The sequence below is a fragment of the Saccharicrinis sp. 156 genome (genome assembly GCF_050589685.1).
Classification (GTDB): domain Bacteria; phylum Bacteroidota; class Bacteroidia; order Bacteroidales; family Marinilabiliaceae; genus Saccharicrinis.
Genome location: NZ_JBNGOS010000013.1, coordinates 1 through 168,779 on the forward strand (window position 1 = coordinate 1; position 168,779 = coordinate 168,779).

General features: G+C 37.7%; 141 protein-coding genes, 2 tRNA genes, 1 pseudogene and 1 riboswitch. Of the genes and pseudogenes, 47 read left to right on the forward strand and 97 right to left on the reverse strand.

Annotated elements, in window-relative coordinates; all coding sequences use genetic code 11:
- Positions 1 to 77 precede the first annotated feature (77 nt).
- On the reverse strand, positions 78 to 1,592 hold the full coding sequence (locus ACRD64_RS09795; RefSeq protein WP_430933149.1) for a hypothetical protein: 1,515 nt from the start codon (positions 1,590 to 1,592) through the stop codon (positions 78 to 80).
- Positions 1,593 to 1,942: 350 nt separating this feature from the next.
- On the opposite strand from ACRD64_RS09795, the gene ACRD64_RS09800 reads away from it, so the two are divergent.
- From ACRD64_RS09800 to ACRD64_RS09865, 14 genes are all read left to right on the forward strand, one after another.
- On the forward strand, positions 1,943 to 4,273 hold the full coding sequence (locus ACRD64_RS09800) for a TonB-dependent receptor (RefSeq protein WP_430933150.1): 2,331 nt from the start codon (positions 1,943 to 1,945) through the stop codon (positions 4,271 to 4,273).
- Between the two features lie 2 nt (positions 4,274 to 4,275).
- Positions 4,276 to 5,163: a DUF4249 family protein gene (locus ACRD64_RS09805; RefSeq protein WP_430933151.1), complete on the forward strand. Its 888-nt coding sequence runs from the start codon at positions 4,276 to 4,278 to the stop codon at positions 5,161 to 5,163.
- A gap of 40 nt (positions 5,164 to 5,203) precedes the next feature.
- A complete protein-coding gene (locus tag ACRD64_RS09810) occupies positions 5,204 to 5,980 on the forward strand; it encodes an amidohydrolase (RefSeq protein ID WP_430933152.1) in 777 nt (258 codons plus the stop codon).
- 158 nt (positions 5,981 to 6,138) lie between these two features.
- On the forward strand, positions 6,139 to 6,438 hold the full coding sequence (locus ACRD64_RS09815) for a hypothetical protein (protein ID WP_430933153.1): 300 nt from the start codon (positions 6,139 to 6,141) through the stop codon (positions 6,436 to 6,438).
- A 102-nt stretch (positions 6,439 to 6,540) separates the two neighbouring features.
- Positions 6,541 to 7,164: a TonB family protein gene (locus ACRD64_RS09820; RefSeq protein ID WP_430933154.1), complete on the forward strand. Its 624-nt coding sequence runs from the start codon at positions 6,541 to 6,543 to the stop codon at positions 7,162 to 7,164.
- A 123-nt stretch (positions 7,165 to 7,287) separates the two neighbouring features.
- A complete protein-coding gene (locus ACRD64_RS09825; protein WP_430933155.1) occupies positions 7,288 to 8,523 on the forward strand; it encodes a M48 family metallopeptidase in 1,236 nt (411 codons plus the stop codon).
- Positions 8,524 to 8,567: 44 nt separating this feature from the next.
- On the forward strand, positions 8,568 to 9,815 hold the full coding sequence (locus tag ACRD64_RS09830; protein ID WP_430933156.1) for a competence/damage-inducible protein A: 1,248 nt from the start codon (positions 8,568 to 8,570) through the stop codon (positions 9,813 to 9,815).
- A 142-nt stretch (positions 9,816 to 9,957) separates the two neighbouring features.
- Positions 9,958 to 10,200, forward strand: a complete 243-nt coding sequence (gene rpmB, locus ACRD64_RS09835; protein ID WP_430933157.1) for a 50S ribosomal protein L28 — start codon at positions 9,958 to 9,960, stop codon at positions 10,198 to 10,200.
- Positions 10,201 to 10,213: 13 nt separating this feature from the next.
- Entirely contained in the window at positions 10,214 to 10,402 is a 189-nt protein-coding gene (gene rpmG / locus ACRD64_RS09840) for a 50S ribosomal protein L33 (protein WP_430933158.1), read from the forward strand.
- A gap of 11 nt (positions 10,403 to 10,413) precedes the next feature.
- Entirely contained in the window at positions 10,414 to 10,566 is a 153-nt protein-coding gene (locus ACRD64_RS09845) for a DUF4295 domain-containing protein (RefSeq protein ID WP_430933159.1), read from the forward strand.
- A 392-nt stretch (positions 10,567 to 10,958) separates the two neighbouring features.
- The gene (gene ftsY / locus ACRD64_RS09850; RefSeq protein WP_430933161.1) at positions 10,959 to 11,909 is read left to right on the forward strand and encodes a signal recognition particle-docking protein FtsY; all 951 of its coding nucleotides are present in this window, start codon (positions 10,959 to 10,961) and stop codon (positions 11,907 to 11,909) included.
- A 123-nt stretch (positions 11,910 to 12,032) separates the two neighbouring features.
- Positions 12,033 to 13,337: a 30S ribosomal protein S12 methylthiotransferase RimO gene (gene rimO / locus ACRD64_RS09855; protein WP_430933162.1), complete on the forward strand. Its 1,305-nt coding sequence runs from the start codon at positions 12,033 to 12,035 to the stop codon at positions 13,335 to 13,337.
- Positions 13,338 to 13,406: 69 nt separating this feature from the next.
- Positions 13,407 to 14,165 carry a tRNA pseudouridine(38-40) synthase TruA gene (gene truA / locus ACRD64_RS09860; protein WP_430933163.1) on the forward strand — a complete coding sequence of 253 codons (759 nt, stop codon included), beginning with the start codon at positions 13,407 to 13,409 and terminating at the stop codon, positions 14,163 to 14,165.
- Positions 14,166 to 14,234: 69 nt separating this feature from the next.
- Positions 14,235 to 15,881, forward strand: a complete 1,647-nt coding sequence (locus ACRD64_RS09865; protein ID WP_430933164.1) for an ABC-F family ATP-binding cassette domain-containing protein — start codon at positions 14,235 to 14,237, stop codon at positions 15,879 to 15,881.
- Between the two features lie 25 nt (positions 15,882 to 15,906).
- Here ACRD64_RS09865 and ACRD64_RS09870 read toward each other — a convergent pair whose 3' ends face one another.
- From ACRD64_RS09870 to ACRD64_RS09895, 6 genes are all read right to left on the reverse strand, one after another.
- Positions 15,907 to 16,347 (reverse strand): VTT domain-containing protein, encoded by a 441-nt coding sequence (locus ACRD64_RS09870; RefSeq protein WP_430933165.1) that lies wholly within the window; start codon positions 16,345 to 16,347, stop codon positions 15,907 to 15,909.
- A 129-nt stretch (positions 16,348 to 16,476) separates the two neighbouring features.
- A complete protein-coding gene (locus ACRD64_RS09875; RefSeq protein ID WP_430933166.1) occupies positions 16,477 to 17,223 on the reverse strand; it encodes a shikimate dehydrogenase family protein in 747 nt (248 codons plus the stop codon).
- Between the two features lie 55 nt (positions 17,224 to 17,278).
- Positions 17,279 to 18,190 (reverse strand): DUF368 domain-containing protein, encoded by a 912-nt coding sequence (locus ACRD64_RS09880; RefSeq protein WP_430933167.1) that lies wholly within the window; start codon positions 18,188 to 18,190, stop codon positions 17,279 to 17,281.
- A 43-nt stretch (positions 18,191 to 18,233) separates the two neighbouring features.
- Positions 18,234 to 18,998, reverse strand: coding sequence for a phosphosulfolactate synthase (locus ACRD64_RS09885; protein ID WP_430933168.1), 765 nt, complete (start codon positions 18,996 to 18,998; stop codon positions 18,234 to 18,236).
- A gap of 133 nt (positions 18,999 to 19,131) precedes the next feature.
- On the reverse strand, positions 19,132 to 20,535 hold the full coding sequence (locus tag ACRD64_RS09890; protein WP_430933169.1) for a tetratricopeptide repeat protein: 1,404 nt from the start codon (positions 20,533 to 20,535) through the stop codon (positions 19,132 to 19,134).
- A gap of 242 nt (positions 20,536 to 20,777) precedes the next feature.
- Complete coding sequence (locus ACRD64_RS09895) at positions 20,778 to 22,325, reverse strand: DUF4301 family protein (protein ID WP_430933170.1); 1,548 nt, start codon at positions 22,323 to 22,325, stop codon at positions 20,778 to 20,780.
- Positions 22,326 to 22,478: 153 nt separating this feature from the next.
- On the opposite strand from ACRD64_RS09895, the gene ACRD64_RS09900 reads away from it, so the two are divergent.
- Positions 22,479 to 23,438, forward strand: coding sequence for a TIGR01212 family radical SAM protein (locus tag ACRD64_RS09900; protein WP_430933171.1), 960 nt, complete (start codon positions 22,479 to 22,481; stop codon positions 23,436 to 23,438).
- A 294-nt stretch (positions 23,439 to 23,732) separates the two neighbouring features.
- Here ACRD64_RS09900 and ACRD64_RS09905 read toward each other — a convergent pair whose 3' ends face one another.
- Complete coding sequence (locus ACRD64_RS09905) at positions 23,733 to 26,936, reverse strand: glycoside hydrolase family 2 TIM barrel-domain containing protein (RefSeq protein ID WP_430933173.1); 3,204 nt, start codon at positions 26,934 to 26,936, stop codon at positions 23,733 to 23,735.
- Between the two features lie 261 nt (positions 26,937 to 27,197).
- On the opposite strand from ACRD64_RS09905, the gene ACRD64_RS09910 reads away from it, so the two are divergent.
- The 7 genes from ACRD64_RS09910 (at position 27,198) to ACRD64_RS09940 (ending at position 36,960) form a co-directional block, all read left to right on the forward strand.
- Complete coding sequence (locus ACRD64_RS09910) at positions 27,198 to 28,364, forward strand: hypothetical protein (protein WP_430933174.1); 1,167 nt, start codon at positions 27,198 to 27,200, stop codon at positions 28,362 to 28,364.
- Positions 28,364 to 30,136, forward strand: a complete 1,773-nt coding sequence (locus ACRD64_RS09915) for a sulfatase-like hydrolase/transferase (RefSeq protein ID WP_430933175.1) — start codon at positions 28,364 to 28,366, stop codon at positions 30,134 to 30,136. Before ACRD64_RS09910 ends, ACRD64_RS09915 begins: the two co-directional genes overlap by 1 nt.
- A gap of 64 nt (positions 30,137 to 30,200) precedes the next feature.
- Entirely contained in the window at positions 30,201 to 31,706 is a 1,506-nt protein-coding gene (locus ACRD64_RS09920; protein ID WP_430933176.1) for a sulfatase-like hydrolase/transferase, read from the forward strand.
- A gap of 153 nt (positions 31,707 to 31,859) precedes the next feature.
- Positions 31,860 to 33,671 (forward strand): arylsulfatase, encoded by a 1,812-nt coding sequence (locus ACRD64_RS09925; RefSeq protein WP_430933177.1) that lies wholly within the window; start codon positions 31,860 to 31,862, stop codon positions 33,669 to 33,671.
- A gap of 399 nt (positions 33,672 to 34,070) precedes the next feature.
- Positions 34,071 to 35,066 (forward strand): Kelch repeat-containing protein, encoded by a 996-nt coding sequence (locus ACRD64_RS09930; RefSeq protein WP_430933178.1) that lies wholly within the window; start codon positions 34,071 to 34,073, stop codon positions 35,064 to 35,066.
- Between the two features lie 190 nt (positions 35,067 to 35,256).
- The gene (locus tag ACRD64_RS09935; protein WP_430933179.1) at positions 35,257 to 36,087 is read left to right on the forward strand and encodes a toxin-antitoxin system YwqK family antitoxin; all 831 of its coding nucleotides are present in this window, start codon (positions 35,257 to 35,259) and stop codon (positions 36,085 to 36,087) included.
- Positions 36,088 to 36,405: 318 nt separating this feature from the next.
- Positions 36,406 to 36,960: an RNA polymerase sigma-70 factor gene (locus ACRD64_RS09940; protein ID WP_430933180.1), complete on the forward strand. Its 555-nt coding sequence runs from the start codon at positions 36,406 to 36,408 to the stop codon at positions 36,958 to 36,960.
- Between the two features lie 446 nt (positions 36,961 to 37,406).
- Here the strand turns inward: ACRD64_RS09940 and tnpA (ACRD64_RS09945) are convergent, their stop codons facing one another.
- Together tnpA (ACRD64_RS09945) and tnpA (ACRD64_RS09950) are read right to left on the reverse strand one after the other, a co-directional pair.
- Positions 37,407 to 37,853: an IS200/IS605 family transposase gene (tnpA, locus tag ACRD64_RS09945; RefSeq protein ID WP_430933181.1), complete on the reverse strand. Its 447-nt coding sequence runs from the start codon at positions 37,851 to 37,853 to the stop codon at positions 37,407 to 37,409.
- A 459-nt stretch (positions 37,854 to 38,312) separates the two neighbouring features.
- A complete protein-coding gene (gene tnpA / locus ACRD64_RS09950) occupies positions 38,313 to 38,759 on the reverse strand; it encodes an IS200/IS605 family transposase (RefSeq protein ID WP_430933182.1) in 447 nt (148 codons plus the stop codon).
- Between the two features lie 632 nt (positions 38,760 to 39,391).
- On the opposite strand from tnpA (ACRD64_RS09950), the gene ACRD64_RS09955 reads away from it, so the two are divergent.
- The 7 genes from ACRD64_RS09955 to ACRD64_RS09985 all read left to right on the forward strand — a co-directional run bounded on the left by ACRD64_RS09955 (position 39,392) and on the right by ACRD64_RS09985 (position 51,567).
- Positions 39,392 to 40,564, forward strand: coding sequence for a FecR family protein (locus ACRD64_RS09955; RefSeq protein WP_430933183.1), 1,173 nt, complete (start codon positions 39,392 to 39,394; stop codon positions 40,562 to 40,564).
- A 368-nt stretch (positions 40,565 to 40,932) separates the two neighbouring features.
- Positions 40,933 to 44,376 carry a SusC/RagA family TonB-linked outer membrane protein gene (locus ACRD64_RS09960; protein ID WP_430933184.1) on the forward strand — a complete coding sequence of 1,148 codons (3,444 nt, stop codon included), beginning with the start codon at positions 40,933 to 40,935 and terminating at the stop codon, positions 44,374 to 44,376.
- 11 nt (positions 44,377 to 44,387) lie between these two features.
- Complete coding sequence (locus ACRD64_RS09965) at positions 44,388 to 45,887, forward strand: RagB/SusD family nutrient uptake outer membrane protein (RefSeq protein WP_430933185.1); 1,500 nt, start codon at positions 44,388 to 44,390, stop codon at positions 45,885 to 45,887.
- A gap of 49 nt (positions 45,888 to 45,936) precedes the next feature.
- Complete coding sequence (locus tag ACRD64_RS09970) at positions 45,937 to 46,710, forward strand: DUF4843 domain-containing protein (protein WP_430933186.1); 774 nt, start codon at positions 45,937 to 45,939, stop codon at positions 46,708 to 46,710.
- Between the two features lie 12 nt (positions 46,711 to 46,722).
- Positions 46,723 to 48,153, forward strand: a complete 1,431-nt coding sequence (locus ACRD64_RS09975; protein WP_430933188.1) for a PKD-like family lipoprotein — start codon at positions 46,723 to 46,725, stop codon at positions 48,151 to 48,153.
- Between the two features lie 185 nt (positions 48,154 to 48,338).
- Positions 48,339 to 49,715, forward strand: a complete 1,377-nt coding sequence (locus ACRD64_RS09980; RefSeq protein WP_430933190.1) for a TlpA family protein disulfide reductase — start codon at positions 48,339 to 48,341, stop codon at positions 49,713 to 49,715.
- A gap of 469 nt (positions 49,716 to 50,184) precedes the next feature.
- Complete coding sequence (locus ACRD64_RS09985) at positions 50,185 to 51,567, forward strand: TlpA family protein disulfide reductase (RefSeq protein WP_430933191.1); 1,383 nt, start codon at positions 50,185 to 50,187, stop codon at positions 51,565 to 51,567.
- A gap of 133 nt (positions 51,568 to 51,700) precedes the next feature.
- On the opposite strand, the gene ACRD64_RS09990 is transcribed toward ACRD64_RS09985, so the two are convergent.
- From ACRD64_RS09990 to ACRD64_RS10000, 3 genes are all read right to left on the reverse strand, one after another.
- On the reverse strand, positions 51,701 to 52,696 hold the full coding sequence (locus tag ACRD64_RS09990; protein ID WP_430933192.1) for a hypothetical protein: 996 nt from the start codon (positions 52,694 to 52,696) through the stop codon (positions 51,701 to 51,703).
- A gap of 423 nt (positions 52,697 to 53,119) precedes the next feature.
- On the reverse strand, positions 53,120 to 53,506 hold the full coding sequence (locus ACRD64_RS09995; RefSeq protein ID WP_430933193.1) for an HU family DNA-binding protein: 387 nt from the start codon (positions 53,504 to 53,506) through the stop codon (positions 53,120 to 53,122).
- Between the two features lie 425 nt (positions 53,507 to 53,931).
- Positions 53,932 to 54,279 carry a hypothetical protein gene (locus tag ACRD64_RS10000; protein ID WP_430933194.1) on the reverse strand — a complete coding sequence of 116 codons (348 nt, stop codon included), beginning with the start codon at positions 54,277 to 54,279 and terminating at the stop codon, positions 53,932 to 53,934.
- 452 nt (positions 54,280 to 54,731) lie between these two features.
- Between ACRD64_RS10000 and ACRD64_RS10005 the strand changes: the two genes are divergently transcribed.
- Positions 54,732 to 56,252: a peptide MFS transporter gene (locus tag ACRD64_RS10005; protein ID WP_430933195.1), complete on the forward strand. Its 1,521-nt coding sequence runs from the start codon at positions 54,732 to 54,734 to the stop codon at positions 56,250 to 56,252.
- Positions 56,253 to 56,427: 175 nt separating this feature from the next.
- Here the strand turns inward: ACRD64_RS10005 and ACRD64_RS10010 are convergent.
- From ACRD64_RS10010 to galK, 3 genes and pseudogenes are all read right to left on the reverse strand, one after another.
- Positions 56,428 to 56,789: pseudogene (locus tag ACRD64_RS10010) on the reverse strand (endonuclease domain-containing protein).
- Positions 56,790 to 57,060: 271 nt separating this feature from the next.
- Positions 57,061 to 58,074, reverse strand: coding sequence for a uroporphyrinogen decarboxylase family protein (locus ACRD64_RS10015; protein WP_430933197.1), 1,014 nt, complete (start codon positions 58,072 to 58,074; stop codon positions 57,061 to 57,063).
- Between the two features lie 39 nt (positions 58,075 to 58,113).
- Positions 58,114 to 59,283, reverse strand: coding sequence for a galactokinase (gene galK / locus ACRD64_RS10020; RefSeq protein WP_430933198.1), 1,170 nt, complete (start codon positions 59,281 to 59,283; stop codon positions 58,114 to 58,116).
- Positions 59,284 to 59,531: 248 nt separating this feature from the next.
- On the opposite strand from galK, the gene ACRD64_RS10025 reads away from it, so the two are divergent.
- Complete coding sequence (locus tag ACRD64_RS10025) at positions 59,532 to 60,401, forward strand: AraC family transcriptional regulator (RefSeq protein ID WP_430933200.1); 870 nt, start codon at positions 59,532 to 59,534, stop codon at positions 60,399 to 60,401.
- Positions 60,402 to 60,671: 270 nt separating this feature from the next.
- Entirely contained in the window at positions 60,672 to 63,137 is a 2,466-nt protein-coding gene (locus ACRD64_RS10030; RefSeq protein WP_430933201.1) for a sugar-binding domain-containing protein, read from the forward strand.
- Between the two features lie 112 nt (positions 63,138 to 63,249).
- On the opposite strand, the gene ACRD64_RS10035 is transcribed toward ACRD64_RS10030, so the two are convergent.
- Together ACRD64_RS10035 and ACRD64_RS10040 are read right to left on the reverse strand one after the other, a co-directional pair.
- Positions 63,250 to 63,723, reverse strand: coding sequence for a T9SS type A sorting domain-containing protein (locus ACRD64_RS10035; RefSeq protein ID WP_430933202.1), 474 nt, complete (start codon positions 63,721 to 63,723; stop codon positions 63,250 to 63,252).
- Between the two features lie 11 nt (positions 63,724 to 63,734).
- Positions 63,735 to 64,889, reverse strand: coding sequence for a hypothetical protein (locus ACRD64_RS10040; RefSeq protein ID WP_430933204.1), 1,155 nt, complete (start codon positions 64,887 to 64,889; stop codon positions 63,735 to 63,737).
- Positions 64,890 to 65,295: 406 nt separating this feature from the next.
- On the opposite strand from ACRD64_RS10040, the gene nqrF reads away from it, so the two are divergent.
- Together nqrF and ACRD64_RS10050 are read left to right on the forward strand one after the other, a co-directional pair.
- Entirely contained in the window at positions 65,296 to 67,554 is a 2,259-nt protein-coding gene (gene nqrF, locus ACRD64_RS10045) for an NADH:ubiquinone reductase (Na(+)-transporting) subunit F (protein ID WP_430933205.1), read from the forward strand.
- Positions 67,555 to 67,593: 39 nt separating this feature from the next.
- Positions 67,594 to 68,409, forward strand: a complete 816-nt coding sequence (locus tag ACRD64_RS10050) for a sugar phosphate isomerase/epimerase family protein (RefSeq protein WP_430933206.1) — start codon at positions 67,594 to 67,596, stop codon at positions 68,407 to 68,409.
- A 135-nt stretch (positions 68,410 to 68,544) separates the two neighbouring features.
- Here the strand turns inward: ACRD64_RS10050 and ACRD64_RS10055 are convergent, their stop codons facing one another.
- From ACRD64_RS10055 to ACRD64_RS10090, 8 genes are all read right to left on the reverse strand, one after another.
- The gene (locus tag ACRD64_RS10055) at positions 68,545 to 69,669 is read right to left on the reverse strand and encodes a glycerate kinase (RefSeq protein ID WP_430933207.1); all 1,125 of its coding nucleotides are present in this window, start codon (positions 69,667 to 69,669) and stop codon (positions 68,545 to 68,547) included.
- Positions 69,670 to 70,075: 406 nt separating this feature from the next.
- Entirely contained in the window at positions 70,076 to 72,778 is a 2,703-nt protein-coding gene (locus ACRD64_RS10060) for a PAS domain S-box protein (protein WP_430933208.1), read from the reverse strand.
- Positions 72,779 to 72,969: 191 nt separating this feature from the next.
- Positions 72,970 to 74,370 carry a COG3014 family protein gene (locus tag ACRD64_RS10065; protein WP_430933209.1) on the reverse strand — a complete coding sequence of 467 codons (1,401 nt, stop codon included), beginning with the start codon at positions 74,368 to 74,370 and terminating at the stop codon, positions 72,970 to 72,972.
- A gap of 113 nt (positions 74,371 to 74,483) precedes the next feature.
- A complete protein-coding gene (locus ACRD64_RS10070) occupies positions 74,484 to 75,071 on the reverse strand; it encodes a penicillin-binding protein activator LpoB (protein WP_430933210.1) in 588 nt (195 codons plus the stop codon).
- An 81-nt stretch (positions 75,072 to 75,152) separates the two neighbouring features.
- Positions 75,153 to 75,698, reverse strand: a complete 546-nt coding sequence (locus ACRD64_RS10075; RefSeq protein ID WP_430933211.1) for a DUF6913 domain-containing protein — start codon at positions 75,696 to 75,698, stop codon at positions 75,153 to 75,155.
- 4 nt (positions 75,699 to 75,702) lie between these two features.
- A complete protein-coding gene (ligA, locus tag ACRD64_RS10080) occupies positions 75,703 to 77,739 on the reverse strand; it encodes an NAD-dependent DNA ligase LigA (RefSeq protein WP_430933212.1) in 2,037 nt (678 codons plus the stop codon).
- Positions 77,740 to 77,874: 135 nt separating this feature from the next.
- Entirely contained in the window at positions 77,875 to 78,966 is a 1,092-nt protein-coding gene (locus tag ACRD64_RS10085) for a hypothetical protein (protein ID WP_430933213.1), read from the reverse strand.
- 25 nt (positions 78,967 to 78,991) lie between these two features.
- Positions 78,992 to 80,950: a TonB-dependent receptor plug domain-containing protein gene (locus ACRD64_RS10090; protein WP_430933215.1), complete on the reverse strand. Its 1,959-nt coding sequence runs from the start codon at positions 80,948 to 80,950 to the stop codon at positions 78,992 to 78,994.
- 78 nt (positions 80,951 to 81,028) lie between these two features.
- Positions 81,029 to 81,246, reverse strand: a riboswitch (cobalamin riboswitch).
- Positions 81,247 to 81,472: 226 nt separating this feature from the next.
- Here ACRD64_RS10090 and ACRD64_RS10095 point away from each other — a divergent pair.
- Positions 81,473 to 82,570, forward strand: coding sequence for a YncE family protein (locus ACRD64_RS10095; RefSeq protein WP_430933216.1), 1,098 nt, complete (start codon positions 81,473 to 81,475; stop codon positions 82,568 to 82,570).
- 47 nt (positions 82,571 to 82,617) lie between these two features.
- Here the strand turns inward: ACRD64_RS10095 and ACRD64_RS10100 are convergent, their stop codons facing one another.
- From ACRD64_RS10100 to ACRD64_RS10110, 3 genes are all read right to left on the reverse strand, one after another.
- Positions 82,618 to 82,914: a hypothetical protein gene (locus ACRD64_RS10100; protein ID WP_430933217.1), complete on the reverse strand. Its 297-nt coding sequence runs from the start codon at positions 82,912 to 82,914 to the stop codon at positions 82,618 to 82,620.
- Positions 82,901 to 83,275 (reverse strand): phage holin family protein, encoded by a 375-nt coding sequence (locus ACRD64_RS10105; protein WP_430933219.1) that lies wholly within the window; start codon positions 83,273 to 83,275, stop codon positions 82,901 to 82,903. The genes ACRD64_RS10100 and ACRD64_RS10105 overlap by 14 nt, the downstream gene beginning before the upstream one ends.
- A 141-nt stretch (positions 83,276 to 83,416) precedes the next feature.
- Positions 83,417 to 83,704, reverse strand: a complete 288-nt coding sequence (locus ACRD64_RS10110) for a YtxH domain-containing protein (RefSeq protein ID WP_430933220.1) — start codon at positions 83,702 to 83,704, stop codon at positions 83,417 to 83,419.
- Between the two features lie 201 nt (positions 83,705 to 83,905).
- Here ACRD64_RS10110 and ACRD64_RS10115 point away from each other — a divergent pair, with 201 nt between their 5' ends.
- Positions 83,906 to 86,131 carry a RelA/SpoT family protein gene (locus tag ACRD64_RS10115; RefSeq protein ID WP_430933221.1) on the forward strand — a complete coding sequence of 742 codons (2,226 nt, stop codon included), beginning with the start codon at positions 83,906 to 83,908 and terminating at the stop codon, positions 86,129 to 86,131.
- 238 nt (positions 86,132 to 86,369) lie between these two features.
- Here the strand turns inward: ACRD64_RS10115 and ACRD64_RS10120 are convergent, their stop codons facing one another.
- Positions 86,370 to 87,839, reverse strand: coding sequence for a glycoside hydrolase family 16 protein (locus ACRD64_RS10120; protein ID WP_430933222.1), 1,470 nt, complete (start codon positions 87,837 to 87,839; stop codon positions 86,370 to 86,372).
- Positions 87,840 to 88,095: 256 nt separating this feature from the next.
- On the opposite strand from ACRD64_RS10120, the gene ACRD64_RS10125 reads away from it, so the two are divergent.
- Together ACRD64_RS10125 and ACRD64_RS10130 are read left to right on the forward strand one after the other, a co-directional pair.
- A tRNA-Gly gene (locus ACRD64_RS10125) sits at positions 88,096 to 88,168 on the forward strand.
- A gap of 408 nt (positions 88,169 to 88,576) precedes the next feature.
- Positions 88,577 to 88,659 (forward strand) — tRNA-Leu (locus ACRD64_RS10130).
- A gap of 64 nt (positions 88,660 to 88,723) precedes the next feature.
- On the opposite strand, the gene ACRD64_RS10135 is transcribed toward ACRD64_RS10130, so the two are convergent.
- The 4 genes from ACRD64_RS10135 to ACRD64_RS10150 form a co-directional block, all read right to left on the reverse strand.
- Positions 88,724 to 90,346, reverse strand: coding sequence for a hypothetical protein (locus ACRD64_RS10135; RefSeq protein WP_430933223.1), 1,623 nt, complete (start codon positions 90,344 to 90,346; stop codon positions 88,724 to 88,726).
- An 82-nt stretch (positions 90,347 to 90,428) separates the two neighbouring features.
- Positions 90,429 to 91,277, reverse strand: coding sequence for an agmatine deiminase family protein (locus ACRD64_RS10140; RefSeq protein ID WP_430933224.1), 849 nt, complete (start codon positions 91,275 to 91,277; stop codon positions 90,429 to 90,431).
- Positions 91,274 to 91,762, reverse strand: a complete 489-nt coding sequence (locus ACRD64_RS10145) for a hypothetical protein (protein ID WP_430933225.1) — start codon at positions 91,760 to 91,762, stop codon at positions 91,274 to 91,276. The genes ACRD64_RS10140 and ACRD64_RS10145 overlap by 4 nt, the downstream gene beginning before the upstream one ends.
- 115 nt (positions 91,763 to 91,877) lie before the next feature.
- Positions 91,878 to 92,585, reverse strand: coding sequence for a hypothetical protein (locus tag ACRD64_RS10150; RefSeq protein WP_430933226.1), 708 nt, complete (start codon positions 92,583 to 92,585; stop codon positions 91,878 to 91,880).
- A 92-nt stretch (positions 92,586 to 92,677) separates the two neighbouring features.
- On the opposite strand from ACRD64_RS10150, the gene ACRD64_RS10155 reads away from it, so the two are divergent.
- A complete protein-coding gene (locus tag ACRD64_RS10155; protein WP_430933228.1) occupies positions 92,678 to 93,607 on the forward strand; it encodes a phage exclusion protein Lit family protein in 930 nt (309 codons plus the stop codon).
- 64 nt (positions 93,608 to 93,671) lie between these two features.
- On the opposite strand, the gene ACRD64_RS10160 is transcribed toward ACRD64_RS10155, so the two are convergent.
- From ACRD64_RS10160 to ACRD64_RS10260, 21 genes are all read right to left on the reverse strand, one after another.
- The gene (locus tag ACRD64_RS10160; RefSeq protein WP_430933229.1) at positions 93,672 to 94,250 is read right to left on the reverse strand and encodes a glycoside hydrolase family 108 protein; all 579 of its coding nucleotides are present in this window, start codon (positions 94,248 to 94,250) and stop codon (positions 93,672 to 93,674) included.
- Positions 94,237 to 94,659, reverse strand: coding sequence for a hypothetical protein (locus tag ACRD64_RS10165; protein ID WP_430933230.1), 423 nt, complete (start codon positions 94,657 to 94,659; stop codon positions 94,237 to 94,239). Before ACRD64_RS10165 ends, ACRD64_RS10160 begins: the two co-directional genes overlap by 14 nt.
- Positions 94,656 to 94,988, reverse strand: coding sequence for a hypothetical protein (locus tag ACRD64_RS10170; protein WP_430933231.1), 333 nt, complete (start codon positions 94,986 to 94,988; stop codon positions 94,656 to 94,658). Before ACRD64_RS10170 ends, ACRD64_RS10165 begins: the two co-directional genes overlap by 4 nt.
- A 2-nt stretch (positions 94,989 to 94,990) precedes the next feature.
- Complete coding sequence (locus ACRD64_RS10175; protein WP_430933232.1) at positions 94,991 to 95,518, reverse strand: hypothetical protein; 528 nt, start codon at positions 95,516 to 95,518, stop codon at positions 94,991 to 94,993.
- Between the two features lie 122 nt (positions 95,519 to 95,640).
- Positions 95,641 to 96,960: a hypothetical protein gene (locus tag ACRD64_RS10180; RefSeq protein ID WP_430933233.1), complete on the reverse strand. Its 1,320-nt coding sequence runs from the start codon at positions 96,958 to 96,960 to the stop codon at positions 95,641 to 95,643.
- The gene (locus tag ACRD64_RS10185; RefSeq protein WP_430933234.1) at positions 96,957 to 100,904 is read right to left on the reverse strand and encodes a strawberry notch-like NTP hydrolase domain-containing protein; all 3,948 of its coding nucleotides are present in this window, start codon (positions 100,902 to 100,904) and stop codon (positions 96,957 to 96,959) included. Before ACRD64_RS10185 ends, ACRD64_RS10180 begins: the two co-directional genes overlap by 4 nt.
- The gene (locus ACRD64_RS10190; RefSeq protein WP_430933235.1) at positions 100,879 to 101,562 is read right to left on the reverse strand and encodes a DNA cytosine methyltransferase; all 684 of its coding nucleotides are present in this window, start codon (positions 101,560 to 101,562) and stop codon (positions 100,879 to 100,881) included. The genes ACRD64_RS10185 and ACRD64_RS10190 overlap by 26 nt, the downstream gene beginning before the upstream one ends.
- A gap of 2 nt (positions 101,563 to 101,564) precedes the next feature.
- Entirely contained in the window at positions 101,565 to 102,290 is a 726-nt protein-coding gene (locus tag ACRD64_RS10195; RefSeq protein WP_430933236.1) for a hypothetical protein, read from the reverse strand.
- 29 nt (positions 102,291 to 102,319) lie between these two features.
- Entirely contained in the window at positions 102,320 to 103,837 is a 1,518-nt protein-coding gene (locus tag ACRD64_RS10200) for a hypothetical protein (RefSeq protein WP_430933237.1), read from the reverse strand.
- 9 nt (positions 103,838 to 103,846) lie between these two features.
- Complete coding sequence (locus ACRD64_RS10205; RefSeq protein ID WP_430933238.1) at positions 103,847 to 104,347, reverse strand: hypothetical protein; 501 nt, start codon at positions 104,345 to 104,347, stop codon at positions 103,847 to 103,849.
- Between the two features lie 2 nt (positions 104,348 to 104,349).
- A complete protein-coding gene (locus ACRD64_RS10210) occupies positions 104,350 to 106,698 on the reverse strand; it encodes a hypothetical protein (protein WP_430933239.1) in 2,349 nt (782 codons plus the stop codon).
- A 19-nt stretch (positions 106,699 to 106,717) separates the two neighbouring features.
- Positions 106,718 to 107,341 (reverse strand): hypothetical protein, encoded by a 624-nt coding sequence (locus tag ACRD64_RS10215; RefSeq protein ID WP_430933240.1) that lies wholly within the window; start codon positions 107,339 to 107,341, stop codon positions 106,718 to 106,720.
- A gap of 15 nt (positions 107,342 to 107,356) precedes the next feature.
- The gene (locus tag ACRD64_RS10220) at positions 107,357 to 107,830 is read right to left on the reverse strand and encodes a hypothetical protein (RefSeq protein ID WP_430933241.1); all 474 of its coding nucleotides are present in this window, start codon (positions 107,828 to 107,830) and stop codon (positions 107,357 to 107,359) included.
- Positions 107,831 to 107,843: 13 nt separating this feature from the next.
- A complete protein-coding gene (locus ACRD64_RS10225) occupies positions 107,844 to 108,020 on the reverse strand; it encodes a hypothetical protein (RefSeq protein ID WP_430933242.1) in 177 nt (58 codons plus the stop codon).
- An 11-nt stretch (positions 108,021 to 108,031) separates the two neighbouring features.
- Positions 108,032 to 109,144 (reverse strand): hypothetical protein, encoded by a 1,113-nt coding sequence (locus tag ACRD64_RS10230; protein WP_430933243.1) that lies wholly within the window; start codon positions 109,142 to 109,144, stop codon positions 108,032 to 108,034.
- 7 nt (positions 109,145 to 109,151) lie between these two features.
- Positions 109,152 to 109,505, reverse strand: coding sequence for a hypothetical protein (locus tag ACRD64_RS10235; protein WP_430933244.1), 354 nt, complete (start codon positions 109,503 to 109,505; stop codon positions 109,152 to 109,154).
- Positions 109,502 to 110,689 (reverse strand): hypothetical protein, encoded by a 1,188-nt coding sequence (locus ACRD64_RS10240; RefSeq protein ID WP_430933245.1) that lies wholly within the window; start codon positions 110,687 to 110,689, stop codon positions 109,502 to 109,504. Before ACRD64_RS10240 ends, ACRD64_RS10235 begins: the two co-directional genes overlap by 4 nt.
- 18 nt (positions 110,690 to 110,707) lie before the next feature.
- Positions 110,708 to 111,100: a hypothetical protein gene (locus ACRD64_RS10245; RefSeq protein ID WP_430933246.1), complete on the reverse strand. Its 393-nt coding sequence runs from the start codon at positions 111,098 to 111,100 to the stop codon at positions 110,708 to 110,710.
- A gap of 84 nt (positions 111,101 to 111,184) precedes the next feature.
- Positions 111,185 to 112,027 carry a hypothetical protein gene (locus ACRD64_RS10250; protein WP_430933247.1) on the reverse strand — a complete coding sequence of 281 codons (843 nt, stop codon included), beginning with the start codon at positions 112,025 to 112,027 and terminating at the stop codon, positions 111,185 to 111,187.
- Between the two features lie 64 nt (positions 112,028 to 112,091).
- Entirely contained in the window at positions 112,092 to 112,745 is a 654-nt protein-coding gene (locus ACRD64_RS10255) for a hypothetical protein (protein ID WP_430933248.1), read from the reverse strand.
- A 32-nt stretch (positions 112,746 to 112,777) separates the two neighbouring features.
- Positions 112,778 to 115,270 carry a hypothetical protein gene (locus ACRD64_RS10260; protein WP_430933249.1) on the reverse strand — a complete coding sequence of 831 codons (2,493 nt, stop codon included), beginning with the start codon at positions 115,268 to 115,270 and terminating at the stop codon, positions 112,778 to 112,780.
- Between the two features lie 300 nt (positions 115,271 to 115,570).
- On the opposite strand from ACRD64_RS10260, the gene ACRD64_RS10265 reads away from it, so the two are divergent.
- The 4 genes from ACRD64_RS10265 to ACRD64_RS10280 are packed head-to-tail and all read left to right on the forward strand — an operon-like array spanning position 115,571 to position 119,630.
- Positions 115,571 to 115,798 (forward strand): helix-turn-helix transcriptional regulator, encoded by a 228-nt coding sequence (locus ACRD64_RS10265; RefSeq protein ID WP_430933250.1) that lies wholly within the window; start codon positions 115,571 to 115,573, stop codon positions 115,796 to 115,798.
- 2 nt (positions 115,799 to 115,800) lie between these two features.
- Positions 115,801 to 117,174 (forward strand): DNA phosphorothioation system sulfurtransferase DndC, encoded by a 1,374-nt coding sequence (dndC, locus tag ACRD64_RS10270; RefSeq protein ID WP_430933252.1) that lies wholly within the window; start codon positions 115,801 to 115,803, stop codon positions 117,172 to 117,174.
- Entirely contained in the window at positions 117,155 to 119,239 is a 2,085-nt protein-coding gene (locus ACRD64_RS10275) for an AAA family ATPase (RefSeq protein ID WP_430933253.1), read from the forward strand. Before dndC ends, ACRD64_RS10275 begins: the two co-directional genes overlap by 20 nt.
- Positions 119,229 to 119,630: a DndE family protein gene (locus ACRD64_RS10280; RefSeq protein ID WP_430933254.1), complete on the forward strand. Its 402-nt coding sequence runs from the start codon at positions 119,229 to 119,231 to the stop codon at positions 119,628 to 119,630. The genes ACRD64_RS10275 and ACRD64_RS10280 overlap by 11 nt, the downstream gene beginning before the upstream one ends.
- A gap of 36 nt (positions 119,631 to 119,666) precedes the next feature.
- Here the strand turns inward: ACRD64_RS10280 and ACRD64_RS10285 are convergent, their stop codons facing one another.
- From ACRD64_RS10285 to ACRD64_RS10370, 18 genes are all read right to left on the reverse strand, one after another.
- Positions 119,667 to 122,168, reverse strand: coding sequence for a type I restriction enzyme HsdR N-terminal domain-containing protein (locus ACRD64_RS10285; protein ID WP_430933255.1), 2,502 nt, complete (start codon positions 122,166 to 122,168; stop codon positions 119,667 to 119,669).
- 8 nt (positions 122,169 to 122,176) lie between these two features.
- The gene (locus tag ACRD64_RS10290) at positions 122,177 to 123,397 is read right to left on the reverse strand and encodes a DGQHR domain-containing protein (protein ID WP_430933256.1); all 1,221 of its coding nucleotides are present in this window, start codon (positions 123,395 to 123,397) and stop codon (positions 122,177 to 122,179) included.
- Entirely contained in the window at positions 123,378 to 123,911 is a 534-nt protein-coding gene (locus ACRD64_RS10295; protein WP_430933257.1) for a hypothetical protein, read from the reverse strand. The genes ACRD64_RS10290 and ACRD64_RS10295 overlap by 20 nt, the downstream gene beginning before the upstream one ends.
- Before the next feature lie 4 nt (positions 123,912 to 123,915).
- Positions 123,916 to 129,042 (reverse strand): DNA phosphorothioation-dependent restriction protein DptH, encoded by a 5,127-nt coding sequence (gene dptH, locus ACRD64_RS10300; protein WP_430933258.1) that lies wholly within the window; start codon positions 129,040 to 129,042, stop codon positions 123,916 to 123,918.
- Entirely contained in the window at positions 129,014 to 130,480 is a 1,467-nt protein-coding gene (gene dptG, locus ACRD64_RS10305) for a DNA phosphorothioation-dependent restriction protein DptG (protein ID WP_430933259.1), read from the reverse strand. The genes dptH and dptG overlap by 29 nt, the downstream gene beginning before the upstream one ends.
- Entirely contained in the window at positions 130,480 to 132,195 is a 1,716-nt protein-coding gene (gene dptF, locus ACRD64_RS10310; protein WP_430933260.1) for a DNA phosphorothioation-dependent restriction protein DptF, read from the reverse strand. Before dptF ends, dptG begins: the two co-directional genes overlap by 1 nt.
- Positions 132,185 to 132,451 carry a helix-turn-helix domain-containing protein gene (locus tag ACRD64_RS10315; protein WP_430933261.1) on the reverse strand — a complete coding sequence of 89 codons (267 nt, stop codon included), beginning with the start codon at positions 132,449 to 132,451 and terminating at the stop codon, positions 132,185 to 132,187. Before ACRD64_RS10315 ends, dptF begins: the two co-directional genes overlap by 11 nt.
- Before the next feature lie 238 nt (positions 132,452 to 132,689).
- The gene (locus tag ACRD64_RS10320; protein WP_430933262.1) at positions 132,690 to 133,061 is read right to left on the reverse strand and encodes a hypothetical protein; all 372 of its coding nucleotides are present in this window, start codon (positions 133,059 to 133,061) and stop codon (positions 132,690 to 132,692) included.
- The gene (locus tag ACRD64_RS10325) at positions 133,058 to 133,288 is read right to left on the reverse strand and encodes a DUF4248 domain-containing protein (RefSeq protein WP_430933263.1); all 231 of its coding nucleotides are present in this window, start codon (positions 133,286 to 133,288) and stop codon (positions 133,058 to 133,060) included. Before ACRD64_RS10325 ends, ACRD64_RS10320 begins: the two co-directional genes overlap by 4 nt.
- A 408-nt stretch (positions 133,289 to 133,696) precedes the next feature.
- The gene (locus tag ACRD64_RS10330) at positions 133,697 to 134,587 is read right to left on the reverse strand and encodes an Rpn family recombination-promoting nuclease/putative transposase (RefSeq protein ID WP_430933264.1); all 891 of its coding nucleotides are present in this window, start codon (positions 134,585 to 134,587) and stop codon (positions 133,697 to 133,699) included.
- 352 nt (positions 134,588 to 134,939) lie between these two features.
- A complete protein-coding gene (gene dnaG, locus ACRD64_RS10335; protein ID WP_430933265.1) occupies positions 134,940 to 138,158 on the reverse strand; it encodes a DNA primase in 3,219 nt (1,072 codons plus the stop codon).
- 5 nt (positions 138,159 to 138,163) lie between these two features.
- Positions 138,164 to 138,454, reverse strand: a complete 291-nt coding sequence (locus ACRD64_RS10340) for a hypothetical protein (protein ID WP_430933266.1) — start codon at positions 138,452 to 138,454, stop codon at positions 138,164 to 138,166.
- 72 nt (positions 138,455 to 138,526) lie between these two features.
- A complete protein-coding gene (locus ACRD64_RS10345) occupies positions 138,527 to 138,838 on the reverse strand; it encodes a DUF4406 domain-containing protein (RefSeq protein WP_430933267.1) in 312 nt (103 codons plus the stop codon).
- A 19-nt stretch (positions 138,839 to 138,857) separates the two neighbouring features.
- Positions 138,858 to 139,040, reverse strand: a complete 183-nt coding sequence (locus ACRD64_RS10350; protein WP_430933268.1) for a hypothetical protein — start codon at positions 139,038 to 139,040, stop codon at positions 138,858 to 138,860.
- On the reverse strand, positions 139,040 to 139,330 hold the full coding sequence (locus ACRD64_RS10355) for a hypothetical protein (RefSeq protein ID WP_430933269.1): 291 nt from the start codon (positions 139,328 to 139,330) through the stop codon (positions 139,040 to 139,042). The genes ACRD64_RS10350 and ACRD64_RS10355 overlap by 1 nt, the downstream gene beginning before the upstream one ends.
- Before the next feature lie 162 nt (positions 139,331 to 139,492).
- Positions 139,493 to 140,242: a hypothetical protein gene (locus ACRD64_RS10360; RefSeq protein ID WP_430933270.1), complete on the reverse strand. Its 750-nt coding sequence runs from the start codon at positions 140,240 to 140,242 to the stop codon at positions 139,493 to 139,495.
- Positions 140,243 to 140,359: 117 nt separating this feature from the next.
- The gene (locus tag ACRD64_RS10365) at positions 140,360 to 141,730 is read right to left on the reverse strand and encodes a tyrosine-type recombinase/integrase (RefSeq protein WP_430933271.1); all 1,371 of its coding nucleotides are present in this window, start codon (positions 141,728 to 141,730) and stop codon (positions 140,360 to 140,362) included.
- Between the two features lie 334 nt (positions 141,731 to 142,064).
- Complete coding sequence (locus ACRD64_RS10370) at positions 142,065 to 143,483, reverse strand: hypothetical protein (protein ID WP_430933272.1); 1,419 nt, start codon at positions 143,481 to 143,483, stop codon at positions 142,065 to 142,067.
- A gap of 207 nt (positions 143,484 to 143,690) precedes the next feature.
- On the opposite strand from ACRD64_RS10370, the gene ACRD64_RS10375 reads away from it, so the two are divergent.
- A complete protein-coding gene (locus ACRD64_RS10375; protein WP_430933273.1) occupies positions 143,691 to 143,828 on the forward strand; it encodes a hypothetical protein in 138 nt (45 codons plus the stop codon).
- A gap of 189 nt (positions 143,829 to 144,017) precedes the next feature.
- On the opposite strand, the gene ACRD64_RS10380 is transcribed toward ACRD64_RS10375, so the two are convergent.
- A complete protein-coding gene (locus tag ACRD64_RS10380; protein WP_430933274.1) occupies positions 144,018 to 144,533 on the reverse strand; it encodes an ImmA/IrrE family metallo-endopeptidase in 516 nt (171 codons plus the stop codon).
- A gap of 10 nt (positions 144,534 to 144,543) precedes the next feature.
- Positions 144,544 to 144,888, reverse strand: coding sequence for a helix-turn-helix transcriptional regulator (locus ACRD64_RS10385; RefSeq protein ID WP_430933275.1), 345 nt, complete (start codon positions 144,886 to 144,888; stop codon positions 144,544 to 144,546).
- 402 nt (positions 144,889 to 145,290) lie between these two features.
- Here ACRD64_RS10385 and ACRD64_RS10390 point away from each other — a divergent pair, with 402 nt between their 5' ends.
- From ACRD64_RS10390 to ACRD64_RS10400, 3 genes are read left to right on the forward strand one after another with little or no spacing between them, the layout of a single operon-like run.
- A complete protein-coding gene (locus tag ACRD64_RS10390) occupies positions 145,291 to 145,533 on the forward strand; it encodes a multiubiquitin domain-containing protein (protein ID WP_430933276.1) in 243 nt (80 codons plus the stop codon).
- On the forward strand, positions 145,508 to 146,686 hold the full coding sequence (locus ACRD64_RS10395; protein ID WP_430933278.1) for a ThiF family adenylyltransferase: 1,179 nt from the start codon (positions 145,508 to 145,510) through the stop codon (positions 146,684 to 146,686). The genes ACRD64_RS10390 and ACRD64_RS10395 overlap by 26 nt, the downstream gene beginning before the upstream one ends.
- On the forward strand, positions 146,664 to 147,059 hold the full coding sequence (locus ACRD64_RS10400; protein WP_430933279.1) for a DUF6527 family protein: 396 nt from the start codon (positions 146,664 to 146,666) through the stop codon (positions 147,057 to 147,059). Before ACRD64_RS10395 ends, ACRD64_RS10400 begins: the two co-directional genes overlap by 23 nt.
- A gap of 5 nt (positions 147,060 to 147,064) precedes the next feature.
- On the opposite strand, the gene ACRD64_RS10405 is transcribed toward ACRD64_RS10400, so the two are convergent.
- From ACRD64_RS10405 to ACRD64_RS10510, 22 genes are all read right to left on the reverse strand, one after another.
- Positions 147,065 to 147,628: a glycoside hydrolase family 108 protein gene (locus ACRD64_RS10405; protein WP_430933280.1), complete on the reverse strand. Its 564-nt coding sequence runs from the start codon at positions 147,626 to 147,628 to the stop codon at positions 147,065 to 147,067.
- Positions 147,615 to 148,037 carry a hypothetical protein gene (locus ACRD64_RS10410; RefSeq protein WP_430933281.1) on the reverse strand — a complete coding sequence of 141 codons (423 nt, stop codon included), beginning with the start codon at positions 148,035 to 148,037 and terminating at the stop codon, positions 147,615 to 147,617. Before ACRD64_RS10410 ends, ACRD64_RS10405 begins: the two co-directional genes overlap by 14 nt.
- A complete protein-coding gene (locus ACRD64_RS10415; RefSeq protein WP_430933282.1) occupies positions 148,034 to 148,366 on the reverse strand; it encodes a hypothetical protein in 333 nt (110 codons plus the stop codon). The genes ACRD64_RS10410 and ACRD64_RS10415 overlap by 4 nt, the downstream gene beginning before the upstream one ends.
- Before the next feature lie 2 nt (positions 148,367 to 148,368).
- On the reverse strand, positions 148,369 to 148,983 hold the full coding sequence (locus ACRD64_RS10420) for a hypothetical protein (RefSeq protein ID WP_430933283.1): 615 nt from the start codon (positions 148,981 to 148,983) through the stop codon (positions 148,369 to 148,371).
- A gap of 14 nt (positions 148,984 to 148,997) precedes the next feature.
- Positions 148,998 to 149,912 (reverse strand): hypothetical protein, encoded by a 915-nt coding sequence (locus ACRD64_RS10425; protein WP_430933284.1) that lies wholly within the window; start codon positions 149,910 to 149,912, stop codon positions 148,998 to 149,000.
- A gap of 31 nt (positions 149,913 to 149,943) precedes the next feature.
- Entirely contained in the window at positions 149,944 to 153,861 is a 3,918-nt protein-coding gene (locus tag ACRD64_RS10430) for a strawberry notch-like NTP hydrolase domain-containing protein (protein ID WP_430933285.1), read from the reverse strand.
- Positions 153,845 to 154,876, reverse strand: coding sequence for a hypothetical protein (locus ACRD64_RS10435; protein ID WP_430933286.1), 1,032 nt, complete (start codon positions 154,874 to 154,876; stop codon positions 153,845 to 153,847). Before ACRD64_RS10435 ends, ACRD64_RS10430 begins: the two co-directional genes overlap by 17 nt.
- A gap of 6 nt (positions 154,877 to 154,882) precedes the next feature.
- Entirely contained in the window at positions 154,883 to 155,383 is a 501-nt protein-coding gene (locus ACRD64_RS10440; protein ID WP_430933287.1) for a hypothetical protein, read from the reverse strand.
- 2 nt (positions 155,384 to 155,385) lie between these two features.
- Positions 155,386 to 157,887, reverse strand: coding sequence for a hypothetical protein (locus ACRD64_RS10445; protein ID WP_430933288.1), 2,502 nt, complete (start codon positions 157,885 to 157,887; stop codon positions 155,386 to 155,388).
- 52 nt (positions 157,888 to 157,939) lie between these two features.
- Positions 157,940 to 158,563 (reverse strand): hypothetical protein, encoded by a 624-nt coding sequence (locus ACRD64_RS10450; protein ID WP_430933289.1) that lies wholly within the window; start codon positions 158,561 to 158,563, stop codon positions 157,940 to 157,942.
- 14 nt (positions 158,564 to 158,577) lie between these two features.
- Positions 158,578 to 159,048, reverse strand: coding sequence for a hypothetical protein (locus ACRD64_RS10455; RefSeq protein WP_430933290.1), 471 nt, complete (start codon positions 159,046 to 159,048; stop codon positions 158,578 to 158,580).
- Complete coding sequence (locus tag ACRD64_RS10460; RefSeq protein WP_430811101.1) at positions 159,048 to 159,224, reverse strand: hypothetical protein; 177 nt, start codon at positions 159,222 to 159,224, stop codon at positions 159,048 to 159,050. The genes ACRD64_RS10455 and ACRD64_RS10460 overlap by 1 nt, the downstream gene beginning before the upstream one ends.
- Before the next feature lie 18 nt (positions 159,225 to 159,242).
- Positions 159,243 to 160,331, reverse strand: a complete 1,089-nt coding sequence (locus ACRD64_RS10465) for a hypothetical protein (protein WP_430933291.1) — start codon at positions 160,329 to 160,331, stop codon at positions 159,243 to 159,245.
- A gap of 7 nt (positions 160,332 to 160,338) precedes the next feature.
- Entirely contained in the window at positions 160,339 to 160,689 is a 351-nt protein-coding gene (locus ACRD64_RS10470) for a hypothetical protein (protein ID WP_143302261.1), read from the reverse strand.
- On the reverse strand, positions 160,676 to 161,452 hold the full coding sequence (locus ACRD64_RS10475; RefSeq protein ID WP_430933292.1) for a hypothetical protein: 777 nt from the start codon (positions 161,450 to 161,452) through the stop codon (positions 160,676 to 160,678). The genes ACRD64_RS10470 and ACRD64_RS10475 overlap by 14 nt, the downstream gene beginning before the upstream one ends.
- Before the next feature lie 20 nt (positions 161,453 to 161,472).
- On the reverse strand, positions 161,473 to 161,853 hold the full coding sequence (locus tag ACRD64_RS10480) for a hypothetical protein (RefSeq protein ID WP_430811105.1): 381 nt from the start codon (positions 161,851 to 161,853) through the stop codon (positions 161,473 to 161,475).
- A 72-nt stretch (positions 161,854 to 161,925) separates the two neighbouring features.
- A complete protein-coding gene (locus tag ACRD64_RS10485) occupies positions 161,926 to 162,771 on the reverse strand; it encodes a hypothetical protein (RefSeq protein WP_430933293.1) in 846 nt (281 codons plus the stop codon).
- A gap of 64 nt (positions 162,772 to 162,835) precedes the next feature.
- Positions 162,836 to 163,498 (reverse strand): hypothetical protein, encoded by a 663-nt coding sequence (locus tag ACRD64_RS10490; protein WP_430933294.1) that lies wholly within the window; start codon positions 163,496 to 163,498, stop codon positions 162,836 to 162,838.
- Positions 163,499 to 163,530: 32 nt separating this feature from the next.
- Positions 163,531 to 165,996, reverse strand: a complete 2,466-nt coding sequence (locus ACRD64_RS10495) for a hypothetical protein (protein ID WP_430933295.1) — start codon at positions 165,994 to 165,996, stop codon at positions 163,531 to 163,533.
- Positions 165,997 to 166,138: 142 nt separating this feature from the next.
- A complete protein-coding gene (locus ACRD64_RS10500; protein ID WP_430933296.1) occupies positions 166,139 to 167,227 on the reverse strand; it encodes a 30S ribosomal protein THX in 1,089 nt (362 codons plus the stop codon).
- A gap of 27 nt (positions 167,228 to 167,254) precedes the next feature.
- Positions 167,255 to 168,136 carry a hypothetical protein gene (locus ACRD64_RS10505; protein WP_430933297.1) on the reverse strand — a complete coding sequence of 294 codons (882 nt, stop codon included), beginning with the start codon at positions 168,134 to 168,136 and terminating at the stop codon, positions 167,255 to 167,257.
- 83 nt (positions 168,137 to 168,219) lie between these two features.
- Positions 168,220 to 168,456: a DUF4248 domain-containing protein gene (locus ACRD64_RS10510; protein WP_430933298.1), complete on the reverse strand. Its 237-nt coding sequence runs from the start codon at positions 168,454 to 168,456 to the stop codon at positions 168,220 to 168,222.
- Positions 168,457 to 168,779 lie beyond the last annotated feature (323 nt).

Here is a 168,779-nt window from a genome sequence, read left to right on the forward strand (position 1 = left end):
AAGTGATGCAACGAAGTGCCTTGTTTTAAAGTAATTTCAATGTGTAATAGAATTTCTAATGCATATTGCGGGTTTAATTATGCAGCAGTACTTTGCTCATCGTCCGATTCTGAAGGATCAATCTCTTCAAAACCTGCATCGTAATTGGTGTTCATAGTTTTGATGAAGTCGTTTAGTGCCTCAAAGAAACTGGAAAGCTCATCTTCCACGAATGTTTCCATAGAAACTTTGGAGTTATCCTGGAATACCATTCTGAAATCTAAATAGTAATCCGTATTAGTATAAGTAGTTCCATCATATGAATAAGTTTCTGTTTCCTGAACCTTATATGCTTCTAAAGCCGCAATTAAAGTGTTTTTGTCGGCATAGGTTAAAACTAACTGTACATGCTGATTGGCTAATTCTACCAGGTTGTCTGCTTCTGCTTCTTTGATTTCATCCGGATAGTCGCCATATTCATCGCGGTCAGCTTCATGTTCTTCTTCAAATTCTTGTTCTCCATCAACCAAAGCTTTGATATTAACTTTACCTACTGCTTTTAAGTTCATTAATTGAACGTATGCATTGCCCTGGTTAATGATTTCTTCCATATAGGTTTCATTCCAGATGTCAGTTTCGGAATGTTCTACTTGTTCGTATTGACCTGTAGATGCGTTGTATTCGTAACCCCACCAAGTGTATGTTTCACTTTCTTCGTACGTGTTGGCGTCAATATTTTCTTCTGACCAGTCGCCGGCCGCTTCAGCACCAAAAGCAAGTAGAATACTATCGCCATTTTTTAAACTAAAGTCAAAACTAGCCTCAGCATACTGACTGTGATTTAATACTTGTGTAAAAGAGAAATCGCCAATGGTAATAATGTTCGATAAAGAAGTAGGAGTAGCATCGTCCATGTAACTAGCTGCTAAAGTGTATGTCATAACTTCTTTGTTATTATACTTTAGCGATGATGTCAGGGCAGTAGGAACTTCCAAAGCTCCATTTATTTCTAAGTCTTCGCGTGGCTCCGCAATGGTTTTAACTTCCAAGCCACTAATTTTTAATTCAGCCGTATTGGTTGGGTCGCCTTCTTTTCCCGGGAATTGGAACACAATGGCCTCACTGTTTACCGTCGGTTCATCAAATTCCTTCGTGTCAAAGTTGTATACGTATGTTCCCTTCAGTTCTTCATATTTGTCTGATAAGTTAAAAGTTTCCGCGGTTGCTGATTTTAACGCAGTGTAAACGTCTGCAGTACTCTTGTCTTCATCAGCAATAATACTTGCTGTTCGCATCGGGAGATTTAAAATACTGTTTGCAGCAGCAGGCTCAGACGACTCTCCAAGAGACTCCATCATTGTGCTAAGTTCCATCATCATATCAATGGCTTCTTCTTGTTCGAGTTGTTTAATACTGTTCACAAGTTGTACCGCTTCGTCCTCGATGTTTTGCTTCGACTCTTCCGGGTCTTCTGTAGAATATTCTGCCTCAAGGGCTTCTTCTAATGTTTTTGCAATGTCAATGGTAGTTGTTTCTTTATCATCTTCACAACTTGTGAAAAATAACGTAGATATGGCTACTACCAATAAATTAAACTTAAATAGATTTTTCATGTGTTTTTAATTATGTGTGTAATATGGTGTTTTATTATTGTGCAAAATATAAAATATACTTAATAGAATATAATACTGAACAAAAATCCAAATTATGAATTAAATGCTCAAAAGTTCAAATGTGAATTGTTGTAATGAATTGATAAGGGAAGGTTTGTATTTGGTTTTTGAATACTAGAAGTATAGTTTGTCATGGTTTATGATTAAGGGTTAAAATCTATTCCTGATACGACGGTACGAAATAAATGTTATTATTTTTGTGATTTTTTTTTCAGATCATTGTTAATTCATTTTTACTACTATTGTAATTGTTTTAGCCATAGATTAATGGAAAGACTTATTATAACCGGATGAATTGGAATAGAATTGCTGTGTGCTTTATTTATTTATCTATTTGTGTTTTTGGAAAGTCACAAAACGGGGATTGGTGTATCTTAGGAAGGATACTGGATAATGAAAATGGAGAACCGATAGCTTTCGTACATGTGGCTACTTCAGATTTGAGCATAGGGACTGTGAGTAACGGGAATGGGCTGTTTGAACTATGTTTTCGCAGTGATGATTCTGTTCAAATAAAATTCTTCCATACTGCTTTTGAACCTTTGGTTCTGAGGGTAAAACCGTCCGGTGCAAATCAATTAGAGGTTAAATTAAGGACAAAAAAATATCTGACAGAAGAAGTTACTGTTAGTGGGAGCGGGAAGTCCCTGGTCAAGTCCCCGGTGCCGGGTAAAATAGAGCTTAAGCAGCAAGATATATTATTAACCCCTTCCGTATTGGGAGCCCCGGATTTGGTGCGAACATTACAATTAATGCCTGGGATACAGTCAGTAAACGAGGGTAATTCAGGAATTTATGTGAGGGGAGGTTCTCCCGGTCACAACTATATTGTTTTCGACGAGATTGAGCTAATGAATCCATCTCACCTGATGGGTATTTACTCGGTATTTAACCCCTTGTTAGTTGACAAGGTTGAATTTTATAAAGGAAATGCCCCGGTTCATCAGGCATCCCGGTTAGCTTCGTCCATAATTGTGAATACAAACGACAGAAAGGATGCTGCCTACAATTGGTCGGGAAATTGGGGCAATATATCCTCTAACCTTAGTTATCAGGGTATGTCCAAAAACCAAAAGTGGTACTTCAGCCTGGGTTTCCGGCGTAGTTATTTAGAAGCCCTGCAAGCGTTGGCAAAACCTTTTATCAATGATGAAGACAACTACTTTGTAAACAATACGTTTAATTTTTACGATTTAAACGGAAAGATCCGATACCAGAACGGCGCATCAGCACTCGCTTTGTCCTGGTATAAAGGTAGAGATGTGTTTCAATTTAATAATTCAGATAGGGCAGTGGCGTTGGATAATGAATGGGGTAACGAAGGTGCGGCGTTTTCCTGGAAATATATGATGAATGCCCATTTATCCATGAAGAACGTTATTTCTTATGCTGGCTATAAATCTTCTTTGGCGGTTGATTTTATCGACCAAAACCTAAAATTTGAGACCGATTATAAACAATATCAATTTAAAAATGAATTCCTGTTGCAGACGGGTAATCATGTAATTAGGTGGGGAGCTCATGTAACTCGTAAAGACATTTCTCCTCAGGATATTGATATTTCTTTAAATACAAATTCCGGCACAGCCTATAATTCATATAAACATCTGTCAGTAAAGTTGCCTGTCTCGGATAGGTATACTTTTTCGGATAGATGGGAGGTTTATTTGGGTGCGGCATTCGAGTATTACAAGTTATTGGATAAAACTCAGGAAAGATCGGAAGAGGTTCTTTCAGAAAAGAACAGTACTAGCGATATTCTTTCGAATATAGTGGCTATGGCTAACTACGATTTGTCTAAGGTGGCATCGTTAAAAAGCTCTTACGGTTTTATTTCACAAAACATTCATCTTGCCTCAATCGCATCTATTCCATTACCTTCTGATATTTGGATGCCGGCCACAAAAAAGGCGCCGGCAGAAACAGGGCATCAGTTTACCTTGGGCTATTTCAGAGAAATGAAAGGTATGGGAATTGAGTTTGGCGTAGAAGCATATGGCAAGCTATCGGATAATTCGTTAATGCTAAAAGTAAATGTGGAGGATAAGGAAGTAGATGATTTTGAGGATAATTTTTACAGCGGAAGTGCAAAATCGTTGGGGACCGAGTTTACTGTGAAAAAAACGGCTGCCAAATACAATGCAAACATCTCGTATACACTTGGATGGACACGACAAAAGTTTGACCAGATTAACCAAGGAGCCTGGCACGAAGCGAAATACGACAGGAGGCACGATTTAAACTTTTTGGGAAGTTGCCTATTAAATTCAAGGTGGGAACTGGGTACGGCATTTGTGTTTGCAACAGGTAATAAAGCCACTTTGCCCAAGGGAAGGTATTGGATGATGGGCGATATAAGTAACGACTACGAAGGTGTAAATAACTATCGTATGCCCGTATATCATCGTTTGGATTTATCGCTGAACTACAGGTTAAAATCAAAATGGTTTCATGAGTCCATATTAAATTTTTCATTGATTAATGTACTCAACAGAAGTAATCCATATTTTATTTATTATCATATCGATGATGGAGAGGGAACATACGAACTTAGCATCAAAGCACGTCAGGTTTCGTTATTTCCGATAATGCCTTCGGTAAGTTGGAGATATAAGTTTTAATTATGGGAAGAATTCTAATTATATCGGCGTTTGTTGCCTTATTCGGCTGCTCCAGGGATATTGAGGTGGAACAACCTTATTATGCGCCTAAAATTGTGGTTGATGGATGGATTGCGTCAGGGGATTTTGCTAATATATTTTTAACCCAAAGCTCTCCGTTTTTAACGGAATACGACTCCGCGTCTATCCGCGCTACCTTTGTAAATTATGCAAAATTAACAGTGTCCAATAGTCAAGGCGACTCAGAAGTACTAACACTGTTTCGTAAGGATGAGTTTTTTCCACCTTTCGTGTATAAGACAACCCGCATGCGCGGTGAGGTAGGTGAAACGTATCATTTAAAAATTGAGGTGGGGGGCAAGGTCATTGAAAGTGTCACAACTATTCCTCTGTTGCCAAATGTTACAGATGTACTTCCGGTAGAGATATCGGATACAACCATGAATATTGATGTTGAGGTGGATGATGATGCTTCTTTGACAAACTACTATTACTCAGAAATAAAGATCAATAGTGTGGATTCCATTTTTCACCAGGCATCATTTCCTTTGGTTCGTGATACCGAATTTAATGGTAGCAAAGGTTTGGTGAGGGTATATCGCAGCACTCAGCCTGATCCCTTGAATATTTATAATATTGATATGGTAAGAAACATTCCCCCATATGAGTTTTCGAGATTAGATACTGTCTTTCTTAAGTTTTCCTGTGTTGATGAATCTTCGTTTAATGTGTTAAACGATATTTATTTGGATAGGATCAATAGTGGAAATCCATTCGCTTTTGTAAACAAGGAAACCCAAACCAACATTACGGGAGGGATTGGAAGGTGGACTGGACTGGCAACAAAATATTTCGTAATTTCCAAGGATGAAATTATTTGGATTGATTGATAAACACCTCACTAATGTGAAATAGGATTATAAATTTACTATGTCGTTTAAAATAGCACTAATTCAATATAATATTGTCTGGGAAGAGGCAAATGCCAACCTGAATTTCTTATCACAGTTGCTTCAAGAGATTGAAGATGACGTAGATTTGATTGTTTTGCCGGAGATGTTTGCAACGGGTTTTTCCATGGATACAAAGCGTATTGCTCAGGAGATGGACGGTAAGGTTGTTGATTGGCTTAAACTGATGGCCAAAAATACCAGAGCAGCTTGTATAGGAACGCAGGCAATACGTGAAAATGGTAAGGTATTCAATAGGGCATTGTTTGTAACGCCAGAACAACAAATTAGTTGTTACGATAAAAGACATTTGTTTAGCCCGGGCAATGAACATGTAAATTATACACAAGGCCGACAGCGAACGGTAATTCATTACAAAGGATTGCGTATTCTTCCTCAAATATGTTATGATTTGCGTTTCCCTGTATGGAGCAGAAACAGGAACGATTACGATTTGGCCATTTACATGGCTAACTGGCCTGCTGTCAGACAACATGTTTGGAACACTTTAATTAAAGCAAGGGCCATAGAAAACCAGTGTTATGTATGTGCTGTGAACCGGGTGGGGGAAGGAGGAGGAATACAATATTCTGGAGAATCACAAATGATAGATTTTAAAGGTTTAGGACAGCTCAATATGGCGCAGCGGAATAATCGGATAGCGTACAGTAATATAGATATTGTTTCACTTACTTCGTTTAGAGAAAAATTTCCAAGTCATTCTGATGCTGATGATTTTGAATTGCTTACGGATTGACTGTTATCTTTAACTTGCATCTTAACATTTTTATAGTTAAATTTAAAAGAATGATTTTGCAGCTATTCAGGTTTTATGTAAAGTAATATTTTATGTTTATTGACTAAGTCTGCAATTATTTTGATAAGGTAAGATTTGTTGGATTAACGCTGTAGATTATGAAAAATTTTAAGGTTAAGGTAGAAGACAGGGAGGTTAAGTTCTTCAAGGAATTATTGGATAAATTCAGTTTTGTGCATTACGAAGAGCTTGTGGGTTCCGAGGAGCCAAGGATCTATCCTGCAGCTGATTTCGAGATTAGATCTAAAAAACATCAGGAAGATAAGGGGGTGAAAGCGGATTCGGGGGAGCCACCTAAACGTTCTTTGGAGAAATCTAAAAAAAACAGACAAGATGCCATGAACGACATCAGAAATGTAATTTCCCAAATTGATAAACTAAGAGATAGTTCCAGGTAGGAAGTTATATCGTAATAACATTGTAGTAGTTTTTTTCTGATAAAAAGGTACAGGGCATAATATTTGTTGTTTGTGTTACTGTAAAAACCAAAACTAAAGGTTATGAAGAGCTTTGTATTTATTTTTAGTATGGTAATGATTTTTACCATGGCTGGATTTACACAATCGGTTGAAAAAGTATACGAATCTGTAGATAAAGTTCCTGTTTATGGCAAATACGGAGGGAATATTCAAAAATATTTTGACAAAAAATTAGAATATCCGGTTGATGCTTTGGCAAAAGAGTTGGAAGGTAAAGTGTTGGTGTCGTTTGTGGTTACCAGCAAAGGGATTGTAAGTAACGCAAAGATTGAGAAAGGTTTAAGCGAAAGCGCCGATAAAGAAGCTTTGAGGTTGGTAAACGCAATGGACAAGTGGAAACCTGCAAAAATAGGACGTACTTCAGTGGCCAGCAAAGTGACCATGCCCATTAATTTTTATTTGTCGGATAAAAGCAGGAATTTGGCTAGGCAGCTAAAACCATTTTACGCCAATGATAAACCACCTTTGTTTGTGCTTGACAATAAGAAGGTGCTGGGAATTACAAGTGTTGAGTATTACAATGTGAAGTCAATCAGGGTTATAAAAGGGGAAAGAGCTATCGCCTTATACGGCGAAGACGCTAAAAATGGCGTACTTGTGGTTGAAACCAAAAGAGGAACACCCAGGGAGTATCAGATGCATTAGGTCTATATACAACGCACAATATTTTAAGGGAATTTATTCAACGAATAAGTTCCCTTTTCTTTTATCTTTGTGCAGTTTTTTAGAATGCTGAGTACATCATCTCACCAATAATTGAATTGATATATGCATACAACCATTTTTTACGTCATTGTAATACTTATAGTTCTGGGGTTTGCCTGGGACAGGTTTTTGTTATACCTCAACACGACCAGGTGGAGCGATAAGATACCTCCGGAGTTGGAAGGCATTTATGATGCGGATAAATATGCCAAGCAGCAACAATATTCAAAGGTTAACCATAAGTTTGGTTGGATAACAGGGATTTACGGGATGCTTTTGGTTTTGGCCATGTTATTTTTTGAAGGCTTTGCTTGGTTGGATAGTTGGGTGTTAACATTTACGGATCATGAAATACTCAGGGCCATTATCTTTTTGGGGGTATTAGGGCTAGGCTCAACGATTTTAAATATTCCGTTTTCAATATACAGCACATTTGTAATTGAGGAGCGATTCGAATTCAATAAAACTTCGCCGAGGACATTTGTTTTTGATTTATTCAAATCGCTCGCGATTGGGGCTGTTTTAGGTGGAGGTATTTTGGCATTGATAATGTGGTTTGTTCAAATAGCGGGTGAATGGTTTTGGTTATACGCCTGGGGTTTAATGACGGTTTTTATGCTGTTTATAACCATGTTTTACACTTCTTTTTTGCTGCCGTTATTCAATAAGCAGACCCCGCTCGAGGATGGCGAATTAAAAACTGGCATTCAGGAATTCTGTAAAAAGGTAGGCTTTAAGCTCGATAACATTTATATTATGGATGGTTCCAAGCGTAGTACCAAAGCCAATGCTTTTTTCAGTGGGTTGGGATCCAGGAAACGAATCGTTTTATACGATACCCTGGTGAATGATCTGAAGGTGGATGAGATAGTTGGCGTATTGGCGCACGAAATAGGTCATTACAAAAAGAAACATACTTTGTGGGGGATGATTAGCGGTATTGCACAGACAGGAATCATGTTATATATCTTTTCTTTATTTGTGTATTCGCCTGAGCTTTCAGCTGCATTGGGAGTGCAAGAGCCAGCTTTTCATATCGGTTTAATCGCATTTGGTATTCTTTATAGCCCTATTTCCGGTATTTCAGGTTTGTTCTCGACCTTAATCTCCAGAAAAAACGAATACGAAGCTGATGCCTTTGCCGCTACATATCATAATTCGGAATCCTTAATCAAAGCATTAAAAACAATATCGGTAAATGCTTTGAGCAACCTTACGCCACATCCTTGGTTCGTGTTTTTCCATTATTCGCATCCTCCGTTACTGGCAAGGGTTAAAGCATTAAGAAAATATAATTAGTGTCAAGAGATAGATTTGCGCATTCCATTCTTATATCTAAATCCATGAAAGTAGAAATAGTAACAATAGGTGATGAACTTCTCATCGGTCAGGTGGTGGATACCAATTCAGCCTGGATGGGCAAGCAATTAAACGAAGCAGGATTTGAAGTGACCCGTATAAACTCGATTAGCGATAAGGAGGAAGATATTTTAAATATTCTGTACGAGACGTCCCAAAGAGCGGATGTGGTATTGATAACCGGTGGTCTGGGGCCAACCAGGGACGATATCACCAAAACTACCCTCTGTACATATTTCAATACTGAACTAGTATTTGATGAGCAAGTGTTTGAGGATGTAAAATCTTTTTTAAAAGGAAGGGTCGCGAATATAAATGAATTTAACCGTCAGCAAGCCTTGGTGCCGGCGAATTGCGATGTGATCAGAAATCCAATGGGAACGGCCCCAATTATGTGGTTTGATCATGAGGGTACCGTTTTTGTTTCCATGCCCGGGGTACCCTCTGAGATGAAACATATAGTGGAAAAGGAAATTATTCCCCGTTTGTCTTCCCGGTTTAGAACAGGTGCAATAGTTCATAAAACAGTAATTATTCACAATATCCCGGAGGCGGTATTGGCAGAGATGCTGGAAGGGTTCGAGGATGGAATTCCGAGCTTTATAAAGCTGGCCTATTTGCCTTCTCCGGGAAGGATAAGACTTAGGTTTACGGGCAGGGGCATCAATAAAAAGGAAATTGAGACAGGAATAGATAAGCTGATTGAGCAGTTAAAACCCATTCTAGGAGATGCTATATTGGGGTATGAAGATGTATCTACAGTTGAGATGGTTGCCGCTGTTTTTGACAAGCATAAGTTAACCCTATCGGCGGCCGAAAGCTGTACGGGCGGAAATATCGCACATCAAATTACTCTGCGTCCGGGAAGTTCCGGTTATTTTAAGGGCAGTGTTGTGGCATATCACAATGAGGTGAAAATGGGATTGCTTGCTGTGAAAGAAGAATCATTAATTGCTTTGGGTGCTGTAAGCAAAGATGTAGTGGAGCAAATGGCCATTGGGGCAAGGTATAATTTGGGAACGGATTATGCTGTAGCAACTTCGGGTATTGCCGGCCCGGATGGAGGTACCGATGAAAAGCCTGTTGGAACCATTTGGATTGCGGTAGCTGGGCCTAAAAGAGTACTAAGCGAAAAGTTTAACTTCGGGAAAATACGCGAACGCAATATAGTCCGCGCAACAGAAATGGCCTTAGTGATGCTAAAAAAGATGGTGGAAGAGGATTTAAGCTAAAAGCTTGTAGCGATTGGCTATTCGTATAAAGTGAAGTGGTGAAAAAAAATGTACTTTTTCTTGCTGTATATTTGTAATTTACATTAAAAAACAGTTATTTTGCACCCTGTTTGAAAAATGTATCCGAAAAAACGGTGTAAAGATGTCAAGAGTTTGTCAGATAACTGGAAAAAGGTTCTTAGTAGGGAACAATGTTTCCCACTCCAAGAGGAGAACCAAAAGAAGATTTGATGTAAATCTATTTAAGAAACGATTCTTCCTTGTGGAAGAGGAGCGTTGGGTAGACCTGAGGGTTTCGGCTTCCGGGCTTAGAATGATCAACAAGGTTGGTTTATATGCTGCTTTGAAATCCGCAAAAGAAAAAGGTTTTATAACTAAATTTTAAGGGGGGTTAAGAAATGGCTAAAAAAGCAAAAGGAAACCGCATTCAAGTTATCCTTGAATGTACAGAGCATAAAGAGAGTGGAATGGCAGGAACAAGCCGTTATATCACTGTTAAAAACAGAAAGAACACTCCGGATAGAATGGAATTGAAAAAGTATAACCCTATTTTGAAGCGTTATACCGTACATAGAGAAATTAAATAAATCTTTGTATCATGGCTAAGAAATCAGTAGCAACATTACAAAAAGGAGGCGGTAAAGGTCACACAAAAGTGATTAAAATGGTAAAGTCGCCTAAAACTGGTGCTTACTCTTTTAGAGAAGAGATAGTAACCAACGAAGAAGTAAAAGAATTTTTCAAAAAATAATTTTGCCCAGGCAGAAGACATTTTTATTTAAGAGCTTCCTTTATTTTTAAAGGAAGCTTTTTGTATTATAATATGTTTGCAAGAAAACACATCTAACTAGGTTACGCCTCTTTTGAAAACCGTTACTTACAAAAGTAAATTCCTTGATTTTCAAAAGATCCAAGCCTTGTTCTTTGCGCTTTCTTATCAAACATCTTCAGAAACTAATTTTATAGGTAGTATATGTTCCAATTATTACAATGTAAGATAGTTTGTATAGATTGCGGTATTCGATAACTAAATTATATTTTAAATAGTTATTTTTATATATTTAGCATGTTTATACGTATGGGATTTATTGCGTTGGAAAGAGCATAGTAGACAAAATTGTTAACAGTCTATTTTTACAGAATATGGGATTATTCGGAAGTTTTACAAAAGAGAAAAAAGAAAGCCTCGATAAAGGTTTGGCAAAAACCAAAGAGAGTGTTTTTAAAAAGCTTACGCGTGCTGTCGCAGGACGTTCAAAAGTTGACGACGTAGTACTGGATGAGCTGGAAGAGGTGCTGATTACATCCGATGTAGGTGTGGATACAACGCTTAAAATTATTGAGCGCATTGAGGAGCGGGTCGCCAAGGATAAGTTTTTGAGTACTTCCGAACTAAATAGAATTCTTAAAGAAGAAATCGTTGACCTTCTGTCTGAAAATCAAATGGACGGGGAAGGCGATTTTGAACTGCCTAAAAGTGAAGATCCCTACGTGATTATGGTGGTGGGTGTGAACGGTGTTGGAAAAACAACTACCATCGGTAAACTTGCCCATAAGTTTAAAGCTGCCGGCAAAAAGGTGGTGTTGGGAGCTGCCGACACTTTCAGGGCGGCAGCTATTGACCAGCTTCAGGTGTGGGCCGATAGGGTGGATGTTCCATTGGTTCGTCAGAACATGGGGTCCGATCCCGCTTCTGTTGCATTCGATACATTAACCTCCGCAAAAACGCAGGGGGCTGATGTGGTGATTATTGACACTGCCGGAAGATTGCATAACAAGGTGAACCTGATGAACGAGTTGACCAAGGTGAAAAAAGTGATGCAAAAGGTGGTGCCGGATACGCCAAACGAGATAATCCTGGTATTGGACGGATCTACCGGACAAAATGCTTTTGAGCAAGCCAAGGAATTTACCAAGGCTACCGAAGTGAACGCCCTTGTGATTACTAAATTGGACGGAACGGCTAAAGGTGGTGTTGTGATTGGGGTATCGGATCAGTTCCAAATCCCGGTCAAGTATATTGGAATAGGCGAGGGAATTGATGATCTGCAGATTTTTAATAGAACCGAGTTTGTGGATTCTCTGTTTAACTAATAGTTTAAAATAGAACAAAATATTGGGCTACCTGTTTATGAGGTAGCCTTTTTTGTGGTACGATGATATTAGGCTAATTTAAAAGGTCTATGGTCTCTTATCGCTTATCTAATAGTCTGAAAAATGAAGAAGATTGATGTAGTTACGTTGGGGTGTTCAAAAAATTTAGTGGATTCAGAGTCGCTGATCAAACAGTTTGAAGCAGGTGGTTTCTCGGTTGCCCATGATTCGGAATCGCCGAAAGGGGATATTGCTATCATCAATACCTGCGGTTTTATTGGCGACGCCAAGGAGGAATCCATAGAGACCATCCTGAATTTTGCCGAGGCCAAAAAAAGGGGTGAGATAAAAAAGCTGTTTGTAATGGGATGCCTTTCCGAAAGATATTCTAAGCAATTGAAAGAGGAACTACCCGAGGTGGATGCCATATATGGTAAATTCGATTGGAAACAGATTGTGGAAGACCTGGGGCAAAACTATCGTGCCGATTTAATTAATGAGCGCAGCTTGACCACACCGGGTCATTATGCCTATTTTAAAATATCGGAAGGGTGTAATCGTTCCTGTTCGTATTGTGCCATCCCTTTAATTACAGGTAAGCATAAGTCTAAACCCATAGAGCAGTTGATAGAGGAAGCCGAGCGATTGGCTGATCAGGGGGTGAAAGAGCTTCAGGTGATCGCACAAGACCTGTCGTTTTATGGTTTGGATATATACAAGCAGATGCGCTTGGGGGAGTTGGTTCATAAAATTGCTGATGTCAAAGGGATTGATTGGGTGAGGTTGCACTATGCCTATCCTGCCGGATTCCCATATAATGTGCTTAAGGTTATGAATGAGCATCCTAATGTTTGTAATTACTTGGATATTGCCTTGCAGCACATTAGTGACCCAATGCTTAAAACAATGCGTCGGAATGTATCCAAAGCCGAAACATACAAACTTATTGAACGCATGCGAAAGGATGTTCCCGGAATTCATCTCAGAACAACCATGATAACCGGTCATCCGGGTGAAACCGAGCAGGATTTTAAAGAGATGTTGGCGTTTGTGAAGGAAGCACGTTTTGAACGATTGGGGGTATTCCCTTATTCGCATGAAGAAGACACCCATGCCTACCGCAACTATAAAGATGATATCCCGCAAGAATTGAAGCAGGAGAGAGCTGATGCCATCATGGAAATTCAGGAGCAGATCAGCTGGGAAATCAATCAGGAAAAAGTTGGAAAGGAAATGAAGATAATTATCGACCGCAAAGAAGATGATTATTATGTAGGCCGTACCGAATTTGATTCACCGGAGGTAGATCCTGAAGTATTAATACCAATTGATGAAAATGAAATGGAAGTTGGTAAGTTCCACCAGGTGAAGATAACTGATGCGGAAGCTTATGATTTGTTTGGGGAGCCAGTAGGTAGTCAACAGTAGGCAGTTCTCCATCGTTTGTGTATACATTAATGATATATTTATATACTAAAAACTGCATACTGAATACTAATGACTAGGTATTTCTTAGAACTCGCCTATAACGGAAAAAATTACCATGGCTGGCAAATTCAGCCCAATGCCATCTCTGTACAAGAAGTTTTGAGTGATTGCATAGGTAAAATGCTACGGGAAGAAATCAATATTGTAGGCTGCGGCCGCACCGATACAGGTGTTCATGCTTCCTATTTTGTTGCTCATTTTGATTGTGTAAAGGAGGAAATTGACGGAGAACAGTTCTGTCATAAGCTGAATCGTTTCTTGCCAAAAGATATCGCTGTTTATTCTTTATCTAAGGTGGATGGAGAAACCCATAGTAGATTTTCCGCTAGTAGTCGTACTTACGAATATTATATGGTAGATAAAAAGAGCCCGTTTCTGCAAGAATATGCCTATCAATCGCATGTGCCATTGGATTTTGAACAAATGAATAAAGCGGCTCAATCACTATTTAATTATACTGATTTTACCAGTTTCAGCAAACTACATACCGACGTAAAAACAAACAATTGTAAAATCACCAGAGCGGTTTGGGAATTCAAGAATAATCGGTGGGTTTTTACCATTAGTGCCGATCGCTTTCTTAGGAATATGGTGCGTGCTATTGTAGGAACCTTGTTGGAAGTAGGTAGAGGGAAAATGACCTTAAATGAATTTAAAGAAGTTATAGAGGCCAAGGATAGGGGAGTGGCCGGCACATCGGCGCCTGCACATGCGCTTTATTTGGTAGGTGTTAGTTATCCTGAGGAGCTGTTTTCTTCCAAGATGTAAATAAGTCTAATGTCTCTTAGCTATAATCTAACAATCTATTTTATCTTTGCGGCGCTAAAATAAGATAAGATGATTTCAGTTGATGCTTTAACGGTAGAGTTTGGTGCTACCACCCTTTTCAAAAATATATCCTTTGTTATAAACGAAAAAGACCGTATTGCCCTTATGGGTAAGAACGGAGCCGGTAAATCTACTTTGTTGAAGATCCTGGCAGGGGTGCGTGATGCCAATAAAGGTCGGGTTTCGGTGCCAAAGGATAAAGTAGTCGCTTATCTGCCTCAGCATTTAATGACTGAAGATAACCGAAGTGTGTTTGAAGAGGCCTCACAGGCTTTTGCCGACATACTTGCCATGGAGAAAGAAATAGCTGAGCTTAATAAGCAGTTAGAGACACGTACTGATTATGAGTCGGAAAGCTATTATGAGTTGATTGAAAAGGTTTCTGCCCTTAGCGACAAGTTTTATTCCATTGAGGAAACCAATTTCGACGCAGAGGTTGAAAAGGTTTTGTTGGGACTGGGATTCTTGCGTGGGGACTTTGGCAAACCGACCAGCGAATTTAGCGGAGGATGGCGTATGCGTATCGAATTGGCCAAGATACTGCTTAAAAAACCTGATCTGATATTATTGGATGAGCCAACAAATCATCTGGATATTGAATCGATTCAGTGGTTGGAGGAATTTTTGATTAATTGCGGCAAAGCTGTTATTGTAATTTCCCACGATAGGGCATTTGTGGATAATATTACCACACGAACCATTGAGGTTACGATGGGACGTATTTATGATTACAAAGTTAATTACTCCAAATATTTAATTCTTCGCCAAGAGCGCAGAGTACAACAGGTGAAGGCATTTGAAGAGCAACAAAAAATGATAGCCGATAATGAGGCTTTTATCGAACGTTTTAAAGGTACCTACTCAAAGACCTTACAGGTTCAGAGTCGGGTTAAGATGCTTGAAAAATTGGAAAGGGTTGAAGTGGATGAGGAAGACCGTTCTTCATTACGCCTAAAATTTCCGACAGCTCCACGTTCGGGAAATTATCCGGTAATAGCCCAGGATGTAGCAAAATATTACGATGAGCATCTTGTCTTTTCAGATGCCTCATTAACGGTGGAGCGAGGTGAAAAGATTGCCTTTGTAGGAAGAAATGGGGAAGGGAAGTCAACCTTGGTTAAAGCTATCATGAACGAAATAGATTTTGATGGTGAGCTTAATTTGGGGCACAATACCATGATTGGTTACTTTGCGCAAAACCAGGCTTCGTTATTAGAAGAAGACTTAACAGTGTTTCAGACTATTGATGATGTTGCCAGGGGAGATATTCGTAATAAAATAAAAGATGTATTGGGGGCTTTTATGTTTGGCGGAGATAATTCCACAAAAAAGGTAAAGGTGCTTTCTGGGGGCGAAAGAACCAGGTTGGCTATGATTAAGTTATTGTTGGAGCCAGTAAACCTGTTAATACTGGATGAGCCTACCAATCATTTGGATATGAAAACCAAAGATGTATTGAAGGATGCGCTAAAAGCTTTTGACGGAACTTTAATCCTTGTGTCTCACGACCGCGATTTTCTGGATGGGTTAGTGGATAAGGTATATGAATTCGGAAACAAACGTGTAAAGGCGCATTTAGGAGATATACAGAGCTTTTTAAGTATGAAAAAGATGGCGCATCTTACAGAGCTGGAAAAGAAGAAGGTTGCCATATAGCAATGGTCAATTGTTTCGGCAAAGCTTACATCATTCCTTTAACCAAGCCGATAATTGGAGTTGATAAATAGGTTATCCCAAAACTCCAAATAAGAATTCCCAAAAGAAGGAATAATAAAAATTTGCGGGTGTCTTTTAATAATAACATCCCAATCATTAAGGAGATAAATGGTCCCAGCAAGCCGGTTACCATTAACCCTAATCCCGCAACACCATACTTTTGTAACCAATTATTAAATTTTTCCTGTTTATGCGCAATGCTATTGGAGCCATATTTGTCCATTAACCATTTGCGAAAAGGTTCGCCCGAGAAATAAACAAGTAGGGCGGATGAAACAGCTCCCAAAGAAGTAAAAGTAGCGGTAAAGAAAGGAGTGAGTCCCATCGCAATTCCCACTGGTATGCCTTTCCAAATTCCGGTGGCACCTGCCAAATAAACGGCAAAATATCTTCCAATCTCTTCCATTAAAAAGTATAAAATTCAGCAGAGAATCTGCTAATCGTAAAATTTTAATAATCAGGGAAACATCATATTTTTGGCTATGCAAAAAACATCAAATAAAATCCTGGTACAAACATGCTTTGTGCCATCATTTTATTTGTTCCATATTTCCCAAGCTCCTTCGGCTTGTAAATGCAGCATTTCCAAGCCGTTTTTAATGGCTGCACCTTGTTTTTGGCCTGCTTTTAAAAATGCGGTAATTTCCGGGTTGTAAATTAAGTCGAAAAATAAATGATTCTTTCCACAGTAGTGGTAGGGGATTTCCGGTTTGGCATTCATATCGCCGTACATTCCAAGTGGGGTGGTATTGATAATAACCTGGTTGTCCGCCATGCTTTTTTCGTTCAGGGAATTATAACTAAGTTGAATTTCTCCTTCGGGGGTTCTGGAAACAAGCTTGTACGCTAAGCCCATTCTGTTCAACGCAAACCCAACTCCCTTGGCAGCCCCACCGGTGCCCAGAATTAATGCGCTTTTGTGATGCGCCTTAATCAAGGGTTCAATAGATTTTGTAAACCCGATGATATCGGAATTATATCCCTTAAGCACTGGTTTTTTCGGATTGCCCCAATCGAATTTAATCACGTTTACAGCACCTGCTTCCCGGGCAATAGGATCAAGTTCGTCCAGGTATGGTATAACTTTTTCTTTGTAGGGAATAGTGACGTTTAAACCACCTATATACGGGTGATGATCAATAAGCTCAGGAAATTCGTCTATGGAGGCAATAGGAAAGTTCAAGTATCTGGCCTTGATGGCTTCTTGTTCAAACTTATTGGTAAAATATTTTTGCGAAAAAGACTGCGATAATGGATATCCTATTAACCCGTATGTTTTCATAATTCGTATTCAAATCAACAATTCAACAACTATTCAGTAATTCAAAAAAAGTAAATTATTCTTTCCCAGCCACCTTCGAACCCAAAGACTCTGTGATCCAGATAGCAGCAATTCCTAAAATAATAAAAATAAAAGCAACAAAAAACTCGGTGTTCATAGATGGTAAATACCAATCGTAACCAATCGTTTTCTCTTTTTCGCCGAATATTTTTGTAATCGTCTCTTTCCAAGGCCATAATATTCCCAGCGAACCCATAATAAAGCCGGTTAGCATGGCAATAGTCTGGTTGTGATATTTTTTCAACAGCCACGAAAGGAAATGAGAAAATCCAACCAAACCAATTCCTGCGCCGGCAGCTACAGGCAGCAGCACCTTTAGGTTTAGTTCACTAACCGCATTAATCATCACCAGTTGGTAATTGCCCATTAATATTAAAACAAAGGAACCCGATAGCCCTGGGATGATCATGCTGCAAATGGCCACAATCCCACAAATAAACAGGTATAGTAACGAGCCGTTTTCCGAAGCGGGGGTGAGTACGCTCAGTGCCACTGCAATGCCGGTACCAAATATAAAGGTAGCGATACTGGCAAGATTCCATCGGGTAACGGTTTTGCCAACAAAATAAATGCTGGCCAATACCAGTCCAAAAAAGAAAGCCCAAATGTAAACCGGATATTCAACAAAAAGGTATTTAAACAGTTGGGCCAGGCTAACAATGGCAATGCCGATTCCAACAAATAACGAAACCAGGAACCATAAGTCGATGTGATCGAACAATTCTTTAAACTTTCCCTTAATCAGTAGGTTGAGTGCTGTAAGGTCGAAGGATTTGATGGCATCGATTAATCGTTCAAATACGCCTGTTATCAGTGCGATGGTTCCACCGGATACGCCCGGCACTACATTAGCGGCACCCATGGCCATCCCTTTAAGTACATGCTGAAAAAAGGACTTAGAATTCATTGCTCCTATTATTATGTGTAAAGAATATATATTTCTGTGCGAATTATTTTTTAGGTAGGAAGCTGAGTAAAGTATCCCCCCTTAAACCAAGTCGAAGCGTTTCCAATGGAACAACTTCGTTGGGATCGATGTTGCCAAGGTTTACGTTGGGACCGAAATGGTCTATGAACCACACTTGTTGCGATTTTTGCGGTGCTTCCCACAATACGTTCTTGGTATCCACTTTAGATTTTATTTGCTCAATCAATTCAGTGTTGGCCGATCCATCGATATTATAGATGCCAATATTGCCACTTTCGCGTGCTTCGGCTATTACTTTCCACGACCCTGCTTGTAATTCGGTTTCCATCATGTAAACCCACTCCTTGTTGGTAATTACCTTGTCGCCCATTTTCGAGCCAACTTCGGAAAGTACGGTGACTTGTTCCGACAGCTTTCTGATGTACTCCAACTTCTCGTCGTGGGGGATTGGTAATGTTCCGTCAGATACCTCGGCATATTCCATTTTAAACTTATCCAGATATCTACAGTATTCATCGAACATGCCCCGCGCAATAAAGGCTTCAAACAATGTTCCTCCAAAGTAGGTTTTGCAATTGCCGTCGCGATATACGGCCAGTTTTTCTTCCAAATTGTTGGTGATAACCGAGGTGCCAAAACCGAACTTAACCATGTCGGTATACCTGGCCGATGAGGAAACGAAGTTTTCGCTTTCTTTTAAGCTTAATCCCTTGTCCATCATCATGGTTAACCCATATTCTCTGTTTTTTTCCGGACGTTCGGGTATATGTGGAAGTATTACGTTCATTTTAATGTATTGATTACATGACACCTAATTTCAATGGAAGCCAAATCTATGACAAATGCTTGTGCTAAAGCAGATTTAGATTGCATAAAGGCATTTATTGCTTACGTTATTTACCGGAGCGGAAGGTTCTGTATTAGTGTTGCGCATTAATGTATTCCGCTATTTCGGGCATGGATACCAATGCGGGATACTCGTTTAATACAATTTCCAGGTCGTCAGGCAATAACTGACGGGCAATTACCAGATGTCTCAACGCATCCTTCTGATTATTGCATTTGTTGTAAACGATGGCTGCCAGGTAGTGCAATGCTCCATTGGTTTGATCTTTGTTCAATAAGCGCTTCAAAAATGGTATTGGGTCAAAATCCTTTTCGCTTTCTTCGAGGAACTGATACATTTCAATCCAACTGATGGTATCTTCGTGCTGATTGATCAGTGCCCGTTTCAAACATCTTTTGGCCTCGGCTGTCTTTTTCATCTTTTTGTAGCTTTTTCCAAGAGAAAGCCAAAGGTCAGATGAATCGGGGTTCATCACCAAAGCTTTGTCGAAAGCGAAAACACTAGTTTCGTAATCCTGCACCCGGTACGACGTTCTTCCTAAGGATTGCAGGGCTTCGGCATGTTCCGGGTCGATATCCACCGCCATTTTGTAAAACCGTGACGCTAAATCATAGTTAGCCAGGTTTTCCCAGCAATCGCCCACGTAGAAATATGTGAGTGCCATCGGAAAACTAAACGACATATATTCAGTGTAACAGTTGATGGCTTCTCTGTATTCTCCAATCTGTGCCAGACTATTGGCCTTATTGTAATAGGCTTCGGATAAATTAGGTGCTATGGCAATGGTAATGTCGTATGCGTCAATGGCTTCGGAATAGTTTTCTTGTTTATTGAAAAGTATCCCTAGGTTATACCAGGCATTTTCCAGATAAGGGTTAATGTCCAGTAACTTGTTGTAAACCGTAATGCCTTCTTCCACTTCGTTCAGTTTGTCGTGGGCGTAGGCCATTTCAAAAAGAATGTTTTCGTTGTTGGGAAATTGTGGATGGAAGTTTTTCAAAAGGTTACGGGAATCCGCATAAAACCCCTCTTGATTTAGATTGAAACCAATTTCAAAAACAAATTCTTCCAATTCTTCCGTACCAACTAATTTCAGGGCTTTTGTATAATTTGCAATGGCCTTCTTTTTATCTCCCAACCTGGTGTGGATAATACCCAAGTTCAGGAATATTTCCGAATTACTGCTTTCCACCTCTTTAATATATTCCAATATATCCAGGGCGACCTCGTTTTCACTCCGTTCAATCAACAAGGTAGTATGTTTTAGTAAAAGCGATGTGGAACCGGGGTGTTGGCGCAAACCCATTTTAATGGCGGACTCTGCTTTGTCCATCATATTTTTTTCATTGTAATAATCGAAAATGGATTCAATTTGAAACACGTCAAAATAGGACTCCTTGTTGTGGTGAACTAACTTCTCAAACCTTTCAACCGCCTCTCTTGTCCCATCTTGATTTGCGTGAGAGTATTCTTGCATATAATACCTTTTAATCTATATAGTGCCGAATGTATTATGCCGATGGACTTCTAAAGTTGCTGAACGAGAGCAACGAAGATGTGTCAAATTTTAGATGCCATCGATATATAACACAGTTTTTTACACCCCTCAAAAATACCATATTTTTAGCTAATTGCAATAAGCTGAGACATTAAAAAGGGCATTGTTGATAACTTATTAACAATGCCCCCGGGTATTTATCATATTTTAACAAAAAGCCTTTAGTGGCTTTCGGCAGTTTCGGGTTGGTGTTGAACCCTCAACAGGTCGTTAACCGTTTTAACCGGGTTAAAGGTGCTAATGGGAACTTCAACAAACAAGGTGGTCCAATCGGACATGGCGCCATTCCATAGCCCGGGTAATTCCAGGGCTTTTAGATCTTTACCATTTAAAGATTTGTTAGATATGAATCCGGTTTTAGGATCAACATATTCCAGCAAGTTGAATTTCTCGCCTTTGTAGTTTTTGGTTCCGCAGATCAAATCTACCGGATTAAAGTGGGTGCTCTGCTGTACTAATTTTTTCTTCTCAGGATTGTTCATATCTATTTGCGAGCCTTCCACAATTTGGAGAGAGGTTTCGCCATTTGTGCCAACACCCCAAAACGGGCCGCCACCGGGCTCACCTTCGTTTTTCACCATACCGCAAACCCTGATAGGGCGGTTCAGTTTCGATTGAATATACAGGCGTTTTTCCGCATCGGAATAATCGCCAATCATTTTGGGTAATGAGATGAAAAGTTCAACTTGCATAAAATCAAGTATCTCATCCAGGAGATCCAGGTCTTCTTTGTTGTTATCGAGTTCTTCGAGATATTCAAAAATTTTTTGTTGATAGAAATACAATACCCCGGCTAGTGCTTCTTTGTATTGAATGGTATCTCTTAATCGATATTCAGGAATTACATTGTCAATGTTTTTAATAAAGATGATGTCGGCATCCAAATCGTTCAGGTTTTCGATGAGTGCACCGTGTCCTCCCGGACGGAATAAAAGTTCATCATTATCCGTGCGGAAAGGCGTATTGTCCGGATTTACGGCTATGGTATCGGTGTGTGCTTTTTGGGTTGAGTAACTTATGTTAAAACTAGCGTTGTATTTGGCTTCGTAAAGTGGCAGGTTTTTATTTACGATATTTTCAAAAAGCGATTGGTGATCGCCGGAAACAGTAAAGTGAATATTTACATTTCCATCGGCATCCTGTCCGTAGGTTGCACCTTCACTTAAGTGTTCTTCTATCGGGGTAGTTGCTTTTTTGCCGTCGAGATGGAATTTTAATACACCTTTAGGAAACTTTCCGTAGTTAAGGCCATCCGGCAACAGTAATTTCTCAACAATCAAAGCTCCATTCTCAAATACCGCTTGTTCGTTGCTGAAATCTACACCGCTGGCCTTGGCAAGTTCTTCGGAAAAAGCAAAGTGTTGAATATGTATCAGGAAGTCTTTGATAGGTCCTTCTTTTTTTAGTTGTTCCTGCTTGTCTTTGTCGGCATTAATAAAGGCAAACATGTCTTTAAACATCCTGGTTGCGGCCCCGGAGGCGGGAACAAATTTAATGATGGAACAACCATTGTCAACTCCGGTTCTGAATTGATCGGTGAACATCAGTTTTTGTTCTTCGTCAAGTGAAATAATGCCGTCGCTGACAGAGGCTGGTTTCTTAATGTCCATAAACGGGAAACCAATTTTAAATTGCGAAAGCTGTTCTTCCACTTTCTCTTTAGAGATTCCTTTGCTTTGCAGAAGCGTTTGGTCGTTTTGTTTTATCATCGTCTTTTTGTTTTAGATGTTTAAATATAAGAAACTATTCCTCTATTTAATAGGTAAAAAACAAATTTTTATGTTGTTTTTTGTTGATGAAACGTTTCGTCATTTTTTATACATTTGCGTCTTGTTTTTTTTAAGGGTTTAAAAAATAGACAGATGCAGATGGAATATTTGTGGGGACATGCAAGAAGGTTTAACGATTACAGCTCGTATATAAAAAGGACTTTTAACGAAAGGGTTCAAAAGGTTTCGGTTGATGCCGGGTTTTCATGCCCTAACCGAGATGGGTCAAAGGGTACCGGAGGATGCACTTTTTGTAATAATTCAACTTTCAACCCGTCGTATTGTGGCGAAGGGAACAGTATTACGCAGCAAATTGACACAGGAATCAATTTCTTCTCCCCCAAATATAAATCACAACATTATCTGGCCTATTTTCAAGCTTACAGCAACACTTATGCCGATATGGCTGTATTAAAAAAACGTTATCAGGAAGCCCTGAATCACCCTAAGATAATTGGAATTGTTTTGGGAACGCGACCGGATTGCATAGGGGATGGGCTTTTGGAATATTTGTCCGAACTAAATAAAAACCATCATGTTACGGTTGAATATGGAATTGAGTCAACATTGAATACGACGCTGGAGAAAATAAACCGGGGCCATACTTTTGAGTCTGGAAAGGAAGCCATTGAAAAAACGGCAGCAGTAGGATTAAAAGTTGGAGCGCACTTAATTTTAGGGCTACCCGGAGAATCAAGGGAGGATATTTTGGGGCATGCGGATGCGATGTCAGCTTTACCACTGGATTATTTAAAACTTCACCAATTGCAATTGGTGCGGGGATCAGCCATGGGTGAGGCGTACTTGAAAAATCGGGGCAACATAAAACTTTATGATGCGGACGAATATATTGACCTGGTGGTGGATTTTCTTGAAAAATTAAACCCCGACATTGTCATGGAGCGTTTTATCAGCCAATCACCCAAAGAATTGTTGATAGCTCCCAAATGGGGACTGAAGAACTTCGAGTTTGTAGCGAAGGTTGAAAAACGATTGAAGGAACGAGATACCTGGCAAGGAAGGTTGTATGCACCATATTTAAGGAGTGAATGATACCGCTGTCAGGGTTCTGGTTTTGTCGGGCGTGGACAAAATATGTTCTGGGGCAAATCTAATGGGTATGGCCATTAATTGTTCGGATAGATGTCTTCATATTCAAATTCCTATTAGTCAATCATATTAGCTCTTCTCTTTTTGAAGGAGGGGTACGATTCCCGTCTTGTAAAAACATCGTCGTCGCTACATTAACAGGGGAGGTAATTCGTTAACTTCAACAAAAAATCTGATAAAAAAAGAGGGCTTTACTTGTTGTAAAACCCTCATATCATCTACTGTTTCAAATAGGGTCTATTTAGCTGCATTAATCACAAACGAATATTGATATTTGCCGGCAGGAACCTGATATTTGATAATTGGTTTAGCTTTATCACTCCAGGTATTACAGCCGCCAACGCCGGTTTGAATCAAATCAATATTTACGGTGTTGTAATCCTCTTTTTGCAGTTCGTTGGTATGTCGCGCTGTTTCAAGAGATTGGGCTGTCCATGGCCAAACAGAAATACTTAATGGTTGCGTTCCTTTAATCATAACCCCTTTTCGCCTGGCATCTCTTAATTTTAACCAACGGACACCTGTGCGGTTACTGCATTCTTGCGGCTGGGCATATTCAAACACAAAATCACGCACTGTTCCCTGGTAAATATCTACTTCTGCCGATTCGGCACGGTCCGTGTAATTTTCCCATGGTCCTTTTCCATAATAATCCATATTATTCAGGTTTTTCGGAATTCCTGTTTGCATACCTACCCTAATCAAATCAGGAAGGTTTTTATTGGCATCTAAAGTATAGCTTACTTTAACAGTGCCGTCGGCATGTATCAGGTAGTCTAATGTCAGAGTAACTTTATCCTCAATGTGGTAGCTCGATTGTAACGTAACAGATTCGTCTGATTTATTAACCACCTCAAATTGATCCAGCTTTAATCTGGAACCCGCATCCATCCAGAATTTGTTGTTTACTTGAGGTTTCCAGCCACGTTCGTCGTTGTCCGTTGAAGGACGCCAGAAATAAGGTTTTAATGGCTCAGATAATACTTCTATTCCTGCTAACGTTAACGATTCGATAAAACCGGATTTCTGAGATACCAACAATGAGAATGCCTGGTTGTAAAACTTGATCATATCACCATTTTGTTCCTTTTGGATGGGCGATCCTGTGATGGATTTTTCTTCAGGTTCAACGTAAAATGGAAGCTTAAACTGTTGCTTGGCAATTTCAAAACCCTTGGGAGCCCAGTACTGTTCTTGGGTTGAATGTGCACTTATTCTCAACCAATATTCGGCTCCAGCAACTAGTCTTGGTTTTTTGAATGGAATAGTGGCTTCCATAAAATCCTCAGGGCTGATAATCACATTGCTTAATGTGCCATATTCAATCACTTTGCTATCCTGACTTAATTCCCATTTAAACTTCATGTTATTGGTACTGCTGAACCATTGGCGGTTTTTAATTCGGATTTTTCCTTTAGCAATATCAATGTTTTCAAAAGTGATGGGTTGATATACGTACTTGCATTCCTCTATCTGAGGTTTAGGTGTTCTGTCAGAGGCTATGATGCCATTTAAACAAAAATTGCCTGCATTCACTTTGTCGCCATAATCACCGCCAACGGCATAATAAGGTTTACCGTTTTCGTCGTGTTCCAGGATTCCCTGATCAATCCAATCCCAAATAAAACCACCAAGTATGTTGTCGTGTTGATGAATAATATCCCAATACTCCATCATGTTACCCAAAGAGTTACCCATGGCGTGTGCATATTCGCACATCATAACAGGTCGTTGAATATAGGGGTCGTTAGCCATGCTGGTAAGCACTTCAAGTGTTGGATACATACGGCTTAATACATCCACATAGGGCATGTCGGTTGGGTTGGCACCATGCACGCTTTCGTATTCTTTATATTCTTTAGAACCATACTTTTTATAGTATTTGTGGTATTTGTTTCCCTGTGCACCTTCGTAATGCAAGAATCGGGTATCATCATAATCTTTAATCCAGGCGGCCATGGCAGCGTGGTTGGGGCCACTACCTGATTCATTGCCTAAACTCCACGAAATAATGGAAGCATGGTTTTTATCTCTTTCCACCATTCGGATGGCCCTATCCACATAGGCGGCTGCCCATGTTGGTTGGTTGCTCAATAATCCTCGAACGGCATGGGTTTCTAAATTGGCTTCGTCCATCACGTAAATTCCGTACTTGTCGCATAAATCGTACACGTAAGGATCGTTGGGGTAGTGAGAGGTTCTGATGGCGTTTAGATTATATCGCTTTAATAGTTTAATGTCCTCTTCCATATCTTCCCGGGTAAGCGCTTTCCCGTGGATGTGGTCGTGATCGTGACGATTGACCCCATATAGTTTTACTTTTTTTCCATTAATCAACATCACACTGCCATCGATGGTCACATCCCTGAATCCAACTTTTTGAGAACGGATATCGATAGCTTGCCCTGATTTATCCTTTAAAGTTAGAACCAAAGTATATAAATAAGGTTTCTCTGCGGACCATTTGAATGGGGACGTAACCTCTTGCTCCAGCAGGCCGAAATAAACGTTGTCGCGCTGTGGATACCACTCGTTAAATATTTTGTTGGCATCAATGTGCATGGGTTTGATGATTTCTTTGCCGTTGGTATCAAACAATTTAGCTTCCACCATCATTCCCTTAATATCCGCTTTGTTGGTTACGGTTAATCGAGGGCGTATTTGAAGTTTGGCATTGTTGAATTGCTCGTCAAATTTGGTACGTACAAAAAAGTCGTTGATGGATACTTTCGGCTGGCTCAGTATCATCACTTCACGATGAATTCCGCTCAATCGCCAATGATCCTGGTCTTCAAGGAAACTAGCGGACGTCCACCGGTAAACTTCAACCGAAACCGTGTTTTCACCATCCTTCAGATAGTCGGTAATGTCAAATTCTGCCGGAAGGCAACTGTCTTCGCTGTACCCCACTTTTTTACCGTTAACCCAGCAGGTAAAGGCCGAAGTAACACCGCCAAAATGCAAAATCACCTGGCGATCCTTCCAATTCTCGTTGTAGTCGAAAGTTCTTTTGTATTGTCCAACCTCCGTTTCCCAAGGGTAATGCGGCGGTTTTAAGTCCACCTTAAAGTTGGAGTTTACATAAACGTGTTGTCCGTATCCTTTCAGTTCCCAGTTCGAAGGAACCTCTAGGTTGTCCCACTGCTGCGCATCAAAACTGTTCTTGAAAAAATCTTGTGAACGTTCTCCTACTTTCTTGGTGTATCTAAATTTCCAATTCCCGTTTAAGAAGGTTATATCCGTTTTGTTTCTGTCTCCGGATAACGCATCTTCTAAACTTGCGAAAGAATAAGAGGTTGCACGTCCTTGCATTTTATTGACCGCAAAAACAGTCTCGTTGTCCCAGTTTGGCTTATCTACCTGCGCCGATAGATGTAAAAAAAAACTACTCAGTATTCCTAAAATACAGAGTTTGGTTATCGATTGCTTAAATACTAGCATAGATTATCATTCTTAGTGTTACAAATTATAGCGAAGATACATTTCTTGGAGAGTTGTCGCAAGGAGAAAATCTTAACTATTGGAGGGGTTAAATCAAAATTTAACCGTTATTAAAGGTGTTAATTTACAATAATTAAAACAAAGCGTAGGTAATTTTTCAAAACCCCCCTTTTATCGTTTGGATTATTTGTCTTTTGCTACAGATGCAAATAGTAATTTTGATTTTATCGGATAAAATAAAATGTATCTAAAGTTTAAGCCATGAAAAAGTCCATTATTGTAGGAGCGCTACTCTTATTTTTTACAGCATTAACATTTGCGAAACCTCCTAAACCACCCAAAGGATACCGTTGGGTGATAAACGCTCAGTTTTCTGATGAATTCAACGGGGACCAGTTAGATAAAAGCAAATGGATGAATCGGTTTAACGGAGGATGGAAAGGACGTGCTCCGGCCTGGTTTAATCCGGAAGCGGTATCTGTTGCAGATGGCAATCTTAAAATTAAAAGTGGTGTATTGAAAGAACCCAAAGGCAATTATACCATGTACGGGGGGGCCGTATCTTCAAAAACAAAAGAAGCTCATTTTGGATATTATGAGTGCAAAGCCAAAGCATCAAAAATAGCCATGTCAACCACATTTTGGATGTCGAATGATAAGGTTCCTTTTACAGAAAACGACGATTGTGACAACGACAGTTACAGCCAGGAACTGGATATTCAGGAAGCAGTGGGCGGCAGTACCCGGTTTGAGAAATTTAAGAACGGGATGAACTGCAATACGCATTATCGTTATGTGAAATGTGGTGAGCATAAGGAAACTTTTATATCCAGAGGGACGGGACACATACTGGATAGCCCGGTTTATGAGGATTACCATATTTATGGTGCCTGGTGGAAGGACGCAGAGGAAGTGATGTTTTATGCCGATGACGAGTTGTTTGATACGGTTCAGATTAGAAAAGATATCTCAAAAAAACCGTTTGACAGGCCCATGCAAATTAATATGGTTACCGAAACATACGACTGGCAACCTGCACCTTCGGCGGAAGAGTTGGAAAACCCGGAAATAAATACGGCATATTACGATTGGGTCCGCAGTTATAAACTGGTACCAATCAATAAAAAAGTAAAGGATAGATACGAAGGGGAGGTATTTAAGAATTCTTTAGAGGTTGCTACTAAAATTAAAGAAAACCAATTGCTTATAGATTACGTGTATGCATCCAACGAAAATTGTACGCTTGTGTTTTCTGTTTCGGATAAAAACGGAAAAGAAATCAAAAAGTCGACAGTGCCTGCTTTGAAAGGATATGGGAATAACTCACATCTAATAAAAATAAAAGCAGCTGATAACCTTATAATAAAAGCGCACCTTATATCAGCAGAAAAAGGAAGGATTGACTTAAGTTTAGAAAAGGAAATATAATGGCAAAAAACATATTCCTACTATTGCTTGTATTGCTTTTGACCAATATTTGTATAAGTGCTCAATCATCTGCCCCAAAAGCTAAACCCAATGTGGTTCTTATCCTGATAGATGATTTGAGCCACTACGGTGTAACTGCATATGGTGCGAACCGGGTAAGTTCATTACGTGGCGATTTTGAAAATGAAACCATTGCAACACCCAACATCGACAAATTGGCCGAAACCGGTTTGATGTGTACCAATGCATTTGCCTATCCCTTATGTGAGCCCACACGAATTGCCTTGATGAGCGGAAAATATAACCAACGCAATTTTTTAAGGTGTAAGGCTCAACATAGTTCGGATATTACTTTTGGCGATGTTTTCAAGCAACAAGGGTATGCCACAGGGTTATTCGGGAAGTGGAAGCAGAGCAGGGGAACGAAGGAAATACCCGGGAAGGATTATGTCTTTGAATTTGGTTGGGACGAGTTTTGTGCTTTTGATATTGTTACCGAAGGAAAGCGGTTTATTAATCCAAACCTGATTGTCAATGGAGAGATTCGTGACTACCAGTTACGGACCGATCTGGACCCGGAAACTGGCAGGCGATGGTATGGTCCCGATATTTGCAACCGCTATGCTTTAAATTTTATTGAAAAGAACAAGGATAAACCTTTTTTTTTGTACTACCCCATGTTGCTGGTGCACGACGAACATCAGCCTACACCAGATACACGTCCTAAAAAACTCTTTGATGAGTTTGACGAAGGTCGAAATGCCCAGAACAAAAAGAAAGGGGATGATAGAAGGTACTTTCCGGATATGATTTCGTACATGGATAAATTGATAGGCAGGGTTGTAGGTAAACTGGATGAGTTAAACTTAAGGGAAAATACCCTGATTGTAGTCATGGGCGATAATGGTACCAAAGAATGTTTTGCCCATGTTTTTCCCGATGGCAAGGTGTACCCCGGTCGGAAAGGTGGGAATACGGATAATGGGCTCCATGTGCCGATGGTACTAAACCAGCCGGGGATAATAAAGGCAGGAAATATGGGAATCAGGAAATATGATGGGCTGGTCGATGTAACGGATGTTTTTCCAACCATTGCCGAGGCTTCAGGTATTGAAATTCCAGGAAAGAATGAACTCGACGGTATCAGTTTTTGGCCTCAGGTCATGGGTAACAAGGAAGAGGCACGTGATGTGATTTATACCTGGTACAACAATAACCAACCCTATACCAGCGATGAGGAGTTGTTGGTATATGCTTTTAACAAGGACTTTAAGCGTTATGCTCCGTGTACCGAATACCCTAATGGAAGGTTCTTTGATTTACGAACGGATTCTCTTGAAAAAGCAGGTGATACGGTTGTGGAAAGAAGATTTAAGGTGATGCTGCACAGTGGGTTGGATGTGAGTGTGCTGAGCATGGAACAACGAAAAGCATACGATAAACTGGGAAAAGTGATCGATTCGTACCAACAAAAGGATGTGAAAGGATTGATGATTCATGCCCCAAAATCAGCACTGAAGCCTGGAGAGGAACTTAATTTAAATTGTATGGTATATCCGCAAGATGCAACCCGTAAGAATATTATTTGGGAATCGAGCAATAGTAGTGTGATTGATATCAACAAGTTTGGAAAAGTAAAAGCTTTAAGTAAGGGAAAAGCTACAATTTCTGTATATTCCTGGGATGATGCCTTCCCTGTGTCGGCCAATGCAAAACCTACATTTTCAAAATCAGGTATCAGCCATTCCATTGAAATAACGGTAGATGAATAACTGAACCATTTATTGAATAAGCCAAACCGTAAGAAACCTATAGATATACCATATACAAAATACAATGAAAAAATCATTTTTATTACTTGGCGTACTGGCCACTCTGTTTTTTGCATGTCAGCAACCAAAACAAGAGACCAAAAAAATACCTGAAAAACCCAACATAGTCTTTCTTTTTGCCGATGACCAATGTCACGCTACTATTCATGCACTAGGTAATAACGAGGTAATTACCCCTAATTTGGATAAACTGGTGAACGGAGGAGTTACCTTTACAAACACCTTTAATATGGGTTCGTGGAGCGGTGCTGTTTGCGTGGCCTCCAGGGCCATGTTAAATACGGGTAAGCCGGTTTGGGTTGCTAATGAAGGGGTTAAGTTAGTGGATAAGGGCAAAGCAAAGTCGTGGGGGCAAATGATGCAGGATCAGGGGTATGAAACCTACATGACGGGTAAATGGCATGTTCATTTACCTGCCGAGAAACATTTTAACCATACGACCCATGTTAGGGGAGGAATGCCAAAAGATAATTGGGATCACGCTGCCATGGTGAAGAAGTTTAAAAACTTGAAGGAAGGAGAAGACTATCGCGATTTTATGCCGGTAGGATATAACCGGCCTTTGAGCAAGGAAGACGATTCCTGGTTGCCTACAGATCCTAAACATGGTGGATTCTGGGAAGGAGGCCAGCACTGGTCCGAGGCATTGCGTGATGATGCCATAAGCTTTATTAACCAGGCTAAAACAAGCGACAAGCCATTTTTTATGTATTTGGCGTTCAATGCCCCTCACGATCCCCGTCAGGCCCCACAAGAGTTTCAGGACTTGTATGATGCAGAGTCGTTAACCGTTCCGGAAAGCTTCCGGGAACTTTATCCCGAGGCTGATTTTATTGGTAACGGACCTTCGTTAAGGGATGCTGCTTTGGCTCCTTTCCCGCGTACTAAATATGCTACGCAAGTTCATAAGAAAGAATATTATGCCAGTATTTCGCATCTGGATGCTCAGGTCGGTAAAATATTACAAGCCTTGGAAGAAAGCGGCAAGGCCGACAATACTTACATTATATATAGTGCCGATCATGGATTGGCGGTAGGTGATCATGGTTTGTTCGGAAAACAAAATATGTACGACCACAGTGTTCGCCCTCCGTTTATGATAATTGGCCCCGGACTGGAAAAAGGTAAAAAAGTAGATGCCGAAATCTATCTTCAAGATGCCATGGCAACGGCCCTTGATTTGGCAGGAAGTACTCAAACCGATTCGGTATTTTTCAATAGCGTAATGCCATTGGCTATGGGAGAACAAACCCACAGTAATTACAACGGAATATATGGAGGATATTTAAGTCTGCAGCGAATGATTCGTAAAGATGGTTATAAGCTGATTCTGTACCCGGAGGTGAAGAAGGTAAAGTTGTTCGATTTAAAATCGGATCCCCTGGAAATGAATAATATTGCGGATAACCCCGAGCATAAACAGCGGATCAAGCAAATGTTCGCAGACTTTAAGACATTGCAAAAAGAGGTTGGAGACGAATTAAACATAGACGAATATTATCAATTGTAAATTTAGCTTGTGGCTCGTAGCTATTAGCCTATAACATTGAGATATAAAACAACCATCCGGTAAATCAGATTTTTTCCCTTGGGCTTAACACCGGGGAAGTAACGGATCTAAGATTTGGGGATGGGAGTGCTAAAATTATAATATTAAAGTATAATGAAACTAAAAACAACATTCGTTGTGCTTGCATTACTATTATTTTTAGTCAGCTGCACGCAAAATAAAACATCGGAATCAAAAAATGAAACCAAACCTAATGTGATCCTTGTTATCACCGATGATCAAGGGTATGGCGATCTGGCCTGTCATGGAAATACCGTTATCCAAACACCGAATTTGGATAAGTTCCATTCGCAGAGTGTACGTTTAACCAATTTTCATGTAGGTACTACCTGCGCGCCTACCCGAGGGGGGCTGATGAGCGGACGTAACTGCAACCGTAATGGGGTATGGCATACCATTGGGGGTTGCTCTTCGTTACATGAGCGGGAAACCACTTTGGCCGATGTGTTTGCTGCCAACGGATATGCTACCGGTATGTTTGGTAAATGGCATTTGGGCGATAACTATCCCTTTCGTCCGCACGACAGGGGTTTTCAGGAGACTTTCCACCATAATGGAGGAGGAGTAGGACAAACACCGGATTACTGGAACAACGATTATTTTGACGACACTTATTTTAGAAATGGTGTTCCCGAAAAAAACACAGGGTATTGTACTGATGTGTTTTTCGACGAGGCAACCAGGTTCATCGATAAACATCGGGACAAACCTTTTTTTGCATACTTATCGTTAAATGCGCCTCATGGGCCATATAATGTGGAGGAAAAGTATGTTTCTATGTACGATGATGCTCCCTTACAAGGAGTGCAGAAGAACTTTTATGGTATGATTACCCAGCTGGACGAACGTTTTGGACAGCTGGCACAGCATTTGGAAGCCCAAGGGATGGTAGATAATACCATCCTGATTTTTATGACGGATAACGGTACCGCTGCCGGATTTCGCTATAACAAAAAGACTGAATCTTATACAGGTTATAATGCCGGAATGCGCGGGCAGAAAGGAAGTCATTACGACGGAGGGCACCGTGTTCCGTTTTTTATCAGATGGCCCAACGGCGAACTTGTCGGAGGAAAAGATGTAAACAGCCTTGCCGCCCATGTGGATGTACTTCCGACGTTGGTTGATTTATGCGGATTAAGCGCAACCTACAAGTACGAAATGGATGGAACTTCGATAACCAGCTTGTTGTACGGTAAAACTTCCGATATTGATTTCGACAAACGTATGCTGGTAACCGATACGCAGCGTATCCAATGGCCTGTAAAAGGACGAAACAGCTGTGTGATGACTACCAAATGGCGTTTAAATAATGGCAAGGAATTGTACGATATCACTGCTGATCCCGGTCAAAAGAACAATATTGCCGACCAACATCCGGAGCAAGTTAAACTGATGCAGGATTTCTATAATGATTGGTGGAGTAGGGCAGAAAAGGATTTTGAATATCCTGTAATTAAACTAGGTACGGAACATGAAAATCCGTCTTTTCTTACTTGTCACGATATGCACAATGAGCAACCTATTCCTTGGAACCAGAATATGATTCGTGCAGGTAAGGCTTTTGATGCTGGATATTTGCTTACAGAAGTTATGCAAGCAGGCAAATACAAAATCTCAATTTCCCGTTATCCTAAGGAAAGCGGATTGAAAATGGATGCAACAGTGCCAGGAGTCAAGGCTACTAAAGGTACTGAAGCTATTCCTGATGGTGTTTCGCTAAAACTGAATAAGCCTTTTGTTATGTTGGGCGATAAAGTGGTAGCGTGTAAGTTTAACGAGGCCTATACGGCTGCTGAAGTATCAGTGGACCTTGAAGCAGGAGAATTAAAGCTGGGAGGCGGTTTTTATGATGAAAAAGGTAACAAAGCAATTGCTTACTATTATGAAGTAGAAAGATTGTAATACGGATATATAATCAAAGTGGCTTTAGATGTGAAGCGAACAAAAGACGCAGTTTGATTAATAAACGGTATAATACGAATAGCAAAACATTTAACAACCCCTAGGCAATGGACTTTGGGGTTTGTTGTAATTATTATGATTAACTATGCTGCAAGTTATATCCTATAACTCCGCCTTTTAAGGTGGAGCTATATCTGTCTATCCTTAGGCTTTAGCCTTGACATCAACTCTTAGCTAGACTGGCATGATCGGGCAGACAGAAAATCTAATAAATCTTACTGGACAGTATTGATTTTGATGACAAAGCTGATAATTCCTCACTTCAATTCCATATATTTACATTTGTACAATAATCCCCGTCAGCTAACAGACAGGTGAAATATAACGATCTATTTGCATATGAAATCATCAAGACTATTATTTCTTTCGGTATTGCTATCGTGTTTTACTTTATTACCGGCCCAAAATACAATTGAAAATTATATTTGGAAACCTCTGAATCCGGCAGGTGAGGCGGTGGGACGTCACGAAAATGCTTTTGTTCAATTTCAGGGTAAATTTTACCTCATAGGAGGAAGAGGTGTAAAACCGGTCAATGTATACGATCCTGTAAATAATACATGGGAAACCAAAGGTAAGACACCAATGGAAATCCATCACTTCCAGGCCGTTTGGAAAGATGATGTAATTTATATAGTGGGCGCTATGACGGGTAAATATCCGAAGGAAACACCTGTGGAAAACATATGGGAGTACTATCCCAAAGAAGATAAATGGGTGAAAGGGCCTAAAATACCGATGGAATACCAAAGAGGAAGTGCAGGAGCTGTATTGTATCAGGATAAGATATATTTAATTGGAGGAATTGAATATGGCCACACCAGCGGAACGACCAACCGATTCGATTATTACGATTTAAATACGAAGAAATGGGGGAGTTTGACCAAAGCGCCGCATCTGAGAGATCATTTTTCGGCCGTGCTGTTTAACCAGAAGATATATTGCGTTGGAGGAAGAAACACCAGTGTGCATCACCCCGACAATTTTACCGCCTTTTTTGGTGCTACCATACCGGAAGTAGATGTGTATGATTTTGCTACGGATAAATGGATGACATTAAAGTATAATTTACCGGTACCCACTGCCGCAGGAGGAGCTGTTCAAATCCACAATAAAATCATTTACTTTGGCGGAGAGTCAGGTCAGGACAAAGCCCACAACGAAACACAGTGCTTAGATTTGGAAACGTTGAAATGGAGTCAGCTTTCTCCCTTAAAAATAGGAAGGCACGGCAGCACAGCTATTTACTGGGACAACAAAGTTTATATTGCTGCCGGAAGTCCGAATAGGGGCGGAGGCAACATGAGTTCCATCGAGGTTTTTACGAACAAATAATCGATATATCTACGTAATTCCATTTGCCCTTTATACACAGAATCGTCTGTCAGTGGACAGGTTAATCAGATTAACACAGGTTCTTTGTTTTCCTTTTGAAAACCTTAAGAAGCAATACTATTTAATCCGTTTAATTCGTGTAATCTGTGGACAAGAATTTGATTCTCGTTAATAATTAACCCCAAGTCATATGAAAAAGATAATGCCATTTTTAATTCTGTTTTTATTGGTTGCCTTGTTTGTTGTAGTTGAATATGGCGATGAAATGGGGTTGAAAATCAATTTTAACCTAGCCGAACAAAGAAAGGAAGTCATTGAAAAAGCCAAGCCGATAAAAAAAGGGGCATTCGTAAAAAACATTCACTATGGAAGCGATCCGAGCCGACCTGTAAAATGGAAGGTCAACATGAAATACAACCATGAAGGCAAGGGGATTCGTCATGGCGAGAGTATCCGTTATTGGGAAAGTGGAGAAATGGCTTCCCGGATGAATTATGTGGAAGATAAGAAACATGGAACTTATTTGGCCTACTTTAAAAACGGCAAGGTATGGAAAGAGTTGACATATGAAAACGGGGCCATTAGCGGACAATGTAAACACTACGACCGACAAGGAAGACTAACCGCTGAGTATCGGTATAAAAATGGTCTGCCGGGAACTGGGTTAAAGGAGTACACCAACCTGGGTAAGCAGCGTAAACAACCCAAAATACATATTGAAAGAATAGATGAGGTACGATCTGCGAATAAGTATACCTTAAAGCTTTCGCTGGCAGGTGAAAATGCGAAAAGGTATAGAGCAGTTACCTTTTATATGGGCGATTTGGTCGAAGGCAAGTACTTTTCTAAAAATATTTCCGAGGTAGAATCGCTTACCTCAAAAACAGCCAGGATTGTATTGGAGATTCCTAAAGGTTATGTGGTAAATAAAACAATTAATATAGTTGCGGTAGCTAAAAACTCGGAAGCGGTAAAACTTATCTTGCAAAAAAAGGTGGAGGTTGCGGTGAGGGGAGTTTAAGGCGGATTATTCATTACTAATCCCAATCAAGAGCTAAAACAAGGGTTCAACCCTTCTTTGAATTACTAATTTATTGAAATCGTAATTGAAAAGGTGGGTTAGAATGCCCCTTTGCTAAAGGGCGAAGAGCGGAACAAGGAGAACGGGCCAATGGATATTTCATTCTCAGCTTACCTCTCATCGCTCCCTGCATTTAGCTTTATATCTAACCGGCCATTGACCGATTTGATGCAATTTAACCTCCTTGCTATGTTTTAAATCAAGCCCATAATTTTATTTCTTTTGTTTTTTCATAACCAATCCCTATTTTTGGGGCGTATGGCTGCAGAAAAACTATTTTATAGAATAAAAAAGGGAGATACCTTAGCTTTTGAAGAACTTTTTGAGCAGTTGTACCCCTCGATGTGTGTGGTAGCCAAATCGTATGTAAAAGATGAAGATATTGCCGAGGATATTGCACAGGAAGCTTTTATAAAGTTATGGAATAACCGTGAGAGCTACGATGATATAAGCTCCTTAAAATCCTTTCTGTATGTGATGGTAAAAAACATCAGCCTTAATCGTATTAAAAAAGAAGAACAAGGACGAAAATACGAAGAAGAAGTCGATAAGGCATTTGAAAAAGATATCAGCCATAAAATCATCGAAGAAGAATCTTACCGAATTATATACCAGGCTGTAAACGCCCTTCCAGAGCAAAGCAGGAACATCATGAACTTAAGCCTGCGAGGCATGCAAAACCAGGAGATAGCCACTAACCTGGGAGTCTCTATAAACACTGTGAAAACACTTAAATACAATGCGCTTAAAACCTTGAGGATTACGCTGAAGGATTACTACTTTTTATTGGCTCTGCTGCTAAAGGAGTTTTAGTCAGTAAGTAATGGTCATTGGTTGTTGGTTAGTTGAATAGTTCAACCCCTATCGGGGCTGGTGTACAATATGGCATGATGCCGTGTGTTGCACACACGGTTATTCATAGTTAAGCCCATTCTGGGCATTGCTTTTACCTTATGGTTTGTTTTAAATAGTTGTACAAAGATGCACTCTTTAGGGCTGCCTTGATGAGTTAGCGATGTCGCGGATTTTACCCACGGTTTCCGCAATTCTTCGGAACAAGTATTCCTAGTTTTGTCCCTATCGGGACATGTTTATGCTACTACCAATTATAAAATTACAGGTTATTAATGTGTTATTCAAACCTGTTGTACATTATGGGGATGAAAAGCCAGGAACTGGCTTAACTATGAATAACCACCGGTGAAGCCGGTGGTTTCTGAGCTCCAATGTATCATCCCCGAAAGGGGGTGAACAAATGCTCACGGGAAAAATTTCATGTCAACTTCAATATTATGCTCCTTTAGCAACCTAAGGTATTCTTCCTCAAACGTTTCTTTTTGATGATGCTCTTGTTGGTTCTTGATGTAGTTGATTATTTTTTCTTTGTCCCAATAAGCATAGGTAAGTGCTGCATATCCATCCGCCCAGCCTCTAAAATAAGGGAAATGACCTGTTGCTTTTAGTCTTATTGATGACGCTGTTTTTATATCCCTTACAAAATCAGCCATAGCAATGCTTGGATGGAGATCGGATAACATATGTACATGCTCTTCCATGGTATTAATGCGGTAAAGAAAACCATTTTTCTTCTGTATAATACCCCAAATATAGTTGAAGAGCTCACTCGAGTATCCCATGTTTAGTGTTTTCTCGCTTCCTTTTGTGCGAAATATAATGTGGTAAAGTATTTGGCGATAGCTTGACATGTTGATCATGTTTTGGTGATACAGACCTTAAGGAACAACAATCATTCTTTAAGTTCAACCCCTATCGGGGCTGGTGTACAATATGGCATGATGCCGTGTGTTGCACACACGGTTATTCATAGTTAAGCCCATTCTGGGCATTGCTTTTACCTTATGGTTTGTTTTAAATAGTTGTACAAAGATGTACTCTTTAGGGCTGCCTTGACGAGTTAGCGATGTCGCGGATTTTACCCACGGTTTCCGCAATTCTTCGGAACAAGTATTCCTAGTTTTGTCCCTATCGGGACATGTTTATGCTACTACCAATTATAAAATTACAGGTTATTAATGTGTTATTCAAACCTGTTGTACATTATGGGGATGAAAAGCCAGGAACTGGCTTAACTATGAATAACCACCGGTGAAGCCGGTGGTTTCTGAGCTCCAATGTATCATCCCCGAAAGGGGGTGAACAAATGCTCACGGGAAAAATTTCATGTCAACTTCAATATTATGCTCCTTTAGTAATCTGAGGTATTCTTCCTCAAACGTTTCTTTTTGATGATGCTCTTGTTGGTTCTTGATATAGTTGATTATTTTTTCTTTGTCCCAATAAGCATAGGTAAGTGCTGCATATCCATCCGCCCAGCCTTTAAAATAAGGGAAATGACCTGTTTCTTTAAGTCTTATTGATGATGCTGTTTTTATATCCCTTACAAAATCAGCCAAAGCAATGCTCGGATGGAGATCGGATAACATATGTACATGCTCTTCCATGGCATTAATGCGGTAAAGAAAACCGTTTTTCTTTTGGATAATACCCCAAATATAGTTGAAGAGCTCACTCGAGTATCCCATGTTTAGTGTTTTCTCGCTTCCTTTTGTGCGAAATATAATGTGGTAAAGTATTTGGCGATAGCTTGACATGTTGATCATGTTTTGGTGATACAGACCTTAAGGAACAACAATCATTCTTTAAGTTCAACCCCTATCGGGGCTGGTGTGTAATGCGTCATGATGCCGTGCGTTGCACACACGGTTATTCATAGTTAAGCCCATTCTGGGCATTGCTTATTTAACCTTATGGTTTGTTTTAAATAGTTGTACAAAGATGTACTCTTTAGGGCTGCTTTGACGAGTTAGTGATGTCGCGGATTTTACCCACGGTTACCGCAATTCTTCGGAATAAGTATTCATAGTTTTGTCCTTGTTAGGACATATTAGAGGCAGGTAAGGTTTGGAGTAATTAAGAATCTTATTTTGTGATTTCTCTGTAAGTTTTCTAGGGTTGTAAATTGCTCTATAATTACAAATCATGTAAATAAATTGCCAGGAACTGGCTTAACTATGAATAACCACCGGTGAAGCCGATGGTTTCTCAACCTAAATGTATCATCCCCGAAGGGGGTGAATAGGTAAGCAACTTAACGAATATCTACTGACCATTGACTAATGTCGAATGACTAATCAACACTAATAAAAAAAAATACATTTTTTTATCCCTCCATTCATCCCCTTAAATTTTTCGATTGTTTTATTAGTAGAAAACAAAGGATACCATGGAAAACTTTGAATTTGAATATAAAATTGCCCAACTCATTTCCAAGGAGGTTAGTGGGGAGCTTTCAGCTGAGGAAACAGCTATGCTTCAAAAGTGGTTAGAAGAATCGGAAGAGAACCAGAAGTTATACGAAACGATTAAGAGAGGTAAGAAAAGAGAGGTGAGAGATAAGTATGTTGATCGTATTGATTCGCGAAAAGCCTGGAAGCAGATTAACCTGGAGATTAAAACAGCAGGTAAAATAAGAAGGATGCCTTTGTGGATTGGTCGTGTAGCAGTCATATTAATTATTGCATTATTAGCTGGCACGGTTTACTTTGTTTCTCGGATTATGGGAGATCAACCTGCTCGGTTAGCGCAGGTTGAGATTAAACCTGGTTCTTCTAAGGCAGTTCTTATGTTGGACGATGGTAAAGCCGTTCAGCTGGAATCCGCAGAAAACGATAGTATATTGGAGAGCGATGGCACGTTAATCACGAACTTAAACGGACAACTAGCTTATACCGGTTCCAGCAATAAAAATTTAGAGACCAAGTATAATACCGTTAAGGTTCCTCGTGGGGGAGAGTATCATATTACCTTATCGGATGGAACGCAAGTGTGGTTAAACTCTGACTCAGAGATAAAATACCCTGTACAGTTTGCCAGTAATAAACGAAAAGTGTGGGTAAGCGGTGAAGTATATTTTGATGTGGAAACGGATAAAGCCCGACCATTTATTGTGGATGTAAAAGATATTGAGGTGGAGGTGCTGGGAACCGAGTTTAATATTGAAGCATATCGTGAAACTGATAGGGTAGCAACGACCCTGGTAGAAGGAAGTGTTAAACTTCGCAAAGCTTCGGAAGAGGTGATTATCAAACCCGAACAACAAGCTGTTATTCACGATACAGAAAAAATGTTTGCTGTTCATAATGTAGATGCCAAAGTTTATGCTTTGTGGAAGGAAGGCATTATTTATTGCGAAGGTGAAAGATTGGAAGTGGTAATGGACAAACTGGCCAGATGGTATGATGCCAACCTGTTTTATATGAATCCGTCACTCAAAGACAAACGATTTAATATAGAAGTAAAACGATACGAGAATATTGATAAAATACTGGAAATATTGGCTGCCACCAATAAAGTCCGCTTTGAGGTTCACGAGAATAATATCACTATTATGGAATGATATGAAGAAGGGTTGAACCCCTTCATAGCTTGCTCCGCTATAAGCGGAGGTTCTTGGTTTTAGAGCGCAAGTGTCCACGGGTTATCACCCGTGGTTATTCATATTTTAACCCTTTTCAGGGTTATGACGTAGCTCGTAAATTTTATTTAAAAGAATGGAATTGAAAAGTATTGTAAATCAACCATGAAGTGGTTTTAACTTTGAATAACCCTGGGTGAAACCCAGGGGATAGTAACCAAGTAAATAGCAACCCTGAAGGGGTTGAACTATAATAAAATAAAAAACCAAGGTTGCTGACACAACCCTGGTTTATAGTCAATAATACAATTCCCTGCCAGGAATTGAAATGTAAACCTAAATACAAATTTATGCATTTAATTGAAACTATGGGTTTCTCTCGGAAGAAACTCAACAAACCTTTATTGGTGATGAAACTAATATTCATGTTAATGGTAGTTTGTTCGGTTCAATTGACGGCCAGTGTTTATTCACAAAACACCAGGCTGAATATTGAAATAAGCAACCAGTCTCTCGAAGATGTTTTAAAAGAGATTCGCAATAAAAGTGAATTTACCTTTGTATACGACCTTGAAGATGTTGAGGGGGTATGGTTAGAGGAAGCCAACTACAAAGGGGCTACCGTGGAAGAAATATTAAACGATTGTTTGAGGAATACCACTTTAACTTATGAAGTAATTGATAAAGTGGTAATACTGAAACAGACTTCGCCCAAAACGGTTGTCGCACAACAGGAGCCCGAAAAAGTAACCATCAGCGGTAAAGTAACCGATGAAACAGGGGGGGCTATACCCGGTGTTACAGTTTATGTAAAAGGAACAAGTGCAGGAACGGTTACCGATGCTAACGGAAACTACTCTTTGCTCATTCCGAATGCAAAGGTTTCCGTCTCATTTTCTTTTATTGGCTTTGTAAACCAGGAAATTGAAGTAGAGGGGAGTCAGTCGTTGGATGTCAGACTTGTTAAAGATGTTCAAGAAGTGGATGAAGTTGTTGTAACCGGTATTGTGCAAATTCGAAAAGAAAGCTTTACCGGAACAGCGACTATTGTTGAAGCTGATGAATTAATGTCAATGGGGACTGATAATGTAATTAGAAGTTTAGTGTTATTAGACCCAGCCTTAAATATTGTTGATAATAACGTATTTGGCTCTGATCCTAATGTTTTACCGGAAATAAGGTTAAGAGGTGATGCCATATTAAGCGCAACTGATCCGGAATTTGATGTAACAAGCTTTAGTTCTGACCCAAATGCACCAATATTTATATTGGATGATTTTGAAACTACACTTACAAAAGTAATTGATATGGATATGAACCGTATCGAATCGATTACAATCTTAAAAGATGCTGCTGCAACGGCAATGTATGGTTCAAGAGCTGCAAATGGTGTTATTGTTATTAAAACCAAACAACCGGAAGCAGGAAAAGTAAAAGTAAGCTATAACTTAAATACTGTAATTAGTCTACCAGATCTTGATTCTTATGATTTGTTGAACGCAGAAGAGTTATTTGGTTTACAAAAAGACCTGGGCTTATTCAATTATTTTCATGATAGCGACAATGGCTTACATAAAATTACAGCCATCGAAAAAAATATTGCCAAGGGAGTAAACACAGACTGGATGGCACAACCAACCAGAAATGCGTTTGGACAGAAACATTCGTTGAATTTTATGGGAGGAGATGAGTATATACGATATATGCTGGACGTGAATTATAGTGATAAACCTGGGGTTATGAAGGGCTCAGATCGCAAAAACTATGGGATTGCACTTACGCTTAATTATAATCTGAAAAATAAACTAATCTTAAAAAACCGAATAGCTGTTGATAAAAATAACGCTGAGAATTCCCCTTACGGTTCATTTGACTATTATGCTAAAATGCCGGGTTATTTACCTATCCAATATTCAAACGGTCAGCTAATTGAACGCTATGTTATTCCAGTATATGATACTGAAGATTATAGTTATTTTTCTAACTATAACCCGGTGTACGAGGCGGGCGTTGGTAACTCTGATCACACAAAATACATGGATATCAATAATAACTTCTCCTTAGAATGGAGAATTGTATCCGGGTTAAAACTAAAAGCGAACATTTCTTATACAAACAACAATTATAAAAATAAAGTATTTGTTTCTCCAGATTCTTATAAATATTGGAGTACTTCAAATCCAGAAAGAAAAGGTTTATTTACTTTTTCAGATGTTGTTTCAGAGTCAATCTACGGGAATGCCATATTAAGCTATATGAAAGAGATCAAGAAGCATTTCATTAATGCTTCTTTGGCCTATAATGTTTCTAGCAAAACTTCAGAGTTACTTGGTTTTAGTGCACAAGGATTTGCAGCAAGTAAATACAATAACCCGGCATTCGCCAATAGTTATGCAGTAGGAGGAGTTCCGCCTGCATCCGAACAAACGGTTCGTTTAATTGGCGGTCTGGCAAGTGTTAACTATACTTTTGATAATCGGTTTCTTGCTGATCTTACCTATCGCTTAGATGGGTCTTCGCAATTTGGGGCGAATGACAAAACTGCCGGTTTTTATAGTTTTGGGTTAGGTTGGAATATTCATAAAGAGAAATTTTTAAGAAATAACGATGTCATAAGTCGGTTCAAAATTAAAGGAACTTATGGAGAAACCGGCTCTGTAAATTTCTCAGCCTATCAGGCTAAAGATGTATTACAGTATTATACCGATGTGAGATATCTTGGAGGACTGGGAACATACCTGGCTGCCCTGGGTAATGAAAATCTGAGCTGGCAAACAACTACAACACTTGACTTGGGTGTAGAGTTTGGTTTTTTCGCCAATAAAATCTCAGGATCTTTCAACTATTACGATAAGAATACAAGTGATATGATTATGGATATCACAACGCCTCCTTCAATAGGATTTGATTCATTTAAAGAGAATCTTGGAGAGATGGAAAATAAAGGTTTTGAGTTTGCGCTGCGAGCAAAACTGATTAATAAAGCAAAATTTAAATGGAACGTTTACTGGTCTGGTTACCAGAATAAATCAAAGATATTAGGAATTGGGAATTCCTTAAAATATTATAACGAGCTAAGTAATCAGGCAGGTTTAACTGATGCAGAAATACAAGCATACGAAGAAAGCTATGGCTCTGCGGATGATTTTATTATGGAATCTTCACATAACTTCTATGTGCGATTTGAAGAAGGTAGATCGAATACTGCAATTTATGCGGTCAGATCATTAGGTATTGATCCGATGACAGGTAAAGAAATCTTCCTTACAAAGGATGGGGTGCCAACTTTTGACTGGGATGCGAAGGATAAAGTAGTAGTTGGCGATTCAGAGGCTAAACTAAGGGGTAGTTTTGGAACAGATGTAGCTTATGGACCTTTGGAAATCGGTTTTATGTTTTCGTATAGCACCGGAGGACAAAAGTATAATCAAACTTTGGTGAATAAAGTTGAAAACTCAAATAAGTACTACAATGTGGATAGAAGAGTACTGGAAGAAACCTGGATGGAGCCAGGAGACGTCGTTAAATACAAAAATAATGTACTTAGTTGGGGCAATATGAGCTATACGCCTGCTAGTGATCGATTTGTTCAGGACTATAGTTATTTGAATTTAAGTTCTGTGAATATGAATTATCATATACCGGAACATTTCTATAACAAAATAGGCATAGAGTCACTACGACTTACTTTTAATATGGGTGATGTTTTTAACTGGTCAACAGTTAAAATGGAGCGCGGTACCTCGTACCCGTATGCACGCTCTTTCACAATCGGATTACGTGCTAACTTTTAAATTTTGGAAAAATGAAAAATAAAATATTAATTCTTATCATATTAGCGGTAAGCCAATCTTTTTTGGGATGTAATGATTGGTTAGATGTGTCACCAGTAACAGATATCGATTTAGAAGATCAGATTAAATCGGCAGATGGTTTTAATGAAATGCTAAATGGAGTGTATATTTCATTAAGTGACGAAAGTTTGTACGGGCACCATTTAATGTATGGTGCGTTGGCACAAGCGGCTCAAAACCATGTTGAGTCATCTGATTTGCCAATTACAAATTTCGATTATGTATCGACCAACCCAAAGTCAATTATTAAGAATGTCTGGAACAATCTTTATAATGCAATAGCAAATAACAATATAATACTGGATAATATCGATGATAATGCAGACCTGTTTTTACCTGATGATTATAAGTTGGTTAAAGCTGAAGCCATAGCGCTTAGGGCATTTATCCACTTTGATGCATTAAGATTGTTTGGAGATGTATACGTAGACGGTACTAGCGAAGATCCTCAAATACCGTATGTTACAAAATATGAGAGATTAAGATTCCCTCATCTTCCCATTGCAGATGTATATGCAAAAATTCTTGAAGATCTGGATGCCGCAGAAGCTATACTTGAAGAAGTTGATCCTATAAAAGGCAGTTACGAGGGTATATTATTTTCCGCTGATGAACGCAAGTATCATATGAACTATTATGCTGTTTTGGCCCTGAAAGCAAGAGTGTATATTACCATGAAAGACAATGTAAATGCATTATTGTATGCCGAAAAAGTTATAAATGAATATGAATGGAGTTGGGTAAGTCCCGATCGCTTAAATGGTAGTGATGATGAAAAAGATTTATTATTCATGGATGAGCTTATATGCGCACTCAATGTGTCGAAACTGAACACTTATTATAATAGATACTTTGGAGAGAATAGCACTCAATACCATGCGGCAACCACAAGTGATAATTATGCCGATCTTGTGTTTGAGAAAACCATTGCTCCTGTTCGTTGGTGGCAATCCCCAACACCGGGACCAGGCGGAAACGACTGGAGATATTTGCATTTGATGAAGATCGGTGGTTTTGGTCATAGGTCAATTTCTATAAAATATGATCAGGATGTTCCAATTCAGAAATATTTTTCTGACGAAGGTTGGGTTACTTTGATTCAACACAGAACGGTTCCATTAATTAGAATTACCGAATTAATGTTAATTGCGGCTGAAGCCAGTCTTGAAACAGATTTGGATAAAGCCATTCAATATGTAAATTCCATCAAAGAGAAAAGAGAAGTAGAATTGACCGATATTTCTGGAAGTGTCGAAGATGTATTGGATGCTATTGTTAAAGAATTACGTAAGGAAACTTACCTGGAAGGGCAAATATTTTATATGTATAAAAGATTGCAACTTACCAGCATACCAACAATGGGTACTAAATATTTTAGAGATGTAACTCCCGAGAATTTTATTTTTCCACTACCTGACAATGAACTGGAATTTGGAAATATTCAGGAATAGTTATTTGATAGAAAAAATAATCTATTAATTATCATTTACATAAAATATTATGAAGACAAAAAATATATCTATACTACTTTTCCTATTAGTATTCGTGCTTTCCTGTTCTAAAGACGAGATTACCGAATACAGAGGAGTTAATTATGTTTATTATGAAGACATGGTTAATGATGAAGGTGAATATCCTTCAAAATACTTTACATTCTTGTTTGAGGATGAATCTACTACGGAGAAAACAATTGAAATTCCCGTATTGGTTTCAGGAACAATGTCTGATAATGACAGATTGTTTAAGGTTGAAATCGTTGATACTTTAACAACAGCTATTGAAAATACACATTTTGAAATCGATCCGGATATTCAATCAATTTCTGAAAACGCTATTGGAGGAAACCTAATTGTGAAGTTGCTTAGAACTGCCGACATGCAGAATACCGAATATACTTTAGGATTAAAAGTTGCTGCGAATGAAAATTTTATACCGGCTTTTAGCCAGGTATATAAATTGCGCTTTAGCGACTTTCTTTCCGAACCCGATTGGTGGTATCCCTGGACCAGGTATGCAGGTATTAATGGCAGGTATCCATATATTGGGGAGTTTACCGTCACTAAATGTATATTGTGGATGGAGTTCAATGAAATAATGGATGGTACAGATCCAATTGCTGAATATAAAGATAGGCAAAGTTCTACCGGAATTTGGTTGTATGTGGATGCACCTGTATATGCGCTTATGTTCGGCTTTAAAAATTGGCTAGCCGACCATCCGGATGCTCCAATATATGATGAAAATGGGGATTTAGTTTTAAATACACTTTACTAAAGAATGAACAAAATGAAAATAATAAATAGAATTGTATATAGTCTATTGATCGGAATCTTTATGGTATCCTGCTTAAAGGATAATGGAGAATACGATTATATCGAACTGGAAGGAGTAGATTTTTCAAACCTTCCAACAGAAGAATATGCTATTATTGGTACAGAACTGGAGATCGAGGGTAATATTGTTACTGATATTCCAGAAGAAAACCGGGCTTATGCCTGGTATATTCGTGTATTTCGAGATGGAGACAGGACGGGTGATACTTTAAGTGTAGAAAAAGATTTGAATGTGATCACTTCCTTTGACCCTGGGACTCAAAATCTAATTTATTCAGTTTACGACAAAGAAAACAATGTAAGGTATAATAAAGCGATTGATATATATGTCGTAACGCCTTTTACTCAAGGCTGGGCAATTTTAAAAGAAAAAAATGGTTTGGCCGAATTCGATTTTATTTCTGAAATTACAGATGATCTTATTGTAGATGTTTTTGAAAATGTTGCCAAGGTTAACCCAACAGGAACTCCTGTTAATATCGGATTTAACTGGAACAAAGCACAAGGATGGAATCAAATGTTTATCTGCACGAGTGATGGCGGTGCTTATTTTGATGGGATTACCATGCAGTTAGATAAATACATTGTAGATCGGTTTAATTCAACAAGCAGACTTGAGCTCCCATTTACAAAAATTGGGATTGATAATATTACAGATGGCTATGGTTGGCCTTTATTGGCAGGTGGAAATATTTATACCAAAAATGGAAGTTCCCTTGAAGATGGCTGGTGGGAATTTCCTGCTGAGGGTGACTATTATGTAACAGATAAAATGGCCTGGGGGCTTGGTACTGTGGTGTATTTTGATGAACTAAACAGACGATACATTACAAATGCAAAGAATGGCTATTATACTGATTATTATAAAATGGAAGCCGTAACCACTAGTGATCCTGAAAATGCCCTTTTCGACCCATCAAACCTAAACATGGATTGTATGTGGATGGAAACTGAAGGTTCAAGTTACAATATAATATCAGTGCTGAAGAGTGATGCCGGAAATTACTTTTTACAAAGATTTTTATCTCATATAACTAAAGGCTTTACCGCCAATGCACATATTCAGCTTCCAACAGGTTTAGTGGATGATAATTCTCAATATGCAAACGATAATGTGTATAGTTTTACCTACATGTCGCAGGGTAATAAAATTCACCGTTACAACAGGGTATCAGATGTAATTAACGAAAACTACCTGGAATTAACTGGTGAGATTAAGAAACTGGAAGTACATAAAGAAGGGGGTGTTTTAGCCGTTGTTTACGATAGCCAAGATGGAGGATCAACTATTGAAATCATTGATTTGTTAAATGATGGTGCTGTTTTGGCGACATACGAAATCGATTCTAAAGTGGTAGAAATCGAACACAAATTAGATGACTAGAGTTTAATTCGTGATTTATGACAATCTCTCTAAGTTATATATTTATATGGCTTAGGGGTATTGTTTGAAAATGCTATAATTAGCTGTGCTGCAGGTACCCTCTATTCTTATGTCTTTTGCATTATATTTTGTGATTATAAAGTGGTAACGGGATAATTAACCCATTCGTAACAAATTGTTTAGGTATGAAAATAATAATATTTAGTTTAGGATTGGCCTTGAGTCTGGTGGCTTGCATAAAAAAAGCTCCAGACTACGCTGTATTTACTGGTAAAATTGATAATCTCGATATTAAAGAGATAACCTTAGCAAAAGCAGATCGGTCGTTTAGCAAGAAAATTGCTGTTGATCCAAATGGTACTTTTGCCGATACAATTAAAGCTGATCCCGGCCTATACTTGCTTACTGCAGGTAAAAACAGGTCGAGTGTATATCTATACAATGGGAGTGCTGTTAACATTACGGCAGACGCTAAAGATTTTAATGCTTCTCTTAATGTTTCTGGCAAGGGTGCAGCGGCCACTAATTATATGATATTTAAAAATAAAAAGACTGCGGAACTTAAAGGTGAAGGCATGGACGTTTATAAATTGGAAGAAGCTGATTTTAAAAATAAATTTAAGGAAATAAATAAGACCTTAAATGCCAAATTAGATACCGCCCAAGGAATTACGCCTGCCTTTAAATCCTTAGAAAAGCGCAATCTTAATTACGACTATTTACTTGAATTGTCGCGCTATGCCGGTGGTTATCATAGGCAATGGGCAAAAAAAAGAGGCTACAAAGCTTCTGAGGAGTTTTTAGCTGAATTAAAGGAAATTGATCTGAATAATGACATTGACTTTTATTTCTCGAGTGCATATAAAAAATTAGTTCACCGGCATTATAATGAAGAAATAAAACAATTAATTAAAAAAGAATCCATTGACTATGGACTTGTTAAGGTGACGGTATATTCAACCATTCCGAATCAAACCATAAAGAATGAACTTATTTTCTCCGGAGCGGAAAACCAAATTTACAACACGGAAAAATTTGAGGATTTTTACAATATATTTATGGGTGCTTCTACAAACGAAGAAAACAATGCTAAGATCACTGAAATTTACAATCAGTTAATAAAGCTCAACAAAGGTCAACGATCACCAAAGTTTGTCGATTACGAGAACAATGCAGGAGGAACACTTTCATTGGATGACCTCAAAGGGAAATATATCTTTATAGATGTTTGGGCAACTTGGTGTGGCCCTTGTGTTGCTGAATTACCGTACTTAAAACGGTTGGAAAAAGAATATAGCGGCAAGAATATAAGTTTTCTGAGTATCTCTATGGATGATCAAAAAGATCATGATAAATGGACAAAAATGATTGCAGATAAGGGGCTGGGTGGCATTCAAGTGCTTGCGGACAGCGCTTTTAAATCTCAATTTATACAAGATTATGAAATTAGATCAATTCCGCGTTTTATATTAATCGATCCAGAAGGTCTAATTGTAACACAACATGCACCACGTCCTTCCAGTCCCGAAATCATCGATTTATTCAATTCGTTAAATATTTAAAAACCGAAGACACTGTTTCATAAAAGGGCGTAGTTTTAAAAATACAGGGGGTAGTTATTTAGAGTTGAAACCTTTGTAACCAGATAGCTAAACACTGACCTAGGTTAATACCGCAATTTCGGATTGGCATTAACAGACTTATAATGGAGAAACGAAATAATGTTCTGTTCAACGGAGCTAATTATTGGGCTCCGACGACGTTTTGTGGCAAATAATCGACATGCGTTAAACCCGGATTATGTATTGGAGGTTCGTCATGAGCATTGCAAGTACAATAAAACAAGGCATTACTGAAACGAGGCATAACTTGTCCCGATTACTTTCGGGAGCATCGTTCTGGTGAGTTGAAGTGATGCAACGAAGTGTCTTGTTTTGAAACAATTTCAATGTGTAATAGATTTTCTAATGCATATTGCGGGTTAAACATATTAAGGACATAATTTTATCACATCAACTAATAATTAATGTAATGAATAACAAACTTACTTTGACGATAGCAATTATTCTATTTGGCCTATCATTTTATTCTTGTAATAATGAAACTACTATTAAAGTTTCAGGGGAATTAATCGGGGGGGGGCAAGATACTCTGGTCTTTACCAATAAAATCACAAAAGAAACCTTTAACGTTTTGGTAAATGATAGTGGCAAATTTACAAATGAATTTCATGGAGAACCAGGTTATTACCGAGTACGGTCCAAATCACAACAAGTTCTCCCCGGAATTGAAATTTATCTACAAAAGAATAACGTAGCAAGTTTTAAAATTGAAACAGAAAACTGGAGGAGAGAACAAAATTATACGGTTTCGAATAATCCGGAAAGTGAATATTTAAAGCATTTTAATAAATCGAATACTACTCTTTACCGAAAATATAATTATAGCTTGAACAAGCTTGAAGCTGCGCATTTTATCTCCGTGATAGACTCGATGCGTTCGGAACAAAATATATACCTTGAAACGTTTATTTCTAAGCATAAGAAATTGGATGATGATTTCATAAAAGTTGAACAAGAAAGAATACGCTACAATTACGCGGCATTGAAAGAAAGTTATGCATTAAGAAAAAAGCCATCTGCGTTACCTGATAATTTTTTCGATTTCAGGAAACAATTAAATTACAATGATGAGAAGCTTCTGGCGATATCTGCAGTCGATTATGGTTCGACAGTAAGTCGATTTATTCTTAATGAAACAAATCAAACATTAACCGATAATGAAGATTACATGCTTCATACCATCAAAACCTGCATTAAAAACGTCTCGAATCAGAAAGTTTTGGATCATCTTTTAACCACTATGGTAGCGCCATATTTAAAAGATTCAGAAAAGTTCGAAGAGGCATACGCGCTGTTCATTGAAAATTGTAGCAATGAGGATTATGTAAAAATGGCAACTGAAAATTTCAAAAAGTATCAGAAAACGAAAAAAGGAAATCCTTCTCCAAAGTTTGTGGATTACGAAAACTGTGCAGGCGGAACTTCATCATTAGATGATTTTAAAGGCAAGTATGTGTATATAGATGTATGGGCAACATGGTGTGGACCCTGTCTTGCCGAGATTCCTCACCTTAAAAAGGTAGAGCACAAATATCAGGGTAAAAACATTGAGTTTGTAAGTATCTCGGTGGATGTGGAAAAAAACAAGGAGAAGTGGAAGGAAATGGTGGCTGATAAAGAGCTTGGTGGAGTTCAGTTGAGAGCCATTGACAAAGAGTTTATGGATGCCTATTCTATTTCGGGTATTCCACGGTTTATCTTGATTGATACTCGGGGAAATATTGTATCCAGAAGTGCCCCCCGTCCGTCCAACCCTGAGCTGATAACCTTATTTGACGAATTGGGAATATAAATTATTTGCAACTTTTTTGGATTAGTTAGTTTATTTTTCAAGCGTCCTGGGCATAACCTGCCCGGGATTTTTTGTGCTTCACAAAGCAACCAAACATCCGTTTTTTTTCAAGGTTCGGAATTTTTTATTATGGCTATTTCTTTAAATAACTGTCTAAATCCCAATAGTCAACATCGTATTTGTTAAATCCGGTGAGCTGTTTAAAAGCAGTTCCCTCGGGCGTTGAGTTATTGGATAGGAGCAAGAATGTTTTCAACACTATTTTTTCGTCGATGATTTCGGCAACAAAATAACCCAGCTTACCTAATACAGCACTTACTTCAAGTAAAATACGATGGTTGAAATAGCAAACCTGTACCTTTTTAAATAAGGCATCTTCAATTAAATTACATATCAATGTTATGTTTATCAGGAACAACCTTTCGCACAACCTATCTAATGCATGCGATTGGATATACACTGGCAGTTTCGTTTTTGAACCATGATACACTTCTTTCAGCAATTCTGTATTTATTTCGCAATCTTCAATAACGGTATCCTCACATTTAAAATCAATTGCAGGATGTTGTACTAAAAAAATAGGTCGCCAATGATTATCGATATTAATATGTTTTTTTACCGGAAGATGACTTTTTAGGTAATAATATGATGAACAGTTAAACTTTTTGTGGTTAACCCTGGGATTTAATTCATAGTGTAAGGTATATAGGGTATGTGTTGGAAGGGTTAGGGTTTTTAACATATCGCATACCGATATTTCTACCAACCAATGTTGTTTGTGCGTGTCGCCATAATATTCTTTCAGGTATTCCACGTCTTTTTCAAGCTCCTTTTTAGTCGCCTCGTCTGTTTTGATGAATTGCTCAATATAACTCATTAATCCATCCATAAGGTAAAGATCGAGAAGGCATATCTTTATTTCGGCAGGTTTTAAGGGACTGTGTCGTTTGGTTTGCAAAGCCATTTTTACCGACCTCTTAAAAATGGAAACAATTTTTGGAGGAATATCAAAATCAGGATGATATTTTACATCGCCATGGTGAATGGTATAAGTGTATGTTTGAATAAAATCATATGATGTAAGCTTGTCGGTAATATTACATCCAACCCCTTTACACAACTCTACCAAGCGTAGTTTGTTGGCCTCAACCGCTTTTTTTACATTAAACCTGGTAGGTTGAGCAGTCTTCTTTTTCGTTTAGGTTTTGATCGTGCCATAAGTATCAAGTTAATAGTATGTAATAAAGATTGATAAGTCTTTGCATTCGTAGGGCTTTTATCCTTTAGTCATCCGATGAGTGGTTTTGGAACGGTTCTGTATAAGCGAAATGTAAATCAGAACCGTTCTCTATTCTTGCTCCGCAGCAATAGTTCTTTCTTATTTTATTCCCAACCTAAATTACTGATCCCATGCCGATAAATAAACGTTCCCAAACCCGAAAAAAAACATGCCTATGTTTTTGCAAAATCATAAGCATGTTTTTAGTAAAACGTAACTATGTTTTTATAAAAACATAAGCACGAATTTAAGAGCCGTCAGTTCGAAAGAGTTTTATTCCACTTTTACATAGTCCAAATTCTTCTGCATTTTCTTTAGTTCTTTGCCGGGAGTAAAAATGCACTTAGCACTTTTAATGGAGTTTGAACCAACTTCTTCCCTTGTTTCTTCCCCGTTGCTCCCGATACTAATTCTAAGACTTCCCAGCTCGCCCAACCTAACAATTGCCCCCTCTTCTAGTCCGTCCTGGATATTCTCAACCAAAGAATAAAGAACCGCCCGGATGTCAGCCCCGCCAACGGTGCTCGTTCTTTCAATACGTTTGGTGAGTTTCTCGAGGGTTAACTCGCCGTTACTGACGGCACTTGCATAAAATTTTTTTTCTCCTCCGCCAGCAACACCAGGCTGGCCCCTTTCAATGACTTTGTATTTTACAGCCATAATTAAAAAAGATTTAGTTGTATATTGCAAAAGTACCGCCCGCCTCCTCTTCCAATCCGGTCGGTCAAAACAGGGAAGGTTGATGACCGGCAGGCGGTATATTCTACCATATTTCTACTAAAGTTATGGGAATAAATTATATTGTCGCAAAGTATCATTATGTTTTACTTGGGCGATGGTTTAGTATTGACAAACGTACGATAAATGTAGACTAATAAACGTTTATAGTCAGTGTGTGCATCAAATAGGTAAAAAGGTAAAGAATAGGTAGCTTAACCCTATAAAGGTTATTTATAACTTTAGCGTTCAGTAGCGCCATAATTTTTATGGTAATCCGATGAGAATAAATAGAACAAAAAAGCCCCTGTAACAAACAGAGGCTTAACTATTTTAATAATATCTTGGTTTTAACAATCCTTTTTATCCTATAAGCATAGCCTATTATTGGAAGCTGTCATAATCGCATTTAATTTGGTCATCTGGTCTTGGGTCAAAAAACTTTTAAATTCCTGACATGAATGGTTTTGGATTTCTATCATCTTAGCCTCCATACCCACTTTATTTTTGCCTATGTATTCGTTAAATTCGGTGGCCGCTTTAAGAAGTACACCATAAGTCTGAATGGATTGCGTATCCGTTAAGTCTATGTTTAATCTCAACTTTGCGGTCTGCATTTGAGCGGTTTGTTGCGCCATTGATATTTGATCCTTTACATCAGTTTGTGCAGAAATGTTTAAAGTTATGGCCAGTGCTATTAATACAATGTATTTCATGTTATTTGGTTTTACTATTTATATTTTGATTGTTTCTTGATTTACTTTCAAAGGAACAGTAAAAACAAATAGTATTAGGTTAATGCTCAATGAATATAGGTTAATTAAGGTTAATGGTGATGAGTCCCGAGTCAACGGTTATTAGTTATTCGTAGTGAGTCGTAAAACCTTACTATCGTTCTCCTTTCCCGATGATATGATACTTTAACGCATCGGGATTTCGTTTCTCTCAATCTCCTTTCCCCATTCTCCATTTTGACCGGCCACCAATGACCGACCACCGTTCACTGATGACTGGTCACCGGACATTGGAACAATAATTTTATAGGTTTACAAAATGGCAAAGCCCTTATAACCAGTATAATATTCAATCACTCTGCTGATCGACCTAATTATTTGCGCCGGCTATGCCGGTTTCATTTATTATATTAGCATCCCTAAACAATTCACACATGAACCCAAAAAAAACAATCTTAGGTCACCCTACTGCTTTATTTACTCTTTTTGCCACAGAAATGTGGGAACGTTTCAACTACTATGGTATGCGCGCGCTGCTCATGATTTACCTGACCGGAAACCTGGCGACCGGAGGTTTTGGAATGGACGAGGATGCAGCCTTGATTATCTACGGTATTTTTACTTCGTTGGTTTACGTTACTCCCATATTAGGAGGTATTCTGGCCGATAAGTTGCTCGGGCAACGAAAGACGATATACATAGGCGCATTGACCATGGCCATTGGGCAGATTCTGCTGGCCTATTCTGCTGTTATATCCGGCCACAACATGGAGTTTAAAGAAAGCATATTTTATATTGGTCTGGGAATATTAATATTCGGTAACGGCTTTTTTAAGCCCAACATTTCCACCATGGTAGGTGAGTTGTACGAGGCCAATGATGCACGAAGGGACGGGGCCTTTACCATTTTTTATATGGGTATCAATATCGGTGCCATGCTGGGACCCTTTATTTCGGGGTGGCTGGCCGAGAATGACTCTTTTGGACGTTGGGAGTATGGTTTTTTGGCAGCGGCAATGGCCATGATTGTCGGTTTCTTGTGGTTCTTTTTTTCGCGTTCGGCACTGGGAACGGTAGGTATGCCACCAAAGTACAAAGGCAAAATAGATAAGCTGACGGCTAAAGATAATATGGAAGTATTTACTTACGTGATCGCTATTGTTTTGGCCATTGTAGCAACGGTTTATATGGGCAAGATCATTTCACCTTCAGCCCGAAATATCATGGTGTATTCTATTCTGATTCTTGGTGCACTTTACCTCTTGCAAAGTATTGTCCGCAATACCCGGGGTAAAACAGAATGGAGCAGGGTAGGGGTGATCATGGTTCTTGTGGTGTTTAACGTTGTGTTTTGGAGCGGTTACGAGCAGGCAGGAGGCTTGTTTAACCTTTTTGCGCGGGACAGTCTGGACAGAAACCTGGGCAGTTGGACTATCCCTACTACCTGGTTTCAGATGGTACCCGCTATTTCGGTGGTGCTGTTTGCCCCGGTGTTTAGCATTCTATGGGTTCGGTTAGATCGCATTAAGCTAAACCCCAATACGCCCGTTAAATTTGCCTGGGGAATTGTATTGTTGAGTTTGGGTTTTGTGGTAATGGGGTATGCCAACGATTTAACCAAAGGAGGAACCACGTTGATTAACCCCATGTGGCTGGTACTGGTTTTCGTTATCCATACCTGGGGCGAATTATGCCTTTCGCCCATAGGGCTTTCCATGGTCACCAAGCTTTCTCCCCATAAAATTGTATCTACGATGATGGGGGTGTGGATGGGCTCTTTTGCGGCGGGTAATTTCGTGGCCTCACAAATGAAAGCCATCGCAAACAGTCTGGAGAATTCGCTGGGACGTGAAGTGCCCGTTTATTGGTTTATCGCCGTTGAAACAGCCATAGCCGGAGGAATCTTGTTCCTGATCAGCCCGTGGCTCAAAAAAATGATGAAGGGCTTGAAATAGAAATGCGGGAAATAATACCATTTACCAATGGACATATTTCTAATATATGTGATACATGTCAGGTTAAGAAGTTAGTGTATAGAGTTAAGGGGTAAATGTGTGTTGATTTGAGTGCTGTAAATCAGCTCTCCTCCTTTAAAAGGAGGAGTACCTCACTAAAGTGAGGGGAGGTGGTTTAGTAAGTTAAGCTTCTGTTTTGATAAAACTCTTTAATTTCATCAATTATTTCATTGGGATGTTCGAATACTATGCGGTTCTCAAACCGTAGTGTAGTAATGCCAAAAGCATTAAGTTTTTCATCTCTCAACCTATCATATTCCTCATTAAAAACATGGTATTCGCCATCCAATTCTATTGCTAGTTTTAATTGGGAACAATAGAAATCAAGAATATAATTATCAATAGAATGCTACTTCTAAATTTCAAATTGCAAACTCTCTTTCCTTTAAGATAATTCCAAAGTTCACATTCTGCAGGTGTGGAATTATTTCTCAATAATTTCCTTTTTTTGATATGTTCTGGTCGGTTGCTATCCATTATTGTAATATTTCCTTAAACTAATATACAAAAACGTATAGAACCACCTCCCCTCCACTGCGTGGAGGTACTCCTCCTTGACAAGGAGGAGAGCTGATTCCCGTAACTTATAATGATTAACAAATTTAATTATCCTTTAGCTTGACGGATATAGCTACAGCTAGTGCATCAATTCAACAAATCCAAAGAGCCTGCTCCAAAGTAGTCTTGTTTAACACTGGAGAAACGCAAAACAGCCATAGATTAGCTGTTTTGCGTTGTAATGTCCCGCTTATTGTTTCTGCGCTTTAATCAGGTCGATAAACGCTACGATATTTTCAATTGGGGTATCACCTTCGGTGGCATGCGAAGGACAGAAAATATAACTGCCTTCCTTACCTAGTTCCAAAAGGTGCTTTGTTTCTGCAACCACATCTTCAACGGTGCCATAAGGCAAGGTCTTCTGGGTTGAAAGACCTCCGTGGAAAGTAACCTTGCCGCGGTAGGTATTTAATAAATCATCCACATCAAGAACCTCCGGTTGAAATGGGTTGATAGAATTAACACCTGCCTCAATTAACTCGGGGATAATCTCCGCAATATCACCACAGGAGTGTATCAATTGGTATTTTCCGTGCGCTTTTGTATTGGCATACATTCTTTTGAGTTCAGGATACAGAAATTCCATCCAAACCTCTTTACCCATCATCAGCTTTTGCTGAGCTCCCCAGTCATCCCCAAAATAGATACCGTCCACTTCAGGAAAACGGGTACATACATTGTTGATAACGGCAATGTTGAAGTCCGCTATTTTACGAAGCAGGTCTTTAACAAAATCGGGATACATCATGAAATCAAGGAAGGCATTTTCCATTCCTCGTAAAGTCCAATAACGTTCAAATAGGCTGAAACCAATACTGTAAAGGACGAATTTATCCTTGTTGGCCGCAATTTTCTCTTCTATGCCCGCATATAATATGGGATCGTCGGTATCAGGAAATTCATAACCTTCCAAAGTAGGTTCCGGTATAACAAGACCTTCCACGTTACCAATATCCTTTTCCAGTGTCATATCCCATACAACACCAAAAATGTCTTTTTTACGGTTGTTGCCTATGTCAATTTTAAAGCCGCTGGATTGCCCAAGTTTGATAAAGTGATTGTCGACCAATGCCTCTACGTCCACATCCTCGCCATAGTGGGCCTTCATTTTTTCCAGCGCCTCTATGGTGAATTTACAGTCCCATGGCACATAAGGAGGTTTTTTACCGTCCAGCACCATTTTTATTACCTCTTTCTTAGTCATTGTATATGGTTGTTGTTTTATGAATCAGATTGATTTAGACTATTTTACCGCTTCCTTAATAGGTTCTACGTGCGTGCCCAGGGCAGTTTTAACACCATAAATCTCACATGCTATTCCTGTTAATTCCTTATACGTATTAAAAACATCTTTCTTAAAATCTTCCAGCTTATCTTTATAAACCAAAGATACCATACATCCACCAAAGCCGGCACCAGCCTGACGCGAAGCCACAACACCAGTGGCAGTGCTCATGGCTTTGTACATATGTTGCATGGCATCGTTTGATATCTCAAACAGGTCCCTGGCGCCCGTAAACGATCTCTCAAAGATGTCCTTCAGTTGATCAACTTCACCATTTGTTAACGCATCTTCCAATTCGTGCGTACGGTTGTTTTCTTCAATAATAAATTCAGCACGTTTGGCCGCATCGGCAGACAGCTTGTCTTTATGCTCATGGAAAAACTCAATACTAACATCGCGTAACGCCTTAATATCAGGATCGATTTTGGCAAATACAGCAACCGCTTCCTCGCATTGTGCACGACGATCGTCATATTCGGAACCATGCAGTTGGCGGGGCTTGTTGGTATTACAGATGGCCACCATTATTTCTTTCGGCCAGCTAACCTGCGCATGTGTCAATTCGCGACAATCTAATTTGATGACCTTATGTCGCTCTCCAAAAATGACCGAATATTGGTCGAGAATACCACAATTTACACCCACGTACACATTTTCTGCACGCTGGCATAGGAGCGCCATTGTTTTGTTATCCATTTCAAAACCCGATGTTTCAGCTAACATGGCCATGGTCATGGCTTCCAGTGCAGCGGAACTCGACAGCCCGGAACCAATAGGAATAGTGCTACAGAATGAACCCGTAAATGCTTTTAACTCGATTTTCTCATCTATGAGTACTTTAACCACGGCACTAATGTATTTTGCCCAATCTCCACCTTCAATAATCTCGCCTGTTTCAACGTTAATTCTCGTTTTATCGTTCAGGTTGCATGAGTACATCTCAATAACACCCGTATCATTGCCGGAAAACGCGCAGTCGATAACCAAATTTACAGGCATGGTTACCACGTAGCCATGGTTGTAATCCGTATGGCTTCCCATTAAATCAACCCGGCCGGGAGAGTAGGCGTAATAGCTGGGTTGTGTTTGATATAGTTCACTAAACTTACTTAATACTTCGTTGTTCATGATGTCTGATTTTAAAATTTTAATACGGTTTTCATAGATTTAGGGCAATAATACTCAGTGTCTTGATGAAATTTAATAAACATCAGGTTATCCATTTGTCTATAATCTAACGATCTGATGTTATTATTGCCTTATTGTATTATTATAGTTAACAAAAGTAGACTAAGGATATTGGAATATTTTTCATACAATTGATTTTTGTTTAGTTATATTTGCCTGTGTTACTTTTTTGGGCAAATATCTTTATTATGATTCCATATATTGAGAAAATAGAACTAGACAAAGGAAAATCATTTTACGTCGGGACATATTCCGGAAAGTATTTTGAGCGTTCGTGGCACTATCATCACGAGTTTGAATTGTTATTAATAACCAAAGGATACGGAACAAGGGTGATAGGCGATAATAGGAGTCAGTTTGCGGTTGGGGACCTTGTATTGATTGGAGGGAATATTCCACATGCCTGGTTTTCCGATCCCGTTTTTTTCGAGGCTGATAATAATGAAACCTGTGAATCGGTTTATCTTCAATTCGATCGATCGATATTTGGGACACGTTTTGCCAGTCTGCCCGAAATGCAATCTATCCAATCCCTGTTAAACGCAGCAAGATACGGTCTAAGATATTCTCCCAAAGATGAATTTGTGGATATTGTAAATTTAATATGTGATTTTCCTTCCTATGATGGTGTTGACCGTCTCCTGAATTTGATTAAGATATTGGATTTGTTTGAGAAAGGTCATTGCGAACCCATTGTTTCGAAAGCATATTTTGATAGTATTTTTGTGACTAAATCAGTAAGAATAAAGAAAGTACATGAATATGTCATGAATAACTACATGGTAGATGTGAGTGTGCAAAAGGCGGCCGAACTATCCGAAATGAATGTGAGTTCCTTTTGCCGCTTCTTTAAAAAAGTTACCCACAAAACCTTTTCGCAATTTGTAAAAGAAACGAGAATTGACTTTGCGCAACAGTTATTAATAAATACCACCCTCACTTCCAACCAAATCGGATTTGAATGCGGCTTTAGTTCGGTGGCCTATTTTAACCAGTGTTTTAAAGCTATCAGCGGAGTTTCCCCGTTGGAATACCGGGCCAATTTTAAAAAGGTGTAATAGTACCTGAAGTTGAGTCTCGACATATAAGTAACGGTACAGATGGATACAAAGTCACAGAGCCGTTAAGTTATGCCGCAATAAGAAATAATTTTTAAGAAAAAAAAGAAACACCCTTTTGTCAGAGGGTGAATAAAGGAGAATATGTTTGCTCGTGAATAGTCCTGATGATAATATAACTAAACGATTGGTAATATAACCATAAAAAATGGTTTACAGGAAAGTTAATTTTGTGTTTTTGGTACTCTAGCGGTAAAACAATATTGAAAAATGAAAAATCTATTTACAACAATTCTCTTATTAATTCTCTTTTTGGGGTCAAATGCCCAATCATCGCGTCATGTTGAAGATTTTAACTTCAACTGGAAATTTAATTTGGGAGATGTGCCTGAAGCAAGAAACGTTGATTTTAATGATGACGACTGGAGGGAATTGAATCTGCCGCACGATTGGTCTATCGAGCAAAATTACACTACCGAAAACACATCAGGGTCAACAGGTTTTTTGCCCGCCGGTATAGGATGGTACCGTAAAAAAATCAGTGTTTCGGAAGCATCAAAAGATAAACTGACCTTTATTGAGTTTGATGGAATTTATAATAATTCAGAGGTTTGGATCAACGGGCATTATTTGGGCAAGCGTCCTTATGGGTATAGCGTATTTGGATATGAGCTTACACCTTATTTAAAAAAGGGTGGTAATAATGTAATATCTGTAAAGGTAGACCATTCTAATTACGCCGATTCACGTTGGTACACAGGTTCCGGCATATACCGAAACGTACGATTGGTAACTACTTCAAAAACATATGTTCCACAATTTGGCGCTTGGGTAGAGACTCCGAGAGTTAGTTCGGCACAAGCTATCGTGAAAACATTTGCTGTAATCAAGACACCTGAAAAGCAGAGGTTAACGGTTAAGGTGTCCATAAAAGACAAATCAGGCAAAGTGATCGGTAGCCACAGCCAGCGGGCAGTTGTCTCAGGAATCGACACCCTAGCATTGGCAGTAAAAGTGCCCAAGCCAAAATTTTGGAGCATCGAACAAACAAACATGTACAAGGCAGAAGTTCAGGTTTTGTCTGGTAAAACCCTACTGGACGAATACCCGATTGACTTCGGGATCCGCACATTCCGTTTTGATGCCAACAAAGGTTTCTATTTAAACGAGAAGAATATCAAGCTAAAAGGAGTTTGTTTGCACCATGACGCCGGTGCTGTTGGTGGTGTTTTTATCAAAGATGTTTGGAAACGAAGATTAAACGGGTTGAAAGACATTGGTGTCAATGCCATTCGAATGTCTCATAATCCGGCTGACCCGGGCTTGTTACAGCTGTGCGACGAGTTGGGCTTTGTGGTTATTAACGAGGCGTTGGATGAGTGGAGAAAAAATAAGGACAAGTGGATTACCTCGCGTTTTGCCAAGGATATGCGTCCGGAACTTAAAACAGGTTATGGGGATATATTTGAGGAATGGGCAGAACGTGATGTGAAGGATATGGTGCGCTATTCCCGCAATCATCCGTCCATCATTATGTGGAGTATGGGTAACGAAATTGAATGGACTTATCCTTATTATTATAAAATGGAAAAAAGCAACCAGGGATTGGGAAATCAGGTATTGTCTGAAATTGAAGAAGATGGAGGTGATGAATTAAAAGCAACAGCGGAGGAAATTGAACGTTGGATTAAAGAGGTGGATAAAACCCGTTATGTTACTGCAGGTGGTGTTTTACCAAAAGCCGGAAATATGACAGGTTACTTTGATGTGCCGGATGTGATTGGTTATAACTACCGGGCAGTAAATTACGATGAGGACCATAGGAACTATCCTAACCGATTGATGTATGGTTCGGAAAACTGGGGGACCTACCAGGAATGGAAAGATGCGGTTGACCGAGACTTTGTAGCCGGTATTTTTATTTGGACAGGAATTGCGTATCTGGGAGAGTCCGGCCCATTCCCTTGGAAGGGTTTGGAGATATCGTTGATGGACTTTGCCGGATTCTTTACGCCCCGCGGCCATTTTTATAAAACACTTTGGAACGATGAACCATCGATATATTTGGCGACCAAACATGCTAAAAAAGCGCAATGGATTTATGAGGACGGAAAATGGGTGGATAACCGGGTAAGGTTCTGGCTGGATAAATGGTTGTTCGAAGATGTGGACCCCACATGGAATTACGAAAAAGGGGATCAGGTGTTTGTTGAGGTGTATTCTAACTCACCTAAGGTTGAGCTATTTGTGAACGGTAAAAGTTATGGAGTTAAAAGCCCCCACGATTTTGAGGATCATATCGTAAAATACCTGGTGCCGTATCAGGAAGGAGAGATAAAGGCTGTGGGTATAAACGGTGATAAAACAGTATCCAATTACGCATTAAGATCCGCCAAGTGGGTAACGAAAGTTCAATTAAAAACCGACAGAACTACCATGAAAGCCAATGGTTATGATGTGGTACATATTGAAGCTAATTTAACAACGGGTAAAGGAGATATTGTACCCGATAAAGAAATGCAACTCGTATTTGAAATAGAGGGTGAAGGCATCAATATTGCGGTGGATAACGGATGGGACAGAAACGTGCAGAGTCATAAATCAAACCAAATTGTAACACATAACGGTAAAGCTTTGCTGTTGATTCAAAGCACGAGAAAAGCGGGAGAGATAACGATAAGGGCGAAGGCCGGGGCGCTTACTTCAAACGAGATTGTGATAAAAACCGAAAAATAACCTTATTGGGCTGTATCAAAAGTATAATAATGCCATTCGGGGCGCGACTTTCAGTCACGCCCCGAATGGTCACCTAAAAATAAGCTTAACTTAATGCTTGTATAGTAAAGGGTTATTTTTTAATGATTTTAAAAGTCTTGATTTCTTTTTCATCCCCGCTGATCCGAAGCAAATAAATACCTGGAACCAGGTTAGTCATGTCTATACTTGCAGGATTACTTTCTATCTTATTAGTTTTCAAGATTCGTCCACTTATATCGAACAGCTGATAGGATAAATTGGACAGTTCAATCCCTTTGATGCTGAGAGATACAGAATTGTTGATTACCGGATTGGGGTATATTTCTAGGTCATATTCATCTTTTACCTGAAAATATGAGGTCGGTATATCGAGCCTGGTTTGCAGAAATCCCTGTGTTAAAAAGGATTTGCTGCCCGTATATGTCTCCGCGACCAATTCACCGATACTCCAGCTAATTACATAGCCGGAATGCTCATTGGATGAACCGGATGCATTCAATACTTCCTGCGCGAAAAGGCACTGTACAGATAAAATAAAGCATCCTATTGTTAAAAACTTCTTCATATCAGTTGTCGTTAAGGTTTATAGGTCACAAAAGAAAAACTCATGTCTTCAAACTCATTATCCGTATTTTTGGTATATACATATAGTCTTCCTGCTCCGGATGAGATTGATGAAAAGCCGTAAGTGCCAATAATTGAAACAATGGTGATGTATTGCTGGTAATGGTACGATTCGCCATCGATGGTTATGAAATATCTGCCTGTGCTTTTTTCAACCGTAAAATTACCCGTACTGGCAGCGATGGTTCCGTTGGCATTTACAACACCATAAGCAATTGGAACCATATTGGCAGAACTGGTATTGGAGGTATGTAGTTCGTGGGATATTTTAACAACCCCGTCTTCCTGTACTTCCAGTCCAACCAAGTTACTGTGGTGAGCCGATATCCGGTAGTTTTCATGTCCCGCAAACAAACCGGCCCTGAACTTACGTGTCCCGTCGGTAGCGAATATTAGGTAGGCCGAGCTGGAAGCCACATTGTATCTGCCCAAATCGATATATGCACTCCCTGCGGTACCGGTAAGAATTGCGGAGGCATTTTCGCCCCTGATCTGAAACATTTGCGGGTACGAAACGCTAAAATCTCCAATGCCAACCCGTCCCGTAGGATAATAAATGCTGGTACCCTCGGCATGCCAAAGTTCATTGCCGGGAATGGTAACACTGCCTCCGCCGTTCGACAAGGTAAGCTCTCGTCCGCTTAAGCCAAGCGTCTGGATTTCGTTGCCGGGGTCGGCATCCGCATCGTCAATTTCATCGTTCGTGACCGTGTATGCATGAAACGCATAAGGAACCGATACTAATTGGGAAGTCCCCATATGTATAAAGCTGGTTCCTCCGGTTAAGTCCAGTTCAACTTTGATAAAATGGGGTGCCAGTCCCCATCCTCCCGGACCAAAAATACCGTCCACAGGTCTACCTTCTCCTATTCTAAGCGTAACCAGCCCAAATGCATTTGTGGTTACCGAATGTGTTTCACTGTACATCACCTTCCCGGTTTCAGATTCTTTTAATATGCTAATCCTGAAAGAGACTAATTGATCTGGAACAACCTCTCCGGAACTGGTACGAACTACAGCCTGGTAATTAAAAGCCTCTGGCACCTGAGCAATTAGCACGAAGCCTAAAAATGTCAGTTTAATCAAACAAAGTAATCTTTTCTTCATGGCAGTTTGTTTAAGTGAAAATCTGGGTCTTGGATATATTTATTTATATCAATGCCATTTTTATAAGAGCTTGCATATTAGTTAAGTTACGAATGTTGTGCAGGCTAGTCAAGAAAAAAGATGGTGTATGCGCAAGGGGAGCCATATTTCGTATACATAGTAAATAGCGCTCTGTATTGGCTTGCTTTAGTTTAGCATTTACTCCGGACCATGGATTGGCATGATAATCTATAAGTATTTGTGGCCTTTACCTTTAAATTGATGATTGGTTCAAAACGTTTCATGGTAGGTAGTTTAAAAAAAGCATAAAACAAAATCAAGGTTGTTGGGTTGTATATTTGTACTAATACGATTAATAATGTATTTGTAGTATGTAATATACTAATAAACAGATTTATAAAATAGTATGTCAAAAGAAAAAGTTAAACAAATACGAGATTATTCATTGGTGGGAAAAGAGTCTGAAAGGGCGATATCCAAAGGGTTGGCCGGGGCGGTTTGGTATACTTCGCCTATCCCAAGAGCTAAAATGATCGAATTACTGCAAAGAAGAAATGGCCCGGCGGTTAGGGACACCTTGTTATGGCTTGGGTTAATTATTGGCTTTGCTTTTTTAACGGTCAAACTTTGGGGGAGTTGGTGGGCAGTGGTTCCTTATTTGGCGTATTGCGTATTATATGCTTCTACCTCGGATTCTCGTTGGCATGAATCGAGTCACGGAACGGCTTTTAAGTCGGATTGGATGAACAATGCCCTGTACGAGATGGCCTCGTTTATGGTATTCCGCCAATCAACGGTTTGGCGTTATAGCCATACCAGGCATCATAGCGATACCCTGGTTCGGGGTCGAGACCCTGAGATATCCGTTCCCCGTCCTCCGGATATCAAAGCCATTATTCTGAATTTTTTTGGTTTAAGCGCTCCGCCAAACGAGATGCGTAAAATTATGATCCATGCCAGCGGTAAAATTGATGAGGAAGTGGCCACTTATTTACCTGCATATGAAAACAAAAAAGTGATTTTCAAGGCACGTGTTTATCTGGCTATTTATTTGACGGTTATACTGGCATCCATCCTTTTTAAAACACCTTTCCCAATTATGTTTATCGGGCTTCCTACTTTGTTTGGTTCCTGGTTGATGCCTATCTATGGGCTTACCCAGCATGCAGGATTGTCAGAAAATGTTTTGGATCACCGTTTGAATTGTCGTACTGTTTATATGAACAGGATTCATCGTTTCCTGTATTGGAACATGAATTATCATATCGAACACCATATGTTTCCATTGGTTCCTTATCATGCCCTGCCTAAGCTACACGAGTTAATGAAAGATGATTGCCCTCCACCTTATAGGGGAATTATCAACACGTTTAAAGAAATTATTCCGGCTGTGCGTAAGCAAGTGAAAGATCCTGGATATTTTGTCGAAAGGGAACTCCCAAGCGAATCCATTCCGCAACAGATAAATGAATCGGTCAGCATCAAAAAAGAGGATGCAGATAAGGATGGTTGGATTAAAGTCTGTTGTGAGGACGAGATGGTTTATAACGAAATATTACGTGTTGATTGTGGAGATGCAACTTTTGCGTTGTACAAATTACCGGGTGATAAGTTTTATGCCACCGAAGGTATTTGCACGCACGGAAATACACATCTGGCTGATGGATTAATTGTAGGTAACCAGATAGAATGTGCCAAGCATAATGGACGGTTTAAAATTGAAGATGGTTCGGTGCAACGACCACCGGTGTGCCTGGGATTGTCAACCTATGAGGTGAAAACCAAAGATGGATTCGTTTATTTAAATCTAAATGCATCCTATCATTACGATGCACGGGATAGGATACCATTTAAAGTGGTGAGCAATGATAACGTGGCCACCTTTATTAAGGAGTTGGTTCTGGAACCCATAAATGGAGATGCCTTCAATTTTAAACCTGGCGAATATATCCATCTCGAGATTCCGGCACATCAAACCAGGTTCAAAGAAATGCTGATCACTGAACCTTACCGTTCTGCCTGGGAGCAACTTAAACTTTTTGAGAACTTTGCTTCCAATCATACCAAAACACGGCGTAATTATTCCATGGCCAATAATCCCTTTCAAGAGAAACAGCTTCGGTTTAATGTTAGAATTGCTACTCCACCACCAGGAAAAAATGTGAAGGCGGGAGTAGGTTCGTCCTTTGTGTTTAACCTGAAAGAAGGGGATTTGGTGAATGCCACCGGACCGTTTGGCGATTTTCATATTAAAGACACGGACCAGGAAATGGTTTATATTGGAGGAGGAGCAGGGATGGCTCCTTTGCGATCGCACATATCGCATTTGTTCGAAACGGAAAAAACGAAGCGAAAAGTCAGTTATTGGTACGGGGCGCGCTCTCTTCAGGAATTATTTTACGATGACTACTTTAATGAATTGGCAGACAAGCATCCTCATTTCGATTTTCATGTGGCCTTATCCGAGCCGCTGCCATCTGATAATTGGGAATCGCATGTGGGGTTTATTCATCAGGTAGTGGAAGAGCAATATCTGAAAAAGATTAAAGATATAGGTAATGTTGAGTTTTATTTATGTGGTCCACCAGCCATGATTGAAGCATGTAAAGAGCTTTTGGCAAAATATGGTGTTCACGAAGAGGCGATAGCATATGATGAATTTTGAAGTCTTGTTATACTGAACAAATTTATAATCTAATCAAATATGGAAATCAAATATATATGCCCTTATTGGGGAAGTGAAACGCTTTCCCCAAAAACTTTTGTTCAAAAAGCCCTGGCTGCCGGATACGATGGTGTTGAAATGAATTTTACTCCCGAGCAAGGATTTGATAAGGAAGTAAAGGAAACCTTTAAGGAAACAGGGGCTGTTTTTATTGCACAGCAATGGTTGCCGCCCAAAAATGAAAGTGTAGACGAATATCGTAAACGTTTGGTGGATCGATTAAAATTTTTGGCCTCTTTTAAACCTGTATTCATTAACTCACATACAGGCAAGGATTTCTTTTCATTTGAGGATAATAGTAGCTTGATAGAAAGTTGTCAACGGGTTATAATAGAAACCGGTGCACGAATTATCCACGAAACACACCGAGGACGGTTTAATCATCATGCATTTAGTTTGTTGCCTTATTTGGAGAAATATCCGGAACTTGAGCTGAACGCCGACTTTTCTCATTTTTGTAATGTTTCGGAAAGTTTGCTGGAAGACCAGGAGCATATTCTTGAGAAGATAATTCCGCATTGCAGGTATATTCATGCCCGTGTAGGGTTTGATCAGAGTGCCCAGGTAAACCATCCTTTTGCCCCTGAATGGAAGACGAACCTGGATAGGTTTGTTGGTTGGTGGCAAAGAATTATCGACCTGGCTAAGGAAAGGGGAGAAGAGGTGTTTTATATCTGTCCCGAATTTGGCCCATACCCGTATATGCCAAGGCTTCCGTTTACACAGAAGGAAGTTAGTGATCAGTGGGATATCAATAAACAGATGATGGAATACCTGAAAGAAAATTTGCAATAGAAGGTTAATCCAAACTATTTTACACATACCCCTGACTAAGTGTCAAACTATGGCAAGGGTAGATTCTGTTACATAATCTGAAACCATTAATTACAAATTTCTGAATGATTCAAGGGGTGCTCAAACGTTTCTTTTTTATACCAAATGAGCTGATCTCGCAAATTCTTCAACAGCCATTTCTAAATACCGGCCCGCATATTTAATTGAATCGTCTAAACTTATGGAAAGATCTCTGGTTTCTTTTAGGTAATGAACTCCCAATTCAGGCAATTTCTCCGGCGCCAATTCGCTGATGCCACAAAAAACAGCCAGCTTTTGGGTGGTCAGTGAATCCATCACCCCCTTAATTACCTTGCCCGAAAATGTTTGTTCGTCCAGTTTTCCTTCGCCCGTAATAATCCAGTCTGCACCTACAATATTTCTGTCAAAGTTGGCCTCGTTTTTTATCAGATCGATGCCGGAGTTGAGCTGGGCATTTAAAAACAAAATACTTCCTGCACCCATTCCGCCTGCAGCCCCGGCCCCGGGTATGTGCTGTAAATCTTTGTAAAATTTGTTTTTAACAACGGCGTTGTAGTTTCTTAAGCCAGAATCCAGTTGTTTTACAGTTTCGTAAGAGGCTCCTTTTTGTGGGGCATAGGTATATGCAGCCCCGTTGATCCCGAACAAGGTATTATCCACATCGCAAGCAACATCAAAATTTACGTTTTTAATACGAGGATTTACCCGTGAGCTATCTATTTTGACCAGTTTTATTAAGTCACTTCCTTTACCTTCCAACTCCTTGTTGTTCACATCAAAGAAGCGATACCCAAGCGCTTTTGCCATTCCTAATCCACCGTCGTTGGTAGCACTTCCCCCAATACCCAAAATAATATGTTTGACACCCTTGTTGAGCGCATCCGCAATTAATTCACCGGTCCCGAAAGTGGATGTTTCCAGCGGGTTCAGTTCTTCGTTTTTTAATAGCCGAATACCCGAAGCTTCTGCCATTTCGATGTAAGCCGTTTTTTTGCTTTCGGAATATAAGTAGGATGCGTTAATTTTACGGTATAGCGGATCGTGCACTTCTAAGGTGATCATTTCTCCATCCAGGTAATATTTGAGCACTTCAATAGTACCGTCGCCTCCATCTGCCAGGGGAAGTTTGACGATTTCAATATCGGAAACATGTTTTTTGATACCTCGTTCCACCGCATCACAAAACTCCAATCCAGTCAGCGAACCTTTAAATTTATCCGGGGCAATTATTATTTTCATTGTGTAAGGTTAATCACAAAGTAGGAATATTTATTATACTGCATAAACGCAAAAAGGAATATTGTAGTGTTTTTCAGATAACCAAGGTTTCGTTTATAGCGCAGCCTTCGGTAGTGTTGACAAGTCGTTATCCAGGTTCGATATTTTATTTTTTTTCGAATCAATTTTACGTTCATCTATAACCCGTCATATGCATTAGGAATCCTGTTACGCAATTCAGCTACTTCAAAACAAGGCGTTTCGCTGATTTGCTTCATCTCACCAGAGGGTGCTGCCTCGTTTTGGCAACTCCTTGTTTTATGGTATTTTAAATGCTCATTTTGCACCTCTAATACGATAATCCGGCTTTAACTAACGTTCCGTTTGGGGTATACCTTCAAACTGATAGGATCAGAATACTTCACGGCTAATTAATAATTGGTTTTTTATAGGGTATGGTAAACGAGAATTTGGAACCTTTGCCAAGTTTTGAGTCTACCCAAATAGATCCACCCAGTATTTCCACCAGGCTTTTCGAAATAGATAAACCTAAACCTGTTCCTCCATGCTGCCGCATAATTTGAGGATTGGCCTGCGAAAACCGCTCGAATATTTTTTTCTGCTCTTCATTGGCAATCCCTATACCGTTATCTTCCACAAAGAACTCAACAAATGCATCCCTAATAATGGAATAACCCATACTAATAGTGCCGTCAATTGTAAATTTTACCGCATTACTAATTAAGTTGCTTAATATCTGTTTAAGCTTACCGTCATCAGTTAATAGTATCAATTCTTCTTGATTTTCAGGATATATTGTAGTTAGCTCAACCTTATTTTCTAACACTTTTTTACTAAAGAAGGATAACATGGTTTGAAATACATCGGAAACATTAACAATGGTGTTATTGACCTGAATTTGACCTGTTTCTATCTTCGAAATTTCCAGCACATCGTTGATAATATCAAGCAATTGGTGGCCACTTTTAACAATAACCGAAGTGTAATATTCCCTTTCGGCAGGGTTCATGGTTTTTGACGATAATAACTCGGAAAAGCCAATGATACCATTCATGGGTGTCCTTATTTCGTGCGACATGTTTGCCAAAAACGAGGATTTTAAATGGTCGCTTTCTTCGGCTTTTTCTTTTGCCGCTATCAATTCTTTTTCCGCCAGCTCCTGGGTGGTAATGTTTCTAACTATAGCTAAGGTATGTTCCGGATCAAGAAACACCATTCTGGACTCAAAAGTTTGAAGGCCACCTTCAACTGGGAGTTGGTACTTATACGTTTCAATATTTTTATTTCGGAGTACTTTGGCAATCTTCTCAATTGTTAGTTCGGCAATGTCAAGCGGCAATATTTTCGTAACATTCTGATTTAAGAAATCGACGGCCTTTTTAAACAGTTTCGATTCGTCGTTGCTGTGATAGTCGGTAATATTCCCGGATCTGTCAAAGGTAAACATCATGTCGGGTATGGCAGATAAAAGGCTGTTTGTTTTTGCCATATTGTCGGCCAACTTTTGGTTCGACAATTTCAGATCGTGAACAAGTTCCTTCTCTTTGCTCACATCGGTAAGCGTTCCAAAGCCTTTCGGCTTATTATCTTTAAATAACATTAAACCGCTACCTAAAATATGTATGGGTTTATTATTCCTGGATAAAACTTTAAATTCTTCTTTCCAGGCTACACCATTTTTTTGAGCCTCACTCCATAGTTTGTTTATTTTGTTACGGTCTTCTTCATGGATGAGTAGGTTTAACTCCGAAAATTTGTTAATCGAACTAAATTTTTTTTGAATAACAGAAGGATTCCCGTACCAGGTTAACCCATCACTGGAGGGGTCCCATTCGTAAATAATGTCGGATATATTGGTCGCTACCAATCTAAACTGTTCTTCGCTTTCTCTCAGCGACATTTCGGCGAGTTTAGTTTCCTCAATGTCCTGAGCGATGCCATGGATGCCCATAAAGACGCCATCTTCTCCATATACCGGGCGCATGGAGCAGCGTATCCAATGAAATGTGCCGTATTTATTTTTTATTTTAACTTCGGAAATAACAGTAGAACCAAATTTCACCTTTTGCAGGGCGTCGTTAAAGGTAATTCTGTGACTTTCGAATATAAAATTGATGAAATGATACCCGATAACTTCATCGGCGGCATACCCTATCAATAACTTAATGACCGGGCTAACATAGGTGCAGATACCATTAGCATCTATCGAAAAAATAACGTCGTTAATTTTTTCTACCAGTTCGCGATATTTATTTTCACTCGATTTTAACGCATTCTCTATGTTGGTCCTGGTAGTGGTATCCTGAAGAATACCTATTCCACCAACAATTTTTTGATTTACAAAAACAGGGGACGCCTTAAGGAGGATATTAACTTTGGCACCGCTCGTGGAGGTGAGGTATTCGCCGTCGTACTCTTCCTCAACGCCCAAAAGTGCACTTTGAAGTATTGGAAGTACTCTTTTATCATGAATTTTTTTCATGTTAAGCCCCAATAATACCTGCTTGTCCGATTTAAGTATCTCAGCAAATTTTTCGTTCAGATCGGTAATAATCAGGTTTGTGTCAAAATAAAATATACCAATGGGGGAGAAACGAAAAAAATGTTTCAGTTTCTCATCTTCGCTCAGTAGTAAATCTCTGGTAATATTGTGTTTATGACGTTCTTTGTTGGCGTATAATATGTCTTCCTCTATTTGTATTTTAATGGTTTCAAGCTGATTTGTTTTTTCATCGGAAATATAACTTTGTTCCCTGGAGTACATGCATAAACTAGCAAAACACTTGCCATTTTCGTCAACCACCGGAACACCGTACAAACATTTTAAACCGGCTTGTCCTTCCAAGGTTTCTTTGTTTTGGGAGTTTTGCAGGTTGTCAATAGAATAAGCTTCTGAATTGTCGATAATGATTTTGCTGAGACTATTTCTGATATCTTTATTAAAGAAGATGTTGTTTTCGCTTGGCGAGTTATAAGCGATTGCCGTTAAATTACCCTCTTTTAATTCGGCTAGTAGAACGATGGAACAATTCATTAATTCGGCATAAATGCCAAATTGTCCTTTCCAACGTTTTAGGTAATAATTATAATTGTGACCGGATAAATTCACAGTTTTTCTTTATGGTTATGAGGTAGTGATAAATTTAAAAAATACGAAACCACAAAATAAAACTAAATATCACGATAGCCTAAATTATTTAAGCAACAACAGTTTTTTTTTGAGCAATGTCTTATTCCGAGATTTAGTACTCCAATTATTTTAGGTGAGTTGTTGTTTAAGATATTTTCCTAAAGATATAACTATTGGATCGTTTCAAGCTGATGGTAGGTGAAAAAAGTGGTTTTGTTTTTTTTAATATCAAAATAAAATGTCTCATGACTTTGACCCGAACCGTTTACCTGCAAATGCACTTGGTGGTTTCCGGCCTGTAATGGTATTCTTGTATAATGTATGGCATAGGGCAGGGATTGCCAGTTTCGTGTGTCCGCCTTTTCTGTTAAAGCATTTACAATACTGACAATAGAGCCCAGGTTTTTGTTTTCTTTATTGGCCAATGATTCCAGCGCCTTTTTTGTGGCAAGCCTGGCAATGCTGTTCGCCATTTCTCTGGCCATTCTGTCTTTTAACGATTGAAATGCGATGGCATTAATATCCTCGGACAATTCCAATTGATATTGTTGGTTGTTGGTTCGTAATCGTGCTTGCGAAAATTTAGGTTTCCTTTCTACATATTTGGGAAAGGCCACACGAACAAAAGATAAGTTCATAAATGCACCTTGTTCTTCCCGCTTTCTGTTACCCACGTATACGGGAAAGTTTAACCCATAATCCTCGTTGGCAAAAGTAACCCATCCGTTGTTAAATCCGGTGTTGGTAAAGTTTATACTCCATTCCGATTTTACGGGGCCAAAACCGTTCATCCATAAAAACACGAGCGATCCTTCGTCATCGTTTTTGGGGGTGTATTCCAGTGAGAATTTATCCTTGTAAAAGTTATATTCTTGCATAAACCCTACCTGGTATGCAACACGTAACAGGTCCTTTTTTAACTGTTCCGGCGCAGAAATGTTAAAGAGCTTTTTATAATCATTTTCATAGGTGTCGTATGCGTTTCTATAGGCAATAAAAGCATTGTTTTTATCGCCGGATGCATCATAAATCATTCCCATTAGGTTATGGGCGAAAGCATCGTTGGCGTATTTGTTTGTGTTTTTTTTGTATTTATCGTTCAGTTGTTGTAGTTGAATGTTTACCCTTCGGCATTCTACCAGCGCATCCTCGTATTTTTCGAGCATCAGGTAATTTAACGACTTGTAATAATGCACCATCACGGTTTCAAAATCCTCCGGTTTATAAGGCTTCACCATGGGGTTCGAAAGCAGGGATAACGCTTCCGATCCAAAACTTTTTTTATAGTCTTCGTTGTATAGGTCGGCTTTTTCCAAATAGGTATTGCTTACCTCATATTGGCCCATCATAAAGTTAACCATACCCTTGTTCATGTAATGGAGCACCCTGTTAATACCGGTTTCACCTTTTTTATCCTTGTTTAAAAGTTTGTCGGCAGAATTAAAATCACCATCCGTAATATACGACTGAAGTTGATAGTTTTTCTGGTAGTAAGTAGCACATCCCACAAAGGTTAAGGATATAAATGCGGTGACAATTAAAAGTGCGAGTTTTATTTTTTTAATTGGCATACGAGTTAAATGTGAGCACGTGAAGTAAAAGATACTTTTGCAAGCACCATAAGCGACAAAAAAAATATCCATTCGCAGCTATTGTTATTGCGAATGGATGATATAACAGCTGTTTATTTGTTGACGTATTTTTTTATCTTTTTGTCCCCAATCCAAACTATTTCGTTGGTTTCAAGGTCAGAAAGTTCCAGATTCGTCTGATAATAGTTTACGCGTTCTTTTTTATACGTGTCCACAATGGAGTTGATGTCTCCGTTTAGCATAAAATCGGCGCCCAGTTCTTTCCCCCACTGCTTGGCGGTTTCCAGGGAAGCAAACTCCTGTTGTGCCGCACGTTCTTTTCTAAGTTCTTCTCTTTTGTCGGCAGCCTGCACAAGACGAACCCTGCCACTATTAATAAACGACCGCTCTACATCTTTAATAAAAGTCCCTGAACTAATATGTTCGTGCGATTTGTTATAAATTAAACCCACTACTACAACCGGTTTTTTACCGTTGTTTTTTTGCATATAGTTGTCGATCCATGCACCTGAAAGTACCTGGTCTACCATGGCTTCTGCCACCATTTTTGAGTCCGTGTCGTTCCATCTTCCGCTAAGGTCGATTGCTTCATCGGGAGACACCCTCTCCACTTTATGACTGGCGCAGGAAGAAAAAAGTAACGCGACGAAAAGTACGGACGAAAGTAATTTAGTTTTCATATCTAACGTGTTTTGGTTGGATAAATTTTTATATCAAATAATGTAAATATTATAATCCTGAAAAATCAATTATCGTGCCAACTAGTTATTTAAAATGCTAAGGTAATGCTTAATATTTTCTATTAAATACGCCGAATCACCTTTCTTTTTGCTCACATCTATCATCATGTCGTGTAGGCCTTTGTCAAGGTGCGCACAGCCTACTTTAAATTTTGCGTTCGACATCTTTAGGATGTATTCAATCGGAAATTCTTCGTCTTGGTATAAATCAATTAATATATCAAACGGGGTTTGCATAAAATGATCAACCGTATCGCCTTTGGGTTCGTAATACCAATTTAAATCATTAGCGTAAAGATAATGATGATGACTATCTCCAATGAGCGTGTCTCCGTTTTTATTCCTGTTGGAATAGCCCATCACTTCAACCGTAATCTTTAATTCTTTAAAAAACGATTCTAATTTTTTTACTGTTTGACGGTCGTTATCAATGGTTGAATTAAATACAATTCCTATGTCCCTGGCTTGTTTTAAGTTGCATATTACAGGTGTCCGTTTTTTCTTTTTAAGTTTTTGCTTTAACATGAAAGCACCCATTCGTATTCTAAGCTTATTATAGTAGTTCACAGAATTAATTTTCTAGAAGATCAATAAATTCGGATTCGTTCACAATTTTCACGCCGATCTTTACAGCTTTCGCTAATTTTGCAGGTCCGGTTTTATCACCCGCTACAAGATACGATGTTTTTGCCGAAACTCCGCTAAGGTTTTTGCCGCCATGTTGTTCAATGATGGTTTTAAGTTCGTCGCGGGAGAAATTAGAGAAGGTTCCGCTGACAACAAACGAGAGTCCGGTAAATTTGCCCTCGCTTTCTTTTTGTTCTTCGCTTTCCAACTGGAGGCCTGTGTTTTTCAACCGCGATATCATGGCCTGATTTTCATGGTCGGCAAAATAAGCTATCACACTTTCGGCCACTTTGGGGCCAATGTCATCCACCTCTGTTAGTTCTTCCAGCGTGGCAGCAGCCAGTTTGTCTATGGTGTTAAACTTTTTGGTCAAGGTTTTGGCTACCGTGGCGCCTACGTGTTTAATGCCCAACCCAAATAAAACATTGGAGAAAGGAACTTCTTTTGATCTGGATATGCCGTTTAAAAGGTTTTGTGTCGATTTTTCCTGGAAACTGAAAAGCTTTTTGTTTTCCTCATCACCGGAAACTCTGGTTAAGCCGTTGAGTTGTTCGTAGGTTAGCGCATATATATCGCTTACGTCTTGTACCAATCCCTTTTCAAAAAGCAGGTCAACCACCTGCTCGCCGAATGAATCAATGTTCAAGGCCTTCCTGCTCACAAAATGTTCAATCTTTCCTTTGAGTTGCGGCGGACAAACCTTATCGTTGGGACAAAAGTGTGCTGCTTCTCCTTCCGGGCGAATAAGCGCTGTTCCACATTCGGGACAGTGTGTTATGAAATTAATTTTAGTGGACATGGGGTGTCGCGCACTTTCGTCGACCCGTGTGATTTTAGGAATGATTTCGCCACCTTTTTCAACATATACCATATCGGATTCATGCAAATCCAGTAGGTCAATGATGTCGGCATTATGTAATGAAGCTCTTTTTACCGTTGTGCCTGCCAGTTGAACAGGCTCCAAATTGGCGACCGGTGTTATTTTACCCGACCTGCCCACCTGGTAGTCGACGGACAGCAGTTTTGTGCGCGCTTCTTCCGCCTGAAATTTGTAGGATATAGCCCATCTGGGTGATTTAGCCGTATAACCCAGTTCATTTTGTAGGTTTATATCATTCACCTTTATCACGATACCATCAATTTCATAAGGCAGGTTGAATCTTTCACGATCCCAATAATTTATAAAATCGTTAATCTGATCCAGAGAATGGCAGCGTTTGTAATGTTCGGGAATTTTAAAACCCCATGTTCGTGCTTTTTCCAAATTGTTGGAATGAAGGGCAGAGGGCAGCTTGTCGCCCAACATATAATATAGGAAACAATCCAGACCACGCTTGGCCACATCGGAACTTTTTTTCATTTTGAGCGAACCCGCAGCAGCATTTCTGGCGTTGGCAAAAGGAGCCTCACCCTCTGTTTCACGGAGTTCATTTATTTTTTGGAATTCGGCTTTAGGAATGAAAATTTCGCCTCTAATCTCAAAATTCTCCAAGTAGTCGCCTTTTAATTGCAGCGGTATACTTCGTATAGTTTTAACATTGGAAGTTACGTCATCCCCCTTTTCTCCATCGCCCCGGGTTACGGCATGTTTCAGTATTCCATTTTCATAGGTAAGGCCTATGGCGGTACCATCGTATTTTAACTCGCACACGTATTCAATCTCGTCGCCAATGGCCTTGGTTACCCTTTGGTGGAAATCCGCTATCTCACTTTCGTTGTAAGTGTTGCCCAACGAAAGCATAGGGTATTGATGGGTAATTTGCCGAAAATCGTTGGATAAATCGCTGCCTACACGTTGGGTTGGACTGTTGGGGTCAAAAAAATCGCGGTTTTCTTCTTCTAGTTTCAGGAGCTTGTGCATCATCTGATCATAATCATAATCAGAAATAGTAGGCTGGTTTAAAACGTAATAATTATGGTTGTGTTGGTTAAGTTGTTCTCTTAAGTATTGTATTTCTTGTTGTATATCTTTGCTCATCATCTATCATTTTTTAGAATAGGTAACGTGTAAAAATACAATTTTTAGGCAAGGAACGAACCAGGGAAAACAAAAAAGCATGCTTTCCCTACATTTTGAGAAAGCATGCTTCAACAGTTATTAATTGGCAGATGATATTTATTGTACAAATAAAGCCCAAGCCGGGGCTATCCCCGTGTTAAAGGTCTTTATGAGTTCTTTATCTTTGTTATACATTAACAATTGACCATTTGCTGAAGTGCTTTCCGAGATCATACAGAATACGTCATTCGTTTCCGGGTTAACGGCTACTCCGTTTAAACCGTTTATGTTAGATAAAAAAGGTTCCGTTTCGAAAGTGCTGGTTGCTACATCAAAAGTTTGCAGCCCACCTACCTGAATCCAGTTTTCATCCGCATCCTGCACCCATGAAGATGCCACAAGGTAGATTTTTGAAAAATCATTATTGGCAGCCATGATGGAGCTGTATCCGGTGGAAACGCCACTTAATTGATGCACGGTATCAAGCTCGTCATTCTGCGTGTTGATATACCCAATCCCGGTTTCGGTAGAAGGAGATCCGTATGTGCTTATTAAGCTAACGTATAGGTTGTTGGAATTGTCTTTAAGGAAATAAGAAGATACAGCAGGAAGATCTATATATGTAAATTCTTCTGTGGCTAAATTCATTACGGCCACTTTCTGCAGGTAATTTAGCGCACAGTACAATTTACCGTTAACAATCTCAAGCCCTTCGGCACCACCTGCCAACGGAATCTTTTTTTCCACAACATTGGTTTTAATATTGTATTTGGCAATGTACGACAGGTTGATGTCATCCCAGATGTCGCCGCCCCAACATGAAATATACAAATAGTCACCATCACCAACACAATATCTTGGTTTAACAACATCAGAGGTGACGCCGTTTTCAGTTTGTTCCAGGAAAACATTGTCGAAATGATATACTTCGTCCTTGTTGTTTCCCATTACATAAATGTTTCCCTCGTAGCTATAGGCAAATTGCGGGTTTCCTGACATGGCAACGCCATTAATAGATTCGTATATATAATTGTTTATCGTTGAATCTGCCAGGTTAAATGATGATAGAGAACCTTTAGTACCTCCATAATTACCATAATTTACAATGTAAAGACTTGATGTTTCATCATTGCTAATAACCTCATTGTCATCCTCACATGATGAAAACAGAAATGGAACGAGGGCAAATAATAAAATTAACTTTTTCATTTTTATTGATTTATAGAATTTAATATTAATTTTTAAAATTGAATCGCACGCCTAAAGTGTAACTTACCATAGGCATGGCGTATCTATATTCGTTCTGATATTCTTCACTGAAAACATTATCGACATTCAAAAATATACGAAGCTTGTGTTTTTTTAGCTCCAGTTTTTTGTACGCGGAGATATTAAAAAGAAAATAGGGGTCAAGACTTCTTCCTTCCTCCTGATTGTAGTATCTGCTTCCGGTGTAAGATCCATTAACTTTTATACCCTGTTCTTTGTAGTTAAAATGGATAAACCCATTGGCCAGGTTTTTGGGCGTGTATTCCAGTTGACGACCAATTTTATCGGTTTGATTTTTCGATTTGTCTCTGACGGCTGTGTTGTGCGTGTAATTTGCGCCTAGTTTTATGGTTGTCCGATTGAGATTTAAAGTAGCATCCGAATGAAACTCTACCCCTTTGCTTTTTACGCTAAGTATATTAGCAGCGATCCAACCATCCGGTTTAGGAATCCACATCAACCAGTTGTCAACGTCCATATAAAAGTATTGTATATTGGTTTTAAGGGTAAACGATTCTGAACAGATGGTATGTTTAATCCCTGTTTCAATGTTAAGTCCATCTTCGGGTTTTAAATTTTCGTTTGCCGTATAATTCGGTTGGTCCCAATAACGATCGTTTAAGGTTGGGATTCTATAACTTCTTTGTATGTTTCCTGTCAGTTTAAGGATGGAGTTTTTATTGGTCATTAGGTTATGTTCTATCCCTAAAGCCGGGGTAAATGGTGCGGTAAAATCTGTAACAAATTGCTGGCGTAGGTTGATTGATACTGTAGTGTTTGATCCTGCATTAATGAATAATGATGAATATAGATCTAGCCGGTCTTCTATTGGATTGTCTTTATAAGCATATACGTCGGGTATGATGTGTTTATATTGCGCACCTATTGCGTATTTCATACTTTTCCATCGATGGTTTAAACCAACTTCGGAAACTAACCTTTGCGTTGAGATAGATTGATTCGTATTGTCATTGTAAGTAGCATCATCGTAAACAAACCCTGCGCCGGCATGAAAATTTACTTGGTGCTTTTGGTTATTGTATTGAACCCAACTCCTCAAGTGTGTATCTTCATATATTTCGCGCTTAAGCGTGTCACTTGAATTGGCTTCTATGGTTGGTTGAACTTCGTGCCAATTATTGGCATACCAAAACATTGAAGTCAACGTTTCCTTGTCCGAGAATTTAAAATTGAACTCCTGCACAAGGTTTATATTATCGATAGCCGCATATTTTTGCTTTTCAGTTCTGTATTTTCCCGTTTCAAAGTCTTTGATTTCTGTATTCTTAAATTCGAAGTTGTTTTCTTTTTTGTAAGATAAAAGGCGGGTGACAGATTCGAATTTACCATTGCCCAAAAGAATTTTACCGCCTAACGTGTGCATCCCGAACGACCCCGTTGAAGCAAGCAGATCTACTTCTTGTCCTTGCGTCCAGTTTAGGGAAGAACCTAATCGTATGCTACCACCAATGGAACCTGAACCAACGGATGCGGAAGAACTTCCGTACAAAATGTTAACCTTGTCGAAAAGAAAGATGGGTACATTACTCGGATTAGAGCTGCCCAGGGTTAACGAGTTGAGGGTTAGTCCCCCAACCATCAAGGAAGTATGGTCGGCTGATGTACCCCTGAAATGAAAACTGGACAAGCCACCTGCATTCGATTTTATATAAATAGGAGCATAGCTGGAAAGTAATCCGGTTAGGTTTTGGGAAGCCATTTGCTCCAATTGTTCCGCGGATATATTTTGTGTTTTGCTTCCCACCTGATATTTGTTCGACACAGGAGAAACAATCTCAACCTCTAAAATATGTATGGTATCCTCGAGCACCAGGTGCGAGGTGTCACTCAAAAAATATGAGGTTTGTCCATGGACAACGGAAGCAATACCAATAATAAAAACAATCCCTACTAATCTTAGCATCTTTGTTAAAATCGTAGCTCGGATAGAATAGGAAAGATGCCCTTTGCAGAATACCTTTAACAGCCTAGCTCCCGAAGCCTTTGTTAAACTATATTGGCAGGTATTCTGACTCGTTCAAATTACTGATACCTTCCCAACAGACACGTGCCTGTCAGTGGTGTGAGACTTTCAGTAACAATTAATTGAACCTACAGCTGCGGGTACAGTTCCGGAATTTTGGTATACGCCAAGCACCGGATTCCCTTTTCATTCGCCGGTTGTTACAACCGTTGAAAACCAAATTTTGTGCAAATGTAATAAAATAATCGAGTTTTAATATTTATTCAAAATTTAAATAATTAATCAACGGGAGAACCATAGAAATAAATGGACGGTCTTTATAGTGGCTTAAATGGCAATAAATAAAAAAAACTATTTTTTCTTAAAGGATTTGAATCAGGATTATGTTTTGAATTAGATAAGTGTTTATATCAACCGAAATCTTATATTTGCATTTGAAATTTATAGAAAACGAAAAAATAAATGAAGAATAAAATCCATATCCCCGCAATTCTGACCATTCTTATAGCATTTGTTTCGTGCGATAAAGACTATCCGGATATCATATCTAATGATGCACTTGCCGGTGTATTTGTGGGAAATGAAGGTGGAACAGTAAGTTTTTACAATGAAAGAGACAGCAGTGTTACTGCAGATATGTATAACGAAGTCAATAGCGTTTCGCTCGGTGGAAAGCTGACCGCATTTTCCGTGGTCGGTAACCGAGGTTATATTTTAAAAGGTTCGGCAGGTGCCCAGGAGATTGACTTGGTTGATATGGAGTCTTTCATATCAATAGGCAGTGAAAACGGGTTTAGCAATTTGACAGACCTAAAGGCGGTGTCGGACCAGTTTTTATATGCTACCCAAGGAACGGTGAGTGACGGGAATTCCGGCTCTGTTTTGATAATGGACAGTACTGCCATAGAGATTGGCGAACCATTAAGAGTAGGTAAAAATCCTACCAGAATAGCATATAGCAAGGGGAAAAAGTTGTACGTGGCCAATACGGGCGGTCAGGCATATCCTGATTCAACCGTGATGGTTATTGATATTACCCTAAAAGAGGTAACAGATACAATAGCGCTGGAACAGGAATTAGATGAAACAACCACGCTGAAACTAAAAACTCCGGTTGAGATGGTGATCGACGGTTACCGGAACATATGGGTATTGTGTGTGGGATTGAATGGGGAAGGTGCCGGATTGGCCAGGATCAACTACGGAACACATGAGGTAAAAGTGTTTCCGTTTGTGGATGATTATGTGGCGAACGGGCGAAATTGTTTAATGACTTCACTTGGAGGAGGTACCATATTTTACGTAAACGATGGTACATACGCTATGCGCTATGATGATGATGAATTACCTGCCAACAAGTTTTTTAAGGAAGAAACCTATAAAAGTATGGTGTTTGATGCTATGGCCATTAATCCATATACCGGAAAATACTTTTGCGCTGTTGATGGACAGGGCGAGGCAAACGGTTCGGTATTCATATTCGACCGATATGCATATAATAGTGAGAATACTGTTTTTGAAGTTGGCGTAATGCCGCGTCATTTTGTATTTGTCCGCTAGCAAAAAATGGTTCTGCGCTTTTTGTTCATTGCGCCTTTGCAAGATATTTAATCCTCCGATTTGTCAGATGATGATTCGGAGGATTTTTTTTGCGCTTTTGCCTCTTTATTTTCTTTTGTCCTTTTTATAATTCCTTCTGCGAACGATTTAATAAAGGAGAAAAGGGGCTTCGACAATTCGTTAAATATGGCGGTAATAAAACGAATAGGATTCAGATACTCTTGAAGTTCCATCTTTTTAATCTCCAATTTTTTTTCCGATAAACGTATTTCGTAGAAAAGCCTCATTTTTTCTTTCCGGAAGTCTTCGAAAGATCTTATGTTCGAATAGTTATTCTTTGTCATAATTGCTGTAGTTAGGAAAAAATAAGTGAATAAACGCTTTAATAATTGGCTTGCTGATGAGCATTCCCTTAAACAGATAAAAAACGAGCCCCGCAAACAAATAGGCGCCGGCCACGATAATAAAGCCTGTTTCGGTGCTATTGGTGTAGTTCCCAATTGCATAGGCAGCCGCCATCGACAAGAACAGCAGTACGAAAAACGCGATGTAATACAGGACAAGACGAACAGCTAATCCTGAAGTAAGCCTGCTCAAATCTTCTGCGACATGCAGTTTTGTCAAATCTATTCTGTTCTGAACGTAAGATTCAATTTCTTTTTTAACTTCGGTGACCTCTTCCGATAAACTTTCTTTTTTGCTCATACCTTAATAATATAAAAATACCCGAACCAATTTCTAATTAATGTAAGAAATTTGAATCGGGCTTCAAAATAAAGTGTCACAAAATTGTAACTGATGCCTAATAACAGAATAACTTATGTGAGTTAAGGTTTAAGTTATTAATTAGTTAGGGCTATTTGTAGGTTCCAAAGTTCTTTTGTACTCTTCGAGTAATTTTTCAATTTTATCCTCAATATTGTGGATCTTGGCCTTAAGCTCTTCTTTTATTTCACCACTTTTTTCCTTAATTTTTTCTTTGGTTACATTCATCTCTTTTTCAAGCTCGTGCAACTTTTCCTTTAATTGTTTGCGGGTTTCTTTTCCATTTTGTGGTGCAAATAATAACGCACTGGCAGCCCCTACCATTGCTCCTGCAAGCAAGCCTCCTAAAAATAATCCGGTATTTTTCATAACTCTTAATATTTAAATAGTTAATAATGATTTTATTCACCTAATAATATACCACATAAACTTATAAAAGTCAAGATTACAAAAAAGCTTTTGATAATAGTTTTGAATAAACATATCTGTACACTAAATTTGGGGATTAGCACCGGACTGGCCGTTTTTGAAACATGGACCAGTGCAGTAAGAATTTAGAATGGAATTTATATGGAGAACCGGGTTGTACTTAATCATTCCGAAAAACAAGAAATAACACAGAATTATAGGAGCTTATTAAGAGCTTGCAGGAAAATATTATCTAACGAGGACATAACAGAGGTCAGGAAAGCCATTGAAATGGCGTTAAGCAGGAAGAAAGAATTTAGAAGGCCATCCGGTAAACTGTCGGCAATCCATTCTTTGGAAGTGGCTAACATTGTTGCTTCGGAGATTGGTTTAGGCCGTACTTCTATCATTTGCGCACTTCTTTATGATGTGGTCCAGCACGAAGATGTTGAGAAGCATGAGATTTTGGAGGCGTTTGGTAAAAAGGTGGAAGATATCGTGACCGGGCTTATCAAGGTGAAAGAATTATACACCAAGGATACTTCTATCGAAACGGAAAATTTCAGAAAGCTACTCTTGACGTTTGCCCAAGATGTGAGGGTAATATTGATTATTCTGGCCGACAGGTTGCAGACTATGCGCAGCTTGAATTTATATGAAGCGGAAAGCCAGCAGGTTATAGCTTCCGAAGTAGGGTATTTGTATGCTCCTATGGCCCACAGATTGGGCTTATATGCCATAAAAAGCGAGATGGAGGATGGTGTAATGAAATACACCAATCGGGAGATGTATAGTTTTATCGCCAAAAAACTAAATGAAACCAAACGGGCTCGCGATAAGTATATTGCCGATTTTATTGCGCCGATTAAGAAGGAGTTGGAGGCTGTTGGGTTAAAATTCGATATAAAAGGACGCACAAAAACTATCCATTCCATCCATAATAAGATGAAAAAGCAAAATACACCTTTCGAAAACGTGTATGATCTTTTTGCCATCCGTGTTATTTTGGATAGTGCGGAAAAAGATGAAAAAGCCGACTGCTGGAAAGTCTATTCCATTGTTACGGACAAATACCAGCCTAATCCGTCGCGATTGCGCGATTGGTTGTCTATCCCTAAATCAAATGGATACGAATCGTTACACACCACTGTGCTGGGGCCCGAGAAAAAATGGGTGGAGGTTCAGATTCGCACCCAAAGGATGAATGAGGTGGCAGAAAAAGGGTTGGCTGCACATTGGAAATACAAAGGGGGTGAAGGAGAAAAAGGAATGGATAGTTGGTTGGGAAATATCAGGGAGGTATTGGAAAATCCGGAACTAAATGCCATTGACTTTATCGATGATTTTAAGCTTAACCTGTACGATGAGGAGGTTTTTGTTTTTACGCCCAAAGGTGACCTGAGACGTTTGCCCAAAGGTGCCACAGTTCTCGATTTTGCCTTTGATATTCACTCCGGGGTAGGGAAGCAATGTAACGGGGCTAAAATAAATGGCAAACATGCCTCCATTAAACAAGTATTAAAAAATGGTGATCATATAGAGGTGATCACTTCCAAAACTCAAGAGCCAAGGGCTGAATGGTTAAAAGTGGTGGCTACATCACGGGCTAAATCCAAGGTAAAACAAGCGCTTAAGGAGATCCAGTATAAAGAATCGGAATTTGGCAGGGAGACACTGGTTAGAAGGCTCAAGAATTGGAAGATAGAATTAACCGACCAGTTGATCCATCAGTTGGTAAAGCATTATAAATCGAAAACGATCAACGATTTTTTCAGGGAGATTGCGGTAGGCACCATTGACGTTACCAGCGTTAAGGATTATGTGCACGCACAGGAAAACAAAGCTCTAGACAAGGAAAAACAGGATGTTATTGCCCAACATAAAAGTGCAACAAATTTTGTAGCCAGTTATGACGAAGTTGCAAGTTCGGATGACATACTGGTGATAGACAAAAGCCTAAAGAACGTAGATTATTCTTTGGCCAAATGCTGCAGTCCTATTTTTGGGGATGCTGTTTTTGGTTTTGTGGGTGTAACGGGAGGTATTAAGATTCATAGGAAAAATTGTCCGAATGCACCGGAGATGCGCTCTAAATTCGGTTATAGAATAGTGAATGCACAATGGAGTTCCGGTAGCTCGGCAAACTTTCAGGCAACGCTTAAAATTACAGGTAGCGACGATATTGGTATTGTAAGTAATATCAGCCAGGTCATTACCAAAGATTTGAAAATGAAAATGCGCTCTATTTCCATCGATTCACAGGAAGGTAGTTTTGAGGGAACGGTAACCGTATTTGTAAATGATACGGATATGCTGGGTATGTTGATTAGAAAGGTGAAAAATGTTAAAGGGGTGTATAATGTATCCCGTATCGATTCGGTGGTGTAGTGTTCGCTGATCTGTTATCAGCACAATTAGTGATCAGCCGACTGTCAACAGTTTGCAGTTGCCAATGAGGCAGGGGCGGGCGGCAAAGGATGGAATCGTTTTATGGGATGTTATCGGTATGGTATTACGTTGATTGGTTAATGTGTTGTTATAAAAGACTATAGCGCCAAAAATAATATAAAAAGGCTGTTCACCTAAAAAATGAACAGCCTTGGTTTTATAATAAAAGTAATTAGGCCTAATTTAATTGATAGCAACGTACCCAATCAATATCCATTGAAATTGGTAACTTATCTTGCTTCGGAATATCGGTAAAGTGGGTGCTGAAGGATACGTACATGGGTATTTGAGGTATGTTTTCAGTTTGCGTATAAACCGTTATACCATTAATTTTCCATTCCATCAGGTTTTTTGACCATTCCAACGCGTAAATATAAAAATCTTCGGAAGAGCCTGGGATTTTCACATCCTGAACGCTTTGTGAGATTTGGCCATTGTTGCCCCAAAAGTTTCCGGCTTCAATTTTATTTGTCCCGTTTTCAGGAGTCTTCAAAATGTTAACTTGAGGTGTCATCTGTTCCGATAATAAAACAAAACTGTGGGCGGCAGGTGCTGTGTGGCTATACCTAACCTTCGCTTCGAACTTTCCGAATTGTTGTCTGAAACTTTGTCCCGTGTTGATAATTCCCGATGAATATGCAAAGTCTTTTGGCACAAAACCGAACTGCGTGTCCCATATTTTTCCTTTGCAATCTTCGTTTTTCGAAATTATTCTGGCACAACTGTTTCTAAGTTCTATGTTCTCCTTCTTGAAAAATTGCTTTTCGTTAGCCTGCACATAGTTGTCATTCATTAACGCTTTTCCCCAATAATAACCGGTAATCCATTTGTTCTCATCCAAAGATGTGCCATCGAAATTATCTTCAAAAGTAAGAGCCCACTTGTCAATGTCTTTAAAAGGATTGTCTTTCGTTGTTTTCAAGAACCAGGTTACATCTTCGCTTTTCTGTAATGCTTTATATTCTTCCAGCAACTGATACTCTTTGGACTTTTTAAAGCGATTTTTGTCATTCATCTCGCTTTTTATTTTTTCGAATTCAGGTGATTCGATATAGTTTTTTAACCCCAGGTAAGTTTGAATTTCACTTGTTTTTTTAAGTTCCTCAGCTTCCGCGCTTTTATCAATGCGTAAGATTTTGTTGAAGCGTTTCACTGTTGCGGAACGCTTGTGCTTTTTATATTTTTGTTCCTGTTGAAAGGCATCAGTATCTTTAAATCGTACCTTGTCGTCCGCTGTTACTTTTTTGTTTTTAATGGCAGCAAATTCTTCCGATTCAACAAACTGCTTTAATTTTAGGTACTCTTGCACATCGGGGGTGTTTTTTAATTCTTCTAACAGCTTGCTTTTGTCTTTTCGAATATACTTATGGTAGTTTACTACATTTTTCGAGCGTTTGTGTTCATTGTACTTTTTGAACTGCTGAAACGCCTCCGTGTCCTTAAAGCGCTCCTTTTTGATCTTGATGACTTTTTGAGCAAATTCTCCCGAATGAACCAATGTGTCCAGTTCAAAATATCTTAATATAGATTCCGATTTTTCAAGCTTGTGAAATCGCTCTTGGGCATTCCTCAAGGTGTTGTATTCATTTTCGTATTTTTCAGTACTTGGGAACTTGCTCCCGAAAAGTCTGCTAAAAATATTCGCCATGTTGATATTGGATTAGTTTCTTTTTAACATCAGTATTGTACGGGGGATTGTTAAAATGGTTATTAAAAAACGGTTTTAATTATTATCATTTATAAAAGTCGAAAAGAAAAAAATGATGTTAAAAGATTATGGATTGACCCTTAGTATATTGAAGGTGTTAAGGTGGGCCAAACGGATTATATTTCAAGTTTATTTGTATATTTTTCGTTTTGATTCGTTGAAAAAAAGATAATTTTTATATTTTTGCAACCGCAATGCGAAAATAGCTCAGTTGGTAGAGCACGACCTTGCCAAGGTCGGGGTCGCGGGTTCGAGTCCCGTTTTTCGCTCATCTTTTAAATTTAAAAGAGTGATGTTATAGTCGCTCTTTTTTTTTACGCCCAGGTGGTGAAATTGGTAGACACGCAGGCTTGAAGGGCATTTACTAAACTTTAGCTACAAAGGACTGCTAAAGCTGATTAATAAAGAGTTATATAAGAACGTAGCTCAAATGTAGAAAATTTTTTCGGAAACAATTCGGAAACAATCTACAGATTTATAATTTTGAAATAGACACCTGCCCAGATGGTGGAATTGGTAGACACGTTAGCTTGAGGGGCATTTACTTAACTCTAGTTACAATGAGCTGCTAAAGCTGATTAATACTGAGTTTTTAAAGAACTTGAAACAAAAATACAGAATTTATTCGGAAACAATTCGGAAACATTCTGTAAAATGATAAATTTGAACAGTTACCTGCCCAGGTGCTGAAATTGGTAGACAGGCGCGGTTGAGGGCCGCGTGTACTACGTACGTGCGGGTTCGAGTCCCGCTCTGGGCACATAAAAACTCTCGACTGATTTACTTCGGTCGGGAGTTTTTTTGGTTTATGGAGTTTAATGTTATTACTTAAAATATGGGTGATGTATATTAATTACATTTCCAGAGCAATCTTGATACTCTAGAACAGGAAGTGAATATTCACCCAAAAGAAAACTTTCAAGTTTGTTAATGGTAATTGCTTTGTAAGTACCATTGTACATGTAAAAAGTAGGGGTGTTAATAAAAAATAGACCTTCAACATCGTAAGTTGTAATGCTAAAATCAGAAAGGTTATAAATAATTTTCAGATGTTCTTGAAGTATAATTTTGTTATCTCTAATCCAATTGACTTTTCTAGATAATTGACGTTCGTATGATTTTAGGAAATTAGAATAATCAGTTCGGTAACCTATAGCTTCATATTTGGATTTATTATATTTCGAATCTGCAACAAATATTTTTCTTGCACTATCATCTACAATGATGAAATCAATTTCTCCGGCTAGGTGGTTGTCAATATTTAAATTGTTTTGATTAGGTCTTTTAAAAGATTTTATATTTCTACAGTAACGATATTTATTTTTAAGAAGAAGAGCTTCTATTTCATCTTCTAAAATTTTATCATGCTCGTTACCCTTGCGACTCATAAATCTTACCATACATTTGTTCAGCTTCCATTCTTTGGGTATAGTGTTCCAACTAATCGCATTATTAGCTAAGATATATAAAGACTCGGTTAATTTACCTTCTCCAATTAATGCTCTATCTACTCCATCAATACAATATATTAGAATTGGTCTGTACATATATCTTTCTGTAGAATAAGGTTTGAGTATTGCATCTTGCAAAGAAAGTTTATTAGTTCTCGAAATTGACATTCCATTATAGAAGTTTTCAGCATCAATGGTTTCGATACCTTTTATATATGAAAGATTGATTGGGAGAACATAAGGTTCGATTGTTTGAAGGTCTGAATTGCTAAAATGACGCTTTACCTGAAAAATTATAGAGGTTGCTTCATCATAATCTATTTTAAAACATGAATTTAATGCAGCTTTTATATCTCTTACAGCATTAATATCGTAAACACCATTAGAGTAATCTTCTGGGATTTCACTCTCTACAATTTCTGTATATACTTTGCCATAATGTTTTTGCCATTCTACACCAATCAAATTTGCGGAATCAAAATCGACAGTATGCGCATTACCAATCATTTTTTGATATGCTATTTGTTCAGCAAATGTATAAATCCAGCTACCTAAATAATATAGCTTTTGAATCTTTTCATCAAATCCTAAAACTTGCGCTCCAGTAGGAAAGTCTCCCCAAGCTAAATCAATATCGCATCCTTGTTCTAAAATTAATTTTAACACTCTTCGATAAATTGAGAAATCATTCTCATTTACTTCTCCTAATGAATGACCACTGCGTATTTTAATTAAAAAATCCCATGACTGTTCGTTTAGAAAAAATGTATATAAAAAGAATGAAAAGGTCTTTTCTTCCTCAATTAATGATTGAAATTTTTTCAGAAAAAAATCAAAGGAGTCTAAAAGTATTGCTTCAACTTCGTTGTTGTCATCAAAAACTTTATTTCCATATTTTTCAATAATAAATTCAGAAAGTTCTTTCCAATAAACATCTACATATGCTTCAAATTCAAAAGTTAAAATAATGTTTCCGTGAATATTTAGTCTTGCCATTTTCGTAGGGAAATATTTGTGTGATAATGATTGTTTAGATAAAAAATCAATTGGTTATATGGACGTTTGTAATTGCATTTTTTTACTCTTTAATAGTCCAAGAAATACAGTTCAATGCACCTCCATATTTCACTATTTCGGTCATGTCAATCTGAAAGATTTTTTTGTTTTTTGAATAATCCTTGAAGTAATATTCAATCTGCTCCAAGGCTGTTTGGTCTTGGTCTGAATTTAATTTAGGCAAGAAAAGGTAGTCTTTAGTTTGTAGAAAATTGACGTACGCAATATTATCTTCCGATTCTTTCTGCTCACACCTTAACCATTCAATATTTAGGTTGGCTTTTTTTAAGGAGTTTAGTATACCTTCCTTTAGTTGATTGTCAACTTGTTCATAGAAACCACTAACTAATACAGTTTCATTATCAATAAAACGAAGCATTCCATCAGAGTGACCAAATTCACAATCGTTATCCCAAGGAATTAAAACAACCTTCTCAACTTCAAAGGTTGAATGTAGAGTTTTTATTAATTCTGTTTTGTTGAACTTGTGTTTGTTCTCTCTGAGAGCTTTATCTGTGAGAATAATTACATTCGAAGATTTGACGACATTACCTCCATCTAAAATCAAATCACACTTCTGAGTATTTAACCCAATTGCATCACAAACAATATCTGGATATGTTTTAATGCCTCTTCTTTTTGGTGTTGCTCCCTGTAAATAATCAGGGTCATACCTGTATTCTATAAATGTGCTTCCTGATACCTGAATAGGCATATAATCTCTAGCCCAAATATCATTAGTATGTGGTAAAAATCCATAATTGCCTTTGACAGCTTTTAGTGCATTTTCTATTTCTTCACAGGTCTTTTTATAATTCTCCCTTAATTTACCTGAAAGAAATACCTTGTTTGTATCATTGTCTGCAATCATTTTAACCTATTTTTCCAAATATCTTTAATAACCTTTCCGACTTTCAAAAACTCGTCCTGTGTGAAAGTGTCTGTTTTTGCATTGTTGCACCAGTAGCAAGAAAAAACTAAGTTGGTAGTAACACTATATGGCAGATTCGGTTCAAGCCTTTCTATTTCAAGTTTTCGACCTCTGTTCCTTTTGGTTAAATCAGGATGATTTTGCCATAATTTTGCCAAATCATCTTCGGTTATTTCACAGTAATAACACTTTTTATCCGTGTTTTCATACCAATCCTTGAACTCATAAAAATCTAATTCAGGGCATTTAGCCAGCCATTTATCACGAATCATTGATAGGTACTTCCTTTCTTCTTCAAGTTCATCCCACCAAGGAGAAAACACCTTTCTGTCTATGCCTAACTCTTTAGAAATACTCTCATAATTTAGTCTTTTGATTACAGCTAGTTTTAAAAATCTATTTTGCAGAACTTTTTTGTCTTCCATAACTGATTTCGCTTGCGTTTTGTAATTATATAAAATTAGTGTAAAATCTCTGAAACTAAGATTAGTCCTATTTGTATCTTTATGGCATCTTTATTCACTTATTACTGAATGAAACTTAAATTTCTAATTTCATTCGTAAGTTATAGTAATAATGGCGTACATTTTCTTCGCTTAAATTATATTGTTTCATTTCATCTTGGATTACCCCCTCCATCCATCTTTGGTATCTTAAAAATTGATTCTCTCCTTTATTTCTACAGGGGGCTTTCTTTTCCAAAATTCCCTCGGTAGTTGTAAAGAAGCTTTGGGGTGGATTCACATGTATTCCCTCCAAGCTATCTTTGAAGTAACTTTCATTATCTCCATTTGTTGTATCCACATGTTCAATCAAAGAAGCAATATTCTCCGAATTGAACAAACAAACCTCAATTTCAATCCGGTCTTCAAGTGAGCTTAGCCAACCGCTAATCTTGTGTTCCTGAAAGAGTTTGTTGACTAACTTATCTCTTCTTTCATGGTCGAAATGTTTTATATCAAGGTCATCAATATTTTCTTGTTTTTCTAATGGAAAAAGCTGCTTGTACAATTGGGGTAAATTTGATTTTACCCAGCTTCTATTTTCAAGGGATTCAACCAAGAACAATAGCCTTATTTCCTTTTTTGTTTTCCATACCTGGATATTATCACGTTGAAAAGCCCTTGCTACCCATGACTTTGTGGCAAAAAACATACAATCTTCTATTTTCTTGTTTTTATGCCCTCGAAATAGAAGCGTATTTGATGGTATCAAACAATAACCATATTGGAGGAATAGATTTTTCATAGCACAAAAAACTCAAACCAAAATTTTAATTGCAAGTAAAAAGGGATAAATTTATAGATTGCAATATTTAATTTTATCACAAAAGCAAACAAATGAAAATAAGTGTTAGAAAAGATACTCATACAGGAACACAACCAATAAGAGTGTTAAAACATAATTTAACCCATAGACTTGTTGAAAGGAATGAGAATCTAATTAAGCAACTACAATCCGATTTTAAACTTGACAAGGAAATCAGATACCATATAGCTGAACTGCCGCTCATAGACAGACAAACCCCTTTTGTTGATGAAAATGGTCAAATAAATATTCACGAAACATTTTTGTCATATATATGGTCTATTAGTTTTTGTGTGTTTGTTCTACATGAGGAAGGAATAGCGATACCTGATCAAATAAGGTTAGGAAACCCATTACACAAAAAACACAATCCAGATTTAATCAATGTCGCAAAAGAAGTATTTGATTATGCAAAATCATTAGTCATGGTCTTTTCAGAATGGGATAAAGAAGTACTTCCTAATCCCGAATATTATGATAGTACATCAGATGAAGGTTGGTATATTGAAAGAACCAATGATTTATATGTTGAGGCGGTAAATTTTATATTATATCATGAAGTTGCTCATGCAAAACTTGAACATATCAGTAAAATAGAAACCAACAATTATACAAATAATGAATTAAAGGAACTCGAATTAGAGGCAGATACACTAGCTATAAGAATTATGTTGGAGAATTGTAGAAGTACTTTGTCTACAGGTTTGTCTTTAATAATTGGATTAGCTTCAATGTTTTTTTCGTCTAGGAGTAAAAAGGGAGGTAAAGAACATCCTGATATTGATGTTCGGATTGAGAACCTAATTAAATTAATATCTCCAGAAGATGAACATCCGATTTGGCCTTTACTTGTTATTTTCATGAAGCTATGGGATGAACAGTTTACTTTCAACTTTTCTCATAAAACCCACTATCAAAATTATCGAGAGTTTTATTACGAACTTATTAAGCAAGCCAGATAACATATGTCCATTAAAAACAATTCAAGAAGATTTAGTACTCCATTTTATATCTCAAAGTTTAATACTATAGATTGTATTTATTATGATTTTCAAATTTGATAGCTCCAATCCGCTTCAACCAACCTTCCAGGAATAAATGATTTTTGCCTTTTTTAGCTATTTTATGGTAATAGCGGATTCTTGCTTTTTTAATCTCCCCAAACAAATCTTTAGGCTCGTGAATATTAATAGCCGTCAGGGTATTGAAACCTATAATGCCATCCATCTTTAAGTCTTCATCAAAGAATTGATTAAGCACACGCTGAACACCTCTTGCTCCCCAATGCCCACTATTAACACACCAATCAAAGATAATTTCTTGTAGAGAACCATCCAGAATACCATCTATTTTAAACTTCTCATAAAAAGTTTTCTCATAGAAGTCTTTAACAAGCTGCGTCAGTTCCGGAACATCTATTTTGAAGTTCCACTTTATCTTACCGTAAGTTTCTTTGTAGGCATCAATATACTCCCAACCTTCCCAATCAGGGTGTAGATTCCGGGCAACACCCATATAGGTTTCCCCACCACGGTCGCCTTCTATGTTAGCATAGTAGCCCTCGTGTTTGATTACACCATCAAACAACTCATCAAATGTTTTCATTTTTACGTTTAGTTTTAAGTTTTACATTATTTACAGCCGATACAGAACCTCCAAATAAGAAGTCTATTATCGTGCTTAGTTTGGTAGATATTCCACCGTTGATACTGCTTATAAAGGCAATTTGCCAATCTTGTAATTCAATAGTTTGAAAAACAAAGTAGTTGAGCATTACAAATGTTAAGGCACACCATGCAATCAAGAAGAAGATTGCAAAAGCCTTTTGAAGCCAACTATCGTTTTGATACATCTCTCTGGCTGAACTCCTATCAGCTACCGCCATTTTAAAGAGTTCCATTTTTCCCTGGAGCTTTTCTTCTTTTGTAGTAAATATCTCATCAATCAGCTTTGTTCCCTCTTTTAAGGTTTCTGCTGCTCCTGCATTGGTTAGCTTTGAAAATAACTTTCTCATTTTTCTACAAATTTTAATATGGTGTCAAGCTTTTCGTTTAGCTGCTTTATTGTTTGGTGGAATAGTTCTTTACTCACGTAAATTTCTTTGGAACTATCCCTTAAATCAGAAACTCGCTTATGCAGTATGGTAAATTTGTTTTCAGCTCCCTCTAGCTCTTTTGTAAGGTGTAGTATGTCTTTTTCAAGCAAATCAGTTTTAGCTTCAACGCTCTCTTTTGTCGCATTTCTTGAAATCGCATTGCGTATAACGAAAGAGACTACACCTACAATGAGCGAGCTGAACCCAGCTACAACTACCCAATAGAATTTAATTGTCATATCATCCATACCTAAAATATTTTAATGGTTTCCGGACTACCTTGTGGAAAGCGATTTTTCTCCATTGTGGCACTCTTGTTTTCAATGTGCATGATTGCATCTACAAGGTGTTCGTATTTCGTTCCACCTTTCGATGTACCATCTCGATTAGCCTGATTAATGATTACAAATGAGGTTCGTGGGAACTGTTTTTTCAACTCCACCAATTCTTCATGTGAAACTTCTGTTGTTTGGGTACTGTCGATAAAAACCACATCGTAATCCCTGAATAGTTTGGGGTTGTAGTCCTCGATAATCCCGATTGGGCTATTGATGCCAAGTCGTACAACTTTTTCTTGCATCGTACCTTTTGCCCCCTCTTCATTGGCGACATATAGCACTTTGAAACGATGCTGTTTTACCAATTCATCTGCCAACATTAATGCAACCGTGCTTTTGCCATGAAAGCGAGAACCGTAAATCATTATATAGAATGGAACATACAGTTTGCCTAAAAGCTTACCGAACTTGCCTTTAATACCAATGGTCTTAAAATTCATCTTGGCAAGGTCATTTGCCAAAACAACCTGGTCCGATGCAATGGCTGCGGTTCTTGTGAAGCTTCGGGGTATTGCCCTGCTATTTGTGCCACTACCTTTGGGCGTTTTTGTGGTAGTGGCATTTACTTTCCCAATCCGGCTATGCCCTGTAAACCTTTGAGCTGAACATTTGTAACTAATAGTTTATCACTCTCCAGATAATCGTGTAAATGCTTCTGTACGTTCTTAACCTGTTCAAACTCCTTTTCTGACTTCTTAACCTTACCGTTTTTCAATGAATTGGTAACGGTCGTCAATAGTCGTTGGGCTTTTGCTTTTGTGATGTTGCCATAGAGGTTGATAAAACGTTTTATCAGTGCAACAGCCGGAGTAACTCCGTAATCATCAACAATATTTTTCAGCTTTGAATACAGTGAATTCGGAACCTCAAACTTACAAGTACCATCCATAGCCTTATAAGTCTTAATGAGGTCATTGCCGATGCTTTTTATTTCAGTTGCATACTTGCTTGATTTGCGAATGGTTTTCTCTGTTGCTGCCTTTTGAATAACCTTGTACAGAAGAGATACCTGACGTTCGCTTACCCTCTTGTTATGAAAATTGAGATAACGCTTGATTATCTTTATCTCTAATGGCATAAGGTCAACTTCGATAGGTTTTCGTTGTGCCTGTTTAGGCGTTTTACTTCTGGTGCTTTTGGGTGCTGCTGTTTTCCTTTTCGTAGTTTTAGGTTTTGATGCAGTCTTCTTAGAAACAGGTTTCTTTTTTTTACTTTCTCGATACTCCTTTAAAGCTTCTTTATACTGACCTGATTCTTTATCCAGGATATTTAAAGGATGCCTGTCTTCAAGGTCAGGGAATCGCTTCTTGTTTTGGTTCAAGTATGGCTCAACAATATTAAAATGATTATCGAGCATTTCTTTAATGTCCTTATCCTCATTATAGAAATCTGCAAATGAGTCGAATTCTTTATGCGCTTCACGAGCTGCTTCCGGTAATTTCTTAAAGTCTATATTTTTGGTAGCCTCTTTGTAATTTTTAACTGTAAGTTTCATATTATAAGATTTTAAGTTGTTTTTGTTAGTACTCCCAATACTGGAGTTGTCCTTATTAGCACAGTAGTTTTCAAACAAAGTCATTTCATCGCTGATAATGTAGAAGCCATCATCAGGACTTGGCTTATAAGCTTTCTTTGTTTTGTAGCCATTTCGCCCCTCTGTAATACCCTGTTTAGGAAGAATCCAAACGAAGTCATCTTTTCTCGGTTTATATCGGGTAGCAATAATATCGGTTGCTTTCTCAAAACCTTTATAGATGGGCAAAGCATTGACATTAACGCCCTCTTTAAAACCATTGGCTAAAATGGAAGCCTTTGATTTTCCTTTGGTACGAATATCCTTGTGGATGGCTTTGTACTTTTTATAGAACTCTTTTTCGGTCATAAAATGGTCTTGATTTTAGGATGAGTACCAAGCCCGGCTACTGCTCGAAGCTGTTTTTGCTTTATCAAGATTGCCTTTGCACGAAGCTTTACAAGCTTCAATTGCTTTCCTGTATCAAGCTTTACCTTTTTGCCTTTTGGTGCTGATTGTTTTTGTTTGGCCAGTCGCTTGGGGAACTCCTTTTTATCCTGCTCAAACATCTGCATAGCCTCATTGGTAAGGCTGTCTGTTGTGTTCCCTCGCTTTGTTCCTTTGTCCAAATACTCATCGTAATAATGACGTGGGATTTTAACAGATAAGCTGAATCGTTCTCCAAATAGATTAATAAGCTTTGGCATTTTACTTTCCTCTACCGAAGCTTTCATATTGCCCGATACCATCTCAAAACCATCCCGATTATTGACTAGAAGCTTTACTACTTCCTTATCGGTATAAATGGGAATATGTGTTTTGGTTTTGGGCATGATGACCTTGAAAGTATCATCATAATGCCTGGCTATTGTGATTCTGTTTTCGGTGGAAATGGTTGAACCATTTCGTAGGCTCATAATGTGCTTTTGTAGCTTCGCTATAGGAGCTACTACATAGTTATCAGCCTTATTGTCGTTGTTATCAGGCGACCATGCTTCCGACATTAAAATTCCTTTTTGAACACCTCTTCCTTTGGTGGTAAAGCTTACCAATTTGCCTGAAAAATCCGCAGAACCTTGGAGTATATTTCCTGTGACGATGTAGCGGTTTTGCCGGTCGGCTGTAAAGGCTTTAATGGCTTCGTCCCACCTGTCAATTAGTATTTCCTTTTGGCTTGATGTGAGCTGCATACTTCGGCTCATAATACGCTCGATTTCTTTAGCGGTATCGCCCGATGCAGCAAGAACGATGTATTTACGGCTATCCGAAATGGCAAATCGTAACTTTACCGATGATGGCGCATAAGGGTTCTTGCGTTTTGGGTTAATATCAAAACCTAAAAAGATGCAGTAGGAATTATCGCTGCTATCGGTTTCAAAACTTACAGCCGGATAGAAATAACCATGCCCAACCTTAAAGTACTTGAAAAAGTTATTCAGGTAGCGTTGGCGATTTTCGCTTTGTGTTTTTATTCGAGTGGTATCAAGCCCTTTGGCTTTGATAATTGCTTCTTCACGCTCGGAGATATACTCCATCCGCTGCTGTTTCTCAAACACAGGAATCTTCTGATAGCCTTTCTCATCCGTAATGCCATCCAATAAGTCTTTATACTTGTTTTCTAAATCCTTTAAATCGGTACTTAGCTTATTTTGCACATACTTTTCATGAGCAGAAACAATTTCTTCAGAAATGCTATCAGGGTGTTTTCCGTTCAAGTATTTCTTAATCAATTTTTCTAGCTCAGGCTTGCCATAAGGCTTTTTGAGTACATTACATTCACACTTTTCTAAGAGCGTATCGTTACCAAAAACAGAGCGTCCACCTTTCCCGGCAATGACCACATTCTTATCAACTGATTCTGCTTTAAGGTTCAGTATCTCCACTTCGAGGTCGTACTCATCGGCTTGCTTGAGGTATTCGATATAATCGTTGTAACGCTCAATAATCTCGCTGTAAAATTTCTCCTGTTCCTTTACAGAAAGAACCGCTACACGACCAGTAACCTTTGAAGCATCGCCTTCAGTAGCTGTTCCATCGCTGTCCTTTCCCTCAAACTTCAATGGATTGTCCAAAGCTTTGTTTAGCTCTTCATTTTCCAACATGTATTGGCGTACCACTTTATCGCCATACTTATTCAAGAAGTCGTCCGATTCTAATTGTGATTTGCTGCTCTTTTGGTTGGAGGTGGTATTTGCATCCAATGATTTCAACTTCTTTTTCAACATCATCATAAACCGCTTCTGTGCAGGAATAGCCGAAATAATGTAATCGTAAATCGGTTTCATAATTTGCCCGGTGCGATTGATACGCCCACGCTTTTGAATTTCAGTATTGATATTCAGTTCGGGTTGGAGTATCACCATCACACGCTGCTTAACTTTTTCGGCTGGCACCTTGTCTGTGACAATGGCATGAGCCGAAGCTCCTGTTGAACCACTTTGGTTAATAAGCAAACAGTCAATCTCATTATCATTGAATTGACGAAATAGGTCGGCTGTATTTTCCTTTTTTCGACTCATCACCAAAGCCGTTGTATTCTTGGCTTTGATTGATTTGTACTGAACACAAAGTTTGCGCCCTGTTACTTCGCCAACCGTATAACCGGCTTCTTTAATTTTTTGGATAATCAGGTCCAGGGGGCTGATTGTGATTCCTGTCGAAGCTTGTTCAATTCTTCGGATAATATCATGGTAAGCCAACTGCGCTTCCTCCGGCAAATCAGAAATATTAAAGGTTTTGCCTTGACCTTCTCCATCAATATCTTTCTCGGTGTAGCGAAGAACTGAATCCAATCCTTTCTCTAGTACTGTAGAAAAGTCTCCATTAATAACATCATCGGGTTTTGCCATGCCCTCTAAAAAGCTTCCCATTGTGGATGCAAAAGCAATGATTGGCTTCTTCCCATCTTTAAGCCTTTTGATTGCATGTTCGGCAACATCGGAAGCATTAATACTAAATAGCAATTGGTTAATGACATTAAAGACCTTTGAGAAATAAGGCACATTATCAACCCCTGCTTTACTTGTTCCTTTTCGGGTTTCGACTTCCTTTCCCTCGGCTGCTGCAATGCCATCTAGCTCCTTAACTTGTTTGTTGATGTACTTCTCCTGAAAACCAATAACATCACGAATGATAGCCGTAACCTTATCAGCAATTTCAGCCTGTTCTTTGGCTTTTTCCTTTAGCTCGATATAGTTGACTTCAACGCCCTCAAAAGAACGCTCACGCCTTATCATTTGCCCCTCTGAAACCAACTGTGCAGCTAGTACTTCTTGCAAGGCTACACCGCCTTTCATAATAGCTTCAACCAAATCTTCTTTACTCATATTGGCATCGCTCATTGATGTTTTTTGAGCATAAATCGGCATGTTATCAGGTCGCTTAGCAAATGTGGCTGATAGGAAACAAACACCTTTGGTTTGGCGAAGTACATCTTGCATAAATTCGCCTGTATTTGAACTGCCCGAAGCATTATGAGCTTCGTCCATAATAATGATATTACCATTTGCCACAGAAGTTAAAAACTGCTGTTTGGCTGGCTTCTTTGGCTGATTGAATTGCGAATAGGTAGCACAAATAAAGTTGTAATTGTTGGGTGCTTTCTTACTCTTAATAATTCGCTCCTGAGTTGGCTTTTTAGGAGCTGTATAGATGACTTCTCCACTTTTGTCCTTGATGTTGGTTTTACTCTCCTTGGTATTTACGATAAACGGAACCAGGGCGGAACTTCCAATGTCTGATAAATCTCGGTACAAGTCTGTAAACAGGTTGGGCTTTTCGGATAAGAATATTGGTTGTAAACCACTTTTTACACCATAGCGAATTAAAGCTGCTGCGGTTCTACCTTTACCAATTCCTGTTTGGTCGCCAACAATAATACCTTGCTTACGCTTTTCAATATTATAAATGGCTAATGATACGGCATCAATCTGTTCACACGAAAGCGATTTAACCAAGTCATCATTTGCGTAATCGAGTTTCTCGGCAACAAAATCAAACAAAGGCATCCCAATGCTTTTCTTGATTTTACGAATTGCAATGTGCATTTCGTGTCCCATCGAATCGGGAACGGTGGTATCAAGGATAAATCCTTTTTCGGCTGTGGGAATATAAGCCATACCCAATCCTTTATGACCGAACATTCCTTGTAAGTATTCATGTTCGTTCTGAGCCAGCTTTTTGGTGCGGACAAAGCTTTTATTGTTAGTGGTTTTAAAACCCAATTCAATAAGTCTTGTCGATATATGTTGTGGTGGAACACTACCAAACTTTATGGTAATGCTATTTTTAGTAAATAATATTGCCTGTTTCATACTGCTTCTGTTTAATGGAGATTGCTTTTGATTTCATTTTGACTGAACTTAGTTCTGAGCCTGCCTTTTTAGACATTTCTTTGAATACATGAAGCCCAAGTTTAGGGTGTACACAATTGCGTAGAACTTGTCCACCATCATGATTCCCTTTGTAGTAGATATTGCCCTCGTAATTGAAGCCCAATGACTTTTTTAACTCCTGTGGAGATGCTGAAAAAATGCCTTTGATTCCCGGTATTTCAATATTCGCTATTTGGTAGTTGCTCCAAAATAGATGTCTCCCAATTTTGGCTGTAGGTTTTACCAATGGCTCGTAATAGGGAGCAACATTTTCAACCACCCAATTACCTTTAAAGAAGTACTTGAGTAGCAATATTTCTTCATACAGCTTTAAGTCAGGATATTTATTGATGATGTGCCTTGTGGCTCTCATCATTTTGCTGTGGCTCTGACACGGTGGACTGCTCCATATAAAATCATAGTCACGGAAATTGCGGACCAGATAATCATGTGCATCGCCAATGACAATCTTATCATTTGGAAAATACTTTTTGTAAACAGCTGCTATCTGCTCGTTATTTTCAACGGCAGTAACACTCACGCCTTTCCACAATTTGCGATTTCCGCCCAAGCCACTATATAAGTTTAGTACTTTCATGGCTAGGCTATTTTTTGTGTTTTAGACTTCGGTGTAAATACAGTCCATTGGTCAGCCATTGCATTGGCTATGCCTTGAAATGTTTTACTGCGAACCCTACGTCTTTCATCATCGCTTAAATCTCTTGCTTTGTAGTACCAAAGCGGTTGTCTTCGCCAACGCTTTTTCTTTTTATCGTACCAATGCTTGTACTCCAATTGGTCTTCATCAACCATTTCGGTTGGTTCTAAGTGAGGTAGGTTCTTTAGCCAAAGACAAGTTGATTTTTTTGCATTATCACCAAAGAAGTATGGCTGAACAATTTGGTCAGGCTTTCGTATTGCAGTACTGATAACTCCAATTGGATTTTCAATTGCAATCTTATCAATTGGAGCTTTCATCAACTTGCGGATGAATGTCAATGCCTTTCTACGTTCCTTTTGTCGTTTAGGGTCGTGCATCCACGCATTGCCTGATACGGTAAGATAGGTACAAGGAGGAAAGGCTATCATCATATCCCAACTTTTATCCAATTGGTTTAGCACATCATCTTGAATGTGCCATTCCGGATGCTTACCTGTGGTTGGTAATACATCACAACTAAAGGCTTCGTGTCCTTGCTTGCGAAGAGCCATTGCAACCGTTTGACTTTCTTCACATGCGACCAAAATACGGAGTGGTCGGTTCGTATTTGGAAGCCTGCCAAGTGATAATTGCTTTTGCTTAATGAGGATTGCTTTTACTCTCATCCGTAAAGCATTATGTTTGCTACTTAATCTCATTTTTTTCGAAAGGGTTTTTCTTGTTTCTGTTTTATAAGAATTGCCTTTGCTCGAATATTAATAGGCACTACATTACTCTTATAAGGTTCTGTAATTTCATAATGTGACCTATAGTATGATTTAAATGCATTCCTTAATTTTGCTCTAATTGCATCCCTTTCCGTCTTTGTCACATGGTGCTTGTCTGCTTCGTAATTCTGATTAAGTACTTTTTCAATATCTCCGTAATAAGGTTTGTCTTCTATAAAATATCCATATTCGGTAAACATTCGATTGTTGTTAAAACTATCTTTTTTCTCTTCTTCGGATTGTTCTCTTTTATGGATAATTTCAATTCTACGATTTACCCATTCTTCACTTTTAGTTGGATTGTTATTTGCATTTTCGAAGAATACTACTAATTGAGGCTTTTTAACAGCTTTTCGTGTAAGCTTTCTAAATCCATAATACACAAACAATCTACCTATTGGTACAGGATTTTTATAGCTCTTTAAGCTCACACGTTCCCAAAGCTCTTCATGGTTATTGACAACGGTGCTATGCAATTTATTTTTAAGCGGAGCTGCACCTGATGGGGTTTCTTTAGCTCCATCAATCAGTATCAATCGTGTATTGATGGAAGTTCCTTGTCTGGAGTAAAGTTTTTTGCCGTTAATTAGTATTATGTCTTCTACATTGTAAAAATGATAGAGGTAGTTCAGAAAGATTCTGTTGTTCCCGGCAGTTACTCTGCCTTGCTCATCCCAAGTCGTGTGACCACCAATGATAATAGCTGCTTTGCCATTGTCTTTCATGCAGCGCAAGGCATTTAATGCCATAGCATGTTCCAACCGCTTAATCTTGAATTTTCCAAATAGAATAGGTTCAGAAAGTGAACCGAAAGGTGGATTGGTTATAACTCCATCAAATTTTCTATCGTAAGCCATTGGCGGATTTAAAGCATCCCAAGAGCTAACCTTTGCAAATGGTTGTTGCTTGAGGTTGGCAAGTCTTACATCATCCAACTCATTTACATGCGTAAAATGATAAGGCAAAGCAATGGTTAAAAGTCCGTTCCCTGCCGATGGTTCTAAATATTTTGGGAAGTCGTCCTTCTCATTGGTAAGATGTGCATTGCCAACCACTTTACCCTTTGTGCTTCCTTTAACAATATTCTTAAAAGCTTTGTAACCCGTTAGACTTTCTGATTTAAGAATGTAACTCGATGCCAGGAACGAGATTGGCGCAGGAGTAGAATATTGTTGCATGAGAACACTCATGCTTGTACGCATTGACAGATTTACCTGTGATTGATAGAGGGCTACAATATCAAGATACTTTTCGTAAGTACTTAACGAACTATCGTGTGCTACCTCTCTTGCGTTAAGGATTATTGCCAGTTCGGTAAACTCTTTAACAAGGTTCTTGTTGGTAATACCGAAGCTTTTGGCAATGCTTTCAATAGTGGTTTTAGAGTGCTTACGAGCGTTGCGTAAATCCTCACGAATTCTTGATATGTAGCCCTTTTTATCCATAAATGTGAACTACATTATTGTGTGAGCCAAATAGAATAGACCAATGAATATTTCTGCTGCCATTGTTAGCTCCAAACACCAAATGCGTTTATCTGCAAAGCCACTTGCAATTAATGCTGATATGGCGATAATGATAGTGAAATTGATATGACCAAAGCTGAAATAGTAGCTTAATCCAAGTAAGGTGAAACCACCTATTGCAGATGCATAGTGAGCAATTCGGATGAATATATTTCGCTTGAAATCAGAAAATATACCGACTAAAAATATACCGATGCCACCACCTATAATCCACCAATCAGCGGTTTCTTTAATGAACAGACCTGTAATGATAATGGCCAGTCCACAAATCCACATCACTATCTCAAATACAAGCTTGTAAGGTTTTCGTAAGAAATAATTACTATCGGAAATGGATTTACGGATACCATGTACTGCTATGATTGAGGTTAGGTAAACAGTTAATGCTATAAATGCCGTGAAAAGGCTTGCTATTACTAATGCTTTCATAATTATTGAAGTGTAATGGTTCTATCTGTTTCGTCTTTAAATGTTAGTTTCAGATTGTTTCCTGCTACATCTACAGCAAAGCTGTCTACATCAGCATCCACAAAGTTTTTCATGAAGTTGATTTGAAAGCTTAAAATCTCTGAGAGTTTAGCTTCCCAATCCTCTCCTGAAAAGATTCCTGAATCAGCATAGACTTGTAAGAACTTTTTCAAGAAATCAGGAATATTCTGCAAGTTTGTATCCCAATCTGCTCCAACCGTAGCGTTTTCTTCTATGCCTGAAAGCTTGTCTTCATCAGCTTGCGGATAGCTTCGTTTCTCAGTATTGGCTTCGATAGCAGTAGCCTGTTCCTCTGATATTGTAGTAGGCTTGTTACTCACATTCGCCTCCCAATCTGCACCAATAGTCGCATTTTCTTCGATACCCGATAACTTATTCTCATCAGTTTCGGGATAAGAACGTTTAGCCGTGTTTGCTTCAATAGCAGTAGCTTGTTCTTCTGAAATAGTTGTTGGTTTATTGGCAATATTGGATTCCCAATCTGCTCCGTTAGTGGCGTTTTCTTCAATGCCTGAAAGTTTGTCTTCATCAGCTTGTGGGTAGCTGCGCTTCTCGGTATTGGTTTCGATAGCAGTTGCCTGTTCCTCTGAAATGGTAGTAGGCTTATTGCTTACATTTTCGTTCCAATCTGCCCCGACTGTAGCATTCTCTTCGATACCCGATAACTTATTCTCATCAGTTTCGGGATAAGAACGTTTAGCCGTGTTTGCTTCAATAGCAGTAGCTTGTTCTTCTGAAATAGTTGTTGGTTTATTGGCAATATTGGATTCCCAATCTGCTCCGTTAGTGGCGTTTTCTTCAATGCCCGAAAGCTTCTCTTCATCGACTTGTGGATAGCTACGTTTCTCTGTATTGGCTTCGATTGCAGTTGCCTGTTCCTCTGATATTGTAGTGGGCTTGTTACTCACATTTTCATTCCAATCAGCCCCGACTGTTGCATTCTCTTCAATACCTGATAACTTATTCTCGTCCGTTTCAGGATAAGAACGCTTTTCAGTATTTGCCTCAATCGCTGTGGCTTGGTCTTCTGAAATGGTGGTCGGTTTATTAGCAATATTCGATTCCCAATCAGCACCATTTGTAGCATCTGCCGGAGCATGGTCAGCCTGACTGTGTTCATAAGCTGCTTTACCGTGGTCGCCTCGATGGGCAGTCGCTTCGGTTTCGCCCAATTCAAGAGCATTGCCAACAAAAATGTATTCCGAACCACTCCAACGATAGGTTTTATTTCTTTCCTTATCGAGATATATTTTGCCTGTTTCTCCGCTTTCCGGGAAGTCAGCGAGTGTTGCATATTCCAATACATCGTCAACATAAGAAGGTAACTGTGCCGATGGTATTTGACCATCAACCAAGTCCGCTTTAAAGGCTAAATCAGGCTTGTCGGCAAGGTCATTATAGCTGATACCTGTAACAGAACCACTAATACTATCGGCAAAGGTGGTACGTATCTCAATGCCTCCATGCTCGTTTGAAGTAGGGCTTGTTTGTAAAGCATCTTCGCCCGATGGCTTGATATTGTTCGCATTACCAATAATGATAATACCACCTTTTAAAAGCCCTGCTGCTGTTTTGGGTGCATAAGCTGCATCAGATAGCATTGGGTTAACCAAATTAGCGGTAGTTCCTGATTCAATTACATTGAAAATACTACCCACATTATTGGCTTCCATTTTGAACGATGGCTTGACAACCACAATCCTGTTCAACCCTAAATCTTTAAATACAATATCTCCTGCTGCAACATCTTGTTTGGCTTCAAAACCACATTCGGTAAGTGTAGCTGAACTATTAAAAAGTTCCAAAGCCCCTTTGGAGGCAGGGTATTGAAAATTGATTTTTTCAAAGTTTACATTGCTGTTATTAATCAGAAAAGCATTGTCAATATTAAACAGTACCTGGCTGTTATCAGCTAATGGCTTTAGGTTTATGGTGTATGAGAAATCACGAAATGCAATCCTGGCACCTGTATCATCCATGTACGGACTATCCTCAAACAATAAATTAATGCTTGTGGCATCGTCATCGTTATATTTCAAAGCCTTGGGCAATGAATTGATTAAGTCCACAATCTGTGAAAATGGCGTATCTTTTTTAATGATAAACCCTTTCTGCTCAGGCTCAAATTCAAAGCCTGATACCGACTGTGATTCACTTAAATCAAAAATGCCCTGGAACACTTTGTACTCATCAAAGGGCATACCCAAATAAGCGTAATTACCATTGGTTGCCCACTCGCCATTTCTTAGTGTTGGAGGTACGCCTCCTTTGAATTTCTTTATAGTACCCATTTGTAAATCTTATAAGTTTTTAAATCATTGAATAGGCTTGCTCAAATAGTTGTGGAGTGATAAAATTCTTACCATTTTCCACCTTTGCCATTGAGAAAACCAAAAGACGAAGCGTGTTTTTGGTTGGTCGCAATTTGGTTTGAGGCTGCACCTTTAAATCTTTGCAAACAGCATTGATGTATGCTTTTGTATTATTCTCAAAGCTTGGAGCATATCGGTGTACAATCTTTTCAACCGTATTAAACCCTTTGCCCATGTAGTTTTGGAAAAGTTTAATCATAGCTCTTACACCATACTCAGGAGCAATAAACATCTCGAATCGCCTGTCTTTGTTCTGATTCTTCGGCAGCTTACCATGCCACTTGCTTTTGCTTTGAATGATATTACCCGGATTGTTATTGCGAATACCTCTGGGCATAGATGAGAGGTAAGTATTGCCACCATTCCAATTCTTGAAATTAGGTGGAAGCGCATTGTTGTTTGTGCTTAGAATATTGGCAGGGCTTCTATCAGAACCACTTGGGGGCAATAGCCCACGTTTGCGTTTGTTTCGTCTTCGAATCAAAACAATTGTGGTCACTATCGCCCCGGTGGTTAACACCCCTCTCGAAATAAATAATATCTTCTTTTTCTTTGCATCCATAGCTGTAATTCTGTTTTAGAGAGGGATTCCCCAACCATCAAACTTGGGTTTGATTTTAGCAATCTCTTTGTCGCCTAACTCAAAGCGAAGCCAACCAATCAGGTTGTAGTCCTGACCTAGAAAAGCTGCACGAGTTCCCCACAGGTACATCTTCATACCAAAGGTTTTAATCACTAATAGCATGTCATCCTTAGTATTGATTTTATCCATTATGCTGAAAATGGTCTTTTCATCCGTTCCAAAGTCAAGCATTGCACCGTAGAGCGTATTGGCAAAAAGAGCAGCATCAGAAGTAGAAATGGTGAGGTTAGTCTTTTGAATAACCGTATCCTTTAATGATGGCGCAACTCTAGTTGTTGTACCATCAGGATTCCGTTTGAACATTCTACGAATAGCATAAATACCGATACCAACGCCAATGATGGGTAAGCCAATCTTTAGACCTTGGGTAATTAATGCTGCTTTATTTACTGGTGGTAACTGTTGCACGATGCTTATAATTTTAGATGTATCGTAATGCGGTTTTTACAATCTTTGGATTCTTGGCTACCTTGGTCAGCAGCTTAATAATATCCTCCTGTTCAACCTTATCAACTGCATTCTGTATAAGATTTCCGACTTGCTTAACCGTTTCTGTAGTATCGGCTTCAATGGTTATTCCTACTTTAAACTTTCTCATAATCGTATGTTTTATTGTTGTTCTAATTCTTCGTTGTCTAAATCGGTTTCTGATCCTGAAACTCCATTCATTGCTTGGTTCAGGAACATGAGCGTTTTGTTAATGAGTTCTGCTTTATCCAGGCATAAGCCAACGATGTTGGCGATTTTAGCTACCTCTTGCAGTTCCCATGTTCTAAGTGCATCAGATAAGTTTTTGATAATCTCTGCTTTCTTCTTGTCTTCGGGAGAGTTGGCAGAACCCATGTCGGTAATCTCCACATTGGTTTCAGGAATTTGGGCTACTTCTTCAGAACCATCATCGACCATTCCCAAAGCTCCTTTGAGTTCCTCTGCTGATAACCCCAATAACTCCGCTGTTTTTGGACTATTGGTAAGAATGCGAGAACCAATACCCACTAATGCACCTGTGGCTACACGCTTCATTACTTCGTTGGGAGCATATCCGGCGAGACGATTTTCAAGGTCTGTCTTCTCAGTTTTCAACTCCTTATTTTCGCCATAATAGCGGTCTTTTTCGGCACGGAGTTCAGCATTTTCATTGCGTAAACGTTCGTACCTTTCTTCAAGATTGGTATAGCGTGTCTCAAACTTGAAGTCGTCTAATTGCTTTTGGTAGCTAATTCTTTCAACTTCTTTGTTGTTTCCTGATAAGGCATTGAACAGACCAAACAAGCTTTCAACCTTACCTTTTGCCTGTTCGTTTTCTCCTGTAATCAAACCCAACAAACCGTTGATTTCGCCTAATCCATCAGTACTGTTTTGGATTTGTTGTTTTTCAACTTCTTGTTGCACGATGGTCTGAATATCGCCACGTTCTAAAGGTTGTTTGGGTGGATTCAAAAGTCCACTAATGTTGATGGTGTAGTCATTCAGGTGTTTAGCATTATGACTTTTGCCTCCATACACATTAACACGCAATGTACCGTGTGCCTGTTTTGCCTTTTCAATGGCTTTTTCAATGTCGCTATTGAACATCTCTGTCCCGGCAGTTCTTGAGGTCAATGCCGTTTCGTCCATACCTGTTATCAGGTATATTTCATAAGCGTATGGGTATTTCTGTTCTACCTCTGAACGCTTGATAAACTCGAATATGCTCTGTATTTGTTCTCTGTAGTCTAACATAGTACTCTTAATTTCGGTGGGGAATAATCTTTACAAATTCCAAGCGGTAAGGCTTGAATGTTTCTGCAATGGTTTCGATGTCGATGTAATCGGTAAAAACACGGAATCGGAACTCATCCATAAAGTCGTATTCTTCGGGGGTAGCCGTAAATACATTATCGCTGCTAATCATTTCAATTTCTTCGATAGAATTTGGCAGGGATTTCGTATTCAGAATCCACATATCATTATTAAGGTCGATACTGTGGTTTGCCGATGTTACAGTTATCATTACAGGTTTCAACTGATAGCTATCTATTGTGCGAAGTCCTTCGATGCGGTCTTTGGCAATGGTGTGTAACAGTTCGCTTGTATTCATCATGATTCAGCCTCCTGTATTTGGGGTTCAACTTTTGCCAATGGCTCTTTAAAATCTTCGTACTGAATGTAAATGCGAATGTTAAGCGGTTCAGCACCACTTTTCATATTGCTTTTATAAACCGTATGAATGCTACTATTCACGTCCAGCGGTTCGCTGAATGGTATAACCTCTTTGGACAAGTATTTAATGTTTCTGTTTGCTGTAAGCGTATAATCACGAAGTAAGAAACTGTTCCCATTAACCAAGAGGCTTAAACTTCCACACTCATAAGCATCGGGACGTTGATACTTTTGTACAGGTCGAACAAACAGAGCAGTCTTATTTTGATAGATAAACGAAAGCGTTTCTTGAGCGATAAGCTCTGTATATGCAAGGCTTCCTAAACTTTTCCCTTTCTCAAAAATGCTCACTTTAGCATACAGATAATGCGCAAGCCCTTGAGTCTCGGCTTGTTCATACGCTAATTTGTCTTTTTGTAATTGCTCAAGCTGACGGTCATAATCCTGCATAATGGAGTTACCGTAGGTGTTGATGTTTTTAGAAACCGTTGAATAGCTTTCCAAATATTCATTACCACGTATTTTGTAATACACGCTGCTTGTAATTCTGTAAAGCGCATAGCTTCGTGCAGATGGAGAGGTGTGAAATAGCAAGTCCACATAGTAAGCCTCTAAATCTGTTTCAGGGTCAAAACCAAATTCGCCATAAGTAGCCATCAGGAATACAAAAAAATGTGCCTTGTATTCAGTTTTCAGGTCGGCAAAGCGTTGTTCCCAGTCTATTTCAGGTTGGTCGCTACCGCCCATGAGCAATTCGTTTAGGTTGGAACTAAAGGCTATCTGTTGTGCATCAGTAAGGCATGGATATTTAATGCCGTCACGTAATACGCTGACCATTTCAGGTAGAATATCACTTTCAAAAAATGCTTTACTTTCATCTAATGTCGGGCGTGTTCGCATGTATGAATAGAACAAATTGGCTACTTGGTCAGAAGCCAATAAGCGTGTAATCAAACCTTGCGGAAATGCTAATGCTGTTAAACTATCAATAGCCTCGGCTTCTTTCTTTACGGTGGTAGTTACTGCAATCCCTGTTATCAATTTGCATGATGCAGGGAGCAAGTCCTGGTCGTTTAGATGCTCATTATTAGCTGATAGTTTTTTTATGACGTGGTATCGCTTCATCTCAGGAGTATTAGGGGCTTACTTCTTTTTCTCTTGAATGGCAAGTAGGTACACACGTACATTGTAGCTATCATCGGCTGCAAGGTTTTCGCTATCGTCTTTATAGATAATGCGAACAGGACTGTTCTTTGCTTTTTCATCCACAGGAAATGTCACATCGGGAATGCTCATATCGGTGTTGTGGTGTGCAATGGCTACCTCTGTATCATCAGGGATAACTTCTACATCATCCACCCACATTCGGAATGTTGCACCTGGTAATGCTTCGGTATTGGATAGGCGTAAAAAGAAACCTGTAATACGGTCATGCTCGGTTTTGGTGTTACCGTTAAACTCAAAGGTTTCGCCTTTCTTTACTTCAAATTTGATGACCTGAAGCTTGCGTACTTTATTGTCGTTTTGTTTTTCCATTATTCAATTGATTAGAAAGAAAAAGGGGCGATAGGCATTCGCTTACCGCCCCTCGAACGATTATGGTATATCAAAAATGAAAGACTATGCCTTTTCTGTGATAGTTCCCAATAGCGTGACCTTAACGGCAGGGTTATAAACCTTGTCGCCTGATACCGATTTCGGCATGTTCAATTTTGGCGTAATATCCATTGATGGTTTTAGCCACTTTGGATTAGAAAGCTTGTATTGGAACTTGCGTTTTGTGGTATCGGTATCATCAAATACCGCACATGAGATTTCAGGAACGATAACCTTTGTACCTAAAGTCATCTCGAATGTACCGTTCAATAGTGCAGGTGGTAAAGCAAACTGACCAAAAGCAAAATCTGCCGGGTCGCTATCTTCTTCCGATGCACCGTGAGCGTACTCCAAAACAATATCAGTTAGTAGGAAATACTTTCCTGAATCTAACTGGGCACGGTTAAGGTTGGTACGTCCAGCCTTTTTATCATCCGATGCTTCCATCAAATCAATATCGGACTTGTCCTTAATCGACTTAACTGTGTAGATTGCTGTATCTACGGTTTGCATACGTGCATCTTTCAATGCCTTTTGAATCTCTGGTGGAAGCTGCTGTCTGCGTAATTCAAACTGACCTTTGGAAGTCAAGTTCTTGGTCAAACCTGTTTTAACAGCGGTGCTTCTTTGCCCTGCATTGTATGACCTACGTGCTGAACGTCTACGACTGCTACGTCTGCGACCTCTGCGAGTTCTACGTCTTTTCCAACGTCTTGAACGTCCGAGTTCGCCAATGCCTTCCGTTGCATCGTCCTGGTCTTCTTCTTTTTCAATCGCTTCTTCCTCTTTATCGAGAATCGCTTCTTCTAAACCCTCAATATCTTCCATTGATGGGTACAAATCATTTTGCTCATTAATATCTGCCATAAGAATTTGTTTTGCGGCTCAATAGCCTATTATTAAATAAATTGATAGTTACATTTAAGTGTGGTTAGGATGCCATCATGTCCCCGGCAAACACGTCAAAATCCATACTGTCGGGGTCAATCTCTTTTATCTTCCCAACAGGTTCGTCATCATCGGAATAATCTGCTGTACCAATAGGGTCATCGCTCATGGCGTAATCCGCTGCTGCATTACCGATAGGGTCATCACTCATTGAAAAGTCAGAGGCTGCACCTGATACAGAAGCTTGTATTTCTCGCTCGATGTCAATATCGGCTGCTGGTAAAGCTTGTGTGATAGGATTTAGGGCTTGCAGTCCATCCATCTCATCATAATCCTCTTCATCGCCGATAATGCCCTCTAATCCTTGTAGAATGGTTTTACCTGTGGCTTTTTTGATAATGGATTCGACACCTGCACCTGCTGCACCTACTAAGCCTAACTTAACATATTCGTTTTTGGTAAACTGAGTACCAATAAGACCGCCCATTGTAACGGCTGCTGGAACGATGTACGTTTTCATATCGTTGCCCAATAGTCCGCTTACTGTTTGGCTCTTTTCTAACTTCTTTAAAGCGTACTTACCAACTGCAAACCCTGCCACGGCAGCAATAGGCTTGCCTATGTTGTTGGTAGCTTTCATAAAGTCAATTTTGGTGGCTCTGGTACCACCACCTGACGTTGTTCTTTTAACTGCCATGTTTCAAATTTTAATTAATGATTATCTATTGTTTATTGAAGTGCTATACTTCCTAAATCCTGTTTGGAGGTGGCTTTTGAGCTTCGTTTCTTGGGCTTATCATCCTTTTTGCGAAATGCAAAATATGCGCCTGTACCAAGAAGTGCAGCAACACCTAATCCAATTCCTATTTTTGCACCCTTGCTCATGCCTTTCTTTGGAGCTGTAACCATTGAAGTCGGAGCTGTAGCTTGTGGCGTATAATTCCCGGACTTCATTATTGGCTGTGGCGAATAACTCGGTTGTGGAATAGTATTGTTGGATTGAGGCATTATACTATTTGTAGGTGGAGCGTAAGCCTGTGTATTGCTTGCTTGTTGTTCTGTAAACTGTGATGGTGCAGGAAGTGCAGGAGCTTTCTTCTTGAACTTGTTTTTAACCTTTGAAAAGATGTTTTTGATAGGTTTTAACCAGCTACCAATTTTAGCCAATACACCACTTGCAGCCGTTACTGAGGCTGCGGTAGCAACTGCACCCAAAGTTCCCAACTCTGCTAAATCTCCCATAGATTCTAAGGCTTGTAAGTCGCCCAATACACCATCCATTCCTTTTAGGGAGAAATCAGAGCTTTTCTGTTTTGCTCCTTTGATAATGGCTTTTCTTAGGTTCTTTTCTTTGCCTTGCAAACCGTTGAACAGCTTTCTTACCTTCCCATGTACTTTCTTGATTTTTCTTAGTTTGGCAGGGTCAATATTGTATTTGCTTGCGAGGTTATCGGGCAAATAGGCATATTGCATTTTCTTAGCAATACCGAACATATTTAAACGCAAAGCAGCCAATAAACCACCTCTTATTGCAATGGACAAAGGATTAAACCTGATTATAGCTTTAACTACTTTCTTCGCTACTTTACCGACCTTTTTGGCAGCTTTCTTGATACCTTTCCCAACTCTTCTTAATGCCTTGAAGAATCTTCCTCTACGTCTTTTTCTTCGACCTAATCCGTCAATTTCATCATCTATCTCATCCAATTCAGCCAAGCCTTGAATAGCTTCTGAATCGTATTTTATCAATCCATTTTCAGCAAGCTTTTCTTCAATATCCGATAGCTTTTCTAATACCGCATCACGCTTAGGTGTATTCCAAAACTTGATTGCCTGGTCCAACATGGATATGAATTGGTCAGGGTTTTGGATATGAGCCATTTTACCCTTGTTATCCTTATTCTTTAGTAAGAAATTCCGGGTACGAACTAAATAGCGATAAGTAGCATCGTCTGCATCGCCTAATCCATTTATTGCTTCATCAAAGTCAACACCTGAAACAATAGCAATGAGTTCTTCATGGTCGACTTGTGCCTGATGACCGCCAGCTAAATCAATACCTGACAAAACTGATATTGGTAAACCTAATGCGCTAGTTCCTGTTAAACCGTCAATGCCTCTAAGCCCTGCCAATTGAAGCGGAGACATATCAAAGTCAGACCTTTCAAAGCTGTATGGCTTTTGATAATCGAACTTTGATAACACAGGGTCAATGACTATTTCATTCTCTGAATCACCAATGGCAGGAACAATTACATAGATGTGCTGAAAGTTTTTCTTTCCATCGTATTTGGTAATGCGGAGCTTGAAAGGAATACCTAAACACTTTAATAATGACCCCACAAAAATGCTGTAATCGTCACAGTCAATCCCGGCATTTTTTCTGCCTTTTTGTTTGAACTTGATTTGACCATCTAACCAAGAGCGAGAAGGGGTACGAAGCTGTTCCGTTCCGTCATCGTCTTTATGGTATTGCAAATAAGTATATGAAAAATTAAAGATGTTACGACAAGTATCTTTGAGCGTATCGCTTTTAAGTAAACTTGCTAGTTCTTCGACCTCTCTATAGTGTGAGCCAATTGTATCTATACAGTTTTCAACTGTTTCAATGACGTTACCGTTTTTGATGAATGTATCCTGTCCATTTGCCTTTTTTATAAGGTGGTTGAACTTCTTTCCGTTTTGGGTATTTCGTGGGCCAGATACAATGCCCAATTCGCCCAATGCTAATCCGTTCATATTTTCGTCCTCTGATAATGATTGCGTTGTGGTAAGCGTTTCGCCATTAACGCTGATGGTCATGGTAAAAGTCATGTCCTTTTTTAACTGCTCTGTATTGGAAAGCACGGAGAGCGTAAGTCCTTTACCCATTAGGTTCAGGTATGGCACTTGAAAAACGATTTCAGGCTCTTGTGTTTTGCCTGCTGCAATAGTAAGACCTTTAATGTCGGGGGTGGAATAAGCGATTGCCGAACCTTTGTAGTTTGCCACTACCTGGTTAACAGCTAATGTGATGGGTGCTTTTGTGGGGTTGTAGCAGCGAAGCTTTACAGCAAATTGAACTTCTTGCAAGTTCATCTTGTGGATGCGGAATCCCAAGAGGGCAAAGTTCATTTTTGCCCCGGCTAGAAGCTTTTTGCCTTTCTTAATGAGGTAGAAACCTCCACCAACTGCTGCAACTGCTGCTAATGTGCCTAGTATTTTCTTTGCGCTTGCTTCCATAATGGAAACAAACATATAGTAGGTTGGAGGTTGGAATGTTGGAGAATAAAGCTCCTTGTAGGTATTTGTAAGTGTTTAATGAAAATTATTAAAAGATGTGAGCAAACTTTTTTTACATTTTAGAGGAATAGTTTGGTGCAACTGTATGCTATATCTTATTACTTCAAAAAGTTGATTCAGGAAAAGTTATTAAAAGAGTTTTGTTAGCAAGTTCATAATAAATCAACTGCATTTTACGTTAATTACAATTATATTTGCGCAAAACGAAACTTAGTAAGCGATTAAAGAAATTAGAAGTGAATGTCTAAACAGAAGTTAAATAGGATAAAACCAGTTCTTGCTGAATATGACAAATCGGCAAAGTGGTTAGCTGAACAATTATGCAAAGATAAGTCAACAGTTTCCAGATGGTGTACAAATGACATGCAACCTTCTGTAGAAACATTTCACCAGATAGCAGAATTGTTAAATATAGATATTAGAGAGTTATTTGTTCCAACAAGAATTAAAGAAAACAACGAGATATAATTATGAATCAACGTTTTGAAAATATAATAGATGAGTTAGTTGACCAGTATGCTTATGCTGACACCAGTAATAGACCATGGATAATTGGATTTAGTGGAGGGAAAGACTCAACAGTGTTATTAACATTTGTATGGCTAGCATTACAAAAGATTAAAAAATCATCTGATATACCATTTCAACTTAAAAGACCTGTGTACGTTATTTGTAACGATACGATGGTTGAAAATCCCATAATTGAGTTTTACGTTAATAATGTTTTAGCAAAAATCGAAGACTCTGCAAGGAATGAAGGTCTTCCAATTTTTGTAAAAAAGACTATTCCTAAATTAGAAAACTCATTTTGGGTAAATGTATTAGGAAAAGGTTACCCAGTTCCTAATAATAGTTTTAGGTGGTGTACAGAAAAGCTTAAGATAAAGCCTACCTCTGATTTTATTACTGAGCAACTCGATGGGAATGGAGAGGCAATAATATTAATTGGCACTAGATATGGAGAAAGTGCAACAAGAGCAAGGTCTATTCAGAAGCATGAAATTAAAGGCAAAAGGTTGACTAAGCATCCTTTGCATAACAACACTTTTGTTTACAGTCCAATAAAAGAATTAATGCTGGAAGAAGTTTGGTACGTTATTAATACTATTCCATCACCTTGGGGATTTGATAATAAAGTATTATATAATATTTATGCAAATGCAAGTGCTGATGATTATGAGTGTCCAACTGTAGTTACTGATGATAAACACAGAACTTGTGGGCAAAGTCGTTTTGGGTGTTGGACTTGTACTGTGGTAAAGGTAGATAAATCTATGTCAGCTTTAATAAATAATGGTGAAGATTGGTTAACACCATTATATAACTACAGGAATGATTTAGCTAAAAATAGAAATATCAACAAGAACAGGTCTAGGTATAGACGAAATGGACAATTAGCGGTAACGGAAGAAGGTCAACACCAAGGTAATTATACGCCAGAATATAGAGCCAAGGCTTTACGGGAACTTTTAGAGATTCAAAGAGATTTGCAAAAAATTGAAGATAAGCTTGAATTAATTACCAACCAAGAATTAATAGCAATTCAGGTTATCTGGTATAGAGATGGAATCTTCGATTTTAAAGTTGGTGAAATTTTCGCCAAAGTTTATGGACGAGACATAATGGTCGAAAGGCAACTGGATTCTAAAAAGCTTGAAGATAAGGTCATGCAAGATGTGTGTAAAGAAAATGAGGGTGACATCAAACTTATAGAAAACCTTGTTTCTATTCAAAGTAGCAAGACTTTAATGTTGTCAAAATATGGTATTCAAAATGACATTGAAAATACAATTGAGAAATTTGTAATCGCCAAAGAGAAAGAAAATGAGAATAGCAGAGGTTAAAATAAAAGACTTTAGAGTTTACCAAGGAAACCATTCTATTTCTTTCGGAGATTCTTCAAATGAAGATGCAAATATCTCAATAATTGCTGGGCAGAATGGTTTTGGAAAAACAAGTTTCCTTACAGCTCTATCTTGGGTAATGTATGGTAGAATGATTGCTGAAGTAGAAGAAACATACAAGAAGCAGATATATGAAGTTGGTGGATATAAAGAGTATGCTAAAGCTTTAATGAATAAATATACTCTTGCTGAAGAAAGTGATGATAAAACAAACTTTTTTGTTGAAGTAAACCTAACTGATATTTATATACCATCAGTCCCTTGTTCAAACATTACAATAAGAAGAGAGTATTTTGTTAACAGTGCAACAGAAGAAACAACAATCCTTATTGATGGATTTGTAAATGAATTAGCCAATCAAGTTGGAGCTGATATTTTTATAAATGATTTTATACTCCCTAGAGAAATAGCGAAGTTCTTTTTCTTTGATGCTGAAAAAATTGTTAATCTAGCAGAGATAAAAACACTTTCAGAAAAGAAACAACTTAGTATCGCTTTTTCAGATATTCTTGGGATTAAAAAATACGAGACCTTAAAATACAATCTGGAAAATGTTCGCTCAAAAATGAAGCGAAAATCAGCGGACATTAAGGAGAAAGAAAAGATTAAGGAATTACAAGTTGAGATTGATAAACTTGAGAACTTAGTTACATACAACAAAAAAGAAATTGAGGATTTACATGATGACTTGGCGGAAAAACGAACTAAAAGCGACCAAATTCAAGAAAAATTAATTCGAGAAGGTAATAGCATTACAGTAGAAGAGCTAAAAGAATTAAAAAAAGACAGAGAAAGGATACAAAAGGAGGGGCAAGAAATAAAGGCTAAATTGAAAGATTTATTGGAACTAGCTCCTTTTGCAATTGCTGGAAATAAACTGCACCAAACAATTATGCAGTTAGATAATGAGATTAGCAATCAGAATAAAAATGACGAATTAATTAGTTCTCAAATCAAGAAAGTTCAAGATGCTTTAAAGTCCAGAATTTCATTAGAGATAAAGGATAAAGGCAGTCGAAATGACTTTATAAAAATACTGGAAGAAGAATTTGCTAGAAGTACAAAAAAATTGAATGAATCTGAATCTCCTATTCTTTTGGACTTTGAAAGCCAGCAAGCAAATTCTTTTAAGGCGATTTATAATAATTTAAAAAGTGCTTATAAAATCCAATTTGAAAACATTGTTCAAGAGGAAAAGAACAACAGAAATAGCTTCAACCGAGTATTGCGAAAGATTCAGCAATCAGAGTCCAAAGATTCTGATTTGGTTACACAGAAATACAAAAATGAACGAAGTTTAATCATCGAAGGAATAAATAATAGTGAAACTAGAATTCTCGCACTTACTGAAGAAAATGGAGCATACAAGTCTGAATTAGCAAATAAACATAAGGTTTTGTCGGAACTTCTAAAGAAGGTCAAGTTAGACGATATTGATGATAAGAAGGATGACACAACTCAACGCTTAATAAAAGAGCTAAACGAGTTTATCTTAAGGTTTAAGAAAGAAAAGATAGGATTGTTTGAAATGAGAATCAGAAATGCCTTATACAAGTTAATGCACAAAAATAATTTTGTAAACGATTGTGAGGTTGTTGTTAATAATGAGATTATTGATATTTTATTGATAAATGAAGATGGGAAGTACATCAATAAAGAAAGCCTTTCTAAAGGAGAGCAGCAACTGTATGCAACAGCTGTTTTGAAAGCTCTTGTTGAAGAATCAGGGATTGAATTTCCTGTATTTATTGATAGCCCTTTGCAGAAGTTTGATAAGAATCACTCAAATAATATTATTACATATTTCTACCCAACCGTATCAAAACAAGTAATTCTCTTCCCTTTACTCGAAAAGGAGCTAACGGAAGAAGAATATGAGATGTTAAAAGCTAGAGTGGATAAAGTTTACAGAATAAAGAATCAGAATAATAGGTCTCGAATTGAGTCTGTTAATCCAGATGAATTATTTAACGAATTAAAATTAGAAAGAAGTAATGTTTGCTAATATAAAGACATCAAAAGAGAACCGTGAAGTTGTAGCTAATTTAACAAGAAAGTTAAACTTAGGTACAGAGAACATAATTGCTAGAATTGCATTTACATATTCTTTATCTAAGGAAAAACAGCTCAAAATAGCAGACCTTAAAGATTCTGGTGGAAAAGAGTACAGTAGAGGAGTCTTGTTTGGTGATAATTATTCATTTTATATCGCCTTACTATCTACCCACTACAACCTATACAAAACAGATAAAGATTTGCCTAAGTACGTAAAACTCCACATAGATGATGGGCTTGAACTAATTCAGAAAGAACTTGATTCAAATCCAAACTTGAATGGGTTTGAGTATGTTATTGACAAAATTGAAGGAGGGTTAAACGACTTGGTAACGAATTAGCCAAAGGCTATCTGTAAAGAGAATAATACATTAATCCTATTCAAAGGGGAGTTTTAATTGATTAGGATCCCCGAAAGCAGATGCACGCTGAACTTCGTCAATTGAGCAGTCAGCATAATACATTAAATTTTCATATAATCTTTGTGTACAACACCTTAAATCATTATTCTCTCCAACAGAAGATAGATATAGCAATCCTTCTAAACAGGGGCGTAATTCTGATAACGACCTTACGAAAAACTCATCACCAATATCATCATCTCCCTGAAATGCTCCTGGGCACCATCCTCCATAATATTGTTCTCTATATTCGTCATAAACAGCAGCTAATGAACTCTGCATTTCCAATACAAGCTCTTTGCTAAGCTCATTTTTTATAGATATGAGGAATTCAACAAAACCCTTTAAAAAAATATTTGAATATATATCAAATATATTAAGGTAAACATTGTCGTTGTTTTTAATAGCAGTTATTAATGAATCTTGGAGTAGTCTTTCTAATTTTGCCAAGTCTCCTTCATAAGCAAGTTGCTTTAATTCCTCTCCATAATAATCATAAAACAAGCTATATGTTTCGGACTCTTCCTTATCGTCAGCTAATGATTTATCAATTTTAATTAATGTAATAAACCAATGAATAAACTCTTCTGATTCTTCTATATCGTAGCTTAAATAATTCTTTACGAATGCTTGTATTATTTCAGGTTTTAGTTCACTTATATGCAATCTTAACCAATCTAATTCGATTAGTTCTGCATTTTGTATGATAGAATATTTAATTATTGATATAACATTTGGATATTGTAGTTTATCAATATGATTGTCATACAGATACTTTAGGTTTTCTATGTATTCAGGACAAGATAAAAACCATTTTAATGCTTCTAAAGAACATTCATTTTTACAACATTTTTCTAGTTCAGCATTTATGTCGGTCATGCTTTTTTTTATAGAAAATAAGTTATGCCATTTTCTATGAATAATCGAAATCATATAATTCCTATCAATTGTATAATAGAAATTTATTTCATAGGTATCCATTTTTGGATTACCAAATATTAAAAGTCCAGCGTCTTCATACTTTTCAGTATCAATATTTCCTGGTAGTTTATTTAGTTGGCTAATGTCAATAGGAGCTCCATTTTCAAAGGCATATGAAGCAAGATTCCCTAAAACAGACAGGGCTTCAATTTCTTTAATCCCTGCACGGATAGCTTTTGAGATAATACTTTTCTTAATTAAGACAGAGTTATCAACTTGAACAACATCTTGTCTGTTTGTGTAAATTTCAGCGAATAACCTTAAATAAAATGGATTTCGAAGTAAATCATCTACAGGTATTTTGGTATTATATTCAGCTTCATAGATTTTTCTTGCTTTCCAATGTAAGGAACCTGAGTCAAAATCATCAAGCTGGACATGTGCTCCTTTATCTGAATTAAGCTTTCTAACATATAAAATATCCGCTCTTTTTTTATCAATCCCTGTTCTATCTGAGATATATTCAGGATTAGAATTATTGTCAAATAATAATCTTCTTACAGAAAAGGAAGTGCAACTAAGAATTATTTTTATATTTCTATTTTCTAGCCTACAGCACTCTTCATTTAATTGTAATGCAATATCTTGATTTAATTCGTTCCACCCATCAATGAATAAAAGTAGTTTTTGGTTAGTGTCTCGTAGAATTCTTTCTAACCTATTGATGATATGTAATGGTGAATCGTCACTATTTTGTATCCAATTAAAATCTTCTTTGATTGTATTAAGTAATCCACCTCTTAGTTCATTAGCTGGATAAAAAAGACATGCAATATTTTCATTTAAATAATTTTCTACAGTATTACATAAAAAACAAGTTTTTCCATTTTGAGGTGGGGATGTAACTAGGACTAAATCATTACCATTTTCAAATAAGTGTTTTTTTAGTTTCTTGGATTCATTTTTTCGGTCAATATATAATTGAGGGATATATTTTCTTTCACTATGAATATCTGTGCTTTTAAGTTTACGCATTCTGAAAGAGACCTGACCTTTACAGAAAGTAATGAGATTTTCTTTTGATAATGAAATCAGATATTCAAGTGCCTCAATTCTTGCAGAAAGAAAATCACCAGATGGTTTGAATCCATTAATTATATATGGGTGATTTATTGGGATAGATTTATTTGAAATTAGTTCTTTCGTAACAGAATCGTATATCCTTGATTCTTTTCCATTAGTTAAAATTGTAAAGGGAGCAATACCTCCGTCCAATGCTGTAGCATAAGATATCGCTTGCCGTTTATCATCTTCATTAAGTTTATGCTCTACTTTTTTTACTTCAATGACAAATAGGTTTATCCCATTACTTTTACGCACTAGAATATCGCTTCTACCAGATATTGTTTTCTTCCCTTTACCTAATAGTATTGTAAATGTTTTTTCAAGAGATATTTCCTTTTCATTAATCCCTTTATCCAATAACCAATTATAAACAATTTTAGTTCGTAGGTCTTCTTCAGAGTCTAAGTCATTATAGGTAATACTTTGATACATCAATGAAATTAATTATTGATTTGCAACAATCTATTATACTCTGGAATATCTTCTTCTTTCCTTATACTTCCTATTTCCATAAAGCCATTTTTTATTAAAAGAGTATTGGTAATTCGAGTCTTACCAATACCAGATGCCGTAAAAAAGTTATCAGAAAAATCAATGTCTTTACACTTTTCAAGAATGCTTTTATAGTAAGAAGTACTGATGTCTTTATCTTTCTCTAACTTTTCAATAAGAACCTTTTTTAGCAAAGAAAACAAAGATTGAATTCCTATTGTTTTAAAAATATAACTACCATCTTTATATAAACAGTCATGAGCAGCCTTAAAAAAGTTCGCAACAATCGTATAAATAAGTTTATCATTATTTAAGAGGTAATACTGTCTTAATGGTGTGCTATCTTTTTCGTCACTTAATACAGAACGATTTCTTTCTTTTGTTGTTTTTTGCTGTAAAGCATCCCTATCTCTTTGTGGATTAGAGGATATTAAAGTTAGAATACCCCTTACGATTGATGCAGTGGAAATATTCCATTTTTGATATTTGGGTAAAGTTTCAAATAAAACATCATCATTTTCAGCAGCAGTAGTTATATGATTATAGAAAACTGAATCCTTATCAAAATTTAGCGTTCTAGATAGATATACTGCAACCTTTTCTGGAGACCAGCTTTCATCCTTTTCTTCATCTAGATTATAGCCATATAAATCATATGCAAGACTTTTATCAACAGTCTTTTGATTCATATTAATAGTTGCAAATATGTATGCTTGATATGGATTAGGAAGGTCTAAATATATTGAGCAGAGTAATTCGTATTCTTTTTGTTTCTCGACTGAAACATGTTCAAACGCTTTTAAACGATGCTGTCCATCAATAATAACTCCATTTTTAACTTCCATTGGAGCATTGATATACTTGTTGTCACCCTCTACCTTAATTTCCCACCTAAGTTTTTCATCATCAATTATATTCCCTCCAATGATTATTGAATTAGGCATTGAACTCTCAACTCCTTTTAGATATTCTGCAATCACTGATAACCTTTTTTCATCCACAGCTCTTTGGATACCTGTATGATTTCCAGTTGAATCAACTCTGTATGGGTCTGTCTCTACAATTTGAAGTAAATCATAGGCGTTTATCTTGGTTATATAAAAAATACCAAAAGGTTGTTTTACTTCTAACACTTGAAATTTATACATATTATTCTGTCTTGAATCCATCTGTATCTCCTTTTAGTACTTCCTTTTTAATTTCTCCCTGATTTCCCCCAATAGTTTTATCCGCATTCACATTACCAATTATCTTTTGATTGTCTGCATTTGATATCCACCAAGTAAAGTAGGCTAATAATAATCCCAATATGCTTAGTATTAAACCGAGGTATTCCTCTTTGTGATTGATAATTATCGACCAAAGAATAAATCCAATTATTAAAATAGAAATTGCGAACACTTGAATATCTGTCCTAATTGGAGAGAACTTTTCATCTTTACCTCTTACTAACATTAACTCTATGGTTGAGCTGGCTATCAATGCGACAAAAATATTTGCAGCATTTATAGTAATGCCTTCTATGTCAATTGGACATTGAAACAACTCATAGTGAAATCCTATTGAACCTAGAATTACTATTACAATAAAGAAATAAATCACATAGCTGGGGTGCTTCCATGGCTCCTTAATTTTGTATTCAATAAACTGTTTTAACAATTTCCATTTTGAAATATCGCTCATTCTATTAATTATTATCATTTAATAACTCCCAAAAAGCTTTATCCTTAATCATTATAGGAGAACTTCCTGCAAGATTTACAATACTGCAATGTTTCTCTAACTTCTTAATTGTGTTAGCTAAATTCTCTTTCTGCTCCTTAGATTGAATGGAGAATAAAGAATCAACTTCTTTTATTTTAATCTCATTTACTCTGTGAATTATCCACGTCAGAATATAATTAGAATAATCATTATCCGAAGTTGAGAAATGATTCAAGAATTGGGTTGATAAAACAGTGCCAACGCCATATTCACGCCCTTCCTTTAATATGTTCTTAATTGATTTAAACCCTTTACTTAAGAAATTGTCAGCTTCATCAACAAGAATAATTTTTGTTAGCTGTCTGTAATCCCCTTGGATTTTACTATGACCATGATTCTGCATTTGATTATAGAATAGGTCGAGGGTAATTGCAACAACTAAGTTCTGAATGTCAGGAGTATAACCATTAAGGTTTATAACAGTAACACCTTCGATTAATGAATATAACGACTTCGTTTTTGTAGTATTTGGCTCAAATATTTCAAAATCAGCTAAACTAGACAGTGCTGCATATAGGCTGTCTTGGGTAGAATTTTCATCTGCAAAGTAGGCATCACATATATCTTGGATAGTTGGAGCTGGATTTCCCCATGTATCAGGTTTGTTTTTAATTATTCCCTTATCACTATATGCTTCTGTAATCAGACTTTTTAACCTTTGCTGCTGCACATTACCCAACCCAAAAGCTTTTGAGATTGTTTCCTTTATATTATTTGCAACATGCATGGGCAACATTGGTTTTGGATTCTCTCCAACATCTAAACTTAATGGGTTATAAGGTAAGTGGTATAGGGTGTATACTTTTGCACCTGTAGCATTTACAAAATCATCCTTAATATAATCCCCTTTGTAATCAAAAATTAATATACCAATTTTCTTGCTGTCAACATTTAGGGAGCTATTTGAATGGATTTGAGTAATTAGAGATTTTGTAAACTGTGTTTTACCAGTTCCCATTGTACCAATAATACCCGTATTGGTATGCATTACCTTTTCAGTGTTTGTTGGAAACCAATTTACTTCTTTACCATTGTTTAAGTCAGAACCAAACAAAACTTTAAGCTCTCCGTTTTGTTTGTGAGTAGTCTCTACTTGAGCTGATACCTCAGTTTTAATTTTACTTTTATTCTCTTGAACTTCTAGAGGTTTTTCCTTCGCTTTAGAAGATTTGTTTTTTGCTTGATAAGCATTATGTAAGAGAATATCTCGCTCTAATGAATTCTGAGTATGAATAAAGAGCTTTATTAATTCATCTATTTCTTCGACAAGAAACTTATATCCATCTTCTTCGCATAGAGTAAAGCTTATGTGTTCTTCATGTTTTATATATTGCCTAATTTTGTTGTCCGTTTCAAAATGAATAACGGCAAAATCTCCAATGTGCTCTTTAAGGCTATTCCCAATGATTATATCTTTGTTTCTTAATTTAGTTCGATATTTTTGTGATACAATCTTCCAGTTTTCAAGATTCCCAACATTGTATAGTAGTAATTTTTCAGCATTTATTATAGCCTGAGTTACAAAGAAGTTCTTGTAAAACCTGCTCTTAAAGGTGTCTTGTGTTAAATGTTTATTTAATAATTGGGCTGTGCTTTTAGCCTGGTCAACTCCTTTTTTCTTCAATGATTTATTACCTATTTTCAGTTCGATAGGGTAGAAGTGAGTTATAATATTATCACTTCTTTCCTCAAAACCTATAAAAAGTAAATCATCGCTATATGAGCCATATTTGCCTAGATTTTTCACGGAAAATAGACCATCGCCTTGATTTAATCCAGCACCTCCAGAAATTCTAAGAATTTCCTCCATAGATATAGGAACCCAAATAATATCAGGGTGATGAAATACACTTAAGGCAGCTTTAATACCAGATAAAATACTTATTTTCTCTCTTGGGAATTGGCTTTTAGCAGAAATTAGCTTTAAAAGCCAATCACCATTAATAGCATTAAATAGATTTATTACTTGAAGTGTTTTTTCATTGTCTGAGGCAACGGAATTTTCTTTTAAAAAGTCTTCTACAATAAATTGGTATTGCTTACTCTTATTTGTAACAGTTATCGCATCGAAACCAGATGTATTTGTATATTGGTCACTATAATGAACAATCACTAAGTCTTTTCGAGCTTTAAAGAAATCTAAATTAACTTTTGGGTCAATAAAAGTCACCCACTGAGAGCAATTATACAGTTTTTCAAGCTCATCTTTCATAGACATGTTAATTGTGGTAAAAATTGACATGTCAGAAGAGTAAGCATTATCACCTGAAACATAATTTGCCAACGAATTATATTTCTGAGTAAGATTGATTAAGTCATTCTCATCAACGTTAATTTCTTGTGTTCCGAAACCTGTCTTATATATATTACCATCTTTAACGGATGGAACTTCTGACAAAATTCCTGATAGAGAAATTCCTGATTTTGAGCCAGACATTTCTAAATGAACATCTTTAATCTTTTCTCTGTTAAATTGATGAAATGTTACGTGGGCATATTCGTATTCTTCGTTTTCTTTTGGAAGTTCTTTTTTATAGAAATGAACCTTCTCTTGAAAAATACTTAATAATTCATCCGAATCATGATGTTTTAAATTAAACGATACATCAAAAATATTTTGAAGCTCTTTTACATTGTTATAAAATGATATTTCTTCAAACTTAGTTACAATATTATCAGAACCATAAATTGAAATATCGATAGCTAAAATATTCTTTATTTCGTCCCTGCTCTTATTGAGTTGTTGCCGATAGTAATCGAAAATTCCTTCAACAACCTCTTTGCATGCACCAAGATTAACTAAATTAATTTTTAATGGAGCTACAGATGTTTTTGAAAATAAGTATGAAAAGTTCTCTGTAAACTCTTTAAGCTTAGACCTGATAAGAGGCTTGACAAATTCTTTTGGGGTTTCGAGTTTTGAATTAAGATATGTACTATAAAATGTCCACTCTGGAATGTTCGGGTTGTCGATAACGGTATATACTTTTCCTTTGTTACCTTTTAAATATGGTAAAAGTGAATTGGAGTTAAGTCTTTTTAAAATTGCTTTATATAAAACTTCACCTCCAATTTTATCTTCCAATAATAATTGGTAAGCCATATTTATGGGATGAAGCGGAGTTAACTTAATCCGTTCTTCTTCATAAAGCTCTTTTACAGTTCCAATCTCAAATAGAGACTTGTGTTTCTGTGATAGATTCTTCCTTTCCGGAATCGAGTCTAATTCATTAATAAAACAACTTAAAAAATCGTTCATTAACTGTGAAAGGTTCTTGTCGTTAACATATTGCAAACTGGGTAAGCTTGAATTGTTTTTGTAAAAATCAAGAATAGTAAGATACTTATCTTCAATCTCTTTATTTAAATCTAAATTAATTGGTGTAAGTTTTCCTCTCAAATCTTCCTGCCATGCTAACGCCCTGCTTTTTACTATACTTTGCTCTGCCTTTAAGCATTTCCGAAAATCTCCTATCGGAGAATATTCTTTGTTTTGAAATAGTAGCTTAAACTTATCCCCTTCAGATATTTGTTTAAATGAGGTTTTATTTTCTCTTTTATCTTTCCAAACATTAATTCCTAAAATATTAGTAATTGGCTCTACTTCTTGTTTCATTTTTAGAAATAGCACATCATCACCAATTTTTAGACTAAAGGGAATTAAATCTTCTTCTGAAGAAATGTCATTGGAAAGTTCAATACATTGATTATCATATAAGGTGTAACTGCCTTCTTCTTCAAGTTCAATAGGTATGGTTTCAGTTCCAATACTATTAAACTCAATCTTATCAAATGAGCTTATTAGAATATGGTCTTTTTTAATAATAAAATTACCTTCAATAGCTTCTAAATATGATTCTGAAAAATTTACCACACAAAATTTTAATTCATATTTCTTTGATGTTTCGGAATCATATAAAGTAACACTTCGAAACAGGTCTCCATCTTCTTCTATTAGGACTTTGAGTTTTTTTCCTGTTAGGTCTGTGCTTATTCCTCCCCCTTTCGAAGTAAGCTTACTGGCTTGTTTAATGTTTACGTCAAATTCCACATTAATAACAATAGGGTAAATTTCAGAAGTATTGAAAATAAAGATATTCTTATTCCTTTTTTTTGCTACTGATTCTCCATCAAATCTTTTCCAAATCGTTATCCCTAATGAGTCATCTCCTTTACATGAAACTATTGTTGGAGGAGTAACGTTCTCCAAATCACTCTTCCATTTCTCTATATTAGAAAAATCTTGAGTGTGCCAATCTTCCTTTATTAAAGTTCGTTTTCCTTTCTCTGAAACATGTCTATCCAATTCAGATTCAGGATTTCCGTACTTAAATATATACTCTATCTTTTCATAAAAATCAAAGTTCTTATCCAGAATGTCATTAATATTATCTAATGAATAAAGCTCATCGTGGGGAAATAATCCAAATTCGGGATACAAGTTGCTGTCAATAGAATTATTAGTTATAGCCTTAACAACAGAGGCTAATTCGTAAATTGACTCATTATCATCTCTCTCGAAGTCTGTTCTGGTTATAACCTTATTTAAAATTTTCTTCTCATATTCCTTACAATTAGAGCTTTTAATATCTTCTTCAAGAGTTTCTAAAAATGTTTTAGAATGTAAAGGCATACCTTCCTTTAAAAGACTGCCTGACCCGCCTAATATACTATCGAGGTTTCCACTAAAAAGAATAAGTATAGCTGTCTTCTGAAATTTAGGGTCAACCTGTTCTGCAACCTTATTTCTTAACATGGTTAGATAGTCGACAGTAGCATGCTCTGGAGAAGATTTTGAAACAATTAGATTGACATCATTAATTTTAATCATGAACGTTTCGTAACTCTCATCACTTTCAGGGTACGAATATTCAAATTCTTTTACTTTTTCTTCTGGTACTTCTTTTAATGAAGAATATTGAAAGTCAAGCTTATCTTGATGTTCAATAAATAAATTATACCTTTCTCCAGCATTCAAACCTTCACGTTGAAAATAGGTAATAATCTTTTCTGATATATATTTAAATGGTTGATTTGACATATTGTGCATCTCCACTATCACTTTTTTTCTCGATTAAGTTAATTTTCTCAAAGAGTTGTATAATTATTCCTTTAGAAGTTTGGTCAAAACAAATACCTCTTTTTTCTAACTCCAGCCAATAGTCTTTTAAACGGATTTTATCATTATTTCCAATACAAAGTCTAGTTATTAAGAGTAGTGTTTCTTGATTTATTGTTAAAATACCTCCAAGCCTTCCTCTATTTTTTATATAAGAGTGTGTGCAAAATGATTTTGCCCAATTAGAATACTTAATAAAGGCGCTTCTTCGACTTCCCCTATCATGGTTGAATTGATAATTTATCATATAAAAGAACGAATAAAATTCTTTTACTATTTCTGACTCAATAGAATTGAATTCTGTATTTAGAGATAGCTCATCAAGACATTTTTCCCAAGAACCATCGCTTATCTGAGTAACAATATTTTTATAGTAATCTTTAAGCTCAGAAATTGCACTAAGTAATGAATTGTCCTTTTGTTCTATGTCATTTATAGCTTTTGATAACTCTTTATATGATGAGATGTTTTTACCATCTCCAAAATCTATATAATTAACAAACTCGAAAAAACATGCGTGTGAAAATAAGTTGTCTAGTTTTTTCGATAAGAAATCCCATCCTTGGTAGTTAGTCTTCCTTGACTTAGATATACTTTCCCATTCTAAAGAATAGAACAACGGAGTAATACTATCTGAGTCATTAAAATGTCTATCAAATTCTAGAGCCAGCTGCGAAATATAAAAGAAATAGTAATATTTAGTTATTTCCTCAATTGAGTTTAATAATAAAGTCTTATCGGTTGCAAGAAACTCGATATCTTTTTTAAAAAGCTTGATGATTTCTGGTTTTACAATCGAGTACTCTAACTTTGAGTTTTCATCAGCTTGTTCCAGTTTTGGTAGGCTGTCTATCGCTAAATCAAACAATGGATTACTATTGCCAATATCACTTACCTGTAATAGCTCTTTTATAGAATTATGGTTGTAAAAAAGTTCGTAAATGAATGTAGATATAGATAATAAGGTACTAGGTTTATTCGTAGAAAAGTTAGCATAGAGTAAAGAACGTAGGTTAAACTTTACTATACGCCCTTCGTCATCTATAAATATTTCATTAATAATTTTTTCAAAATCATTTTGACCATTTTCTACAGATGTTTTCTTACAAGCTTCTGTTACAAAGTCGTCTTTTATTTTCACTTTGTAGTCTTCTGCTTTCTTATATTCAGTGGGCAAATCAAGGTTATTGGATTTACGAATACAGTCCCCAATAAATCCATGAAAATCTGAAATGTCAGATAAGTTTAAATTCTTATTGTTAGTTACAAAGGGTAAAACCTTTACCTTGTTTCCTGTCGTATGCTTAAAAGAATCACCACTCTGGTTATTCTTCTTTAATTCTTCAATATTAAAATTTCCTAAACCCATTATAGTTTCACAAATTTATAATCACCATAACTATCCTTTGTTAAAAGAAAATCAGACTCTTTTCCAATATTTACTTCATCAATCCATAATTCAGAAACTTTTTCCTGCGACACAAGTTCTTTAGTGAAATTTGCAAAACTCACATTGTTATTGGTGTCTTGTCTATTAGGACGATACCCCCTCTGAATTTTTTCAAATAACTTAAAAAGCTCGTAATCAACATTTATAGTATTGGTTTCTGATGAATCCTTAAATGTGACAGTAAACTGTGGTAAAAAAACATCTAGTTCAGATTTGTCACTTTCATTGCTTTTTTTGAATATAGGTTCAAGCTGTAGTTTCTTTAGTACTCTATATTTAGTTTGCTTTTTTCCTAAATCTATTATTGTTTTTTGAGCCTGTTTAGAGTCTCCATTCCATTTTCGAATTGACTCTTCGGTTAACCTATTTATTGCCTTTACAGCATCAAGATTATTTCTGTTCCAATCGAATAGTAGCTGCATATACTTGTAGAAAAACTCATCTCCTTTAGCAAAGTCCTTTGAGCGAAAAAAAGACAATCTAGTGAAAAGCTTAATAATTTGTTCCTTATCTTTGTTTTTTAGTGCGTTTATAGAGTTTTCTATAACATCACCACTTTCAAACAAACCATTTTCAATGAAAAATTTAACTGGTTCATCACTATTGTAGATGTTAATTCCAATTTCGTCTAACTTCGATGTTCTATAGTGATATGGGTCTAGCTTCCCAATATTCCATAAAAGAGATGAGATGGTCTTATGCTCAAATATATAATTTGGGAGTATGTTATTAAAAAAACTTCGTTTACAATTCTCTTTAAGCTTCCCATTGTACAAACTAGATGAATAATCAACAGGAATAATTATATCATAAATAAAGTTTAAAATAGACCTCATTGATATTATCTCTTTGGTCTTAACCATTGCTTGAATGATAAGGTCTATTAATTGTTCTTTATTATTATCATCTAATAAAAACTCATAATTATACAAGATAGGGCATTCTGAATCTGACCCTATATTTTTCTTATGCTTTAGATATGCTTTGAAAAATAGATTATTGGGGTTTGAAGAAAATATTTTATTAAAAACAGAAGAAAGAATGTCTGATTTTGGTTGTGATTTAGCTAGTGAATACATGTGGTAGTCTGTGAAATTCACATGTTTAAAGCATTTTTGTGAAATATTATTAATGACAAAACCACTGCTTAATATTTGATTGTCTTCTACATATTTATATAAAGATTGAAAGTCTTCTTTTTTTTCATCCAAGAAGTTGTTAAGAGTTCCTAGATTAATTGCGAGAATTAATTTGTGTTCAGTATTTTCTATTTCGTTATCACAAAATGGAGATAGAACTCGACTTAATGTTTCAATTGACGTTTCGTTTGGTTTATGTGCTTCTGTAGCATCATTATGAATCTTAAAGCAAGAGATTTCATTCTTTATTTTATGATTCAAATAAGATAAAACATGAGATTTTCCATCTCCAACATTACCACAAACAAGTATTAGTTTACCTCCTGATTGATTTGCAGAGTCTTTAATTAGACTTTCAAGATTCCTTTCTACTGGCCTTTCAATATGAAGGTACTTTCTTAGTTCATCAAGAGAATCATTATCTCCCTGTATTACAGCATGTCTTGACGATTCTCTAAGTTTTTCAAACTCTATTTTCAGTGGGTTATTCATCATTCTTTTTAAATAATTCATCAAAACCTTGTGAGAAGAATTCTTCAAATGATATATTTAGCCCTTTTAGTATCTTGAACAGTGTTAATATTTGGATATTACTACCTGTTTCATATTTTCCATATTGAGTTCTTGATATGCTATTATCGTAGGCAAAATGTTCATAATTAGTAAAGCCTTTTTCGATTCTCAACTGCTTTAGTCGAGTACCTATTAACTTAAACAATAATTCTTCATCTATAGGTAATTCATTTTTCATCAGGTAAATATCAAAAAAATACCGCTCTTATAGTACCGCTCATAAACGGTATTTTAATTTGAAGCATTCATAGTTGTTTTAGAAGAACAAAATTAAATACACACTTACATATATCGTATGGAAATATTAATAAACGCAAACAGTTCCATCGTTTGGCTTACAATATGATAAGGAGACTAAAAAAAAGATTTACAATTCTATGTAAAAACAGTAAATAGCAATAATGAGTATTGCTATTTTACCTATAAATATTTATTAATTTTAATATATCTATTAGTAAACCTTTCTCCTGCTGAGATGTCGTTTTCTGAATTTTTTCTTTTAAAAAGCTCTGAGGAACCTCTTCTTTTATTAATTCCTTTGCGGTTTGTCTTAAAACTTCAAATAGTTCACTTTTAATCGTTTTTCTTTTGGAAGTCTTTTTACATTTTGCATGACTATTAATGGGGTGGTTGTATTGTAGTAAATGTTCAACTACGTATTTGTATTCATGCTGCATTTTCTGGAACTCATGAGCAGTTCCACCTTTATCAGGATGCAATCGCTTTGCTAATTTTCGATAGTGTTGTTTGGCTTGTTCAATATCGGTAAAGCCTAAGAAGTACTTCATAGCTGTTCAAATTCTTCGAGTGTAATACAAAAATGTTCCAGGATTAAAAGGAGTTGTTGTTTGTTGTAATAATGGCGTTTAGTGTGTCCAGCACTTGTTATTTGTTCTTTCAACTGAGAGCATAATTCAATATCTCGCCTGAGTTGCTGCATTGCTGCGTCTGTGGAAATACTATCAGGATATAGCTTCTTAACTAAATCCTGTTTTAATATCGTTCTACGAACCATGTTTGTTAAGAGTTTAAGTTAAAAAATGAGCTATAATGCCTTTGGCATATTAGAAAAAGCTGACTTGTAGAGTATATTTTAAGTGCTTGAGACTGCTTTAGAGAGCTTTTTTTAATATTGAGATAGCCTGAGAGAACTTTCAGACATTGTTCAGACTGCTTTGCTGAATAATCTAATTTTTGAAGGGTACTTTTAATGAATAATTGCCAGTATTGTAAGTGTAGAACCACAAAAAGCCCCGGAAAGAGGCTTGCTTCTTGAATGTATGAAAGTATTTTGGGCATAATCTATATAATTATACCCTTGACAGCTAATGGTGTAAATATAGCTTTTTTAGGCTTGTAAAAAAAGGCAATAAAAAACCCGATACCATAACTGATACCGGGTCAATATTATATCGAAATACTTTTAATGCGTGTTTTCCTTACGAAGCTGCTGCACTTGTTCTGGCTTTAATCCTGTCATTTTACAAATGTACGCATCTGTAGCCTCTTCATTAATCATATTGACAGCAATACGCTTAACAGCAGAAAATTCTAAATCACGTCTTGCTTCGGCAAAAGCATCCTTTGTTTGTACTGAAATTGCTTCCATAATCTCATCAATTTTATCTGATTCCAAATCAGAAACTTTATACAAATATAACGCTATTTTCTGAAAAATAGTTTCGTCAATCTCTTTAAGCTGACTGAACATTTCTCGTGCCAAATCAGGATTGTTCTTGATGAATTCGATAAGGTTATCGCTTCGCTTCATAAACCACACAGCCACTTTTACACTTGGACGCTTAAAATGACGAATTATAGCATGGTCTTCAATGTCTTTTGTGTCAAATAGAGCATAATCAAATAAGGGTACAAAACGTTTAAGCTCTTCTGGAACCTGAACAAATCCCTTATCTGTCCATTTGCGTTTGCCATGATAAAATACCATAGTAATAACAGGAGTAAGTTTTTGTTTGTTGGCTGCTTGGTTCTCCCAAACATTCAGGATATACCTCAATAACTGTAGGTGTATGTTTTTATCGGGGTAGCTTTTGTGTTCGTACAGCAATGAAATTTTAATATCAGTATTTCCATAAAGCATATTGCATGAAATGTCTTTAAAATACGGTGCAAGTTCATGGTCAACATATTCAGTTGGGTCGTATTCCAAACTCTCAATTTTTAGATTTTGCAATACATCTTGTGGCAAAGAACCATGAAGTAAGTCAGCGAGGTTCTCTTTAACTGAAAAGAGGCTTTTAAAGAAATTGTCGTGAATGTTATTGTTCTTCTGTACGTTATCCTTGTTTTTCATTCTTATAATATGTTTTAAAATTGATATTTTAATTTTCAAAAATGTGTTTCTCTACGACCTATGGTATTTTTCAAAAACTGTCCTCATTCCTCATTTTTATATTAAGTATCACATAATCAAACATATAAAATGAGGACAATGAGGAGGCATGAGGGACGAGGCGTGTTTTTCCCTCATACCTCCCTCACTTATCCCTCATATTTCCCTCAGCCGTCCTCACTTGTTTTTATAGGTTTAAATAGTAATAGATTATATATCAATGAATTATTACTATATTTATCTACTAAGTGAGGAAATGAGGACGGTTTTTGCATTACTACCATTAATAAGTCTTTAAAATATGTTTTGTAGTTTATATAAAGCGTTCAAGCTCGATGCCCTGTTCCTTTAATGTATCGTAGTTCATTATGTAAGCACTTGTTCTATTATTGCCGAACTTCACATTTTTCCTGCGGTAGTCAATAAATGAGCGATGTTTCTTCAGGTACTCACCAATCACGGCTTGGTCTAATACTGTTATGCCTTCTTTTCGTGCTTGCTCCCGGTATAAACCATGAATTGAGCCAACCCTTAGATAAAGATGCTTTACGCTATTTTCAGCAACCACAATTTTGTAATGGGTATTCTCGGTTAGTTTGTAAAGATTAAGTAGTGATTGCAATACATGAAAATACTGTTCTACTTCATCACTTTGGTTTTGTACCGATATAGTAAGTTTAGCAGAGCGAGTTAAGGCATTCTTTGCCGTTAAGAAATCAAATGGAAAACTTAAATCGGATTGCTCCATTAATATTTTCATTGGTGTAAGTACAGATGCGATATTAAGTACAGTTCTTCGGTCAACGTTGCCGTATTCTCGTACTAATTCATCCATGACCTGTGAACTAATCTCAGGCTCAATCTTTGAATAGTGTTTTTCAATTAAGTATCGGTAATCGAATACCGAGCAAGTAATATTGGTAAACTGCAAGCTTTCTTCGGCTGCTTTAAATAGTTTCAGTTCGGAATAATTCCCTCGGTTGGTATCATCAAACTCTCCCAATAAACTACGGCTACTCAAAGCAGGGTCTTGTGTTGGTAAGTCTTGACCGCTGATAATTCCCGACCCTCTGGGCTTTGCTATTCGTGTTTCATTACCACCTGATTTCACACCTGTAAGCTTTCCATTGCGGTCAGCTATTCCTTTCAATGCTTCAATGGTGTTTTTGTGTATGCTATTCTTGTACTCATTGCCCCAAAACGGATGGTTGGTTGTAGAATCCATACTACGCTGCATACCAGTACTTGTGCTACCCGAAGCAAGATTAATACCATCTTCCATTGGTGGCTTTCCAAACATATACATGATACTGCGAGCTGCGGTACTTTTACCTGATTGGCGTTTCCCAAAAAGGAACAATAAAGGGAAGTAACCGAAATTGGCTTTGTAAATTAAATCACTAAAGATGGTTGCGATGTAATAAGCTATCAGCAATTCAGAATTGCCAGGGTAAACTTTTGTCATAGAAGCAGCCCATTTGGCAAAATCCCAATTCTTACCTTTTATTGGCTTTACATACTTTGAGTTTTCCTTAAATGGATTACCGCCATCTGAACTACCAATCTTTAGCGCTTTGCCATAGGGAAGATAGAAGAAATGAAGAAGAAACACCTCGCCCTGTTTTATGCTATTCTCCAACTTTTCTATACCATATCTGCCAATAAATTCTGCGGTGGTATTGAGTACATGAAAAGTATCGTTGATGCGTATCTGACTTTCGGGTGGGATATTATCGAATTCATCCATATTGTTGATTTGGGTAGTGTGAGTAGTGATGCCGTACTCATCAATTGGATGGAAAGCCTTTTTGTAATATAGCCCGTTTGCAAACACCCAAAAGCTGTTTTTCTCATTGAACCCAATACGTTCGAGTTCCCTAGCTTCGGGTATGCCCAAAAGTTTAACGTTTTTAATATTATCGAGCTGACTATCGTTACCGTACCAAAAGAAACCATGACGGCGGTGTACTTGTTTTTTAAATGATGCAGGGGTACAGAAGTCATCGGATGAAATAATAGCCAGGCGTTTTCTTCCGTATTGGCTTATCAATCGCAATACATATTTCAAATCAAATCTGCCTTGTGGGTCTTTATGGAACACGCAAAAAAGAGCTTCAAAAGTGAAATTAGATATTTGCTTTGGGTTCTTTCCTTCCATAGTCCAATACGCTCCATCTTCTTCATAAAACTGATTGGTCAATAGATTTTCCTGCTGTTCCTTTTTTAGCTTGATTATTTCGCTGATATTTTCCTTTTTCTTTGGCTTTTTCTCAGCTGGCTGATTGTATTCCTTTAGTGCATCTTGCCAAGCTTTCTTGGGTTTAATTAGTTCTGATACAAAGTCGAGATACACTTCTTGGTCAGTTCTGTCATAACAGGAAATAAGTGAAGCTATACGCTTAATGACTTCTGATTTCTTAACAGGGTCTTTAGCAAACTTCTCGCTATACGATTCTGTTTTAAATACCACATAATCCGATTGTTTTTCGATGTGCTGAAGAAATACTTCTTTGGTGGTAAAAGTTGAATCCGGGTCTTGCTTTTCAGGTAGTAAAACCACTGATACATGGAATTCATTCTTGATGAGTATTTCAGCATTACGGTCAGTAGCTCGTAAGCCTGCTGCATCGCCATCAAAGATTAAAGTTACCTTATTGGTGTATCTTTTCAGGAGCTTCGCTTGTGCTTGGGTTAGCGCAGTTCCGCATGTGGCAACCGTATTTTCAATACCTATATCGTGCATACGAAGTACATCGGAATAACCCTCGACTATATATGCTCTGTCTTCTTTCTGAATAGCGAACCGTGCTACATCTAAAGCATACAGTTCATCTCCTTTGATGTATATGCTACTCTCAGGAGTATTCATGTATTTAACCTTTGGATTTTCATTCAAGTCACGCCCGGCAAAAGCAATGGTCTGACCTTTAGAATTAGAAACAGGGAATATCAAGCGGTTTCGAAAGAAGTCATATAACCCATTGTCGGCACTCTTCAACACCCCAATCTCTTCCAATATTTCCGTTTTCAAACCGCTATTGCGAGCATGGGCCAGGAGAGCATTTCCACTCGGAGCATAACCAATGTTGAAATTTCCGTTTTCAGGTATAGCAAGCTTCCGTTCTTTAATATATGCTTGAGCTTCCTTGTGAACTACTTGCTCCAAATAGAACTTCTCAATAATGCTACAGGCTATTCTCAGGCTTTCTTCGTGTTTAAACTTCGCTTCATCAAAGTTGGTACTCTTTTTCCATTCAAAACTGATGTTAAGAATCTTTGCGCCAATTTCAACTGCCTCTTTAAACTCAACGCCCTCGTGTTCTTTTATAAACTCAATGGCGTTGCCTCCTTTATCACAGCCAAAGCATTTGAAAATACCCTTTGCCGGATTTAAGATAAATGATGGCGTTTTTTCATTGTGAAAAGGACAGCAAGCCTTGTAATTGCTTCCTGCCTTTTTTAGTTTAATGAAGTTTTCGACAACACTTAACGTATGCTCATTGATTTGTTCTATAACCCTATTTGCATCCATGTGTGCTACCAATTAATTGTTGTCAGTCTTTCTCTATTATCAGCATCAAGGCTCATAAAAAACTCATATATATTCCCTCTAAAATCATAGAACTTATCCAAGAGGTGGTAGCCCATTGATGAACCCCAAATCTTGTAAAAGAGTGCATTTAGTTCTAGTTGGGAACTCTCAATCATTTTTTGTACTTCCTTGCTATCAAATGGTATATTGGTATATCCGTTCTTTTCATAGAAGCTTTTAATTCGGTTATCGAAGTAGAAAAGCTTTGAAATTGTATTTGGAGATAAAGCGGTCATATTCATTTGTTTTTAAAACTGTTGTAAGATAAAATGGTAGGGCTGCCCTTGTTCAGCCCTACCTGAACCATATTAGCCGTCAAGGGTGGTTAATAAATCTTTAATGTCATCAATCGAAAAGCAGAGGTGTTTTTTCTCGTTCATAGCTGCTGTAAGCTCAATTCTTGCAATAGTGCTTTTCTTCCATTCCGGCATCATAAATATGCTATCGCTTGAGAGTATTGAGTTCATGCGAAGAGATATGCTTTCTGTCCAACTCAACTTCTTTGTTGTATTTTCTTCGGGAGTAACTATGGTACATCCTAAAGCCATTATTTGCTCTTTTAATCCACCCAAGAAATTTAAATCCGTTTCGTAGTGAATGCCTGAGAGGTAAATTGTCATAATCAATTGCTTTAATAATTTAAGGACGACCTAACAATTTATAGATGATTTTCACTTGTTTTGGAGTGTATGTTTTTCCTCGATATTCACCCAATTCTCCTTTAATAGGTTGAATCCAATGCTTGAAAGTTTTTAAGCTAACCTGGTACGCTTCTGCCAATTCTATTTTACTCTGAGCAACTACTTTAATATCGTCTTCCATTATTTATATGACAGATGATTTGTTGTTGCTTCTTCCTTTAGCCTATTCATTTCACTTGCATATATCTGCCAAGAACCGCCTTTGAATTCTTGCCTTGCTTTAAGCATGTTCTTCTTACAATAATGAATGACTGTAGTGTAAGGCATACCCGTTAATTTGCTGAATTGACTTGGGGTGTAAAACTCAGGCTTGTCTTTTTCAGATATGCGATGCATCTCGCTAATAATTTTCTCGGAGAAACTGTTTAAATCAGCTACCGTTACTAAATTGTTTAAATCCTGTTTTTGCATAATTGTATGTTTTTAATTCTACATCAATTTGTAGGCGAACATACATTTGCTTTAAACACGAAAAAAGGGACAGTAGGGGATGTCCCCCTTTGTCCCCTTCGGGTAATGAGCAGTTATTCAGTGAGTAATGAAATTGATTTTTTTGAAAAATAATTACAAATACTATGAACTAATCGTATCAGATAACTCATTAAATAATGTTTCAACTCGATTTTTCACAGAATCGTTCACTTCAGTAAACTGTTTTCTTATTTGACTTGCTTTAGGAAAAGCAGCCTTTTTAGTGGAGAAGTTTTCAGCTAATAATCGGGATAGGTGTGTGCGATTAAAGTTTGGGTCTTCAGATACTTTTTGCATAATCTTAAATGTAAGGTATGCCAATTCAGGACTAGATAGTTTTGTTTTAAACCTATCCTGGCTTTCACAGTTGAAAGGTTTTATATCAATACCATCGTTTAATGCGGAAAGCTTTAAAACATCTACAGCATTTTCAATCTTGTCCATACGAACAGTAAAGGCTATGTGCAATTTCTGATATTCTTTTCTCGCTTCTTTTAAATATTTCTTCTGAAAGTATCGAGGAAAGCAACATTTAAACCTTACTCTTTGAGTTGAGATGCAATCCTGACTTTGTGCAATGGTTTTCTTAAACTGCTCGTTTAGGTTTTCTTTTGTGTAAATAAACTCATCATATAGATTATTTAGGAATGCTTTTCTTGACTGTTTTGTATTTAAGCTAAAAGGTAAGCTATGAATTTCTTTTCTGAACTCAATTAAATATTCATCGAGTTTTTTCTGATACTCTTTTTCCGAAGAAAACTCTTCAGTAATTGTTAAATAACGCTTCCTAAACTTGGTGGAATAATCCACCTCAATCCTCCCAATCTTTTCTATAAAATCATATACGAACATTATACTTTACTTTGAAATAGTTAATAAAAAATAAATATTAACGTGCAAAGGAAATACGTATGATTCCTTAAATTCTTGGTATTCGTTCGTATATGATTTCGGGTCTTTCATTATCTTCTAAATAACTTTGTATGAAAACTTAGTGGAGCAAGATTGACATTTCAAACTCAATTTTTTAAGTGTGAATATCCCTTTCTCAAAATTTAATACTTCATTATCGCAATTGGGGCAGATTGCCTGATTGTGAGTATTGCTTCCATCGTTAGTACGATTTAGCCTATTCCACTTTGACATTTCGTCTTTTCGCTTATCATCAATAACCTTAGCATAAAGCTGTGTGGTTCTTAAATCATTATGCCCCATAATATCTGAAACAGTTTCAAGGGACATTCCGAGTGTTAATGCACTTACTGCAAAAGTGTGTCTTGTACAATGGAAGGACAGATATTTATTTATACCAACCTCATTCATTATAAACCTAAGCATCGGGTTAATATCGGTGCTATTTCTTACAAAGCCTTGATAAATTTTGTCATTGGGATTTTTGTCTTTCAAATCAAGAACAGACAATAGCCTTTCTGTTATGGGAATTCTAAGCATTTTTTCTTTATCCTTTCTGCTTTTCCCCATCGGCATTATTATCATATTGTTTTCGATATGCTTGAATCTTAGCTTTTTTAGGTCAGAGAGACGTAATCCACAGTAACAACTTATTAATATATGCTGAAGAGTTTCCTGGTACTTCATGCCAGTTAAATAGGTTTTACCACGTTTGTCCTTCTTGTAAATTTTTAAGAATTCTTCTTTATTATAATAATCATGGAGCATATCCAATTCTTTAAGAGTAAGGTGTTCCTTTTTACCATCTTCTTTTAAAAAAGAAAAATTGTGAAATGGGTTTCTGTCGACAATAGATTTCTTATAAGCATAGGTTATATATTTCCTAATCATGGATATGTTACCATATACAGTGTTTGCCTTGTTGTCAAGTTTTTCTATCAGATAGTTCCTGTACTTTTCAAGCCAGTTTTCATCAATTTCATAAATTGTAACATCGGGTTGGTATCTTTCCACCTTTAAAATGTCAAGTTCTAAACCTTCATAGGTAGATTTTTTTATTCTATTTCGCTCCTCCTTTAATCTTATTTTAGCGAATTCAATAAAACTACCGTTAACTTCACAATTAGAGTAGGTGTTTAAAATGTTCTCGAAAGTAACAGGTTGCTTTCTTCTCTCTAAATCAATAATGATTTGTTCAACCTCACTTTCTTTATCCTTTAAATAGAGGTTGTTTTTTTTTGCATCAGGCACTTCTCTAATTTCTTTAATCTTTTTAGTTTTGGAGTTGTAATACTCTGGTCTAAGAAATAGATTAAGAGGAATTTTTTTGGTCTTCCTGTTAAGGGTAACCCTAATGTAAAAACGTGACGTACCATCTTTTTTTGTGTACGAGCTGTCTAAAAAAATACTTACTGTAGCATTCGCCATAATTAATAAATTTGCGCTATAGCAGTCTCAAAATATTATTCGGAAACAATATTTAGTTGCCAATTATTATTCGGAAACAATTCGGAAACAAATATTGTATTTGTTGTAAATATGAGTACGAATAAAGAACACTAAAGGAAAGTAAAGGCACGTAAAGGCAAGTAAAATAGGGGTTTTTAGAAATACATTGTATTTTTAGTTACAATAGTATTTGTATCCTACTTGGTTGAGGGGCTAATGCTCGTTTAGGGCGTGCAAGTTCGAGTCTTGTTCTGGGCACAAAAAAACTCCCGGTTGATTTATTCAGCCGGGAGCTTTTTGTTTCAGAATTTCTTTAAATTTCTCCAGAAAGAGCATATACAATTAATTGATGAATGGGTTCAAGTTTATTTGCTACTGCTCGTAATGATTCAATCGTTTCTTTTTCATTTTGAATATAATCCCTTTTGCCAAATTGGGTTAACTGACTCCAATTCTCCAATTCTTTAACTGCCTTAATCTCAAATTCAGATTTATTCTGAGTTTTTAGAACTCCTTTAATGCTTCTGAAATTAGAATACAAATCATATTCTTCATTCTTAATTCGACACAGCAATTCCAGAATAAGCACATCCAAAAAAATCGGATTATCTTTACTCTTAATTCTCTTTGAGACCTTAAGAGTATTCAGGATTTCAATGCTTTTTTCTTGTTTATTCTCTAAATAAAGAAGTATAGCTCGGTTAAGTTCAAGCCTATCAGGAATGTTCTCTATCTTCTTTTCGGTATAGAAAAACAAATTAATATAGAATTGTACATCAATTCCTTTATTCGGGTCATTATTGACATATGAAGGTATTAAGTTTTGATTTGTAATAAACTCTTCTTGGAGTAGGGTGGCTAATAGATTGTTTTTTCGGCGATAATTCTTACTGCTTTTGAAAAGATCATGCCTCTTATTGTTTTTAGCATTAATGATGCTCTTTTTAAACTCGAAATATGCTTCTATATTATTCAATAAATCCGGGTAGTCATTATAAAGCTTTTTAGCTTGATATTGTACAGAATTAATTGAATCAACCGCTTCCTCATACCTTGAGTTTTCTTCGAAATACCGATAAAGAAGTTGATATCCAATATATTTGTGTTCTTTTAGTAAATGAACTTTACCTTGATTAAGAGAGTTGTTATAAAAATATTCACCTAGCATTAATAGATTATTCAGCATTTCATCAATCTCATCAACTTCTATAAGATTGTTTGACCATAGTGCAAGGTTGATTTTTAAATTTGCAAGCCTTGAGTAAATACTTATGTCGTCATAAATCCACTTACTATACCTACTATGACCTTTTAATCTATCCTCTAGTTTAAGTAATAATGCGATTGCTTGTGAGAACAATTTTCTGCTGCATAGAGCTTCTATTTCTATTAAGGTATCGTTCGCTTCAATTTGCCATTTCTTCCATTCATCAATTTTATACATATCAGACAAGAAGCCTAAAAGTCTACTATATAGGTTTTCAGTGAGCTTATTGAAGTTGGGTGATATAGTGGTTTCTACTTCTTTTTTTATTGATGATTCATTAATCGTATCTACGGTTTCATTTGCACCTATTAAATCCAATACTGTTTTGAATAGCTTACTGTTTTTTGTGATTTTTCTTTTTTCCAGCAAATATTTCTGAAACGAAGCTATCTCCTCATCATTCAAAGTTTGTACAACTTCAATTAAATTCTGGAATGCAGATAATTTGTTCTTAGACACTTTCATTTTTGTATATATTATGGAGTAATAAATATAACTGATGCAAATATATTACTAATTCACTACTACATATCTATATTTTACAACTAATTCGATTGTATATCAGATAAATAAAATATATACAGATATTATAGAGTAATAAAGTTTTCCGGGAATTGAATGTAATTACAATCAGGCATAATTTTGCTTCTTGTTTAATTTAAAAATATTCTTATGCCTTTAAATGACGATTACAATTACAGTCAAGATGAGCTTGACAATCATGCAGACCAAATGAATCCAAATAATGACACCTATTGGACTGACAGGGGGTATGACGAAAGACCGGATGACTGGGAAGACAGAAAGTAATTAACGATTAAATTTTATTCTTATGAGCAAATCAAAACCGAGACCTACAAATGGTCCAAGTACAACAGGAAAACCTTCAGGAGGTAAAAGAGGAAATAACCCACCTAAAATTAAGGGTAAGTGAAACAGCTGTAAAAAACAAACTCCCGATTTAAAACCGGGAGTTTGTTTTTTACACTTAAAGTCAAGTTATATGTTATAGCCTAAATTGGTTAATCTATAAGTCATAGCAACTTCACTTACATGAAATTTCTTAGATAACTGCTTGATGGCATCTTCAACTGTTAATCTATTATCAAGCTTATCTATTTCTTCTTTGATAAAATCCACAGGCATTAAGATTGCAGCTGCAAAAGAGTTAGCTTCTCTTTCCATTCTTATTTCACCTGTTGATGAACTTTCATTCCTAAACAAAACGTTGGAAATGAAAATGTCATCCACTTTATTACTATGAAATAAATAATGTCCTAATTCATGCGCTATGGTAAATCTCTGTCTAACTTCACTCTCTGTTGACTTTACAGCAATAATATTCTTATTTTCCTTTGTTAATAAGAATCCTGAAATTGTATCTCCAAAAATACCTTTATCAATAGACAAGCCGATTTTTTTAGCGATTTTTTCAATAGGTACTGGGGCTTTCTTGATATTTAATTGAGATAAGATTTCCTTAGCTTTTTGTTCAATTTCCTTAATCTTAATCATACTGATTAGTTTATTCTTTAGTTAAAAGCTGTTTTGAGATATAATCCTTAAGGATAACTTTTTCATCCTCTTTCAATTTTCTTTTATCTATTTTTTCAGAAAACTTAGTGTTAGTAATAATATCCTTTTGAAATGATTTGAAAAAATAATTCATATCTAATTCTGCCAAAATAGATATCTTATAAAGAAGATGAATAGTAGGTCGTTGTCGTTTCTTTTCAATATTGACAATGGAGGCTCTTGATATATTTAGCTCATCAGCAAATACTTGCTGCGTTAGATTTAACTTCTTTCTTGTCTCAATTATCTTAGTCGATATTTGAGAATAAAATATTTCAAGTTCTTGTTCTGTCATATCCCTGTTTCTTCTGCAAATATAATAAAAATAGTTTATATTACAAACGTTTGTGAAACAAACCATAAATTTTTTGAGAAATATATTTGATATTACAACTCCTTTATTTACTTTTGTCAGAGAATAATTTAAAAAGAATGCTATGTAGAAAAGAATATAAATAAAAAAAGCCCAGTTGAAAACTGAGCTGTATTTTTTTAAGAAAGTGTGTCTTTCTTTTTACGTGAGACTTCAAAGATAAGACCTTTCCAAAGAAAATGCAAATTCAAGTTATTTAACTGTTCAGTTTACCAATAGCTTAATGGTAAATATATGGAGCTTTTTTATCCTCAATAAACGCTTCTGTTCTGGTGAGGGGAATAGAATTAAGCACATATTATAAATATCTTAAATAATTTGAAAATGAAAGATTCATATACATTAATTGTAAATGGTCGTGAAAAAGAATGGAACGATAAGACCATTTCATTTGAGCAAGTTGTAGAACTTGCATTTGGTACAATCCAAAACAATGGTAGAACTGCTTACACTGTGACTTATACCAGAGGTAATAATGACAAACCTCAAGGCTCTATGGTTGCAGGTGATGTCGTAAAAGTCAAACACAAAATGATTTTCAATGTCACAGCTACTGATAAGTCGTAATGCAGACCTAAAACGTCTTAGAGACGAAGGGTATAAAGTTGAAGTTAACGGTGGGCATTTATTTGCCCACCATATACCTTATGTGAATTCCAAGAAAGAGGTAAGTTTTGGTGTTTTAATTTCACCATTAACAATGAGCGGTACATCAACTACTAAGCCAAATAACCATGTTATATTATTTAGTGGTGAGTACCCTTGTGATAAAAATGGTAATCCTATTGAGCAAATTAGACACACAACCAACAGTACTTTATTTGGAAATTCAATACAGGCTAACTTCTCTTTTTCGAATAAACCTGCTAATGGATACATAAATTTCTATGAGAAGATAAAGAGGTATGCTGAAATTATTTCTGCACCAGCAAAATCAATTAAGGATAATGTAACTGAGAAACCTTTTTTGCCAATTGTTGATAATGAACTTGAAAGTAAGTTTCTCTATTTGGATACTAATTCTAGTAGAGCCAACATTGACTTCATCAATGACAAACTATCATCTCAGAAAATTGCTATTGCAGGTTTGGGAGGAACAGGAGCCTATATTTTGGATTTGGTTTCAAAAACAAACGTTCGAGAGATTCATATTTATGATGGAGATGTTTTCCTAAATCACAATGCATTTCGGTCTCCGGGTGCAGCTAGTTTAGCGGATTTAGAAAATCAACCTAGTAAAGTTGATTACTACCAGAATAAGTATTCTTTAATGCGTAAAGGTATAGTTAGCCATAACTACTATCTGCATGAAGGGAATTTTGACGAGCTATCTAGCTTTGACTTTGTTTTTGTCTGTATTGATGATAATCAGGTAAGAAAATCACTGATTAATTATTTGATTGTACATAAAGTGTCTCTTATTGACGTAGGCTTAGGCGTTAATGTAATTGACGATAAGCTTATTGGTCAAGTCAGAGTAACTTCAGCTAACATACAAAACAATAGCCACTTAGATAAATATATTCCATCAAGTGAGGGTATTGATAATGATTATGTGACCAATATTCAAATTGCAGAACTTAATTCTTTGAATGCGGTTCTTGCTGTACTAAAATGGAAAAAAATGTCTGAATTTTATCAAGATTTGGAACAAGAGTTTCATTCAATATACTCAATTAATAATTCTTACTTGAACAATGAGGAAAAAGGCGAAATTTAAGTTTGTTGAAACAATTCCTGATTTTCTTAAAGAGAATGTTGTGTATATTACAACTCAATACAACACAGCCGTGCATAAATGCATGTGCGGCTGTGGCAATGAGGTTGTTACTCCAATTACACCGCACGATTGGGAATTAATTTATAATGGAGAAAGTATTACCCTGTATCCATCAATTGGAAATTGGAATTTTGATTGTCAATCTCACTATTGGATTAAAAACAATGAGATTGTTTGGGCCGAAAAATGGTCAAAGAATCGAATTGAATTGAACCGTAGATTTGATAAATCCAATAAAGATAAATTTCATAAAATAGGTAAAACAAAGAAGTCGGCATGGAAACAGCTGCTATCCTATTTGAACTTATATTAAAGTGGTTAATAATGGAAGAATTGAATAGCTTCAATTCTTCTCAACCACCCCTTCAAAAACTTATGATTCTGCCCACGTTGAGCAATAGTATTGTAATAATGAATCCGGGCAGTTTTAATGGCATTAAATAGCAACTCTGGTGGACAAGAGTTAATCGCCTTGATAGTGTTTTTACCAATTATTCCATCGAGTTTAAGGTCACTGTCAAAGAAGCGATTCAAGACCTTCTGAACGCCACAACTACCCCAATAACCACTATTGACACACCAGTCAAAAATGATTTCTTGTAACGAGCCGGAGTTAATGCTTCCGATTTTGTATTTATCGTAGAAAGTTTGTTTGTAGAACTCTTTGACCATTGTGGTTAGTTCAGGAATATCAACCTTGGCGTTTCGTTTAAGTTCACCAAAAGTCAGTTTGTAGCCATCAATGATTTGCCAACCTTCCCAATTCGGGTGCAAGTTTCTGGCTACACCCATATATGTCTCACCACCTCTATCTCCGGTTACATTGGCGTAGTAGCCTTCGTGCTTTATTACTCCATCAAAGAGTTCATCAAATGTCTTCATTCTTGCGTTTGGTTTTAAGTTTTACATTATTCACTCCGGAAATTGCACCACCGAAAAGGAAGTCAATAATGGTGCTTAGTTTGGTTGAGATACCGCCATTAATGCTGCTTACAAAGGCTATTTGCCAATCTTTTAATTCAATGGTCTGAAACACGAAATAGTTAAGCATTAAAATGGTTAAGGCACACCAAGCCAGTAAGAAGAAAAGTGCAAACACTTTTTGCAGCCAACTATCCTGTGCATACATGTCACGAGCAGAATTCCGGTCGGCAACTGCCATTTTAAAAAGCTCCATTTTGCCTTGTAGCTTTTCTTCCTGCGTGGTAAAAATTTCATCAATGAGTTTTGTGCCAACCTTCAATGTTTCAGCAACTCCGGCATTGGTTAGTTTTCCGAATATCTTTCTCATCGTTCCACAAATTTTAAGATGGTATCAAGCTTATCATTGAGTTGTTTGATGGTCTGATGAAACAGTTCCTTACTCACATAGATTTCTTTTGAGCTGTCTCTTAAATCAGAAACACGTTTATGCAGTATGGCAAACTTGTTTTCAGCTCCTTCCAGTTCTTTTGTCAGGTGCTTAATGTCTTTTTCCAGTAAGTCTGTTTTAGCTTCCACCGTTTCCTTGGTCGCATTTCTTGCTATGGCATTGCGGATGATAAATGATACCACTCCAACCATTAATGAGCTTAACCCGGCAATCACTACCCAGTAGAATTTTATTGTCATTTCCTCCATGCCTAAAAGATTTTAATGGTTTCAGTACTTCCACCCGGAAATCGGTTTTTCTCCATTGTGGCACTCTGATTCTCAATGTGCATAATAGCATCTACATCGTGTTCCCAATCTGTTCCGCCTTTGGATGTTCCATCACGATTAGCTTTAAAAACCAGAACAAATGAAGTATTGGGGAATCGCTTTTTCAGAGCTTTAAACTCATCCGGTTTCATGCCCACGGTTTGGGTACTGTCTAAGAATACTGCATCATAACCTTTAAACTGGCTTGTATTGTAATTCTCCACGAAGTCAATTGGATTACTGATTCCTAATCGTAATAGCTTCTCCTGTAAAGAACCTTTTACACCTTCTTCATTGGAAACATACAGAACATTCAATCCACATTTGACCAGTAAATCAGCAAACAATAATGCCACAGAGCTTTTGCCATGAAACCTTTGTCCATATATCATCAAATAGAATGGCTTGTACGGCTTACCAAGTAGTTTGCCGAACTTCCCGGCCAGAGAAAGTGTAGAAAACTTCATCTTGGCTAACTGGTTAGCTGATACTACCTGATTGGGTGATACGTTTACAGTTCTTGTTGCCCTTGGTTTAGAGCCACTACTTTTGGGCATTGAGGTAGTGGCATTTACTTTCCCAATCCGGCAACACCTTTCAATCCGTTTAATTGGATATTGGTCACCAATAATTTATCGCTATCCAGATAATCTTCCAGATGCTTCTGCACTTGGTTTATTCGGTCGTATGCCCGGTCTGAACTGGTAACTTTACCATTTTTTTTGGCATTCTTAATACTTGTAAGTAGTCGTTTTGCTTTATCAATGGTAATGTTTCCATAAAGGTTGATAAAGCGTTTAATCAGGGAAACTGCCGGAGTAACACCATAGCTATCTACAATATTTTTCAGCTTGGAATACATTGAACCCGGCACTTCAAAGGTACAGGAGCTACCCATTTCCTTGTAAGTGCGGGCAAGGTCATTACCAATCTTTTTAACTTCCTCTGCATACTTACTGGATTTACGAATGGTCTTTTCTGTGGCTGCTTTCTGAATCACTTTATATAGCAAGGAAACCTGACGTTCGGTTACTTTCTCACCATGCATATTCAGGTAACGCTTAATAATCTTTACCTCCAATGGCATTAATGGCACTTCATTGGGCTTCCGCTTTGCCGTTTTTGAAGTGGTTTTCTTTATAGAAGAAGTCCGTTTTTTTGCAGTTTTCTTGTTACTGGTCTTAGTAGTCGCTTTAGGTTTTTTCTTGCTATCCCGGTATTCCTTTAAAGCCTCTTTGTATTGGCCGGATTCCTTATCCAGAATATTTAAAGGATGGTCAAACGGCAATTCAGGAAAACGTTTTACGTTGATGTACGGCTCAACAATCTTGAAATGATTATCAAGCATTTCTTTTATATCCTTATCATCACTGTAAAAGTCAGCAAAAGCATCAAACTCTTTGTGTGCTTCACGGGCTGCTTCCGGTAATTGTGAAAAGTCAATATCCTTGGTTGCTTCCTTGTAGTTTTTTATTGTAAGCTTCATATCATTAGTATTTTATTGTTGTCGAATTGATTTACAGACCTGCTACAGCTTTTAGCTGTTTCTGTTTTATCAGAATGGCTTTTGCCCGGAGCTTCACCAGTTTTAGTTTTTTGCCTTGGTCTATATTGATGGTCTTAGCTTTTGTAGTAGCTTTTTTCTGCTTGGCTAACCTCTGAGGAAATTCCTTCTTATCCTGCTCAAACATCTCCATCGCTTCTTTGGTCACGCTATCACCGTTATCATTCCGTTTTGACCCTTTCTCCAGATATTCTTCAAAATAGTTCCGGGGTACTTTAACCGATAAGCTGAATCGCTCACCTAGCAAATTCAATAACTTGGACATTTTCTTCTCTGATACCGAAGCTTTCATATTGCCTGATACCATTTCAAAACCATCCCGGCTATTCTCCAATAGCTTCACCACTTCCTTATCCGTATAAATTGGTATATGGCTCTTGGTTTTTGGCATGATAACCTTGAAAGTATCATCGTAATGGCGAACAATACTAATCTTGTTTTCAGTACTGATGGTAGCTCCACTTCGCAAACTCATGATGTGCTTTTGCAGTTTGGCGATGGGTGCAACCACATAACTATTGGAGTTCTTTTCAGTTTCATCCGGTGACCATGCCTCTGACATCAATATTCCCTTTTGAACACCTCGACCTTTGGTTGTATAGCTTACAAGTTTGCCGGAAAAGTCAGCCGAACCTTGAAGGATATTCCCAGTAATGATGTAGCGAACTTGTCTGTCCTGAGTAAAATTTTTAATGGCTTCATCCCACTTGCCAATCAGGCTTTCCTTTTGTGGAGTGCTTAATTGAAAACTACGAGCCTGAATACGCTCAATTTCTTTGGCTGTATCTCCCGATGCAGGAAGTACGATGTACTTACGGCTATCAGAAATGGCGAAACGAAGTTTTACAGCCGATGGCGCATAAGGATTGTTCCGTTTGGGGTTAATATCAAAACCAAGAAAGATACAGTAGGAATTATCGCTGCTTTCATTCTCAAAACTCAATGCCGGGTAGAAATAACCATGACCAATTTTAAAGAACTTGAAAAAAGCATTCAGGTAGTTCTTACGGTTCTGGCTTTGCGTTTTAACCTGCGTAATCTTTTCCTGTTTGGCATCTTCCAGTTCCTCTGTTCGTTCTGACATGTACTCGTTTTGAGCTGCCTTGTCGAATACTGGAATTTTCTGGAATGCTTTTTCGTTGGGAATGTCAGCAATCAGCTCTTTGTATTTGGTTTCTACCTCCTTTAAATCCTCTGCAAGTTTGTTTTGCACAAGCTTTTCATGCGCTGCAATTGTGTCTTCTGAAATACTGTCCGGGTGTTTGCCATTCAGGTGCTTTTTAATCAGCTTCTCCAGTTCCGGTTTACCGTAGGGTTTCTTCAATACGTTACATTCACACTTTTCCAAGAATGTATCATTACCGAAAACTGAACGGCCACCTTTTCCTGCAATCACAACCCGCTTATCCAGTGTTTGTGCTTTCAGGTTCAGGATTTCAACTTCAAGGTCGTATTCATCGGCTTGTTTCAGGTACTCAACGTAATCGTTGTATCGCTCAATGACCTCATTGTAGAACTTCTCCTGTTCCTTTACCGACAATACCGCCACTCGTCCGGTTACTTTGGAAGCATCACCTTCTGATGGTGTTTCATCGCTTTCTTTACCTTCAAATTTCAGAGGATTATCCAAAGCTTTGTTTAGTTCCGGATTCTCCAACATATACTGGCGAACCACCTTATCACCGTATTTATTCAGGAAGTCATCTGATTCCAGTTGTGATTTGCTGCTTTTCTGGTTGGAAGTGGTATTGGCATCCAATGATTTCAGCTTCTTTTTAAGCATCATCATAAAACGCTTTTGTGCCGGAATAGACGAAATAATGTAATCGTAAATTGGTTTCATTATTTGCCCGGTACGGTTGATACGACCACGCTTCTGAATTTCAGTATTGATATTCAGTTCTGGTTGAAGTATAACCATCACACGCTGCTTTACCTGTTCGGCAGGTACTTTATCGGTGACAATGGCATGAGCTGAAGCCCCGGTTGAACCACTCTGGTTAATCAGTAAGCAATCAATTTCATTGTCGTTGAATCTACGGAACAGGTCTGCTGTATTTTCTTTTTTACGGCTCATCACCAAAGCTGTTGTATTCTTGGCATTGGTTGAATTGTATTGCACACAAAGCTTACGTCCGGTAACTTCACCAACGGTATAACCTGCTTCTTTAATTTTCTGGATAATTAAATCCAAAGGGCTAATGGTGATTCCGGTGGAAGCCTTTTCAATTCGTCTGATAATATCACGGTATGCAAATTGAGCCTCTTCCGATAAATCTGCAATATTGAAAGCTTTACCTTCCGATTGACCGTCAATGTCCTTTTCCGTATAGCGAAGAACTGAATCCAGACCTCTCTCCAGAACAGTAGAGAAGTCCGCATTAATTACATCGTCCGGTTTTGCCATTCCTTCCAGAAAGCTTCCCATTGTGGATGCAAAAGCAATGATTGGCTTCTTACCATCCTTTAATCTCTGGATGGCATGTTCAGCCACATCGGAAGCATTGATACTAAACAGCAATTGGTTAATGACATTAAAAACCTTTGAGAAGTATGGTATATTATCAACTCCGGCTTTTTCTGTTCCTTTCCGTGTTTCAACCTCCTTACTTTCGGCTGCTGCAACCTTATCAAGTTGCTCAACTTGTTTGTTAATGTACTTTTCCTGAAAGCCGATTATATCCCGGATAATGGCTGTGACCTTATCGGCAATATCCGCTTGTTCCTTTGCCTTTTCTTTTAGCTCAATGTAGTTGACTTCCACCCCTTCAAAAGAACGTTCACGCCTAATCATTTGCCCTTCGGAAACCAACTGTGCTGCCAAAATTTCCTGTAATGCCACACCACCCTTTGAAATGGCTTCCACCAAATCTTCTTTGCTCATATTGGCATCACTCATGGATGTCTTTTGAGCATAGATGGGCATGTTATCCGGTCGCTTGGCAAAGGTTGCCGATAAGAAACAAACACCTTTAGTCTGGCGAAGTACACCCTGCATAAACTCCCCGGTATTGGAACTACCGGAAGCATTGTGCGCTTCATCCATAATGATAATGCTGCCATTACTGGTAGCACTTAAAAACAATTGCTTTGCAGGTTTCTTAGGCTGATTAAATTGGGAATAGGTAGCACATACAAAGTTGTAATTGCCCGGCACTTGTTGGCTTTTGATAATTCGTTCCTGAGCTGGTTTTTCAGGAGCCGTATAAACAATCTCACCGCTTTTATCCTTTATATGTGTTTTGCTCTCCTTGGTGTTAACTATAAACGGCACAAGTGCAGAGCTTCCAATATCTGATAAATCCCGGTATAAGTCTGTAAACAGGTTGGGCTTCTCAGACAGGAATACAGGTTGCATTCCCTGCTTTACTCCATAGCGGATTAAAGCTGCTGCCGTTCGTCCTTTTCCTATTCCGGTCTGGTCACCAACAATAATTCCCTGACCACGCTTTTCAATGTTATATATAGCTAGAGATACCGCATCTACTTGTTCAGCTGAAAGGGCTTTTACCAATTCATCGTTTTGATAATCGAGCTTTTCTGCAACGTAGTCAAACAATGGCATTCCAATACTTTTCTTGACTTTGCGAATGGCAATGTGCATTTCATGTCCCATTGAATCCGGAACCGTTGTATCCAGAATAAATCCTTTTTCGGCTGCCGGGATATATGCCATTCCCAGACCTTTCGTACCCAACATACCTTGCAGGTATTCATGTTCGTTCTGAGCCAGTTTTTGAGTGCGGACAAAACACTTGTTATCCTTAGTTGAAAAGCCCAATTCGATTAACCGGGAGACAATATGTTTTTGTGGTTTTCGACTGAATTTTACTGTTATGCTGTTTTTCTGGAATTTAATTTCGGACTTCATATTGCTTTTGTTTTAGAAGGATGGCTTTAGCTCTCAACTTAACTAAGCTCAATTGTTTATTATTCGTATTATTTTGGGGGTTCTCCAACCAAACTCTATCCCAGAGTTCTTCATGGCTATTCACCATGGTGCTGTGGAGTTTATTCTTTAGTGGAGCTGCACCTTCGGGTTTGAATTTTGCTCCATCAATCAGTATTAACCGGGTGTTGAATGATGTTCCCTGACGAGAATAAAGCTTCTTCCCATTGATGGGGATTATATCTTCCACATTGTAAAAGTGATACAGGTAGTTCAGGAAGATTCTGTGTTGTCCGGCTGATACCCGGTCATGTTTATCCCATGAGGTATGACCACCAATGATAATAGCTGCCTTGCCATCATCCTTCATGCAACGCAAGGCATTTAAAGCCATTGCATGTTCCAATCTCTTGATTTTAAACTTTCCAAATAATTCAGGTTGAGAAAGTGAACCGAAAGGAGGATTGGTTATTACACCATCAAATTTTCTATCGTAAGCAAAAGGTGGTTTTACTGCATTCCAACTGCTTACTTTGGCAAAAGGTTGTTCTTTAAGGTTGTCTAGCCTGACATCATCCAGTTCATTAACGTAAGTTTGATGATACGGCAAAGCGATGGTCAATAATCCATTACCTGCCGATGGCTCTAAATACAATGAATCATCATTGGTATTTCTAACATAACTCGATGCCAAAAACGAAATGGGTGCAGGTGTTGAATATTGCTGCATCAATACGCTCATACTTGTACGCATTGACAAATTAACCTGAGACTGGTAAAGGGCTACAATATCAAGGTATTTCTCATAAGTGGTCAGCGAATTGTCGTGCGCTATCTCTCGTGCATTCAGGACTATTGCCAGTTCGGTGTATTCTTTAACCAAGTTTTTATTGGTTATGCCGAAGCCTTTAGCAATACTTTCAATAGTGGTTTTAGAGTGCTTACGACCAATAAGCAAATCCTCACGAATCCTTGATATGTAGCCTTTCTTATCCATTAATATTTACATGATTGAATGAGCTAAATAGAAAAGACCAATAAATATCTCTGCCGATAATGTGAGTTCTAAGCACCAAATACGCTTATCCGAAAAGGCACTTGCAAAAAGGGCAGATATACCAATCAGGATTGTATAATTGATATATCCAAAGCTGAAATGATAACTTAATCCAAGAAGTGTAAAACCGCCAATGGCAAAGAAGTAATGTGCTATTCGGATTATCAGGTTTCGCTTGAAATCTGAAAATACACCAACCATAAATATGCCAGAACCTCCGGCAATAACCATCCAATCAGGGCTTCCTTTAATGAAGATTCCGGTTGTAATAATTGCCAAACCACAAATCCACATTACAATTTCAAATACAAGCTTGTAAGGCTTTTGTAAAAAGTAATTGCTATCAGAAATAGACTTCCGGATTCCATGAACTGCAATTATCGAAGTGAGATACACCACTAATGAAATAAAAGCCGTGAATAAACTTCCTAATACTAATGCTTTCATAATTATTGGAGTGTAATGGTTTTATCAGTTTCATCTGTAAATCTCAACTTCAGGTTATTCCCGGCCACATCAACCGAAAGACTTTCCACATCTGCATCCACAAAGTTTTTCATGAAGTTGATTTGGAAGTTCAGTATCTCAGCCAGTTTTGCTTCCCAATCCTCTCCAGAAAAGATTCCGGAATCAGCATATACCTGTAAGAACTTTTTAAGGAAGTCCGGTATGTTTTGCAGGTTTGTATCCCAATCTGCACCAACAGTAGCGTTTTCTGCTACACTTGCCAGTTTATCTTCATCGACCTGTGGATAGCTACGTTTTTGTGTATTAGCTTCAATTGCTGCTGCCTGTTCCGGTGAAATGGTAACTGGTTTATTCTGCACATTCGTTTCCCAATCTGCTCCGGCAGTTGCATTTTCCTCAATCCCTGCCAACTTATCGGCATCTACTTGTGGATAGCTTACCTTTTGTGTATTGGCTTCAATGGCTGCCGATTGTTCTGGAGAAATGGTAACAGGTTTGTTCTGCAAATTTGTTTCCCAGTCTGCACCAACCGTAGCATTTTCTTCAATTCCGGCAAGCTTCTCGGCATCTACCTGTGGGTAGCTATTCTTTTGGCTATTGGTTTCAATAGCTGCTGCCTGTTCCGGTGAAATGGTAACTGGTTTATTTTGTATGTTGGTTTCCCAGTCAGCGCCAATAGTGGCGTTTTCTTCAATCCCTGCCAACTTATCAGCATCCGCTTGTGGATAGCTTACTTTTTGGGTGTTGGCTTCGATTGCTGCTGCTTGTTCCGGAGAAATCGTTACAGGTTTATTCTGTAAATTCGTTTTCCAATCTGCTCCAACTGTGGCATTTTCTTCAACCCCGGCAAGCTTATCTTCATCTACCTGTGGATAGCTTCGCTTTTGAGTGTTGGCTTCAATTGCTTCGGCTTGTTCCGGTGAAATGGTTACAGGTTTGTTCTGTACATTGGTTTCCCAGTCTGCGCCAACCGTAGCATTTTCCTCAATCCCTGCCAACTTATCAGCATCTGCTTGTGGATAGCTCACCTTTTGTGTATTGGCTTCGATGGCTGCCGATTGTTCAGGTGAAATGGTAACAGGCTTATTTTGTAAATTCGTTTCCCAATCTGCGCCAACGGTGGCGTTCTCTTCAATACCTCCAAGCTTATCTTCATCTGCTTGTGGGTAGCTGCGTTTATTGTTGTTGGCTTCAATATCGGCTGCTTGTTGTGGAGAAATAGTTACAGGTTTATTCTGCACATTGCTTTCCCAGTCTGCACCAACAGTAGCATTCTCCTCAATACCTGCCAGTTTATCTGCATCGTTTTGCGGATAGCTTCGCTTTTGAGTGTTTGCTTCTATAGCTGCCGATTGTTCCGGAGTAATGGTAACAGGCTTATTCTGTACATTTGATTCCCAGTCTGCTCCGGCTGTGGCGTTTTCCTCAATCCCTGCCAACTTCTCTGCATCTTGCTGTGGGTAGGAGTTCTTGCGGTTATTGGCTTCAATAGCAGTTACTTGTTCCTGAGTGATAGTAGTTGGTTTGTTCTCCAATTGCTCAAAATCGCTAGTCAGGTTCATGTCGTTTTCCAACTGCGAAAACTTGGTTGGAACAGCAATGTCGATGTTACCATCAGGACGAGTTACAAAACCACCATGAATCTCTACACCTCCATTAGGCATATACACCGGGCTTTTCTCTGAGATAAGTAAGTCCTCTACATTTCCGGCAATAATCATCCCACCACTTAATGAGCTTACAATGGTCTTTGGTCTGAAGTCCGGTGCAGATTTACTTCTTGCAATATTAATAAACGAACCAACCGATGCTTTATCCAGAATGGAATCCTCCACATCCCGGTTCATCTTGAAATAAGTATCGGAAAATACAATCTTATTATAGCCCCGGTCAAATACGCATGACTGGTTGACCTTGGCATCAAAACAACAATCATCAATGTTGGTAGTACTGTTCAGGTAAGCAATTGCACCGTTTGAGGCATCAGCATATTCAAAACGAATATCAGAGAAGTTCACGGCACTATTGTAAATCTCAATGGCTCTGTCACTTTGAAAAATGACTGGTTTCACATACGTTCCTAACGAACCATCAACTTTGTTGCTAAGTGACTTAATGTTGATTTGGTAGGAGAAATCACGAAGTACTAAGAACGTTCCTAAGTCGTTAATGAAAATACCATCTTCAAACATGATGTCGATACTTGCTTTCTCGTTTGTATGGTATTTCAATGCTTTTGGCAGTGTATCAAATAAGCGTTGTAGTTTTGAGAAAGGCGTACCTGAAGGAATAATAATCGCTTTTTCGTCAAGGTCGTATTCAAACCCGGTAATCTCTTGGTCTTTACTCATATCAAACACACCCTGAAACACTTTATATTGTCCGTGTTCCATTCCCAAATAAGCGTAATGACCATCCGAAGCCCATTCGCCTTTTTTCAATAACGGTGGGGTTGTTCCCCTAAACATCTTGATTGTTCCCATATGTGAAGTCCTTTCTTGTTTTGTAAATCTTTAATAATTCCCTCTTTGAGGGCTATATCATTGAATAAGCCCTGTCAAACAAGTCATTGCTGACGTAATTACCTCCATTTTCAACCCTAGCGATGGATAGTACTAAAAGGCGAAGCGTATTCTTAGTAGGCAATAGCTTTGCTGTTTTGCTCACCTTTAAATCCTTGCAAACCGTGTTGATATAAGCTGCTGTATTGTTCTCGAATTTGGGTGCGTATTCCTCGATGAGAGCCGGAACCGTGTTCTTGCCCTTTTCAATATCGTGCTTGAGGTCTTTTATCATGGCACGAACACCATAAACTGGAGCTATAAACATTTCAAACCGTCTGTCTTTATTCTGCTCCTTGGGTAGTTTTCCGTTCCACTTGATTTTGGTGTAAATCAGGTTACCCGGATTGTTATTGCGGATTCCCCTTGGTGCATTGGACAGGTAGTTGTTTCCACCGTTCCAGTTTTGAAAGTTCGATGGTAACGTATTGTTGTTTGTAGTCAGAATGTTTGCCGGACGTGTATCAGAACCACTTGGGGGCAATAGTCCACGCTTACGCCTGTTTCTTCTGCGAATCAGTAAAACGCTTGTAACTATTGCCCCGGTGGTTAACACCCCTCCCGAAATAAATAATATCTTCTTTTGCTTCTTATCCATAGTTGTATTGGTGTTTAGAGAGGAATGCCCCAACTATCGAACTTGGGCTTAATTTTAGCAATCTCTTTATCATCTAACTCAAAGCGTAGCCAGCCAATCAGGTTGTAATTTTGACCAAGAAAGGCTGCACGAGTACCCCAGAGGTACATCTTCATACCAAAGGCTTTTATCACCAGTAGCATGTCATCCTTGGTCTGGATTTTATCAATGGTGCTGTAAATGGTCTTTTCATCCGTACCAAAATCAAGCATTGCACTATAGAGTGTATTGGCAAACAAAGCTGCATCGGAAGGCGTAATGGTCAGGTTTTCCTTTTGGAGTACCATATCCTTTAAAGACGGAGCAACCGTTGATGATGTTCCATCAGGGTTACGCTTAAACATCTTGCGGATGGCGTAAACGCCCACGCCGATAGCCAGTACCGGAACGCCGATTCGTATTCCCGAACTGATTAATGCTGCTTTATTTGCTGTACTTAAATCCATTAGATAAACCTTAGTGCCTTTTTAACTATGCTTGGATTCTTTGCTACTTTGGTCAGAAGCTTGATAATATCTTCCTGCTCAACTTTGTTGACTGCATTTTGAATCAGGTTGCCTACTTCCTTTACTTTCTCCGGCTTTTCAGCCTCGATGGTGATTCCTATTTTGAATTTTCTCATAATCGTATGCTTTTAATGTTATTCTTGTTCTATTTCGGTTGATTCCTCCTGAACCCCTTGCATGGATTGATTCAGGAACATGAGTGTTTTGTTGATGAGTTCAGCCCGGTCAAGGCATAACCCAACAATATTGGCAATCTTAGCTACATCTTCCAGTTCCCATGTTAACAGGGCATCTGAAAGGTTCTTGATAATCGTTGCCTTTTGCTTTTCTTCCGGTGTTTGCGGAGAGCCGACTTCGCTAATCTCGACATAGGTTTCCGGGATGGATTGTGTTTCTTCAGAATTGTCTTCTACCAGACCTAAAGCTCCTTTTAGTTCTTCCGGTGATAAACCAAATAGTTCTGCCGTTTTGGGACTGTTGCTCAATATTTTTGTGCCAATACCAGATACAACGCCTATGGCAACACGTTTCATCAGCTCGTTGGGGGCATAACCTGCCAAGCGTTGCTCTAAATCTGTTTTCTCACGTTTCAGCTCTTGGTTCTCATTATTGAATTGGTCACGCTCCACACGAAGCTCTGTGTTTTCATTACTCAGCTTCTCATACTTCTCCTGAAGCATATTGTAGCGTGTCTCAAACTTGAAATCATCCAACTGCTTTTGGTAGCCTATTCGCTCTACTTCCTTGTTGTTGCCGGATAAGGCATTGAATAAACCGAACAAGCCTTCTATGTCATTTCTGGCATTTTCATCTTTCACCAGTCCCAATAAACCGCCAAGTCCAATGCTCGGAGTGCTGTTCTCCTCATTCATCTTCTTAACTTCTTCTTTTACCAGAATCTGAATGTCTGCTTTTTCAATGGGGGGTTTTGGCGGATTCATCAAACCACTTACGTTAACTGTGTAAGTGTTTAATCTTCGTGCATTGGGGCTTTTTCCACCAAACACGTAAACTTTCAATGTTCCGTGTGCTTGCTTTGCTTTTTCAACGGCATTTTCAATATCCTGATTAAAGGATGAAGTACCGGAAGTTCTTGATGTCAATGCCGTTTCATCAACTCCGGTTAAAAGGTAAATCTCGTAAGCGTAAGGGTACTTTTGCTGTTCCTCCGAACGCTTGATAAAATCGTATATGCTTTGTATTTGCTCTCTAAAGTCCAACATATCATTATTAATTTCGGTGTGGGATAATCTTTACAAACTCCAAGCGGTAAGGCTTAAAGCTCTCTGTATTGGTTTTAATGTCGATGTAATCGGTAAAAACCTGATAGCGGTATTCGTCCATGAACTCGTATTCTTCGGGTGTTGCGGTGAATACATTGTCGGAGCTTACCAGTTCCATTTCTTCGATGCTTCCGGGCAATCCTTTGGTGTTCAGAATCCACATGTCATTCTTTAAATCCAATGTTTGATTGGCTTCTGTAACACGAATGACCGTTGGTTTTAACTGGTAACTATCAATGGTTCGCATTCCGGCAATACGGTCTTTAGCGATGGTATGTAGTAACTCACTCGTGTTCATATTCAATGTAAATTCTAAGGGTTAAAGTGTTGTTGTCACTGTTCTTATTGCTCTTGAAAACCGTATGGATATTGCTGTTCACTTCCAAAGGTTCATGGAAAGGAATAATCTCTTTTATCATGTGACGTACCTTGCGGTTGGCTGTCACCATGTAATCACGAAGCAAGAAGCTGTTGCCGTTTACAAGCAAACTGATATTACCACATTCATAAGGTTCAGGACGTTTGTATTCCTGTTTGATATGCAAAAACACATCTTCACGTTTTTTATATGCGAACATCAAGGTGTGTTGGGCAATCAAATCGGCAAATTCCAGATTGTTCAGGTATTTACCTTTCTCATACAAACCAACTGTACCATAGAGGTAATCCGTAAATTCGTTGTTGAATGTGTCGGTGATGTTTTGCTCCAGTTCTTCCTGTTCAACAGCACTCAAACACGTGTATTTGATATTCTGACTTAATATCCGTGTGATTTCAGGAAGCATATCACTTACGAAGTAAGCCCGGCTGTCTTCCTCACTTGAACGTGTTCGTAAGTAGGAATAAAACAGGTCAACAATGCTATCCTGTTCCAGTAAATCGGTTATCAGGTGCTTTGGGAATGACAACAACTCGATTACATCCTCTAACTGACCATCCTGTTTTGCCGTAGCGTTTACAGCAATTCCGGTAATTAACTTACAAGATGCAGGTAGCAAGTCCTGAACGTTAATGTGACTATTGTCCTTTGATTGGTGGGATATAACAAAGTATCGTTTCATCTCGATGGGGGTGATAAATTTTACTTGTTTACTTCGGCTAACAGGTACACACGAACATCATAGCTATCGCTTACAGCAAGGTTTTCGCTATTGTCTTTGTAGATGATTCGTACCGGGCTGTTTTTGGCTTTCTCATCCACCGGAAAGGCAACATCCTGAATACTCATATCATCATTGTGATGTAGTAGTGCCACTTCGGTATCGTCCGGGATGATTTCCGTATCATCAATCCAAACCCTTAGAGTTGCACCCGGCAAAGCTTGTTGGTTCGACAAACGAAGAAAGATGCCCTTAATGCGATCATGTTCCGTTTTTGTATTACCGTTAAACTCGAAAGTCTGACCTTTCTTAACCTCAAACTTTACAACCTGTAGTTTCTTTATATTCTCTTGTGCTTCCATTCGTAATTAATTAGGAAAGAAAGGGAACGGCAGAAATACCGCCCCCTTTGCGATTATGAACAAACTCAGTTACTATGCTTTCTCTGTGATAGTACCCAATAGCGTTACCTTAACGGCAGGGTTAAACACCTTATCTCCGTTATTGATAGCCTTTGGCATGTTCAGCTTTGGCGTAATGTCCATAGATGGTTTTAACCATTTTGGATTTGCCAGTTTGTATTGGAACTTACGCTTGGTCGTATCGGTATCATCGAATACGGCACATGAGATTTCAGGCATGATTACCTTAGTTCCCAAGGTCATTTCAAACGTACCGTTCAGAATTTGCGGTGGCAACGCAAACTGACCGAATGCAAAATCCGCCGGGTCAATATCTTCCTCCGATGCTCCGTGAGCGTACTCCAGAACAATGTCAGTTAACAAGAAGTACTTTCCGCTATCCAATTGCGCACGATTCAGGTTGGTACGTCCTGATTTCTTATCGTCTGATGCTTCCATCAAATCAATATCGGACTTATCCTTAATGCTCTTTACCGTGTAGATAGCTGCATCAACGGTTTGCATACGTGCATCTTTCAATGCCTTTTGAATCTCAGGTGGCAATTGCTGTCTGCGAAGCTCAAACTGACCTTTGGAAGTCAGGTTTCTGGTTAAACCAGTTTTTACAGCAACGCTTCTCGCACCTGCATTGTACGACCTGCGGACAGAACGTTTGCGACTGCTACGTCTGCGTGAACGTCTGGCTCTGCGCCTGCTTCTACGACGTGAACGACCTAAATCACCAATACCATCAACGGCATCGTCTTGGTCTTCCTCTTTTTCTAATGCGTCCTCTTCTTTATCAAGAACCGCTTCTTCTAAACCTTCAACCTCTTCCATTGAAGGATACAAATCATTTTGCTCATTAATTTCTGCCATGATTTTACTCTCTTTTGTATTATTAAAAATTGATTAGTTCAAATTGTATCAAAGGCTGATGGAACTATGATTCCATCATATCGCCCGAAAAGATGTCGTAGTCCATGCTGTCCGGGTCAAGGTTGGTAATCTTGCCAACTGCTTCTTCCTCGTCATCATCCGAACCAATTGGCTCATCTGACATGGAGAAGTCTTTAGCTGCGCTACCCATAGGTTCATCGCTCATGCTAAAATCACTTGCTGCACCAGAAACCGAAGCTTGGATTTCTCTTTCGATGTCAATATCTGCTGCCGGAAGAGCTTGAGTTACCGGATTCAATGCCTGTAGTCCATCCACTTCCTCGTAATCGGTGTATTCGTCACCCATTAAACCTTCCAGTCCTTGAAGGATGGTTTTACCAGTCGCTTTTTTCACGATGGATTCCACACCTGCACCTGCTGCACCTACCAGACCAATTTTGACGTATTCATTCTTGGTGAACTGTGTAACAACCAAACTACCCATAGTAACCGCTGCCGGAACGATGTAGGTTTTCATGTCCGACCCCAATAGACCGCTTACCGTTGGGCTCTTTTCAAGCTTTTTAAGTGCATACTTACCAACAGCAAACCCTGCTACGGCAGCAATAGGCTTGCCTATGTTGTTGGTGGCTTTCATAAAGTCAATCTTTGTGGCGGTTGACCTTGTTCTTGCACGAGTTTGACTCGTAGTTTTTTTAACTGCCATGTTTCTAATTTTTATTTATTGAATTGCATTTGTTATTGAAGCGAGATGCTTCCCAATGATTTCTTCTCTGTGGATTTCTTAGGAGTTGACTTGCTCTTTGGCTCATCATTCTTGCGGAACATGAAATAAGCTCCGGTTCCAATTAATGCAGCCACTCCCAGACCGATTCCGATTTTAGCCCCTTTACTCATGCCTTTCTTCGGATTTACCGTTGCAGGTACACTTACTGACTTTTGCATGGGTACAACCGGGGTGATTGGAGTGGTTACATGCGGAACACTAATGTTCATAGGACTGATGGGTGTCATTGGTGTTAATGGCTGAACCATATTCTGTGTGTTGTATGATTGCGTATCTGTTGACTGTGGAGCTGCTTGTCTGTTTGGAGCAACTTTGTTTTTGATTTTGGTAAAGATGTTTTTTACTGGTTTGAGCCAACTTTTGATTTTAGCCAGAACTCCGGTAGCTGCACCAACCGATGCTGCTGTAGCAACGGCACCCATTTGTCCCAGTTCTGCCAATTCACCAATGGATTCCAGACCTTTTAAATCGGCTAATAAGCCATCCATGCCCTTTAAGGAGAAGTCGGAACTTTTTTGTTTTGCACCTTTTAAAATGGCTTTTCTCAGGTTCTTTTCTTTACCCTGTAATCCTTTAAAGAGCTTGCGAACCCGATTATGACGTTTCTTTAAATCCTTTAATTTCTTTGCATCAATATTATGCTTAGTTGCAAGCTTATCCGGTAAGTAGGCGTATTGAAGTTTCTTGGCAATGCCAAACATATTCAGGCGTAAGGCTACCAATAATCCGTTACGAATGGCTATTGACAGAGGATTAAAACGAACAACCGCCTTAACTACTTTCTTGGCTACTTTACCAATTTTCTTACCTACACGTTTAATGGCTCTCCAAAAACGACCTCTTCGCTTTCTTCTGCCTAGACCATCCATTTCATTTTCTAAATCGTCAAATTCCAGTAGCCCTTCAACGGCATCAACATCGTATTTAATCAATCCTTTTTCTGCAAGAGCTTCTTCAATATCCGCCAGTTTATCCAGTACTTTTTCTCGTTGTGGAGTGTGCCAGAACTTAATGGCTTGGTCGAGCATACTAATGAACTGGTCAGGATTCTGTATGTGAGCCATCTTACCTTTATTCTCCTTGCTTTTATGCAAGAAGTTACGGGTTCGCTTGAGGTAGTTTAATGTGGCTGCATCCGGGTCACCAAGTCCGTTGACTGTATCTTCAAAGTCAATACCCGAAACAATGGCCATAAGGTCGGCATCATCATTTGCCATGCTTCCCCCGGCATAATCTATTCCTGATAAAGCATAGATTGGTAAGCCCAAAGAAGTAGAACCTGTCAATCCATCAATACCATGAACACCTGCAACCAGTTGAAGTGGTGACATATTAAAGTCAGACTTTTCAAAGCTGTATGGTTTCTGGTAGTCAAATTTGGAAAGTACCGGGTCAATGATAATCTCGTCTTCGCTATCGCCAATGGCAGGAACAAAGACATAGATATGCTGAAAATTCCTTTTACCATCATATTTGGTAATTCTGAACTTGAATGGAACGCCCAGACATTTTAGGATAGAACCCACAAAAATGCTGTAATCATCGCAATCAATACCGGATGACGTTTTGCCCTGCTGCTTGAACCTGATTTGACCATCTAGCCAACTTCGGGCAGGTGTACGAAGTTGTTCCGTTCCGTTTTCATCTTTGTGATATTGCAGGTAGGAGTAGGAAAAATCAAAGATGTTCCGGCAGGTACTTTTCAGTGAATCGCCTTGCAGCATTTTAGCCAGTTCTTCAACTTCGAGATAGTGTTCAGCAACCAAGTCAATACAACTTTCAACGGTTTCCAGAACATTACCGTTCTTTACAAATACATCTTTGCCGGATGCTTTTTTTATGAGGTGATTGTATTTGCGACCGTCTTTTGTATTACGAGGGCCGGAAACAATACCCAATTCTCCCAATGCTAATCCGCTCATGTTATCGTCTGTTAAATTTTGCGTAGTGGTAATAGTTTCCCCGTTCACGCTGATGGTTAGCGTAAAGTTCATATCGGCTTTAAGCTGCTGCGTGTTCTGAAGTGCAGCCATAGTCAAGCCTTTACCCATTAGATTCAGGTAAGGCACTTGAAATAAGATTTCCGGTTCTTGAGATTTGCCTGCCGGAATGGTCAGACCTTTAATATCAGGGGTGGAATAAGCGATTGCCGAACCTTTGTATTTGGCTACAACTTGGTTAACGGCTAAAGTGATTGGAGCTTTTGTAGGATTGTAACAGCGGAGTTTTACAGCAAACTGAACCTCTTGGAAGTCCAGTTTATGAATACGAAAACCAAGGAGTGCAAAGTTCATTCTTGCACCGGACAGGAGTTTCTTGCCTTTTTTAATCAGGTAAAAACCACCGCCAATGGCAGCTGCAACTGCTAATGTGCCTAATACTTTTTTTGTGCTTGCTTCCATAGTGGGAGCAAACATATTATATCAGGTTTTTAGTGCTAACGGATTGTATCGAACAGAAATGAAACGATAAGAATTGTTATGAACTAGAATGAAAAAGATGGGGAATATTAGCCCAATATTCTCTATACAAACCCCAAAAAGGTTCATTATACTCAAATTATTTATTTGATATTAGTTTAGTAATACCTTTCATTCCCTTTATCTTCATCAACCTATCAACTTTTTTCTGAAATTCTGATTCTGTATTATGGTCTTGAGGGAAATTCATTTTGTCAACTTCTGGCTTTGTTAAGATTAAGCTAATACCTTTCTTAATTTCTCTATCTGATGTTAAATCATAACAATAAGAGAATTCAACATTCCTACCATTATAATCATCATTTAATATTATTAAGAAATTATAAGTTGAGAAAAGTTCTAAATAACCAATTAAAAGCTTCTCCTTTTGGTTTCCTTTAATATATATTAAATGTGAAACTTCATCGCGACCTAACGAATGTATATTTTTATTATTTGGATAATAGTATTTTATTTTATTGTTCCATTCAAAATCTCCTTTTATGAACAAAGAAGCATCTGCAACTTCAGTAATCTCATTAGTTGAAAAAACATAAAAGTTTACGATTATTTTTGTAATTGCTCTAAATGCATCTTTTCCGGTTATGGCTGTAAACTTGTTTTCAAAAAATATTTCAACCTCCTTTTTACTGTTATCCCATTTTATCTGCTTTCGTATTTCATCTATATTAATATCGGGATTGTTCTTTTTTAAACTTCGTAAAATACCATCTTCTTGTCCTTTAATAAATTTTATGGATATTTTACCATTTTCCAATGTAGTTTGAATTGGTTTAGATGGTCTTTGCTCAACAGAACTGTTCTCTCCAATCAAATATTTATTACCCCCTTTGCTATAAGCTGCAATTTTAGGATTCTGGCCTCTATCTCTATTTACCGATAATAAGGTTGGAAGTGGTACTTGTTTTATTAGGGTCTTATCGATAGTCTTCCCAAATTTTTCATTCCAATAACTATTTAATAAATGAAATGATTTTAATTTGCCACCAAAAGCATTAGGAATAATATGCTCTAGAGATTTATTAGCTTTAGTAAGTTTTTCTTTACTCACATAACATGTCATATTCTTCGGGGAATAAACTCTTTTGAATTTCCCTTTCTCCCGGTGCTTTCCATATGATTTGTTGAATATTTTTCCTCGTCTCGTTTTTAAATCTCCTTTGCCCATTTTCAATAATTTACGAATACACAATTGCTACTTTTCTAGCCTTTCAAGAACATTACTTAATGTTGTAAAAGAATAGTGCATGTTCCCATGATTGTCTTTTTCTATTAGAAGTGTTGCCATTGGAGCAACATTTAGCATTGAATCGTCAAGACGATTAATCAGGTTTCTAAAAGTTAAAAATACATCAGGATCCCCCCATATAATTGGTAAAAGCATAAAAGGTATTTCTTTGTTATCTATTTCTAAAAATTGATCTCTGCTCTTAAGGTTTACCGTTTTTGCAATTATTTTTTCTTCAAATTTCTTCCTAAGAAAGCTTTCGAATTTTTCTTCTGTTTTATATCTACTTGGGTCGATGTTGTGGTAGCTAATAAAATCCATATATAAAGGAGTATTATCATCTTTACTATTGAATACAAAGTCTACAGTTTTGCCATTGGGTAATTCTTTTTCAATATCAATCAAATTGAACCCTTTTTTTAGAATAAAATGCGTGCCCAGTAGTTCTCCATAAAAATTCAGATACTGAAAATTAGTGCCAATTTTCTTATCTACAGCTAACATCATTTGAACAATTGCATCCTTTACTTTAGGCATTAAACTTGAATCAATTAGTTCTTTTATTTCCTTAACAATAGTTTCAATGTGTATGAGAAAAGAGGCATATCTATTCTTGGGATTCGGATCATTTTCTGCCAAAACAAGTAAGTCGTAAATACAATGAGGTCTATAATTTGTATTTGTAACTTCAATTTTAATTAACTGATTATATCTTTCCTTTACAGCATTAATTTTCTTCTTTAGCATTGAATCTTTAATCTCTGACAAGGAATAAATCTCAGGAATATATTTATTCAATTTTTGCTTAAAAATATTTAATTGTTCCTCAATTGTAGTTGGAGTATTCATCGTGTTTAGATTCTTTTATATTTCAATTTGCATTGAAAGTACTTAAAATTTTCACACATGTTTACTGCTAGATAAAAATGTATTTATAAAAGACAAAACTCATCAACTGTAATACAATAATGTTCTAAAAGTACTTCCAGTTGTTTATGATTAAAATATGGAGTATTGCTTTTGGGATAGTCTTTAAACAATCTTTGTTGCAAAGAAGGTGTTCTCCTAATTTCCTTGCGCAGCAACTGCATTGCAGATTCTGCATTAATGCTATCAGGGTACAGTTTTACAGCAAGCTCTTGTTTTAAAATAGTCCTGCGAATAATCATGGCTGCTGAATTAGGTAAGAAAATAAACGATGAAGCCACGAAAACATTTGAAAAAGCAAGCGAATTGAGTTCCTATCAAGTGCTTTGACTTCCTTTTTAGTGCTTTTTTGAATAACTGAACTGAATTCGAGTATATGCTGAGGATATATTACGGACTTTCTAATGTATTGCCAATTTTGTTGGGTACTTATTGAACTTATCGGATGAATGTAATAGTTCCAAGCAACAATAAGCCTATGGTGAAGGTGGATATTCCGGAGCATGTTGACCCCCTTCCCAAACGTTGGTTAAGGTTGTGTTTTAGCATGACATTCCGGCGGATG

Bases quoted from the DNA above. Each gene is read 5' to 3' on its own strand.
- ACRD64_RS10200 (WP_430933237.1), bottom strand. From the start codon at position 103,837: ATGGATAAAAAGGGCTACATATCAAGAATTCGTGAGGATTTACGCAAC.
- ACRD64_RS10360 (WP_430933270.1), bottom strand. From the start codon at position 140,242: ATGTTCGTATATGATTTTATAGAAAAGATTGGGAGGATTGAGGTGGAT.
- dptF (WP_430933260.1), bottom strand. From the start codon at position 132,195: ATGATGAATAACCCACTGAAAATAGAGTTTGAAAAACTTAGAGAATCG.
- ACRD64_RS10480 (WP_430811105.1), bottom strand. From the start codon at position 161,853: ATGGAAGCACAAGAGAATATAAAGAAACTACAGGTTGTAAAGTTTGAG.
- ACRD64_RS10465 (WP_430933291.1), bottom strand. From the start codon at position 160,331: ATGTTGGACTTTAGAGAGCAAATACAAAGCATATACGATTTTATCAAG.
- ACRD64_RS09815 (WP_430933153.1), top strand. From the start codon at position 6,139: ATGAAAAATTTTAAGGTTAAGGTAGAAGACAGGGAGGTTAAGTTCTTC.
- ACRD64_RS10065 (WP_430933209.1), bottom strand. From the start codon at position 74,370: ATGCCAATTAAAAAAATAAAACTCGCACTTTTAATTGTCACCGCATTT.
- ACRD64_RS10340 (WP_430933266.1), bottom strand. From the start codon at position 138,454: ATGACCGCTTTATCTCCAAATACAATTTCAAAGCTTTTCTACTTCGAT.
- ACRD64_RS10260 (WP_430933249.1), bottom strand. From the start codon at position 115,270: ATGGAAGCAAGCGCAAAGAAAATACTAGGCACATTAGCAGCAGTTGCA.
- ACRD64_RS10500 (WP_430933296.1), bottom strand. From the start codon at position 167,227: ATGGGCAAAGGAGATTTAAAAACGAGACGAGGAAAAATATTCAACAAA.
- ACRD64_RS09805 (WP_430933151.1), top strand. From the start codon at position 4,276: ATGGGAAGAATTCTAATTATATCGGCGTTTGTTGCCTTATTCGGCTGC.
- ACRD64_RS10055 (WP_430933207.1), bottom strand. From the start codon at position 69,669: ATGAAAATAATAATTGCCCCGGATAAATTTAAAGGTTCGCTGACTGGA.
- ACRD64_RS09975 (WP_430933188.1), top strand. From the start codon at position 46,723: ATGAAAATAATAAATAGAATTGTATATAGTCTATTGATCGGAATCTTT.
- ACRD64_RS10110 (WP_430933220.1), bottom strand. From the start codon at position 83,704: ATGAAAAATACCGGATTATTTTTAGGAGGCTTGCTTGCAGGAGCAATG.
- ACRD64_RS10230 (WP_430933243.1), bottom strand. From the start codon at position 109,144: ATGTTAGACTACAGAGAACAAATACAGAGCATATTCGAGTTTATCAAG.
- tnpA (WP_430933181.1), bottom strand. From the start codon at position 37,853: ATGTCAAGCTATCGCCAAATACTTTACCACATTATATTTCGCACAAAA.
- ACRD64_RS10390 (WP_430933276.1), top strand. From the start codon at position 145,291: ATGAAAGATTCATATACATTAATTGTAAATGGTCGTGAAAAAGAATGG.
- ACRD64_RS10315 (WP_430933261.1), bottom strand. From the start codon at position 132,451: ATGAAAAATGAATTACCTATAGATGAAGAATTATTGTTTAAGTTAATA.
- ACRD64_RS10385 (WP_430933275.1), bottom strand. From the start codon at position 144,888: ATGACAGAACAAGAACTTGAAATATTTTATTCTCAAATATCGACTAAG.
- ACRD64_RS10455 (WP_430933290.1), bottom strand. From the start codon at position 159,048: ATGGATTTAAGTACAGCAAATAAAGCAGCATTAATCAGTTCGGGAATA.
- ACRD64_RS10225 (WP_430933242.1), bottom strand. From the start codon at position 108,020: ATGAGAAAGTTTAAAGTAGGAATAACCATTGAAGCCGATACTACAGAA.
- ACRD64_RS10210 (WP_430933239.1), bottom strand. From the start codon at position 106,698: ATGGGTACTATAAAGAAATTCAAAGGAGGCGTACCTCCAACACTAAGA.
- ACRD64_RS10380 (WP_430933274.1), bottom strand. From the start codon at position 144,533: ATGATTAAGATTAAGGAAATTGAACAAAAAGCTAAGGAAATCTTATCT.
- ligA (WP_430933212.1), bottom strand. From the start codon at position 77,739: ATGATGAGCAAAGATATACAACAAGAAATACAATACTTAAGAGAACAA.
- ACRD64_RS10440 (WP_430933287.1), bottom strand. From the start codon at position 155,383: ATGAAAGCATTAGTATTAGGAAGTTTATTCACGGCTTTTATTTCATTA.
- ACRD64_RS10370 (WP_430933272.1), bottom strand. From the start codon at position 143,483: ATGAAAGTGTCTAAGAACAAATTATCTGCATTCCAGAATTTAATTGAA.
- ACRD64_RS10250 (WP_430933247.1), bottom strand. From the start codon at position 112,027: ATGGCAGATATTAATGAGCAAAATGATTTGTACCCATCAATGGAAGAT.
- ACRD64_RS10485 (WP_430933293.1), bottom strand. From the start codon at position 162,771: ATGGCAGAAATTAATGAGCAAAATGATTTGTATCCTTCAATGGAAGAG.
- ACRD64_RS10155 (WP_430933228.1), top strand. From the start codon at position 92,678: ATGAAAATAAGTGTTAGAAAAGATACTCATACAGGAACACAACCAATA.
- ACRD64_RS10140 (WP_430933224.1), bottom strand. From the start codon at position 91,277: ATGATTGCAGACAATGATACAAACAAGGTATTTCTTTCAGGTAAATTA.
- ACRD64_RS10395 (WP_430933278.1), top strand. From the start codon at position 145,508: ATGTCACAGCTACTGATAAGTCGTAATGCAGACCTAAAACGTCTTAGA.
- ACRD64_RS09905 (WP_430933173.1), bottom strand. From the start codon at position 26,936: ATGCTAGTATTTAAGCAATCGATAACCAAACTCTGTATTTTAGGAATA.
- ACRD64_RS10160 (WP_430933229.1), bottom strand. From the start codon at position 94,250: ATGAAAACATTTGATGAGTTGTTTGATGGTGTAATCAAACACGAGGGC.
- ACRD64_RS10490 (WP_430933294.1), bottom strand. From the start codon at position 163,498: ATGGCAGTTAAAAAAACTACGAGTCAAACTCGTGCAAGAACAAGGTCA.
- ACRD64_RS10090 (WP_430933215.1), bottom strand. From the start codon at position 80,950: ATGCTAAGATTAGTAGGGATTGTTTTTATTATTGGTATTGCTTCCGTT.
- ACRD64_RS10185 (WP_430933234.1), bottom strand. From the start codon at position 100,904: ATGAAACAGGCAATATTATTTACTAAAAATAGCATTACCATAAAGTTT.
- ACRD64_RS10240 (WP_430933245.1), bottom strand. From the start codon at position 110,689: ATGAAGCGATACCACGTCATAAAAAAACTATCAGCTAATAATGAGCAT.
- ftsY (WP_430933161.1), top strand. From the start codon at position 10,959: ATGGGATTATTCGGAAGTTTTACAAAAGAGAAAAAAGAAAGCCTCGAT.
- ACRD64_RS09930 (WP_430933178.1), top strand. From the start codon at position 34,071: ATGAAATCATCAAGACTATTATTTCTTTCGGTATTGCTATCGTGTTTT.
- ACRD64_RS09925 (WP_430933177.1), top strand. From the start codon at position 31,860: ATGAAACTAAAAACAACATTCGTTGTGCTTGCATTACTATTATTTTTA.
- ACRD64_RS09980 (WP_430933190.1), top strand. From the start codon at position 48,339: ATGAAAATAATAATATTTAGTTTAGGATTGGCCTTGAGTCTGGTGGCT.
- ACRD64_RS09795 (WP_430933149.1), bottom strand. From the start codon at position 1,592: ATGAAAAATCTATTTAAGTTTAATTTATTGGTAGTAGCCATATCTACG.
- ACRD64_RS09870 (WP_430933165.1), bottom strand. From the start codon at position 16,347: ATGGAAGAGATTGGAAGATATTTTGCCGTTTATTTGGCAGGTGCCACC.
- ACRD64_RS10325 (WP_430933263.1), bottom strand. From the start codon at position 133,288: ATGGTTCGTAGAACGATATTAAAACAGGATTTAGTTAAGAAGCTATAT.
- ACRD64_RS10030 (WP_430933201.1), top strand. From the start codon at position 60,672: ATGAAAAATCTATTTACAACAATTCTCTTATTAATTCTCTTTTTGGGG.
- ACRD64_RS09900 (WP_430933171.1), top strand. From the start codon at position 22,479: ATGCAGATGGAATATTTGTGGGGACATGCAAGAAGGTTTAACGATTAC.
- ACRD64_RS10365 (WP_430933271.1), bottom strand. From the start codon at position 141,730: ATGGCGAATGCTACAGTAAGTATTTTTTTAGACAGCTCGTACACAAAA.
- ACRD64_RS10105 (WP_430933219.1), bottom strand. From the start codon at position 83,275: ATGAGCAAAAAAGAAAGTTTATCGGAAGAGGTCACCGAAGTTAAAAAA.
- ACRD64_RS10145 (WP_430933225.1), bottom strand. From the start codon at position 91,762: ATGGAAGACAAAAAAGTTCTGCAAAATAGATTTTTAAAACTAGCTGTA.
- ACRD64_RS09995 (WP_430933193.1), bottom strand. From the start codon at position 53,506: ATGGCTGTAAAATACAAAGTCATTGAAAGGGGCCAGCCTGGTGTTGCT.
- ACRD64_RS09960 (WP_430933184.1), top strand. From the start codon at position 40,933: ATGCATTTAATTGAAACTATGGGTTTCTCTCGGAAGAAACTCAACAAA.
- ACRD64_RS10120 (WP_430933222.1), bottom strand. From the start codon at position 87,839: ATGGCGAATATTTTTAGCAGACTTTTCGGGAGCAAGTTCCCAAGTACT.
- dnaG (WP_430933265.1), bottom strand. From the start codon at position 138,158: ATGGATGCAAATAGGGTTATAGAACAAATCAATGAGCATACGTTAAGT.
- nqrF (WP_430933205.1), top strand. From the start codon at position 65,296: ATGTCAAAAGAAAAAGTTAAACAAATACGAGATTATTCATTGGTGGGA.
- ACRD64_RS10280 (WP_430933254.1), top strand. From the start codon at position 119,229: ATGTTTGCTAATATAAAGACATCAAAAGAGAACCGTGAAGTTGTAGCT.
- ACRD64_RS09920 (WP_430933176.1), top strand. From the start codon at position 30,201: ATGAAAAAATCATTTTTATTACTTGGCGTACTGGCCACTCTGTTTTTT.
- ACRD64_RS10165 (WP_430933230.1), bottom strand. From the start codon at position 94,659: ATGAGAAAGTTATTTTCAAAGCTAACCAATGCAGGAGCAGCAGAAACC.
- ACRD64_RS10450 (WP_430933289.1), bottom strand. From the start codon at position 158,563: ATGGATAAGAAGCAAAAGAAGATATTATTTATTTCGGGAGGGGTGTTA.
- ACRD64_RS10035 (WP_430933202.1), bottom strand. From the start codon at position 63,723: ATGAAGAAGTTTTTAACAATAGGATGCTTTATTTTATCTGTACAGTGC.
- ACRD64_RS10205 (WP_430933238.1), bottom strand. From the start codon at position 104,347: ATGAAAGCATTAGTAATAGCAAGCCTTTTCACGGCATTTATAGCATTA.
- ACRD64_RS10025 (WP_430933200.1), top strand. From the start codon at position 59,532: ATGATTCCATATATTGAGAAAATAGAACTAGACAAAGGAAAATCATTT.
- ACRD64_RS10265 (WP_430933250.1), top strand. From the start codon at position 115,571: ATGTCTAAACAGAAGTTAAATAGGATAAAACCAGTTCTTGCTGAATAT.
- ACRD64_RS10040 (WP_430933204.1), bottom strand. From the start codon at position 64,889: ATGAAGAAAAGATTACTTTGTTTGATTAAACTGACATTTTTAGGCTTC.
- ACRD64_RS10100 (WP_430933217.1), bottom strand. From the start codon at position 82,914: ATGACAAAGAATAACTATTCGAACATAAGATCTTTCGAAGACTTCCGG.
- ACRD64_RS10475 (WP_430933292.1), bottom strand. From the start codon at position 161,452: ATGAAACGATACTTTGTTATATCCCACCAATCAAAGGACAATAGTCAC.
- ACRD64_RS09810 (WP_430933152.1), top strand. From the start codon at position 5,204: ATGTCGTTTAAAATAGCACTAATTCAATATAATATTGTCTGGGAAGAG.
- ACRD64_RS10235 (WP_430933244.1), bottom strand. From the start codon at position 109,505: ATGATGAATACAAGCGAACTGTTACACACCATTGCCAAAGACCGCATC.
- ACRD64_RS09935 (WP_430933179.1), top strand. From the start codon at position 35,257: ATGAAAAAGATAATGCCATTTTTAATTCTGTTTTTATTGGTTGCCTTG.
- ACRD64_RS10495 (WP_430933295.1), bottom strand. From the start codon at position 165,996: ATGTTTGCTCCCACTATGGAAGCAAGCACAAAAAAAGTATTAGGCACA.
- ACRD64_RS10070 (WP_430933210.1), bottom strand. From the start codon at position 75,071: ATGAAAACTAAATTACTTTCGTCCGTACTTTTCGTCGCGTTACTTTTT.
- ACRD64_RS09845 (WP_430933159.1), top strand. From the start codon at position 10,414: ATGGCTAAGAAATCAGTAGCAACATTACAAAAAGGAGGCGGTAAAGGT.
- ACRD64_RS10175 (WP_430933232.1), bottom strand. From the start codon at position 95,518: ATGAATTTTAAGACCATTGGTATTAAAGGCAAGTTCGGTAAGCTTTTA.
- ACRD64_RS09895 (WP_430933170.1), bottom strand. From the start codon at position 22,325: ATGATAAAACAAAACGACCAAACGCTTCTGCAAAGCAAAGGAATCTCT.
- ACRD64_RS10180 (WP_430933233.1), bottom strand. From the start codon at position 96,960: ATGACCGAAAAAGAGTTCTATAAAAAGTACAAAGCCATCCACAAGGAT.
- galK (WP_430933198.1), bottom strand. From the start codon at position 59,283: ATGAACAACGAAGTATTAAGTAAGTTTAGTGAACTATATCAAACACAA.
- ACRD64_RS10330 (WP_430933264.1), bottom strand. From the start codon at position 134,587: ATGAAAAACAAGGATAACGTACAGAAGAACAATAACATTCACGACAAT.
- ACRD64_RS10245 (WP_430933246.1), bottom strand. From the start codon at position 111,100: ATGGAAAAACAAAACGACAATAAAGTACGCAAGCTTCAGGTCATCAAA.
- ACRD64_RS09970 (WP_430933186.1), top strand. From the start codon at position 45,937: ATGAAGACAAAAAATATATCTATACTACTTTTCCTATTAGTATTCGTG.
- ACRD64_RS10005 (WP_430933195.1), top strand. From the start codon at position 54,732: ATGAACCCAAAAAAAACAATCTTAGGTCACCCTACTGCTTTATTTACT.
- ACRD64_RS10410 (WP_430933281.1), bottom strand. From the start codon at position 148,037: ATGAGAAAGATATTCGGAAAACTAACCAATGCCGGAGTTGCTGAAACA.
- ACRD64_RS09820 (WP_430933154.1), top strand. From the start codon at position 6,541: ATGAAGAGCTTTGTATTTATTTTTAGTATGGTAATGATTTTTACCATG.
- ACRD64_RS09910 (WP_430933174.1), top strand. From the start codon at position 27,198: ATGAAAAAGTCCATTATTGTAGGAGCGCTACTCTTATTTTTTACAGCA.
- ACRD64_RS10445 (WP_430933288.1), bottom strand. From the start codon at position 157,887: ATGGGAACAATCAAGATGTTTAGGGGAACAACCCCACCGTTATTGAAA.
- ACRD64_RS10285 (WP_430933255.1), bottom strand. From the start codon at position 122,168: ATGTATCAAAGTATTACCTATAATGACTTAGACTCTGAAGAAGACCTA.
- ACRD64_RS10345 (WP_430933267.1), bottom strand. From the start codon at position 138,838: ATGACAATTTACCTCTCAGGCATTCACTACGAAACGGATTTAAATTTC.
- rpmB (WP_430933157.1), top strand. From the start codon at position 9,958: ATGTCAAGAGTTTGTCAGATAACTGGAAAAAGGTTCTTAGTAGGGAAC.
- ACRD64_RS10290 (WP_430933256.1), bottom strand. From the start codon at position 123,397: ATGGATTCAAGACAGAATAATATGTATAAATTTCAAGTGTTAGAAGTA.
- dptH (WP_430933258.1), bottom strand. From the start codon at position 129,042: ATGCACAATATGTCAAATCAACCATTTAAATATATATCAGAAAAGATT.
- ACRD64_RS09940 (WP_430933180.1), top strand. From the start codon at position 36,406: ATGGCTGCAGAAAAACTATTTTATAGAATAAAAAAGGGAGATACCTTA.
- ACRD64_RS10375 (WP_430933273.1), top strand. From the start codon at position 143,691: ATGCCTTTAAATGACGATTACAATTACAGTCAAGATGAGCTTGACAAT.
- ACRD64_RS10095 (WP_430933216.1), top strand. From the start codon at position 81,473: ATGAAGAATAAAATCCATATCCCCGCAATTCTGACCATTCTTATAGCA.
- ACRD64_RS10215 (WP_430933240.1), bottom strand. From the start codon at position 107,341: ATGGATGCAAAGAAAAAGAAGATATTATTTATTTCGAGAGGGGTGTTA.
- ACRD64_RS10415 (WP_430933282.1), bottom strand. From the start codon at position 148,366: ATGGAGGAAATGACAATAAAATTCTACTGGGTAGTGATTGCCGGGTTA.
- ACRD64_RS10460 (WP_430811101.1), bottom strand. From the start codon at position 159,224: ATGAGAAAATTCAAAATAGGAATCACCATCGAGGCTGAAAAGCCGGAG.
- dndC (WP_430933252.1), top strand. From the start codon at position 115,801: ATGAATCAACGTTTTGAAAATATAATAGATGAGTTAGTTGACCAGTAT.
- ACRD64_RS10115 (WP_430933221.1), top strand. From the start codon at position 83,906: ATGGAGAACCGGGTTGTACTTAATCATTCCGAAAAACAAGAAATAACA.
- ACRD64_RS10355 (WP_430933269.1), bottom strand. From the start codon at position 139,330: ATGCAAAAACAGGATTTAAACAATTTAGTAACGGTAGCTGATTTAAAC.
- ACRD64_RS10255 (WP_430933248.1), bottom strand. From the start codon at position 112,745: ATGGCAGTTAAAAGAACAACGTCAGGTGGTGGTACCAGAGCCACCAAA.
- ACRD64_RS09985 (WP_430933191.1), top strand. From the start codon at position 50,185: ATGAATAACAAACTTACTTTGACGATAGCAATTATTCTATTTGGCCTA.
- ACRD64_RS10430 (WP_430933285.1), bottom strand. From the start codon at position 153,861: ATGAAGTCCGAAATTAAATTCCAGAAAAACAGCATAACAGTAAAATTC.
- ACRD64_RS10015 (WP_430933197.1), bottom strand. From the start codon at position 58,074: ATGACTAAGAAAGAGGTAATAAAAATGGTGCTGGACGGTAAAAAACCT.
- tnpA (WP_430933182.1), bottom strand. From the start codon at position 38,759: ATGTCAAGCTATCGCCAAATACTTTACCACATTATATTTCGCACAAAA.
- ACRD64_RS09830 (WP_430933156.1), top strand. From the start codon at position 8,568: ATGAAAGTAGAAATAGTAACAATAGGTGATGAACTTCTCATCGGTCAG.
- ACRD64_RS10400 (WP_430933279.1), top strand. From the start codon at position 146,664: ATGAGGAAAAAGGCGAAATTTAAGTTTGTTGAAACAATTCCTGATTTT.
- ACRD64_RS09890 (WP_430933169.1), bottom strand. From the start codon at position 20,535: ATGCAAGAATACTCTCACGCAAATCAAGATGGGACAAGAGAGGCGGTT.
- rimO (WP_430933162.1), top strand. From the start codon at position 12,033: ATGAAGAAGATTGATGTAGTTACGTTGGGGTGTTCAAAAAATTTAGTG.
- ACRD64_RS10505 (WP_430933297.1), bottom strand. From the start codon at position 168,136: ATGAATACTCCAACTACAATTGAGGAACAATTAAATATTTTTAAGCAA.
- ACRD64_RS10435 (WP_430933286.1), bottom strand. From the start codon at position 154,876: ATGGATAAGAAAGGCTACATATCAAGGATTCGTGAGGATTTGCTTATT.
- ACRD64_RS10190 (WP_430933235.1), bottom strand. From the start codon at position 101,562: ATGAAAGTACTAAACTTATATAGTGGCTTGGGCGGAAATCGCAAATTG.
- ACRD64_RS10275 (WP_430933253.1), top strand. From the start codon at position 117,155: ATGAGAATAGCAGAGGTTAAAATAAAAGACTTTAGAGTTTACCAAGGA.
- ACRD64_RS09965 (WP_430933185.1), top strand. From the start codon at position 44,388: ATGAAAAATAAAATATTAATTCTTATCATATTAGCGGTAAGCCAATCT.
- ACRD64_RS09800 (WP_430933150.1), top strand. From the start codon at position 1,943: ATGAATTGGAATAGAATTGCTGTGTGCTTTATTTATTTATCTATTTGT.
- ACRD64_RS09915 (WP_430933175.1), top strand. From the start codon at position 28,364: ATGGCAAAAAACATATTCCTACTATTGCTTGTATTGCTTTTGACCAAT.
- dptG (WP_430933259.1), bottom strand. From the start codon at position 130,480: ATGGGTTTAGGAAATTTTAATATTGAAGAATTAAAGAAGAATAACCAG.
- ACRD64_RS10170 (WP_430933231.1), bottom strand. From the start codon at position 94,988: ATGGATGATATGACAATTAAATTCTATTGGGTAGTTGTAGCTGGGTTC.
- rpmG (WP_430933158.1), top strand. From the start codon at position 10,214: ATGGCTAAAAAAGCAAAAGGAAACCGCATTCAAGTTATCCTTGAATGT.
- ACRD64_RS09875 (WP_430933166.1), bottom strand. From the start codon at position 17,223: ATGAAAACATACGGGTTAATAGGATATCCATTATCGCAGTCTTTTTCG.
- ACRD64_RS09885 (WP_430933168.1), bottom strand. From the start codon at position 18,998: ATGAACGTAATACTTCCACATATACCCGAACGTCCGGAAAAAAACAGA.
- ACRD64_RS10350 (WP_430933268.1), bottom strand. From the start codon at position 139,040: ATGGAAGACGATATTAAAGTAGTTGCTCAGAGTAAAATAGAATTGGCA.
- ACRD64_RS10510 (WP_430933298.1), bottom strand. From the start codon at position 168,456: ATGATTATTCGCAGGACTATTTTAAAACAAGAGCTTGCTGTAAAACTG.
- ACRD64_RS09880 (WP_430933167.1), bottom strand. From the start codon at position 18,190: ATGAATTCTAAGTCCTTTTTTCAGCATGTACTTAAAGGGATGGCCATG.
- ACRD64_RS10320 (WP_430933262.1), bottom strand. From the start codon at position 133,061: ATGAAGTACTTCTTAGGCTTTACCGATATTGAACAAGCCAAACAACAC.
- ACRD64_RS10295 (WP_430933257.1), bottom strand. From the start codon at position 123,911: ATGAGCGATATTTCAAAATGGAAATTGTTAAAACAGTTTATTGAATAC.
- ACRD64_RS09825 (WP_430933155.1), top strand. From the start codon at position 7,288: ATGCATACAACCATTTTTTACGTCATTGTAATACTTATAGTTCTGGGG.
- ACRD64_RS10420 (WP_430933283.1), bottom strand. From the start codon at position 148,983: ATGCCCAAAAGTAGTGGCTCTAAACCAAGGGCAACAAGAACTGTAAAC.
- ACRD64_RS10150 (WP_430933226.1), bottom strand. From the start codon at position 92,585: ATGAAAAATCTATTCCTCCAATATGGTTATTGTTTGATACCATCAAAT.
- ACRD64_RS10050 (WP_430933206.1), top strand. From the start codon at position 67,594: ATGGAAATCAAATATATATGCCCTTATTGGGGAAGTGAAACGCTTTCC.
- ACRD64_RS10425 (WP_430933284.1), bottom strand. From the start codon at position 149,912: ATGAAGCTTACAATAAAAAACTACAAGGAAGCAACCAAGGATATTGAC.
- ACRD64_RS10135 (WP_430933223.1), bottom strand. From the start codon at position 90,346: ATGGCAAGACTAAATATTCACGGAAACATTATTTTAACTTTTGAATTT.
- truA (WP_430933163.1), top strand. From the start codon at position 13,407: ATGACTAGGTATTTCTTAGAACTCGCCTATAACGGAAAAAATTACCAT.
- ACRD64_RS09955 (WP_430933183.1), top strand. From the start codon at position 39,392: ATGGAAAACTTTGAATTTGAATATAAAATTGCCCAACTCATTTCCAAG.
- ACRD64_RS10195 (WP_430933236.1), bottom strand. From the start codon at position 102,290: ATGAGAGTAAAAGCAATCCTCATTAAGCAAAAGCAATTATCACTTGGC.
- ACRD64_RS10000 (WP_430933194.1), bottom strand. From the start codon at position 54,279: ATGAAATACATTGTATTAATAGCACTGGCCATAACTTTAAACATTTCT.
- ACRD64_RS10470 (WP_143302261.1), bottom strand. From the start codon at position 160,689: ATGAACACGAGTGAGTTACTACATACCATCGCTAAAGACCGTATTGCC.
- ACRD64_RS09865 (WP_430933164.1), top strand. From the start codon at position 14,235: ATGATTTCAGTTGATGCTTTAACGGTAGAGTTTGGTGCTACCACCCTT.
- ACRD64_RS10405 (WP_430933280.1), bottom strand. From the start codon at position 147,628: ATGAAGACATTTGATGAACTCTTTGATGGAGTAATAAAGCACGAAGGC.
- ACRD64_RS10085 (WP_430933213.1), bottom strand. From the start codon at position 78,966: ATGAAAAAGTTAATTTTATTATTTGCCCTCGTTCCATTTCTGTTTTCA.